Genomic DNA, 162,060 nt, shown 5'->3' on the forward strand with positions numbered 1-162,060 from the left:
GCGAGCCGTGGGGACTCGTTGTCAACGAGGCGCTTGCGCATGGCTGTCCGGCGGTGGTCAGCGAGAGTTGCGGCTGCGTGCCGGAACTGGTGATCGACGGCGTGAGCGGATACGCCTTCACGGCGGGCGACGTCGCCGGACTGCAGCGCACGATGCTCAAGGCGATGGAGGCTTTCGCCGACGCCGGCGGCACGGCGCGCCGTTGCATGGATGTGATTCGCCGCTTCGATCCGCCTTCCGCCGCTGCCAATATCGCTCGTGGCTGCGCGCTGATGCTGAGCGACTGACGCGCGGCGTGGGCCGTCGCGGATGAGAAAAGCTCTAACACGTTCTGGCAGCCACAATGAAGATCCTGATCTACGGCCTCAATTACGCGCCTGAACTGACGGGAGTGGGCAAGTACACGGCGGAAATGGCGGTGCTGCTCGCCAGCCGCGGCCACGAGGTTCGCGTGGTGTGCGCGCCGCCCTATTACCCTGAGTGGCAGGTGGCCGACAACTACGTGTCCTGGCGGTATCAGCGGGAGACGCGCGACGGCGTGACGATCTGGCGCGCGCCGCTGTGGGTGCCGACGCATCCCAACGGCCTGAAGCGGATGCTGCATCTGGCGAGCTTCGCGGCGAGCTCGGTGCCGCTGCTTGCCCGGCAGATGCTGTGGCGGCCCGATGTGGCGATGCTGATCGCGCCGACCTTGATGTGCGCGCCGGCCACGCTGGCGCTTGCGCGTCTCACGAGCGCGAGTGCGTGGGTACATATTCAGGACTTCGAGGTCGACGCGGCGTTCGATCTGGGTCTGCTGAAGAGCTCGCGCGCAGCCCGCGCGGCTCGCTGGATCGAAGGCACCTTGCTGCGGCGCTTCGATACGGTGTCGTCGATTACGCCGCAGATGAGTTCACGCGTGGTGCTCAAGGGTGTGGAGACTTCGCGGGTGGTGTGCCTGCCCAACTGGGTCGATGTGTCGACCATTTTTCCGCTTTCGCGCGCGAGCGACTACCGGCGTCTGCTAAGCATTCCAGATGACCACAAGGTGGTGCTGTACTCGGGCAACATGGGTGCGAAGCAGGGTATCGAAACGCTAGCCGATGCGGCGGCATTGCTTGCCGGACGTGCCGACGTCACCTTCGTTTTCTGCGGCAGCGGCGCCGCGAAAGAGAGTTTGCTTGAACGTTGCGCGGGACTGACGAATTGCCTTTTCATTCCGCTGCAGCCGGTGGAACACCTGAACCAACTGCTCAATCTCGCCGACATCCATGTGCTGCCGCAACGCGGCGATGCCGCGGATCTGGTGATGCCGTCGAAACTCACGGGCATGTTCGCCAGCGGGCGCGCGGTGGTTGCGATGGCGCGGCAAGGCACGGGTCTCTACGACGCGGTCTCGCCGCGCGGCGTGGTCGTGCCGCCTGACGACGTCAAGGCGCTGGTGGCGGCGATCACGGATTTGGCGAGCGATCCCGTGCGCCGCGCGGCGCTCGGCAAGGTTGCACGCGACTACGCGGAACGCGCGCTATCGCCGGAGTCGACCATCGGGACTTTCGAGGAACGGCTCGCGACGCTGGTTCGCGAATCACGCGGCAGGCGCGCAAATGTGGAGACGCCGTACTTCGGCAGCGTGCGACCTTCACCCGCGGCGGCCCGCCCGCACAAGCCGGCCACCACGGAGGAAGCCGCGCCGGATTGATCCGGCACGCGGCCATCTCATGAATGCGACATCACCACGGGGACTTGTAGACGGCGTGTTTGGCGGGAGCGTACGGATCGGCGTAGGTGGTTTTCGCGGCGCCGTCGGGCATCAGACCGTCGGCAGCATTGGGACCGCCTGGCTGGCCCGCCACGCGCACTTTGCCGTTGGCGCCGGCAGGCAGGGTGTTGTTGCGCAGGCCTTTGCGGACCGCTGGCTGCGCGCCTTGTCCTCCCAACACCGTCATGCGCTGTTCGTCGAGCAGCGCGGCTTGCTGGGCGTCGGCGGTATTGCCCTGTTGCGCGTCTGGCGAACCGTAGTCGCGCGGAGCGCCGAGCAGATCCGCTTCGCTCTTGCGATGCGCCACACCGGGTTTGACGGGCGCTGCCGCAGTGGGCGTGCCGTAGCTGGTCGCAGCCGTGGCTGCGAGGACCGGCGCAGCGGGCGCGGGTGCCGCATTCTGCGCGAGGGCCGGTGCGGCATAGGTGGCAATGGCGAGAAACAGCGAGGTGCTTGTGTGCCGAAACGTGATGGTCATCGGATGCCCCAGGAAGATGCGGTCGCAATAGAGCTATCGTGCGCCACGCAGCACGCGTGCAGCCGCCAAAACGCTTGCCCGGACGGCCATCTATCCGGATTCAGTAAGGAGTCGAAACATAATATGAGAACGAGTCATGGGTATCCCGACTTCCATTCGTGGTCCGGAGAAAAGTGATGGGCAACGTTGCCGACGATCCGCAAATCGGGCGTGCGCCGCAAGCCGAAGGCGTGCGCGAGGATGGCCGCGTCATCGATCTGGGCGCGGCGGGAAAGGGAAACTATCGCGCGAGGCGCGGCGCCCTGATCGAACTCATCTGGTTCGTGGTTGAGGCCTGTGTGATCAACAACAAGCTGCTGCCTCTCTCGTCGGTCCGGGTGGCGCTGTTGCGTCTGTTCGGCGCGAAGATCGGCACGGGTTGCCGCTTCGTGCATCCATTGCGTGTGAAGTCGCCATGGAATCTGGAGGTGGGCGATAACTGCTGGTTCGGCGTCGACGTCTGGCTCTACAACCAGGCGCTGATTCGCATCGGATCGAACGTCTGCATTTCCCAGGGTACGTTCCTGAGCGCGGGCTCTCACGACATGAGCACGACGATGGATCTGCGCGTGGCGCCGATCGTGATCGAGGACGGCGTCTGGATCACGTCGAAATGCGTGGTGCAGATGGGTGTGACGATCGGCCGGTCGGCCGTGGTGACGCCATTGTCCGTCGTGCATCGTTCGCTCGATCCAGAAGGGGTGTATGGCGGCAATCCATGCCGCTTTATCCGGAACCGTTTCGATTCCGTGACCTGAAGCACAGATAAAGAACCGCAGCGTTTGTACGCTGAGGAGGCCAGTCGTTGACAAGCCGGAATGTCGGCGGCCGCAATGGGATTGTCGATCGTTACTTTGGATCGTCACCCGCGGCGAAGCCGGTCAGGTGTCCGTTCACGACATGTGCGTGGTTTGCTTGCCAGCCCCGGTTGGATGAGTAGCCGGATTGACGCACTCAGAAATGCAGGAAGAAGATGGGGAGTAGGGATGTTTATCGATACTCGCACTGTTCAACACAATACGGCCATTGAAACGACGGTCTGCATTATCGGCGGAGGTGTCGCCGGGATTACGCTTGCACTGGAGATGTCGAGGGCCGGGGTCGACACCTGCATGCTCGAAAGCGGGGGCTTCGGGCCGGATGACGAAACCCGCGATCTCTATCGCGGCGAGAACGCCGGGCTTCCCTATTCATTCGCGGACGGCTCGCGCAGCCGCTACTTCGGCGGCAGCAGCAACTGCTGGGGCGGCTGGTGCCGCCCGCTCGATCCATGGGACTTCGAGAAGCGCGACTGGATTCCCCATAGCGGCTGGCCGTTCGGTCTCGAAGAACTGGCGCCGTATTATGCACGTACCCATGAACTGCTGAAGCTCGGTCCGCAGAATTTCGACCCGGCCTACTGGGAGCGCGAAATCGGGCGCCATGACGTGCGCCGCATCCCGCTCGCGACTGGCGATATGCGCGATACCGTTGCGCAGTTCAGTCCCCCGGTGCGTTTCGGCAAGGCTTATCGTGACGAGCTGTCGCGCTCGGCACGGGTGCGGGTGTTCCTGTATGCGAATGTGCAGAACATCGACGCCGACGCACAGGGGACTTCCGTTTCGCGGCTCCAGGTGGCCACCATCAGTGGCCGCAAGATGACGGTGACCGCCAGAATCTTCGTGCTGGCCACGGGCGGCATCGAGAACGCGCGCCTGCTGCTCGCCTCGAACAACGTGCAGGCGGCGGGCCTCGGCAATGCCAACGATCTGGTGGGCCGCTACTTCATGGATCATCCGCGGATGATGTCGGGGAAGGTGCGTTTTCGTCCGGGCAACGCGCGCAACAAGCTGTATGACATCAAGTATCACTATCAGAATGCCGCGGTGTCGGCGCACGGCACGAAGATATCGTCGCAGTTCGCACCGAAGCAGGAACTGATGGAGCGCGAGAAGCTGCTGAATTCGCGCGTGTGGCTCTATTCGCGCTGGTACGGCGAAGGCACCGCGGGCTCCGAGGCGCTGATCCACTGCAAGGAAGCGCTGCTGCAGAAGGACCAGCCGGGCCGGAGCCTGAAAACCGATGTCGCGACGATGATCGCTCACCCGCTGCACACCGTCGGCTACGGCTTGACACGGCTGTTGCAATGGCCGGTGCTGATCACCGACGTGACCTTGCAGGCCATTGTCGAAGCGGTGCCCGATCCGGATAGCCGGGTCACCCTGTCGGCGGATAAGCGGGACCGCTTCGGCATGCCGCGTGTGAAGGTGGAGTGGCGGCTGGGCGACCAGGTGCAGCGCACTTTCGACAAGACGTTCGCATTGCTCGCACAGGAGTTGCGGATGGCCAATATCGCGGACGTCGAACTCGACGCGCCGCTCGAGGGCCGGCGCTGGCCTGCCAAGCTGGAAGGTACGTGGCACCACATGGGCACCACACGCATGCACGATTCACCGCGTGAAGGCGTGGTCGACCGCGATTGCAAGGTGCATGGGATGAGCAATCTCTATGTAGCGGGCAGCTCGGTATTTCCGACCGTCGGCGCCAACTTTCCGACCATCACGATCGCCGCGCTTGCGCTGCGCCTCGCGGGTCATCTGGTGCGGCAACTCGATGTTCCGGATATCGTCGGGCATACGCGAAACGATGCGGCCAACAGTTCCATGATGTCGATTCAGACGCAGCAGCCGCAGGTCGAAACCCTGCCGATCGCCGCGTCGAGCTTGACGCCGTTGATGAAGGAGCAGTGAAGAGCCACGGTGACGGCGCGCGCCAGGCGGTGCGCTGTCACCGGCTCGGTCAGGTGTTCGGTTGAGTTCGCGGCTGGGTGTTCGATTGGGTCCCGCGCGGCGCGGTGAGCGTGGTTTCGCGCGTTCCGCCGGCGTTGCCGTGTGTTTCCAGCAACGCGGTCAGTGCGCTGACCATGGTTTCGATCCTGAAGCGTGCTTCGAACGTGCGGCTCGCCTGAGCGCGCATGGCGGCGCGCGCGGTGTCGTCGAGTTCGAGCCAGCGCACGAGATTCTTTTCCGTACCGTCGAGCGTGTCGGCGGCAACCATTCCCGCGCCATCCGCTTCGATTTCACGCCACACGTTGACCTTGTCGGAGATTAGCGCGGGCAGTCCGCAGCCGAGCGCCTCGGCAACCGCTACGCCGAAATTCTCCTGATGCGAGGGCAGAACGAACACGTCGCTTGCATGAAACGCGCCCCACTTGAGATCGCCCTGCAGCATGCCCGGCAGGCTGATGCGCTGCGCGATGCCGGCCGCTTGGGCTTGCGCGCGCAGGCTGGTCGCCCAACCGGTCTCGTCGGGGCCCGCGATCACGAGATGCAGCGACTGATCGCGGCTGGCGACACGGGCGAACGCGTCGATCAGCAGATCACAGCCTTTCTTTGCATGCACGCGGCCGAGGAACAGCACGATGCGTTTGCCGCGCAGGCCGGGAACGGCCTGCAGGAACGCCTCGCGCAAGGGCGCGGCTTCATGCAGCGGCACGGTCGTGCCGTACGGCACGACCTGTTCGTGCGCGCGGTACAGCCAGAACGATTGACGCGCGCGGGTGCGCTCTTCCTCCGTCGTAAAGACGACGGCGCGTGCGTCGCGCAGGACCCGATATTCGGCCCATGGCCAGTACAGCCACTTCTTCAGATGCTTGAGCGGGTAGGCCTGCTTGAACCAGGGGTCGAGCATGCCGTGCGTGTACACGTAGTAGGGCACGCCACTTTTGCGCAGGGCCTTCCATGCCGCAAAGCCGTGGTATTGCCACAAGCCGTGCACGATGACCGCGTCGAACCGGTTTGCGTTGGCGGTGATCCACGGCGCGAGTTGCGCGCTGTAGCTGTAGCGGCTGTTGACGGGCCCGAATGCGTGGACCGGAAACGGAAAGGTCGCGAGGTAGGCGTCGCCGGGGGCATCGCAGGTGGCCACTTCGATGTGGTGCCCGGCGTCCTGCATCGCCACGCCGCTGCGGCGCACGCCTTCAACCGGACCGCCGGCACGCGGATCGACGCTGGCAAGCAGATGGAGAATTTTCATCGGACGAATTTCGGTCGATTGACGCTGCGGGGCGACGCCGTGCGCGACACGAGGGTGCCGAACTGGCTGGAGCGGGGGGCGGGGTTGGTCGCGCGTGACATGCCGAGCGTCGTCGCGAGATCGGCGCGGCCCATGCCGGGATGGATTCTGCCCGGCAATTCCGGCATCACGGCCGGGCGCAAACGTGGCGGCGTGCGCACGCGCTTGACCCGCGCCGGCAGCGCGCGCTGCAAGCGGGCGTGGGTGGCGATCATCAGGCCGAGGGCGACGCCGAATACGAGCCCGGAGAAACGCGGGCCGAGCGGATTGCCGCCGATCGACGTGGCGGGCAGCGCGGCAAACAGCATGATGGCGCGCCCTAGCACCGGGAGCATCGGCGCGTCGGGAACCACCGAACGCCAGTAGCGGTACGAGAAGAAGCAGATCGTCAGGGCGGCGAGCGTCGCCAGTGGCATGGCGATGCCGAACAGCAGGCCGCCCGCGAAGAATTGATAGACCCAGAAGTTGTGACCCGCGGCCCATTCGTTGATCGCGTAGAAGTCTTTCTCGCTGATCTGGCCGGCGAGGTCCGGCAGGTAGGCGGGCGAGTAGCGATAGTAGTGGCCGTAGCCCGCGCCGAACAGCAGCGTTTCCGGTGCCGCCGTTACCTGGTCGTACTGATCGCGCATCTCGGCGAGCCGGGTCACGGTGGTCGGGTCCTTGCCAGTGACGGTTTCCTCCGACGCGAAGATGCGCTGCGTCCAGTGCTCGGCGACGGTCGGAATGCTCAGTGCCGCGATGCAGGCCACGCCGCCCAGCACGGCGCCGGCGATCAAGGTACGGGCGGCCGCGCGCCAGATCTGCTGGATCGACGGCGCGGACAGCGCCATGGCGACCAGAAACAGCAAGACGGTGCCGATCAGCAAACTGCGCGTGACGCTCAGTAACTCGACGATCACGCTGCCGGCGAATACGGCAAGGGTAAAAAAGGAAAATCGTTTGGCAACGAGGAATTCGTGCAGCAGCACGCCTTGCAACCCGAGCAGCGTGACGGAGATGATGCGAAAGCGCACGTCGTCGAGATCGCCGCCCGTCACCATGCCGTACACGAAAGTGAAGACCAGACTGATCACGTTGGCGACGAACAGCGCTTTCTCGAACTGCGAGATTCTGTATTCGCTCCACGGGCGGCAAGCCACGAGGTAGCCGAGCAGGAACAGCGCGAACGGCAGCAGCACGCGCAAGTAATTACCCGTGTCGTTATCCTGAACGAACTGGGCGACGATGCTGCCGAGCACACACAGCAGCAGACTGAACGTGATCACCGAGCGCAACCGCGAGCGCTCGCGAAAGCGCGGCGCAATCAGCACGAGGGCGAGCCCCGCGGCGATGGCCGGAATGACCAGCGCGGACTGCGCGAAGTGAGTTACGTTGGCGTCGGTCGCTTTGTAGTCGAATGCAAGCGGTAACAGAAAAAACCATATCCAGAGCGTCGCATACTGGTGGCGCATTGCTGATTCCTCCCCGTGCTGTCGATCCGCCGTCGGTCCGTAATAGACGGTCTCGCATCGGGTCATTGTCCGGGAATCCGGCCGCCTGAATGTTCGGTATACCCGGTTTCGTCGCCCATTACCTGGGTTCTGGCGATGGTGGCAAGAGCGGTCTCTGCAAGATGCGCACACACTTGCTCATGTTGTCGGCCAATGCCTTGATGTTGGCGCGCACGCACGCGTGCCGCCACCGAAGATGCAAAAAGGGCCATGCAGGGACATACGCCCGCAAAAGGCGACAGGGGAGAAAAACATGAAGTTATTCGGCGGGGCGAGATCCGTAACAGCCGGCCGGGCCATCGAGCTGGATTTCGTGCGCGGCGTCGCCATTATCATGGTGATGGGCTTTCACTTTCATGCCGTTCATACCGGCAATTTCCTGATTCAGATCATCGAGTATCCGCTGAAGAGCTTTGGGCGCGAAGGCGTCAATCTGTTCTTCACGCTGAGCGGTTTTCTGGTCGGCGGACTGCTGCTTCGGCAATATGCCGAAACGGGTAACGTCGACGCCAAGCGCTTTATCATCCGGCGGATTTTCCGCATCTGGCCCGCGTATTACGTGTTGATCGCTTTTCACGTGCTGGCCGGACGCCATCCGTGGAATACGTTCCTGATCCAGAACCTGACCCACCTGCAGAACTATCTGGGCACCTCGATTACCCAGACCTGGAGTCTCGCGGTCGAAGAACACTTTTATCTCGTCCTGCCGGCGCTGCTGTTGCTGTTCGCGCGCTGGCGCCTCAGCGCATGGACGATTGTGGGTGTGCTCACCGGAATCTGCGCGGTGGTGCTTACCGCGCGCTGCTTCGCGGTGGCGGGCGGCAACCTGGAGGGGGCATTCGCGTACACGCAATATCGCATCGACAGCCTGCTGGTCGGCGTGATTCTGTCCGCGATCTACTGGATGAAACCGGGTGTCTATCATCAGCTCGCGAAGCGCAAGTGGCTGCTGGTCGGCTGCATTGTGGTGCTATGCGCGTGGCTCGCCTTTGCGACGCCACACTTCGCGCTCGACGAAAGCATTGGTTATACGATTCAGGCGCTCGGCTTTGCCGCGCTGATCGTGTTCGTGCTGGAGTATTCCGGATCGTTGCGTTCGTCGTGGGTGTATCGCGGGGTTGCCTGGATCGGCCTGTATTCGTACGGTATTTACCTGTGGCATTCGCTCGCGCTCGCCCCGGGCGACATGCTGATTCGCAAAATGACCGCGATGGGTCTGGCGCCGAGCGTGATCTGGGTCGTGGCGCTCGCGGCGCAGTTTGCTTTCGCGATTGTGATCGGCTATGTGACCACACGCGCGATCGAGTACCCGTTCCTGCTGATGCGCAATGCGCTGTTCCCGGCCAAGCGCAACAGTTCGGTACGTGAGGAAGTGCCGGTTGCCGGTGGCCAGTTGTCCTGATCAGTGGCCTTCCGGTTTCCGGTGCGACCGGATCAGGCCATCTGCTGCAGCAAGGTCTGCTTGAATTGTCCGAGCGTGTGTCGCGACAGCAGGTCTTCGCCTGCGGTCGGACCGGCGTGCGGCGCGTGCGGCCAGGAGGTCATCGTCTCGGTGATCGCCCGGCCGATCGAGGCGGAGCTCAGGTCGCTCAGAATCGGCCCTAGTTCGCAACGCCGGCTGAACCAGCCGATCAAACCGTCTTCCGTTGCAATCACGGGCTTGCCGAAACGGTAAGCCTGCACCAGCACACCGCTCATTCCATAGTGACCCTTGTAGCCTAGCCAGACCGCGTCGCAGGCGGAGAACAGATCGCGCTCGACGTCGTTTGGAATGAACGAGTCGAGTACCAACGGCGCGGGCGTGAGGCTGCGCACATGATTGCGCATGAAATGGCGCGTGCCCGCGTCCTGCTCACCGGCGACGATCAGCGTGGGCGTATGCTCCAGACGGGTCAATGCGTGCACCAGTTCGTAGATGCCTTTGCGTTCGGTGATCGAGCCGTACACCAGCAGATAGCGCTGAGTGGGGTCGAGTCCGAGCCGTTCGCGGGCCAGCACCGGGTTTTCCGCGTGTTCGTCCGGAAACGGGTCCGCCACGTAGGCGATAGCCGCGCTGTGCTTCGAGGCGTTGTGTGCCGACCACTCCGGCAGGGTCGGGTCGATCGTCAGCAGCGTGCGCAAGCCGGTGCACTGGATCGCGCGCTTGAAGAGCAGCGCCTTGATTGCATTCACGACCGGCCGATCAGGTGACTTGATGCCGACCTTGTGATGATGGAAGGTCGAGCGCATCGTAATGCCGATCCACGGTGTCTTGCGAAACGGCGAGCCGAGAAACGGCAAGCCATAAAAGAAGTAATCGACATAGGGCACGACCACCAGCCTGATCGGTTGCGCGTGGCTGACAACGCTATGCACATGCTTGAAATAGCGGTGAAAGCGCGCGTACTGATTCGACTGACGTAGCAGCCCGCGTGGCTGCTCCTCCGGGTCGACGAAGGCGATCTGCAGATCCGCGCGGTTCGCAGCGACGATTTGCCTCGCGAGCCGATGGTCTTCGTTCGCGGATTCCGTGGCGAGAATGCAGGGATAGCCGGCTTCCGTGCAGGCCTGCATGGTCCACTCGACATAGCGCCAGCGATGGCCCGTGAGGTTGGGTTCCACAATCAGAACGTAATCTTGTTCCATCGATTCAGAGGGCTTCAGTGGTCGAATGCGTTGTGAAAAGCGCGGTCACGCCGGCTGTCCGCGGGGCGCCAACGGATCAACGTTAGCATCGACGCTATGAGTGGCTCCGTCTATTTGACCCGTTCTGTGGGTAAACGTACCAGCGCGCAACGGCTTCGGCTGAACTGGCCTGGCAGATGGCGGTTGCCGCCGATTCGCTCGCGGTAAGGTCGTACATGGCATTCGATGAAAAAACTCGCCAGCTTGCTGGTGCAACCTAACAACTTATGCGCCGCCGGCGTTGTGCAGCGAAGGTTCGAATCGCTGCGCGCGGCCGACTCAACGGCGTTCCGATTCGACGGAGATACAGCTTGCGGGCGATCAGGCTTCCGGCGCTCTCGATAGCGACCAGTTTCGGCGCGAGCGCGGCAACGTGGGTGCTGTTGCAGCAGTTCGCCGTGCGTGGACTCGTAGCAATCAAATTTCTTGCGATTGGCCGGATGCTCGGGCCGGCGGCGATCGGCAGCGTGAGCGTGGCCTTGCTCGCGGTGGCGATTGCCGAGGCGCTATCGGACACGGGTCTCGCGCAAGCGGTGATTCAAGGCGAACATCCGCCGACGCGTTCGCAGCTCGGCGCGGTGTGGACCACACTGACCTCCCGCGGCGTGCTCATCTCACTGCTGCTGGTGGCGCTCGCGCCATTGCTGAGCAGTCAGTTTCATCTGAACGGTTCGCTGGTGCTGATCCAGCTCGCCGCGCTGCTGCCGCTGTTGCGCGGTCTGGCCTCGCCCACGTATTACCTGGTGCAGCGCGAACGGCGCTTCCAGCATATTGCCGGCGTTGAGATTGCGGCGTCATTTGTCGATTGTTCGGTCGGCCTGGCGCTTGCGTATTTCGGCGCCGGCGCGATCTCGGTGCTGATCGGCCTCGTGGCCGGCGAAAGCCTGAAAAGCATCCTGACCTGGTCGACCATGAAACCGCGCCCGCCGATCCGCGCGGTATGGTCGGGCATCGGCCAGTACCTGGGATTTAGCCGCTGGATCTGGGCCAGCAGTGTGGTCAACCTGTTGCTCAATCAGTTCGACAAGGTGGTGGTCGGCAAACTGCTTGGCCCGGCGCAACTCGGCAGCTATCAGATGTCGTCGCGGCTTGCGCAGATGCTGCTCGCCGACGCTGCGATCGCCATGTCGCAATACCTGTTCCCCACTTTCGCGGCGCATCATCGCCGCAGTCCACAATCGGCAGCGCGGCTCATCAAGATCTATCTGCTCGCGATCGCGATCGGCCTGGCGGTCTTCGTCGCGGTGCTGAGACTGGTCGCCGAGCCGCTCTTCTCGCTGATTCTCGGCGCGGCCTGGTTGCCTGCGGTGCCGCTGTTCAGAATTCTGGTGATCAATATGGCGATCGGTGCGTTGATTGCCGTGCTGGTTGCGTATCTGCGCGCGGTGGGTGACGCGAAGGCGACCGTGCATGCGTCGCTGATTCAGGTGGTCGTGCTGCTGGTCAGCGTGCCGCCGGCGGTCCATTGGTGGGGCGTGACGGGCATTGCATGGTCCATGACCCTGGGCCTGGGCTGCGCCGCGGTGTGGATGCTGTTCAGAACCCTGACTGCAAGGACACCATGATGCGCGTTCTACATCTGGTTCTGGCCCCGCGTTTGTCCGGCGCCGAAGTCCTCGCGAAGGATCTCGCGATCGATCAGCGCGCCGAAGGTATGGCGGTCTGCATGGCCTCGCTGTTGCCCGCGCATGTCGAATTCGTGCCTTTGCAGGAGGAGTTGCAGGCGCATGGCGTGCAATGCTGGTTTCCGCAGCGGCGCAACCGTATCGCCGGCAAACTGTGGACGCTGTTTCTCGCGGTGCGGCGTTTTCGCCCCGAGGTGATTTTCGCGCACGCCACGATTCCGTCGTTTTATGCGCGGGCGTTGCCGCTAGGCGTGCCGGTCGTCTACGTCATGCATTCGGCGACCAACGACTTCGAGCGGCCGCTGTTCCGGCGCGTCGAACACATTCTGTCGGGACGGGCCCGCGTGGTGATCGGCGTATCCCAGCAAGGCGTGACCGACTACGTGCAGGCTATCGGGCCGCATCCGTCAATGACCGTGGTGCCTAACGGGGTCGACCTCGGCCGCTTCACGTTTACCGACGACGCCGGCCGTGGCGGCCGGGCGCCTCAGGTGGTGCAGGTGGGGCGGTATGCCTCGGTGAAAAATCAGCTTCTGACGGTGCGCGCCTTCGGCCAGGTGGCCGCGCGGGTGGCCGACGCACGCCTCGTGCTGTACGGCGTGGTCGAAGATCCGGAGTATCAGCGCGCGGTGATTCAACTTGTGCGGGAATTGGGGCTCGCGGAGCGCGTCGTGGTGGCTGGGCCGCGTACCGACGTGGCGAGCGTGCTGTCGGAGTCGAACGTGTTCGTCATGCCTTCGCGCGCCGAGGGCCATAGCGTGGCGTTTCTCGAAGCGCTGGCCTCCGGGATCCCGATCGTCGCGAGCAAGATTCCGTCGTTTGCGTTCGCGAGCGGATTTCCCGGCGTGCAGTTGGTCGATACGGACAATGTGCCGTGCTATGCGGATGCCGTTGTCGCGGCGCTAGGGCAGGCGCGGGCGCAACGCTCGCTTGCCGGTTTGACGCTCAGGGATACAGCGGCCCGTTATCGGGCGATCGCGCAGCAGGTCAGTCGCCATCATCTGGCGGTGTCGATTCGATAGTTGGCTCGCACCGCGCATGGCGCACCGTGGCCACGGCGGCACATCATGTTCAATGATGGCTGATGACGGCGTTGCGGTCTTCGGGCGCCGTCTCCGGCGCGGCTGCCGGTGGTGGCAGTGCGCTTGCCAGTTCTGACTCGCGCATTGCAAGCGTGGCGAGGTTCTGCGCTTCCTTGCTGCTCGAATCGAGCAGCAGCGCGTTGGCGGCGTTGTGCCACGCGCATCCCCATCTCGCGATATAGCCGCAGCCGCGCGCCAGGCTCAGCAACGCGTCGCGTTGCTGCTCGCGCTCGGCGAGCGTCGTGCGCATGCTCAGTGCGTCGCGATTGTCGGGCTGCGCGGCGATGGCCGCCGCGAGCCTCGTCCTGGTCGCCGCCAGATTATTCTGCTGCAGATTGGCACGGGCAGCTCTGAGCTGCTTTGAGACATCCACACGAGGTTTGTCGGCTGGGCTGGCTGGGTTGCGCTTCGAACCTGTCGAGGCGACCGCTACGACACGGCGCGCAGCGGGTGGCCCCGTGACCGGTTGCGGGATCGGCAGGGAACGCACGGGCGCGGTGCGCGAAGCGAGCGCGGCCGACGCCGGCTGCTGTGCGGCGAAGACCGGCGCGGACCGCTGGGCAAGAACAAGGGGCGCAAGCGGCGCAAGCGGCGCACGCAGCGCACGCGGCGGCGTGGCGTTCTGAGCCGTCACTTTGCCGGATACGGCGATAGGGGGGCTGATTTCCCCCTCGTTCGTGTGGATGAAGCCCAGGTACACGGCGGAGGTCACTACCACCAATGACATGACCATTGCGAGAGGCCGGCGCAATTTCTGGGTGAGCCGTGCGGTGACTTGCGCTTCTTCGACAACGTCGTACGGATTGACGAGGGCGCGCGAGGTTGGCCGCCAGATTTTGCGCACCGGCAACTGCGGTCCGAACAGTGCCCCGCTGCCGGGCAGCGGGATATTCAGGGGTGCAGGTGGCGCGGAGCGCGTGCCCAGTGAGTCGAGCGGACGCGCATTGCACGAAGGACAGGGCGTAAAGCGGTCGGCTAGCAGCGCACCGCAGTGCCCGCATTGAGGGAAATCGTGCTCATCGGAGGTAATGTCGCTAAGCATTGCCATGTCGAAAGCGGGCGTCAGATACGGGCGCCAGAATCAAAAAGTACACCGTACGACAACGCGGCCCGCAACCGGGCTCGCGGCGTTACTGTGTGACGACGTAGCCGCGCGCCTGCATGCACGCGCCATACGCGGCCCAATAGCGGGTCATCGGCGGCTCCGGCGCGGGCAGCGGTGGCAGCTTCACGTTGGACGCGACGGCTGTCTGCGACGCACCGCTTGCCGCTGTTTCCGAGGCGCCGTTGTCCGCGACCGCCGCCGAGGCCGCCGATGCGGATGCCGCGGTGGTTGCTGCCGGCGTTGCTGCTGCCGATGCCGCGGGCGCGCTCGCGGCCTTCATCGCGGTTGCGTTGTTCGCCGTGGTTACAGCAGCGCCGCTTGCGGCCGGTGTGGCGGCAGCGGGCATGCTGGCGCCAAACGGGCCTGCGGAAAAAGTGCTGGAAGGCAGGGGCGGCCGCGACGGCGCGCCGGTTGACGAAGTCTTGGTGGCCACAGGTTGGCGTGGCGGAATCTGCGATTCGTGGGCGATGTTGACCTTGGTTTCCCGATTGGCCTGGGCATAACACATCGCTGTGTCGACGCTGCGCTGATAGGCGCTCTGGCTTCGGATTGGATAAGTGAGCGGTTGCCATGCGAAAGCGGCGCTGCTGAACGCCCAGATGGCCAACGCTATATATGTTTTGAGTTCCATCGCAGTCGCTCCCGCAGCGATGTTTCGCCGTTCGCCGGCAGTGGCGCTTCGCGGTATGTTCTCGTGGCTGCTGATTTTGCCGCTGAACGGCGGCTCACTTCCGCGAAGGCTTCTTTCTTCAGCGTAACACCGCGCGTGGTCTTCGGAATGCTTCGCATAGCGCGTGAAAACGCCATCCTGCAGTCGAATCACGACATCCCGATCTGAATGGGCGGGAAATGGTGCATAGCGCCAGGGGAAATACCTGGTGTCGAGTTTCATAGGGTGCCTAACGATTCGTGACGAAACGCCAAAGCGCTGAGCACTCGACGTCGGATAGTTGATAGTTGGGCATGGACTTGCGAACCACGACGCCTGCTGGATCGACGCCGGCCTCGAGCACATGACAGAAACTCGCCGGGTTGTACTGACTCGGCGGTCCTCCCCGGCGGCTTGTTGCATCGAGAAGATAGGCGCGTGTCAAAGGCGGCGCGAAGGCGCCCGCCGGGTCCGTTTGGGTATGGCAATTGATGCATCGCGTCGTGGAGGCCGGCAGCACGCGATCGTCGCCGCGCAGATGCGCCTCGAGCGCATGCTGCCCGCTGAAGATCGCGCAGCCAAGATCGGCGGGATCGCACGGCTCGGCGGCATTGGCCAGAAGCGCCACGCCGATCAGTGCGAGCCCGATCGACGCGCGTGCCGCCGAGCGTTGGGACGGCGACGCCATCACTGAATCAGCAGCGTCTTCGAAACGCTCGGCACGCCATTCGCGTTCAGCGCGAAGAGCATGTAGTACCCCGGTACCACAACGCTGGGATCGGAGGGGATGACCACCAGATATTCGCCTGCGGTGCCCACCGTGAAACTCACCGGCACGCGCCGCTGCTCGTTGTTGACCGAATGCGTGGCGGACGACAGACGCATCAGCGCGAACGCTTTTACGCCGCTGCTCGCGGCCACGGCGATCGACGTACCGAGTTGGGCCGTGGCCGGCACCGAACTGATGGTCGGCCGTGACGCCGCGGTTCCATTCGCATTGAGCAGATACGGTGGAGTCAGTATTTCGATGTTGGGATGATTAGTCGAACAGGTGCCGCAGAGTCCGCCACCGCCGCTCAGCACGCGACCATCGGGCAGCAATAGCGCGACGCTGTGATAGACGCGCGGCACAGCCTGGGGAGCCAGTGGCGTGAAAGTCTGCTTGGTCGGGTCCCACAACTCCGGCGTCAGTACCGCGGTGTCGTCCGAGAAAGGTTGGGCGAAGGTCTGCCCACCCACCACGACGACTTGTCCGTTTGGCAACACGACGCTGTTGTTGAAGGCGCGCTGATAGTTCATTGAACGGATCGTCGTGGTGACCGCCGTGCCGCCGTTGATATTGATAAGCGTCGCATTCGACGTGGCGGGCGAGGAGTCGTAGCTCGGCGCACCGCCGACGGCGAGAATTTTGCCGATGTCGTACATGACGGCGTTGCCATTCATCGCGTCGCTGTCGTTGCCCCGATTTCCCGCCTGGGTCACGCTGCCGGCGCCCGCCGTATCGAACCAGTGCATCGCCTTGCTGGGCCCCGCGTGAAAGACGTTGCCGTTGGCCACGGCGAACAACCATGCGTGGTTGTCGGCGCGGAAGATGCCGCCCGCGTCGTTCGTGAGGATGTAGTCGTCGAGTATCGCGCTATTGACTTGCCAACCCGAACCCGAGGTCCAGGTTTCGCCGGTCTTGCCACCCAGGGGGCCGTTCCATGAGCCGCCCACCAGGAACACACTGCCATTGCTCAACGTGACGCTGCCCTGGTAGGCGCGCGGAATGTTCATCAGGTTGCCTGACGTCCATGCATGGGTCGAAGGCGTGTAGAAACTGGTCAAGTCGCTGCTTGAGCCTCCCGTCACATAGATGCGGCCATCCGGAAGATTGACGATGCCCGGGCAGAACATATCGTGCCCGGTGTTGGTGACCAGCACCTCTTTGCTGGTGCCTGTCGTGGGATTGAAAATCGCCGTGTACGTGTTGCCCGGCGTGACCTCACCAGGCGTGAAATTCAACTGACTATCGGCCGACCAGACGAGGACGGTCCCATCGGGCAGATTGGCTGCCGCTACCGGAATAATGGGCAACGTGATCGGCGCGGTCCACTTGGACGGAAGCGCTGGCAGCGGCAGGCCATTGACCTGCCAGGTTTGCAGCGCGCTGCCGTTGCATACCTGCTGCAGGATTTGTGAACCCTGAGTGGTCTGGCTCGCGGCTGCGAGACACATGCCGCTGTGCGCCGCGACGATCGCGTAGCCGCTACCCTGCGCCTTCAGCGAGAAGCTTTGGTTCGTGCCGCCATTGCAGGTCCACTGAATGACCGGCGCGCCGGCGGCCTTGCTTGCGCCCGACACGTCCATGCACAGATTGCTGTTCTGATTGATGAAGGTGTATTGACTGCCCGACGCTGTCGGCAGCCAACTCTGATTGGTCCCGCCGTTGCAGGTCCAGGTAATGGCATTGGCGCCCGGCGCCAGCGACTGCGAGTTGATGTCCGCACAAAAGCTCGAACCAGTCAGCGCGATCGAAGCCGACGTTTGTGCCCGGGCGAGTCCGGATAGTGTTGCAAAGGCCGACACGAATGCGATCAGGAGCAGGGCCTTCACACACCTGTCGAGCGATCGCGATAAGGTTCTTGCGGAAAGAATGCGTGCCATGGCCTCGGTCTCCCTGAACGTCGGACTACACTCGCCCTAACGCGTTGAGCACATCGCAGATTTCGTCTGCACGCGGAAGGTCGGCACTACGCCAGCGCAACATTGCGCTCGCATCGAAGCAGTAAATCTGTGTTGAATGATCGGCGATGTTCCCGAGGGGTAAGCGGCTGCCCGAGAGCGCCGTGCGTATCCGGTCAACGTCGCCCAATGCCGGTGTCGCCGCACTCCAGGCGGGGCCCGCCTGAAAACGCAGGAGCCATTCGTGCAAAGCGGATGGCGAATCGGAAAGCGGATCGATTCCGATCGACAGCAATTGAATCGGATGATTCGCGTGGATGTGTGGCAGCCGTTCCTGGACCGCATTGAATAGCGCGCCTTGCAGAGGGCATACCGAGCTACAGCCGGTGTAAATCGTCTGCAAGGCGGTCACGCGCTGACTCAACAAGTCGTTCAACCTTTGCTTCTTGCCGGTCTGGTCGATTACCCAGGCGTCGTCGAGTTGAACCGGTGGCTTGACGACCCCCATCTCCACGTGTTGCGCGTATAGACGGGGCGACATCGCGGCCAGCGTGACCGATGCCATACCGCACAGCACGGCACGTCGAGTCAGTTTTCGAGCGGAGGTATGTTCAGCGGAATCGGGGCGCGTGTTCATTTTATTTGTTGATCAAGCACGGGCAACGGTCTGGGCGAATGTCTGACGAACGGGGCGCTCTGCTGATCACGCGCTATCGGGACTGTTTCTGGCACGAGCGTCAAAAGGCAACGCGAACGATCCCGGCATCTGCTGCATACGCTCGCTCTGACACCCACACGTTAGCGATGCAGGCGAGCGCAGCGTCCGGGAACTCACCTGAAAAAGATAGCCGATCACGACGCTTGCGGGTCGGCGAACTACCTGCGTTTGTGCGCTCGGCCACACTTATTTCGGAGCGAACGCCTGCGTGAAAAATGTCTCGCACAACGCGGCAACCCGCTGCCGGGCCGCAGGATTCAACACTTCATGGTCCATGTTCGGAATGACCATCGCGCTGGCGTGCGCCAACTTGTTGAGCCGGCGTCCGCCCCGGCCGAAGTGCATCCGCAGCTCGTCCAGTCCGTGATCCAGCGGGCTGAATAGCAGGCTGACGCGAACGCCTCGCGCATCGAGGTCCATCATGCGCCGCCGGGCGCGCGAGCCCTTATTCACGGCACGGCCATTCGCGTCGCCGGTGAATGACGTGACGGCACTCACGACCGTGTCGACGGCATAGCGGGAAAGGGTTCGCAACACCGGTTTCAGGCTGACTTCGCCGCGCAGAACTTGCGACCATTTTTGCGCGCGAAGCATGGCGCTGAAATGCGCACGTGTCGAGCCCGCGCCGATCTTTGCGGCATCGCACATTCTGAAGCCGACCGGAAAGTCGAATCCCTGGAGATTGACCAGCAATAGCGCCGCTACGGCCGGATTTTTTGTGGCCGCGTGAAGCCCGAGGTAGGCGCCTGAACAGATACCGAACACGGCGACGCGCGGATGTCCTCTGTCGACGGCCCAGTCGACCGCCAGCGAGGTATCCGCGGCGAGCTGATCGTAACTGAGCAAGGACGGGTTCGCGAGCGTTCCCGCGCCGCGGCTGTCGCCGATGCCGTGCGCGTCGACGCGCAGCGAAGCGATTCCCGCCTGGGCCAGCGAGCGGGCCAGCTCGACGTTGAACCGGCCGTCGCCGACATGATGGGTCGCCGCGGTGTTGGCGATGACGACAAGCGGCGAGCGTTCCGAACGGCCTTCCGGTTCGCATAGCATGGCGAACAAACGTCCATCGGCAAGCTCGACCGGCGTCTCGACAATGCCATGCAAACCGACCGGCCGCCGGGAAGGCGCAGAGGCCGCCTGTGCGTCGAATGCGGCGGGCGGAAACGGTGCGGGCGAGCGTGACCCTTCACGCACGAACCATGCTTCGATCGAAGCCAGTGTTGCCTGAGGCAGGACGGCCAGCCATGAGGGCTGCATCGCCTCGGGATATTCGGGAAACGGCAGGGAATCGACCTTTGCGCCGAGCGTGCTGTACAGGTTTGCGAGCTCGTAACTGGGCCCCTGGCTGCCGGCGTGAACGACCAGCAGGCTGCTCGCCGGCACGGACGTGACCCGGCGCAGATCGTAGCGGGTGATGGCTTCGATTGCGTTGCGGCTGAAGCGGTGCCCCAGCACGTCGAATGCGTCGGCCGGCTCGGCATAGCTGGCCACGTGGCGGGCCGTCTTGTCCAGCCACGTTCGCTGCAGGACATCCATTTCCCGCACGAACTGCCGACCAACCACGACTGGCGCGATGAGCGCCACCGTATCGACGCGCGCCGCGCGCGCGGCCTGCGCGGCAATCATCGCGCCAAAGCGGAACCCGACAAGCGCGACGCGCTCGATGCTGGTTGTTCGTCTGAGGAAATCCACGGCTTCAATGGCCTCGTCTACCCATTGGTCTGGTTCAACGAGCTTACCGGTATCGACGGAGTCGCCGGTGCCGGAATAGTCGAATCTCAGTACTGCAAATCCTTGGCCCGCGAGGCGGTCGGCGAGCGATCGCATGGTTTGATGCAGCCATAAAGCCTCATGCCCCAGGGGGCCGCAGAGCACGATCCCTAATTGCCCGTTTTTGTCAGACTGTGACACTGGCTCGTAAAGCCAACCGAAATGTCCGCCGAAATCGACAGGATGCATTTTGAAGTCCACTTTATTTGTCTCTCGGTCCTTGCGGCTACTCATGGCATTTGCCGCGGGGGGCTTTTCCAATGCTTGCGCCTACCATGGTTTTAAGACTTGGAATTTGGCGCTATTACGCGATCTCGCGGTGGGTGTTGTCGGTGCGTTTGCGCACGTAGCCAGCGGAGGCCGAAATGAAAGCCGTTATCAAGGCCTTCGGACGGATATCAGACCCTGGTCGCCATTTCTCGTTATGCGCTGTACATCATGCGGCGCACAGAATATTTTAGTTTCCGTTGAACGGCGGCGCCGTGAATTCACCTGGACGTTTCGTGGATGGCGCTTTTCCCGCTAACGCGATCTGGAGAACCGACTTGCACGACCTCTTGAAGGCCACGCTTAAATCCGTCATGCCACCAGCGCTGCTGCGAGCGCTTCGGCCGAGACAACGAGCCGCCGACGTCTGGGGCGGCGCACGATATGGTCTGCATGGATTGCGTCTGCCGGGAGGTCGGCAGTTCGTCTATCGGCCTTCGACGGCGGACCGCATGGTATGCGAGCAGATTTTCTTTAACCGGGACTATGCAACGGATCATCTGGCGCGCTCGAAAGAGATCGGCGACTTCTACGCGAGCTGTCCCGATCCCATCATTGTCGATGCAGGCGCCAACATGGGCGCTGCAGCGGTCTGGTTTGCGCTGACCTACCCGAACGCCAAGGTCCTCGCCGTTGAACCCGACGCCGCGAACTACGGCTTGCTCAAACTCAACACGGCTTCGTTTCCGTCCGTCTTGCCGCTGAACGCGGCGATTGCGGCAAATAGCGGAACGCTTTATCTGAACGATCCGGGCGTCGGCGCCTGGGGCTATCGCACGGCGGAGCAGCCTGGCGAACGATCCAATGCCGTTGATGCGATGACGCTGGAACAGGTGTTGGCGAAATCGAGCGGCACGCCGTTCATTCTTAAAATCGACATCGAGGGTGCCGAGTCGGACCTGTTTTCACGCCACGCGGCAGTATTGGATCGGTTTCCGCTCGTTATTATCGAATTGCATGACTGGATGCTGCCCCGGGAATCAACCAGCCTTAATTTCTTGAAGTGGCACGTTGAAATGAAACGGGACTTCATTAACTGCGGCGAAAATATTTTTTCTATTTCGAACACGATGAACAATGGGACACGCTAAGTTGTACCCATTGCCGCGGGGTTCGCTGAATCATGTGCCCAGAATGGCTTCAATTTCCGCAACAGCGGTTGTTGTTCCTGTTTCCTGCGCCATCTGTTTTCCTAGCGTAGCGGCTCGCTGCCGGGTCTCCGCACGCTGCGCAAATCTGATCGCCTGTTTAAGCTTTTCCCGGTCCAGCTTGCGCGTTGATACTGAGTCGCCCGCTACGCCCAGGCGGCTCAGTTGATGAGCCCAGAAGGACTGGTCCCCCGCAAACGGCACCGCGACCGATGGCACACCCGCACGGCACGCCGAGTGCGTTGTGCCGCTGCCTCCGTGATGGATAACCAGCGACGTACGTGGAAACAGCCATTGATGCGGTGTTTCTTCGATGATGAGGACATTGTCGGGCAGCGTCATATCGTCGGGCGTGCCGGACCAGCCTGGATACAGGAGCACGCGGCGTCCTTCCGCTGCGTCTATGAAAGCATTCAGTACGGCTTTCCGATCGAATCCGACCATGCTGCCGAATCCCAGATACACAGGCGGTTCGCCGGCATCCAGAAATGCTTTGAGCGTAGCCGGTGGTACCCAGGCGTCTTCCGGGCCCAGCCATTGCCCGCAAAGGCGGGTGTGCGCGGGCCAGTCCTGCGGTTCGGGTAACAGAGCGGGGGAGACGCCATACAGCATGGGATGCGCTGTCCATAGTTTCTGGCGCGGTGGCAGTCCTAACACGCTTCGTCTGGCCTGATTGGTGACTTTGCGGAAGGCGTGCCATAGCAGATTGTTCACGGCCTGATGGCTGAGCCGATTTAACGCCGCGGGGATCCAGCGAGAAGGGAGGAACGGCGAGGCAAATGCCTGTGTCGGCGAGATGGGTATCAGGCCGGCGCCGATTACGCGTATCCCGAGATGCTCGGCCACGGATAAGCCCACGAAGGCGGCGAGGCCCGATACGATCAGCCCGTCGCAACCTATGGCCGCTTCGGCAATCTGTTGCATCCAGCTATGCGTCCTGGCGTTCGCGATGCGCGCCAAACCCGCCGCCGTGGCGTTGACGCCTTTGCCGCTCGACACCAGGTCCCCCAACTCGTCTTTTATGTTGCCGCTCAACGCCGCGTGAGGAACCCCCAAGGCGCGGGCGCTCCCTAGCGTTGCCCCATCAGCGAATAGCGTGACTTCATGGCCTGCATCCATCAAGGCGCGGCACAGCGCAGCCAGAGGTCTCGTGTCGCCTTCTGTGCCGTAAGTCAAAGCAAGGAGTTTCATCGGGATTCCTCTTGTTCTTCGTTCGGCATCCGGGCGCTACCCTGCAGGAAGACATCGATCGCAAGAGCGAACTCACGGCGCAATTCGAGATCCGGCAGTGCCAGCCAACGCATCAGCGCGCCCAGATAAAGATGATGAAATAGCGTGGCGAGATGCACCGCGCTGAGATCGGAGCGGATTTTTCCGTTGTGCTGACTATTTCGGATCATCTGCGTGTACAACGCCACCAGCCCGTCTCCGCCGTCTTCGCCGCCGGCTGTCATGGACGCCTGGATGCCTAAAAAGCAGAACTTCAGATACGGCGGCAGCAATTCCCTGTGCGCGGTGCACCACTGGGCGGATAGATCCAGTAGCGGGGGGACGCCGTCCGCGAATTCCGTCTGCGCGTTCATGCCGAGCGCCAAGCCCTGCAAATCTCGCGCGAGTTCCTGATGGATCCAGGAGGCCAATACCGCTTCCTTGGTTGGGAAATGGTTGTAGAGCGTTCCTCGTGCGACATCGGCCACCTGCGCGATCTGTTCCATCGTCACGGACTCGTATCCGTCCCGCTGAAACAGATCGCCAGCAAGACTTGCCACTCGCTCCAGCGTGCTTTGACGTTTGCGAGCCCGACGCCCGGTCGTATCGATGGTACTCATAGACTTCGATAAATTTGAGCAGAGGTCAAAATTGTACTCTGTTCAATTATCGAGTCAACGCCCGTCTGGCTTGACCGTGCTGAAAGTGAAGGGATGCGAGGATCAGCAATGAAGGCTAAACGTAATATAAATATTACCAAATATTCCTAAAGAAGCCCTGGCGCGGGTCGTTATTCATCGTACAAATGCTGCGACTGCACAGTCGGGCGTATTAGACGAATCCACCGAAAAGAATCCGCAACGAACAGTTGCGTGAAAAACAGGAATGACCAGCAGCGCACGGGGAAACAGCGCGGGCCACGGGAACCCGCGTCTGTATCAATTTCAAATCTGGCCGATCGTTGCCACGTTTACTGCCGCGCCGCGCCGTACCTATGCAATCGGCATATCGGTCGACGATGAAACGGCAATCGCGATTTCAACCGCTGCGAATGGACATCAGGCCGTCACTATCGCGCTGGCTGTCGCAGGAAAGTTGAATAACACCGATCGCCGTTTCAACGTCGAGGCGGCGCGCGCTTCACTCCATCACGCCGGCATTCATGCCCGGGCAATTAGCACTCAGCTGACCTGTACCGATCCCGGCGCTATCAGTGAGCCTGCTGGCGGAATCGGTTCGCGCGCAAACCCGATATGGGCCAATCCGAACTGCGCCGAATCCGGCGCGCTAACAAGATCGACGTGATGAAGAAGAACAGATTCGGCCGGATTGCGCGGCCGCCGAAACCGACGCGCGGATTCGTGGGCGCAGGTTACGCACATTGGCGAACGTTGGGTCGGCTTGTGTCGGTATGGGTCGCGTTGTCGGCAAGCTTGCACGTATCTGCCGCACTCGCGCAGGCAACCGATCCGCTTGGCGAACAGGAGCAGCGCCGCCGTGCAACCAGCAGAAGATGAATAGCGACTACGCGAGCGTTAGCGAGCAGTCGGGCATCAAGGCGGGTGACGCTGGCTTCCAGATCAACGTGCAGGGCAACACGGATCTCAAGGGCACTGTGATCGCGAGCAGCGACAAGGCGGTGCAGGACGGCGTGAACAGCCTGACGACCGCGACGCTCACGCATAGCGATATCGACAATCACGCGGCCTACGATGCATCGTCGGTTGGGGTCTCAGGCGGCTATGGCGGCACGATCGGCAAGGACCAGAAAGGTGTCGCGAACAATACCAATCCGGTGCCAGGGAGTGCATTGCCCAGCGCTGGTGGTTTCTCGGCAGCGCCGCCAGTGGTGCTGGGTGCGTCGGGTGATGCCGGCTCGACGACGAACAGCGCAATCAGCGGCGGGCCCATCACCATTACAGATGGCGCGAAACAGCAGCAACTGACCGGGCAGACGGCGGCGGAAGCCGTTGCGAGCATCAGCCGCGATACGACGGGCACGACCAATACGATCGCACCTATCTTTGACAAGGACAAAGTCCAGGCCGCCTTCGATATCACCAGCCAGTTTATCAATCAGGCAGGCACATTCGTCAGCAATCGCGCGAAGGAAGCGGATGCGGCGAAGAAAGCCGCCAATGATCCAAACCTGACGCCGGACCAGCGCGCAGCGGCACAACAGCAGGCCGATCAGCTTTCGGCCGAATGGGGTCCAAGCGGATCGTATCGCCAGATTCTGACGGCTCTCACGGTAGCTGCTGGTGGCAATGTAACGGGCGGGATGGGCCAGTTTGCGCAGAATGCGACGGTGGCGTATCTGCAGGAACTTGGTGCAAACCAGGTGAAACAGATTGCCGACTCCCTCCAGAGCGAGACCGCGCGCGCCGCACTCCATGCGATTGTTGGTTGCGCAGCCGCAGCCGCAGCGGCCAGCAGCCAAAGTTGCGGCGCGGGCGCGATGGGTGGGGCGAGCAGTTCCCTGATTGGGAGCCTGCTTGAGCCCGCAGGCAATCTGACGGCATCGGAACGCGAAGCGCGCGACAATCTGGTGACGAGCCTGATCGCCGGTATTGCGGCAACGTCGGGCCTGAATGCCGCGACGGCGACCGGTGCCGGCAAGATCGAGGTGGAGAACAATCAGGTATCACTGCTTAATCCATCATCGTCGCCACCGCCGCCGTGGTTGGCGGAACTCCTCAAGTTGCCGGGGTTTAAGGGTGAGACAGCCAGCAAGGGCGACGGCGTCATTACTGATCCGGCGACGGAACTCGATCCGACAATCAAACCGGGCTCATTGATCTACCCGTTGCCCGACGCCAAGACGCTGAATGACTGGATCACGGCGATTATTCCAGATCAAGCGAAGGGACTTGTTGATTATGTATTTACTGCTGTGGGCGGGAGCAACAATCGTCTGCCGATTCCCGAGGTCGTGACAGCTGACAACGGTTTACAAGTTGAATCAAATCCAAAGCATACCCCTGGCATGCAAGGCAACCGCCCCAACGCGGGTACCGAGCCTCGAAATTCGCTTGATCTTTTCAACGCCTCGATTTCAGGTGGCGAACAGACGCGGTACGCTATCGATTCGGATGGCAATATCAACCGGTTTTATTCCAGCAACGGGGTCTATCATTGGACCGGTTCCACTGGTGATACCAGATCACCCGTCGACGTTTCAACCATTCCTATTGCGGTTAAGCGGACCCTCGGATTTAAAGGAAAATAAATGTTAATTGGCAACCCTGATAGTTTTGCGATCTGGTGCGATGCCGTCGATTCATGGTCCACAGATCGTTTTAAGAACGGATGCTTCGCCTATTTCGTTGGGGGAGAACTTCTTTGGTCACTAAAGTCAACGCTCGCGGTTGACCTGAACCTGCTGTCTGGACTGAATTGCATGAAGCACAGCGTTGAAGACGTGCGACTCTTTAACTTGCCCACTTCCAGTGCATACGCAGAACTCGTTGCGCGAGCATTTCCGCCAATGGATTCGGACGCAGCAGATAGCGACTACCGTCACCTGGTTTCGATTGGCAGCCTGCTGGATGACGACAACAATGTCTTTCTTGTGGAGTCGGGAGAACAAGCCAAACTCATTTTCGGTAGTCGTAGCGAAATATCAACCTCGCGCGAAGTAGTCCTGACGCGCGGCGAATTTCAATCTGTGGTACGCGGTGCGATCGCGAAATCAAAAACGTCGTAAAACATGCGTGCGGTATGCGCCGGACACAGCAATGTTGTCGAGCGGAAGCGGTGGCAGGCAAGTCATCGAAAACGGGAACGGGAGGCACCGTCAATAACAGTGGCAATGGGAGCAAAGGTGGAGCAGCCGCGAATGGGGCGCTGGGGGCTGATCTATACAACAGGCAGTTGCATGCGCCAGAAAAGACGCTCGCGCAGAAGATAGTTGCGAATGCAGCGGCGCAGGGCAGTCTGCGGTTTCGAGCCATCGTCTGGTGAGTCCAGGCCATGGTTAGAGCGGCGGCTGCTTCTGCGGGCGCAGCTGAAACCGCTGGTATCTTCATAACTGCTGGATGGCAACGTGGCGCTCGGGGTGAGCGGCACTCGATTTGAGATTGGTGTCAGCCATGATCCACTCATGTGGTGAGTTGATGGTGGTCGGGCACAGCAACCAACGCGAAGTAATTAGACCAAATGTCAAAAAAAAACACTGACCACACTGACCATCGCAACCACTCTCGCGTCAATGCTCGCATTGACCGGCTGCGCCCATCGGCGCGCTCCGGCGGACCAGACCGCCGTGCGACAGCAAGAGACACGGCAACTCCAGGCGGAAAAAGCCGCTGATCCGAATGCAGCGAAGCTGACGTTCACCTCCAGCGGAATGCCGATGGGCGTCATGTTTGGGAAGAGCACGTCGACACAGGCGTGCAGCGGCTTCGAGCCTGTCGGCCACGTTTTCCACAGCGGCAGGGAGGTTTTGCTGCCGGGGATTGCGAACTTGACGGAGAAACTCAACAAGGCGCTGCTTCGTAACGAAACCTCGCGGGAGCAATATGTACAGCCCGGTGTACCCGTCCAGGTGAAAGGTCTTTTCGGGGCTGAAGTGCCAGACCGCCATTCCGATTCATGCGGACCGATTGTCACGTCGTTCACACCTGAACAGGGACGAAAATATCACGTTGACTTCGCTTTCCAGGGGACGAGCAGTTGCTCGCAAAGCGTGATGGATATTACAGACCCGGATCATCCTTCTCCCGTGGGTCGCCCTGTTGCATGTCCGAAAGGACAAGACTATCTAGCGCTGGACAATGTGAAGAAGAATTTTCTGGAAGTCGATCATGAACGGCAACTCGAGGATTCGCGGCAACAGGAGGTGGCGGCAACGTCCGACGCGGACAAGGCGTCGGCGATGAAAAAGGAGGCCGCCGCACTGGATTCCCTCGGTCGATCGAAGGAAGCGCTCGAGGTTATCGATCGCGCAATGGCCCTGGCGAAGGGAGAAAACAACCGGGATCTGATCGCGACGAAGGCAGGGATTCTGTTCGCACTGAATGATCCGCAGACTACGTTGACGCTCCTCGCGCCCGAGATCGACAACACGCGAAAACGGGCTGCGAGCCAACCTTCTGTGCAGCGGGCTGTGGTATTGGGCACCTACACAGAGGGATTCGTCACGGCCACATTCGCGCACATGCAACTGGAGCAATGGCGAGAAGCCATCGATACGCTTGCGGATGCGCAGTCCCCCCTTGAAGGTCCGAGCTTCCTCGCCTACCGGGCAGTGCTTTACCGGTACATCATGGCGAGAGGGCAGAATCCGTCGCTAGCCAATACCACACTTGAACGCGATGCAGCGTATTACGCCGAGCATGACAGCGGTCACTACGGCGCCTTGCTGCGTATGTAGCGAGGGGACGGAACGACGCTGGAAATGACCGCAATTCTTGCTCGCATGTCTGGCGTCGACCAGCAGGAGGCGCGAGGTGAGGTGCTTTTCTACCAGGGCGCGTACTGGAAGTTCGTTAAAGGAAGTGCGGCCGGAGCCAGCTCTGCGCTTGTCGAGCTTAACCAGCTTGCGCCCTACGGAAGTATCGAATGGATCTACGGTCAACGCGTGCTGCAGTGAGTGATGCGCCATGACCGTTGCCCGGAATTCCTTCGGATAGTTCCTGGCCAGGTCAGCGTCCTCCATACCTTCGTTTTTGCGCGCAACACAAGGGGGAAAGCGGAGACGAAGGCGAAGCATCGGCACCGCGCAATCTCGAGGCATAGGGCCGATGCGGCCGGTCAAGGGCGTCTCGCAGATGTGCAGGCCCGCTTCGACGACGCCCGCTTCGGTGCCTTCTTGCCGCAGGCAACGGAGCATCACCTTGAAGACTTGAGCGTGCGCGTGAAGCCGTTGTCGATCGTGGTCTCGATCGACAACGCCGGCACGCGTGCCGGACGCGATCTGAACATTGCGAGCCAGCAGGACACCAACACCTACGACAGCAAGCAGACGAGTGCTGGTATCCAGATGAGCCTGTGCATCCCGCCGATCTGCTATGGCACGACGGTTCAGGGTTCGGCGAGCATGAGCGATCAGACCATCAAGGACCGATACCAGTCGGTTAACCAGCAAAGCGGTTTCTTTGCAGGTAATGGCGGTTACAACATCAACGTCGGCAGCCATACGCAACTGGACGGTGGGGCGATCGCCAGCACGGCGAGCGCCGACAGGAACACGCTGTCGACGCAGACGTTCGGCTTCACGAATCTGCAGAATACGGCGAGTTACTCAGGTTCGTCGCTTGGTTTTAGCGCGAGCGGCGCGGCGGGTATGAGCACACCTAACGGTGTCAGTTTCACGCCGCCAGTGAAGGCCGCCAACAACGCGCCGGGGCCGGCGAACTCGGCAGGATTCGGGCCGAGCGGGTTCGGTACAGCGGGGACGAGTAGCGATGCCTCGGGCACGACGTATGCCGCGGTGAGTCAGGGGAAAATTACGGTTCGTGGCGATGCAGGGACTGGTCGCGACAGTACCGAGGGCTTGAGCCGCGACACGGCGAATGCGAATGGCTCGGCGCAGAACACGTTCGACGCGCAAAAGGTCCGCAACGACATGGCGATCCAGCAGGCTACCGCGCAGGTGGGCATGCAGGTGGTGGGGGATGTGGCGACGGCGCTCGAGAGTAGCGCGAGGGACGAGGTGAAGGGGGCGCAGTCGCGACTGGATGCTGCAAAGGCAGCCGGTGACGATGCCGGTGCGCAACAGGCCCAGGCGGATCTTGAAGCGGCGAAGACGCAGCTGACGTTGTGGGCTAACGACGGAGCGGCCCGGATTGGCGCACACGCGGTCGTGGCAGCGGTCTGCGCTGCACTGGGCGGTGGGAACGTGCTTGGCGCGGCAGGTGGCACGGTGGCTGGCGACGTGGTTGGCAATGCGGTGAGCAACGCGCTACCGGACAAGTTGGGTAGCAATATTTTGTCGAATATTGCGGCTGGCGCGGCCGGCGCTGCGGCGGGCGGGGCATTGGGTGGGTCGTCGGGGGCGATGAGTGGGGCAAATGGGGCGCTGGGCGCGGATCTCTACAACCGGCAGTTGCATCCGGATGAAAAAGCGGCGATTCACGCGAAAGCCAATGGCGACACTGCAGAAGAGAAACGCCTGACTGCCGCCGCCTGCTACGAGGTGCAATGCTGGGCGCAGTACTCGCCGTCCAGCGACGAATGGGCGGCGAACTACGTGAGCCCGGAGCAGGCTGCAAAGCTCGGTCCGGAAATGCAGTGGGTGCAGAACCAGAATGCATCGAACGGGCTGTTTAATTACACGCTCTCGCAGCAGTGGTTGGATACCGCGAGCAGTCAGGTGAATATGGCGGTGCGTGGTGCGACGAACCTGGCAGACCAGTTTGCAGTATTGATGAAAGCTGGCGCTCAGGCAAAGATGTCAGAATCCGCAGTGAGCCTGATAGCCCAAGGCACCGCGAACGGGCTGAACGCGGTTATTGGCGTGGGAGGTGGGCAGCCGCCTGCGGCGAGTCCGGGGATGGTATTGGTCGATTCGATGGTCGAACAAGAATTGAAGAGGAATATTAATGAAAGTTTCCGAGATCTTGAGTCAAGAGGGGCCTGAATTCGATTGACCTTGATGCGACGATTGAGGGGGTGTTTGTTATGGAGCGTGGTGTAGGATATTTTGTGGAAACGATCGATGATATAGAAAACAAACATTGTGCTGTAGTTGTTGATCATGATGGTTTGGAAAAATGTTTGCTTTCGAGTGTGCCTGCTTATGGCGGCGGTAAGTATAGCTACTGCGATCAAGCAGAAGTTTCAGGGATCGTTAAAGAGATCGGAGGTTCTGATTTCCCCCGCGTCATTGGACAAATTCGCAAGCTCACAATCTATAAATACGGAGGGCCGATGAGTGTCATGCTATGAAGTGTGTGACGCGAGCCGATGGTTCTGACGGCCCTGCGGTCCTCGCGCGTGGACCAATTGCGTTCTTCGTAGTATTGGGATCAGGCGCGAGCACTTGTTGGACGTTGGCGCGCTTAAGGTATCAAGTGCATTAAGGTCAGGGAAGGGCAGACTGCGGGATCGAAAACGGTCAGCGTCGCAATTGCTCGACGTACTGGGCGTCGGCGGCGCATGGATGGTGATGTGGGCTACCGGGTGAGCGGTGCATGATTGGAGATTCGTGTCGGTCATGGTCGATTTCTGTGGTGAGTTGGTGGTGGTCTGGCACAACAATCAACGTGACTTAACAAGACCAAATGTCAAAAAACACTAACCACACTAACCATCGCTACCACTCTCGCGTCAATGCTCGCATTGACCGGCTGTGCCCATCGGCGTGCTCCGGCGGACTAGACCGCCGTGGGGCAGCAAGAGACGCGGGCACTCCAGGCGGAAAACGCCACCGACCCGAATGCAGCGAAGCTGACGTTCACCTCCAGCGGAATGTCGATGGCCGTCGAGTACTGAACGAGCATGTCGACGCAGGCTTGCAGCGGTTTCGAGTCGGTCACGATCGAGTCAATTTACCTGGGGGCCGATACGAGGCCCAGCAGCTTTAACATGACACCCACCATTGGTATCGGACGTCTAGTAACGCGCCTGGAAGTTGAGGTGGAGAGTCGGGACATTGAGATTGGTAAGCAGATCGGACGGATTTTGTGCGATGTAGCCCCCAATGGGGGCTGGGCGAGGAAGCAGTGAGCTTTAATTCCTACACGATTGCAACATCGGCGTAAGGGGTGCGCTCCCTGGGTTGATGCCGGAACATTCAGTCGCCGGCAATCTGTCGCATGTCCAATTTGCCCAGCTTTGCCGCAAGCTGGATTTTCGCGTTATGCCAGTTGGTCAACGCCTGTATCCGTCGCTCCTGGGCGTTGGCGAGCGCGGTCTGCGTATTCAGCAGCTCAAGAATGCTACTCACGCCAGCCTTGTAGCGACGCTCGGCAGCGTCGTATGACTGCGTGGCGACGTCGAGCATCGAAAAGCTGTTCGTCACATTCTGCGTGGCTGTCTTTAACGCGCGATAGCTGGTCCAGACATCCAGCGCTACCTGCTGCTGCACTTCGTCGACAGCATCGCTTTGCCGTTCGGCTTCAGCCTCGGCTTGGTGGATCTGATAGTGGCGGGTCAGCCCTTCGAACAACGGGATGCTCAACTGCACTCCGATATACACATCATGCCCGGTCGCCGGATACGTCGGAATGCCGAGTCCCAGACTCGCCGGCTGATTGTTGCGGCTGTACTTGCCGACGAGACTCAGGCTGGGTAACCCTTCAGCGCGCGTTTGACTGACTTTCGCCGTTGCCGCGTCGAATTCCGCTTGGGCGGCAATGACGCCCGGATGGGTGCGTTTAGCATCGGCGATCAGTTCCGTCACCGATTTATTGAATACCTCATCGGGCGGCGTCGTTTCGGTCACGGGTGGCACGGCAAGCGGCACGTTCGGATCGAGCCCGATGTCGGAAGCGAGTGTGCCGAGCGCCGCATCAACGTCACCTTCTGCCTTCGTGCGGTTAAAGACAGCCTGTTCGTGCTGCGTTTTTGCCTGAAGCACGTCGGTGATCGGCGCGACGTTTCGGTTGACCCGCATGCTGGCCGCTGCCAAGCTGTCACTGGCCGTTTTCTCAACATTGCGCGCCGCATCGAGCGAACCCTCGGCTGCCTGCGCGGCATAGTAGTCTTTGGCGACGGTCGCGAACTCGGTCTGCAGCGTAGCATCCTGTGTGGCACGCGCGGCGGCCAGCAATTCCGATGCATTCCTGAGTGCGGCCGATCGCGCGCCGAAATCGTATAGCACCCAGTTCAACGAAACGCTTTCTGAGCGCACGGTCGCGGTCGTGCTGGAACTCAGTTGAGGCTGGCCCGTGACGTCCGTCGCCGAGCTATCCCGTACGCCCTGCCACGATGCCGAGACCGTCGGCAGGTAGGCGGCACGCCCGGCACCGACGGCCGCCGCACGCGCCTTGACGTCGGCCCATGCCTCGCGCGTTTTGGGGTTATTACACAAGCCGCGCTCGACCGCTTCAGCCAACATCAACGGACTGCCGATCGATGTGAATTGACAGGGGCTGATGCTGCCGATAAGCCCTGCACTGGCCGTCGCAGAAATATTGCGTTCGGCCAGCAACGGATCGATGGCGAACGCATGCGCGTGCGCGGCCAGCATTGCGGCCGTGCTGACATATCGCAGCACGCTTTTCGCGTGATTTGCCCCAATTGCACCTGATACCTTACGGGTCGGCTCACTGGCGGCACTGGCGGCACCGGCGTCCCGGCGCACCCGTGGCCAGCGCAATATCAATGAACGCGTCCTATCGACGTAAGAAAGCATTTTCAACGTCCGAGTCACTGATTCGGGAACGCGATCTTGAAGATCTGCGCTCCGCGTCCTTGCGTAGCGGCATAAAGGCTACTGCTGCTGTCGCTGGCCAGCGAGTTGATAAGGTCCGCGGGGGTCGTGGACGGAAGCGAAACGACGCTACCATCGCTGGCGATACGGTCGATTACCTGACATCCCGACGTGTAGACGCTTCCCGACTTGTCTACAGCGATTGTGCCTGCCGCTGACAACTGGCTGGCGATCGTCGTCACTGTGCGGCCCGGCGCAATTTTTCGAACCGTGTCGATACTTCTCACGTACAGATTGTCGTTGCTGTCAATTGCCCGATTGGATACCCCCGTGAAACTGACGGCAGTACCTGCACCGTCCTGATTGCCGCTGGTACCACTGCCGGCAAAGACCGTCCAGGTGTTGCTGCCGATATTGAACTTCGCGATACGGTCGTTCACGCTGTCTGCCAGAAACAGCGCTCCCTTGCGGTCCATCACGAGACCGCCAAAGCCAGTCGATGAAGTGACGCTGGGGTTTTCCCAGTTCGCGAACAGTTGCTGGGAAACGCCGGACGTCAAGAAGTCATACAGAGACGCTCCCCATGTGACCGGCGAGGTACCATTGACCGACCCGCCGCCAGACCCATATACATTTCTGGCCGGGTCTATAGCAACGCCGTCCCAGCAGCCCTGGTTCGTCAGTGTTGTGACCACCCCCGCCTGCTTCACCTTCCGCAGGGCGCATCCATCGAACAGGACAACGTTACCAGACGAGTCAATCGCAAGCCGGCCGCCGCCCCAGAAAACGGCGGCTGCTCCTGTCCCGTCGACATGGGCCGCGTCTGCGGCCGCAGAACCAGCTAGGCTGGTGACAGAGAGCTGAACATTACCGGAGGTCGACGCTGTTGTAACAACATTGGTCGCAGGGCCTGTGGCACTGGCAGACACCGTAACGAACACGCCTGCCTGAACATATACAGTATTCGACGACCCACTAACGGTAGTGAACGTGCCGTTCGGTCCTCCAGTAATGACGGTTCCAGCAGGCACGTACACGGTCATGTTTGCCTTCATCTGTATGCCGACTCCCGGCGCCAGCGTGGCAGATGCGGAGGACGAAGTCGATGTGGTAGATGCGGTGGAACCAGAGTTGATAGATCCCCCGCCACACGCATTTAGAAGTACGCCGAACGACAGCGCGAAAACTGCACGTAGAAAAATCCGCATGTAAGTTGCTCTTCTTTGTATATGACTAGAGTCGGCGGCGAACTGCGTCGACTCCAGTCATGCTGCTAATTTCCGAGCCGTCACGCCATACTGGCGGGTGCCGGACCATATATGTGCTCAGCGTTCCCGCATGCTTTCCTGCGCGCCCTCGACAAGCGGTCCCATGAGGTACTGCGCGACGCTTTGTTTGCCTGTCTTGATTTCCGCGCTCACGGACATGCCCGGTGTGAGCGCGATCCACTTCTTTTCGATCCGCATCCGGTTGGTCGCCAGGCGAATACGTGCGGTGAATGCCAGCCCGAGCTTTTTATCCTGTACCGCGTCGTTTGATAGCGACACGACTTCCCCTTCCAGCATCCCGTAGCGGGTGTACGGAAACGCGTCGAGCTTGACCGCCGCGCGCTGGCCGACGTTGACAAAACCGATGTCCCTGTTCTCGATGGTCGCCTCGACCTCAAGCGCATCATCTGGCACGACCTCCAGCAGTGCCTGAGCGGTTGTCACAACACCACCGAGCGTATGCACCGCAAGCTGCTGCACCGTGCCAGAGACGGGTGCGGTCAGACTCAGGAGCGCTGCGCGGGTGTGCGCCTTGGTCTCGTCATTTCGGCTCTGTCTGAGTTGCTCGTCAGCTTTCCCCAGTTCATCAAGCTGCTCACGTCCGAACTGCGACGTCGTGGCCTCAATTTCTGCACGCTGCTCCGCAATTCCGGCTGCAAGTTCGTGCGCGTGACTCTGCTGCGCAGCGAGGTCATGTTCCTTGTCCAACGCGGTCTGTTCCTTGTCCAGATAGTCGTTCGGGGCCACGTACTTGCCGACTGACAAGGCCTTGTAATCGTTGGCCTGTGCTCTGGCGAGTGGCGAAGTCGCGGCAAGTCCTGCGATCTGCTGACGCGTGCTGTCGAGTTCAGCCTCACGCTTTGCCAGTTCGGCGCGGGCTGCGGTCAGCTTGTCCCGATATTCCCGATACGTGCCCTCTGCCTGCCGCTGCGCTTCCTGTTGACGCTCACCCGGAGCGCCGTCAACGCGTGCAACCTGAGGCGATGCGCTGGTTCGCCGCGCGTCCAGCAGTGCCTGCGCCCGGGCTGCCGCGAGTGCGGCGTCCAGCCTCGCTGACTTCGCCTTGTCCTCATCAGCGGCCGCCTGCGCGGTGTCGAGTTTCAACAGAAGCTGCCCGGCGATAACCCTCTGTCCGTCCTGCACTGCGATCTCGCGTACCACGCCAGTCGTCGCGGGCTGGATAACCTTGACGCGCGCATTCGGAACGAGCTTACCCTTGGCGCTCACAACAATATCGAGCCGGCCGAAGATCATGAGACTCAGCGTGAGAATCGCTAGCGCCACGATGACGCGGATCGCCCGAAGGGGCGCGGGATGAACGGGTGTCTCTGTGAGCTCAAGATGCGCGGGCTGAAACGCCAGTTCGTACTCGAGCCTCTCGCGCGTATCGAGTTGCTGGCGGATCGACCAGGCGCTGCGCCAGACCGAGGCATAGCGTCGGCACAGATCGAGCAAGGCCTGAAAGCGGATAAGCATGTCGGTCCTCATCCGTTCTGCAACGAAATGAGGTGCGCGTAGTAGCCACGCATGCCCAGCAGTTCATCATGCAGACCCTGCTCGACAATTTTCCCCTTGTCCATGGCGACGATCTGGTCGGCGTGGCGAACAGCCGTCAGCCGGTGCGCGATGATGATGACCGTGCGGTTCGCGCAGATCGCCTTCATGTTGTTCTGGATGATGCGTTCCGTCTCGAAGTCGAGTGCGCTCGTTGCTTCGTCAAAAATCAGGATGCGCGGATTGGTTAGCAACGCCCGAGCGATGGCGAGTCGCTGCCGCTGTCCGCCCGACAGGTTTGAGCCGTGTTCGCCGACGATGGTGTCGTAGCCTTGCGCCAGTTCGCAGATGAAGTCGTGCGCCCCAGCCAGCTTCGCGACATGGATCACGGATTCGAGCGGCGTGCCCGGATCGGTTAGCGCGATGTTCTCGCGCACCGACCGGTTAAAGAGCAGGTTTTCCTGCAGGACGACGCCAATCTGCCGGCGCAGCCACACCGGGTCGGCCAGGGCGAGATCGATGCCGTCGATGCGCACCGTCCCGTGGTCCGGCAGGTAAAGCCGTTGCAACAGCTTCGTGAGGGTGCTTTTGCCCGATCCCGAGCGGCCGACAATGCCGATCACCTGTCCGGCGCGAATATCCAGCGAAACACCGTCGAGTATCGGGGGGCCGTCGGGCCGGTACCGGAAACGGATGTTCTCAAAACGGATGTCGCCCTGAATGGCCGGCAGTGCCTGACGGCTCGGCGGGACTTCGGTGCGCGAGTTGAGAATATCGCCCAGCCGGTTCATCGAGATACCGATCTGCTGGAAATCCTGCCATAGCTGGGCAAGCCGCAGCACGGGGGACGCAACGCGCTGCGACATCATGTTGAAAGCTATCAGCGCGCCCACGGTCAGCCTGCCGTCAATCACGAAGCGTGCACCGAAAACAAGCGTGGCGAGCGTTACCAGCTTGCCGACGTACTGGATGAGCTGCTGACCAATATTGCCAAGCTGGGTCACGCGAAAGCCCGCAGCCACGTAAGCGGCGAGCTGTGACTCCCACCGCTTGATGAACTGCGGCTCGACAGCCATCGATTTGACCGTCTCGGCCCCGGACACCAGTTCGACGAGAAACGATTGATTGTCCGCGCCGCGCGCGAATTTCTCATTCAGGCGGCGGCGTAACGCAGGTACGAGCATGGCGGAGATGCCTGCATAGATTGGTAGCGACAGGGCGACGATGAGCGTCAGCCAGACGCTATAGATGCACATCACGGCAAGAAACACGACCGAGAAAACCAGATCGATGACGGCGGTGAGCGCCTGACCGGTCAGGAAGTTGCGGATGTTTTCCAGTTCGCGTACACGTGCTACCGTATCGCCGACACGGCGTGCCATGAAATAGTCGAGTGGCAGCGTAATAAGGTGGCGCATTAGCCGCGCCCCGAGTTCTACGTCGATGCGGTTAGTCGTATGAGAAAACACGAAATTGCGCAGCGCGGTGAGCATGACCTCGAAGGTTGCGCTGAGGAAGAGGGCGATCGCGACGACGGTCAGTGTGTTGTAGGTGCGATTGACCAGCACTTTGTCCATCACCACCTGAAACATCAGCGGCGAGACAAGACCGAAGATTTGCAGGATCAGCGAGACCCCGAGTACTTCGAGCAGCAGACGCCGGTATTTGACGATCGCGGGAATGAACCACGAGAAGTCAAAGCGAGCCAGTTCACCGGCCAGCGCCGCCCGGGAAGTGAACAGGATCATCCGGTCGGTAGTGCGCGCAGCCAGTGTGTCGAGCGGTACAACAGTGGGGGCGGTCGCATCGGCTTCGAAGACCAGCAATGTTTTGCCGTCGCACTTCGCAATGATGAAATGGCGGCCGGTCTTATCCAGTGCAAGAGCCGGCAGCGCCACGCGATCGAGGCGCTCGGGCCGAAGCGGCACGATTCTCGCCTTCAGTCCAAGCGAGCGGGCACTGAGCACCAGGGCATCGCTGTCAAATGCCTCGCCGCCTTTGCCTGCCGCGTGTCGTAACTGTGCAGCACTGGCCGCGACGCCGTGAAAGCGCGCAATGATGACCAGGCATGCCAGCGCCGGATCAACATCGGGCGGGGGCGCGGGTTGATCGGTTGAGTCGTGCACATTCACTTTTTATTTACATCCTCTGCATTGCGCGCGATCATGGCCAGCGCAGGAAAAAGCGCACTCAATGTGGGCGAGCCGCATCCGCGATGTGCGAGATCGCGGATGCGCGGGCCAATCGAAGGTGGCGTCAGTGTGCGCTTGCTGCCAGCATCGATTCCTGCGTGGCCGCAGCACTGACCAGAACTGAACTTGCCGCCGGCTGGGCGCCGTACGATGCCATGCCAGCAATCAGTTTGTTGATCTGGATGTCCGCCAGACCCGCGTCCGCTGCCGGTGCGCTTTGCGTGGCGTTTGGATTGAACATCAGGTTGACGCCCGCGATATCGCCCGTATTGCCGTTCGCGTAGGTGAACGTGCTCTCGACCAGAATCTGATTGCCGTTGCTGTTCTGATCGACCTGTGTGCCGTTCAGATTGATCGACGCGATGCCGAGTTGATCCAGGTTATATAGCTGGCCACTTTGAAATTCGCCAGTGCCGGTTGTATCGACCCAAACCTTAAGGCTGTTCCACAATGCGTCGCTCGCCGTGAGTGAGTCGTCGACTGAGCCGTCGACCTGTTGTGCCAGTCCTTGCAAGGCCCCGAAGCCTGCCACGAGCTGACTGTCCTGCGTCACGACCGTAGTGTTGGCAGCGTCATTCGGGTCGTAGACGATATAACCTTCGCCCGCCGTGCCCCAGCCGGTCTGTACCTTCTGCCCGTTATTCTGCATATCGAACGATACAGGGGACGCAGACAGCGCGGTCGTTTCGACCGACCCTCCGTTCAGATTGAGCATTAGCGGATCGTCGGCAGTCCCGCATACAACTATGTTATAGGTGCCATCAGGGTTGTAGCCCGTCCCGGAGCAATCGTCTAAGGGAAGATCATATCCGGGCAGTTGACCTGCAATATTAGGATCGCCATTCCAAACCCCTCCGTTCGTGAAGGAACCACCAGTTCCACCTACGCCCGGATTGTAGTCGGGAAAATAGACTCCGGGAGTTGACGGCGCCGCAGGGTTCAGCGGGCCGTACGTGCCGGAGAGTGAGGCACCGGATACATAGGAATAGGCATTGGGGTTGTTGTAGGAAACGGCATTGTTCGAGGTCACAAAGTTGCCGGTGGTGTCATTGAGATCGATCTTCTGGTTACTTGCGATGATCGTATTGCCGGTACCTCGAACCACGATGTCCGCCTGGACGACCGGGTTCGACGAGAGCAGCGTTGCTGCATCAATCGTGTTTCCGTTCCCGTAGATGTAGATGGTCTGGCCCATGTTCTGGCTACCGAGTTGAATCACACTGTCTGTCGCATTGATCGTGTTATTTACGCCATTATCAAGCACGACTGAATTGGATCCAGCGTAGAGCATGTTTCCGGTGCCGTTGATTGCAACGGCACTATTGGAGCCCGAGTTGATTGAGTTACCCGAACCCAATAGCGTGAGGGCCGTATTCGCCCCCGTATTGATGGTCGAACTTGTCGCAGTCACCTGATAGCCATTGCCATCAAGCAGGTCGAGAGTTTTACCCGTACCGGCAAGATTGACGACATCGTTGCCGCCAGAAATCTTGACGCCGTTACCTTGGACATTAGCTGTGCCGTTGTTGCCGAGCAGGTTCAGGTTGGCATTCGTCGCGGTGGCAAACGCATCGGCGACGTCGTTCGTACCCGTGACGCTCACGGTGTCATTGGCACCCAGTGCGTTTCCGAAATTCCCACTACCGGCCAGGTTATCCGTGTCGTTGTTGCCGAACAGGTTCAGGTTGGCATTTGTCGCGGTGGCAAATGCATTGGCGACGTCGTTCGTACCCGTGACGCTCACGGTGTCATTGGCACCCAGTGCGTTTCCGAAATTTCCACTGCCGGCCAGGTTATCTGTGTCATTGTTGCCGAACAGGTTCAGGTTGGCATTTGTCGCGGTGGCAAACGCATTGGCGACGTCGTTCGTACCCGTGACGCTCACGGTGTCATTGGCACCCAGTGCGTTTCCGAAATTTCCACTGCCGGCCAGGTTATCTGTGTCGTTGTTGCCGAACAGGTTGAGGTTGGCATTCGTCGCGGTGGCAAACGCATTGGCGACGTCGTTCGTACCCGTGACGCTCACGGTGTCATTGGCACCCAGTGCGTTTCCGAAATTTCCACTGCCGGCCAGGTTATCTGCGTCGTTATTGCCGAACAGGTTCAGGTTGGCATTCGTCGCGGTGGTAAACGCATTGGCGACGTCGTTGGTACCCGTGACGCTTACCGTATCACTGGCGCCCAGTGCGTTTCCGACACTCCCATTGCCGGCCAGGTTATCCGTATCATTGTTGCCGTTCAAGATCGCGGAATCGCTGCTGCCGGAGTCATTGACGGTTGTGCCTGTTCCAGTCACGGTTGTGCTGTTCGAGGACCCGCTTACGTTCAGGCTGGCGTTACTGCCTGCTGTAAGCATGTTCGAACTCCCCGCTACGGTAGCGCTGACACCGTTGGCGATATTGACCTGAAAGCCGTTGACGTCGGAGACGACGCCTTGTCCGCTTACGTATTCGGCGTCGGTCGCACCGTTCATGGCCAATAAAACGCCGCTTGTCTGAACGCCTTGCGTGTTCTCTTCGTTGTACTGGAAGGCAGTTGCCCCGCCGAGAGTACTGGTATTTTCAACTAAAGTATCGCCGGCTTGGCCCGGCATGACGATCACAGCGTTACCGTTTGGATCGTTCATGTCGAGTTGTTGCATCTGAGTGCTTTCTTCGAGCGCGCCACCCATTAGGGCTTCGCTAACCGACCCGAGATAGTTCGTTAGCCAATTAGCAGCGCCTATCGTCACCTGCGCGCCGGCGGCCACCCCTCCGAGTATGTCGGCCGCACCTGCAATGTAGCCGAACACTTGCGCTGCGGGACCACTAACGCCTGCGGCAGCTGTTGCGGCCGCGCCTGTAACGCTAGATACATCGGATATCAGCCCAGCCATGGCTTCAGCTTGTTCGCCGGTGTTGCCGCTTGCGAGAGCGTTTTGGTAGGCGGCTAGATCGGTTTGGTAGCTTGCCATACCGCTTATGTACCCCGTGCCCCGGGAAATAGCGGAGTAGCCAGGAGCTTCTGAAAATGCTGTAGCCGCTGATGTAAGGCTGGTTGCTGCGGTTACGACGTCATCCATTGAACCGTTGCCAGAAGCAACGTTTTTCACCGCAGTCGTGAAACTGCTCCATGCACCAACAAAAGTCGCAGCGCTCGCACTAGTTTGAATTACGGTTAATCCGGGCATTTTCCTCTACCTTTGAGATTAGTTGGATAAATTAGTGACTAAGCGAAACCCCAAGGTGCTCTCGCGAACGCTTGTTTTGAAGGCAAGTCGACTGGCTGATCGGACGCCAAACGGTACGGTCACCCAGCTTGCTCCACGTACAACCTTCATCCGACAGTCTGGGGCGCCTACAGCAGGCGGAGCAGGAAGAGAATCGTGATATCCAATGTGCGAGCAATCTGATACCCATTGATAGGCGTTGCCCAGCATGTCGAAGAGGCCCCACGGGTTCGATTTGAACGATCCGACCGGAGCCGTGTGTGCGTAACCATCGTCACAGTTCACATGTGGCCCATCGGGCCCAGCCTTTTCTTCCGACAGATCACGTGCATTTTCGTATGCACATTGCTGAGTCCTATCGCTGCCCCAATACATTGGAGTGGTTGTCCCAGCTCTTGCAGCGTATTCCCATTCTTCCTCCGTAGGGAGGCGATAAGATTTCAATTTCGCGGTTGATATTTTTGAGTTAATCCACGCTATAAATTTCTGAGCATCGTCCCACGAGACGCAGACTACAGGGTCTTGGTCCGTCTGCTTGAATCCCGGGTTTTGCCAGTCTGCATCAGCATCGAATACCCAGCCGTATCCCTTGAATATTTTGCAGCCCTTTCCGGAAAAGCCAGTTTCTTTGGCAAAAAAAGAAAACTGATGCTTGGTTACACTAAATTTGGAAATTGCAAATGATTTAACGCTAACTTGATGTTGAGGCGATTCATACGAGTACATGGACTGGTACCCCTTCGCTCCAAGAAATTCCTCGGTAGTAGCTCCCATAGAATAGCTACCTGATTGAAGCACGACCATTTCCGAACATGCATCACAGTCCTTGAAGTGTCGAAGCTGAGTACCTTCGGATCCTAGTGCATTCGCTGCGATCGCAGCAGTCGGCGCTAGTGAAATTAGCAGAAGGAAGCGACTCGAACGTCTGAGTTTCGATAGAAAGTACATCGCCAAGAGCTTTACCAAAACTGCTCTATAACTGTAGGGAGAAGATAGGAAACCTAATTTCATTGAGATCCCTTTAAACTTTTATTTCCGGCAGCTTCGCTCGGAGCGTCAGCTAGCAAGACTTGGAAGGTGATGCGGTAGGTCATCCTGCCAGCATCGTTCGAACAATTGCTGGACTTCGTCGGGGATGCCAATGGCACTACGTTACGCTCGGTATCTGGTCAAGGCCGCTAACGGTATAAATTCTTACGGTCAGATTAAGGGGGATCATTTAACGCCATAAAAAATTTTGATAATCTAATGCGATAAATTGACAAGCAGTAATCTAGGTCGGATCCCCAAACAGCACCGGTTTTGCTTCGTCTTTCAGACATGGCGAGCCTGCGTCGTTTTGATAATTTCATTTGTTTCGGGTGATTTCAGCGGGGCCTACCACTCGTGAAATCGGATGTTCGCAAGATTCCCTGCCTGTGGCTTCAGAGCTCGCTGCCATAGGCATTCATGGTCTCGCCGCCTCCGATCAGACTCGACACATTACCACTGCCTGACATGTCGCTGGCGCCGAGGGAACTACTGGTGTCGCTGATGTCTATCTGGCACGACACGTCAACCTGTTTGACTTGGCGTCCCAATTTCGGGTGCCTACGCGGAAATTTCATCTTGACCTGCACGTCGTCGGTTAGCTAACGCGTTCTCGAAGCGGCACGATTATCCTACGATGATTTTTTGAATTTATAATGTAATAAATATGAATATAAATTGTAATGTTTTGACATATTTCAATTAGTTTCGTTAGTAAGTAATAGTAACGATGAGGGGGAAGTAAAGCAGACTCGCAACATTTTGTCCAGAGAAATTCAAAACCTGAATCCTCGGGGTTTATTCCGTGTTGCCCGCGGTGTGGGCTAGTTTGGGGCCGGGCGCTGGCGCGTGCAGTTGTGTGCCGCGCAGCCTGCAGCGAAGAGTTCATTTGGCAGTCTCTGACCCGCCTGCGCGCTTCGCTTGTGGGGTGGATTTAATGCAGGGGTAGGCGCAGGCATCAGGCCCACGCCACAAGCCGCTCATGGTGAATTCTGACGCGTTGAAATGGTGCGTTTTGATGCGCGGCTGGTGCGCTTTGACGCAAGGGGTGAAACAGGAGAGGTGCGTTCCGATGAGGAGCCGGGGCTTATCCGGTAGGGCCACAGGGAAAAGGTAGCGGGTGTAACCGGGACATAAAAAACCCGCCTAAACCGATGATGTCAAATAACCCAAGCTACTCCCGTCTTTAATGCGCAATGACTAAACAGCATTGCGCAATCACAGAAAACGCAGCGCGCGCCACTAAAGTTTTTTAAAAAACTGCCGATAAGGCGGCTAAGTTGTTGAGTAAAAATCCAAAATAAGCGGTTCCACCGGCCGCACCGAAGAGGCCCGCGCGTGCGTCTGCATGTCGGGAACGATAACTATGCAACGCCGAAACAATGGACGCGAGTGCAGTCACGTCCTGAGCGCATTCCGATGCTCGCAAATCACATGCGCCGCAAGCACCAATATTTGCCAGCTCACTCATGGCGGGCCATGTAGCTGCGCCTGACGGTCGTAACGGTCGCCGTACCTCTCGCGCCATGGCGTCCCATTGTCGTCGCCTCCTAGGCGGTCGCTTTGCAGTCTTCGAACGCCGTCTCATCCGCTGCACTCAAGCTTCGACGACCCCATGCCAAAACGCGGTTCGACGAGCTGTGCGCACGGCCGGAAAACTGCGTCCCGCTTAAACGCCAGTAACCGCCGCGCTCTGTACCGAGCGCAAACACTCAACCCTTCATAACAGTTCCATCAAGCAGGAAAGTCAATGAATTCGACCAGAAAGTACGGTGTAGTACTCGCCGCCGCCATCGTCGCATTGAGCGGTTGTGCAACGGAATCGTCACGCTCGTTGCCCATCGCGCCCGCCGCCAGCGTCCAGAAACCGGCTGTCGGCAAACCGGTGCAGATCGCGGTTGGCAAGTTCGACAACCGTTCGAGCTATATGCGCGGCATCTTCTCGGATGGCGTCGACCGCCTGGGCGGCCAGTCCAAAACCATCCTGATCACCTCGCTTCAACAAAGCGGACGCTTCAACGTGCTCGATCGCGACAACCTCGACGAAATCCGTCAGGAAGCGGGCTTCACGAAGAAGGCCCAGTCGATCAAGGGCGCGAACTATGTCATCACCGGCGACGTGACCGAATTCGGCCGCAAGGAAGTCGGCGATCACCAGCTCTTCGGCATCCTCGGTAGCGGCAAGAACCAGGTGGCGTACGCGAAGGTGAGCCTCAATGTGGTCGATACGACGACCTCCGAAGTCGTGGCATCGAGCCAGGGCGCGGGCGAGTTCAGCCTGTCCAACCGCGAAATCATCGGCTTCGGCGGCACGGCCAGCTACGACTCCACGCTGAACGGCAAAGTGCTCGAGCTCGCGATCCAGGAAGCGGTCAATCATCTGTCCGACCAGGTCGACGCCGGCGCACTCAAACCCGCGCCATAAGCGGGACACGCGACCGTATTCAATCCATCACTCAAGCTTGATCAAAACAACTACGTAAACGGGGTTTTACATGAAATACACCGGCCGGATTCGGGGAATCTGCCTGCCAGTCGCGGCAGCGACGCTGCTGCTCGCGGGATGTGCGAACACTGCAACACCGCCGCTCTATCAATGGAACGGCTATCAGCCGGCGGTCTACGACTACCTGAAGGGCGACAAAGCCCCGCAGGCGCAGATCGATGCACTCGAAAAGGCAGTGCAGGAGATTAGCGCGAAGGGCAACACGCCGCCGCCGGGCTTCCATGCGCAATTGGGCATGCTGTACGCGACTGTCGGCAACGACACCCAGGCCATGCAGGAATTCGACGCCGAGAAACAACTGTTTCCGGAATCGTCGACCTATATGGATTTCCTGATGAAGAAGCCGAAACAACAATAAGCGAGCCAGTCGACATGTCCAAGTTCCTTTCTTTCAAACTCTGGTTTGCCCTGTCCACAGTCGCGCTGCTCGCAGCGTGCGCGCAGCCCGTGCGGCACGCCGATTACACGGCCTTCAAGAATGCGCGTCCGCGCTCGATCCTCATCCTGCCGCCGGATAACTCCACTACCGACGTGCAGGCGTCGAACAGCCTGATGTCGCAGATGACCTATCCGATCGCCGAAGCGGGCTACTACGTGGTGCCGGTCGCGGTTATGGAAGAGACGTTCAAGCAGAACGGCCTGACGACCGCCGGCGATATCCAGCAGACGTCACCCGCCAAACTGCGCGAAATTTTCGGCGCCGACGCGGTGCTGTATTCGAAGATCACGCAATTCGGCACGTCGTACCGCGTGCTGGACAGTGCGACGGTGGTGTCGGCATCGGCAAAGCTCGTCGATCTGAAATCGGGTGATGTGCTCTGGAAAGGCAGCGCGACGGCCAGCAGTAACGAAGGCAATAACAGTAGCGGCGGCGGCCTGATCGGCATGCTGGTGGTGGCGGCGATCAAGCAGATCTCGAACTCGCTGACCGATAAGAGCCACGATATCGCCGGTATCACGAGTTATCGCCTGCTGCATGCCGGACCGCCGAGCGGCCTGCTCTATGGCCCGCGGTCGCCGAAATTCGGCACGGACTAATTGTCCGGGAGAGGGGGCGCACCGGCGGGTAGGGCCGATTCGTGTTCCCGTCTGGCTGGGGTGGATGGTGCCGCGCATCAGCGTCGAACGAGGTGCGCACGGATGCAATAGCCGGGCAACCCGGTGACGCGATAGCCTCCGTGGCGCCTTGCGGGAACGCCGGAATCCCCGCTGGCTATGGCGGCGCAGCCCGCTGGCGGTGGCTTGCCGGCGCGCGCAACGAAGTCCGCGAACTTCGTTGCGCGTGGCGAGGGGGGTCTCTATACTCGTACGCTCGCTCGTAGGGATCAGGCAGACAGTCGGCGATAATAGACATGCTCCGTCGCCTTGCCGGTCGACCGCTACCGCCGGCCCGGCGGATCATCCCGTCGTCTGATCGACCTTTTACCCCAGCCTAAATCGAATGACCGCATTGTCCACCGGCCGAGTCGCCGTCCTGATTCCCTGCCTCAACGAAGCGTTGACGGTTCCGAAAGTGATACGCGACTTCAAGCACGCGTTGCCCGGAGCCGAAGTGTTCGTTTTCGATAACAATTCCACCGATGGAACCATCGAAGTGGCGCAGGCGGCAGGCGCAACGGTGCGCAAAGTCACTCTGGGAGGCAAGGGCAACGTCATCCGGCGTATGTTCGCCGATGTGGAGGCGGATGTTTATGTGCTCGTCGACGGTGACGATACCTACGACGCCGACGCAGCCCCCGGGATGGTCTCGATGCTCATCGACGAAAGCCTCGATATGGTTGTCGGAACCCGTATCAGTGAAGAGCAGTCCGCATACCGATTCGGTCACCGGTTTGGCAATGTTATGTTGACCCGATGCGTCTCGTCGGTCTTCGGCAACACATTCACGGACATGCTTTCAGGTTTTCGCGTTTTCTCCCGGCGCTATGTCAAGTCCTTCCCGGCGCATGCGTCCGGCTTCGAAACCGAAACCGAACTGACCGTGCATGCCCTGGAACTCCGGATGCCTGTTTCGGAAGTGGCCACCGTTTACAGGTCGCGCCCGGAAGGCTCCACCAGCAAGCTGAATACTTACCGTGACGGCTTTCGTATTCTCGTCACCATCGCGAAGCTCCTGAAATCAGAGAAGCCGTTTCTGTTTTTCTCCTCAGCCTCGCTGGTTTGCGCGCTCGCTTCAATCCTGTTCGCGATACCGCTCTTGCAGACCTATCTGGAGACGGGGCTCGTGCCGCGCTTGCCGACCGCATTGCTTTGCGCGGCGCTCATGCTGCTCGGTAGCATTCTGCTCGTTTGCGGCATCGTACTCGACACCGTCACGCACGGCCGGGCCGAGACGAAGCGCATGGCTTATCTCGCGGTTCCCGGTCCAAACCGTTCGTGATCGGTCGTCAATTCGTTCGCTTCGCGATCGCTGGCGGAATCGGCTTCGTTGTTGACGCGGCCGTCCTGTATCTGGCCCTGGCCTGCGGGCTCGGCTTTTTTGCGGGGCGAATTGTGTCGTTCATGGCCGCTGTCTGGGTGACGTGGCGCATCAACAGGCGGCACACCTTTCGCGATCGAGCCGAGAGGTCCGTGTGGGTCGAATGGTGGCGCTATCTATTTTCCATGCTCGGCGGCGCCAGTGTGAACTATGCAGCGTATTCAGTCGTTGTGCTGACCGTTCAAGGATCGCGGCTGGTGCCTTTGATTGCCGTGGCTTGCGGCTCTGTCGCCGGCATGCTCGTCAATTTCTTTGCCGCAAAATTCTGGGCATTCAAAGAATAGCCTGATCATTTGTTACGTAAAACGAAATGAATAGAAATTCCACCACGCGCAGGCACTGGTCTCTCACGCCGAGTATGAACAGCCCTCGCGCTCTGGTGAGAGCATGCTGGATCGTACCGCTGATGTACGGTATCTATTCGTTGCTGCAGGGTTCGGATTCGAATTGGGATGTTCGCAACTATCATCTCTACAACGCGTTTGCGTTGCTGCACGGAAAGATGGCCATCGATCTGGCGCCCGCCGGCATGCAGAGCTATTTCAACCCGGTGCTGGATGTTCCCTATTACCTGATGGCGATGCACCTGCCGGGGATGCTGGTGGGGTTCGTGATGGGTGTTCTGCAGGGCCTCAACTTTGTGCTGCTGCTTGGCGTGTGCCTTCGGGTGCTTGCCGGCCTGCCGGAGCAGGAGCGGTATCGGACGCCGTTCTGGCTGGCGCTCGCCGGATGCTTTACGGCGAACTTCATGTCGGGGATCGGCAATTCGATGGGCGACAACACAACGTCGCTTTTCTGCCTGGGCGCACTGCTGATCGTAATGACGGTTTGGTCCCGGCTAGCCGAGGTGAGCGCGCGCGTCCTGTTGACCGTAGCAATCGGCGGCGTGGTCTCCGGCCTGGGTGCCGGGTTGAAGCTCACCACCGTCGTCTATTCAGTCGCTCTGTGCGGGGGGCTGCTGTTTGCCCCAATATCGGCGATTGCACGCCTGCGCGTGGCGTTTGTCTTCGGTGTTGGTGTGCTGCTGGGTCTGGCGGCGACGGGTGGGTATTGGTTCCTGGAGTTGTGGCGACTGTATGGGAATCCTGTCTATCCGCAATACAGTGCCATCTTCCCGAGCGCACTGACGTCGAGCGTCGGGGCCGTGGATACCAAGTGGCTTCCAAACAGCATCTGGGAAGCTCTGGTTTTCCCGTTCGTCTTTTCGTTTAATCCGCACCGCGTGGGCCAGGTGGAGTTGCATCAAGTAATCTGGGCGGCAGCGTACGTCATCTTCGGGTGGTGGGTAATCGCAGCTTTTGTCCGCGGACGCAAGGGCGCGCCCGTGCCGAGCCTGCCGTCGCCAGCCCGCTATGTGGTGGCCTATGTCGTCATTGGGTACCTTGTGTGGATGAAGGCGTTTAGCATTCAGCGGTATCTGGTGGCAATCGAGCTTTGCGTTCCTCTTTTCATTTATTTGTTGCTCACGCAGGTGCTCGCCTATCGCGTTGCGCGGAAAGTGGCGGGTGTGTTGCTGGTACTGAGTTCTATCGGGGTGCTCGTTGGGGGTGCCCATTCCTGGGGGCATGAGCCTTGGGCGAACAGAATGTTCGTCGCAGACGTGCCGCAGTTGCCCGCGCCGCAGAACACGACCGTGTTGCTCACCGCGGGCGATCCGCCTCTCGGCTGGCTGGTGCCGATGTTCCCCGATACGGTTGCATTTGCCTCGATCAGGTCGGCGTTCCCGGCGGCGCGACCAGCATACGACAACAAGATTCACGATATCGTCAGGACCCGGGGCGGACCCGTGTACGCGCTAGTGCCGGGTTACTGGACCGACGGCCGGGAAGATGCAGCGAAGAATTCGGCTGAACTCGCCGACTCCGGTCAAGCGTTAGCCGACTACGGATTCGTGCTCGACCCTGGTTCGTGCAGGATTTTTCAGGCACATATCGGAAGAGGCGTGTATCCGTATCAATGGTGCCGCGTCGCTAGCGCACGGTGACGAATCGAGTTCGGGGCATCGCAACGCACCAGCCACTTCGTCACCTGATGCGATTGACAGGTCACTCCACGCCGGCGCTCAGTGTGAAACGCTTGCCGCAAGCTGTTTGAAGATTTCCTCGGCAAGATTAAGGTTCCGCGCTCCTCCCGACACGCTCGCGTTCACGGCAACAACGATTGTGGTGGTGGAGGCAGGATCGTAAAACGTCGCAATCTGAAAGCCCAGACCAGAGCCCGTGTGGCCCCACCAGCTGTCCAGGATGCCTATGCCGAGGCCATAGCGGTCGTATGTCGGCCCATTGGTCACCGTTCGGGAGCGCGCGATTTGCTCATCGCGAAGTTCAGTGCCAATCAGGCGGCCCTGCCCCAGTGCAAGCGCCCAGATCTGCAGATCATCCACGGTTGACGTCATTGCCCCCGAGGCCGCGAGCGCGGTTGGATTGATCAGTGGAAGCGGCGTGAGGCTGTGATCATCAACGTTCAGGTCGTAGGGCGTTGGATGAGGATCAGGTAACGCAACCGCCATAGGGTACGCCGTGTGCGTCAAATTCAGCGGGCCAAGAATCCCGCTTTGCAGCACGGTTGAAAATGACTGACCCGTCACTGTCTCGACGACCCTGCCGAGCAGGACAGTGTTCGTGTTGCAGTACTGATACTCCGCGCCCGGTGCGAATACTGGCGAGGCAGGAATGGCGAAATCGACCAGTTGCGTTTCGGTGAAGGCCTGCGTGACGTCCGATATGAACGCCTGGCGGAATGCCGGGGTCGCCGAGTAATCGGCGATACCGGTTTGCATGCCTGCCAGGTCGGCGAGCGTAATTGACTGACCATTCGGAATGCCAGGAACAAATGTCTCAAGCACGGAATCGAGCGTCACGAGCCCGTTACGCACAAGTTCAAGAACAAGTGTTGCGGTAAAGGACTTGGTGACGCTGCGGATGGGGAAAAACGAATCTGGATTGAACGGAACTTGCCCAGCCACGTCCGCATAGCCAAAGGCCTGTTTCCATTCGGGCTGGCCAGGCATGCGTACACTCGCGACGACGCCGGGAATGCCGTACTGGGTGATCGTCTGCTGCACCGCAAGCTGGAATTGCGAGGCCCTGGAGACGGAAACGTCACCACCTGAGCAGGCGCCAAGTAACGGAGAGGCGATGCAAGCCCCGCCGTACTTCAGGAAAACCCTGCGGCCGATTGGTGACATGTCAAGATTTCCACGCCCGTTACGAAAGAGCGATTTCGCCATCCCCATCACGACATCATGTTATATCCGCGTGCGCGCCAGCGGTGCCGGTTGTTGCTCAAAGAGATTGCCGGACACTGGAATATAACGGCCAACGGCCGATATCGGCGCATTAGTCCTGAGTGGCCATGTCGGTAGCGTCGGCCTGTACCAGCGCACGCACGAGCAGGTAGACGGCAGGCAGGTTGTCGTCGTCACGTCGCCAGTCGACGGGTTCGTCGAGATCCATCCCGGACAAACGACTGTCCTCAAAGCGGACAAACGTCGAGCGTACTGTCTCGTTGTGCCGCGCCAGGAAGCCCCGATTCTCAAAGACCTGTTCGTCGATTGTCAGCAGCGTGCGCCAGGTCGGCAACCGCGCGCTACTTGAGTAACGGCGGCGGCCATTGTCGAGGTGACGACCTGCGACCGTGGCAATGATCTGCTGGAGATCGAGCGAAGCGCTGCGGAGTGCGCGTTCGAGGGCGACAGGAGGGATGTCGTGGACGTCCATATCAAGAGCAGAGTCGTTAGTCATACTGTTGTCTTCCTGAGGAATTGCGGCAACTCTCAGCGTCAAAGCTGATGCTTCAGCAATGTCTGGTTTCGCTGTGCCAACAACTGCCGGATCTGGGCAAGATAGTTATCACCGACCGTGCAGTCTTCAACAGGCCGGCTATGTTGATGAGGCGTTGGCGGCCGTACGCCGAGATAGCGGCACACCACGGACAGGTACGGTTTGCCGTTGCCTCCCAGATGTCGCGCAGCAGCGGCCACGCGTACGTCGCCGACGTGCTTGCGCAACCACTCAAGCGTTTCGCGGTCACCGTCGTTCAAGATGCGGATGAGTTGGTTCATGGCCGATCCTGTATATAAAAACAGTACTGTGAATTTATACAGTATTTGGCCGGGACGCAAGTTAATTCGCAGGATGTCGGATTGGGCGGAAAGGGCAATGCGAACTGGGCGCGAATCCCCACGTTCAGGATGCGCGCTCATTTAAAGGGACGTGAAAGCCTATTGCCCGCCAGCGGGGCCGGCCACCGTCAACTTGACCGGGTTCCCTTGCAAGCGACCGCTCAGCGCAAGCAGACCCAGCGCGGAGAATAGAACGACAACAGCGATCGCAAGGAATGCGTAATCAAGTGAACCGGTGACCTGTTTGATCCAGCCCATCGCCGTCGGGCTTGCCAGGCCACCGAGCAACCCAATCGAATTGACAAATGCGAACCCGCCTGGCGCTGCGTTGGTTGCAAAGTATTCCGATGGAATAGTCCAGAACACTCCGTAAGCTGCGTAAATGCAACCCGTTGCCAGAGAAACGCAGACCATCGATAGCGCAAAATTTCCGTGAAAGCGGACCATGATTGCCAGTAGCACGGCTGCGAGAACGGCTGGAAATGCGCTGTGGCGGATCCGCTCCCTGCGAATGTCCGAGCGACGCGCCAGGACGTACATGAGCACAACCGCCGTGGCGTATGGGATGGCACCGAATAGACCTGTCTCCAGCAAGTTGCCCGCACCCGCGTTCGCAATGAAAGTGGGCATCCAGAAGGTGATCGCATACAGGCCGCAAATGAATCCAAAATAGCAGAGCGACATCGCATACACGACCGGGTCGCGAAACGGACTGGAGTACGTTCGTTCGATGCAAGGCGCCGGTCGCTCAAGGCTCGACATAATGGCTAGCTTCTCTGCGTCGCTGAGCCAACGGGCTTCGGCGGGGCGATTGGGCAGGGTTGCATAAGCAATGAGCCCGAGCAATATCGGCGGCAGACCTTCGATGACGAACATCCACTGGTAGCCCATCAAGCCAGCTTTACCGTCCATGTAGGTCATGATCAGTGTCGAAAGCGGTGCTCCGATAACTCCCGCAAGGGCAGTTGAACTAATGAACATCGCGAGGACACTTCCTATCTGCCGCGGGCCAAACCAGAGCGTGAGGTAGAACAGGATTCCGGGTGCCAGACCGGCCTCAAAGACGCCGAGTAGAAAGCGCATTATTTGCAGCGACGTCGCCCCCACGACAAAGCTCGTTGCGACCGAGACGACTCCCCAAAGAATCAGAATGCGGCCGAACGTGCGGCGCGCACCGATGCGCGCGAGTAGCAGGTTGCTCGGAACCTCGAAGAGCACATACCCCACGAAAAAGACACCAGCGGCCAGCCCGTACGCAGCATCGCTCAGGCCAAGCGCGTGCGATAGCTGTTGCTTAGCAAAACTAATATTGATTCTGTCGAGATAGGCGAAGATATAGCAGACAAACAGGAATGGAATCAACCGCACAACGGACTTTCTATGTGCGCGTTCAGCGACGGAGAATTCGTTTCGAGTGGATGTCATGGCGGACCGGCGGAGGTTCGGAAAGAGGGACATGGCGTTGACGGCGAGTTTGCTGACAAACGCGATGCAAGGTGTGTTTTCCATACTGACGAGCAGCCGGCAACCCATGGGTTTTACGCCAGTTGCGCAAGCTATTCCGTGGCAGCCAACGCGCCGGCACGCGCGCCGGTATGTTCGCCGTTCGCCCATGTTTTTACCCCACCGACAAACACTGCGGCTATGCCGTCCGACGGTTTGGTTGGGTGTTCAAAGTTGGCGCGATCGGCGATTTTGTTTGCGTCGAATACCACGATGTCGGCGTGATATCCGCGCTCCAGCTTGCCTCGGCCCGCCAGGCCGAAATTGCTGGCAGGGAGCCCGGTCATCTTCCAGACGGCCCGTTCGAGTGGAAACAACGCGACGTCGCGCACGTAGTGCCCGAGTACGCGGGCAAACGTGCCCCAAAGCCGCGGGTGAGGTCGCGCACCGACCTGCAAACCGTCAGAGCCGATCATCGTGTGCTCGAAGCGTAGGATTTCGCGTACGTCCTCCTCGCTCATGAAATGGTAGGTTGCGGTCCCCGGCTGCAGACGGCGCGCGGCTTCCTCGCGGCTGGTGCCCCACGCTTCGGCCACTTCGGCGAGAGTCTGCCCAACGCATTCCGGATGTGGTTCGCTCGACGCAATCACAATGCGACCCTCGTGCACGAAGCTGTCGCTACGGATCATCGAGGATCCGGCGGTGTAGGGGTAGCAGTCGAGAGACACACACTGATGGCGCATGGCGTTGCGAATGTGCGGGAGCGTCAGGCGCGATTTGCCGAAATTACGCTCGCACATTATCTTGTGATGCGAAAGGATCACCTGCACGCCCAGTTGCCGGCCGATGTCGAGCGCTTCATCGATCGACTCCATGACATAGTCTCCTTCGTCACGAATATGAGTGGCGAAGACACCCTTGTGCGACGCCAGCGGAGCGCCCACACCGACAATCTCCGCCGCCGTGGCAGCAGCGGCGGGTGGATAAAACGTGCCGCTAGACAAGCCGATAGCGCCGGCGTCCAGTGCGTCTGCGAGCATCGAAGACATCAGGCTGATCTCGTCGGCGCTTGCAGAGCGCGAGAGGTCTGCCATTGCAAACACACGCAGCGTTGTATGACCGACGAGTGCCGCCACGTTTACTGCGGATGGCCGCGTATTCACCGCCTCGATAAACCCTGCAAAACAGTCGAAGCGCCCTGAAGCGGGAAGCGCGAGCAGGTTAAGCGGATCGGGTAGCGCGCATTCGTCGCGCAGGGGCGCGCTGCTGATTCCGCAGTTTCCGGTGATCACTGTCGTTACCCCTTGCGACACCTTGCTGCTCATCTCCGGCGACGCAAAGATGGCCTCATCATCATGTGTATGTGCGTCGATGAAGCCGGGGGCGACAATCAGACCAGACGCGTCGAGCGAATCGTGTGCGCGAGCGGCCGACAATGTGCCGATGGCCGCTATCTTCCCGTCGATAATGCCGATGTCCGCGTCGAAGCGCGGGTTGCCCGTCCCGTCGATGAGCGTCCCGCTGTGTATCAGGAGATCGAATTCCGGGGAGTATTTTGTTTTACTTGTCATGTTCAGTCTCAGGGAGCAGGAAGTAAGCTGGCGGGGCGTGTATTCGACTACTGTGCGACGCAGTATCAAAAGGCAAAATAAGTGATGCAATGCAGATCTCGATCATTAGCGTTGCACTATTTGCAACACTCAATGGGAGCGGCATGCAATGAATTCGACGTTGGGCGACAAGCGGCTGAAATGTTTCATCGAGGCGGTCGACGCGGGATCTATCCGGGCAGCGGCTGATCGTTTGCTGCTGGAGCCATCAGTGGTGAGCAGACAGATCCAGCAACTGGAGGCGGAACTCGGCGTGAAGCTTCTGGATCGGCGTGGGCGCGGCGTGCATCCGACGGCGCAGGGACATGTAGTGATTGAGCATTGCCACGAACGTTGGGGGCTCGAGCGTGCTTTGCAGGAGAAGTTGAATGACCTGGAAGGACTCCGGAGCGGCGAATTGCGTGTAGCCCTAAGCGAAGGATTTCTCGACGAATTCCTTGAGACCGTACTAAGACCGTTCGTCGCGCGTTACCCTAGTGTTGGCATCAAACTTCTTCTCCGAACGGCGTCCGAGGTCGTGCATTCGGTTGCGTCCGACGACGCTCATATCGGCATAACGCTACATGCGCAGGGTGATAGCCGAGTGCGTATATTGACTGAGCGGGCGCAGCCGATCTTCGCGGTGGTCGGCGCGCGACACGCGCTAACCACGCGCCGGCTTCCGCTTTCGCTTGCCGATGCGGCGGAGTGGCCACTGGTACTCGCGCCACCGGGCAGCGGCTTGCGGGCGCTGGTCGATGGTGCCGCTTTCATCGAAAGGATCGAGATCGAGTCTCGGTATACCGCCAATTCGATTCCAGCGCTCAAATGGCTCACGGCGGTCAACCAGGGCGTTACCTTTCTTCCCCACATCACGGTGGCCCACGAATTGGCTCAAAAGACGCTGGCCGCACTTCCGCTGTCGAATCCCGTGTTCCAGTCCGCTCGCGCACAAGTGGTCGTTAGGAGAGGCAGAGGATATTCATCTGCACTGTCCACGCTGGTGAACTTGATGAGTGAGTTTGGATACTTCTCCGATTCAACCCGTTCTGAATAAAAACGTTCCACGGCGATGCACCGGGTAGCCATGTCCATCACGACGAGTTGATGACCTTCGCGCGCGGAAGTACTTCACATCGGCTAAAGGGATTGCGGTGGCCGACGGCTGTCCCTGTCAACGCAGCACACGAGAACCTCAGCATCGGCCTGACCTTTGCTGATGTACACGTGTCCCTGAGCACTATCGAAGTAGAGGCTGTCCCCCTGGTCGAGTTTGAAGACGGAGCCATTCTCGAAGTGCAATTCAAGTTTCCCATGCAATAGAAAGACGAACTCTTCGCCTTCGTGTCTGATGTAGTCGGGAAAATCATCGAGTCTTCGTGCTCGGATATGCGCTCGCATCGGTACCATGGATTTTCCAGCCAGGTCATTGGCGATCATTCCGTACTCGTAGTTCGGCGTGTCGTAGACCAACTGCTTTCCGGAGCGCGTCAACGTGGGTTCTATCGGACTAGCCGCTGTTCCTTTGGCGCGCCGGAAAAACGTATCGAAGTCGATATCGAGCGCATGCGCGAGCGCGACGAACTTATCGTAAGTAAGCGCGATGTCGCCACGTTCCGCCTTCGAGATCGTTGACACCGCGATGCCTGACAACTCGGATAGTTGCACCAGTGTGAGTTCGCGGGACCTGCGTGCCTGACGCAAACGGGCGCCAACAGACTTGTGATCGATGTGCGGCGCCCGCGCTTCGAGTTCGGTTATTGGGGCCGCCTGTTGGCGGCCGGCTCCCGGTTTTGGCATGGCGGTTTTCGTCTGTGCGGGTTTTGTCGTATATGAGAATTATGTTTTTCTCGTATATGATAACCCTTGTCACGTACTGCCGAAGCATTGTCCTGGCCGTCGTCGGCTGAGAGGTGGTGCTACGGCAGCTCAGGCTGCGACCACGACTCAAACCTTCGTCCTTTCAATTCGTAGGTAGCAACGCTACCGAATCTCTGACGGTATAACTATGAGCATTCAGATTGAACGACTGCAAACCAACGCTCGTATGAGCCAGGTGGTTGTCGCTAATGGGATCGTGCATCTATCAGGTCAGGTTCCCGACACAGCAAACGCATCTATCGAGGTGCAAGCGACTGAAATCCTCAGTCGCATCGACAAGCTGCTGGCATCCGCAGGGGTTGATAAGACTTCTCTCCTGACGGCCAATATCTGGCTGAGTGACCCAAAACATTTTGACGCCTTCAATAGCGTGTGGGATGCCTGGGTTGCGGAAGGACATGCTCCGACACGTGCCTGTGTGACATCGCTCCTCATGAAAGTGGGGCTTGACGTCGAGATTGCTGTGACGGCGCTTGCCTCACGGTGATGGATTCGCAGGTTCGACTGACTAATTTTTAGCCGGGGCAGGAAGCGCGGCCGCCAAACGGTCCACTGCGGGCTGGCAGGCGGATACCATAGGGATTTCCCTGGCGCTCCCGGCTGCGTCGCCGCTCAGTCTCCCGGGTTGTTCAAACGGCCGGCCCGATCCCTCTGTGCGAAGCCGCAGTGGGGATTTGAGCTGGCCGCAAACCTTTGTTTTGATTGAGAATATTGCGCTTGGACGGCACCCCGCGCCGTGCGCTGAGTTCAAGCTCAAGCGAACAAAGCTCAAAGTCAAGCGAATCTCGACGCCCAACATCGATCCCCACATCCCTTCTTGAATTTGTCACCACCCGTCCATATAATTAGCACTCGCTGCACGAGAGTGCTAACAACATCGCCGGTTGGCTCAGCCAACCGGGTTTTCTCAGCGTTCTTCAGTCTCAATCAAGAGAGGAGTATGTATGAACCTTCGTCCTTTGCATGATCGCGTGATCGTCAAACGTCTGGATCAAGAAACCAAGACTGCGTCGGGCATCGTGATCCCCGAAGCCGCAGCAGAAAAGCCGGATCAAGGCGAAATTCTGGCAGTCGGCCCGGGCAAGCGTGACGACAAGGGTGCACAAATCGCACTCGACGTGAAGGTTGGTGACCGCGTCCTGTTCGGCAAGTACGCAGGCCAGACCGTCAAGGTCGACGGCAACGAACTGCTCGTGATGCGCGAAGAAGACATCATGGCCGTGGTGCAGAAGTAAGCGCAAAGCGCTACTTTCCCGGTCATATCCCAGAGAATTCAAGGAGTTAGAAGATGGCAGCTAAAGACGTCGTATTCGGTGATTCCGCCCGTGCCAAGATGGTTGAAGGCGTGAACATCCTCGCGAACGCTGTGAAGGTCACGCTGGGCCCGAAGGGTCGCAACGTTGTCCTGGAACGCAGCTTCGGCGGCCCGACGGTCACGAAGGATGGTGTTTCGGTCGCGAAAGAGATCGAACTGAAAGACAAGCTCCAGAACATGGGCGCACAAATGGTCAAGGAAGTCGCTTCCAAGACCAGCGACAACGCAGGTGACGGCACCACGACCGCAACGGTTCTGGCTCAGTCGATCGTCCGCGAAGGCATGAAGTACGTTGCATCGGGCATGAACCCGATGGATCTGAAGCGCGGTATCGACAAGGCTGTGACGGCCGCTATCGAAGAACTGCGCAAGATCAGCAAGCCGTGCACGACGAACAAGGAAATCGCTCAAGTTGGCGCGATTTCGGCAAACAGCGACTCGTCGATCGGCGATCGTATCGCTGAAGCAATGGACAAGGTCGGCAAGGAAGGCGTCATCACCGTTGAAGACGGCAAGTCGCTGCAAGACGAGCTGGACGTTGTCGAAGGTATGCAATTCGACCGCGGCTACCTGTCGCCGTACTTCATCAACAACCCGGACAAGCAAGTTGCCGTGCTCGACAACCCGTTCGTGCTGCTGCACGACAAGAAGGTGTCGAACATCCGTGATCTGCTGCCGGTACTGGAACAGGTCGCCAAGGCTGGCCGTCCGCTGCTGATCATCGCAGAAGACGTCGAAGGCGAAGCACTGGCAACGCTGGTTGTGAACAACATCCGCGGCATCCTGAAGACGGTTGCTGTCAAGGCTCCGGGCTTCGGCGATCGTCGTAAGGCCATGCTGGAAGACATCGCTGTCCTGACGGGCGGTCAAGTCATCGCTGAAGAAACCGGCCTGACGCTCGAAAAGGCAACGCTGGCTGAACTGGGTCAAGCGAAGCGTATCGAAGTGGGCAAGGAAAACACGACGATCATCGACGGCGCTGGCGAAGCTGCAACGATCGAAGCGCGCGTGAAGCAAGTGCGCACGCAAATCGAAGAAGCAACGTCGGACTACGACCGTGAAAAGCTGCAAGAACGCGTGGCCAAGCTGGCAGGCGGCGTTGCAGTGATCAAGGTTGGCGCTGCGACCGAAGTCGAAATGAAGGAAAAGAAGGCACGTGTCGAAGACGCACTGCACGCAACGCGCGCAGCTGTGGAAGAAGGCATCGTGGCTGGCGGCGGCGTCGCACTGATCCGTGCACGTACGGCAATCGCTGGTCTGAAGGGCGCTAACGCCGATCAGGATGCAGGTATCAAGATCGTGCTGCGCGCGATGGAAGAGCCGCTGCGCCAGATCGTCACGAACGGTGGCGAAGAAGCCAGCGTCGTGGTGGCGGCTGTTGCTGCTGGCCAAGGCAACTACGGCTACAACGCGGCAACCGGCGAGTACGTCGACCTGGTTGACGCAGGTGTCGTGGACCCGACGAAGGTGACGCGCACGGCGCTGCAAAACGCAGCTTCGGTCGCTGGCCTGCTGTTGACCACCGACGCAGCTGTTTGCGAACTGCCGAAGGAAGATGCTCCGATGGGCGGCGGTATGCCCGGCGGCATGGGCGGCATGGGCATGGACATGTAATTTCGGTTGGGCCTCTCGTGAGAGGCTCAGTTCGAAACACGTGGGGAAGTGCGTCGCAAGATGTGCTTCCCAAAAGCAAAAACCCGCAGAAATGCGGGTTTTTGCTTTTGGGCGAGCGTTGCGCTGCTCTGAGGCGCGCTCAATATTCCGTGTGCGCTGCGCAGCAGGGATTCTCCAGGCAGTTGTCGCGCAAGTAGGCGAACAATTTTCCTACGCTTTCGGCCGGGGTCTGCGTTGTAGTGTCTATTTTCAACTCGGAATCGGTTGGGACTTCGTAGGGTGCCGATACCCCGGTGAACGACGCGATCTCGCCGGCCCGGGCTTTGGCATAGAGACCTTTCGGATCGCGACGAGCGCAAGCGTCGACCGAGGCCGACAGGTACGTCTCGATGAAATTGCCGGGCCCGATGATTTCGCGCGCCATGGCCCTGTCTTCGCGCATGGGCGAGATAAGGGCCGTGATGACGATAAGGCCTGCGTCGTTCATCAGTTGCGCCACGTGCGCCACCCGGCGAATATTTTCACGCCGATCTTTCTTGTCGAAGCCGAGATCGCTTGCCAAACCGTGGCGGACATTGTCCCCGTCGAGGACATAGCACGCGTGACCTTGCGAGACGAGTTGCTGTTCGAGTTCGAAAGCGATGGTCGACTTGCCCGCTCCGGATAATCCGGTCAGCCAGATCGTAACCGGCTTGTGGCGGAACATTTGCATCCTGTCCCGCGCGGTGACTTCGCCGTGGAAGCGTTGCAGGAAAGCGCGGGGGGCGTCCGGAGCACCTGCAGGCAGGGGAATGGGTGTCGGCGAAGACATAGGGCTATATGACAGAATTACGAATCGTAAAGTTTATCCTGACGATAAAAGGTACGCTGTAACGTTTGATTACAAGTTGGAAAGTGTGTTTGCGCTGCGAAGAAGAGCGTAGAGGGCTGTTTGAAAAGGAAAAACCCGCGAATACGCGGGTTTTTTATGGACGTTGTCTGGCTACAGCTGTAATGCTTTCCGCGGGGTTGCCACGCATGCAGGCGATTCTTCGCGTCGAATCCTAGTGTCGCGCTTCGCCTGGCGCCGCATCCTTGCCGCCTGCGGGCGGCGTTTCGTCGTCGCTGCTGCGGGCCCAGAAGAAGCGATCCGGCAGGTATGCGCCCATTCCCGGCCGAAACGCATTGCGCACTGCCTGATACAGATATTCCTGCGCTTCGCGCACGGCTTCCGCCGGTTCCTGGCCATTGGCCAGCAACGCGGCAATCGCGGAACCGAGCGTATCCGTGATGCCCATGATCCGGTGGCTACCGCGGTCCCACATATCCTGGCGCAGTTGCCCGTCTTCGCTGAACAACGTATTGACGAGCCGGTGCGTGCCGGTTTCGGTCGACAGAATGTACTCGCAGCCTTGCGACAGCAAATGCGAGATCGCCGCGTCGAGGCTCGGCGCTTCAGCGTCGCCATCCGGCTGGGCGAGGGCGAGCAGCGTGGCCGAATCGGCGACCAGCAAGGTGGTTTGCGGCGCCAGCAGGTCGGCGATTGCTTCGCGTAGTTCGTCGGCGGCGAGCACGTGTTCGTCGTCGAGCGTGAAGTCGGGGGCGAGGATCAGTGGGATGTCGTCGTAATCGGCGACCACTTCGGCAATCGCGCTCACCACTTCCGCGCGCGTGCATGCGCCGACCTTGAACGCGGCGATCGGCATGTCTTCGAGCAGCATCCTGGCCTGGGTCGCGACCACTTCAGGGTCGAGCCCGGTGACTTCGTCGCAGCTTGCCGAGTCACGCACGGTATAGCCCGTGAGGACGGAGACACCATGGCAACCCATGCTGGCAAGCGTCATCAGGTCGGCTTGCAGGCCGGAGCCGCCGGTGGGATCGGAAAGGCCGAAGGTGAGGACGATCGGAGGCGTATCGCTGGGCATGAAAATTTGCAAAAAAGGGCTGTATTTAGGCGCAGAGGGTGCGCAATCGGCTCAATTATGCGGCCTAAACTGCGGCGAGGGCGTTTTTTCGCATTCTTCGGCGTGTCGCTGCAAGCCAGCAGCACGTATCCGGCAAGCAGGCGGCAAATTCCCACATGGAGAAGGATCAGTCGCGCAGCGGCACTACGCCGCAAGCGCGTAGCGAACCGATGCGCCCGGCATAGCCAAAGGCCGCCACGCGCCCCGATTTGCGCGTTTCTGATTGCTAGGCATTGGGGCGGCAACACGGTACCATCATGGCTCCCGTTTCCACGGACTCTACGACGCGACACAAGAATGGAATATCAAAGCTGGATGTGCCTGATTTGCGGCTGGATTTACGACGAAGAAGCCGGTTTGCCGGACGAAGGCATTGTGCCGGGCACCCGCTGGGAGGACGTTCCCATTAACTGGACCTGCCCGGAATGCGGCGCGCGCAAGGAAGACTTCGAGATGGTCCAGATCTGAGGTCCAGGGGGCAAACGGCGGTGTCTAACCAGGTGCCGTGCGGTATGCCTGCCGGGTGGCGCTTTGCAGACGGCGTCGCCCGGAACGAACGCGTTTCGTGCGTTCGGCGCGTTCGGAACGCAGCCTCAACGCGGTGGCGCGAAACGTCCCCGATTGCACCGTGTCGCAGCGGTAGTCTGTCATTGTCCTGTCGCCAGTTCGCGCGTTAGCCGATCAGTTTCTCGTGCGGCGCTGAGCGGCGGCCCGTCAGTTTCCTGTCGCCTGCCCATGACCCTTCGATCCGCTGCACCTGATTCCTTCGATGCTTTGCCGAATCCGCGTGGCGGCGCTGTGCGTCCCGCGGAGTTGGCGCTGGCCGAGGCACTGCTGGCGTTCGAACAACGCCGCGAGAGCACCTCGGCGTTGCTGCGTGCTTCGCACGCATTGCGCGAAGCCGGCTGGCTGAGCGCGCAGCGCTTCGCGGACGCGCTGGTGCGGCTTTCCCCTCTGGCGGACGAAGGCGATCCGGCTAAACCGGCGCATGCGGACAACGCGCGGCCCGTGTTCGGCGCGGCGTTGCGCGATTTCCGCGCGGCGCTCGAACGTCACAATCTGCACGAGCTGTCCTGTTCGCCCACGCTGTTCAACCACTATCGCGCGCTTTGTGTCCATCTGTCGGAGCACACGCCCGGTTCGACCGCCGCGTTCGAGGACCTTGCGCTGACCTCGCGCCCGGTACCGCCGGTGTCGCTGCATGCCCAGCCGGTGGATCAACTGGCCCATTTGCGGGCGCGCTATGAGCGCGCGCTGCTGCCCGTGTTGCGCTCGCAGCCCGATAACAGCGGCGCGGCGTTGGCGTTCACCAATGCAGCGCTCGACGAACTGGATGCTGTCCTGGCCGAACTCACCGGCCCAGACCCCTATGATTTCTGGCGCCTCGCCAAAGCGTGCGCGAGTGCGCTGCGTGTCAGCGGGCGCGCTACCGGGGAGGCCGACGCGCGGCGTTTCTATGCGCGCTGCAATCTCACGCTGGCCGATCACGCGCGCGGTATCGAACGCGCGCCGCGTTCGCTGGTGCGGGCGACGCTGGCGCTGCTGTGGCGCGACTACGCGTTATTCGGCGCTGCGGCGGAAGATGCCGATCAGGTCGAAGTGCTGCACGACTATGGCTTGACGGTCGATTGGCACGTCGCCGGTACCCAGGCATCCGAAATGCTGTGGGAGGCGGGCGCCGTGCAGGCACAGGCGATCAGCGCGACCCGCAGCTCGCTGACGCGTGAGTTGGGCGTGCTGACCGTGAATGCGCACGCTTATGAAGATTTCCTGCAAACGGCGGATGCCTCGATTTCGGCGCTGACCGAACACGCCCGCGCGGCCGATCAGCCCGAGAAAGCGGATCCGAGCGAAGCGCTGCAAGCGGGCGACGCCGCTTACCGGCTCGGTGCCGCCGCGTGCGCGCTGGGCCTGGGTCACGTGGCGCTGGTGGCCGACGCGCTGGGGCTGGCGTGGCGTCGCCGCGCGCACGCCGGTGTCTCCACGCCGGCGGTGCGTTCCCACGTCATTGTCGGTGCGCCGGCGGCGAGCACGCTCGAGCAGGCTGCGGAGGCGTTGCGCGCGATGTTGCACAAAGTCGCGGCGGGTGTCGCGCCGGCGGGCAGCAGCGCCGCGCTGGCCGCATTGACGCGCGCTATCGAGCAGGGCGGCGCCTGAACTGCGGCGCAGTCGGAAGCCCGTCCCGCGCGCCGGCAAGCATCCTCAGCCAGCTCGCGGCGACGAGCAAGGTTCGGACCTGGTGGCACGCGCGAGGCGTGTCGCAAAACACCGCTAAGCGCACCGTGGACAAGGCCTGCGTGCGTGATAGAGTGCAACTTGATTCGCCGTCGATGGCTAGCGGCGCACTTCATCGCATACATCGCGGTACAGCGCTCAAAGCCCGCCATCCTGCATCGTCTTTGCTAAAATTCGAACTATGTCCAAGAGTACCGATCGCATCAATCTGACCAACCAGTTCCTGATCGCCATGCCGAGCATGGCCGATCCCACGTTTTCAGGAACGGTGGTCTACCTTTGCGATCACAGTGAGCGCGGTGCGCTCGGCCTCGTGATTAACCGGCCGACCGATATCGATCTTGAAGCGCTCTTCAATCGCATCGATCTCAAGCTCGAGATCGAACCCCTTCTCCATGTGCCGGTTTATTTCGGTGGCCCGGTGCAAACCGAGCGCGGCTTCGTGCTGCACGATCCGAAAGACGGCAGTCCTTATACGTCGTCCATGTCGGTGCCGGGTGGGCTCGAGATGACCACCTCGAAAGACGTGCTCGAAGCCGTGGCAAGCGGCACCGGTCCGGAGCGTTTCCTGCTCACGCTCGGCCATGCCGGGTGGGGCGCGGGTCAGCTCGAGGAAGAGATTTCGAAGAACGGTTGGCTCACGGTTGAAGCCGACCCTAAAATTGTTTTCGACGTGCCCGCCGAACAGCGCCTGGAAGCCGCGCTCGCGCTGCTCGGTATTTCGCTTTCCATGCTGTCGGGCGAAGCAGGTCACGCATGAGCCTGCAGGCCGGACGTGCGGCGACGCTGCTTGCGTTCGACTATGGTGAAAAGCGGATCGGCGTGGCGGTGGGCAACTCGCTCACCCGCAGCGCCCGCGCGCTTGTGATCGTGCAGAACCGCAGCCGCGAATACCGCTTCGAGGCGATCGGCAAGCTGATTGCCGAGTGGAAGCCGGACGCGCTGGTGGTCGGCTTGCCCATGCACCCGGACGGCACGCCACACGAAATGACCCAACTTGCGACACGCTTCGGCAATCAGCTGAATGGCCGCTTCAATCTGCCGGTGACGTGGGTCGACGAACGCTATTCGTCAGTCGAGGCGAAGGCGGAAATTCGCGCGGGCAACGGCCGCGCCGACATGCTCGACGCCGAAGCCGCCAGCATCATCCTCCAGCAATATCTAGACGGACTTTCCGACGATCATGAGTTTCATTGACGCCGAAGCGCTTTACAGCGCTTTGCTCGAACAGATTCGTGCCGCCTATGGTGACAGGCTCGGCGCCGGGCAAGACGGTGAGCAAGGCGCCGTGCTGGCCGGTATCTACAGCGGCGGCGCATGGCTTGCCGAGCGCCTCGCGAACGACCTGCACGTGGCGAGTTTCGGCGTGGTGAACGTCGCGCTGCATCGCGACGACTACGCCAAAAAAGGCCTGCATTCGCAGGCGAGCCCGACTTCGCTGCCGTTTTCCGTGGACAAACGCCGCATCGTGCTGGTGGACGACGTGCTGTACACCGGCCGCACGATTCGCGCGGCACTGAACGAGTTGTACGACTATGGCCGGCCGGCGTCGGTCGAACTGGCGGTGCTCGCCGATCGCGGTGGACGCGAGCTGCCGGTGGCGGCGCGGTTCCTGGGCGGCGTGGTGCAAGTGCCCGCCGAGGCGACGCTCGTACTGGCCCGCGAAGAAGGCGGTGCCGGCGGCAATCAGCGTTTCGCCTTTCACACCGAAGCCCGCGTCGATTGAGCGCGGCTTTGCGCATCGAGCCGCATCAAGCCGTATAGAGCCGCATCGAGCCGTATTAAGCAATAAGCAGGTACACCATGAACACCGCCACCCAGGCTTCCCAGGAATCAGCCGACGGCGCCACCGAGCGCTTTCGTTATGGTTTTCTGAAGGGCAATCCGCAGCTCACGAAAAACGGCGAGCTCAAACATCTGTTGTCGATCGAGGGTTTGCCGAAGGCAATCGTCAATCACATTCTCGATACCGCCGACCAGTTCGTCAGCGTGACCGATCGCGAAGTGAAGAAGGTGCCGCTGTTGCGCGGCAAGTCGGTGTTCAACCTGTTCTTCGAGAACTCGACGCGCACTCGCACAACCTTCGAGATCGCCGCGACACGCTTGTCGGCCGACGTGCTGAATCTGAATATCAATGCTTCGTCGACGAGCAAAGGCGAGTCGCTGCTCGACACGATCAACAACCTCTCGGCGATGCATGCCGATATGTTCGTCGTGCGTCACGCATCGAGTGGCGCACCGTACCTGATCGCCCAGCACTGCGCACCGCACGTGCACGTGATCAACGCCGGCGACGGCCGTCACGCACACCCCACCCAGGGTCTGCTCGACATGTACACGATCCGCCACTACAAGAAGGATTTCACGAATCTGCGCGTGGCGATCGTCGGCGATATTCTGCATTCGCGGGTCGCGCGTTCGGACATTCATGCGCTGACCACACTCGGCGTACCGGAAGTGCGCGCGATCGGTCCGCGTACGCTGTTGCCGGGCGGGCTGGAACAGATGGGCGTGCGCGTATTCCACAACCTCGACGAAGGCCTGAAAGACGTCGACGTGATCATCATGCTGCGTCTGCAAAACGAGCGGATGAGCGGCGCGCTGCTGCCGTCGGCGCAGGAGTACTTCAAGAGCTGGGGCCTGACGCCGGAGCGCCTCGCGCTGGCCAAACCCGATGCGATCGTGATGCACCCGGGGCCGATGAACCGCGGCGTCGAAATCGATTCGCAGGTGGCCGACGGCCCGCAATCGGTGATTCTGAACCAGGTGACGTTCGGTATCGCGGTGCGCATGGCGGTGATGGGGATTGTCGCGGGCAATCACGACTAAAAATAAGGCAGCGCATGAAGATTCATATTCAAGGGGGCACGCTGATCGATCCGGCAGCGGGCACCGAACACAAGCAGGACATTTTTATCGCAGCGGGCAAGATCGTCGCCATCGGTCACGCGCCGGCTGATTTCAACGCGGCGAAGACGATCGACGCCAAAGGCCTGCATATCGCGCCGGGACTCGTCGACCTGTCTGCGCGCCTGCGCGAACCGGGCTACGAACACAAGGCGACGCTCAAATCTGAAATGGCCGCGGCGGTGGCGGGCGGCGTGACGAGCCTGGTGTGTCCGCCGGACACCGATCCGACGCTCGATGAACCGGGTCTCGTCGAGATGCTCAAGTTCCGCGCGCGCAATCTGAACCAGGCGCATGTGTATCCGCTCGGCGCGTTGACCGTCGGTCTGAAAGGCCAGGTCATCACCGAGATGGTCGAGCTGACCGAAGCGGGTTGTATCGGTTTTTCCCAGGCCGACGTGCCGGTGGTCGACACGCAGGTGTTGATGCGCGCGTTGCAGTACGCGAAGACCTATGGCTTCACCGTGTGGCTGCGTCCGGTCGACGCGTATCTCGGCCGTGGCGGCGTGGCCGCGAGCGGCGCGCTGGCGTCGCGCCTTGGGCTGTCGGGCGTGCCGGCGTCGGCTGAGACGATCGCGCTGCACACGATCTTCGAACTGGTCCGCGTGACGGGCGCGCGCGTGCATCTGTCGCATGTGTCGTCGGCGGCGGGCATCGGGTTGATGCGCGCGGCGAAGGCCGAAGGCTTGCCGGTGTCGTGCGACGTCACAGTGAATCATGTGCATCTGATCGATGTCGACATCGGCTATTTCGATGCGCAGTTCCGGCTCGATCCGCCGTTGCGCCAGCAGCGCGATCGCGAAGCGATTCGTGCGGGTCTCGTCGACGGTACGATCGACGCGATCTGTTCCGACCATACGCCGGTCGACGACGACGAAAAGCTCCTGCCGTTCGCCGAAACCACGCCGGGCGCGACGGGGCTCGAGTTGTTCCTTTCGCTGACGGTCAAATGGGCCGACGAGGCGGGCGTGCCGTTGGCCAAGGCACTGAACCGCATTACCACGGCGCCGGCCGACGTGCTGAAGCTGGGCGCGGCGGGTCGCATCGAGGTGGGCGCCGTCGCCGATCTCTGCGTGTTCGACCGCCATGCGTATTGGCGCGTCGAGCCACGCGCATTGAAGAGCCAGGGGCGCAATACGCCGTTCCTTGGTTATGAACTACCGGCGCGCGTGCGCACGACGATCGTGTCCGGTCACGTTGCATTCGAACAGCGCTAATATCCGCGGCAATGCCCAGTTACGGAAAGCTCCGACTATGAAGCTCGCGTTACGCAAGGCCCGTCTCATCGCGCATCTGCTGCACGGCATGTGGACCGTCGCGACGCGTTTCCCCAAAGCCGGCGCGCAAGGGCGGCTGACGCTCAACCGCGAATGGTCGCTGAAAATGCTGCGTTTGTGCGGCATGCGGCTCGTCGTGCATAACGACAGCGCGCGGCTCGACCGCGGCGCGCTGGTGGTCGCCAATCACATCTCGTGGATCGACATCTATGTGATCAACGCGTGGCGGCCCACACCGTTCGTCTCGAAGGCCGAGATCCGGCAGTGGCCCGTGGTCGGCTGGCTGGCGCAGCAACTGGGCACGGTGTTCATCCAGCGCGAGAAGCGTAGTGACGCGAAGCGCATCATGCACGAACTGTCCGACCGCCTGAGCGCGGGAGAGCTGATGTGCGTGTTTCCCGAAGGGACGACGTCAAACGGTCTGACGCTGCTGCCGTTTCACGCGAATATGTTCCAGGCCGCCGTGTCGGCCGCGGCGCCGGTGCAGCCGCTGTGCATCATGTATGAAGATGCGCAGGGCCGGCAATCCACCGCGCCTGCGTACATCGACGATCTGACGCTGGCTGATTCGCTGAATATGTTGCTGCGTGGCGGCCCGTTGACCGCGCACGTGTATGTCGGCGCGCCGCTTGCGCCAGGTGCGGACAGGCGCACGCTGGCGGCCGAGGCGGAAGGGGTGATTGCCGCGGCGTTGCGGGAGATGCAGAGCGGTGCGACGGCGAACTCCGGCGCTGCGATCGCGGCGGCGATTTCTTCGGCCGCTGCCGCCGGCGTTTCTAGCGACGCCAGCGTTTCGGCGCCGCTGATCGAGCCGGCCGATCAATCCAGCCGGTCGGCTTAACGAGCCGGCTAACGAGCTGGCTTTTAGTTGCCGCCGTTTGGCGCACGGCAGGTTTCGCAGTCGACCTGAGTCAGCGTGCGCTCTGCGGGATTCTGCGCAAGGCGCACGGCAGAAAGTTTCTCTCCCCACACGCAGCCGGAATCCAGGCCGATCAGGTTGTCGCGCAAGGTCAATCCGAGTGCGGCCCAATGGCCGAACACGACGGTGACGTCCGCGGTCTTGCGCGACGGCACGTCGAACCAGGGCATGCCGCCCGGCGGCGCGGAATTCAGGCCGCCGCTGCTGCTGAAATCCATCACACCTTCGGCATTGCAGAAACGGATGCGCGTGAGGGTGCTGCAGGTGAGGCGCAGCCGCTCGATGCCCTTGATGCCGGGTGTCCAGCGATTCGGCTCGTTGCCGTACAGCCCCGCGAGCGTTTCCTTCCAGTTCGGCGCGCGCAACGCGCGCTGCAATTCCTCGGCGAGTTCCATCGTCAAGGCGGCGTCCCATTGCGGCAGAACGCCCGCATGCACCATGAGCATGCCGTTGTCGAAATGCGCGAGCGGACGGTGGCGGACCCATTCGAGCAGATCGGCGGCATCCGGCGCCGAGAGGATGTCATTGATCGTGTCGCCTTTCTTCGATTTGCGAATGCCCGCCGAGACCGACAGCAGATGCAAGTCGTGGTTACCCAGCACAGGCACCGCGCGCTCGCCCAGCGCGATGATGTCGCGCAGGGTGGCGAGCGACTCCGAGCCGCGGTTGATCAGGTCGCCCGCGAACCACAGTGGGGTGTCCGCGGGCGGCGCGGCCTTGGCCAGCAACTGCTGGAACGGCGTGCGGCAGCCTTGCAGGTCGCCGAAAGCGAGCGGTAGCGGGTGCGGCTGCCTGGCGGCGGGAGGCGCGGCGGTATAGGCGGCGGTGGAAGCGGTGGAGGATGTCATCGGGAAGTCGGTGCAGTTCGATACACGCGGTTACGAACAAGGCGTGCCGCGTTGGGCGGTGCAGCAAGTTAGCGTGACATAATAGCCCGTTTGAAGCATGGATATCGCGGTATGGGCCGCGAGGAGCCGCCAGCAACCGGCTTAGCCGGGGAGGTTGTCAGGCGTACCGCCGCCCGCGCGCGCGATATTGCACCACAACAGGATGACCCTCGTGAACGGAGAAAGCATGTCGTCTTTTCATGCGCAGCAACCTGTCCGCACGCTCGTCACCGGGGCGAGTGGCTTCACGGGCCGCTATCTGGTCGACAATCTGCTCGGCCGCGGCCATACCGTGATCGAAGCGGTGGCCGGGCGCAACGAGGCTGAAACGCCGACGCGCCTCAGGCTCGACATTACGTCGCCCGATGCATGCCGGCGTGTGATCGAAACGGTGCGGCCCGACTACATCGTGCACCTGGCGGCGATCAGTTTCGTCGGCCATAACGATCCGCTCGACTTTTACCGCGTCAACGTGATCGGCACGCTGAATCTGCTGGAGGCGTGCGCGGCCGTCGGCCATACACCGCGCAAGCTATTGATCGCGAGCAGCGCGAATGTCTACGGCAATGTCACGAGCGACGCCATCGACGAAACCTTCCCGGTCACGCCGGTGAACCACTATGCCGCCAGCAAGGCGGCGATGGAAACGATGGTGCGGACCTGGTTCGACCGGCTGCCCATCCTGATCGTGCGGCCGTTCAACTATACCGGCCGTGGGCAGGCATCGAACTTCCTCGTGCCGAAGATCGTCGAGCATTTCGCCCGGCGCGAACCGGCCATCGAGCTCGGCAATATCGACGTGGCGCGCGATTTCTCGGACGTGCGCTACGTGGCGAGCGCCTATGAGGCTTTGCTCGACTCCGAGGCCGCTGCCTCGGAGACGGTTAATGTCTGCACTGGCACGCCTTATACGCTGCGGGAGATTCTCTCGGCGGCGAGCGATCTGACCGGGCACGAGATCGAGATTCAGGTCAATCCGGCGTTCGTGCGTCAAACCGACGTGAAGATGCTGGCCGGGTCGCCAGCGAAGCTGCGCTCGCTGGTGCCGAAGGTGGAGGCCATTCCGTTTATGGATACGCTGCGCTGGATGTTGGCGGCGTAGGGAAAATGGGTGGCGCGGGATACCCCATGGTCCTGCTCTAACCTTACAGCCAGGCGGTTCTGTCAAGCTGTTCCGGGTGACCTGGGTTCGGGTTTTCATCGGCGCGGCTTTATAATCGTGGCTCAATAAGATCGGCGTTTCAGCGTCTGTTCGCGAGGGGCGGGGGTTGCCGCGGGCGTCGACACAGAGTGAACACCACAACGCGAGGTGAACGGATCAGCAGGCCGAGTTGATCCGCCACTACCATCTAGAAGGAAATTTCATGATCCTGGTAACGGGCGGCGCGGGCTTTATCGGCGCCAATTTCGTGCTCGACTGGCTCGGTACGTCGGACGAAGCGGTCCTGAACGTCGACAAGCTGACCTACGCCGGCAATCTCGGCACGCTCAAGTCGCAACAGGACAATCCTCGCCATATCTTCGCTCGCGTCGATATCTGCGATCGCGCCGCGCTCGACGGGCTTTTCGCCGAGCACAAGCCGCGTGCCGTGCTGCACTTTGCCGCCGAAAGCCATGTGGACCGTTCGATTCACGGCCCGGCGGATTTCGTGCAGACCAACGTGGTCGGCACCTTCACGTTGCTCGAAGCGACCCGTCAGTACTGGAGTACGCTCGGCGAGGCCGACAAGGCCGCATTCCGTTTCCTGCATGTATCGACCGACGAAGTGTTCGGCTCACTCTCCGCTACCGATCCGCAATTCTCCGAAACCACGCCGTACGCGCCGAATAGTCCCTATTCGGCCACCAAGGCAGGGTCCGACCACCTGGTGCGCGCCTACCATCACACGTATGGCCTGCCGGTGCTCACCACGAACTGCTCGAACAACTACGGCCCGTACCAGTTTCCTGAGAAGCTGATTCCGCTGATGATCGCCAACGCACTCGGCGGCAAGGCACTGCCGGTTTACGGCGACGGTCAGAACGTGCGCGACTGGTTGTATGTCGGCGACCATTGCAGCGCGATCCGCGAAGTGCTCGCGCGCGGCACGCCGGGCGAGACGTACAACATCGGCGGCTGGAACGAAAAGAAGAACCTCGACGTCGTGCATACGCTGTGCGATCTGCTCGACCAATTGCGTCCCAAGGCGGGCGCCTCGTACCGCGACCAGATCACCTACGTGAAAGATCGTCCGGGCCATGACCGCCGCTACGCGATCGACGCGCGCAAGCTCGAACGCGAACTCGGCTGGAAGCCGGCGGAAACCTTCGAGACCGGACTCGCGAAAACGGTTCGTTGGTATCTCGACCACCAGATGTGGGTCGACGAAGTGGCTTCCGGTGAGTATCGGAAGTGGGTCGAGACGAACTACTCCCAACGGTCATAAGGGGTTCGAGATGGCGCGCAAGGGCATTATTCTCGCCGGCGGTTCCGGCACTCGCTTGTACCCGATCACGCAGGTTGTATCGAAGCAACTCCTGCCGGTGTACGACAAGCCGATGATCTACTACCCGCTGTCAACACTGATGATCGCCGGCATCCGCGACGTGCTGATCATCTCGACTCCCGAGGACACGCCGCGTTTCGCGTCGATGCTCGGCGACGGCAGCCAGTGGGGCATGAATTTCCAGTACGCGGTGCAGCCGTCACCGGACGGGCTCGCGCAGGCGTTCATCATTGGCCGCGATTTTGTGGGCAATGATCCGTCGGCGCTGATTCTCGGCGACAACATCTTCTACGGCCACGATCTTGCGAACCAGCTCGGCCACGCGAACCAGCGCACCGACGGCGCGACCGTGTTCGCGTACCACGTGCAGGATCCCGAACGATACGGCGTGGTTGAGTTCGACAAGGATTTTCGCGCGCTGTCGATCGAGGAAAAACCCCTCACGCCGCGCTCGAATTACGCGGTTACCGGTCTTTACTTCTACGATCGCGACGTCTGCAATATCGCCGCCGATATCAAGCCGTCCGCGCGCGGCGAACTCGAAATCACCGACGTCAATTCGACGTACCTGAAGGCCGGCCGGCTGAGCGTCGAGCTGATGGGGCGCGGCTACGCATGGCTCGATACCGGCACGCACGATTCGCTGATCGATGCGGCGACGTTTATCGCGACTTTGCAGAAGCGCCAGGGCCTGGTGGTTGCGTGTCCTGAAGAAGTGGCGTTCCGTCAGCGCTGGATCGGCGCGGAACAGGTCGAACGACTCGCCAGGCCGCTCGCGAAGAACGCCTACGGTAAATATCTGCTCAAGCTCGTTTCGGATCCTCTCGCATGAAGCTCAACATTATTCCGACCTCGCTGCCGGAAGTGAAAATCATCGAACCCAAGGTGTTTGTGGATGCCCGCGGGTTTTTCTTCGAAAGCTTCAATGCGAAGGAGTTTGCGCAAGCGCTCGGCGTTGAAGTCGAGTTCGTGCAGGACAACCACTCGTTGTCCGCGAAGAACGTCGTACGCGGTTTGCACTACCAGCTCGTGCGGCCGCAGGGCAAGCTCGTGCGCGTCGTGTCAGGTGAAGTGTTCGACGTCGCGGTCGATATTCGCAAGGGTTCGCCGACCTTCGGTCAGTGGGCGGGCGAGCGGCTGAGCGCGGAGAACAAACGGCAGATGTGGATTCCGGCTGGTTTCGCGCACGGCTTCGCGGTGTTGTCGGAACAGGCGGAGTTCCTGTACAAGACAACCGACTACTGGTACGCCGAACACGAGCGCTGCATGCTGTGGAACGATCCGCGGATTGGCATCGAATGGCCGCTCGACGGTGAAGCACTGTTGGCCGCGAAAGACGCCGCCGCGCCGCGTTTGGCCGACGCCGAATTGCCGGATTGACGGGGGCGGCCATGAGTGAGCAGCGTGTCGTATTACTGACTGGCACCAACGGTCAGGTTGGTTTCGAATTGCAGCGTAGTTTGCAGGGGCTGGGCAGAATCGTCGCGCTTGATCGCAGCCGGCTGGATCTGCGCGACCCGCAGCAGATTCGCGAGGTTGTGCGCGCAACCAAACCGGCGTTGATCGTCAACCCGGCTGCGTACACCGCAGTCGATGCAGCCGAAAACGACGTCGCGGGTGCTACGCAGCTCAACGTCGACGCGCCCCGTGTGCTGGCTGAAGAGGCGAAGCGCCTGGGGGCGGCACTGATTCACTATTCTACCGACTACGTGTTTGACGGAAAGAAGGCCACCGCGTATGTCGAAGACGATGAGCCGAACCCGCAGAATGTGTATGGGCGCACCAAGCTTGAGGGGGAACAGGCGATTCTCGAGTCGGGTTGCGCGCATCTGATTTTTCGCACCAGTTGGGTCTACGGAACGCGCGGCAAGAACTTCCTGTTGACAATGCTGCGTCTCGGCGCCGAGCGCAGCGAGTTAAGCGTGGTGGCCGATCAGTATGGCGCCCCCACATGGGCCAATACCATTGCCGCTCTGACTTCAAACGTGCTTGCGCAGACGGCGGGGCCCAGGGCGGGTGACTGGGACGACTGGTGGTCGTCATATTCAGGTGTCTATCATTTGACAGCTTCGGGCGAGACGTCCTGGCACGGGTTCGCGCAGGCGATTTTCGAATTGTCCGAACTGGCAGCGAAGCCTCGGGTCATGCCGCTTCCTGCTGCTTCCTATCCCACTGCGGCCGCGAGACCGGGCAATTCCCGCCTTTCGAACGATAAGCTTGCGGACACATTCGGTGTTCGTGCGCCGGACTGGCGCGATGCGTTGAGTCTTTGCATGGCGGCGCGGTGAGCGCCGTACGGGCACGCGTCGGTGCGTCGCTTACTCAAACCTGATGCAGGAGCACGAAGATGTCAGACCGCGAGCGTATCCGTGTGACAGCCAGAGAAACATTGTCGAATGAGCGGCGGCGGCTGGAGAAGCTGACCTACGAATATGACCGTAGCGACGGCAGCACGCAACTACTCACCAACGAGACATACCACGTGGACGACGGCGCCGCCGGGTTGCTCTACGACGTTGCGCGCGGCACCGTCGTGCTGGTGCGGCAGTTCCGTTTGCCTGCCTACTTGCAAGGTTCGAGCGGATTCACGCTCGAGGCGGCAGCCGGTTTTCTGGACGGTGCGTCGCCGGAAGATCGTGTACGCGCGGAGATCATGGAGGAAGCCGGCTATCGCGTGTCGTCGGTCAAGAAGGTCTGCGAGGCGTTGATGGTGCCGGGTTGTGTCGCCCACACGGTGTATGGTTTCGTCGCGCCCTATACGCCGGAAGACAAGATCACGGCGGGCGGCGGCTTGCTGGAAGAAGGCGAGGATATTTCGGTGATCGAACTATCGATCGGCGAGGCGTTGCGAATGATTGAGAGCGGCGAGATCGTGGATGGCAAGACGATCATTCTGCTGCAGTATGCAGCGCTGCATTTGTTCCGGGCGTCTTGAGAGCAGATCACGTTCAGGCACGGCGGATGCGTGCCGGGTTGAACAGAATGTTGGCTTGTGACATGCAACTTCCTGTAACACGCGGGCAAGTTGCTTCGATCGATGCGGGGGCGAGGCCCCCAGGTTCGCCGCGATCCTGACGCGTTGACAAGGTGATACATGTGCGGGATACTCGCCGGGCTATAATTTTGGGGGATTGCTTCTTTCAGTTTGTCCCCCGTTTCAGGCCTTCAGGGCGGTTCGTCGAAGCGGTAAGCCTCGCAGCGCCCACGGCAAAGAACGATGAGCAGAGGAGCGCGCAGTCGCCACCTGCAGCAGGTTGGCGCAGGCGGCTGATTTCAATGTGTGGCGAATGGCGCCACACTCTGTTTGCTCCATTCCCAGTTGAACAAAACCAGTCCATCGGACTGATCTTTCGAGTCGTCAAGTGTGAAGTATTTGAACGCCGTAAATGATGTCCGGGATGGTTTGCGTAGCCGCGAGTTGTGGCTCGCGCTCGGCATGCAGGATATCCGTCAACGCTATCGCCGCTCCATGCTCGGGCCATTCTGGCTGACCATTAGCATGGGCGTGATGATCGGCGCCATGGGGCCGTTGTACGGGTCGCTGTTTGGATATAACGCTGCGTCCTTTATTCCGCACCTGGCGCTTGGATTGATTTTCTGGGGCTTTATTGCCGGGCAAATCAGTGATTTCGGAGAAGCGTTTTCGAATTCGACGAATTATCTTCGGCAAATGAAGTTGCCGCTCTCGATGTTCGTACTTCGGGTGATGTACCGGCACTCGATCATACTTGCTCACAACATCATCGTTTTCGTCATCATCTGGGCGATTTTGCCGGTCCATTTGAATGCGAGTCTGTTGGTTTTGCCGTTTTCCATACTTCTCGTGCTAATCAATCTGTTCTGGATTGGCGTTATCACGAGTATCTTTTGCACGCGGTATCGCGACATGCAACCGGTGATCGGCAATCTGGTGCAAGTCATGTTCTTCGTGACACCGATTATCTGGAAAGCGGAACAGTTGTCGCCCGCGCGGCAGCATCTGATCCATCTCAATCCGTTCTTCTACCTTCTGGAACTCCTGCGTGAGCCCTTGCTCGGTATGATGCCGACGGCTGATATCTGGATTCGGGCCGCGGGAATGGCGGTGGTTGGAACCGCGTTGGCGCTGTACATGCTCGGCAAGTGCCGGCATCGCGTTACATACTGGCTTTAAGGGAGCGTTCGAATGCATATCTCTCTTGAGAACGTGAGCGTACGCTTTCCCATCTACGACGCGAAGCAACGCTCGTTCAAGCGCGCAGTGATGGCCGCTGCCACGGGCGGCCAATTTGTGGGCAAGTCTGGGCATACGGTTGTTGAGGCCCTGCACGAAATTAATCTGGAGATCGGCGAGGGCGACCGGGTAGCGCTGCTTGGCGGTAACGGGGCGGGCAAGACGACCTTGTTGCGGGTGCTTGCGGGGGTGTACCACCCGGAGGAAGGCTCCGTTCGAGTAGAGGGCCGCGTTACCAGCTTGCTGGACTCGATGCTCGGCATGGATCTGGAGTCCACCGGGTACGAGAATATGTACCTGCGTGGACTGTTCCTTGGCCTCAAGGCCAAGCAGATTGCGGCGCTAGCAGACGAGATTGCTGAGTTCAGTGAACTGGGTAATTTTCTCAACGTGCCAGTGCGGACCTACTCGTCAGGGATGACGCTGCGACTCGCGTTTTCGATATCGACGATCATCAAACCTGAAGTCCTGCTAATGGACGAGTGGATGAGTGTCGGTGACGAGCATTTCAAACACAAGGCTGAGGAGCGGCTTGAGCAATTTGTGAGTGATGCAGGCATTCTGGTCATCGCGACGCATGATCATGGCCTTGCGGATCGCCTTGCCAATCGCCGGATCACGATGGAACATGGGTCGATTGTCGAGTCAACCTGACTTTTCTCGTGCAGGTGGTCGGTGCGGCGCGCGCTGCGCGGCTGTTCTTTCCGATGGCATAAGCGCCAATATCTTCGACTTGAACGGGTGCGAGACTTCGATATCTGGACGACGTCCTTCGCCGAGTCGCTTCCTTCCTTGATCGCACTACGATTCGTTCCCGGCAGCGGGCCGCTTGATGCCGGTTGCCGCCGGCCCCCATGCGTATTGCATGCGCATTGCCATGTTACGTCTGCCGCGAGCAAGTGGATCGACCCCGAACTATTGAGCCGCGCTCGCTGCTGCTGTCCCGCCCACTCGTCGGTTTCCCTTTCTTTTCGGTTACTGGCGCGTTGCCCGCGGATGGTTCCAGATTCCCATGAAAGACCGCCGTGTCGTGGTGGTTCATGACAGGTTGTATCGTTCCTCTCGAATGTGGCAACGACGTCGATTTGGCGAGAATATTGTCGCTATCAATGAAATGATTTATATTTGAGGCGGAGTTGGATATTGATCGACTGAATGAGATCGATCATAAATTTTTTTAAAAATGCGTTGCTATTTTTAACTATTATTACACGCGCCGGTGTGGTAGCAAGTTATTTTAACTGATCATTCTGACTGGCGCTTGTTGCACGAGAAAAATGTTTAGAAATTTTTTTACAGACGTACTGCACCGGATTTTTCCTTCAAGTACTCTTTTTGAAGTGAAAGACGTTAGTATGGTCGCGAGTTTGGATGAGGGTCAGGCTCAGTCGACAGGCGAACCGCATGACGACACGACAGGGAGCTCAACCATGAATAATCGTGAACAAAAATCTGCTTCATCTCCGGATGAACGCTCTGAATCGCTAGTTACTAAGGCGATTTCGGAATTGGATCGAGCTATTATCCCATCGGTTAACATTTCCTTTTCCGCTGAGTCCGTGACAGAATTTGGTGAAGAAATCGATAATTTCTGGTTTTTTGCGTTCAGGAAGCATCTCTATTCTGACGCAGGAGTGAAGAAGTGGTACGCCCCTCCGCTCGGAGGGGCGTCGGAAGTTAATGCGGGTTTTGCGCTAATCAACCTTGATAATCGCACGGCAATGTCGGACGGGTTAACGCTTTCACCGAAGCAATTGCTACTTGTCGCGCATCCGCGCAAGACTCTGGCGGCTAGGGTACGTCTCGTGAAGGAAGGCTTATATTGCATCGTCGCTGAATTTTCATCTGACGCAACGGCGTCTGCGTTTTCCGTCGCCGTCAATGTCAACGGGCAGTCGATATGGGAGCGGGAGGTTAATGATAAGGAAGCTCGTTCCGTATACGCCGGCCACCTGAACCTCGCTGAAAACAGCTTTGTGGACTTTTTGATCAACTCTCGTCCAAAAGGCGATTCCGAACCGTGCAAAGCGGGTCTGCGATTTGCGCTTTTTAATTGCGACGAGGCGACGGGGGCAGTCCGGTTCCGGTGCGATGACGAATGCTCATCACTCGACACAACTGAGGCGTTGAAGTGGGCGGCCGCGATACCGTTTGCTCCCAAGGTCGTAGATCATGCGCCGGTTGACGTGGGAGCACGTGCCGAGATTTTTGATCGGTGCTGGACTTTAAACCGGAAATATCTGGCGTCGCTCTTTCCCAAGGAATCTGCTGAAATTATCGCCGATGTGACGAAGCGCCGCTCGGAGGCACCGGTGAAATATGCGATTTGTATGATTCCGCGCTCGGGCTCAACGCTTTTGGGGGAGCTACTTAGTTCTACGGGTAAATTGGGATATCCGATTGAATATTTTGTTCCCGACATTATCCGATCTCTGTCGATACCGTTCTCAGACCTATTTTCGTCATATGAAAATCTGCTCAAGACAGGTTTTTCGACCGAAAATGGCGTCTTTGGAATCGAGGTTGAAGGCGTGCGTTTTTTTGAGGAAGATCAGTTTTTTAGAAACCTCAATCAATGGCGTGTCATTTATCTCACCCGAAACAATATTCTTGCGCAAGCAATATCGCTTGCTATTTCAGAGCGTTCCGGTGTGTGGCACAGCTTTGACCAGAACGATAAGCACGGTCAATGCTTGCTTGACAATAACACAATCAAATGGCAGTTGAATTTTTTGCTTGAAAACGAGCGCAATTTTGAAAAATTATTTGCCGATAGAAATATCACGCCACTGAAAGTGATTTATGAAGATCTGGTGCAGGATCCTGGTGCCCAGATTCGTAACATCGCTGAATATGTGGGGGTGATGGACATCGAGATTCCGAGCATTGATATTTCAAATACTGTACTTAAGCCGACCCGGACGGGGATTAATCGTTACTACGAGTTAATGATCATTATGACCGGGGGTGAGTTTTGGGGGTACAATTTTTATACCATTGAGGGGCGCGAAGTAGCCGCATTAACGGGCGCGCGTGTTGATCTGCTCGCGTTGGGCCGGGACCGCGCGCCAGTGGTATTTGTCGGCAGCGATCGCGATGAGCTTCGTGCGCGGGTGGAAGCGTATATCGTCAAGAGGCTCGCGGATTTTTGATGCGGGCATTTGAGCGAAATTGCGGTAAGCGTCGCGGCAGTAGCGTCTTCACAGAGAGCGGCAAAATTGCCAATCTGATTCCCATCAGAATCTGATGGAAACCAGATTGATGGAAGCGAAGGCAAGAGGCCGCAGGCTGGGATCGAAGAACGATTGGCTTTGCACGAACTGTTCCGTTCCTGCCCCCGGTACCACCCGCCCAGCAAGAGATTCGCAGCTTCTGGCATTTCCGCATTCTCACTGGGGTGTGAGTTTTTCTACCCTAAACCGAATTCCCCCTGATCCGTTCTCTTCTGCCCAATCTTCCCGATCGCTACAGCGAGCCTGTCCGTGACCAGGTGTGAATACCGCTTCGTTGACACGACGGACTTATGCCCCAGCACACCCCCAACCGTGAATAGGTCGATGCCGGCGTTGATCATCTCCCACGCGGCGCGTGCGCGTTTCCACGCCTCTTCGAACTGTTTGACCGTCAGCGTAAACCGCACGCGGCGCGCCAGCACGGCGACGTGCAGGTGGATCGGGATGATGCGCTGCCGACCGTTCTTTGTGTCGCCGAGCGAATATCCCTAACGTGAGACTTTTGCCATCAGGATCTCGCCGCGGCGCATACTCGAGTAGAACGCTGTCCGGATGGCCGCGCGGACCTCACGGTGCTTGCACGCGCGCGCGATCTGCAGCATCTCTTTCCGTTGCGGGTAATGGTGCCGCCATTATTGACCGCTGGGATCATCATGCGCGCGGTCTGGTCGACCTCTAATCGGCCGATCTTATGGGCGTATTGATCGCTGCTCGAAGGCACGCGAGCACATTGCGGATTGCGGCATCGGAGAGGAGGTGCTTGGTGCGACCAAGATGGTCGACGCTCGCCCGAATGTATCCGACGAAGCGGATCGACTAGGTATGCAGATCATTCGCGTCCTGGTCCGCGTACTCCGACGCCCATTTCTCGAGAATCTGCACCCGTTTGAGACCATCCTTCCACCCTGCTCGCTTGTCTGTCAGGTGATGGATCTCGTTCGCCCGTGAATTCCGGTCTGGTAACGCCGGCCAAGATCGTCGGCGACCTTATCGCGCTCTGTGAGGAGCGCGAAGCGGATGGCTTCGTTCAGAATTCCGATGCGTATGCCGCAGCACTTCAGGTCGTCAAGAACACGACGAACCCGAACCACGTGGACATTCGGTCGCCTGACACTCCGGTGAATCAGCTCCGTACTTTCGCGACCCTCATGCAGTTCCGCCTCCGGTATGCCAACAACCGCCATAGCAGAGCCGCCTTCGGGCGGTTTTTTCACTTTCTGGAGAGGAATCGATGTCTTCGAACCAAATTGCCGGTATTGCCCAGGCGACAATCGACGGCGTAACGCAGCAATTGGAGGGAGGCCTGAAGTATTCGGTCTCGACGGTCAAGCGTGAGGCGCTGCTCGGGAAAGACGGCTTCCACGGACGAAAGGACCCCCCAGTCGCACCGTTCATGGAGATGGTGCTTCGTGATTCCGGTGGCCTGACGGTCGCCAATTTCAACGCGATGCGCAATTCGACGATTGTCGTGACGCTGGCGAGCCGCAAGATCGTCACCGGCCGGAACATGGGCGCCGTCGACGTTCAAGAGGTCGATACGGAGGACGCAAAACTGACGGTCCGTTTCGAAGGCTCGCAGGTGTCGGAGCAGATCGCGAGTTAATCCATGAACGAAGAACAGAAAAAGAAACCGCGCAAGGTCATGCCGTTTGAAATGACCATCGAATTGCGCAAGCCGATCGAACTTACTTGGGCTGCACCTGCGACCGGCACACCGCAATATGCGCCCTCCGGAAATCCGATCACGAACACGCCAGTGATCGATGTCTCTGCCTATGCGTGGAATATGCTTCGGCTGAAATTTACAACGTCATCATCGCCGCAGGGCTGGCGCCGAACAGGAGCGCATGGAATCCGTTGCTCGCTGCAATTCAAACGATATTACAAGGGAGGACCGCGAACGTTGAAGTTGACACTGGCGCGGCGAATGTTTAAGTCGTCGCATTCACGCCGGCGCTCACCACACCGGTGCCTTGGGTGCCGTTGTCGTTCAAGGTAAAGACGACGAACACGGGGGTGTCGACGCTGAATACCTCCGGAACAGTCGAGCCATTGGTCAGCGGCGCGCATCTCACGCTGCAAGGCAATGAATTAGTCGCGAATGGCAACGCGCTCGTCTATTGGAACCCGGCGCTCGCCTCAGGGGCAAGTTCTTACGTTCTGACGTTCTGCTCGGGTGCTTTGTCGCGACGAGTACCGGAAGCGCAGGCGGTTACACCATCGGACTACCTGCTGCTACAGGCAACGCTGGCAAGCAGATCACTATCTATAACAGCTCGACAGGCACGCTTACGCTAACCGCAGGCAACTTCAATACTGCCTATGGGGCGGCTACGACGAGCATCGTGCTGCCCGCAAATACCTGTGTTACGCTGGAATGCGATGGCACGTCCTACAGCGGGCTGGGCGGTTCTGGCGCAATCGGTAACACGGTGCGGCCACACGCGGCGAATAGCACCCCTAGCGACTTCGTGCAGATCACCACTTCCACTAAATATTCGTTGCCGGCTGGCGGCACATGGGTCTATGCGATCCCAATACAGCGGCGACATCCGCAGGGGGCGATTGCGGGCATTCTCGCTGGTGGCAGGTCAATTTTGACCCCCTCAAGCAGTAACGCTCAAAGCTGGGCATGGAGAGTCCAATACTGCCACTGATTTTTACACAGATGGGGTTCGCGTCTACCGACATGGCGTCATCGGCAACGCCCGCGACTCATGGCTACGTGGGGGCACTTGGCGGGCTGACCTACCATGTTCATGCTGTGGCAACCCCTGACGCTTTTGAGGCGCTTATCGCGGCTATCTCGGAAGAACAGGTAACAGTCGACCCGTATGTGGCACCTGTTGTCGTTCCACCTACACTTGCCGAACAGGCTGCAACTGCGATGGGCACCGGACCCACAATCACGTCCACATTGGCGTCTGCCCTAGATAGAACGTATGGCGTGAGTGGCCCATCATTGGCGGCACGATCTTCGCCGACGACACCACGACAGTTGTATGACCCGACATGAGCCGGGGAAACCATACATTCAACCCAACGCAGGCAAAGGCGTTCTTCACGGCTGCCGGTGTATATGTGGCGGTTCTTTACAAATGCCAGAACGGCACACTGGCGGCACTTCTTGAAGCGAGCGCGACAATCGCTTAAGCGTCCGCTGCTGCAGATCAGGTTGTCGTCGGCTCCTCGTCTAGTTGTGCATGCGTTCGAGTCAATGGCTTCCGGCCAAACAGCTTGCGGCTCGGATAGTCGACGAGATACAGCGCAGCCGTCGAAAGTAGGATCATCGACGCTAGCGTGATTATTGAGCGGTTGGAACCGAGCTTTAGCGCGATTACCATCGCCGGAATGTGGAAGAGGTATAGCGGGAACGATAGATCGCCGAGGAAGTTACAGATCTTGATCGCCCGCTTGCCCATCGTCAGTTCGCCGCTCATTACCAAAACGAAAATAGTGATAAACAGCGGAGCGCCGGTAAAATGACCATGTGTCAGCGCGAATACTGACGGTAGCGCAAGCACTACGAAACCGAGCGGCGTTCCACTCATCCGGTGGTACAGGAAACCGGTGATCCATAGCCACGACAGGGTCAGGAAAGGAAGACCATGCGACAGGCCCTCAATACCATGACCGGGTGGTGGTGAAATTTTCATGAACGCCCACAATGACAGGGCGATCCAGATTCCCAATGCAATGTTCGGTACTTTCTTAAGTGCTGGCGCGAACATATAGTGCCACCACTCCGGGCTGAGCGACCATATCTGACCAACCATCGGCAGCGACATGCCGATGACCGTCTGGAGCATGAACAGCGATGCGATGATCGTCGAAGGCGATGCGGCCGGGATCGTGTCGCCGCTAGGAAGTACAAAGCCGCCTGGCATCCAGAGTGAAAGTGCCACACCAGTGGCAATCGTCGCAAGGTATAGCGGCCAGATACGAATGCATCTGCGCCGGTAGAAGCCTTTTGTTTCGCGGTCGACGCTGGCAGCGATGCTGAACCCAGACAGGATGAAGAAGCCGAATACCGCGCTCCCCGGGTTCAGGTAGCCGTTACCAAAAAGATGCGTTGGGTCGGGTCTGACAAACAGCGCAAAATGGCCAATGGCTACGGTGCCGGCGAGGAAAAATCGCAGAGCGGCCAGAACGCCCCATTGAGCGGCGCTTTCTTTTTCATGAATCAATGGTGACTCCGATGAATCAGGTATTAAAGTGTCGCGATGCCTATCGGAGCATCATGGCCAACCGTTCGGCCTCCCGGTATCCCATTTTCCAGATCCGGTGGACATCCGTCCCTTCGCGGTTCGGATTGAAATCGTTGTCTTCGTAGAATGAATGCATCAAACCAAGCTGATACGCGACGGTCTTCCGACGCCGGTCTACCTCGCGCGGCTCAATGACGAGCCGGAGCACCAGATTGGCTGCTCGTTTTAAGGTTTTCCAGAGAAGTCTGATCATGGTCCGTCATGCGCTCAACCGGCGGCGAGGGGCATATTATGCACCAACCACCGGTTCGGTCATTTTTTGGAGGGCGGCGCTTACTTGGCGAGCACCTTGTTGACGGCTGACAGCATTGTAGGGAAATACTGCTGTTCCTTGTAAAGATAGCCGTTCTGATGCGGGTGTACGCGCTCGGGGCCGAGCAGCGTGACGTTCCAATTGATCACGTGGATGAACGCCTGATACGGCGGTGCGACCGCCGTGCCGTCCGTTGAAGCCGTCGTAGGCTAGTTCGTTGATCCATGATCTATTGTAGGTCGCGCCATTCAGCGAAGTCGGTGCGACTGGGTTCTGCTCCAGGACAATCGGGACCATACCTGCGGCCTGGACGGTGGTGATCCAGTTCTGCCATTCGGTGTCGTACTCATACCGTGCGCTGCTCGACCAGTTCGTCGTTGATGCCATAGTTGCCCGTTACAGTGCTAAATCCTTGGTCCGTGCTCGCCAGTACGGTTGCCAATGGCTACCCCGTACCGTACGCAGTGGAGGAAAAAGAGCCTGTACCGGTCAAGTCCTGCTTCAACTTTGAACCCGGCGCGGACTGATCCACCAGGAGCACGACACCGGTGCCAAGCGTCTTGTTGAAGTCGGCCTGCAGAAGCATGGCGGGCGTTTCTGCGCGACGATAAGTGGGTGCGTATTGCGGCGCAGTGCAAACTCCGTAATTCGTCGAATCACGCCGCCACGAGATTTTGATCGGCAGTTGGATGGCTTGTTTCGCGGGAGTTGGTGTGGCCGCAGCGGCTGTAGATGATGGCGCGGAACCGTCCCCACCACCCCCGCAAGCCGAGAGAGTGCAGCCGAGCGACATGGCTATTGCGGCAGCGCGCCACGATGCGCATTGGTGGCGAACCTTGTTTTGAACGGACGAGCGCGTTCTGTGTCGGTTGCGCGACGCTTGAATAATGGTTTTCGTGGCTATTCCCCGAGAATGGTTTTGACGAGCGGCCCGACAACTGCATGTTCCTGCTTGATCTTCAGCGAGTCGATACAGGCGTCCGAATAAAAGCTCTGCGCCATATGGCTGCACCAGTCGGGATTTGACTGGGAATATGCGTACTGGCGCACCAGCGCGACGCCGTACTGCGCAGCCGCAGCGTCCATGGCCTGAATGTATTGAGGCAACATCGGGTGCTGGCCGTCACAGACCGGGCCCGGCTCTTCAAGGACCGCAATTTCTCCCGCCGCAAGGACATCTGCGATGTACTGCGCCAGATAGCCTGAATAATCGGCAAGCGTCTCGCCGCTGAGCGGATCGTTGACCGCGTGATTGTCGGTGACGATAGGTGCGGGGATTTCAGCCAGGATTGCGGTAAATGGAGCGCCGGACCCATCCATGCCATCCAGCATGTTCATTAACGAACTTGCCGTTCCACCTCTGGCATTGTTACCAAGGGTGATGCCGGTGTCGTTGGATGCGCCCTGCAAAAGCATCTGAAGCGCGTCCGCTTCGTCTGGCGAAACCCTGCTAAAGCTCCATGCATACGCGTTAGCCACGCCCGCCGTTGCATCGTCGCCGAAGACGGCAACCTAGATAACTGGCGCAGGAGCAGGTGCCGATGCCGATGCGACCGACGGTGTAGATGCTGGCGCCGAACGAGGTTATCGTCGGCTCTGGTGTGCCGGCGTAACAGCAATTGCTGCATTCGGCGGCTACAGTCTTGGGGCTGTGCCTTCCATCCATCTCATACGCCCGCTGGCGCGCATCAATCTGTCTAACACCGTTTCTGGTGACTTCGTGCTATCAGAAACGCCGCGCGATCAGCTGGGTCATCAGGATCGAAATCGAACCCCGCAGCACCTTCAATCGACCGCGCCGGAGGTCGGCGCTTTCCTTTGCTACCGATTGGCCCGACGCGAAACATTTCCGTATCGATCAGTATGCACGCCGCGCGAAGAGGCGCGTCTTCACCGGTGAGCCTGCCGAACTCCGAACTCCGAACTCCGAACTCCGAACTCCGAACTCCGAACTCCGAACTCCGAACTCCGAACGCTGGGCCGCGCGCGTCGCCTTCGCGAGCAGCCTATTCAGTTCCGTCAGCATCTCTCTCGTATGCTGAACCTCTAGGACCCGGTGCCAAACATTCCGGTTTCTTTGTACGGCCGATATCACTCGCGCAGCTCGGCGAGCGTAGGCGGGATAAATGGAGGAAGGACCACGGCGCTGACATATGGCTGTATGAATATACAGTACATATTCGCCAGAAAGGGCGTGGGTTTTTCTATCGTAAACCGTTCAATTACTGTTCACATATACAGTATGGAGACACCCCGCAAACCCCTATGCCACTGTGAAAGTGAGGCCCGAAGCCTGCGTTTTCCTACAGTGACTAAGGACTTAAAATCCGCCGCCTAACGGCTTGCCGGTTCAAGTCTGGTCCCTGACACCACGTGCCCTTTACACAACATTCCAGATAGTTCGAGGCATGTATAAGCAAGGGTTCACATATCCCTCACGTAACCGATATTCGATTTCACAACTATCGACCTATGGTCGAAGACCCGACTGCCTCACATGTTCAATACCTGCTTGGACCCCGCGCAGGGAAGTTCGGGGAGGCGGAAGCTGTTACGAGAGCGCCAATGGATACTGTTTAAAAAAACAGTATGTCTAAAATCTGTTTTATTAGCTGGGCAGATCTTTTCTACGTACTATTGACCCGCAGCCATTTTCGCCCGCAGATGCAGATACCTTTAGCCGAAACGTGAAGGAGTTGATTGTGAATCGAGTCTCATGTCTCATTTGCAATGGTCCTACCCAAGGTAAAGCGGCCAAGATAGCACCATTTCTATCGCGCTACTGTGCGATTGGTTCGCTTGAGACGACAACTCGATACTGTCCGGAATGCGATTTGGTGTTCTTCGAACGCCGCCTTACAGACGAAGAGGCGGCGCGCCTATACACGAACTATCGCGGCGAGGAATACACTCGAGTCCGACTGGAGATCGAGCCATCATATGAGCGATACCTTGCGCTATTTGATGATCCTCTTTCTACGGATTACTACATGATTCGCGTTAGCGACTATATCGAGCTCGTCAACGTGTATCCAGAGATGGCGGAAGCCAAACGAATACTGGACTTCGGGGGGGACGGAACCGTTCCCGCCCGAGCGTTCCCTTGGTCCACTGTTACCGTCGACGATCTCTGCGCAGGTAACGCCGACCAGATCGGAGAAAAATTCGACATGATTTTTGCGTCGAACGTCTTTGAACATCTCTCAGACCCTGTACCGGTACTGCGCGAACTTACCGGAAGACTGCGCCCGGATGGACTCATTTTTATCGATGTTCCGGCGCCCTCACACTCGAACTTGGCTGAGGGTCTCCTCTGGCAGGAGAGGTACGGCGGCGAACTATACGAGATGCATGAACACATCACGCACTTCTCGCGCCGCAGCCTCGTGAAACTTGCTAAGGCTGCTGGACTTGTTCCCGTATTCGAGTACCCCTCGCGGTATTGCCCCCTTAGTCTAGTCGCGATGTTGGAATGCTCCGCTCTTGCGCAGAGTTTAATGCCGGAAAAGCGACTCCGCGAGATTCATTTTGAAACGCGTATTGCACGGGACGAAGCTAGGGCGACCCACAACAAAGTTAACTTGCTTAGGCAGCATTTAGAGCAGCAACTCGCCGACCTGTCGGTACCCCATGCAACACGAGATGAAGCACGACTCGACGCCTTGCGAGAAGAACTTTCCCGGGTCTATAAAAGCACATCTTGGGGTGTCACAGCACCAATGCGTGTCTTCGGGCGCGCAATCAGACATTTGTTAGGTTCACGATGACCTTTCCAATGCATGTCGCGTGAATTGCAATCCACGGTTGCCCCATCTTACAAAGCCAAGGGATAACCATTTGCGCACGGTACGGCCAGACGTCAAAGTCCCATTGCGGAAGGGCACTATCGGGGGGAGGATCCTTTTGCGCGCGTGTGCGTGTCGATGATTTCCGGCCAAACAGCTTGCGACTCGGATAACCGACGAGATACAGCGCGGCCGTCGAAAGCAGGATCATCGAGGCAAGCGTGATCACAAAGCGGTTGGAGCCGAGCTTTAGCGCGACCAGCATCGCCGGGATGCGGAAGAGGTACAGCGGGAACGACAGATCGCCGAGGAAGTTACAGATCTTGATTGCTCGCTTTCCGACCGCCACTTCGCCACTTGTCACCAAAAAAAAATCGAGGTGAAAGCGGAGCACCGGTGAATCCGCCCAACGTCAGAAGGAACGCTGACGGTAGCGCAAGCACCGCGAAACCTATTGGTGCGGGTGAGGGCTGTGGGAGAAAGGCGAGCGCGCTCAGTGAACGCCGGATCGAACAGGAAATCGGGGAACTCAGTAAGGAGTTGAGAGGACGCTGGTATTTGAGTTCATATCGTCGATTTAAGCGCCTCACGAGAAGTATCTCTATACTGCCGGGCCGAACAAGAACCGCGACATAGACGATGGCCGTATCGAAACCACCGGAACTGACGGAGGAAGAACGTAGCGAGCTTGAGGTTCTGGCGAGAAGCCGCCGTGATTGGCGAACACGAGACAGGTCCCGGACGATTCTGATGTTTAGCAGCGGCGTGCCAGCCAGGGAGATAGCCAGGCGGCAGGAGTTGACGTTGGAGGCGGTGTACGAGAAGCGCTATCGTTGGTTGGACAAACGCACGGCAGGGCTGTCGGACGCGCCGTGTAGCGGTGCGCCGTTGAAGCTGTCGCCGGAGCAGGTTGAGCAGTTGAAGGTGTCGGCGACGCTGGAGGCGCTGACGGCACCGGAACTGGTGACACGACTCGAAGAAAAGTTCGGGATTCGGGTTCATCGCAATACGCTGACAGGGGTTCTCAAGCGAGCGGGGCTGGTATGGAAGCGAACCCGACATAGCTTAAAAAAGCGGGACGAACAACGGTTCCGACAAGCCCAATCTGAAATCGGGGTATTGGTCCAGTAAGTCCGGCGTGGCGAAATCGAACTCGCCTACGTAGACGAAGCTAGCTTCGCGCAAGCGCAGTCGAATCGAAGTGCCTGGATACCAGTCTGGGAGCAACACATGATTGACGCTTGGCGCGGTAAGCGTCTGAACGTGGTCGCAAGCACTGCTGTCCTCGAGAGGGTCGTTTGCAGTGAAGTTGTGGGAGAAGATGACCTCGATGCTGTTCGTCGGATTTCTCGGCCTGCTGGTCGAACACGTCGGCAAGCCGCTAACCGTGATTCTCGACAATGCATCGGTCCGCACGGCCCGCGCACTGCGGCCTTATCTCGGGCTGCTACAAACGAAAGACTTGACGTTGTGCTTCCTGCCACCGTACAGCCCGGAGCTCAATCGTATCGAGAAGCTCTGGCACAAGATGAAATACGAGTGGCTGGCCTTCGAGGCCCGCGACACCCAAACCCTTGAAGCCGATGTCGATGTAATCCTTCAAGGATTCGGGGCAGATTACAGATTCACTTTTTGTTGAGAGCTTCGGGTCGACGCGGACGTGATCGATTCACTCGGGGTGAGGTGTGCGACCGTCCGTGGCGGTCGCAGGTTCATTCGGTGATTATCACGCTGCAGAAGTGGCCGGCGAATCCCGCCAGGGTGATTGCGCGGGTTCAGTTCATGACCCTCAACATCGCCCTCATTACATCAACATGGCTTTCAGCCGACGCTTGATATGTCCGGGCAAAAGAGAGACGATTTTGTAGGCGATTCGGCGACGATAAAACCGTACGACCCACTTGGCAGTGAATTTCCTGATAAGGTTATTTTTGGGTTTGACGTAATTAATTTCGGGTATGATTTTTCCGAACTTGGTCAGTCTCGCCCCGTGCTCGAACGTATCCAGTTCCTCCTGACTGAGTATTTTCCACTGACCTCCGGCAGCAGGCGCGTCGGGGAACTTATATGCCAGGAGGAAATCCTCATTATCTTTTACAGGGGACAAAACAAAGCCTTTTGGATGCAGGCGCAAAAACTGATCGCCAATCTGGCTGACGATAAGTGAGCCGAAGCGTGTCGCAGAAAAGTCGACGCCAAATGCGTCGTAGATCATTGTAATTCGACGGGAGAAATCCTTGTCTCCAAGAGTGTCATAGCCGTTAAAAATATCCCGTAAATGATCGTTCAAAATGATCTTCTCCGGGCACACGCGAACGAGGAATTGATATATTTCCTCAAACTCTTCTTGCGTCACTCTCTGCGATTTATCGAACCATCCCTGTCGCAACTGGCCGGCGACGTGGGTGTAAATCTCATCAATCTGGCGACGCAGCAATACACCTTCCGAGCACATCGAACGCCGAATGTCGGCGTACTCGTACACTCCGCGATCGACCAGGAACTGAAACTGCCTGACCAGGCCCAACGTCCACGCGTAGAAGCGATAGGTGTTGGTCAGGCGCGAATACCTTACCCACTCGGTGTCGTCTCCGGTGTGATAGGCCTTGCTTTCCATCTGACACAGAAACAGTGAAAAGCATTGCAGCGATTCTTCTCCGAGCGTTGCCAGAGCTGTCGTCACATGGGAAAAGTGCGGGCCGCACCTCTTGATGATTTCGCCCCAAATCTCACGATCCAGGCATCTCCGCTCGAAAATCCACGTGCCCATATTTGTAGCCATGTAGTTTATTCCAGTACTCATGACAAACAGTTTGTACGGGAGAATCGCTTGTGTCGACGTCAGATGGGTGGAAGTGTAGTTATTTGTCAGCGCATTCGACGATATCCACGCCGAATTAAAATATGCGGCAGGCGCCGTCGGCGCTTCCAGCCATTTACTCAGGACGCGAAGTCCTTCCGGTAAGAATATGCGTTTATCCCCAACCAGCCAGATAAACTTTCCCGTTGCGTGCTCTGACGCAGAATGTGCAGATTCTTCAGCGGTGAGTTCAAAGCGCGCCGCACGTACTACTTTGAGTGAGCCAAACAAGTCCTTGATAGTCGCCAGATAAGCATCGATTCGCTCGTAATTAATCGGTGAAATCGGATCTTCGTTTAGAAAAACAATCAATTCCGACTGAACGAGAAATTGTTTTGGCGCGTTGTAGGCTAGGGAATTAATGCAGCGAGATAGATTTTTTTCCTTACCTGAAGTTGGAACTACCACAGAAATCAATGGACTTCCCATACATTTACCTCAATTAAAAGTGCTGGGAGGGGTGGGAAGCCAGATCGGCCCCCCCTCTTTTCTTAGAAACCGTGCTTTGCGAAGCCTTTCGCATACATCAGCTTGTCGGGAAAGTCGAGTCGTTTCGACTCTACGCGACATCACTTCAAAGCTCAAGCGCGGACAAAATCGCTGCCTATATTGTGACAAATTTCATCAATAGTGCGATAGATCACGTTGTTTGCGAACGCAAATCGCAAGGTCGTTGTAACTCTGCGTCTGTACGCCCGACTTGACATGCGCCCATCGACCTGCGACGATCTCTGCTTGATTTTTTAGGGCGTATCGACGCATTGGCCGTCCCATGCGACCGACCTACGTGTTGCTCACGCAGAGGAATCCACGAGAGGTGCGGTTGTGTGACGCGACGACGTCGACTTAGCTCAATCGTCACTCCTGACGTCAGTTTTATTCCGCGCATGGCCGCCCCCAGCGGAAGCGTGGATCTGATCGGCATCGCGGTCCATGGGCGAGCCGAAATTCAAGTACTGGATAAAACATGACGGACCACTATCTCAAGCAATATGCCGATGCCGGCCTATATGTCATGCAGGGCCGGCTCTCCGCGCCCGAAGCCGGCCGCTTTCAATCGTTCCCTCGCGCTAGCTGGGCCGCAGAGATCGAAGCCGCGCCCAAGGCGGGTCTGCGGGGTATTGAATGGATATTTGATCTTTATGGCGAAGGTGCCAATCCGCTGGAGACAGCAGAAAGCCGCAGCCAGCTTCGAGAAGCGCTGAAAGCGTCGGGTGTCAGCGTCGTATCGATCTGTGCAGATTACTTCATGGATTGCCCGCTGGTTCGCGTCGACACTGAGACCTTTGGCAAGCGTCTCGAAATACTCAAATGGTTGATTTCCATCTGCCCCGAAATGGGCGTGACGCGCGTAGTCTTGCCGTTTGTCGATGCATCGAAAATGATCGACAGCAATGACAAGGAGCGCGTGCTTTCGGCGTTGCATACGGTGCTGCCCGACGCCGTCGAATCGTCGGTCGAATTGCATCTCGAGGCCGATTTCAACCCAGACGACTTCCGTTCGTTCCTCGGCGAGATTGACCATCCACTAGTCAAGGTGAATTACGACTCTGGTAACAGTTCGTCGCTTGGCTATGCGCCTGCGAAAGAATTCGCCGCGTACGGCGACAGAATTGGTAGCTTCCATATCAAAGATCGTGTGATGGGCAGTTCGACCGTCCCGCTCGGGTCCGGCGATGCAGACTTCGCCAGCTTGCGCGCTGGGCTCATTGACATCAGCTACCGCGGTGATTTTGTGCTGCAGGTCGCGCGTGGAGTGTCGGGCGATGAAGTGGAATGGTTGAGAAAAGTTTCTGATGCCGCCCGCGCATGGCTACGCGGCGACACGCCGGATGGACGCTGCACGATGTCCGGCGCGTAATAGAAAAGGAGTATGTGTTGATGAAGGGCAAATCGGTTTCTGATATCTTCGGCCTCAATAACCGCGTCGCGATTATCACAGGGGGCGGAGGCATGCTTGGCTATCAGCACGCCGCCGCAGTCGCAAGCCTTGGTGGCATCCCCGTACTGCTCGACATAAGTCGCGCTGGCCTCGACAACAACAAAGCATTGTTGCAGCGGGAATTCGATATCGACACGCTAGTGATCGAGACAGATATTACGAACCTCGATGCTATCGTTGAATCGAAGCGGCTTGTGCTCGAAAAGCATGGCCGCGTTGATATTCTGATCAACAACGCAGCGAACAATCCCAAGGTAGAAGCTGGCGGCGTCAACTTCTCGCGGCTCGAGAATTTTCCACGCGAGCAATGGTTGCGTGATATTGACGTTGGACTTGGCGGTGCGTTCAATTGCGCGAAAGTGTATGGCGCTCATATGGCCGGCACCGGGCAGGGCGGCGTGATCCTCAATATTGCGTCCGACCTTAGCGTCATTGCGCCGGATCAGCGGCTTTACCAAGTCGAAGGTCTTGCGCCGGATCAGCAGCCAGTGAAGCCTGTGACGTATTCCGTCGTCAAGCACGGACTGGTGGGTCTCACGAAGTACCTGGCCACGTACTGGTGCGACCAAGGTGTCCGCTGCAACGCGTTGTCTCCCGGCGGAATCTACGCCGGCCAGAACGACGTTTTCGTGAGCCAATTGGTCAAGCTGATTCCAATGGGACGTATGGCCAATAATGACGAGTATTGCGGAGCGATCGGCTTTCTATGCTCCGACGCTTCTGCTTACATGAATGGTGTAAATCTCGTGGTCGATGGCGGCCGCAGCGTTTGGTGAGTTCGATGCCCGCCGATAGGCCGGGCCTGAGATCATCGTTGTTTGTATTGCAACGATGCTGTCCAGGCATACGCGGCGGCCCGTGAACGACATACCGCTCGCGACAGCGATGGTGCAGGCTGTAAGTGGAGCAAACCGATCCTACTGCCTGTCTTCGCTCGTGTGCAGCACCCGCATCAACAGACAATCAATGGTCTATATCGACCAGCAATCCGAACACATCCTCTCAGGTACGACAAAACATTATGCGTGTTGCTGACTACATCATGGATCGGCTGGCTTTGCTCGGTGTGCGGCAAGTCTTCTTTCTACCCGGCGGCGCAGCGATGCATTTGAACGATGCGCTCGGTAAGCATCCTGATCTCGAGCCGGTATTGGGCTTACATGAGCAGGCGTGCGGCGTTGCGGCTGAAGCGGCAGGCAAGTTGCTGGGGGACGTGAGCGCTTGTCTGGTGACCGGGGGGCCCGGCGGGACGAACTTGATGACGGCGACGCTGGGCGCCTGGCTAGATTCGACGCCGGTTTTCTTTGTCTCTGGTCAAGTAAAGGTTGCCGATCTTAAGGGCGATAGCGGCCTGCGGATGTTGGGCGTTCAGGAAGCGGATATCGTCACACTCGTGTCGTCGATCACGAAGAAAGCCGTGACGCTCCGGAATCCGCAAGACGTGGCCTACGTATTCGACGAGCTTGAGCACGCGGCATTGACGGGGCGCAGAGGTCCAGTATGGCTCGACGTGCCGCTCGACGTGCAAGGCACGGAGATCGATCCGTCGACGCTGCGCCGTGCACACTTCGACGACCAGACCGAAAGCGCTGATCCCGCCGCCCTCGAGGCGCAGGTGAGCGAAGCGATGAGGCTTCTTTCGAAGGCGTCGCGCCCAGTCATCATCGCTGGGCACGGGGTGCGACTCTCGGGTGCGCAACGTGAATTCCGCAGCTTCTTCGAACGGGTCCAAGTGCCGGTGCTGACGACGTGGCTCGGAATGGACCTGATCGAAGACGAGCATCCGCTCTATGGCGGCCGGCCGGGCAGCATCGCGCCGCGGTGGGCCAATTTTGCGCTTCAGAACTCAGACTTCGTGCTAGTCATCGGTGCGCGGCTGGATATGGCGATGACCGCCTATGCGCATGAACGGTTTGCGCGTGGTGCGGTCAAGGTGATGGTCGATATCGACGCGGCCGAAATTCGCAAGATGCGCATGGATATCGCGGTACCCATCGTCTCGGACGCAGGTGCGTTTCTCAAAGTGGCGAACACCGTGCTCGACGCGGCACCGGCATTGCCTTCTTACGAAGCCTGGATCGGACGAATCGCCGAGTGGAAGGCGGAATATCCGCTGTTGCAGCCGTCTCACGCAACGACGGAAGGTCCACTGAGTCTCTATCAGTTCTCGGACGTTCTCTCGTCGGTCATGCAGGAAGGCGATGTCATCGCATCGGGAAGCGCAGGCTTCTGTGCTGAGCTGTTTTTGTTGGCCCTGCGACTGAAGCGCGATCAACGCTGTTTCCATAATCGCGGAACGGGAGCGATGGGCTTCGGTTTGCCGGCGGCAATCGGCGCGTGCGTTGCGTCTGGCCGCAAGCGAACGATTTGTGTCGAAGGCGACGGTGGATTGCAATTCAATTCACAGGAGTTGGCGACGCTCGCCAGCTTGAAGCTTCCGGTTAAGTGTTTTGTTATCAACAATGCCGGATATGCGTCCATTCGCACCTCACAGGTCGGTTATTTCAATAGGCTCGTCGGGGCGGACGCAACGAGCGGACTGTTTTTGCCCGATTTGGGTAAGCTGGCTGATGCGTACGGTGTTCCATATGTCCGTATCGCCTCGGGTGCCAACCTCAAACATGACCTCGAATCCGTTTTGAACGCGGACGGCCCGGTGCTTTGCGAGGTGATGGTCCTACCAGAAGAACCGCGGATTCCGCGCATCGCCACCCGCCGGCTCGATAACGGCAAAATGGAATCCTCGCCGCTCGAAGACCTGTTCCCGTTCCTCGAGCGCGACGAGTTGAAGCGCAACATGTACATCCCGCTGATCGGGGAATGAACTCGATCATGAGCACGGATATGTCGATGTTTTCTCTTGATGGCCTGACGGCCGTTGTCGCCGGGGCGTCGCGTGGAATCGGTTTTGGCTTGGCCAATGGGCTCGCGAAGGCAGGCGCGTCGGTGATCGGCTTTGGCCGCTCTACTGTTAGCGAGGGGGCATCATTCGATTATCGCCAGTGCGATCTCAACGACGGTGAAGCCGTGACCGGATTGATCCGTGACATCGAGACGCAATCCGGTGGAATCGACGTGTACGTGCACGTCGCGGGCATCACCTTGCCTTCGGACTCAGATGTTCAGCCCGTCGAGATCTTTTCCAAAACGCTCGAAACGAACCTGACTAGCGCGTATCGCACCTGTTCGCTGATCGGTCAGTCAATGGCGCGCCGCCGCCGAGGTTCTATCATTACCGTAGCCAGTATTGGGGCCTTGATGGGGTTTCCCGGTAACCCGGGCTACGTTGCGGCCAAGGGCGGGCTGCGGATGATGAGCAAGGCGCTTGCGCTTGACCTGGGTCCTAGCAATGTCCGCGTAAACTGCATCGTGCCAGGCTATATTCAGACTGACATGACGGCAGGCAGCTTTAACGATCCTGCGAAGAACCAGGATCGTGCTAGCAGGACGATGCTTGGACGTTGGGGGCAAGTCGAAGACATGGTGGGCGTAGCGATTTTTCTGGCGTCGGGAGCGAGCGCTTACGCCACTGGTGCTGATTTCATCATCGACGGCGGCTGGACTGCAAAGGGGCTGTGATGGACCTCGAACTCAACGGCAAAGTAGCACTCGTCACCGGGTCATCTCACGGGATCGGAAAGGCGATTGCCGCGGCGCTGGCGAGCGAGGGGTGCCATGTGGTCGTCAATGGCCGCAATGCGGATGGGGTGAACAAGGTTGCTACGGAACTCGGAGCGACGCCCGCCGTGGGCGACGTATCGACGCGTGCCGGCGCGACTGCCGTGCTGGAGCAGGCAGTCGCGGTGCGCGGTCAGATCGACATCGTCGTTTGCAATGTCGGTAGCGGCGCTTCTGTACCTCCGGGCCAGGAAGACGAAGCCGAATGGCATCGCATGCTGCAAATCAATCTGATCAGCGCGACGAATACTGTCGCGGCCGCTCGCCCGCATCTAGGCACACGTGGTGGCGCGATTCTGTGCATCTCATCGATTTGCGGAAGCGCTGCGCTTGGCGCGCCCGTGGCCTATTCAGCCGCAAAAGCGGCACTCGATAGTTTTGTCCGCGGGGCCGCTCGGTACCTCGCACCAGAAAACATCCGCATCAACGCGTTGGTCCCTGGCAATATTCTCTTCGAAGGTTCGACGTGGGAGCGCAAGCTCGCGGCTGACCCAGATCGGGTCGCAGCCATGCTAAAGCAGGAGGTCGCAATGGCGCGTCTTGGCACGTCGAAAGAGGTGGCTGACATGGCCGCCTTTCTATGCTCTGCAAAAACGGGTTTTGCGACCGGCGCGCTGTTCGTCCTGGACGGCGGTCAGCTTCGCGGCTAGCCGAAAAGCGTTGCCCACGGGTCCTTGATCCGTTTCCTTATCGTGCGGCCGCCACGTTGGATCCAGCGCGTTGCAGCAGTCGTGCGTCCCGGTCCGACAGGTTCTTGAAGCGCAACTCCTTACCTGCTTTCGCGTAGCGCTGATACAGGCCTTCGATGGCGGCGATTGCCGAATGATCTGCGAGGTGCAGATGGCTGCAATCGAGCGTCACTCGCGCCGGATCTTGCTGCGGATCGAACAGCGCATGAAAGCGTGTCGTCGATGCGAAGAAAAGCGTGCCGCGCGGCGCGTAGGTCTTGTCGCCTGCGTGATCGGACCCGACGTCTGCATGAATTTCGTGCGCGTGCTGCCACGCGAAATTCAGCGCGGCAATCACGATGCCGCACAACACGGCAATCGCGAGATCCGAGAACACAGTGATGACGGTGACCGCGACGATGACAACCGCGTCGTTGCGCGGCACCTTGCCGAGCACGCGCAACGAGCCCCACGCGAAGGTCTGTTGTGCAACGACGAACATCACGCCGACCAGCGCGGCAAGTGGAATCCGCTCGATCAGCGGTGACAGAAACAGAATGAACAACAGGATCATCACGCCGCTGACGAATCCCGACAAACGCGTGCGGCCGCCGGAACTCAGGTTGATTACTGTCTGGCCGATCATCGCGCAGCCGCCCATTCCACCGAACACACTGGACACCACGTTGGCGATGCCGAGCGCAACGCACTCGCGATTCGGCTGGCCTTGGGTCTCAGTAAGTTCGCCCGTCAAGTTGAAGGTCAGCAGGGTTTCGAGCAATCCGACGATCGCCATCAATACCGCATACGGCAGCACGATTTGCAGTGTTTCGAGCGTGAAAGGGACGTCCGGAAACCGAAACATGGGCAGCCCACCGGCGATGTGGGCCATATCACCGAGCGTGTGCGTCGGAAGATGAAGCAGTTGTGCGACCACGCCGATACCGAGAATCGCGGCTAGCGCTGGCGGAATCGCACGAGTGAATCGCGGCAGCAGATAAACGATCGCCATCGTGAGCGCCGCGAGAGACATCATCACGATCAGCGGCGTGCCGTGAAGCCAGTGGATGCCATCGGCGGTGGCTTCCTTGAAGTGCTCCAGTTGCGCCATGGCGATGATGATAGCGAGGCCATTCACGAAGCCGAGCATCACCGGATGTGGGACCATTCGGATCAGTTTCCCCAGCCGCAAAGCGCCGAAAAGCACCATGATGATGCCGCTCAGAGCGACCGTGGCCAGTAGGTATTGCGCACCGTGCTGGATGACGAGTGCAACAATGACGACCGCCATCGAACCTGCTGCGCCGGAGATCATGGCCGGGCGACCGCCGAACAGGGCGGTGATCGTGCAGATGATAAATGCGCCGTAGAGGCCCATTAGCGGGTTCACGTGCGCGACGAGCGCGAACGCGATGCATTCGGGAACGAGGGCGAAGGACGAAGTCAGCCCTGCCAGCGTATTGACGCGGATCGATGTAACGGTGTGCACTGGATAACTGTCTGCGATCGCGAGGATAGATTTCGGAACGGGTTGCTGCGGATGGCACACGCAACCGCGTTGCGTTGGCAATTCGCGGTTGGTGTGAGCTGAAAAGTCAGGTTAGACGGGGAAGCAGGCGTTTGCAGCGAGACAGGCCAGTAAACGCCCGATTCGCCCCTTTAGTTGAGCTTGGTGAGGAAGTCCAGCGCGTGCCAAAAGCCGGCGCCGTGGTCTTTGTGGCCTTGCCACACTTCGGGGATGAAGCTGACGGACGGGTACGCCGAGACCTTCTTCCAGGTTTCGGGCCAGTTGACGTCGCCAGTGCCGATCACGACGCCTTCGCCGTTGACGCCAAGCGCATCGGCCACGTGCAGGTGCGCGCTATGCGGCAGCAGCTTCGCCATTGCGTCCTGGAAGTCGAGCCCGAAATGACTACACGTCATTTGCAGATGCGACAGGTCGGTGCAATAGCGCAGCTTGAGCTCCTTGGCTTTCTCAGCCAGCTCGTCCGGCATCATGAAGATGTTCTGGTGACGTTGTCCGCCGAAATGCCACGGGAACGGCGCCATGTTCTGCGGCGTCAGTTCGGTGGAACCGAAGTCGATCTTCGCGCACGATTCGGCGAAGCGGTCATACAGCTCGGCGCGATGCGCAAGAGGGAAGGGCGCATCCATCGAGAAACCGCCGACGTTCGCCACTATCAACGCCGAATCCGCTGCGGGGAAGAAGCTGCGCATCTGCTCGGTTGCCTCGACCACCCGCTTGAGATTGTCGATGGAGCGTTGGCGATAGCTCAGATCGTCCGCGGTCAGGTCAAGCAATTCGCTGTTTTCGAACAGTTCCGGCGCGTGAACGACCAGACGCTTGCAGTCGACCTGCTTGAGATAGTTAGCCGGCTTCAACGACAGGTCGCGATACGACAGATGGAACTCATAGAGGTCCGGATCGATCATCGCGACATATTGCTCGAAATCGTGATAACGAACCGGCACGCCCCAGTATCCCGGGAACTGGTACGAGCGCTTCACCGTTTTCTGACCGGTCAGGTCGCCTTCATACAGGAAGTCGCCGATGCGGATATCCCGATGCGCGACTTTACCCAGCAGATCGGGCAGCCGGTACGGCGCCAAACCCTGGCCGGGACTGGCGACGCGCAGGCTTTCCTCGGTAAAGGTTTCGCCCTGCTTGATGGCGCGTGCGGCGATGACGCTCTTGCTCAGGTTTTCGCGATTGAGCAGTTCCCCTTGGCTTGCCTGCCGGCCAGGGCCTGTCCAGGGCAGTGCCTGGTCGACCTGACGGATGCCGTCCACGAGTGCCTTGAATTCGCCCGGCTCGAGACTCGCCGCGTGATCGGGACCTTCCATGTTACGGTTGAGCGTGATGTGCCGTTCGACAACCTTCGCGCCGAGAGCCACGGCGGCAATGGTCACCGCCGTACCGCGCTCGTGACCGGAATAGCCAATTACGCTGTGAATTTCCTGCAGGCGCTTGATATAGCCCAGATGAATGTCGGCTTCCGGAGCGGGGTAGGTGCTATTGCAATGAAGCATCGCAAACGGCACGCCCAGGCTCTTGACCAGTTTCGCCGCGGCCTCGATTTCAGGCTCGAGCGACATGCCGGTGGAAAGGATCAGCGGTTTGCCGAGGCTCGCCGCTTTGCGGATCAGATAGGGGTTCGTCAGGTCGGCCGATGCCAGCTTCAGTGCCGGCACGTCGAATCCCGCCAGCACGTCGACGCTGGGTTCGTCCCACGGCGTGCACATATAGGTGATGTTCTTCTGCGCGCAATATTCGCGCAGTTCACGGTGCTCGTCGTTCGTCAGTTCGACTTTGTTCAAAAGGTCCTGAATGTACTCGACACCCAGATCCTCGGAGCCTTCGGCCCCCGGAGCCGTCCGGTAGAGCGCCGCGCGGTTTCTGATCTGAAACTTGACGCAATCCGCACCAGCGTCGATCGACGCGTCCACTAGCTCTTTCGCCAATGCCAGGCTGCCGTTGTGATTGTTGCCGATTTCAGAGATCACGAACGTGCGTGGGCCCCCGACAGTAAAATCGCCAATCTTGAATGTCGATTCGTTCATGCTACTTTGGTTCTCCACGAAGTTACGCCTTCTTGTTCGAAACGGACGGTGCTCAATGTGCAACCAAGCGACTTGAGCTTGGCCGACACCGAAGCGCGGTGGCGTGGTTGCACGTAGAACAGGAAGAAACCACCTCCTCCTGCGCCCAGCAACTTGCCGCCCAGCGCGCCGGCATCGAGCGCCGCCTGGTAGATCTCGTCGAGGGCATTACCGCTGATTGCGCTCGACAGGCCATGCTTGATTGTCCACGCCTCATGCAGGCTGGTGCCGAACTCATTGAGGTCGCCGCGAATCAAGTGTTTATGCATGCGCCGGCAAAGGTCCACCATATCGAGCAACTGCTGGTTGCGGTCGATTTTGTTGAAGTCTTCACGCTGCTGCTCATGGATCTTGCCCGAGTTGTGCTCGATGCCGGTATTGCACAGTATCAGGCATTCTTCCAACTCGTTGCCGATCGCCGACTCGAGACGCAGCGAATGAACCATGTTGCGCTTGCCGTCGAACTCGATCAGGTTGAAGCCGCCGAACGCGGATGCATATTGATCTTGCCAGCCGCCGGAAATCGCGAAGCAGAGTCGCTCGGCCTGAAACGCGAGTTCGGCGATCTCATAGGTGCTCCATTTATCCAGCCGCAGTTCGTTGAACGCCGCTACGACGCTTGTTGCCACGGCGGACGACCCGCCGAGGCCAGAGCCTACCGGGAAGTCGGAGTGGACAAACAGATCGAAGCCGAAGTCCGGGCGGATCACCGACACCACAGAGGAGAGGAGCCCCTTGTCCGGGCTGTCGAGGAGGCTGCGCAGCGTCGGATAGTGCTCGTGGCGGTCGATATCATGCGAGATGATATTGATCTCCGGTCCCGCGGACGGAATCAGCGTGGCGTGCGCGTACAGCGCGATCGATGCATTCAGAACGACACCGCCGTTCTTCATGAAGTAATAGGTGAGGTCGGTTCCGCCGCCGGAGAAGCTGATGCGCACCGGCGCTCTTGCGCGCGAAAGCACCGCTACTTCCTTCGCTGGCGGGAAGAAATCCGGGGTCGCGAACTCGACGAGCTTGCCACGTGGATCGAGCAAAGGAACCGCGTTATAGCCAAGATCGAATAGCTTCAGCAGCTCTTCGCGCGAGGTTCCGTGAGGCAGCGCATGGAACTTGCGATTCATGCATTCGTGAACCGGTGTCGACGTTTGGCCGCCGTTCACCAGAAAGCGCCGCAGGTCACCATTGGTGAGTACGCCTACCAATACCTCATCTGCGTCGACCACCAGTGCGATCTGGGTTGGCCCGCGTTCGATGGCTGCAATCGCATCCACGACAGGTTGATCGTGTTTTACGACAAGATTTGTGAAATGGTCTTTCATTACAGTTTCTGCACACCTTGTTCGCGAATGAATTTCAGGCTGTCGGGCGTGCCGATATCCAGGAAAGGACCCTCGTACACCTGTGCCGTCAGAAGCTGCTGCGAGATCAGCGCCGGAATGATGTCCTGTTCCATCGACAACGTCTCGACAGGGAAGGCGGTGAGATGGCGAGTATGCAGACCGTAAACGCCGGCACTGATCAGGCCCGGACCGGTCTTGCCTTTTTCGGTCACGGTTTGAACCTGGCGATTCTCATCCATTTGCACCGCGCCGTAGCGCTCGCAATCGTCGATCGGCGTGACGACGATCACGGGCGGTGCGCTCTCCGCGGCGGCTCGATAGGCAGCGGCATCAAGATAGGTGTCCGCATTCAACGCAATAAACGGGCCTTCATATTGAAGCTGGGACAGCGCGTACAGCACGGCGCCGCCGGTTCCCATGGCAGACGGCTCGCACACGATTGCAACCTCGCGCGCAGAGTCGGCGGGCAGATTTGCCACGACGCTTCCCACCTGCTCCGACTGGTAATGGGTACAAAAAACGAGGTCATGAATGCCGGCTTTCGCGAGCTGTTCGATGACAAAAGAAAGGAATGGGCGCCCGTCGATATCGGCCACCGCTTTTTGCGACGCACCGATCACGCCACGCAGGCGGGTGCCCAGTCCTCCACAAAGTATCAGGGCTTTCATGATTTCTTCGAAGACCAGAGGGCAGTGTTAAGAATCGCCAGCGGCAACGCGGTCCAGACGTCGAGACCGAGTTGGCTGCGGGCCAGGTCGATCGAAGGGATGTACCGGTTGCCGGCACCCGGGCCATTGCTGGCACCCTCGACTATGACCGTCTTTGCCGGCGCCAGCGTGGAAATCACCTGCCTCGCCAGCTCAGCGATCGTCACTTCCTGATCGGAACCCACGTTGTATATCCCACGGTTCTGGCCGTTCAACAATAAATGCATTAGCCAGACAGCCAGATCGGCCGCATACAGATAGGAGCGGACACCTTTGCCGTCGCCGCGAATCAAGATTCGATCCTGCGTAAGCGCGTCGCGGATGAAGTTGCCGATCGCAAAATGCCCGTCGAGAGGCAGACCCGCGCCAACGAATGCAAAACATCGGGCGACGACGACTTCACACGCGTTTTCATGCGCATGGATCGCGCCGAGCAGTTCCATCACGCGCTTACCTTCGCCGTACGCACTGGCGACATCCATCGTCGAAGGACCGTTTCTCGATGACTCGAGCAACTGCGGTGTATCGGTGGATTGGCCGCCGTATGCGCCGCCCGAACTTACCAGTAGAACACGCTTTGCCCCACCCGCTTTGGCACATGCGAGGACACGCTCGGTGCCGCGCACGATGGAGTTCAGCAACAGAGCCGGCATTCTTCCGGCAGCCGCCGACGTTTCGGTTGCCGCATGGATGACGTAATCGATCGCCTGCTCGGGAAAGGCGAAATCCTGGATGTCGCCGGTGATCCACTGCAACCAATCCACGTCGTCAATCCAGGGATGTTTGCTGCGGAAGTTCTGCGGATCGCGTGATATCGCAAGCACACGGAATCGCACGTTGCGTGTCTTTTGCAACCATTCGAACAGCGCCAGTATCCACGCGCCGAAAAAGCCGGTCGCACCGGAGACCAGGATGGTCTTGCCGTCGATGTCGTGGCAATCGATGTGCGCTGTCAGTCTCGCGAAGTCGGAACTGGCGATGTCCAGAAATGGACGTTGCGATGCCTGCATCTCGTTGGGCGACGTCATACTCAGAATCCGATACCGAGATAATTTTCGATCTTCGTCGCAACGTACTCGAGGTGCTCGTTCGTCAGCCCTGGGTAGATGCCGAGCCAGAACGTTTGATTCATGACGATGTCGCTGTTGGTCAGATCGCCGACCACGCGGAAGTTCCGGCCCAGCATGTAGGGTTGGCGCGTCAGATTGCCGGCGAACAGGAGGCGGGTGCCAATCTTGTTTTCGTCGAGATAAGTCAGCAGATCAAGGCGACTGACCGGCGCATTGTCTTTCAGCGTGATAGGGAAGCCGAACCAGGAGGGATCGGAGTTCGGCGTGGCGTGCGGCAGCAGCAGGAATTCTTCGCAGCTTGCGAGACGCGTCTTCAGGAAATCGAAGTTGGCGCGGCGCTTCGCAATGAAATCGTCGATACGATCGAGTTGCGAAAGCGCGCAGGCGGCTTGCATGTCAGTGATCTTCAGGTTGTAGCCGAGATGCGAATACGTATATTTATGGTCGTATCCTTCCGGCAGATTCCCGAGCTTCCAGCAGAAGCGCTTGTTGCACGTGTTGTCCTTGCCCGGTGCGCAATAGCAGTCACGACCCCAATCGCGGAACGATTCCGCAATCATCTTCAGTTCGGTGTCGTTCATGAATACTGCACCGCCTTCGCCCATCGTAATGTGGTGCGCGGGGTAAAAGCTCAATGTGCCGATGTCACCAAACGTGCCGACCTTCTGCCCGTCGTAGGTCGCGCCCAGCGCATCGCAGCAATCTTCGATCAACCACAGATTGTGCCGCTTGCAGATGTCTTTGATCACGCCGAGGTTGTAGGGATTGCCCAGCGTATGGGCCAGCATGATGGCCTTCGTTTTGCTGGAGAGCGCGGCCTCGATTTTCGATGCGTCGATATTGTAGGTGCCGAGTTCGACATCGACGAAGACCGGCACGGCGCCGAACTGCAGAATCGGATTGACCGTGGTCGGGAATCCTGCTGCTACGCCAATCACTTCGTCGCCGGGGAGAATGGCGCGTTCGCCAAGCTTCGGAGACGTGAGCGTGCTGAATGCGACCAGGTTGGCTGAGGAGCCCGAGTTGACCGTGATCAGGTGATTGACGCCAAGATACTGGGCGAGGCGCTTCTCAAATTCGTCGTTAAAGCGACCGGTCGTCAGCCAGCCGTCTAACGATGCCTCCACCATGTTGCGCAGCTCCGGCGCACCAATAACCTTGCCCGACGGAGGGATGGTTGTCTGTCCGGGGACGAAAGGTTTGTCTGCATAGGCAAGCGCCGCATATTCGTCAACCAGTGCCGCGATTTTGCTGCGCAGCACGGCTTGTGCCTGTTTGCCGGAGTCGATGATTTCGATGGCCATATTGGGGAATCCTATTGGAATCTTGATTACTTACTCGCCGCGCGTTGTTGCGCAGCCTCTGAATAACGCTGAATTTGTGCGAGGCTGACTTGCTGCATGTCCTCGCCGTTCGCTCTGCCGCGATGCCATGCAACGGTTGCTTCAATCGCCGTCGACAAATCCCAGCTTGGGACCCAGCCCAGGTGCTGTTTGGCTTTCGAACAATCCAACTTCAGGAAATTGGCTTCATGGGGTTGCTCCGCCCCGTCCTGTTGCCAGCGAGCTGGCTTGCCCCATTTTTCAATGACGAGGTCGACGACTTCTCGCACGCTTCGCGCATCGGTGTCATTGGGGCCGAAGTTCCAGCCGCCATTGAAGGCGACGCCTTGCTCCACAAGCGCCTGCGCCAGTATCAGATAGCCCGACACGGGCTCCAGTGCGTGCTGCCAGGGGCGGATGGCGCCAGGGTTGCGGATCAGCAGGGGTACACCCTTCTGGAACGCGGTAATAGCATCCGGAACCAGTCGGTCAGCAGACCAGTCGCCTCCGCCAATCACATTGCCTGCTCTTCCGGAGGCGATGGCGACGCCATGGTCTGCATAACGCTCAGCCGGGAAGAAGGACTGCCGGTAGGCCGATGTCACGAGTTCTGCGCAGCCCTTGCTATTGCTGTACGGGTCGTACCCGCCCATCGGCTCGTTTTCACGATAGCCCCAAGGCCACTCATTGTTTTGATAACACTTGTCGGACGTCACCATGACGGCCGCCCGTACTGTGTTGCACTGGCGAATCGCGTCGAGCACATGTACGGTGCCCATGACATTCGTAGCGTACGTTTCTACGGGCGCCGCATACGAATAGCGCACCAGAGCTTGCGCTGCCATGTGAATCACGATGTCGGGGCGGAAGCCGACCATCGCAGCCGTCAGTTCTTCCCGGTTGCAGATGTCGCCGAAATGGTTCTGTTCCAGCGTGGTGAGCACGCTCGCTGCCTCGAAAAGATTCGGCTGAGTGTTCGGTTGTAGCGCATAGCCGGCCACTTTGGCGCCCATGGACGCCAACCACAACGACATCCACCCGCCTTTGAAGCCGGTATGACCGGTCAGGAATACGCGCTTGCCGCGCCAGAACGCAGAATCAACGACCATTCTCACTCCCACGTTTTCCACGGCGCAGTGCCTGAAGTCCAAAGTTCCTCGAGGTGGGTCTTGTCGCGCAGAGTATCCATCGGCTGCCAGAAGCCGGGATGGAAGTAAGCTTGCAACTGATCGCTCTTTGCAAGCGCTTCAAGCGGCTGACGTTCCCAGAGTGTCTCGTCTCCTTCGATCAGGTCGATAACAGACGGATTCAGGACGAAGAATCCGCCATTGATCCAGCCGCCGTCGCCGGTCGGTTTTTCCATGAATGAACGTATTTGCGTACCGTCCATTTCCAATGCGCCGAAACGGCCCGGAGGCTGAACGGCAGTCATCGTCGCCTGCTTGCCGTGCGCGTGATGGAATGCCAGCAACTCAGTGATGTTGACCGAGCCAACGCCGTCGCCGTATGTCATGCAAAAATCGCCGTCGATATAGTCTCGTACGCGGCGCAGACGGCCACCGGTCTGCGTAGTTTCGCCGGTATCGACCAGCGTCACGCGCCACGGCTCGGCCTTTTTCTGATGTACTTCCAACGTGTTCTTTGCAAGGTCGATCGTCACGTCCGACATGTGCAGAAAATAGTTGGCGAAGTATTCCTTGATCAGATACCCTTTGTAGCCGCAACAGACTATGAAATCGGTCAAGCCATGTGCAGCATAAATTTTCATGATATGCCACAGGATAGGCTTGCCACCGATTTCGACCATCGGCTTTGGCCGGACCGATGTCTCTTCCGAAATTCGGGTCCCGAGACCCCCTGCAAGCAATACAACTTTCATCTAAGCGTAGCTCCCTCGGAAATATTGGTTTGGGCAATCCCGCAGTTGCTCTAACGAGCACCTGATGTCGCGTAACAAAAAGTAACAATTGATGCGGTGTTGGCGGTTTTCAGCTGTCAGAGTCCCGTCAGGAGAACAGCATCAGACAATCCGCGATTGTACGATTAGAGTGGCAGGCCTCAAAATACCGTTAGACATCGTTGCAAACGAGCAAGGGAAGTTACAGATTGTCGACGTCGTGAAGCCGCTCGGCTTCAGAAGCTAAAGCCAGTTCCTGTCGACGATAGCCGCGCACTGTCGTGCGTTGCGCCGCCCAACTACTGCGCGTACGCCTGATGCGTCGACATGGAGAGGGGAAATCTTGGCCAATGAGCGTCTTGCTGAGTCTGGCCGAAACGCTCGAACAGAGACATCGCAAGTATTGTAAATTGTGTAAGAAATCTGACTAAAAACGCACGCCGAAAGAGTGCCTGCCACTACGCAATGTTACCGCAGAGGCGCACGAGGGTGAAGCGCTTCTCGCCGAAGGGGCACGCGTGCGTGTAACGTTTGTCTATCCTTGGACTCAGGTAGGTTCGATTCGCGGGTGAGTTGACTGGCACCAGCATCCGGATGGTCAAAGGATCGGCAGTCATTCCCTTAACGCACGGACTGCGGACCGTTTTTATGCAGCGATGCCTTATCGGCACGCTGCATCCGTCGGCCAGAGTGTCGCGTCGGTAGTCAGTGTGCTGCCTCTTCCATCGGGAAGAGCGCCAGTTCAACCGTCTCGCACACGCTATGTGCCAGCAGGATGTGTAGTTCCTGGATCGTGCTGGTCCGATTGCCCGGAACAATCAGAGGATAGTCTGCGAGCGTCGCGGCCTCTCCGCCTCCGAAGCCCGTGAACACGATCGATTTTGCCCCAATTTGCTTACACACTTGCAGTGCCGACAGAATGTTCTTCGATTTTCCGGATGTCGTGATGCCCAGAAATACATCGTTGGGCTTCAATTTTGCGATCAATTGTCGGGAAAATACGTGTTCATAGCCATAGTCATTGCCGATAGCGGTAAGAATAGAGGTATCCGTTGTCAGCGATTCGGCAGGGAGGGGATTTCTATCCCGTGCGAGCTTGCTCACGAATTCCGCCGCCAAATGCTGGGAATCAGCGGCGGAGCCGCCATTGCCGGCGATATAAAGCCTACCGCCCGACTTGTAGCATGCTACGACGTGCGATGCGGCTTTCGAAAAGGTTTCGATTAAGCGAGTGTCATTGAGTAGCGCTTCTTTTGCCTGGATGGATTGAGTCGCATTGCTCTGGAGAATATCTGCGGGGTTCGGGGTGCTCGTCATAACATTTGTCATCGGGGATTGTCCCGTCATGGTTAAAAAGGGTGTGTCGGCGCAAATCATGGAGCATAGAGACACTCGCTCACATATGATCTGTCGCATCGTCTTCGGTTTCTCGAACCGGAGGGTGAATCCTTCGCGCTTCGTCGTCTTCAAAAGGCACCGCTAAGCATAAGCACGGCTTGCGGTGCACTTAGGTCGGGGCTGCTCCGAGGAGAGGTCGTGCCGGCCGATGCTGGAATGATTGTACGGCTTGGGTGACTCGTCGCATAGGTGCCCCCATCCAACATGGCGTACGGAACGCCGTCTAGCCACCGTTTCGTGATTTGGCCGAATTGTCCTTGCGACTGGCGGCCAGCAGAGACAAGCGATGCAGCGCAAAATACCATCCCCGCCGCAACTCCCCATTCCACGCTCTTCCTGCTAAAACCGCGCCCCATCCCCATAGGATGGCGAGCGGTTTAGGCCAGGCAATGATCGGGGCGCAAAAGAACAGAAAAGCCGCTCGATTGCCGAACTGTGCCTTGAAGCGTCTGAGCGTGGTTGATGGGCTACCGTGATCAGCGAGACGTTGTCTCAGTAAGTTGAACGGGTAGTAACTGATTAACATTTTATTCCCCAGGCGATTGATCGCCTGAGCTTGTAACCCCGCGGATTCATATGACTTCAGAATGCCAAAAAATTTTTCGACAAAAATTTCTGAAAAATCATAACCACCGGAATTGGCTCGCTTGCACGCAAGGACATAATCGAGGACGTACGAATTACGTTTGGATCGTAAAATCGGCAATATCACCAGATGTACCTGAACGAGATTGCTTCCGCAAAATAGTTGTGCGTCGATCTCGCGTTGCAGGTCCTTATTTATGATGCAGGCCGATATGAACGTGATCACTGGACCTACCTCATACAGAAAATCTGACACATCAGTGAAATCGCGCCTGCCGCCGGTTCCGACTGGTCGTTCCTTCACGTAATCGTGCTCGTACCCATACGCTTTCAAGCAAATGACGCCATAGTCGTCTTGTTGCAACAGGCTAATGATGTGCCTGAGTTTTCCTGGAAGATAAAGATCGTCGTCGCCCAGAATCTGCACGTAGCGTCCCTGTGCAGTATTGAAACATTGGGCGATGTTGGCGTCAGATCCAATATTTTGCTCGTTCCGAATCGACCGGATATTCAATCCTTGCTCACGGAGCGCCTCTACGGTCGCTGCGGTGTGGTCGGCGGAGCAGTTATCGGAAACCAGAACCTCCACCAAGCCGTCATCAAACAGGTCGACGTCAGGCAGAAACTGGCGCAGGCACAGTTCGAGATAGGCGGCCCGGTTAAATGTTGGGATCGCGATAGTAAGAAGGGGGCGGGGCGACGTGGGAATTTCCATTCTCTTGAGCGTTGATTTTCGTGATGCGGTCTTCGCGGTTTGGTATTGGTGCGCTGCGATGCCTAGCCGGAATGTAACCTATCGGTCAGGTGGCGAGGCGAAGATACGGCATCGCATCGAGCGGGGAGGCCGTTTTAATGGCCGGCTGATAATCCGGTTCGTCGCCCATGTAGAGCAATGTGCCCACGCCGGCCGCATGGCCAGCGGCCATGTCGGTCTTTTTGTCGCCAAGAAAGACTGATCGGCCGAAGTCTATTTGATAATCGCGTCCGGCTTGCAGCAGCATGCCTGGCGCAGGTTTGCGGCATGCACATTCCCGGTGGTACACGCCGATTCCGTATTCTGGGTGGTGGGGGCAAAAATAGGTTCTTTCTATCGAGCCACCAGCATCGGTGAATTTTTGAGTCACCCAATCCATCAACTTCCAGAAATCTTCTTCCGTGTAATAGCCTCGGCCTATGCCTGCCTGGTTCGTTACGATGAATGTTTTGTATCCCAGATGCGTTGCCTCGGCCACCAGTTCGAATATTCCCGGAATGAACTCGAACTGCTCTCGCCGATGTGTGTATCCGAAATCAACATTGACAACGCCGTCCCTGTCAAGGAATAAAGCCCGCTCTTTCATAAGAAATCTTTCCGTGTATTCGAGTGTCTGTCAGAGGCCTTGACGTCGCATGAATTTTCATTTCGCAGCTTGCGAATGATTTTTAAGCGACGAGCGACGATACTTCCGACGAGTTTTGCTTATACCTTCATTTATAATAGGGCCGACAGCGCTGTCGCGATCAACGGCGCCCTGCCTTTCCTTTACCCTGATGGCGGGATGCGCTCGATCCCAAGCGTTCGGTGAGTTCTGTATGCCCTCATCAGCCGCGCAGGTTTGTCCCGGCGGTTCGACAGTCTAGCAGGGCTGCCGCGCTCGTTACACCTGTTGTAAGCACTGGTCGGCGACATCTGGCGTTGCTGCCAACGACGGCTTCGCCGCGCGAAAATGTTCGCCTTCTCATCAGGCGTTAAAATGGCGGTGAATGCGGAGGGTCGGATGCCACTTTTGCACGTAACAAAACGAAAAGCAGGTTGTCCGACCCGGACATTTTGAGCAGACTGAAAAGCTTCCGTCGGCGCGTCGTCGAAAAATACAAGTGCCGCGATCAGGCACGTTGCTTCATTTACATGAATACTAGTGCGCTGATTTCCGAAGTCGAGGGTCTTTCCGTGTCGGTGGTTGTCTATCGGCCGGACCCGGTGCAACTCGCGCAAACGCTGGATAGTCTCGCGGTCGCCCGTGATGCCTTGATGGTGGCGAGGCCTCATCTTCAGGTCGAGCTTTACCTGGTCGACAACGGCGGCCTGCCCGAGGTCAGCAGCTTGCTCAGCGAGCTTCGCGCTCACGAGATTCCTGCGACGATCATCGCCGGGCACGGCAACGTGGGCTACGGGCGCGGACATAATCTGGCAATCGAACGGTCGGCCAGCCGCTATCACCTGGTCCTGAATCCCGATGTCGACCTTGACCACGATGCACTGATCAAGGCACTCGATTTTTTCGAGGCACATCCGGAGCTTGGGCTGCTGACGCCCCAGATCTGCGACGATCAGGGGCGCATCCAGTATCTCTGCCGCCGCTTCCCGACGTTGCTCGATCTATTCGTGCGGGGATTCTTGCCGGCGAGCGCGCGCAGTTTTTTTGCGCGGCGTTTGGCGCGTTACGAGATGCACGATGTGATCAACGGGCGCGACATAGTGTGGGATCCGCCTATTGTCAGTGGCTGCTTCATGCTGTTTCGAACGAGTGTGCTGAAAAAGCTCGAGGGTTTTGACCCGGGCTATTTCCTCTACTTCGAAGACTACGATCTGAGCCTGCGCACCCACGACGTGGCCCGCGTTGCGTATCTGCCCATTGTTCGTGTCCTGCACCACGGCGGAGGCGCGGCGCGCAAAGGGTCCGCGCATATTCGAATGTTCGCGGCGTCGGCGGTGAGGTTTTTTAACCGCTTCGGTTGGAAGTTGCTATGACGCACGTTCTCGTAAGCGGTGCGAATGGATTTGTCGGGCGAGCGCTCGGACGCGCTCTGATTGACGCAGGTCACACGGTGACCGGGCTGGTTCGTCAACCGGACGGCTGCGTGGACGGCGTACAGGAGTGGGTTCATGACGGCAAGGATTTTGCCGGTGTCGCCGACGCATGGCCGCAAGGGCTAAAGCCCGATTGCGTCGTGCATCTCGCAGCCCGCGTTCATGTCATGCACGACGATGCGGCTGACCCCGACGCCGCATTTCGCGCGACCAACGTCGAAGGCACGCTGCGACTCGCGGAGGTGGCCAGCCGAAACGGCGTGCGGCGCTTCGTATTCGTTAGCAGTATTAAGGCAGTGGCTGAAACGGATGGCGGGCGTCCGCTTCGGGAAGATGACCCGGCGCATGCAGAAGACGCCTACGGCCGCTCGAAGCGGGAAGCAGAGCAGGCCCTGATCCGCTATGGCAGTGAAAGCGGGCTCGACGTCGTGATCGTGCGCCCGCCGTTGGTTTACGGCCCGCAGGTGCGGGCAAATTTCTTGCGTCTGATGGACGGCATCTGGCGCGGCGTGCCGCTGCCGCTAGGGGCCGTGAGTGCGAAACGCAGCCTGGTTTATGTCGGTAATCTCGCCGACGCGCTCGTTCGTTGTGCGACGGACCCGCGCGCGGCACATCAGTGCTTTCACGTCGCTGACGGGATCGATCCGACTGTTGCCGAACTTGCGCAAGCCATCGGCAGGCATTTGCAGAAAACGGCACGGCTTTTTCCGGTTCCGGTCAGCTGGCTGCGTTTCGTTGGCCGACTGGCACGCCGTTCTGCGCACGTCGAACGCCTGATCGGCAGTTTGCAGGTCGACACGACGCACATTCGCCGCGTGCTTGACTGGAATCCGCCATACACAGCCGATGACGGTCTGGCTGCGACCGCCAGTTGGTATCGATCGAAGAAGCGCTAAGACAGTCCATGAATACGCATGCTCTTTTGACTTTGCCTTGGATGACTGTGGCTGCGATAGCCGTGAGCGCGGCATGCGCGAGCGCGGCGATCTTGCTTGTCCTGCTGAAAACCGGACTGGCGTGGCGGCTCGCCACGGATATTCCGAACGACCGTTCCTTACATGTCCGTCCGACACCACGGGTCGGCGGCTGGGGCATCGTGCCAGTAGCCGTGGTGGCGATTCTGCTTGCCGCGCCGTCATTGTGGTGCGCGGCACTGGGTACCGCGTTCCTCGCCGCGGTGTCGCAGATTGACGACCGCCGTGGGCTGCCCGCGCGCGTCAGGTTTGCGGCGCACTTCATCGCGGTCGCGGCATATGTCGCGCTCTACCCGGCGGCTGCGCCATGGTGGTTGCTCGCTGCATTGGCCTTTTTGATGATGTGGCTGGTCAATCTCTATAATTTCATGGATGGCGCCGATGGCCTCGCAGGTGGCATGACGCTGTTTGGATTCTCCGGCTATGCAGTGGCCGCACTGTTGAGCGTGCATCCGGTGCCTGAACTGGCGTTGGCATCAGCGGCAATTGCAGGCGCAGCCTTGGGTTTCCTGATATTTAACTTTCACCCGGCGCGCATTTTCCTCGGCGATGCCGGATCGATTTCAATCGGCTTTCTGGCTGGCGCGCTCGGTTATTGGGGCTGGCGGGGTGGTGTCTGGCCGATCTGGTTTCCGGCGCTGGTGTTCGCACCTTTCATCGCTGACGCCTCCGTCACATTGTTGCGACGCTTGCTACGCGGTGAAAAATTTTGGAAACCGCACCGGGAGCACTACTATCAACGTCTGGTACGTTCCGGTGCGGGTCACGCTGGAACCGCGTGGATGTGGTACGCCGTGATGGTGGTCGGCATCGTACTCGCGGTCAGTGCGCTTGATTGGCCCGCTATGTTTCAGTGGAGTGTCGTTGCGATATGGATCGGCATCCTTTTCCTGATGGGAGGAGTTGTGGATCTGCGTTGGCGTCGTTTCCAATCAACACTGTCCGAACGTTCGTCTGAGGTATCTCGCTGATGTTAAGAAACAAGAGCTCCTGGCTATCTCTCAGCGCTTTCCTGTTCGATTTGTTCGCGGTTGCGACCGCGTGGCTGACTTCGTACCTCATTCGCTTCAACGGGGTTGTCCCGATGGAGTTCAGAATGGGAGCGATGCACTCGTTATTCTGGGTTCTCCCGGTCTATGGCGTGATGTTTCGCATCTTCGGCCTGTACCGGGGCATGTGGGTATTTGCCAGCCTGCCGGACCTCATGCGCATTTCAAAAGCCGTGATAGCCGGTGCGCTTATAGCGATGGTCGCGTCCGTGATGGTGCAGCCGGTACCGATTGTTCCGCGCTCTGTTCTTGTGGTTTCCCCGTTGCTGTTGTTCCTGGCGATGGGAGGTGCGCGTGCACTGTACCGCGCCACCAAGGAGTTCTATCTTTACGGCGGCCTTGTAGGCAAAGGCAAGCCGGTCGTGGTGCTCGGCGCCGGCTCAGCAGGCGCGAGTCTTGCGCGCGAACTGTCGCGCTCCAGTGAATGGCGTCTGGTCGGCCTTCTGGATGACGATGTGGCCAAACACGGCCGTGAAATCTACGGCTATAAAGTACTTGGCGCCATTAGCGAACTGCCGCAGCTGGCTGAGTCGCTCAAGACTGAATACGCCATTATTGCGATTCCCTCTGCGTCCGTGGAGGCGCAGCGACGCGTCGCCACGATTTGCGTACGCGCGGGCGTTCGCGCAATGGTGCTGCCGGCGTTGACCGCGCTGACGCAGGGGCAAGCATTTCTGTCACGGGTACGGCAGATCGACCTCGAAGACCTGCTTGGCCGGGATCCAGTCAAGATCGACACACCGCACGTTGAAGCCCTGTTACGCAATCGCGCGGTGATGGTAACGGGTGCAGGTGGTTCGATCGGCTCGGAACTGTGCCGTCAGATTCTGCGCTTCGAACCCGCGCAACTCATTGCGTTCGATTTGTCCGAATATGCGATGTACAAGCTCACGGAAGAGCTGCGTGAGCGTTTCCCGGGCTTGCCGGTGATCCCGGTGATCGGCGACGCGAAGGATTCGCTGCTGCTCGATCAGGTGCTGTCGCGACATGCGCCGCACATCCTGTTTCACGCGGCGGCCTACAAACATGTGCCGTTGATGGAAGAGCAGAACGCGTGGCAGGCGGTGCGCAATAACGTACTGGGCACCTACCGCGTGGCGCGGGCGGCGATCCGTCATGACGTGAAGCATTTCGTCCTGATCTCAACCGACAAGGCGGTCAACCCAACCAACGTTATGGGCGCGAGCAAACGGCTCGCCGAGATGGCGTGTCAGGCCTTGCAGCAAACCAGCACGCGTACACAGTTTGAGACGGTGCGTTTTGGCAATGTGCTGGGCAGCGCCGGCAGTGTGATTCCCAAGTTCCAGCAGCAGATTGCGAAGGGCGGTCCTGTGACCGTCACGCACCCGGAGATCACGCGTTTCTTCATGACCATTCCCGAAGCCTCGCAGCTTGTGCTGCAGGCATCGAGTATGGGGCGCGGCGGCGAGATATTTATTCTCGACATGGGTGAGCCGGTGAAGATCGTCGACCTGGCTCGCGACCTGATCCGTTTATACGGATTCAATGAGGAGCATATCCGCATTGTGTTTACGGGGCTGAGACCCGGCGAGAAGCTGTACGAGGAATTGCTTGCGGACGACGAAACGACAACTCTTACGCCACATCCCAAACTGCGGACCGCTCAGGCGCGCGGCGTGCCGGACAACTTCCTGGACGAACTACTGCCGTGGCTGATGCAGCACCGTGTACTGGCAGACGACGAAGTGCGTCGCGACCTGCGGCGTTGGGTGCCTGAGTATCAGCCGAACCTTGCGCCACCCCTGCAGAGTGTCTCGACGGCGACTAGTATTCGCGTTTCGCTTTGATGGACTGGGAACGTGCCGGTGGTCGTACTGCGGATGTGACAAAAAAAGGCGCCTGGGCGCCTTTTTTATTACCGCTTTCCTTTCCTCACCACCATCCACCGCGGCGACTTGAACCTCACGATACTCACGTAAAGCCACACTTGAGTCGCCGCAAACACCACCACGAAACAGAACAGATGCAGCGTAAGCCGCCAGAACAGCGTCGCCGGCACGACTGCAATCAGACATAGCAGCCACAAATACGGCGACGTCAGCGAGTTCCGCCGCGTCAACTCGCGAGCGGTACGCGCACCCACCGCCCAGCGCATCAGCCGCTTATAAACCAGCATATGCAGATGCACGCCATCGGGAATTCCCGGCGACATCCCGCGAACAAATTTCTTCCGGTAGATCGAAAAGCAGGTCTCGAAGATCGGGTACATGAAAAGCAGCACCGGATACCACGCCGACACGTCGCGATTGCGCATCACCAGCATGATCGACAGCTTGGCAAGCATGAAGCCGACGGAATACGCCCAACCGTCGCCGAGGACAATCAACACAGAGGCGTTGCCTTGACTTCTTGTTGAACGTGGCATGCTCAAGTCATCGAGATACTGCTTTGCAATGAGACCTTATGCCTCCCTGCGCCAGTCAACCGACAGTTTTGGCCCGGCAGCCATCGAACTTCACAACCCGATGGGCGGACTCGAGACTGGAGCGCTAGCAGGCGTTGCGACGTTTGGTCGGCCCTGGTGGAGTGATCAAGGCTGTCGGGAGAGAGAAGCTTCTCTCGAGCGCCGATTTTCAGCCATCGAAGATATCGCAACTTAAATTGCTTCATCGATTTGTATAAATATATTAGATATCATAATTAATGTGCTGATAATGCTTGCGGGTGGTAGATGAGCTTGTTCGTTTGCTCTCTGCAGTCAACGAAAGGAAATACAAATGAAACAGAATGAAGCGCAGTTTTCTCTTGCGGGTACAGATGCACCCCGTAGTATCGCCTGCCCGCAGGAACTGGCTGTGGATTTCACGGGACCGACCTGCGGCCGCAATGGGTGGATGGGGCGTCAACGCCGTTTGTCTCTTCCGCTAACAAAAAACGTGGCAGCGGTACTGCGGGCAATGTCCGACCGTGCGCTCGTTGTACGCCGTGGCGTCATAATTGAGCATGCACCGGGCACGTGCAACCCGATGACGTGGATAGACTGTCTCGCTGTGACTGAGTTTGGAGCGTTTGTCATTGATCGATACGATTGGACAGGAACCGTGAGGCGTTCGATAAACGAGGACGAAGTCCTTGTGCATGAAAAGCTTGGTGTTGTTTCGGTGCAGACGTCTCCATTACGCAGGGCAAAGCCCGCTCTCCGACATTTGCGTGGCTTACTGGCCGAATACGGCTGCCCGGTTGAATGCATTGCAGTATTCGCTGCATCGCACTGCGCGCTTGATCCAAAGTTGCCGGAAACAATTCTGCAAGCGTCTGAGCTCCATCACTTTATGCGCACGCGGATGAATCGCTTTCGCGACAACCATCGCCAATATCTCGATTCCGAGAGAATCGGCAGATATTTACAGTTGCGATGTAATGATTGGGGCAAGAGTTGCAAATAAGGCGAAATGTTGTTTTACGGGCTTCGGTCATTATGTAGCCTTGTGACGCTTCAAGATCTTCACGAGCTTCTGCGGCATGTCATTAATGCTTTTGGGGGGCGCGTTCAGGCGTAATCAAGGGCTAAGAAGATATCCATAGCAAACGTGCGGTAGTTCGAGCCGAGGCGTCGGCGGTTCTCCGTGGCGTATTTAGTTCGTGACATTTAAATAGGATGCCTAACTGAATGATCGCGAATCGTTAGCTTCACGTCATAGCACGAAGCCCCGCTATGGCTCTCGCCTTCGTCATCCAGTTCATCGCCGCAGGCAGGAGTAACCCGCGTGACGTGAGTCGTAGGGGCGTTCTGCATCGCAACGAGAAACGAGGTCGTCAAAAACGCGGGCGCGGATCACCTCCGGCCGCAGCACATGGCTGTACGCCGATGCTGCGCCCATGGTGGCACAGCGACCCACTTTTTCATAAGCGTTGCCCGCGTCGCATGCGACACACCCGTTGAGGTTATGAGGAACCATGCCTTGGCTCTCCCACTCGCTTCCGGCCAAACTGTCGTACGGGCCGGCTAGGTCATCGGCCTCCCAAACCTAGTGCTTATAGGTCAGGTATAAAGTTGTTTTACGAATCGATATTTACCGTTCTCGTCATTGGCAAGCCGCACCCGCTTTATGCGGACACTAAGTCCACTTAGCTGGTTGTGGAGGAAACCTGCTTCCAGCAGGACCATCCTGATGCAGGTGATTTCCAGCAGAAGTAACTCGACATCAACGCATCGCTTCGAGCGCATTTCGACAAAACCTGCAAGCAAAACCACGTCAAGGTCCTGCAGTTGGCGTGGATGCGACGAAAATGGGGCGATGGACTGTTCAAATTCGAGCCAGATCTTGGCCATGATGACGCGCATCATGTCGTTGCATCCGATTTTGTCGGCGCAACGCTTGACTTGCTCGAGCAGTGAAGAATCGGACATAGAGGTGTCTCAAGGTTTGAAAAGGTGCTCTTCGATTAGCGCGTCGTTTGCTGAATATGCCAGATCGTGCGCCGCAGTGGGTCGGCCAATAGGATAGCCACTTAACTCGCCATGTCGACGTTTTGCCAGTAGACGCGCTGTCGCACGCGGTAGTTTGCTTGGTGGACGGCGACGATTGGCTTCGATATCGTTCAGCGATATATGCCCGTCAAACCTGTCCCTGATCGGTTGGCAGTAGTGTCCAAGAATCATCTGAATGCGTGTAGGGCCGTGTCCGAGCGATTCGCTGAGTTCCACGAGAACCTCATAGGGGGCTATTCCTGCCTCTAGCATTTCGAGTGCACTGTTGAGTGCGTAGGTGTAGCGAAGCGAATGAAAGCTGATTGGTCCAACCATACCTGCGCGGCGCAGCAGTGCCGTGAGTCGATTCTTCGCAGATTTGAGCGTCTTGCCATTGCCAGTAATCAATTCGAGATTGCGCTCGCGAGCGTAAGCGAGCGCAGAACGGACCGCTTCGACCGTCTGCGCCCGCGCGCTCTGGATGATCCGCACCTGCCTCGGCCTTGCGTTTTTCGAACCACGCATAAGCGGGAGCGAGGAATCGCCACGCACGAGTGCGTCAAGCCACATCTCGAGATCGCGCCCGCACATCAGCGCCTCCTTGCGTCGAAGTCCGAGATGCACTGCGAGCGATATCATGTGCGTTAGCCCTTGGTCTATTTCCTTCGCTCTCGCCATCAACTGATCAATCTCCGGCGGATTCATGGCCCGTTTTGTTCCTTTCCGTGTTCGTCGGACTAGTCGAAGTTCCCTGTTGTTGCACTCGTCGTGTCTGTTCCTGCCGGCATGGTGCGATGTGACGCGGACAGCCGAAAATATATTCGCGAGCGTGCCCGCGGCTTTGCCATGTGCCATGCAGTATTGGGCATAGGCATGAATCACCCATGTCGGAATTTCACTGACTGACGCACGTAACTCGCCCACCTGCCTGGCAAAGCGTAGAAGGCCCGTTGTATCGAGCCGCCTGTTCTGTTGTGTTGCAAAGCTGCCGCCTGCCTTTTTGCTGCTTACTGCGGAATTGTGTATGGCTTTGGACATCATGCTCATTGGCTAACTCCCGGCTGTTACCCCGATGTCAACTTATGTTCGCCCGCGGGGGAAAGGCGAACACGGCCCCAGTCACGAAGAGCTCGTGACAGATCCGGAATACGTCGGATGTCTGTAATCACGGGGCTGGGCCGGGGCGGGGCCAGCGCGTACGTAAGCAATCGAAGTCGGGAGAGGGCCGGGTAGTGCGTTGAGCTGTGGGATCCAGTTACGGATAAGCCCTCGGGGAATGCAAGTTCTGGATGGGAAAGGGAAGCTCGCGAGCAGACGCTGCGTTACTGCTGGAGCGGTGAGCGGCTGGTGTCTGGCAAAGACACTTCTCCTGCACCCGTTACGGGAACAGGAATCGCAATTGGAGCGCTTGCGGCCATCATCGACATCTGAGGATGAATGAAACGCAAGGTTTGCTTTGATGGATGCCGCGATGTGTATCGCACAATGAAGATGTATCGTCGCAGTCGGAAATACGTTGACGGCTTCGTCGCGCGGTCAAAAATCGCCCGTGCGTGGGGCGGGAGGGCGTCAAAGAGCAAGTCCCTGACGCGTTAAAAAATTCGCCTCATTGGAATTTTGCTTGGGGGGCGATCAGTTATCGCCGGGCCAGTGATTGGCTGAGACGCGACACCGACTGCGTGTCCTGTCTGAAAACAGTGAGAGAGGCATCACTAAGGGAGTGAAGCGTCGGGAACTTCAGGGCCTTGACAGGCGTGGGCCCTGATTGAGCTGCGCAGGTTTCGTTCACGTCACTGCTGCTGACGCGAATTTCGGAAATGCTTGTTTTCTGTGGCGCCGAGCCAAGCATGTAACAAAATTGGGCCAAAATAACCCCCAGACCCCCATAATAGGGAGTGTCATGGTCGATGCTCGTGACGTGAGCGAACGTTAATACGATGATTAGAACATACCTGCAGCGATAGCAAAAGGGGGCGTCGTTTTGCCGGCGAGCAGAGGTTGCTCTCAGCAAGCTTGGGGTCTTCCGGCGACGTTGAGCTGGCGATATGTGGCGCCATGCGCTTGCACACCGTCCAGGAAGCCAGCGATCGCGTTAATGGTCATTTCCTGGTGCCCCTTCCTTGGACGATTGGCGTGTCGGCGGACGCAGGTTAATGCGAACCGGGAGCAGCCTGTCGTCGGACCATCACCGGTCTCAGCGACGCTTGCGCCGTTCGTCGCCAGACGGTGACAGCCGCGTTGTCCCGGCGCGGCACACAAAGCGGGAATAGATCGCCGCAGCGCTCGACGTAAGAAAGCATGGGGCACCATCCGAAAACGCTCAACTGAACGTTATCGACCCCTGAAATCCTCGCGAAGTCATCCTCTCCGCGTGCGCCAAGGGAAATATCGCCTGCTTCATGCGTCTCTCAGTGCTTTTGCGCTCAGCTAGATGGTCGTCTGAAGTACGGCGATTCGCGCGCCGGCCAGTAGGCCATTGGCGCGTGCTGCCGTGCGAAATCCCGGTCGTCGATGGTATGGCCGCAATGGGGGCAGTGTAGTTCTCCCGCATGGGTGGCGATGGCATGCGGCGGCAACTCTCTTTGAGGCGAAGAGACGACCGGCGGACGTCGCGCAATCAACTGCTCCCTTCGCTCGCGCACACCACGTTTCATCGACCAAGCTATTCCTAGAAATATTGCATTGAGTCCAAATAACGGCCATGCGATATCCACGCTAGTCTCCCGTTGTTTCGGTGTATTCAGCATAGCATGCTCACCTTGAGCGGCAAGCTTGCCAGTTTCAATGGCGTCAGCGTATATTTATGCGTGCGTCTCCGATGCATCGACCGCGGATTGCCATAGCAGCCCATATTTTTTCGACCCGACCCAGCCTGCCCGCAGGGCCGTTGTCACTACGCCTCCATTTCATATTGGACAGCGTACGCGGCTCTCCGATGCAGTGAGCTCTAGCGCCTGTTCTTTTTTGGCTATCGTTTTTCTTTGTTTCACTTGCGCAGTTCTGACGATCGTCCCCATCGAGGTGACACGTAGCGTCGGCTGCCTCAACTCCACCTTTGACTGCGTCCCGATGGCCGCTAGCCATCGCCTGCACATTTCCTTGTCCGTGGCGCGCGCGGCCCGATAAACAGCGCACTCAAAACGGCAGCGCGCTCGCTCGCGCCGCTGAACGCCGCTGGGTGCCCAAGCCGCATCGACCAAGTCACGGTTTCGATACAAGGAAAACATACATGTACGCTCTTTACGACTGCCGGTACGTGATTGCCCGCAGCAGTCTGCCATTTGAATTTATGGCGGGAATTCCGCAGGCTCGCTCGAGGTCGAGTCACCTCGACGTATGATCGGCGCACTGGTGCCAAGGATCCGGTGCCGACGGAAACACAATGTCGGCGGGTGGCAGAGGTATTGGCGGGATTCGAGGTGCTGCGCGCCGGCGGATATGCGTTACATACGCCGCGAAACTTCTCTGGCAAGCATTTGCGGTTTCTCATCAGTGTTTGGTCCGTGCAGCAGCTGACATCTCAGGAGGTGGCCGAGAGGCTCGAGCATTGGCGCCAGTTTTTATTGTGGATCAGAAAGCGCGTGCTCATTGCCCTGCTCAATATGACTCTTGTCACAGATGCATCGAGTGTCCAAGATGAATATCTCCGATGCTCGCATGCGGCTACCTATTCGCGACCGGACATTCCCGTGCTCACGCGTGATAAGGCAATGGAGGCCATCATGGAGCACCGGGGCAACCTGCGCAAGGCGGCCCGCGCGCTGGGGACAACCAAGCATTCCGTATGTGAGGCCCTCAGAGAAGGTCGTCCACAAGACAGGCAGCTTGTTCCGGGGCTCACGATCCTGACCTGACGCTTGACTTCTCCTGGCACTCGATACGCTGGTTTCACCTACGTCAATAAAGGAGAAACCAGCATGCTGATTCAGACAGTCTTCGGGCTCGCGGCCGCGTTGTTCTGCGCGTATCTAAGCCTCAGCGATAAACGTTTGCCTAATGACGACCCTTCGAAGGGGCGGCCGACCTCTTCCCGGAAGCGGGGGGAGGAGGGCGAGAGGCAGGTGTCAGCCGAGTTGCGGCGGCACCTCGCGCGCTTGTGCGGCGACGACTGGTTAGTACTGGACGGTCTTATTCTGATTCACGCGCCGGGGAGCACGTTTCCGACCGCTGAAATAGATCATCTGGCGATCACGCCCTTCGGAATTTTCGTGATCGAAACGAAGCATTGGACCGGTGTCGTGACACATGGCCAAACCGATGAGACGCTGGCGCTAACGACGGTTGATGGTCAGCGGCTCCTGCGCACGTCGCCAATCCGGCAGAACGCGGCAAAGGTGCGGTTTCTGCGCGACTTGCTCCCACCTCGCCTTTGGATCGTCGAAGGGCTAGGTGTCTTTTCGCATGAAGCGGCAATGGTAGCTCCCACGCTTCCAGCGGCGCTGCTCGAGCGTAGCGAACTTTACCGGCACCTGAGGGTGCGCCAGCAGCAGTTTGCGCGTACCGGGACGGGGCGCCTACCCATTCGCACGATTGCCGACGTGATCCTGCAACATGCAGATACGCGTCCGGAAGCCCTCGCTGAGCACCGGAGACGCATACAGGAGGCCCGCGCGCGCGGACAAGGCTAAGCCAGACCTAACGCTGCTGATATGGGGAGGGATAAACCGCGCTCGCCGCCTTTCCTTCCCACCATCATCCATTCAGGCGACCTGAACCGCGCACTACTCACATACGGCCAGACATTCGCAACCGCAAACACCACCAAAAAGCGATTGCGGACGTATGTCGCCAGAACGACGTCGCCGGCACAAACGCAATCAGACAGAGTAATCAGAAACAGGCTGACGTCAGTCTGTTCTGCCCGGTCATTCATGCGCAGTCCGCGTGCCCACTGCTTGGCGCATCAGCCGCATACAACCAGCATATGCAGATGACGCTGTCGGGAATCCCCGACGACATCTGGCGAATAAACTTCTTCCAGTCGATCGAGAAGCACGTCTCGACGATCGGACATACGAAGAGCAGCACCGGATGTCACGCGGATACGTCGCGATTGCGTACGACCAGCACGATCGACAGTTGGGTAAGCATGAGCGATGCCGCTACGCCGGACAGTGGCTCATGCGTCTGCTGGCGGAACTCGTGCGGACGACTCCGCTGCCGTGTTTGCGCAAGCCTTTGCGGCGTTGGTCAACGCCCGTCCATTCCCCTCCCCGATGGCCACAGCAGCGCTCCCGCACTTTCTGCGGCATACGGCGCGCCTCGCCGTCAAACTGACCGCTGGGACAAGACTCACTGCAGCCAGCATTTTCTCAGCCGGTCGGGACGTGTGCTGGGGGGGCACGGCCCTGAACACCCGGCAGGTAGCGACGTCGTGATTCGTTGCTTACCGCGGTTGAGTGATCGACCGGGCTACGGTTTTCCGGGCTCGATGCCAAATTGCAGTTCTTTATATTCCGTGCGACGGTCGAACGACCGAGCTGTCTTGACTTCTCTTTGATCTCGGCAAGATGAAATCACCGAAAGCGATTTCATTGAGCCATGCACTCCAAAACACTGTATTGCCGGCGTCCCGGCGTGAGCGAAGGTTACGCGGAACGCAGAGGCGGTCATAAGGACATTTGCGACAACCCTCCCGATGGCGTTCGCAGCAACATCCGCAATTCTGGGCGCGTCGCAGCTTTACCGCCTGGCTGGGTTTTCATTCGAGCTCGTGGTGCGTCTGGCTGTGCGTTGCTTAATCCGGCTTCGAGCCAGTCGGAGGGCGTCCTCCGATGAAGCCGAAAGCAACGATTGCGCATGAACAACATCGACGGAAGCGGCCCGCGGCGCTCGCTGACACTGAAATAGCGCATCTCGAAACGGTGGTCTGTTACTTGGTCGACAGTCGCGTGGGCGATGCTTCGGAATACTTCGGCCCATCATATTGGCTCACTCGCATCGCAGGCATCGGTGAGCAGTTTCATCTCCTGCCTGCTCAGCAGCGACGTCTCACCGCGTTGCGGACAATGCTTGTGGGCGCAGCATCGTCAAAACCGGCGGCGTGTCCGCATAAGTGCCGCGTATGTGGCCAGTGATATCCGGCAATCCCGTCCGGTGTCTGATTCGCAACTTTGGCAACCACGCGGGGCAAGATCATTGCAGTCTTGCGGATCTCGGCCTTGAATTTGTCGGGCATGATCGATGGGGTTCCCAGCCGCACCCGCTCTCCACGAAAACTGCGGATGTACTGGGCTCAGCAAGACTCCCGGCTGTTCGGAAAGCTGCGCAGCGCCAATCGTCTTGGCCGGCGCATTGACTCAGGTCTTTTGTTACCGGGCTAGGCTTCTTGAGTTAAGTATTTTGGTACCTGTCAGACTGGTGGCGGCACAGACTTATGACCAGGCGGCTCAGCATGGCAACAGTACGGGAATTGACCGAAGCGGTCGGCGAGCGGCACGTATGAGCATTGCGAGTAGTGAGTGGTTCTAGTCATGAATCGCAACATGGAACAGCGCGAAGTGAAATCCTCCACAGGCGATTCAGCTCGAACCCGCCGTCAAAAGCTCCGCAATCTTAGGAAGCATTTGGGCTTAAGGCGGTGAGCCGGCTCGTTTGACCCGCCCGGTTCAGCAGAGCCGAGAAAACTATGGTTGTCAGGCGCTTAAAGCTCGCGCCGACGAGAAAGCTGTCTGATTTCGTGCCTCTTTCCCTAAGCAGCGCGATCGGGCGGTCGGAACAACAGTGTCATGCCTCACCAAAGCGAAAGTTCCCTTGCTAGGTGGTCGCTTGGAACGCTGAGACAGTTCCTTCCTCTCAGTCGTCCTCCTCCACAGGTTCTGGACGGGAGCCCGTGACTAGTCGGCAGCCAATCCGTAGGCGCTCACCGATTGCGTGGATGTCGAAGGACTGATTCCCATCCCAGGCGCGCTCACGTCTCACGCGAAAGAAGTGATGGAGCTCGCTTAGCTTGAGCATTGATGTTGAGACGCCGAATCCGAGGTCGCAAAGTTCATCGTCGATGATGGCGATGGTTTCAATCGGACACCGAAAGTCGGCAAGCAGCGCGCTGAGGAAGTGAACTGCGGGTGCAGATTGCGCGACTGGACATGCGTAAATCTTTGATTCGCCGGTTGCCGTCTCGATGCGCACAGTGTTTGCATCGCTACCCCGACGTACCCGTCCCGAGCACGGTACATCTCGGACAATAAATACTCCAAAGCTAGTCAAGACGACGCAGTCAGCCGTGATCGTCCGGCCTGCGAATCCGTCAATCGTCAAGACCGTGAACTCTTCGTAGATGGCGTAGTGCTCGCCCGATAGGGGAACGAGTATGCTGTGTAGTTTTTGCGAAAATTCAAGGAATTTCCGACGACGTTGCGTTACAACGCGCAGTTTCTTGAATCGGTTCGGATAACCGATGGTTGCCTGGGTCGGGATAAAAATGTACGCAGGGTTATGGGCGCGTGCGGGCAATTTTTCGGTCATGCTGAGGCCTTAAGTCCTATTCAAGTGGAGATTTCGGTTTTGACCTGTCTGTGTGTCGGCATCGGCTATCGTAGCATCGGCTCGGGCGACGCTACGCCTGAAATGGAGACCCTATCCGTTCGCCTTTTCTCGTAAGTCGGGGGCACTTGCCGTCAGGCGGCACTGGCTTGCTGCAATCAGTTGGCCGACACGAGGATCGCGCGGCGTCAGCAAGTCCGCGCCGACCAAACAGTTCACGCCGGTGCGGGATGCAAGCATCACGGATGCGCTTGTCCCGTATGTGAAGGCAGAAGCGCGGATATCTTCGAGTACGTCAGCGATGTCGGTGGCGACGATACTACGGATCGCCGGGGCGCCCAGGTTGGGTATAGGCTTTTTGGGGATCGCGTGGCTCGCCAGCGAGATCGATAATTGATCCGCTGCGTTGGTGTGAACGGCGATCGAAATCTGCCAGTGCGCGTGCTGCGCTGAGCATACGCGAGCTTTCGCTTTTTTCTGCATCGAAGACGCAGTGGCGTATGAATTGCACGTGCAAGCATCGTTGCTTCGTCAGGCGTTCTGCTTTTTATTCAACGGGTTAGGGCGGCTACCCGGACAGCACGTGTCTGAACCGGTTCAGACACCGTTTTACCCTTCGGTATTTATCCGGCGGAACTGCGCGCGAAACGGGCGTTTTGCCACGCGCAAGGTAAGAAAGCGGTATGGGGCGTTTGCAGGATCTGGAGAAAAGTGCGCCGGGAAAAGGCGCGCCGTGAGTTTGCTACCACGCCGCTCTTGGCCACTTGTCGCGCCTTGGTCTAGCGTGCCCTGGTGTGTCTTATGGAGGGGTTGATGTTCCCGAGACCAAGGGGCAAGGCCGGGCGGAAGCTTTCTACCAACGATGCGCACACGGGTCCCGCGCCGCAAAGGTCCCCGATTTGCCAGAGCTTTCCGGGTTAGCTGTCTGAACCGGCTAAATCGTCGTCCGGTCATCGGTGCGATGGGCAAGATGTTCTCGCCTTCGTATGCGGTGCTTGATCGCGCACAGTTATCCGTACGGTTCCTGTTGCGGACTGGTTCCTTTTCCATGAAGCGGTAGCGTTGTCTCCCCCGCTTCCAGCGGCGCTGCTCGAGCGTAGCGAACTTCACCGGCACCTGAGGGTATGCCAGCACCGTTGGCGCGCACCGAGACAAGGCGTCTGCATGTCGCACGATCATCGACATGATCCTGCGACATGCAGACACGCGCTCCGACGCCCTCGTTGAGCACCTGCGACGCATACAGGAGGTCCGCGCGCGCAGACAAGGCTGATCCGGCCCTAACGCTGCTGATATGGGGAGGGGTGAGCCGCGCTCACCGCTTGCCCTTCCTCACCACCATCCACCTCGGCGACTTGAATCGCACGATGCTCATATAGAGCCAAACGTACGTTGCCGCAAACACCACCACGAAGCAGAACAGATGCAGCGTATGCCGCCAGAACAGCGTTGCCGGTACGACTGCGATCAGACATAGCAACCACAGATACGGCGACGTCAGCGAGTTCCGCCGCGTCAGTTCGCGAGCGGTACGCGTGCCGACCGCCCAGCGCATCAACCGCTTATAGACCAGCATATGCAGATGCACGCCATCAGGAATTCCCGGCGACATCCCGCGAACAAATTTCTTCCGGTAGATCGAGAAGCAGGTCTCGAAGATCGGGTACATGAAAAGCAGCACGGGATACCACGCCGACACATCGCGATTGCGCATCACAAGCATGATTGACAGCTCGGCGAGCATGAAACCGATGAAATACGCGCCACCGTCGCCAAGGAAAATCAGCCCCGCCGGAAAATTCCAGATGAAGAAGCCAAGCACCGCGCCCATCATCATGAACGATGCCGACAGCACGATCGGATCGGATACCTGGAACGCCACATAAGCGAGTGAGGCGAACATCATGAACGCGACCATCGATGCGAGGCCGTTGAAGCCGTCGATGATATTGATTGCGTTGGCAAGCGCCGCGACGGCCAGCACGGTGACCGCGCAGGAGATCACCGCATACGAGAGCAGAAAGTCGAGCGGCGGCACGCTGATGCGCGTGACTGCGATATCCAGCAGGAAATAGGCAAGGGCCGCTGCCGCCATCGTGCAGACGAGCCGCGCGAGCGGCGACACCCGCTTGGTCAGATCCTCGACGAGGCCCGAGCCGAACGCCGGCATGCCGCACGCAATCAGCCCCAGAATACCGCCCGACACGGCGGGATAAGCATGGTGCAACTGCACCGCGGACGCGATCAATCCGATCAGAATCCCGGCGCCGCCAATGCGCGGTACCGGGCGCACATGGAATTTCTGCACACCGGCCAGATCGGAATCGGTGGAGAATTTTTCATGCAGATGCGCATAGCGCACGATCAACAGCGTGATCAGCAGTGAAACGAGGAAGCCGAGCGCGAAACTAAGCATGAAAGTGGGCCTGAGCGAAGACGCCGAATTATACAAATGAAACGCATACCGTCCTGAAAAGCAGGGTTTGCTCCGATTATGCGGAAAATCCCAGATAGTGAGGCTTTAACCGCCCGCAAACCCATGCCCGTCATGGATTTCACCTATTTAACGAGGTCTGCGGAACGCCGTTAACCTGGATGCGGCGAAGTGTAAGTTGCAGGCAAAAAAGATGATTGCCGGCACATCGTGGGGTTCGCCGCCGCTCAATAGGACGTTCCGGAGACCCAATGCTCAATAACATCACCATTCGTGGCGGCCTGACGCTCGTCATCAGCGTGTTCGTTGCTTTCCTGCTGATCGTGATCGGCGTCGGCTACGGTGCATTGAAGCTCGCGAATAGCAGCCTCGATGAAACGCAGCACAGCGCCGTGGCACTGTCGCATCTGAAGGCAAGCTCCGAGAAGCTGCTGCAGGTGCAACTCGCACTCGGCTCCTATCAGACGCTCTTCAGCGTCGGCAAGCAAACGGACGACTTGTTGCCGGCCGCGCATAAGGTGCTGGTCGAATCGAACAAGGACTTTGGCAACTACATGGCGGGCCCGTTTGCGAGCGAGGGCGAGAACAAGCTCGCGCAGGCCGTCGAGCAGGCACGCAGCGCGCTCGTCGATAAAGCGATCGAGCCGGAGTTCAAGGCGCTGAACGACTTCGACTTCAACACCTTCCGCAACATCCAGGGTGAAACGGCGAACGCCTTTTACGCGACCTATTCGAAGTCCATCGACGCTCTCCAGCGCCTGCAAATGGACAGTCAGCGCAAGCAGGCCGAGACGGCGGCGCAGCGCTTCCAGATGGCCACGCTGCTGTTCGCCGGCATTGGCGCGATTGCCATCGTGATTGGCGTGATGGCGCGGATCGGTTTATCGGCGGCGGTGATTAAACCGGTCAACGTGACCATCAAACATTTCGAGCGGATAGCCGGCGGCGACCTGACGATCGCCATCAAAAGCAACTCGCGCAACGAGATGGGCCAGTTGCTCGGCGCGTTGACGAAGATGCGCGACGGTCTCGTCGAGACGGTGGCCAAGGTGCGCGGTAGTACGACGGCGATTACTCAAGGCGCAAACGAGATTGCCGCGGGTAATGCCGACCTGTCGTCACGCACTGAGCAGCAAGCTGCTGCACTTCAGCAAACCGCGGCAAGCATGGAGCAGCTTTCGGCGACGGTGAAGCAGAACGCGGATAATGCGAAGCAGGCCAACCGATTGGCGCAGGGTGCGTTGGACACGGTGACGCGTGGTGGCGCTGTGGTGTCGCGTGTTACCGAGACGATGGATGGGATCAGCGAGTCGTCGAGGAAGGTCGCCGAGATCATCGGCATGATCGAAGGAATCGCGTTTCAGACCAACATCCTTGCCTTGAATGCGGCCGTCGAAGCGGCTCGTGCGGGAGAGCAGGGGCGCGGCTTTGCGGTCGTTGCCTCGGAAGTGCGTAGCCTTGCACAGCGATCCGGCTCGGCGGCGAAAGAGATCAAGGAGTTGATCGGCGAATCGGCTGCCAAGGTAGAGCAGGGGGCATCGCTCGTGTCCGACGCGCAGAAGACGATTCACGAAGCCATGGATGCGGTTCAACGCGTCACAGGCGTCATGAATGAGATCGAAGCGTCGGCGCACGAACAGAGCGATGGGATCGAACAGGTCAATAAGGCGGTCTCACAGATAGACGAAGTCACACAGCACAATGCGGCACTCGTCGAAGAGGCTGCGGCGGCGGCCAAATCACTGGAAGAGCATGCGGTTGCATTGCGTGATGCAGTCGCGGTGTTCCGACTCGACGATGCATCAGTGATGACAGGCGGTGAGGTCGCATTGAATGGATTTCATAGCAGAAGAGATCCGTCTGCACTGCATAACGTCTTACCTCTTCAGACTACCTGAGCTATTGAGACAGTCGTTCTCCGGTACACCCGCGTGGTGCCGTTGAACGACTATTTTTCACGACCTCGCCCAGGTGATTTTCCTTCGTTAGCAGCTCGACACATGATGTTCTCGCGGCAGAAATCGAGCGAGCGGCGTATATAGCTCTCCTTTTTATATTATTAATATAAAAGTGAAAGTTACCGGTTAATTGTCAGACGTTACACGTTGTTACGGTTCAAAACTCGTTAAAAACGTTTCATCTGTGTAACATTGCCTCACCTTATCGGACAGAACAAAGGAACGTTCTGCCTAGGCGGTACGCATGTTGTGAAGTTGCGCCCGGTTTGTCGGGGTGCACAGGCCGTCCTGCCTTCTTTTCATCCTGATCCAGTCGCCAATGGCTTCCTACGAGGACGCCCGGGTGAACTTTTTCCTGGTTCAGGGCCGTTAAAAGCTCAGATGTCACGAAGATGAAACTACGAACCTTACTTAATTATTCAATCTATTTAGTTATGCCAATTTTTTCGGCATGTGGTGGCGGCAGCGGAGGGAGTGACCCTACAAACGTTGCTGCCAACGCCGTTGATCCGGTATCCGTTGTGAACGTCGCCAAGCATCCGGCGTCAGTTAGCGGCACCGCGATTCCCCCGTCCACCTCGATCAACGATTCGTCGGGCGCAGTCTGGTCGGTGAAGAGTGGCGTGGCCTATCGGGCAGGTCAGAAAGCTGGCTTTACGATGAATGTCACGTTGCTGCTCTGGTACGCCGGCAAGATGTATCAGGAAAACGTCGACAACCAATGGTGGGTCTGGCAGAACAGCAACTGGGTGGCATCGGCTGATCCGCGTCCGGCCTCTACCTCCGGTTCCACGTCGGGCTCTACTTCGGGTTCCACCTCCGGTTCCTCCGCTGCGTCGGGCACGCCTGCGACAACCACTCCTCCCGCGACCTCTGCAGCGATCCCGTTCTTCGGCGTCAACGAGCACTACAACTACGGCGGCATTTACACGTCGATCCCGCTCGCCACTCAAGCTGCAACGCTTTCGGATCTCGGCATGGTGGGGAATCGCCAGGATATTCACACCTACGACCAGCTCGACGCTGTCGCGAACACGGTGATACCTGGCATGGGCTCGAAGATAACGGTCCTGCCAATGATCGACGCGTACCCGTGGGATGACCCGTCGCTGAACGGTCAGACGCCGACTGAGGCGAGCGCTTACGCCTACGCTTACTCGATGGCGGCTTACGCAGCGACCAAGTTCAAGGGTATCCCGGCAGTCGAATTCGGCAACGAATACGATCTCGATAGCCACAACCAACCGGTGGCTAACGACGGCGCCAATGTCTCGGACTACGACAACACCACGTGGCCAATCTGGCGCGGGGCGCTGCGCGGTTACTACGACGGCTGGCGTTCGGTCGATACGGCCGGCACGACGAAGGTCATTGCCACCGCTTCATCGGGCTTCCTGCATCTGGGCTGGTATCAGGGCATGCTGACCGGCACCCAGCCGGACGGCACGACGGGACACCCTGTTGTGAAGACCGACATCATTCAGTTGCACTGGTACTCTGACGGTGGCGATCCTGAGAACACGTGGGGCGTGACGGGTACGAACTACAACGTTCTCAAGTCCCTGCACACCGCGTACAACCTCCCGATCATGTTCACCGAGATCGGCATCAACACCGACTTCTCCACCGCGCAGGCGCAGACGTATATCAACAAGACGATTCCTGAACTCGTCGCGGCCAAGGCTACGTACAACGTGATCGGTTTCAACTGGTACGAACTGTACGACGACCCAACCGGAAACTACGGGATTATGACGAGTAGCGCGGCCCAGAAGCCAATCTACGCAACGCTTAAAGCGGCGATCGCAGCGTCGCCGGTGCAATAAGCAAGTGAATGACCCGGTTGCGCATGACACGCTCAACCAGCTCGGATGATGCGACACGTGAGGCATGGTCTCGTGCATCATCTGAGCTGTTTCGTGCAGGCATAGCGGCCGATCTCCAATCCGATGGACAGTGTCCCGGATTGGAGATCGGCCGCAGTTTTACGTGTTGAAAAATTTTTAGCGTTCGGAGAAGCGCCGAACGAAGCTGTAGAAAATTCTCGGATGTATTTTGAGCAGGCACATCACGAAGGACAACTTCGGACGGCTATCCGCATACATGCGGTAAAGGTGCTGAGGATGCAATCTCTCGGCAACGGTCTGCAGGATCGGGCTGGCCAGCCGATACGTCGGTGCCCTCATCGCTACCTGAAAAGCGACCGTTCTAAAGCCATAGATGTATTTCAGCCTGAAAAGACGTCGCTCGCGGTTCTGGATCGGGAGCGACGCGGTGGTCTTCTCCACGAGGTCCATGATCGCGAAAAGATCGAGAATCTTTGGATTGAACCGGGTCGAAATCCCGCTATCGCGAAGCACATAGAAATACAGGCGATCCGGGATCAGGCGGACGGTCTTCGATCTGCCCAAGGTCTGGACCGACACACATATGTCTTCGTAAATGAGTCCACTCGGATGGTGGACGCCGACAAAGATCGAGCGCCGCACGAGCTTGTTCCAGCAGTACGCCTGCAACGACAGATCCATGATCCGCTCAACCGCCTCGACGCCGCTGATAACCTTGTCGTCGCTGTCAATCTGATAGTTCACCGTGCCATTGGGGTTGACGTTGGTCGCGGCGAAAATCACAACATCCGCATCATGCTTCACCGCCTCCTCGATGACTCGCTCTATCAGATCGGGATGAACGTAGTCGTCGCTGTCAACGCATAGGACATAGTCGCCCGTGGCCTCCATGGCGGCAATCCGGCGCGTTTCGGCTAACCCCTGATTGCGCTCGTTCGTCACCAGCTTCCACGCCACTTTGTTCTGCGAACTCAGAACGCGTGCCGCAATTTCGCCGGACTGGTCCGGGCTGCAGTCGTCGACGGCAATAATTTCAAAGTCTGTACACGTCTGCGACAAAAGCGACATGAGGCAAGCTTCAACGTAAGGCTCGACGTTGTAGATAGGCAGCAGAACGCTTACTTTTGGAACTGGCATCGGCGAGGTTTCCAGATTGAGGTGTCGGACCGTCATTGCTATGACATAAGCGTGTAAGCCAGCTTTCTTGTTTGCACACTTGCCCGAACATTTTTCGACTGGATGACGGTAGCGAGCCGGTGTTTTCGGGTCGGTGCGATATGTCACATTTCCCGTTCGGTGTGCTGTCTTGATGAATCAGCGGGAATCGAAATTCTCGCGGAAATGCCTGAAACGCCCATGTCGCAAGTCTTGACGAGAGAACTGCGTCAATTGTCTGCACTTTGCACCCGTGATCGCCTGATCCCGCCGTCGCGCATGTGGTCCGGCATTGTGTGTTTCCGAACGTACGATATCGTCGCCGCACCGCAATATGCAGGCGTACAGGGGGCGTACCGAACTTCGCGTGGTCCGCGCAAACGAATCAACGTCGATCTTGAAGGCTCACCCATCCTATGAAACCTGTGGATAGACGCAGCGGCGAGACAATTTTGTCAGTGGTCATTCCGGCCTTTAACGTCGAGCACTATATCGGCGTTGCACTCAAATCGGCCCTCGCTCAACCGAGATCTCAGGAGATCGAGTTGATTGTGGTCGACGATGGCTCGACGGACGGCACGTTGAAGCAGATTCTTCAGGTCAAGGAAAGCGCGAGCGGGCACAACATCACGGTGATTCATCAGGAAAACCAGGGCGTGAGCGCTGCCCGCAATGCAGGCATTGCGCGCGCCAAATCCCGTTACATCGGCTTTCTCGATTCCGATGACGAATGGGCGGCGAATTTTTCGGATGTCGTCATGCCGTTGCTCGATGCAGACACCGCGGACATCATCGAATTCAATGTCGGGATGGTGGACCCAAAAGGCCGCGTCGTCGGTGAGTTGAAAATGGTGGACGATGCTACGGCGGGCCTACGGAGTAACAGTATGGTGGCGCTGCTGGAGTTCGCGCGCATTTGCCAGGTGCATTCCGGCTCGCGGGTCTATCGACGCGAGTTGTGGGACGGTGTCGAGTTCCCGGTTGGTCGCGTGTATGAAGACTCTTTTGCCATTCCGCTGGTGTACCGGCGCGCTCGTACCCTGTACGGCCTTCGCGACAATCTCTACTACTACCGTCGGCGTGCAGGGAGCATCACGCAGACCACAACCCTCTTCTCCGTCGAATGCGTTGCGCACTTTGCGGCGGATGCCCTGGAAAAGAGCGAGACGGAAGAAGAGAGAGTTTACTGGCTCGCATTGTTCAGAAAGTTTTTCGCCAACCAGTGCTTCCTCGCTTCTCGTGTCGACGCATCCGCACTTCCCGAAGCCATGAAGCTCGTCGAGGCGAGCGCCGCGCAGTATCGGGCCTTCGCCGTAAAACACAAGGAGCGGTTGCCTGCGTTGCGCTTTCGCACACAGATATCGGTCAACCGTCGCGTGTTTCAGGTGAAGGGGTTGATAAAGCGCACGCTGGGCCTGGAGTTGCGGCCACCTGTAGCAGCGCCGAGCCGTGTCGATTCAGGTGGTGTGGACAATCTTCCTTGAACCGGCAACCGACAAGTGACTATTCGAGGCGCACGAAGCATGCAACTCTACCCACTTCAAACATCCTTTACTGCCGGGGAGCCACTCGACCTGGCGGTGCAACCGCGTAGCCGGTTCTCTGTCGCAATCTATCAGCAGCAGGATGATGAATCGTTGATCAGCGTAAGCGGGGTGATCGCGGCCGGAACGCGGGATGTCACAGTAAGGCTGATCAACGGCAACTACGTATTCGAGTCGTCGCGTGAGCGCAAGCCGGTTCGATTCGATAGTGACTGGAACTGGCCGACGATCACAGTGAGGCCGGAGATTGACGCGCTGGAGAGCGGGGCGTATGCCGCGATTGCGTACGAAGTCGGGTCGAACGGCGAACCGTTGACGGATCTGGGGCGTCGTTGCGCTGCACGACTGCCGGTTTTCGCCGGCCCGCCGGACAGCGACAGTATGGCGCTCATCGTCATCCGGCCGCGCTCGCCGGTCGCATCAATCGCGTATATCGTTCCGATCGCCACGTACCATGCATACAATTCGATGGGCGGAGGCTGCTTCTACGGCGACCCGGTTTACCGCACACATCCTGCACGAAAGGTGAGTCTCCTCCGGCCGGGCGGCGGCCTCGGCATTCAAATCGGCCACGCCGAAGATCCGTATGACAAGCGCTCGCCCCGGCAGCATTTCACGCATTGGGACGCGAAGTTTATCCGCTGGCTACGCACTCATCATTTCGCATGTGACTTCTATACGGACGTGGACCTGCATCGTGGGACGGATCTCGATCTGACTCAGTATCGCTGCATGCTCAGCGTGGGTCACCACGAATACTGGACTCAGGAGATGCGCGACCATGTTGCGCGCTTCATTGCCGGCGGCGGCAATCTGGCCGTGTTCAGCGGGAACACCTGCTACCGGCCGATCGATTTCGGCGCGAGTGGGGATGTGCAAAACATCAAGGAAATGAATCGGCTCGCCGATCAATGGCCGGATTTCAACGAGAGCAATCTGATCGGCCTGAGTTATGGCTACGGCGGCGGGTCGTATGGTATCTGGAGTCGGTTCAGGCGTAAATGGGTCAAAACTGGACGCGAGCCGATCGGCTTCACCGTGCAGCGCGCGGACCATTGGGCATTCGCCGGTACCCATGTCAAAGATGGGCAAACTTTCGGTGCGGAAGATCATCTGGTCGGCTATGAGGCCGACGGCGTGCCGCCCATTCCGAACGGCTTCGTTACGCTCGCTAATACGTCACAGCTTGCAGGCTGGGAGGTTGGCGGCGCCGGTGCGATGGGCGTGTTTAAGCCGGATCTGGGTGGTGGGGCGAATCAAGGGACGGTGTTCAATTGTGGTACGACAGATTGGCCGCGGATTCTGGGCGATAACGGCGCCAGCAGTCACGCGATCGTTTCGCAGATTACCCACAACGTGATTCACACGTTCTCAGACGTCACCACTCATGACGTCTCACGGGAAGCCTCGGCGCCGCATGATTCATTGGCCTCCGGACGCGGCGAACATCGAACGCCAATTGATGCCGGGAGCACATGATGGGCGCGCTCTGGGTGTTGACCTTCTTCATCGGTGTGGTGGGCGATGTCATGTCGGGGGCGATTCGTTACTACACGTCGCTGGCGGGCGCGCCACAAGCCATCTATTTGCCTAAGTTGATGATGGCTGTCTGCATCGTGCTCATCATTTCGCATCGACCTAAGGTGAGCCACCTGCTGATCCTGTTGTACCTCGGCATGCAGGCATGCGTGTCGCTTTTCAATGGCGTTGGTGCGGGTGCGGTCGCCTTCTGGGGTTGGACCGTGTTGCCGATGTTTTTCGCCCTGTTGGCCCCGCCTGAAGCGCTCGAGATCCTTGGTCGGCCGCGCGTCCGGGCGGCATTCCTGGTTGTCGCCGTGGTCTGCATGGTCGGCGTACTGGTCAATTTTCTCGGCTATTTCATGCCGTTGCCATGGGTGGGGGCGAGCACGGTGGTGGACGGCACGGCTGTGCACGTCACGAACTCGAACTTCGTTGGGGAAACGCCGCGTTTGCCAGGATTCGGGCGCGATAGCGCCGCGACCGGGCTCATGATCGGTTTGCTGTCGACATGGCTGCTACCCAGATTCCGGTCGCTCACGTTCGCGACGATGATGCTCGTGATAGCCGGACTCTCTATCTGGGCAACGACCAACAAGACATCGCTGGTGGCGCTTGCAATTGTGCTGGGCATAGAGCGCTTCGGGAAACTCGACACGATCAGGCGAGCCGCTATCTGGGCAGCGGCCTCGGCGCTCCTGCTGCCGCTCGCGTCGTTTGCGATAACGGCGGCGATCAACCACTCGATGATCGGCGGCGGCGCGCTTTCGTCGTTCCAGGATCGATTCGAGAATACATGGCCGCTTTTGCTGCAGGGCATGCTCCGGGAAAATCTGATCTGGCTGGGAATCGGTCCAGGCGGGTTCGGCGCGGCGACTACCTACTATCACGAGAACTTCGGCTTCAACGTTGGCTATGCGGACAACATTGCGTTGTATGCAATCGCAAACTTTGGCGCATTTGGCGTGATTATCTTCTCCATTCTGTTGGCAAGACTACTGTTCTTTAGTGAATCCAAGGATAGGCTTGCATGGACGATGCTGTTGTTCCTGTTGATCAGCGGCATTACCACGGACATCTTTGAATCGCTTGGTTGCCTGCTGTTCTTTGGCGTCGCAGCGAAATCGCTATGGCTAAACACGGAAGAACAACGCTTCCGTTTGAATCCTCGTTTGATGATGTCAGTCAGGGAAAGAAAGTCGACGCTGTGACGTGGTAGTCGTGGCAGATCCAATATTGGCGACGCGGGGTATACCCACTGTGCCGCCTTGGGGGCTGTAGATGAAGGTTCAGCGAAACAGGAGATTCGGTCGAATCGCCGTCGCGGGGTGCGTGGGCCTGGTCCTTGCGCTCGCGGGGGCACTGACTATTCGCGCCCTTGCAACGCCGGCAACCCCGCTGGTTGTTCTGGACGGAACGGCACAGTCGGACGCCAGGCCCTACGTCGATCTGCCGTCGTTCGCAGCAGCGCGGGCCAACACCGGCGTAGCGATTCACGACATCAAAGACACGCGACTGCTGGATGCGGTAAGCGATGTGGGTTTCTCATTCGTTCGCACGGATTTGTTCTGGGAAGCGGTTCAAGCACCTGATGGGTGGCATTTTGGCGAGTTCGACACACTGGTATCCAACCTCGCGCAGAGAAAATTAGGTGCGCTTTTTATCCTCGGCTACAAGCACTACGTGTTCAGCCCGGATCAGCCGCCAACCACAACGCGTCAGCTTGCCGCGTTTTACACCTATGTTTACCAGTCCGTGCATCGTTACAGCGGTGCCGACGTCAGGTTTGAAGTATGGAATGAAGAGAACGACGAGATGTACTGGCTCGCCAAGCCCTCTCCATCGCAGTATCGGAATCTGTTGGTGACAGCAGTGAAGGCGGCCCGGGCAGCCAATCCGAAGGTGATTATTGCCTCGGGAGGGGTGCAGGAAATGGACCTCAGGTTCGTTCGATCGGTTGGTGACATTGCCACTGTGACTGAACGTGGTCCGGACGCGATCAGTGTGCATGCGTATCGTCAGGAATATCCGGAGTCCGTATTTTCGGATTACAGAACGCTGCGTGAAGACTTGTCCGGCTATAAGAATGCTCCCGCAATCTGGACGACGGAGTGGTCTTATCCGAGTTACGGCTACGTTTACGTCGCCAGGATCGGAGACGGTCATTCGCCAAAGGCGCTGGCACTTCAGGCCAAGTACACGGTGCGGCGGTTCCTGGTCGACTGGATAGCGGGTGTTGGGCTCACGGCCTATTACGACATGCGCGACGACGGTAAAGATCCGATGAATCGGGAACACAACTTTGGTCTGCTGGATGCGAACAATAACAAACTGCCGGCCTATGACGCATCGAAGTATCTGTTTTCGTTTACGGCAAACACGGCAAGCGCGAAGTACTTTATCGACGAGAACGACAAGTACGTCGTCCTCAGGTTAGCGACCACGGCCGGTGCGCTCAAATATGTGGTCTGGTCTTATGGCGACGGAAATGCACTGAACTTGGACGCTTCGCATTTGCCCGGACATGCGACGATCACCGACATGTTTGGACGGGTTTTATCCGCGAAAGGCGTGCTTGCAATTCCCGAAACGCGTGGCCCGATTTTCATCACGGTTTAAACGGTAGCGCCCCCTATGTGGTGTGGCGGGAAAGTTTTTCAGTAGTTGCAGATGAGCCTATTCGATAGCTGGAAGCTTGTGCTCCAACGGGTTCCCCTTCGTCCTTTATCGCGGGAAATGAAATGAGTTCATTCATCGGACAATCGGCAGTGGGTGTTATTCCAGCCCAAAACGACGGGCTAACCGGTCTTTGGCGAAACATTGCCCGGCACAAGTTGCTGTTCGCGGCGATCTTCGGCACCTGTTGCTTTGCGGGCGGCCTGTACATTCTGCTGGCGACGCCACAATACCGCTCTGACGCATTGCTGCGAGTACAGATCAAACCAGGCGCATCAGTCAGCGCGTTGTCCGACGTATCGGGAACGACGTCGGCGGATCAATCTGCGGACGATGAGACCGACGTGCTGACGTCGCGGACCATCGTCGGCGAAGCGATCACGGAAACGGGAGCCGATATTAGCGTGCAGACGGAAAGTCACTTTCCGTTGATTGGCCGCTACCTTGCATCCCGTCATGCGGCCGCCACCGAGTTGTCGCCGCCGTTCCTGGGGTTGAGTGGCTATGCCTGGGGCGGTGAACGGCTGAAACCCGGCATCTTCGAGGTGCCGGGCGCTGCGTTGGGTGACAAGTTTCGCGTGGTGACGGGTGAAGCGGGTAGTTGGACCCTATACGACAAGGACAGCCATCAGCTTGCGCAAGGCCGCGTTGGACAGACCGTGCCGTTCCAGGTCACGACCGATGACGGGACCGCACCGGGGCAATTGAGAATCGACGTATTGCGCGCGCGGCCGGGCGTGGAGTTCACGCTGTCCAAGGTGTCCATGCAAACGGCTTACGAGAACGTCAGCAATCAGTTGAAGACGACTGTTTCCAGCCAGAATTCGTCGGTGCGGGATTCGTCGATGATGAGATTGAGCTACCAATCCAGTTCGCCCATCACCGCGCAGCTGATGGTCAACGCGATCGTGCAGGCGTTCGTCAAACGCAATATCGACGATCGTGCCGCCCAGGCACGCCTGAAGCTGGAAACTCTGCGCGCGCACCTGCCTCAACTGGAGGCGGACATGCATGATGCGGAATACCGCTTTAGCGATTTCCGTACGCAGCATCAAGCGATCGACATGGAGCAGCAAGGCGCGGCGCTCATTTCGACCAAGACCGCGCTGGCCGAAAGACAGCGGGCCTTGCAACTCGATCTCGACGACAAGCAGCAGACCTTCGGTCAAGACAGCCCGATCATTCGGGGATTGGGTCAACAATTAGCTCAGATCAAGCTCGATCTTGCGAAAAACACCGACGAGGTAAAGAACCTGCCGGCTACGCAGCGCGAGTATGTGAGGTTATCCAGTGACTCCGGCATCAAAAAGCAGCTTTACACCGGCGTGCTGGCCAACGTGAATCAACTCGAAGTGGCGGCGGCGAGTACCGCATCCGGTGTAAGCATCCTGGACTGGGCAATCGCATCGGAGAAGCCCTCGTGGCCGCGCAAGACGATCATTCTGCTCGGTTCGATCCTTGCCGGATTGTTCGGCGGCACACTGGCCGTTCATCTCGTGTCGCTCAATCGAAAGGAACTCCGTACGCCGCAGGAAATTAACACCGTTTCGGACTTGCCGCGCCTGGCTGTTGTCGCTCGGTCCAAGGCCCAGCTTCGCGGTGTTGCCGATTCGCGTGGCCGTCCCGACGAGCCAGTGAAGTTGTTGGCCGTGAGTAGCCCAGGCGATCCGAGCGTTGAAGCATTACGCGCATTGCCGAGCAGCGTGAGAGCCCTGCTCGCCGGAAACGCGAACGGACTGACGAACAAGGTGGTTCTGTTTACCGGCCCAACTCAAGGCGTTGGCAAAAGCTTTGTTTCGTCTAATTTTGCCTATCTGCTTTCGCAGACTGCAGCATCGGTCCTTCTGATAGACGGCGACATGCGGCAAGGCAAGTTGAGCCGTCTCTGGGCGGATCAGGACAGGCCCGGACTCGCGGAGGTAATCAAGGGAACGGCGCAACTCGACGATGCGATTGTGCGCAACGAGGGGTCCCATCTGTCGATTCTGGGCGCAGGCGAAGCCTATCCATCGAATCCCGCGGAGCTTCTCAGCAGTCCCGCCTTCCGCGACATGCTGACCACGCTGCGTGAGCGCTACGATTTCGTGGTGATCGACTCGCCTCCTGTTCTGCCTGTAAGCGATGCTGTATCGATCGCGGCACAAGGTTGCGACCTGGTGCTGCTCGTGTCGCGCGCCGACTACACCGGTTCCCGTCAGGTCGAAGAAGCGCTTCAGCGGCTGGCGAACGTCGGTGCGAAAGTGGGGGGGCATATTTTCAACGGCTTTCTTCCCTCGCGATATGGTGAACGCGATGACTACGCGCTGAACGGCGCCCGCCGCTATTAAGCGCATCCCGGACCGCAAGGAAAATAATGTCATTACGTGAGAAGGCGATTTCGGGGGCAAAGTGGTCGGCGGCATCAATGATCTCGATCGTCAGCGTCCAGTTCCTGCAGGTGGCGATACTGGCGCACCTGCTGAAGCCGGGCCAGCTCGGTTTGGCGAGCATGGTTTCACTGGTGACGACGCTTGCCGATATGTTTCTCGATATGGGCTTGAGTACGGCGATCGTACAGCGCAAGAATGTGGTCGCGAATGAGCTTTCATCGCTGTACTGGCTCAATGTACTGTTTGGTGCGGTGCTAGGCGGAATTCTGCTCGCCGGCAGCGGATTGGCCGCGTGGTTTTTTTCGGAGCCCGAACTGAAGACACTGGTCGCCCTCGCTGCACTGATGTTCTTCGTTTCACCCCATGGCTTGCTGTATCAGTCGCTGATGGCGCGTGAACTGATGTTCGACATGCTGTCCAAGATCGAGGTCGCGTCGAGCATGGTGTTATTCATCACGACGCTTGTCGCCGCGTTGCGGGGCTATGGTGCTTACTCGCCGGTTATCGGCGCACTAACCGCCGCGGTGTGCCGCGTGGTGTTGCTCAACCTCAACGGGCGCAAGCTGCACAAACCCGGATTGCACTTCAGGTTGTCGGAGACGAGGTCGTATCTCAGCTTCGGCGTCTTCCAGGCTATGGATTCGATGGTGAACTACCTGAACTCCAATTTTGGCGGCATCGTCGCGGGCCGGGCGTTAGGTGCGGCGACGCTTGGCGGCTATAACCTGGCGCTCAATTGCGCCGTCAATTTTCCGGCGAGACTCAATCCATTCTTTACACGCGTACTCTTTCCCGTCTTCTCGATCATCCAGGACGACACGGCAAAGCTTCGTCAAAACTATTACAAACTGACCGGCTTTATCGCGATGTTCAACTTTCCATTAGTGTTCGGGCTCATGGTCGTGGCGCCGGATTTTGTCGTGTGCATGTTCGGTGAAAAGTGGCTCTGGGCTACCCCGGTATTGAGAGTGCTTTGCCTCGTTGGCGCATTTCGCTGCCTCGGCAATCCGGTTGCGTCGCTGATGATGGCGACGGCGAACATTCGCGTGAGTTTCTGGTTCAACCTGATGAAGACGGTGGCGATGTTGCCCGCCATTATCATTGGCGCCTATCTGGGCGGCGCGCTGGGCGTTGCGATTGCGCTTTTCACGGTCGAAGCAATGACGATCCTGCCGATGTACCAGTTCATGCTAAAGCGCGTGCTCGGTCCGAGTTCCGGAGAGTTTCTCAATGCGTGCTTCGTACCGTTGAGAATGACGATGCCGATGGTGGCAAGCGTTCTGATCGCGTCGGAACTGCTTGACGCCTCTTCAACAGGACATGTCTTGAGGCTGATTGCCGAAGTTTCGCTTGGCGCAGCGGTTTTCGGCGTAACGTTTTTGCTTGACCGATCGCTACTTTGTGCCGAGATCAGAGGGATTGTGTTTAAGATGGTCCGTAAAGCAGCGTTGCGGCACGGTCTGCAGTAGTACGCGCTGTACTTGAGCGTCGAACGCATCGCGAGAAAACCGCAGGCGAAAAGAATCAGTCAGCTCGTCGAGCGGATAGGTTCGCGCGGAGAATATTTTTTCGACGAACGCGTCATGGTCGTGAGCGGGAAACAGCAATGCCTCAGGCAGGTACGATCCGAGTGCCGGTACTTGCGATGCGACGATAGGGCGACCTGCCAGAATGGCCTCGATCATGACGAGCGGCACACCTTCATAGGCCGAAGGCAGCACGATGACGTCGCTGGCCACGATATAAGGCAGGACGTCGGATTGCGGACCGATGATCCTGACGCATCGGGACAGGATCTCGCTACCTCGTACGGCTTGCCGTAATTTCCCCGCGTCCGGGCCGTCACCGACGATAAGCACCAGCGTATCGACAAACGCATCCGGATTCCGTTCTATGGCAGCGAGCAGGAAGTTTTGCCGCTTATGCTGAAAGTGAATCCGGCCAATGTGCGCGCAAATAAACTTTCCACTCTGCGGCAAAGAAAGCACGCTGCGTGCCGCGTCGCGCGTGAGGGCAGTGTTGCTGAACTTGTCGTCGACACAGTTTTCGAGGATCGAGACAGGTGTTCCTGGCGCCAGTTTCAGGAGTTTTCCGCGCAGATGATCATTGAGCGTGATGTACTGCTGCGGTAGCTGGTACAGCACGCGTTTAACGAGCGATTTGATGCGCTCCGTCGCGGGCGCGCCGGCTTGTGCATCGTCATCGACCAATGGGATGTAGCTGACGGCTGTCGTTCGCGTCAAGCGCGCGGCGAGCAAGCCGGCGAGGGCAGACACGATGGTTCCCTGGGCAATGACAAGCTTCGACAGATGAAGCGTGCGCAATAGGGCAGCCGTTCGCCATGTCGCCGACAACAGCGCAAGAGGGTTGCGGTGAATCAACTCGGAGGTGAAGGGCAAGGAGATAGTCGTGACCTGACGATGCCGCCCGGCGATGTTTTTCGCAAAGGCGGACATAGGTTCATTCCCGGTCGGCACGAGAATGTGGAGGCTGACAATGCCCGGGCACTTTACAAGTGCGAGAACAAGCCGCTTGAGCATTTCCTCGTGGCCACCGTTGACGCCCGAATCGCAATAGATGCCTAACCTCACTGATGCTCCCCTTTACGATGGAATATGACCTGCGAGTGCACCTACAGCCTGAACCCTGATCCGGAAAGCCGGCACGGGTTGCGAGACAGAATTGCGAAACTCACGCCTTGCGCCGGGATCGATCGATTACTTGCGAGAGCATCTCGGCGCTCGTACCCCAACGATACTTGGCGGCGTGCGCATGACCTCGCTCTATCAACGTCGCCCTCAGTTCAGGTGAGCGGAGTAGGGTGCGCAACTGGTCGGCAATATCTTCTGACGAGTAGGGGTCGCAATAGAGCGCTGCGTCCCCACAGGTTTCCGGTAATGCTGTCGACCGGCCCACGATAACCGGGCAGCCGCTTCGCATTGCCTCGAGTGGCGGGATGCCGAATCCCTCATAGATCGACGGATAGACGAAGCATTGTGCGTGCTGATACAGCGCCTTGAGCTTCTCGTCACTGATGTATCCCACTGCCTTGACGTTGGGCGCAACGCCTTGAACATCCTCGACATTGCCAAATACGCTGGCGTTCTTCATCCCCACGATCACCAGATCGATCGTCGGATCGCCGAGTTGGCGGAAGGCTTCCAATATCCGGCCAAAGTTCTTGGTGGGATTCCTGCTGCTGACCGCGAGCACGAAACGCTTCGATACCAAACCGTGTTCATGCAATACGCTGACATCGGGTGTGATTGCGTCCAGATGATCCGCGCCAAGCGGAACCACGCTGATTCGCGCTGCCGGCACGCCGCAATGAAGCGCGAGACGCTGTCTCGAGAAGTTCGAATTGGTGACCACGCAACTCGACGTTCGCGCAAGAATCCAGAACATCAGCTTGTACCATGCCCGAAAGCGCCACGAGAAATGAGCGGGTGTATCGAACACGGCCGCGTCGTGCATATAGATAACCTGATTGAAGCGGAAGATCGAAGCCGAGTTGCTGAGATTGACAATGCAATGCCGGCCGGCAAACAGGGGGAGAACGAGTTGCTCCCAGAACACGCCGTTTCCAAATCCGATCTTGACTGTGTTTGTACTCCCCCCCACGGACTGAAGCCCTTGTTGTGGCGGAACGACGACGGTGACTTCGCCGTTGTCGGGCAAATGGCCAAGCGCGGCGATCAGCTCACGTGCCACGCGCTGTACGCCGGTCGTCTTCTGTGTGGCGAACCGACCGTTGTAGATGAACGTTGGGGTAGCTGGGACCATATTCTTCACACCGTTGTCTCCCGGAAGCCAGATTTAGCGATTGACTTCATAAGGAAGCGCGATGTCGGCAATCAAGGGTTCTTTGCTGCCGGCCCGCTCGTCGGCAAGACCGTAAAGCTGTTGCCATTCCCGAAAGATCGCGTCCATGGAAAAGCGCGCCATGGCCCGTTTTCTGGCGTTGGCCCCCATTTGCTGCCTGAGCGTCCAGTTGTCGCGAAGCAGAGCAACGTAGATCGCCATTTCCTCGGCATTTGACGCAACAAAGCCGGTCACGCCGTGAATAACGACATCGCGATTGCCGACCACGTTGGTGACAACTGCGGGAATACCCGCGACCTGTGCTTCGATTAGCGCGAGCGGCATGCCTTCCCAGCGGGAGGTCTGCACATAGACGTCCAGTTCGGACATCAACTCCAATGCGCGCTCACGGGTCACCCAACCACTGCACGTGACGGCATCGTCCTGGTAACGCTCCGGCACATCTTCTGCGTTTCCACCTATCCAGACAAAGCTGACCGTGGGGTCCTGAAGTTCATTCGCAAGTTGAATGAACACTTCGTGGTTCTTCTGGAAGGACGCGCGTCCTGTCATGCCGATCACGACCTTACTGTCGCTTCGCTGGCAGTGCACCGGGATTTCGCTAACGTCGACCCCGTTCTCGATCATGATCGCTGCGCGTGCGTGAACTCTGCCCTTGATTTCATGCAACTCACTGCGCGAGCATGCGACGATCGTTCCGCCGATGTAGTTGGCGAGGCGCTCAAAGCTCAAATAAGCAAACTGCTTCGTGGCCGACACATCGCGCCGCAGGAAGGCGGGACCGTGCGGCGAATACAGTACCTTGGCGTGAGGGGACGCGATCTTGGCCGCGGCGCGCCCGAGCGCGCCTGCTTTCGACGAATGGAGATGGATGACTTCGGGATTGCGGTCGCGCAGGTTCTGAACCAACGCGCGCAGGCTCGACCAGTCTTTCTTGAAGCTGATCTCCCTGCACATCGCGACATACGTCATTTTGACCTTCGGATGAAACAGACGCGCGAAATCGTGAGGCGTTTCCCGCCGCAATGAATAAATGACTGAAACATTTGCCCCGGCCTCCGCGGCACGATTGGAAAGCTCGACTAGCATCGACAGAACCCCCCCTCCGAAGGCTTCCGTGATATGAACGATGTCTTTCATGTGTCTGTTCCCGTGGGCGAGATTCTGGTAGGCGTGATGGGACGGTTCAGCTAGATGGAGGTACCCCTGCGGTTTGATCTTGTCTTCACAGCGCCAATGTCTCTGTGTGATAGCGCACACTGAAAATGCATATATAAATAGGCCTGCGAAATGATTAAGAAGGCATTCTCAATATGGTAGGAATGAACTAGGTCCTATCCGCAAAAAGAATGCGAATCAAAGCGGCAGGGTGGCGGAATAAAACTGAATTGACGATCTTTTACGATTTGAATCCGGCCGGATTCGAAATGGACGAACTCGGTATATAAAGGAGCAGAAGTTCGCTAATTGCGGAGATTGAGGTCGTACGCGTGGCTCAATATCAAACCGATTTTTCTTTGCTGGATTGACGAACGTCGCTGACGAGCACAGGGGGTGACTGGAGACTGTTCGACATGGAACACAAGCCATGCGAGATCAGGCTGATCGACAGCGGTTGAGTCCCTGCCAGGCAACTCGTTGCGCTGTCGACCTTTACTTCATTCAGGCAAATCCGCGCGGGTTCGTCGACTGCCACCGCCAATGATCCGCGCACATCCTCTCGATCCCAAACTCCGCGCGCCAGCCAATCACTTCCAGGGCTGCGGCGGGATCCGCAAAACACGAAGCCACATCGCCCGGGCGGCGAGCCACGATCTCGTAAGGCACTGGCCGGCCCGCGGCCTTCTCGAATGCCTTGACGACGTCGATCACGCTATACCCCTGGCCCGTTCCGAGATTCACGACGAAACTGGCATCGCGTTTGACCAGCGCATCCAGCGCGGCCAGGTGCCCGCGCGCCAGGTCCACAACGTGGATATAGTCCCGAACCCCGGTGCCATCCGGCGTCTCGTAGTCGCCACCGAATACGCGCAGCTTTTCCAGCTTACCCACTGCGACCTGGGCCACATAAGGCATCAGATTGTTGGGGATGCCGGCCGGATCTTCGCCAATCAGGCCGCTCTCATGCGCGCCAACCGGATTGAAGTAACGCAGCGTCGCAATCCGCCAGGAAGCATCGGCCACTTCCAGATCACGCAAAACCTGCTCGGCGATCAGCTTCGATTGCCCATAAGGATTGGTGGCCGACAGCGGAAACGATTCGTCGATCGGCGAACTCTGCGGTACGCCATAGACCGTCGCCGAAGAACTGAACACGAACTGCTTCACATTGCGATCGCGCATCACGCCGAGCAGCGCCAGCAAACTGCCGACGTTATTGCTGTAGTACTCGACGGGCTTGGCGACCGATTCGCCCACCGCTTTGAGCGCGGCAAAATGGATCGCACCGGTGATCGGATGGGCGTCGAAAATACGGTTGAGCGCTGCTTCATCGCGCGCGTCGGCTTCGTAAAAGGTCACGGGCTTACCGGTGATCTTTTCCACACGCCGCAGCGATTCGCGGTTGCTGTTCACGAGATTGTCGATTACCACGACGTCGTAACCGCCGTTCAGCAGTTCGACGCATGTGTGCGAGCCGATAAATCCTGCACCGCCCGTTACCAGAATCGTACCCTTCGTGCTCATTCTGTTGCTCCGTTAAAGTAAAACGCCCGTCATTTTTTGCACCAGGTCTTTATATGTTTCGACGACGACGCGTTCGTCGAACTCTTGCGCGACTTTCTGTCGACCGCGTTCAGCCATTGAGCGGCGCTCGGCGCCGCTCATATCGAGCATTTGCGCCAGCTTCACCGCGAGACTTTCTGCATTGCGTACTTCGCACAGCAATCCGTTGACGCCGTCCGCCACCACTTCGCGGCAGCCGGGCACGTCCGTTGTCACAATGGGCCGTCCCATCGCAGACGCTTCCATCAGTGTACGAGGCACGCCTTCACGATAGGACGGCAGGACCACGCAGTCCGCGCCGGCGATGAACGGCCTCACGTCGTGCGCCTCGCCAAGATACTCGACGACGCCTTCCTGCTCCCACGCGGCGACCTCTGCGCGTGTGATCGCGCTAGGGTTGTCGACGCCGACCGGCCCGAGCAACTGGAACCGCGCCTGGGGATAGCGCCCGCGCAAACGCCGCGCGGCTTCGACATATTCTCCGACACCCTTGTCCCACAGGAGCCGTCCGATCAGCACGAACTTGAACTCCGAGCGCTCCGGCAGCGGCGTGAAGGCGAACTGTTCGAGATCGACACCTTCGCCATGCAGCAGACGCGCCCGTTCAGGATGCACCAACAAATTCTGCTCGACAAACGCGGCCTGGTCGTCGCGATTCAGAAACCAGACTTCGCGCGGGAAACGGAAGGCGAAACGGTACAGTTTTTTGGCGACCTGAGCCGCGCGGCTCTGCTGGATGAACACGTAACCGAGCCCGGTGGTCACCGCCACCGACTGCACGCCCGCCAGTTTCGCGGCGACCGAGCCGTAAATGTTCGGCTTGATTGTGTAGTGGAACACGACATGCGGCCGGATGCTTCGATACAGACGATACAACGACAAAAGCGTGCGCAGGTCTTCGCGTGGACTGGTGCCTTTGGACGCCACGGGCAATTCGATGCAGCGGCACCCCATCGCGGTAAGCAGCTCGAAGGTACGGTCGCGTGGCGCGAGCACCGTGACGTCGACGCCGCGTCCCACCAGCATGCGGATCAGCCCTTGCCGATACGTATAGATTGCCCAGGCGGTGTTACAGACGAGTGTAATGCGCAGCGCGGGCGTCGACTTAAAGGCAGGCTTCATGCGGGACAAGGCTCGACGGTGAATGACTGGTTGAAAGACGGAGTAACGGCATCAATGGCCTGCATGCGGCGCGAGCAGCGTGCGTTTGACCCGCTGCAATGCACGGTAAGGCGTCACGAAATGCAGCAGATTTTTAGCGAGACCCAGCCAGTCGTACGGATTGGTGACGTTGAAGTAGCGCAGTTGCAGCCGCAGCGTCGAGCTGACCTGACGGCGCCGTTTGGTGGCGCTAATGCCGCCTTCGTTCAGCTCGTAGTAGAGCCCGAGCTCCGGCAGATTCGCGCAGTCGTAGCGCGCCATCAGGCGCACGAACAGATCGAGGTCCTCGGCGGAAGGATACGCCGCGCGATAGTTGCCGACCGCGCGGACGGCGTCGATGCGCAGCATCATCGACGGATGCGCGAGGCATGACCGGAAGAAGCGCAGACGCCGGATCTGTGCCGGCTCGGCGGGCGGCGTCAGCATGAACAGCGGTTTTCCTTCACGCGTGACGACCTGCGTCCACATGCCGAGCCCCGCCACTTGCGGATGCGACTCCATGAACACGCGTTGTCTGGCGAGCCGTTGCGGCACACTGCGGTCGCCTGCATCGATGCGGGCTGCGTAGCGAAAGCCGCGCTGCGCAAGGGCGTCGACTCCGGTTTGCAGTGCGCGTTCGATGCCGCCGTTCTGCGGCATGCGCAACACGTCGATCTGCATGTTCGGGAGCGCCGGCGCGACGATGGGCGGCGTGCTGCCGTCGTCGACGATCAGTACGTGGACCCGCGCGCTTTCGCTGAACGAGGCCAGCGTGAGATCGACGTCTGCCTGGCCGTTGTACGCGGGCATCAGGACGGCGACATCGTCGAGGGAGCCATGCGCGGTGGCGGATGAATTCGTCATGGGCGCAATTTGAAACGAATGTAATAAAGATTAACTGATGCGGCGGCGAGATAACCGGCCGCGAGACCCACGAGCGCACCGTAAGCGCCAAGCCGCGGAATCGCCAGCAGATTGACGATGAATGCGACAGCCAGCGCCAGCAGCCACTTCGAGAGCAACACGAATTTGGCCTGATATTTGAGCACGATCAGATTGCCGATCGCTTCGATGCCGGCCGGCACGGAAAGCCACACGGCCCAACGGAAAATTTCGATGGCACCTTCAAAGTCCGGTCCGAACACGCGGCGGATGATCAAGCCGGCCAGCAGATCCAGCACGATCGCGCCGCTCACCATCAGCGCGGCGGTCATGGCGGTAAGCCGCCACACGTTGCGGCGCAAGTGCGCGGCATCCTGCACACGGTAGACGAAGGCGGGCGCGATTGTCTGCGCGAGCATCAGCGCGAGCGTGATCCAGTTTTCGTTCAACTGCTGGGCGGCGGAATAACGCCCGAGATCGGCGAAGGAAATGGCCCGCTCGAGCATCAGTCTGTCCAGTTTCAGGAACAGATACATACAGATCAGGCCGAGCCAGAACACCGTGCCGGCGGTTGCGAAGTGCTTGAAGAGCGAGCGGTCGAGGCGCCAGCCGAGCTGACCGCCATGCCGGCGGATGTAATAGATCAGCAGAACCGCGCCGATTGCCGCCGATTCGGCGGCCCACAGCCAGCCAAAGCGCGCGGGGGTTGCCGCCGCGCGCACCAGCAGATAGACGAAGCCGGCCTTCAGCACCGCGGTGCTCATGCTGGTGAGCAACTGCGGCTTGCTATACGTCATGCTTTGCAGCCACGCGTTGATCACGCCGACGAACGGCTCGCGAAACAGCATCGTCACCGCGAGGCCGGCAAGCATGGCGCCCACCAGCGGCTCGAAGAAGTGCAAGGCGATGCCGAGCCACGTCAGCAGCAACGCCGCGACCGAAACCGAGAAGCGCAGCGCGAAGGCGCTGCCGAGCACGGTGCCCAACTGGGTGGGCGGGCGGCCGACAATGGTGGGAACCAGAATCTCCGCGCCGCACACCCAGGTGATCGGCGAAAGCACCAGCAGCAGCGTATTCGCGTACTGCCATTTGCCGAAGGTGTCCGGCCCGAAGTAGCGCGCCAGCATGCCGCTGATCACGATCGCCACGCCGATCTGCGTGAGCCGCTCAAGCCCGAGCCAGACGATATTGGCGAAGGCGCGCGTGACGTCGGGATTGGCGAAGCGTTTGAGCGTCAACATCCGGTGGATACCCACCGGGCCCGTTGCGCCGGGCGCGCGAGCGGCGCGGCTTGTGTGGCTTGCGCGGTTTGCCTGGTTTGTGCGGCGGCAACGTGCACGAACGCCCACCCGCAGGCCGACTGTCGCGGCAACTTTCCAAAAGGAGGGCGTCTAAGCATTAGAATAGGCGTCTATAAGGCAGGTCCGAAAGGCGCAATTATAAGTTGGAACCGGATCGCTTCCGGCAAGGGCGCATCGCCCGGTTTGCAGAGTGTTTTACCGATCCCTCGGCAATGCGCCGGTCAAAATTTTCCATTGCACGCAAGTGAGCCAACATGATCTCCAAATCTATTTTCAAGGCGTATGACATTCGCGGCGTAATCGGCAAGACGCTCGACGCCGATGCGGCGCGTTCGATCGGCCTCGCGTTCGGCAGCGAAGTGCGGGCGCAAGGCGGCGACGCCGTGGTGGTTGCGCGTGACGGACGCCTGTCGGGTCCCGAGCTGGTTCAGGCGCTGTCGGACGGTTTGCGTGCGGCCGGTGTCGACGTGGTGAACGTCGGCATGGTGCCGACGCCGGTCGGCTACTTCGCCGCCAGCGTGCCGTTGAAGCTGGATGGCGGCGAGCGCCGCGTCGATTCGTGCATCGTGGTGACGGGCAGCCACAATCCGCCGGACTACAACGGCTTCAAGATGGTCCTGCGCGGCGCGGCGATTTACGGCGAGGCGATCCTCGCGCTGCATCAGCGCATTGTCGACGAGAACTTTTCGGAAGGCGGCGGCACGTACACCGAGTACGACATTGCCGATGCCTATCTGGATCGCATCACGAGCGACGTCAAGCTCGCCCGCCCGATCAAGATCGTGGTCGACACCGGCAACGGTGTGGCAGGCGGCCTCGCGCCGAAGCTCTTCAAGCAGCTCGGCTGCGAACTGGTGGAGCTGTTCACCGAGATCGACGGCAACTTCCCGAACCATCACCCGGACCCGGCTCACCCCGAGAATCTGCAGGACGTGATTCGCGCGCTGAAGGAAACGGACGCTGAAATCGGTTTCGCGTTCGACGGCGACGGCGACCGCCTCGGCGTCGTCACCAAAGACGGCCAGATCATTTATCCGGACCGCCAACTGATGCTGTTCGCCGAAGAAGTGCTATCGCGCAACAAGGGCGCGCAGATCATTTATGACGTGAAGTGCACGCGCAATCTTGCGAAATGGGTCAAGGAGAAGGGCGGCGAACCGTTGATGTGGAAGACCGGCCACTCGCTGGTCAAGGCAAAGCTGCGTGAAACCGGTGCGCCGCTGGCGGGCGAAATGAGCGGTCACGTGTTTTTCAAAGACCGCTGGTATGGGTTTGACGACGGCCTGTACACAGGCGCGCGTCTGCTGGAAATCCTCACGCGCGTGGCCGATCCGAGCCAGTTGCTGAATTCGCTGCCGAACTCGAATTCCACGCCGGAACTGCAATTGAAGCTCGAAGAAGGCGAAAACTTCGAACTGATCGCGCGTTTGCAGCAAAACGCCACATTCACCGGCGCGGACGAGGTCGTGAAGATCGATGGCCTGCGTGTCGAGTACCCGGACGGTTTTGGCCTCGCGCGCTCGTCGAACACGACGCCGGTGGTGGTGATGCGTTTCGAAGCCGATAGCGACGCAGCGCTGAAGCGCATTCAGGAAGACTTCCGCCGCGTCATCATGGCGGAAAAGCCTGACGCGAAGCTGCCGTTCTGAACGCATCAACGGCGCTGCGGTTCGAGGCGAACCGCGGTAGCTGTCGAACGCGGCGCGGGTTTCACTTACCGCGCCGCGTTTTTTCATGCCATTTACCTGTGTCGCGCTAGAATTGCGACTTTTCAACGCATCTTCGGGCCGGATAGCCGGTTTTCCCACACTTGAGCGTACAAAAGATACTGATCGTGCGGGTGTCGTCATTGGGCGACGTCGTTCACAACATGCCGGTGATCGCCGACATACGACGCCGCCATCCCGAAGCCCAGATCGACTGGCTCGTCGAAGAAAGCTTCGTGGGTCTCGTGGAACTCGTCAGCGGCGTGCGGCGGGCGATTCCCGTGTCGCTGCGGCGCTGGCGCAAGCGCATCCTCTCGGTCGACAACTGGCGCGAGATCAGCGCGTTCCGCCGGGCGCTCGCCGCCGAGAACTATGACCTCGTGATCGACTGCCAGGGGCTCATCAAAACCGCGTGGGTCGCGAGCATGGCGCGCGGGCCACTGGTCGGCCTTGCCAACCGTACCGATGGCGCGGGCTTCGAATGGCCCGTGCGTTTTTTCTACGACAAGCGGGTGCCGATCGAGCCGCGCACTCATGTAGTCGAACGTACGCGTCAACTGGTGGCCGCGGCGCTGGGCGATCCGCAGCCGCAACCCACCGACGATATCGATTTCGGCATCGATACCGGGCGCGCGGCGCTGGCGTTGTCGGAAGCGAATCTGAACCTGCCGGTGCCTTATGTGGTGTTCGTGCATGCCACCTCGCGCGCCGACAAGCAGTGGCCCGATGCCGCGTGGATCGAACTCGGCCAGTCGCTGGTGCGGCGCGGCGCGTCGATCGTGCTGCCGTGGGGCAGCGAGGAAGAGCGCGCCACCAGCGAACGTCTGGCGAAGGAATTCGGCGGTGCGGCCATTGTGCCGCCCAAGCTGTCGTTGCCGGCGGTGGTGGGCCTGATTGAAGGCGCCGCCGCGACCGTCGGCGTTGACACAGGTCTAGTGCACATTGCGGCGGCGCTGAAGCGGCCGACAGTCGAGTTGTACAATTTCGCCACCGCGTGGCGTACCGGCGGCTACTGGTCGCCGAACGTCGTCAATCTCGGTACGGCCGGCAAGCCGCCCACGCTGCAGGAAGTCAAGTCCGCGCTGGCCGGTTTCGGCCTGCTGTAATGCTGTAACGCGGCGTGCTTCGCCTTACGCGCCATCCGTTTTCAAGGGCGACCATGAACGAAACCCAGATCATCGAAGTAGCGAACGCCGACTGGCACGGACGCAATCTGTCCGTGCCGCGCGAGACGCTGCTGGCCGGCGTGGAACGCGGCAAAGTGCTGTACTTCCCGAACCTGCGCTTTGCCATCGAAGGTGGCGAGCAGGCCTTGCTCGATCCCGCGCTGGCCGATCCGAGCCGCAAGAACATCAGTCTCGAGCCGAACGGCGGCGCGTTGCACGGCGTGGCCGGCGATGCGGTCACGCAATCGGCGGTGCGCGCGTTGATCGCGCGCTATCAGTCCAATGCGCGCACGCTGGTCGATGGGCTCTTTCCCGAATACAACGGCAAGTTGCGCGTCGCGCCGACGAGCCTGCGGCTGCATCAGGTTCAAGGGCGCGAGACGTCCTGGCGTAAGGACGACAGCCGTTTGCACGTCGACGCCTTTCCGTCGCGGCCGAATTACGGCGAGCGCATTCTGCGCGTGTTCACCAACGTGAATCCGCATGGTGAGCCGCGCGTGTGGCGCGTCGGCGAACCGTTCGAGGATATGGCCAAGCGCTTCCTGCCGCGGATCAAACCGCAGATGCCGGGTTCGGCGTGGCTGCTGAATCTGCTGCACGTGACCAAATCGCCGCGCAGCGAATACGACCATCTGATGCTGAATCTGCACGACAGCATGAAGGCCGATCTCGAGTATCAGAAGTCGAGCCTGCAGGAGACCATGCCGTTTCCGCCGGGCTGCGTGTGGGTGTGCTTCTCCGACCAGACTTCGCATGCGGTGATGTCCGGGCAGTTCATGCTGGAGCAGACCTTCTTCCTGCCGGTCAAGGCGATGGCGCAGCCGGATTGCGCGCCGCTCGGCATTCTCGAGCGCCTGAAGGGCAGGGCGCTAGTTTGAGCGCCGCCGTCGGTTTCTATCGTGCTTTGAGACTCGCGCTTGCATTCGGGTTCGTGCTCGGGTGTGCGGAGTCCCGATGCTGAGGGCGATTTACAACGCGCTCTGGTGGATCATCGCGCCGCTTGCCGTGCTGCGCTTGCTGATTCGCTCGCGCAAGGAGCGTGGCTATCGCGAGCATATCGCCGAGCGTTTCGGTTATGCGCGCGGCCGGTTGCCGGAAGACAATGCACCGTTGATCTGGGTGCATGCGGTGTCGGTGGGCGAGACGCGTGCCGCGCAACCGCTGATCGACGCGTTGATCGAGGCGCGTCCCGACGCACGAATTCTTCTGACGCACATGACGCCGAGTGGTCGTGCCACCGGCGAGCAGATTTTCGGCGACCGTGTGTTGCGCAGCTATCTGCCGTACGACATGCCCCATGCGGTGCGGCGGTTCTTGCGGGCGTGGCGGCCGTCGCTCGGTCTGGTGATGGAAACCGAAGTGTGGCCGACGCTGATCGACGAATGTCGTCGTGCGGATGTGCCGCTCGTGCTGACCAACGCGCGGATGTCGGCACGCTCGTATAAGCGCGCGGCCAAGTTCGGTCATGCGACCAAGGACGTGTTCGGCGGATTTTCGCGGGTGCTGGCGCAGAGTCCGTCGGATGCGGAGCGGCTCACCGCACTCGGCGCGCGTAACGTCGCGGTGCTCGGCAATCTGAAGTTCGATATGAGCACGCCGCCGGAACTGGCGGCGCGTGGTCATGCGTGGCGTGCGGCGATCGGCACGCGGCCTGTGTGGGTCGCGGCGAGTACGCGTGAAGGCGAAGAGGAACTGGTGCTGCAGGCGTTCGCGGCGCTGGGCATCGACGATGCATTGCTGATTCTGGTGCCGCGTCATCCGCAACGCTTTAACGAAGTGGCGGCGTCGGTCGAGAGGGCAGGTTTGCGGCTTGAGCGGCGTTCGGCCTGGGCGCCCGCGGCGACGGTGGCATCGGCTGCAGCTTCATCCGCGGGCGGTGGTGTACCCGCGCTGTCTTCGGACGTGAACGTGTTGCTCGGCGATTCGATGGGCGAGTTGGGCGCTTACTACGCGGCTTCGGATCTGGCGTTTATCGGCGGGAGTTTGCTGCCGCTGGGTGGGCAGAATCTGATTGAGGCATGCGCGGTCGGGGTACCGGTGCTGATCGGGCCGCACGTGTTCAACTTCACGCAAGCCACCGCGGATGCCGTCGCGGCTGGCGCGGCGGTGCAGGTGCAGGACCCGGCTGATCTGGCGCGAGCTCTGCGCGAACTGTTCGGCGACAAAGCAAGGCGGTTGGCGATGGGCGGCGCGGCTTCGGCGTTTGCCGCGCGCCACCGCGGCGCGACGGCACGGACCGTGGATGTGTTGATGGCGGTGCTGCCGGAGTGAGGAGAGGCGCGAAAGCGCCTCGACTCCAAAGGTTCGAAGCTACGAAGCTTTGAAACACGCCCCTCGGGCTTTAAGCCTTCAACAGCCCCTTCTTCTCGATAAATTTCACCACCACATCCAGCCCATCGAGCGCCTTCAGATTGCACATCACGAAGGGTCGCTCGCCGCGCATCTTCTTCGCGTCTGATGCCATGACCTCAAGATTCGCGCCGACCATCGGTGCGAGATCGGTCTTGTTGATCACCAGCAGATCCGACTTCGTAATGCCTGGACCGCCTTTGCGCGGAATCTTTTCGCCGCCCGCCACGTCGATCACATAGATCGTCAGGTCCGACAGTTCCGGGCTGAATGTTGCCGCGAGGTTATCGCCGCCCGATTCGATGAACACGATGTCCGCATCCGGAAAACGCGTCAGCATACGGTCGACGGCTTCCAGATTGATGGAGGCGTCTTCACGAATTGCCGTATGTGGGCAGCCGCCCGTTTCGACGCCCATGATCCGTTCAGCGGGCAACGCGCCTGCCACTGTCAACAGACGCTGGTCTTCCTTCGTATAGATGTCGTTGGTGATCGCGACGAGGTCGTACTGTTCGCGCATCGCCTTGCAGAGCATTTCGAGCAGCGTGGTTTTGCCCGAGCCGACCGGGCCGCCGACACCCACGCGCAGCGGCGGCAGTTTCTTCGTGCGGACAGGCGGGTGAGCAGGGTGATGAGGTGCGTTCATGATGGATCTTCTTATGAGCGAAACAGCCGCGAATACTGCGACTCGTGACGCGCCGACAGAATGCCGAGTTGCGGCGCGAAGGTGTTGATGTTGTCGGGTGAGGTGGCCAAGGCTCGCGTGACGGCGGCATCGATCGGCTCGCGTAACGCGACGATGATGCGCTGGCCGGCGAGTTGGCCGAGCGGCACGGCCTTCAATGCGGCGGCGGCCTGGTTCTCCACCCAACTGAAGGCGTAGGCGGCAAGCACCGCGTCAGGCGCTGCGTCGTGAGCGAAAGCGGCGAATGCGAAAGCCGTGGGTTGCGCCAGGGGCTTGAGCGATGCCAGCGTCGTGCGCCGCTCGGCGTCGCCCCATTCCAGCGCGACGCACAATTGTCGCAGCGACCAGCCCATCTGCTCCGTCTCGCGTCTCAGTTCGGCGGACTCCCGGCTTGCCAGGAATTCACTGTTTGCTTCCTTCAGGCCGTCGGCGTCGTGCGCGCGCCAGCGTTCCATCTGGTGTGCAAGAAACGGCAGCTCGCCACGCGCGAGTACATCGGTTAAACCGCTTGCGATCCAATCGCGCGCGGAATCCGCGTCGGTGACGAGTTGTGCTTCGATCGCCGCTTCGAGGCCCTGCGAGTAGCTGAACGCGCCGATCGGCAAGGCCGGCGACGCGAGATGCAGCAACGCTGTGAGTTCAGCGATGCGCATGGTGATGATGCCCGTGGCCGCACGACTCGTCGTGGACGTGATCGTTGTCTTTTTGATTGTGCGAATGGTCGGCGCCGTGGTCATGCTCATGCGGGTGACCTTGGGCGTGGCTATGCCCGTGCTCATGATCCGAGTGATCATGTCCATGCTCGTGATCATGCGAATGGCCGTGCCCATGCTCATGGTCGTGCGAATGCCCATGATGTTCGCCGAACACCTGCTGAGCTAACGCATAGTCTTCCGCAAAGGTCTCATCATGACCATGCTTATGACCGCCGCCGTACGCGCCCGATTCCGGCTGGAACGGCATCGACACCTGATCCACGCTCGCACCGATGCGCTTCAACATATCGGCGAGAACCGGATCGTATTCAAGCTTCAGATAATCCGCGCCGACTTCGACCGGCGTATGACGATTGCCAAGGTGATACGCCGCGCGCGTCAGCGTCAACGCATCTTTCGCGCGAACAACCAGCACCGCTTCGGACGCGGCGACTACGCGCACCAGGCCGCCATCATCGGCGACCAGAACATCGCCGTCGCGCAGCACGGTGCCGCGCGGCAACAGCAGCGCGACTTCCTCGCCGTTATCGAGCGTAGCCGCGAGACGGCTCTTACGACGATCGTCAAAAGCGAGCGTCAAGGTCGGCGCGCGCTTCACCAGCACGGGTGCCAGTTTCAGATGCGGCGCAATCAGTTTGTCGATAGTGCGCATGGTTTAGAACAAAAAGTAGCGTTGTGCCATCGGCAGCACGGTGGCCGGTTCGCAAGTCAGCAACTGGCCGTCCGCGATGACCTGATACGTTTCCGGGTCGACGCTGATCGCCGGGCGCCACGCGTTGTGAATCATGTCCGCCTTCGTGATCTTGCGGCAGTTCTTCACGGCAACGATACGCTTATTCAGACCGTAGCGTTCACCGACACCCGCATCCGCGGCCATCTGCGAAACGAAGGTCAGCGAAGTGCGTCCCAGCGCACCGCCACGCGTCGCGAACATCTCGCGATAGTGGACCGGCTGCGGCGTTGGAATCGACGCGTTCGGGTCACCCATCTGCGCCATCGCGATCATGCCGCCTTTCAGGATCAGCGACGGCTTGATGCCGAAAAACGCCGGCTCCCAGAACACCAGATCGGCCCACTTGCCCGGTTCGATCGAACCGACTTCATGCGAGATACCGTGCGTGATGGCCGGGTTGATCGTGTACTTGGCGACATAGCGCTTCGCACGGAAATTGTCGTGACGCGCGTTGTCTTCGGGCAGCGCGCCGCGTTGCACCTTCATCTTGTGCGCGGTCTGCCATGTGCGGATGATCACTTCGCCCACGCGCCCCATTGCTTGTGAGTCCGACGACAGCATTGATAGCGCGCCGAGGTCGTGCAGGATGTCTTCGGCGGCGATGGTCTCGCGACGGATGCGCGATTCGGCGAACGCGATATCTTCCGCAATCGACGGGTCCAGGTGGTGACACACCATCAACATGTCGAGATGCTCTTCGAGCGTGTTGATGGTGTACGGGCGCGTCGGATTGGTCGAGGAGGGCAGCACGTTCGCTTCGCCGCAGACCTTGATGATGTCCGGCGCGTGGCCGCCGCCGGCACCTTCCGTGTGATACGTGTGGATCGTGCGACCCTTGAACGCGGCCACGGTTGCTTCCACAAAACCCGCTTCATTTAGCGTGTCGGTGTGGATCGCGACCTGCGTGTCGGTATCGTCGGCGACAGAGAGACAATTGTCGATTGCAGCCGGCGTCGTGCCCCAGTCTTCGTGCAGCTTCAAACCGATCGCACCCGCGGCGATCTGCTCCAAAGCCGGCTGCGGCTGGCTCACGTTACCCTTGCCTAGAAAGCCGAGATTCATCGGATAACCATCGGCCGCCTGCAGCATGCGTTCGAGATGCCACGGACCCGGCGTGCAAGTCGTCGCGTTCGTGCCCGTTGCCGGACCGGTGCCACCGCCGAGCATCGTCGTCACGCCGCTTGCGAGCGCCTCCTCGATCTGCTGCGGGCTGATGAAGTGGATGTGCGTATCGATGCCACCCGCCGTCACGATCAGGCCTTCGCCCGCGATCACTTCGGTGGATGCGCCGATCGCGATCGTCACGTTCGGCTGGATGTCGGGATTGCCCGCTTTGCCGATCGCCGCGATGCGGCCGTTCTTGATGCCGATGTCGGCCTTGACGATGCCCCAGTGATCGAGAATCACCGCGTTCGTCACGACGGTATCGACAACGTCGGCGTGCACGCGTTGCGACTGGCCCATGCCGTCGCGAATCACTTTGCCGCCGCCGAATTTCACTTCTTCGCCGTAGGTCGTGAAGTCGCGTTCGACTTCGATCAGCAACTCGGTATCGGCGAGGCGTACGCGGTCGCCGGTGGTGGGGCCGAACATTTCCGCGTATGCGCGGCGGCCAATGCGTAAGGTCATGGTGTGGGTCCGGAAATGAGCAGGGCGGTCGAAGCAGGGATGCGCGCTCGGCGCATCAGAGCTTGCCCATCACCTTGCCGTTGAAGCCATAGACGACGCGGTCACCCGCCAGTTCGACCAGTTCGACGGTGCGTTCCTGGCCGGGTTCGAAGCGCACGGCGGTGCCTGCGGCGATGTTGAGCCGGAAGCCGCGCGCCGCGTCGCGATCGAAGGAGAGCGCCTCGTTCACTTCATGGAAGTGATAGTGCGAGCCGATCTGCACCGGACGGTCGCCCGTATTCGACACAACCACCGTGATGGTCGCGCGGCCCGCGTTGAGTTCGTGTTCGCCGTCGTCGATGAGAAGTTCGCCGGGAATCATGGGGCTGCCTTGCGTGATTAGGGGATCGGGTGATGAACGGTGACGAGCTTGGTGCCGTCGGGGAACGTGGCCTCGACCTGGATGTCGGGGATCATTTCCGGCACGCCTTCCATCACATCGGCGCGCGTCAGCAGCGTGGTGCCGTAGTGCATGACCTCGGCGACCGTTTTGCCGTCACGGGCCGCTTCCATCAATGCGGCGGTGATGAAGGCGATCGCTTCCGGGTAATTCAGTTTGAGGCCGCGAGCGCGGCGCCGTTCGGCAAGCAGCGCGGCGGTGAAGATCAGCAGCTTGTCCTTCTCGCGAGGTGTCAGCTTCATTGAATGTGTGCGTAGGGTTGCGCCGGCTCCGAGTGGGGCCGGCTGCGACAATGTTAGGCGTTGCGTGTCGTGGCCGCGATCGCGTGCTGAGCACAGGATGAGTCCACGACGAGTGCGATGCCGGATAAGCCAGCCACGGTATCAAGTTCCGCTAACGACGCGCTTACAGATCGGTCGGCAGCGGCGCGCCGAACCACTTCTTCGACATCGTGTTGAGTGTGCCGTCCTGTCTGGCTTGCGCGATGGCCGCGTTGACCTTCTGTTGCAGACGGGGCTCGTTCTTGTTCATGCCAACGAAGCACGGCGAACTCTTGATGACGAACTTCGGTTCCGGACGACGCGGCGGATTCTTCGCGAGGATCGCGGCGGCGACGATGTTGCCGGCTGCGATCAACTGCACCTGACCGGACAGAAACGCGGCGATAGTTGCATTGTTATCTTCGAAGCGCTTGATGGTGGCGTTCGGCGCCATTTGCGTGAGACTGATTTCTTCGAGCGCGCCGCGCGTGGCGCCGACCGTCTTGCCGGTCAGGTCGGCGGGGCCGGCGACCTTGACGTCCGCGGGACCGAACACGCCCTGGTAGTACGGCGCATAGGCCGTCGAGAAATCGATGACCTTGTCGCGCTCAGGCGTTTTGCCGAGCGACGAGATCACCAGATCGACCTTACCCGTTTGCAGATACGGAATGCGGTTCGCGCTGTTGACCGGCACGAGTTCGAGCTTCACGTTCATCGACTTCGCGAGCAGGGCGGCGGTATCGATGTCATAGCCTTGCGGCTTCATATCCGCGCCGACCGAACCGAACGGCGGATAGTCTTCCGGCACGGCGACTTTCAGCACGCCGGCTTTGGCGATGTTGTCGAGCGTGTCCGCATGGGCGACGGGCGCCTGGATCGCGAGGATGGGTGAGAGCAAGAGTGCGGCGAGCCAGGCGCGACGTGCGGCGCGAAGAGTCGAACGGGTCATGTTAGGTGAGCGGTGGTGGCGGGTGGTCGGCTGCCGTCAGGACGCGGCAGCATCGTGGGGGATTTTGATGCAAGGTGTGTGCCATGGCGGTGCAGCATGGGCTGGCGGGGAAGAAGGGGACTTGTGCACCTAATTGATGCATTGATGCGATTCAGGTTGGTGCACGCGTGGTCTTACGAGGGTTGAAAGGCAGCGGAAGCCCTCGCAAAGCACTGCTGCGTAAAAGACATCGCTTTGGATGACGTGCGACCACAGCGCGCGCAGCGCCGCCGGAAGAATGACTGCTATGTCGCTCACGCCGAATGTGCGAGAACACGGATTGCAGATGCGCCACTGGCCTCTCAAGCCAGGAGACCCGCTTAGGAATTCGCGGTTTGAGCGACTGCTCACACAGTGTGCGACGGTCTTCACCGACGATCAGACGTTGATGGCAGTGATGCTCGACAGGCATCCACATCACCCTGACATCGTGCAAATCAGCGGCGAGAGCCATCGACTGAAGAATGAGAGAAAGGCGGGACACACGAGCAAGCGGGCAAGCGCCAAAACGGTCGCGTGATGCGGGACCCGGTGGGCAGATCTATTTCGGCGAAATCTCGAAATGTGGGTCGGGGTTTCAGGCGGCAGCACATAACCTGACCCATAAAAAAGGCGCGATTTCTCGCGCCTTCCACTCTCATCATTCCCGCAGCGTTA

The 162,060-nt window shown here is 59.2% G+C and carries 135 protein-coding genes and 4 pseudogenes (1 of these 139 cut by a window edge); 72 read left to right on the plus strand and 67 right to left on the minus strand.

What is annotated here, in order from left to right:
• On the plus strand, positions 1-287 hold the end of the coding sequence (locus tag PQR67_RS13385; protein WP_408459478.1) for a glycosyltransferase family 4 protein. It extends 856 nt beyond the left edge of the window; the window shows 287 of its 1,143 coding nt (coding positions 857-1,143); its start codon lies beyond the left edge, outside the window; it ends in the stop codon at positions 285-287.
• A gap of 56 nt (positions 288-343) precedes the next feature.
• On the plus strand, positions 344-1,678 hold the full coding sequence (locus PQR67_RS13390) for a glycosyltransferase WbuB (protein WP_408459481.1): 1,335 nt from the start codon (positions 344-346) through the stop codon (positions 1,676-1,678).
• 31 nt (positions 1,679-1,709) lie between these two features.
• Here the strand turns inward: PQR67_RS13390 and PQR67_RS13395 are convergent, their stop codons facing one another.
• Complete coding sequence (locus tag PQR67_RS13395) at positions 1,710-2,216, minus strand: hypothetical protein (RefSeq protein WP_408459484.1); 507 nt, start codon at positions 2,214-2,216, stop codon at positions 1,710-1,712.
• Positions 2,217-2,392: 176 nt separating this feature from the next.
• On the opposite strand from PQR67_RS13395, the gene PQR67_RS13400 reads away from it, so the two are divergent.
• On the plus strand, positions 2,393-3,013 hold the full coding sequence (locus PQR67_RS13400) for an LbetaH domain-containing protein (protein WP_408459487.1): 621 nt from the start codon (positions 2,393-2,395) through the stop codon (positions 3,011-3,013).
• A 228-nt stretch (positions 3,014-3,241) separates the two neighbouring features.
• Entirely contained in the window at positions 3,242-4,984 is a 1,743-nt protein-coding gene (locus PQR67_RS13405; RefSeq protein ID WP_408459489.1) for an FAD-dependent oxidoreductase, read from the plus strand.
• Between the two features lie 49 nt (positions 4,985-5,033).
• On the opposite strand, the gene PQR67_RS13410 is transcribed toward PQR67_RS13405, so the two are convergent.
• Together PQR67_RS13410 and PQR67_RS13415 are read right to left on the minus strand one after the other, a co-directional pair.
• Positions 5,034-6,269: a glycosyltransferase gene (locus tag PQR67_RS13410; RefSeq protein ID WP_408459492.1), complete on the minus strand. Its 1,236-nt coding sequence runs from the start codon at positions 6,267-6,269 to the stop codon at positions 5,034-5,036.
• Positions 6,266-7,759, minus strand: coding sequence for an O-antigen ligase family protein (locus PQR67_RS13415; protein ID WP_408459495.1), 1,494 nt, complete (start codon positions 7,757-7,759; stop codon positions 6,266-6,268). The genes PQR67_RS13410 and PQR67_RS13415 overlap by 4 nt, the downstream gene beginning before the upstream one ends.
• Before the next feature lie 292 nt (positions 7,760-8,051).
• Here PQR67_RS13415 and PQR67_RS13420 point away from each other — a divergent pair, with 292 nt between their 5' ends.
• Entirely contained in the window at positions 8,052-9,200 is a 1,149-nt protein-coding gene (locus PQR67_RS13420) for an acyltransferase family protein (RefSeq protein ID WP_408459498.1), read from the plus strand.
• A gap of 32 nt (positions 9,201-9,232) precedes the next feature.
• On the opposite strand, the gene PQR67_RS13425 is transcribed toward PQR67_RS13420, so the two are convergent.
• Positions 9,233-10,423 (minus strand): glycosyltransferase, encoded by a 1,191-nt coding sequence (locus PQR67_RS13425; protein ID WP_408459500.1) that lies wholly within the window; start codon positions 10,421-10,423, stop codon positions 9,233-9,235.
• Between the two features lie 350 nt (positions 10,424-10,773).
• On the opposite strand from PQR67_RS13425, the gene PQR67_RS13430 reads away from it, so the two are divergent.
• Together PQR67_RS13430 and PQR67_RS13435 are read left to right on the plus strand one after the other, a co-directional pair.
• The gene (locus PQR67_RS13430; protein WP_408459503.1) at positions 10,774-12,027 is read left to right on the plus strand and encodes an oligosaccharide flippase family protein; all 1,254 of its coding nucleotides are present in this window, start codon (positions 10,774-10,776) and stop codon (positions 12,025-12,027) included.
• Complete coding sequence (locus PQR67_RS13435) at positions 12,027-13,109, plus strand: glycosyltransferase (RefSeq protein WP_408459818.1); 1,083 nt, start codon at positions 12,027-12,029, stop codon at positions 13,107-13,109. Before PQR67_RS13430 ends, PQR67_RS13435 begins: the two co-directional genes overlap by 1 nt.
• 49 nt (positions 13,110-13,158) lie before the next feature.
• On the opposite strand, the gene PQR67_RS13440 is transcribed toward PQR67_RS13435, so the two are convergent.
• The 6 genes from PQR67_RS13440 to PQR67_RS13465 form a co-directional block, all read right to left on the minus strand.
• Positions 13,159-14,211, minus strand: a complete 1,053-nt coding sequence (locus tag PQR67_RS13440) for a hypothetical protein (protein ID WP_408459505.1) — start codon at positions 14,209-14,211, stop codon at positions 13,159-13,161.
• An 88-nt stretch (positions 14,212-14,299) separates the two neighbouring features.
• Positions 14,300-14,905, minus strand: coding sequence for a hypothetical protein (locus tag PQR67_RS13445; protein WP_408459508.1), 606 nt, complete (start codon positions 14,903-14,905; stop codon positions 14,300-14,302).
• Between the two features lie 268 nt (positions 14,906-15,173).
• Positions 15,174-15,611 (minus strand): hypothetical protein, encoded by a 438-nt coding sequence (locus PQR67_RS13450; protein WP_408459511.1) that lies wholly within the window; start codon positions 15,609-15,611, stop codon positions 15,174-15,176.
• A complete protein-coding gene (locus PQR67_RS13455) occupies positions 15,611-17,569 on the minus strand; it encodes an RICIN domain-containing protein (protein WP_408459514.1) in 1,959 nt (652 codons plus the stop codon). The genes PQR67_RS13450 and PQR67_RS13455 overlap by 1 nt, the downstream gene beginning before the upstream one ends.
• 25 nt (positions 17,570-17,594) lie before the next feature.
• The gene (locus PQR67_RS13460) at positions 17,595-18,224 is read right to left on the minus strand and encodes an SCO family protein (RefSeq protein ID WP_408459516.1); all 630 of its coding nucleotides are present in this window, start codon (positions 18,222-18,224) and stop codon (positions 17,595-17,597) included.
• 267 nt (positions 18,225-18,491) lie between these two features.
• Complete coding sequence (locus PQR67_RS13465; protein ID WP_408459519.1) at positions 18,492-20,129, minus strand: alpha/beta fold hydrolase; 1,638 nt, start codon at positions 20,127-20,129, stop codon at positions 18,492-18,494.
• 488 nt (positions 20,130-20,617) lie between these two features.
• Between PQR67_RS13465 and PQR67_RS13470 the strand changes: the two genes are divergently transcribed.
• Positions 20,618-21,430 carry an FkbM family methyltransferase gene (locus tag PQR67_RS13470; protein ID WP_408459522.1) on the plus strand — a complete coding sequence of 271 codons (813 nt, stop codon included), beginning with the start codon at positions 20,618-20,620 and terminating at the stop codon, positions 21,428-21,430.
• A 30-nt stretch (positions 21,431-21,460) separates the two neighbouring features.
• Here the strand turns inward: PQR67_RS13470 and PQR67_RS13475 are convergent, their stop codons facing one another.
• Positions 21,461-22,678 carry a glycosyltransferase gene (locus PQR67_RS13475; protein WP_408459525.1) on the minus strand — a complete coding sequence of 406 codons (1,218 nt, stop codon included), beginning with the start codon at positions 22,676-22,678 and terminating at the stop codon, positions 21,461-21,463.
• A complete protein-coding gene (locus PQR67_RS13480) occupies positions 22,675-23,316 on the minus strand; it encodes a TetR/AcrR family transcriptional regulator (RefSeq protein WP_408459528.1) in 642 nt (213 codons plus the stop codon). The genes PQR67_RS13475 and PQR67_RS13480 overlap by 4 nt, the downstream gene beginning before the upstream one ends.
• Before the next feature lie 265 nt (positions 23,317-23,581).
• Between PQR67_RS13480 and PQR67_RS13485 the strand changes: the two genes are divergently transcribed.
• The 7 genes and pseudogenes from PQR67_RS13485 to PQR67_RS13515 all read left to right on the plus strand — a co-directional run bounded on the left by PQR67_RS13485 (position 23,582) and on the right by PQR67_RS13515 (position 30,586).
• Positions 23,582-24,001: a hypothetical protein gene (locus PQR67_RS13485; RefSeq protein ID WP_408459531.1), complete on the plus strand. Its 420-nt coding sequence runs from the start codon at positions 23,582-23,584 to the stop codon at positions 23,999-24,001.
• A 199-nt stretch (positions 24,002-24,200) separates the two neighbouring features.
• Positions 24,201-25,598 (plus strand): annotated as a pseudogene (locus PQR67_RS13490) (cell surface protein); the annotation flags it as partial.
• A 327-nt stretch (positions 25,599-25,925) separates the two neighbouring features.
• Positions 25,926-26,402, plus strand: a complete 477-nt coding sequence (locus PQR67_RS13495) for an immunity 42 family protein (protein ID WP_408459534.1) — start codon at positions 25,926-25,928, stop codon at positions 26,400-26,402.
• Positions 26,403-26,906: 504 nt separating this feature from the next.
• On the plus strand, positions 26,907-28,070 hold the full coding sequence (locus tag PQR67_RS13500; protein WP_408459537.1) for a hypothetical protein: 1,164 nt from the start codon (positions 26,907-26,909) through the stop codon (positions 28,068-28,070).
• Between the two features lie 24 nt (positions 28,071-28,094).
• Positions 28,095-28,289: a hypothetical protein gene (locus PQR67_RS13505; protein ID WP_408459539.1), complete on the plus strand. Its 195-nt coding sequence runs from the start codon at positions 28,095-28,097 to the stop codon at positions 28,287-28,289.
• A gap of 219 nt (positions 28,290-28,508) precedes the next feature.
• Positions 28,509-30,278 (plus strand): hypothetical protein, encoded by a 1,770-nt coding sequence (locus PQR67_RS13510; RefSeq protein ID WP_408459542.1) that lies wholly within the window; start codon positions 28,509-28,511, stop codon positions 30,276-30,278.
• A gap of 65 nt (positions 30,279-30,343) precedes the next feature.
• A complete protein-coding gene (locus tag PQR67_RS13515) occupies positions 30,344-30,586 on the plus strand; it encodes a hypothetical protein (protein WP_408459545.1) in 243 nt (80 codons plus the stop codon).
• Positions 30,587-31,014: 428 nt separating this feature from the next.
• Here PQR67_RS13515 and PQR67_RS13520 read toward each other — a convergent pair whose 3' ends face one another.
• The 7 genes from PQR67_RS13520 to PQR67_RS13550 form a co-directional block, all read right to left on the minus strand.
• On the minus strand, positions 31,015-31,176 hold the full coding sequence (locus tag PQR67_RS13520) for a hypothetical protein (protein ID WP_408459548.1): 162 nt from the start codon (positions 31,174-31,176) through the stop codon (positions 31,015-31,017).
• Between the two features lie 257 nt (positions 31,177-31,433).
• Complete coding sequence (locus PQR67_RS13525) at positions 31,434-32,858, minus strand: TolC family protein (protein WP_408459551.1); 1,425 nt, start codon at positions 32,856-32,858, stop codon at positions 31,434-31,436.
• 152 nt (positions 32,859-33,010) lie between these two features.
• Positions 33,011-34,069, minus strand: coding sequence for an NHL repeat-containing protein (locus tag PQR67_RS13530; RefSeq protein ID WP_408459553.1), 1,059 nt, complete (start codon positions 34,067-34,069; stop codon positions 33,011-33,013).
• Between the two features lie 270 nt (positions 34,070-34,339).
• Positions 34,340-35,758 (minus strand): HlyD family type I secretion periplasmic adaptor subunit, encoded by a 1,419-nt coding sequence (locus PQR67_RS13535; protein WP_408459556.1) that lies wholly within the window; start codon positions 35,756-35,758, stop codon positions 34,340-34,342.
• Between the two features lie 8 nt (positions 35,759-35,766).
• Positions 35,767-37,908 carry a type I secretion system permease/ATPase gene (locus tag PQR67_RS13540; protein WP_408459559.1) on the minus strand — a complete coding sequence of 714 codons (2,142 nt, stop codon included), beginning with the start codon at positions 37,906-37,908 and terminating at the stop codon, positions 35,767-35,769.
• Between the two features lie 124 nt (positions 37,909-38,032).
• The gene (locus tag PQR67_RS13545) at positions 38,033-41,029 is read right to left on the minus strand and encodes a beta strand repeat-containing protein (RefSeq protein WP_408459562.1); all 2,997 of its coding nucleotides are present in this window, start codon (positions 41,027-41,029) and stop codon (positions 38,033-38,035) included.
• Between the two features lie 126 nt (positions 41,030-41,155).
• Complete coding sequence (locus PQR67_RS13550) at positions 41,156-42,187, minus strand: formylglycine-generating enzyme family protein (RefSeq protein ID WP_408459565.1); 1,032 nt, start codon at positions 42,185-42,187, stop codon at positions 41,156-41,158.
• A 1,768-nt stretch (positions 42,188-43,955) separates the two neighbouring features.
• On the opposite strand from PQR67_RS13550, the gene PQR67_RS13555 reads away from it, so the two are divergent.
• The 6 genes from PQR67_RS13555 to PQR67_RS13580 all read left to right on the plus strand — a co-directional run bounded on the left by PQR67_RS13555 (position 43,956) and on the right by PQR67_RS13580 (position 49,174).
• Complete coding sequence (locus PQR67_RS13555) at positions 43,956-44,630, plus strand: CsgG/HfaB family protein (protein WP_408459568.1); 675 nt, start codon at positions 43,956-43,958, stop codon at positions 44,628-44,630.
• Positions 44,631-44,700: 70 nt separating this feature from the next.
• Positions 44,701-45,069: a DUF4810 domain-containing protein gene (locus tag PQR67_RS13560; RefSeq protein WP_408459570.1), complete on the plus strand. Its 369-nt coding sequence runs from the start codon at positions 44,701-44,703 to the stop codon at positions 45,067-45,069.
• Between the two features lie 14 nt (positions 45,070-45,083).
• Entirely contained in the window at positions 45,084-45,749 is a 666-nt protein-coding gene (locus PQR67_RS13565; protein WP_408459573.1) for a DUF799 domain-containing protein, read from the plus strand.
• Between the two features lie 403 nt (positions 45,750-46,152).
• On the plus strand, positions 46,153-47,091 hold the full coding sequence (locus PQR67_RS13570) for a glycosyltransferase family 2 protein (RefSeq protein ID WP_408459575.1): 939 nt from the start codon (positions 46,153-46,155) through the stop codon (positions 47,089-47,091).
• Complete coding sequence (locus PQR67_RS13575; protein WP_408459578.1) at positions 47,088-47,474, plus strand: GtrA family protein; 387 nt, start codon at positions 47,088-47,090, stop codon at positions 47,472-47,474. The genes PQR67_RS13570 and PQR67_RS13575 overlap by 4 nt, the downstream gene beginning before the upstream one ends.
• Positions 47,475-47,614: 140 nt before the next feature.
• The gene (locus tag PQR67_RS13580) at positions 47,615-49,174 is read left to right on the plus strand and encodes a hypothetical protein (RefSeq protein WP_408459581.1); all 1,560 of its coding nucleotides are present in this window, start codon (positions 47,615-47,617) and stop codon (positions 49,172-49,174) included.
• A gap of 78 nt (positions 49,175-49,252) precedes the next feature.
• On the opposite strand, the gene PQR67_RS13585 is transcribed toward PQR67_RS13580, so the two are convergent.
• The 5 genes from PQR67_RS13585 to PQR67_RS13605 all read right to left on the minus strand — a co-directional run bounded on the left by PQR67_RS13585 (position 49,253) and on the right by PQR67_RS13605 (position 54,327).
• On the minus strand, positions 49,253-50,377 hold the full coding sequence (locus tag PQR67_RS13585; protein WP_408459583.1) for a serine hydrolase domain-containing protein: 1,125 nt from the start codon (positions 50,375-50,377) through the stop codon (positions 49,253-49,255).
• A 151-nt stretch (positions 50,378-50,528) separates the two neighbouring features.
• The gene (locus PQR67_RS13590) at positions 50,529-50,933 is read right to left on the minus strand and encodes a DUF2471 domain-containing protein (RefSeq protein ID WP_408459586.1); all 405 of its coding nucleotides are present in this window, start codon (positions 50,931-50,933) and stop codon (positions 50,529-50,531) included.
• Between the two features lie 38 nt (positions 50,934-50,971).
• Positions 50,972-51,253 (minus strand): CppA family protein, encoded by a 282-nt coding sequence (locus PQR67_RS13595; RefSeq protein ID WP_408459589.1) that lies wholly within the window; start codon positions 51,251-51,253, stop codon positions 50,972-50,974.
• 159 nt (positions 51,254-51,412) lie between these two features.
• Complete coding sequence (locus PQR67_RS13600) at positions 51,413-52,846, minus strand: MFS transporter (protein WP_408459592.1); 1,434 nt, start codon at positions 52,844-52,846, stop codon at positions 51,413-51,415.
• Positions 52,847-52,869: 23 nt separating this feature from the next.
• Complete coding sequence (locus PQR67_RS13605; RefSeq protein WP_408459820.1) at positions 52,870-54,327, minus strand: N-acyl-D-amino-acid deacylase family protein; 1,458 nt, start codon at positions 54,325-54,327, stop codon at positions 52,870-52,872.
• A 148-nt stretch (positions 54,328-54,475) separates the two neighbouring features.
• On the opposite strand from PQR67_RS13605, the gene PQR67_RS13610 reads away from it, so the two are divergent.
• The gene (locus PQR67_RS13610; protein ID WP_408459595.1) at positions 54,476-55,402 is read left to right on the plus strand and encodes a LysR family transcriptional regulator; all 927 of its coding nucleotides are present in this window, start codon (positions 54,476-54,478) and stop codon (positions 55,400-55,402) included.
• An 83-nt stretch (positions 55,403-55,485) separates the two neighbouring features.
• On the opposite strand, the gene PQR67_RS13615 is transcribed toward PQR67_RS13610, so the two are convergent.
• Positions 55,486-56,145, minus strand: coding sequence for a helix-turn-helix domain-containing protein (locus PQR67_RS13615; protein ID WP_408459598.1), 660 nt, complete (start codon positions 56,143-56,145; stop codon positions 55,486-55,488).
• Positions 56,146-56,353: 208 nt separating this feature from the next.
• On the opposite strand from PQR67_RS13615, the gene PQR67_RS13620 reads away from it, so the two are divergent.
• The 3 genes from PQR67_RS13620 to groL all read left to right on the plus strand — a co-directional run bounded on the left by PQR67_RS13620 (position 56,354) and on the right by groL (position 59,155).
• Positions 56,354-56,713 carry a RidA family protein gene (locus PQR67_RS13620; RefSeq protein ID WP_408459601.1) on the plus strand — a complete coding sequence of 120 codons (360 nt, stop codon included), beginning with the start codon at positions 56,354-56,356 and terminating at the stop codon, positions 56,711-56,713.
• A gap of 457 nt (positions 56,714-57,170) precedes the next feature.
• A complete protein-coding gene (gene groES, locus PQR67_RS13625; protein WP_007178996.1) occupies positions 57,171-57,461 on the plus strand; it encodes a co-chaperone GroES in 291 nt (96 codons plus the stop codon).
• A 53-nt stretch (positions 57,462-57,514) separates the two neighbouring features.
• A complete protein-coding gene (gene groL, locus PQR67_RS13630; protein WP_120346226.1) occupies positions 57,515-59,155 on the plus strand; it encodes a chaperonin GroEL in 1,641 nt (546 codons plus the stop codon).
• A gap of 139 nt (positions 59,156-59,294) precedes the next feature.
• Here groL and cysC read toward each other — a convergent pair whose 3' ends face one another.
• Complete coding sequence (gene cysC, locus PQR67_RS13635; protein WP_408459604.1) at positions 59,295-59,966, minus strand: adenylyl-sulfate kinase; 672 nt, start codon at positions 59,964-59,966, stop codon at positions 59,295-59,297.
• Positions 59,967-60,198: 232 nt separating this feature from the next.
• Positions 60,199-61,059 (minus strand): hydroxymethylpyrimidine/phosphomethylpyrimidine kinase, encoded by an 861-nt coding sequence (locus PQR67_RS13640; RefSeq protein ID WP_408459607.1) that lies wholly within the window; start codon positions 61,057-61,059, stop codon positions 60,199-60,201.
• Between the two features lie 336 nt (positions 61,060-61,395).
• Between PQR67_RS13640 and PQR67_RS13645 the strand changes: the two genes are divergently transcribed.
• The 8 genes from PQR67_RS13645 (at position 61,396) to PQR67_RS13680 (ending at position 68,358) form a co-directional block, all read left to right on the plus strand.
• Positions 61,396-61,566 (plus strand): rubredoxin, encoded by a 171-nt coding sequence (locus tag PQR67_RS13645; protein ID WP_408459610.1) that lies wholly within the window; start codon positions 61,396-61,398, stop codon positions 61,564-61,566.
• Positions 61,567-61,833: 267 nt separating this feature from the next.
• The gene (locus PQR67_RS13650) at positions 61,834-63,255 is read left to right on the plus strand and encodes a FimL-related protein (RefSeq protein ID WP_408459613.1); all 1,422 of its coding nucleotides are present in this window, start codon (positions 61,834-61,836) and stop codon (positions 63,253-63,255) included.
• A gap of 259 nt (positions 63,256-63,514) precedes the next feature.
• A complete protein-coding gene (locus tag PQR67_RS13655; protein WP_408459616.1) occupies positions 63,515-64,093 on the plus strand; it encodes a YqgE/AlgH family protein in 579 nt (192 codons plus the stop codon).
• Entirely contained in the window at positions 64,090-64,530 is a 441-nt protein-coding gene (gene ruvX, locus PQR67_RS13660; protein WP_408459619.1) for a Holliday junction resolvase RuvX, read from the plus strand. Before PQR67_RS13655 ends, ruvX begins: the two co-directional genes overlap by 4 nt.
• Entirely contained in the window at positions 64,517-65,059 is a 543-nt protein-coding gene (gene pyrR, locus PQR67_RS13665) for a bifunctional pyr operon transcriptional regulator/uracil phosphoribosyltransferase PyrR (RefSeq protein ID WP_408459622.1), read from the plus strand. Before ruvX ends, pyrR begins: the two co-directional genes overlap by 14 nt.
• Positions 65,060-65,136: 77 nt before the next feature.
• Positions 65,137-66,162: an aspartate carbamoyltransferase catalytic subunit gene (locus PQR67_RS13670; protein ID WP_408459625.1), complete on the plus strand. Its 1,026-nt coding sequence runs from the start codon at positions 65,137-65,139 to the stop codon at positions 66,160-66,162.
• Positions 66,163-66,176: 14 nt separating this feature from the next.
• A complete protein-coding gene (locus PQR67_RS13675) occupies positions 66,177-67,457 on the plus strand; it encodes a dihydroorotase (protein ID WP_408459628.1) in 1,281 nt (426 codons plus the stop codon).
• Between the two features lie 37 nt (positions 67,458-67,494).
• Complete coding sequence (locus PQR67_RS13680) at positions 67,495-68,358, plus strand: lysophospholipid acyltransferase family protein (RefSeq protein ID WP_408459631.1); 864 nt, start codon at positions 67,495-67,497, stop codon at positions 68,356-68,358.
• Positions 68,359-68,381: 23 nt separating this feature from the next.
• Here PQR67_RS13680 and PQR67_RS13685 read toward each other — a convergent pair whose 3' ends face one another.
• The gene (locus PQR67_RS13685) at positions 68,382-69,284 is read right to left on the minus strand and encodes a symmetrical bis(5'-nucleosyl)-tetraphosphatase (RefSeq protein ID WP_408459634.1); all 903 of its coding nucleotides are present in this window, start codon (positions 69,282-69,284) and stop codon (positions 68,382-68,384) included.
• Between the two features lie 226 nt (positions 69,285-69,510).
• On the opposite strand from PQR67_RS13685, the gene PQR67_RS13690 reads away from it, so the two are divergent.
• From PQR67_RS13690 to PQR67_RS13740, 11 genes are all read left to right on the plus strand, one after another.
• Positions 69,511-70,425 carry a GDP-mannose 4,6-dehydratase gene (locus PQR67_RS13690; RefSeq protein WP_408459637.1) on the plus strand — a complete coding sequence of 305 codons (915 nt, stop codon included), beginning with the start codon at positions 69,511-69,513 and terminating at the stop codon, positions 70,423-70,425.
• Between the two features lie 262 nt (positions 70,426-70,687).
• On the plus strand, positions 70,688-71,749 hold the full coding sequence (gene rfbB / locus PQR67_RS13695) for a dTDP-glucose 4,6-dehydratase (RefSeq protein WP_408459640.1): 1,062 nt from the start codon (positions 70,688-70,690) through the stop codon (positions 71,747-71,749).
• 10 nt (positions 71,750-71,759) lie between these two features.
• Positions 71,760-72,641 (plus strand): glucose-1-phosphate thymidylyltransferase RfbA, encoded by an 882-nt coding sequence (gene rfbA / locus PQR67_RS13700; protein WP_408459643.1) that lies wholly within the window; start codon positions 71,760-71,762, stop codon positions 72,639-72,641.
• The gene (gene rfbC, locus PQR67_RS13705) at positions 72,638-73,189 is read left to right on the plus strand and encodes a dTDP-4-dehydrorhamnose 3,5-epimerase (RefSeq protein ID WP_408459646.1); all 552 of its coding nucleotides are present in this window, start codon (positions 72,638-72,640) and stop codon (positions 73,187-73,189) included. The genes rfbA and rfbC overlap by 4 nt, the downstream gene beginning before the upstream one ends.
• 11 nt (positions 73,190-73,200) lie before the next feature.
• Entirely contained in the window at positions 73,201-74,097 is an 897-nt protein-coding gene (gene rfbD, locus PQR67_RS13710) for a dTDP-4-dehydrorhamnose reductase (protein ID WP_408459648.1), read from the plus strand.
• A 59-nt stretch (positions 74,098-74,156) separates the two neighbouring features.
• Positions 74,157-74,744 carry an NUDIX hydrolase gene (locus tag PQR67_RS13715; RefSeq protein ID WP_408459651.1) on the plus strand — a complete coding sequence of 196 codons (588 nt, stop codon included), beginning with the start codon at positions 74,157-74,159 and terminating at the stop codon, positions 74,742-74,744.
• Positions 74,745-75,182: 438 nt separating this feature from the next.
• On the plus strand, positions 75,183-75,962 hold the full coding sequence (locus PQR67_RS13720) for an ABC transporter permease (RefSeq protein ID WP_408459654.1): 780 nt from the start codon (positions 75,183-75,185) through the stop codon (positions 75,960-75,962).
• 12 nt (positions 75,963-75,974) lie between these two features.
• Entirely contained in the window at positions 75,975-76,676 is a 702-nt protein-coding gene (locus tag PQR67_RS13725; RefSeq protein WP_408459657.1) for an ABC transporter ATP-binding protein, read from the plus strand.
• 776 nt (positions 76,677-77,452) lie between these two features.
• On the plus strand, positions 77,453-79,174 hold the full coding sequence (locus PQR67_RS13730) for a Stf0 family sulfotransferase (protein WP_408459660.1): 1,722 nt from the start codon (positions 77,453-77,455) through the stop codon (positions 79,172-79,174).
• Between the two features lie 1,312 nt (positions 79,175-80,486).
• The gene (locus PQR67_RS13735) at positions 80,487-80,858 is read left to right on the plus strand and encodes a phage tail tube protein (protein WP_408459663.1); all 372 of its coding nucleotides are present in this window, start codon (positions 80,487-80,489) and stop codon (positions 80,856-80,858) included.
• 3 nt (positions 80,859-80,861) lie between these two features.
• A complete protein-coding gene (locus tag PQR67_RS13740) occupies positions 80,862-81,254 on the plus strand; it encodes a hypothetical protein (protein ID WP_408459666.1) in 393 nt (130 codons plus the stop codon).
• 1,171 nt (positions 81,255-82,425) lie between these two features.
• Here PQR67_RS13740 and PQR67_RS13745 read toward each other — a convergent pair.
• From PQR67_RS13745 to PQR67_RS13760, 4 genes are all read right to left on the minus strand, one after another.
• Positions 82,426-83,442 carry an acyltransferase family protein gene (locus tag PQR67_RS13745; RefSeq protein ID WP_408459669.1) on the minus strand — a complete coding sequence of 339 codons (1,017 nt, stop codon included), beginning with the start codon at positions 83,440-83,442 and terminating at the stop codon, positions 82,426-82,428.
• A gap of 40 nt (positions 83,443-83,482) precedes the next feature.
• A complete protein-coding gene (locus tag PQR67_RS13750) occupies positions 83,483-83,716 on the minus strand; it encodes a hypothetical protein (protein ID WP_408459672.1) in 234 nt (77 codons plus the stop codon).
• 80 nt (positions 83,717-83,796) lie between these two features.
• The gene (locus PQR67_RS13755; RefSeq protein WP_408459675.1) at positions 83,797-83,925 is read right to left on the minus strand and encodes a hypothetical protein; all 129 of its coding nucleotides are present in this window, start codon (positions 83,923-83,925) and stop codon (positions 83,797-83,799) included.
• Positions 83,926-84,676: 751 nt separating this feature from the next.
• On the minus strand, positions 84,677-85,192 hold the full coding sequence (locus tag PQR67_RS13760; RefSeq protein WP_408459678.1) for an SGNH/GDSL hydrolase family protein: 516 nt from the start codon (positions 85,190-85,192) through the stop codon (positions 84,677-84,679).
• A gap of 1,421 nt (positions 85,193-86,613) precedes the next feature.
• Between PQR67_RS13760 and PQR67_RS13765 the strand changes: the two genes are divergently transcribed.
• Positions 86,614-87,543, plus strand: coding sequence for a class I SAM-dependent methyltransferase (locus tag PQR67_RS13765; RefSeq protein WP_259461484.1), 930 nt, complete (start codon positions 86,614-86,616; stop codon positions 87,541-87,543).
• Here PQR67_RS13765 and PQR67_RS13770 read toward each other — a convergent pair.
• Positions 87,518-87,955: a hypothetical protein gene (locus tag PQR67_RS13770; RefSeq protein WP_408459681.1), complete on the minus strand. Its 438-nt coding sequence runs from the start codon at positions 87,953-87,955 to the stop codon at positions 87,518-87,520. The two genes, PQR67_RS13765 and PQR67_RS13770, sit on opposite strands and share 26 nt — an antisense overlap.
• 245 nt (positions 87,956-88,200) lie before the next feature.
• Between PQR67_RS13770 and PQR67_RS13775 the strand changes: the two genes are divergently transcribed.
• Both PQR67_RS13775 and PQR67_RS13780 read left to right on the plus strand, forming a co-directional pair.
• Positions 88,201-88,692: a helix-turn-helix domain-containing protein gene (locus PQR67_RS13775; RefSeq protein ID WP_408459684.1), complete on the plus strand. Its 492-nt coding sequence runs from the start codon at positions 88,201-88,203 to the stop codon at positions 88,690-88,692.
• Positions 88,693-88,840: 148 nt separating this feature from the next.
• Positions 88,841-89,200 carry a transposase gene (locus PQR67_RS13780; RefSeq protein ID WP_408459824.1) on the plus strand — a complete coding sequence of 120 codons (360 nt, stop codon included), beginning with the start codon at positions 88,841-88,843 and terminating at the stop codon, positions 89,198-89,200.
• Positions 89,201-89,365: 165 nt separating this feature from the next.
• Here the strand turns inward: PQR67_RS13780 and PQR67_RS13785 are convergent, their stop codons facing one another.
• Entirely contained in the window at positions 89,366-90,850 is a 1,485-nt protein-coding gene (locus PQR67_RS13785) for a hypothetical protein (protein WP_408459687.1), read from the minus strand.
• Positions 90,851-91,388: 538 nt separating this feature from the next.
• On the opposite strand from PQR67_RS13785, the gene PQR67_RS13790 reads away from it, so the two are divergent.
• The 5 genes from PQR67_RS13790 to PQR67_RS13810 all read left to right on the plus strand — a co-directional run bounded on the left by PQR67_RS13790 (position 91,389) and on the right by PQR67_RS13810 (position 96,691).
• Positions 91,389-92,282 carry a sugar phosphate isomerase/epimerase family protein gene (locus PQR67_RS13790; RefSeq protein ID WP_120346256.1) on the plus strand — a complete coding sequence of 298 codons (894 nt, stop codon included), beginning with the start codon at positions 91,389-91,391 and terminating at the stop codon, positions 92,280-92,282.
• A gap of 20 nt (positions 92,283-92,302) precedes the next feature.
• Complete coding sequence (locus PQR67_RS13795; RefSeq protein WP_120346257.1) at positions 92,303-93,139, plus strand: SDR family oxidoreductase; 837 nt, start codon at positions 92,303-92,305, stop codon at positions 93,137-93,139.
• A gap of 245 nt (positions 93,140-93,384) precedes the next feature.
• Entirely contained in the window at positions 93,385-95,187 is a 1,803-nt protein-coding gene (locus PQR67_RS13800) for a thiamine pyrophosphate-binding protein (RefSeq protein ID WP_408459691.1), read from the plus strand.
• Entirely contained in the window at positions 95,184-95,942 is a 759-nt protein-coding gene (locus PQR67_RS13805) for an SDR family oxidoreductase (protein WP_259461474.1), read from the plus strand. Before PQR67_RS13800 ends, PQR67_RS13805 begins: the two co-directional genes overlap by 4 nt.
• Positions 95,942-96,691 (plus strand): SDR family NAD(P)-dependent oxidoreductase, encoded by a 750-nt coding sequence (locus PQR67_RS13810; protein WP_408459695.1) that lies wholly within the window; start codon positions 95,942-95,944, stop codon positions 96,689-96,691. The genes PQR67_RS13805 and PQR67_RS13810 overlap by 1 nt, the downstream gene beginning before the upstream one ends.
• A gap of 37 nt (positions 96,692-96,728) precedes the next feature.
• On the opposite strand, the gene PQR67_RS13815 is transcribed toward PQR67_RS13810, so the two are convergent.
• The 11 genes from PQR67_RS13815 to PQR67_RS13865 form a co-directional block, all read right to left on the minus strand.
• Positions 96,729-98,198, minus strand: a complete 1,470-nt coding sequence (locus PQR67_RS13815) for a SulP family inorganic anion transporter (RefSeq protein WP_408459698.1) — start codon at positions 98,196-98,198, stop codon at positions 96,729-96,731.
• Between the two features lie 170 nt (positions 98,199-98,368).
• Entirely contained in the window at positions 98,369-100,270 is a 1,902-nt protein-coding gene (locus PQR67_RS13820) for an N-acetylneuraminate synthase family protein (RefSeq protein WP_408459701.1), read from the minus strand.
• Positions 100,267-101,631: a GHMP family kinase ATP-binding protein gene (locus PQR67_RS13825; RefSeq protein WP_120346261.1), complete on the minus strand. Its 1,365-nt coding sequence runs from the start codon at positions 101,629-101,631 to the stop codon at positions 100,267-100,269. The genes PQR67_RS13820 and PQR67_RS13825 overlap by 4 nt, the downstream gene beginning before the upstream one ends.
• Positions 101,631-102,320, minus strand: coding sequence for a sugar phosphate nucleotidyltransferase (locus PQR67_RS13830; RefSeq protein ID WP_120346262.1), 690 nt, complete (start codon positions 102,318-102,320; stop codon positions 101,631-101,633). The genes PQR67_RS13825 and PQR67_RS13830 overlap by 1 nt, the downstream gene beginning before the upstream one ends.
• Complete coding sequence (locus tag PQR67_RS13835) at positions 102,317-103,387, minus strand: NAD-dependent epimerase/dehydratase family protein (RefSeq protein WP_408459706.1); 1,071 nt, start codon at positions 103,385-103,387, stop codon at positions 102,317-102,319. The genes PQR67_RS13830 and PQR67_RS13835 overlap by 4 nt, the downstream gene beginning before the upstream one ends.
• 2 nt (positions 103,388-103,389) lie before the next feature.
• Entirely contained in the window at positions 103,390-104,733 is a 1,344-nt protein-coding gene (gene rfbH, locus PQR67_RS13840; RefSeq protein WP_408459709.1) for a lipopolysaccharide biosynthesis protein RfbH, read from the minus strand.
• Positions 104,734-104,759: 26 nt separating this feature from the next.
• Positions 104,760-105,860: a CDP-glucose 4,6-dehydratase gene (rfbG, locus tag PQR67_RS13845; protein ID WP_408459711.1), complete on the minus strand. Its 1,101-nt coding sequence runs from the start codon at positions 105,858-105,860 to the stop codon at positions 104,760-104,762.
• A gap of 2 nt (positions 105,861-105,862) precedes the next feature.
• The gene (gene rfbF, locus PQR67_RS13850) at positions 105,863-106,630 is read right to left on the minus strand and encodes a glucose-1-phosphate cytidylyltransferase (protein WP_120346266.1); all 768 of its coding nucleotides are present in this window, start codon (positions 106,628-106,630) and stop codon (positions 105,863-105,865) included.
• Positions 106,631-107,353: 723 nt separating this feature from the next.
• The gene (locus PQR67_RS13855; protein ID WP_147408547.1) at positions 107,354-107,965 is read right to left on the minus strand and encodes a D-sedoheptulose-7-phosphate isomerase; all 612 of its coding nucleotides are present in this window, start codon (positions 107,963-107,965) and stop codon (positions 107,354-107,356) included.
• Between the two features lie 304 nt (positions 107,966-108,269).
• Positions 108,270-109,346, minus strand: a complete 1,077-nt coding sequence (locus PQR67_RS13860) for a glycosyltransferase family 2 protein (protein ID WP_408459715.1) — start codon at positions 109,344-109,346, stop codon at positions 108,270-108,272.
• Between the two features lie 85 nt (positions 109,347-109,431).
• Positions 109,432-109,971, minus strand: a complete 540-nt coding sequence (locus tag PQR67_RS13865; protein WP_120346268.1) for a D-glycero-alpha-D-manno-heptose-1,7-bisphosphate 7-phosphatase — start codon at positions 109,969-109,971, stop codon at positions 109,432-109,434.
• Positions 109,972-110,519: 548 nt separating this feature from the next.
• On the opposite strand from PQR67_RS13865, the gene PQR67_RS13870 reads away from it, so the two are divergent.
• Genes PQR67_RS13870 through PQR67_RS13885 form a run of 4 tightly spaced genes read left to right on the plus strand, consistent with a single transcriptional unit; the run spans position 110,520 to position 115,253 of the window.
• Positions 110,520-111,362 carry a glycosyltransferase family 2 protein gene (locus PQR67_RS13870; RefSeq protein WP_408459718.1) on the plus strand — a complete coding sequence of 281 codons (843 nt, stop codon included), beginning with the start codon at positions 110,520-110,522 and terminating at the stop codon, positions 111,360-111,362.
• Positions 111,359-112,318: a UDP-glucose 4-epimerase family protein gene (locus PQR67_RS13875; RefSeq protein ID WP_408459720.1), complete on the plus strand. Its 960-nt coding sequence runs from the start codon at positions 111,359-111,361 to the stop codon at positions 112,316-112,318. The genes PQR67_RS13870 and PQR67_RS13875 overlap by 4 nt, the downstream gene beginning before the upstream one ends.
• A gap of 8 nt (positions 112,319-112,326) precedes the next feature.
• Entirely contained in the window at positions 112,327-113,367 is a 1,041-nt protein-coding gene (locus PQR67_RS13880) for an MraY family glycosyltransferase (RefSeq protein ID WP_408459723.1), read from the plus strand.
• Positions 113,367-115,253 carry a polysaccharide biosynthesis protein gene (locus tag PQR67_RS13885; RefSeq protein ID WP_408459726.1) on the plus strand — a complete coding sequence of 629 codons (1,887 nt, stop codon included), beginning with the start codon at positions 113,367-113,369 and terminating at the stop codon, positions 115,251-115,253. Before PQR67_RS13880 ends, PQR67_RS13885 begins: the two co-directional genes overlap by 1 nt.
• Positions 115,254-115,321: 68 nt before the next feature.
• Here PQR67_RS13885 and PQR67_RS13890 read toward each other — a convergent pair.
• Positions 115,322-115,792, minus strand: a pseudogene (locus PQR67_RS13890) (glycosyl transferase); the annotation flags it as partial.
• Between the two features lie 391 nt (positions 115,793-116,183).
• Between PQR67_RS13890 and PQR67_RS13895 the strand changes: the two are divergent.
• Entirely contained in the window at positions 116,184-116,852 is a 669-nt protein-coding gene (locus tag PQR67_RS13895; protein ID WP_408459729.1) for a nuclease-related domain-containing protein, read from the plus strand.
• A 596-nt stretch (positions 116,853-117,448) separates the two neighbouring features.
• Here the strand turns inward: PQR67_RS13895 and PQR67_RS13900 are convergent.
• Together PQR67_RS13900 and PQR67_RS13905 are read right to left on the minus strand one after the other, a co-directional pair.
• Positions 117,449-117,817 (minus strand): hypothetical protein, encoded by a 369-nt coding sequence (locus PQR67_RS13900; protein ID WP_408459732.1) that lies wholly within the window; start codon positions 117,815-117,817, stop codon positions 117,449-117,451.
• A 9-nt stretch (positions 117,818-117,826) separates the two neighbouring features.
• Positions 117,827-118,924, minus strand: coding sequence for an integrase domain-containing protein (locus PQR67_RS13905; protein WP_408459735.1), 1,098 nt, complete (start codon positions 118,922-118,924; stop codon positions 117,827-117,829).
• A gap of 2,345 nt (positions 118,925-121,269) precedes the next feature.
• Here PQR67_RS13905 and PQR67_RS13910 point away from each other — a divergent pair.
• Both PQR67_RS13910 and PQR67_RS13915 read left to right on the plus strand, forming a co-directional pair.
• Positions 121,270-121,731, plus strand: a complete 462-nt coding sequence (locus tag PQR67_RS13910) for a hypothetical protein (protein WP_408459738.1) — start codon at positions 121,270-121,272, stop codon at positions 121,729-121,731.
• Between the two features lie 3 nt (positions 121,732-121,734).
• Positions 121,735-122,505 (plus strand): nuclease-related domain-containing protein, encoded by a 771-nt coding sequence (locus PQR67_RS13915; RefSeq protein ID WP_408459741.1) that lies wholly within the window; start codon positions 121,735-121,737, stop codon positions 122,503-122,505.
• Here the strand turns inward: PQR67_RS13915 and PQR67_RS13920 are convergent.
• The 4 genes and pseudogenes from PQR67_RS13920 to PQR67_RS13935 all read right to left on the minus strand — a co-directional run.
• Positions 122,502-122,968, minus strand: a pseudogene (locus tag PQR67_RS13920) (glycosyl transferase); the annotation flags it as partial. The gene PQR67_RS13915 and the pseudogene PQR67_RS13920 sit on opposite strands and share 4 nt — an antisense overlap.
• A gap of 1,704 nt (positions 122,969-124,672) precedes the next feature.
• The gene (locus tag PQR67_RS13925) at positions 124,673-125,344 is read right to left on the minus strand and encodes a hypothetical protein (protein WP_408459744.1); all 672 of its coding nucleotides are present in this window, start codon (positions 125,342-125,344) and stop codon (positions 124,673-124,675) included.
• A gap of 111 nt (positions 125,345-125,455) precedes the next feature.
• The gene (locus tag PQR67_RS13930; RefSeq protein ID WP_408459747.1) at positions 125,456-125,845 is read right to left on the minus strand and encodes a hypothetical protein; all 390 of its coding nucleotides are present in this window, start codon (positions 125,843-125,845) and stop codon (positions 125,456-125,458) included.
• An 832-nt stretch (positions 125,846-126,677) separates the two neighbouring features.
• Positions 126,678-127,778, minus strand: coding sequence for an MraY family glycosyltransferase (locus tag PQR67_RS13935; protein ID WP_408459750.1), 1,101 nt, complete (start codon positions 127,776-127,778; stop codon positions 126,678-126,680).
• A 269-nt stretch (positions 127,779-128,047) separates the two neighbouring features.
• Between PQR67_RS13935 and PQR67_RS13940 the strand changes: the two genes are divergently transcribed.
• Positions 128,048-129,694 (plus strand): methyl-accepting chemotaxis protein, encoded by a 1,647-nt coding sequence (locus PQR67_RS13940; protein WP_408459753.1) that lies wholly within the window; start codon positions 128,048-128,050, stop codon positions 129,692-129,694.
• A gap of 581 nt (positions 129,695-130,275) precedes the next feature.
• Positions 130,276-131,580 carry a beta-glucosidase gene (locus PQR67_RS13945; RefSeq protein WP_408459756.1) on the plus strand — a complete coding sequence of 435 codons (1,305 nt, stop codon included), beginning with the start codon at positions 130,276-130,278 and terminating at the stop codon, positions 131,578-131,580.
• Between the two features lie 177 nt (positions 131,581-131,757).
• On the opposite strand, the gene PQR67_RS13950 is transcribed toward PQR67_RS13945, so the two are convergent.
• Positions 131,758-132,885 (minus strand): glycosyltransferase family 2 protein, encoded by a 1,128-nt coding sequence (locus PQR67_RS13950; RefSeq protein WP_408459759.1) that lies wholly within the window; start codon positions 132,883-132,885, stop codon positions 131,758-131,760.
• Positions 132,886-133,172: 287 nt separating this feature from the next.
• On the opposite strand from PQR67_RS13950, the gene PQR67_RS13955 reads away from it, so the two are divergent.
• From PQR67_RS13955 to PQR67_RS13980, 6 genes are all read left to right on the plus strand, one after another.
• Positions 133,173-134,240, plus strand: a complete 1,068-nt coding sequence (locus tag PQR67_RS13955; protein ID WP_408459762.1) for a glycosyltransferase family 2 protein — start codon at positions 133,173-133,175, stop codon at positions 134,238-134,240.
• Between the two features lie 39 nt (positions 134,241-134,279).
• Positions 134,280-135,779, plus strand: coding sequence for a N,N-dimethylformamidase beta subunit family domain-containing protein (locus tag PQR67_RS13960; protein ID WP_408459765.1), 1,500 nt, complete (start codon positions 134,280-134,282; stop codon positions 135,777-135,779).
• The gene (locus PQR67_RS13965; RefSeq protein ID WP_408459768.1) at positions 135,776-137,029 is read left to right on the plus strand and encodes an O-antigen ligase family protein; all 1,254 of its coding nucleotides are present in this window, start codon (positions 135,776-135,778) and stop codon (positions 137,027-137,029) included. Before PQR67_RS13960 ends, PQR67_RS13965 begins: the two co-directional genes overlap by 4 nt.
• Positions 137,030-137,099: 70 nt before the next feature.
• Complete coding sequence (locus PQR67_RS13970; RefSeq protein ID WP_408459770.1) at positions 137,100-138,437, plus strand: cellulase family glycosylhydrolase; 1,338 nt, start codon at positions 137,100-137,102, stop codon at positions 138,435-138,437.
• A gap of 122 nt (positions 138,438-138,559) precedes the next feature.
• Complete coding sequence (locus PQR67_RS13975) at positions 138,560-140,821, plus strand: polysaccharide biosynthesis tyrosine autokinase (RefSeq protein ID WP_408459773.1); 2,262 nt, start codon at positions 138,560-138,562, stop codon at positions 140,819-140,821.
• Positions 140,822-140,847: 26 nt separating this feature from the next.
• Entirely contained in the window at positions 140,848-142,332 is a 1,485-nt protein-coding gene (locus PQR67_RS13980) for an MOP flippase family protein (RefSeq protein ID WP_408459776.1), read from the plus strand.
• On the opposite strand, the gene PQR67_RS13985 is transcribed toward PQR67_RS13980, so the two are convergent.
• The 7 genes from PQR67_RS13985 to PQR67_RS14015 form a co-directional block, all read right to left on the minus strand.
• Positions 142,258-143,454, minus strand: a complete 1,197-nt coding sequence (locus PQR67_RS13985) for a glycosyltransferase (RefSeq protein WP_408459779.1) — start codon at positions 143,452-143,454, stop codon at positions 142,258-142,260. The genes PQR67_RS13980 and PQR67_RS13985 overlap by 75 nt on opposite strands.
• 100 nt (positions 143,455-143,554) lie before the next feature.
• Complete coding sequence (locus PQR67_RS13990; RefSeq protein WP_408459826.1) at positions 143,555-144,646, minus strand: glycosyltransferase family 4 protein; 1,092 nt, start codon at positions 144,644-144,646, stop codon at positions 143,555-143,557.
• Between the two features lie 33 nt (positions 144,647-144,679).
• Positions 144,680-145,825, minus strand: coding sequence for a glycosyltransferase (locus PQR67_RS13995; protein WP_408459781.1), 1,146 nt, complete (start codon positions 145,823-145,825; stop codon positions 144,680-144,682).
• Positions 145,826-146,347: 522 nt separating this feature from the next.
• Positions 146,348-147,370 (minus strand): UDP-glucose 4-epimerase GalE, encoded by a 1,023-nt coding sequence (gene galE, locus PQR67_RS14000; RefSeq protein WP_408459784.1) that lies wholly within the window; start codon positions 147,368-147,370, stop codon positions 146,348-146,350.
• A 12-nt stretch (positions 147,371-147,382) separates the two neighbouring features.
• Complete coding sequence (locus PQR67_RS14005) at positions 147,383-148,531, minus strand: glycosyltransferase family 4 protein (protein WP_408459786.1); 1,149 nt, start codon at positions 148,529-148,531, stop codon at positions 147,383-147,385.
• A 51-nt stretch (positions 148,532-148,582) separates the two neighbouring features.
• A complete protein-coding gene (locus PQR67_RS14010; protein WP_408459789.1) occupies positions 148,583-149,413 on the minus strand; it encodes a glycosyltransferase in 831 nt (276 codons plus the stop codon).
• Positions 149,410-150,672, minus strand: coding sequence for an oligosaccharide flippase family protein (locus PQR67_RS14015; RefSeq protein ID WP_408459792.1), 1,263 nt, complete (start codon positions 150,670-150,672; stop codon positions 149,410-149,412). The genes PQR67_RS14010 and PQR67_RS14015 overlap by 4 nt, the downstream gene beginning before the upstream one ends.
• Positions 150,673-150,986: 314 nt before the next feature.
• Here PQR67_RS14015 and PQR67_RS14020 point away from each other — a divergent pair, with 314 nt between their 5' ends.
• The 4 genes from PQR67_RS14020 to waaA all read left to right on the plus strand — a co-directional run bounded on the left by PQR67_RS14020 (position 150,987) and on the right by waaA (position 155,875).
• A complete protein-coding gene (locus PQR67_RS14020; protein ID WP_408459794.1) occupies positions 150,987-152,381 on the plus strand; it encodes a phosphomannomutase/phosphoglucomutase in 1,395 nt (464 codons plus the stop codon).
• Between the two features lie 161 nt (positions 152,382-152,542).
• The gene (gene waaC / locus PQR67_RS14025; RefSeq protein ID WP_408459797.1) at positions 152,543-153,544 is read left to right on the plus strand and encodes a lipopolysaccharide heptosyltransferase I; all 1,002 of its coding nucleotides are present in this window, start codon (positions 152,543-152,545) and stop codon (positions 153,542-153,544) included.
• A gap of 53 nt (positions 153,545-153,597) precedes the next feature.
• Positions 153,598-154,482 (plus strand): Kdo hydroxylase KdoO, encoded by an 885-nt coding sequence (gene kdoO / locus PQR67_RS14030; RefSeq protein WP_408459799.1) that lies wholly within the window; start codon positions 153,598-153,600, stop codon positions 154,480-154,482.
• 76 nt (positions 154,483-154,558) lie between these two features.
• A complete protein-coding gene (gene waaA, locus PQR67_RS14035; RefSeq protein WP_408459802.1) occupies positions 154,559-155,875 on the plus strand; it encodes a lipid IV(A) 3-deoxy-D-manno-octulosonic acid transferase in 1,317 nt (438 codons plus the stop codon).
• A gap of 70 nt (positions 155,876-155,945) precedes the next feature.
• Here the strand turns inward: waaA and ureG are convergent, their stop codons facing one another.
• From ureG to PQR67_RS14070, 7 genes are all read right to left on the minus strand, one after another.
• On the minus strand, positions 155,946-156,599 hold the full coding sequence (ureG, locus tag PQR67_RS14040) for an urease accessory protein UreG (protein WP_097391600.1): 654 nt from the start codon (positions 156,597-156,599) through the stop codon (positions 155,946-155,948).
• Positions 156,600-156,610: 11 nt separating this feature from the next.
• Entirely contained in the window at positions 156,611-157,291 is a 681-nt protein-coding gene (locus PQR67_RS14045) for an urease accessory protein UreF (protein WP_408459829.1), read from the minus strand.
• Positions 157,278-158,006, minus strand: a complete 729-nt coding sequence (gene ureE / locus PQR67_RS14050) for an urease accessory protein UreE (protein ID WP_408459805.1) — start codon at positions 158,004-158,006, stop codon at positions 157,278-157,280. The genes PQR67_RS14045 and ureE overlap by 14 nt, the downstream gene beginning before the upstream one ends.
• Positions 158,007-158,009: 3 nt before the next feature.
• Entirely contained in the window at positions 158,010-159,716 is a 1,707-nt protein-coding gene (ureC, locus tag PQR67_RS14055; protein WP_408390408.1) for an urease subunit alpha, read from the minus strand.
• A gap of 55 nt (positions 159,717-159,771) precedes the next feature.
• Positions 159,772-160,077 (minus strand): urease subunit beta, encoded by a 306-nt coding sequence (locus PQR67_RS14060; protein WP_408459808.1) that lies wholly within the window; start codon positions 160,075-160,077, stop codon positions 159,772-159,774.
• A gap of 17 nt (positions 160,078-160,094) precedes the next feature.
• Positions 160,095-160,397 (minus strand): urease subunit gamma, encoded by a 303-nt coding sequence (ureA, locus tag PQR67_RS14065; protein WP_054041799.1) that lies wholly within the window; start codon positions 160,395-160,397, stop codon positions 160,095-160,097.
• Positions 160,398-160,560: 163 nt separating this feature from the next.
• Positions 160,561-161,364: a transporter substrate-binding domain-containing protein gene (locus PQR67_RS14070; protein WP_408459811.1), complete on the minus strand. Its 804-nt coding sequence runs from the start codon at positions 161,362-161,364 to the stop codon at positions 160,561-160,563.
• Positions 161,365-161,752: 388 nt separating this feature from the next.
• Here PQR67_RS14070 and PQR67_RS14075 point away from each other — a divergent pair.
• Positions 161,753-161,923, plus strand: a pseudogene (locus PQR67_RS14075) (ATP-binding protein); the annotation flags it as partial.
• Between the last annotated feature and the right edge of the window lie 137 nt (positions 161,924-162,060).

Source organism: Paraburkholderia fungorum, from assembly GCF_046026025.1.
In the GTDB taxonomy this organism is placed as follows: domain Bacteria; phylum Pseudomonadota; class Gammaproteobacteria; order Burkholderiales; family Burkholderiaceae; genus Paraburkholderia; species Paraburkholderia fungorum_E.

Coding starts and splice junctions, on each gene's coding strand:
- PQR67_RS13440 (WP_408459505.1), bottom strand. CDS start 14,211: ATGCTTAGCGACATTACCTCCGATGAGCACGATTTCCCTCAATGCGGG.
- PQR67_RS13565 (WP_408459573.1), top strand. CDS start 45,084: ATGTCCAAGTTCCTTTCTTTCAAACTCTGGTTTGCCCTGTCCACAGTC.
- PQR67_RS13455 (WP_408459514.1), bottom strand. CDS start 17,569: ATGGCACGCATTCTTTCCGCAAGAACCTTATCGCGATCGCTCGACAGG.
- rfbD (WP_408459648.1), top strand. CDS start 73,201: ATGAGTGAGCAGCGTGTCGTATTACTGACTGGCACCAACGGTCAGGTT.
- PQR67_RS13450 (WP_408459511.1), bottom strand. CDS start 15,611: ATGGCGTCGCCGTCCCAACGCTCGGCGGCACGCGCGTCGATCGGGCTC.
- PQR67_RS13475 (WP_408459525.1), bottom strand. CDS start 22,678: ATGAAACTCCTTGCTTTGACTTACGGCACAGAAGGCGACACGAGACCT.
- PQR67_RS13655 (WP_408459616.1), top strand. CDS start 63,515: ATGTCCAAGAGTACCGATCGCATCAATCTGACCAACCAGTTCCTGATC.
- PQR67_RS13865 (WP_120346268.1), bottom strand. CDS start 109,971: ATGAAAGAGCGGGCTTTATTCCTTGACAGGGACGGCGTTGTCAATGTT.
- PQR67_RS14060 (WP_408459808.1), bottom strand. CDS start 160,077: ATGATTCCCGGCGAACTTCTCATCGACGACGGCGAACACGAACTCAAC.
- PQR67_RS13590 (WP_408459586.1), bottom strand. CDS start 50,933: ATGACTAACGACTCTGCTCTTGATATGGACGTCCACGACATCCCTCCT.
- PQR67_RS14020 (WP_408459794.1), top strand. CDS start 150,987: ATGATCTCCAAATCTATTTTCAAGGCGTATGACATTCGCGGCGTAATC.
- ureA (WP_054041799.1), bottom strand. CDS start 160,397: ATGAAGCTGACACCTCGCGAGAAGGACAAGCTGCTGATCTTCACCGCC.
- PQR67_RS13445 (WP_408459508.1), bottom strand. CDS start 14,905: ATGGAACTCAAAACATATATAGCGTTGGCCATCTGGGCGTTCAGCAGC.
- PQR67_RS13480 (WP_408459528.1), bottom strand. CDS start 23,316: ATGAGTACCATCGATACGACCGGGCGTCGGGCTCGCAAACGTCAAAGC.
- PQR67_RS13775 (WP_408459684.1), top strand. CDS start 88,201: ATGGCCGTATCGAAACCACCGGAACTGACGGAGGAAGAACGTAGCGAG.
- galE (WP_408459784.1), bottom strand. CDS start 147,370: ATGAGCACGAAGGGTACGATTCTGGTAACGGGCGGTGCAGGATTTATC.
- PQR67_RS13605 (WP_408459820.1), bottom strand. CDS start 54,327: ATGACAAGTAAAACAAAATACTCCCCGGAATTCGATCTCCTGATACAC.
- PQR67_RS13530 (WP_408459553.1), bottom strand. CDS start 34,069: ATGAAGGCAAACATGACCGTGTACGTGCCTGCTGGAACCGTCATTACT.
- ureE (WP_408459805.1), bottom strand. CDS start 158,006: ATGCGCACTATCGACAAACTGATTGCGCCGCATCTGAAACTGGCACCC.
- PQR67_RS13860 (WP_408459715.1), bottom strand. CDS start 109,346: ATGGAAATTCCCACGTCGCCCCGCCCCCTTCTTACTATCGCGATCCCA.
- PQR67_RS13680 (WP_408459631.1), top strand. CDS start 67,495: ATGAAGCTCGCGTTACGCAAGGCCCGTCTCATCGCGCATCTGCTGCAC.
- kdoO (WP_408459799.1), top strand. CDS start 153,598: ATGAACGAAACCCAGATCATCGAAGTAGCGAACGCCGACTGGCACGGA.
- rfbF (WP_120346266.1), bottom strand. CDS start 106,630: ATGAAAGTTGTATTGCTTGCAGGGGGTCTCGGGACCCGAATTTCGGAA.
- groL (WP_120346226.1), top strand. CDS start 57,515: ATGGCAGCTAAAGACGTCGTATTCGGTGATTCCGCCCGTGCCAAGATG.
- PQR67_RS13415 (WP_408459495.1), bottom strand. CDS start 7,759: ATGCGCCACCAGTATGCGACGCTCTGGATATGGTTTTTTCTGTTACCG.
- PQR67_RS13900 (WP_408459732.1), bottom strand. CDS start 117,817: ATGTCCGATTCTTCACTGCTCGAGCAAGTCAAGCGTTGCGCCGACAAA.
- PQR67_RS13610 (WP_408459595.1), top strand. CDS start 54,476: ATGAATTCGACGTTGGGCGACAAGCGGCTGAAATGTTTCATCGAGGCG.
- PQR67_RS13395 (WP_408459484.1), bottom strand. CDS start 2,216: ATGACCATCACGTTTCGGCACACAAGCACCTCGCTGTTTCTCGCCATT.
- PQR67_RS13975 (WP_408459773.1), top strand. CDS start 138,560: ATGAGTTCATTCATCGGACAATCGGCAGTGGGTGTTATTCCAGCCCAA.
- PQR67_RS13760 (WP_408459678.1), bottom strand. CDS start 85,192: ATGCTTTTGCAGGGCGCATCCAACGACACCGGCATCACCCTTGGTAAC.
- PQR67_RS13940 (WP_408459753.1), top strand. CDS start 128,048: ATGCTCAATAACATCACCATTCGTGGCGGCCTGACGCTCGTCATCAGC.
- PQR67_RS13550 (WP_408459565.1), bottom strand. CDS start 42,187: ATGAAATTAGGTTTCCTATCTTCTCCCTACAGTTATAGAGCAGTTTTG.
- PQR67_RS13875 (WP_408459720.1), top strand. CDS start 111,359: ATGACGCACGTTCTCGTAAGCGGTGCGAATGGATTTGTCGGGCGAGCG.
- PQR67_RS13870 (WP_408459718.1), top strand. CDS start 110,520: ATGAATACTAGTGCGCTGATTTCCGAAGTCGAGGGTCTTTCCGTGTCG.
- PQR67_RS13420 (WP_408459498.1), top strand. CDS start 8,052: ATGAAGTTATTCGGCGGGGCGAGATCCGTAACAGCCGGCCGGGCCATC.
- PQR67_RS14005 (WP_408459786.1), bottom strand. CDS start 148,531: ATGAAGCCTGCCTTTAAGTCGACGCCCGCGCTGCGCATTACACTCGTC.
- PQR67_RS13500 (WP_408459537.1), top strand. CDS start 26,907: ATGCTCGCATTGACCGGCTGCGCCCATCGGCGCGCTCCGGCGGACCAG.
- PQR67_RS13435 (WP_408459818.1), top strand. CDS start 12,027: ATGCGCGTTCTACATCTGGTTCTGGCCCCGCGTTTGTCCGGCGCCGAA.
- PQR67_RS13885 (WP_408459726.1), top strand. CDS start 113,367: ATGTTAAGAAACAAGAGCTCCTGGCTATCTCTCAGCGCTTTCCTGTTC.
- PQR67_RS13740 (WP_408459666.1), top strand. CDS start 80,862: ATGAACGAAGAACAGAAAAAGAAACCGCGCAAGGTCATGCCGTTTGAA.
- ureG (WP_097391600.1), bottom strand. CDS start 156,599: ATGAACGCACCTCATCACCCTGCTCACCCGCCTGTCCGCACGAAGAAA.
- PQR67_RS13560 (WP_408459570.1), top strand. CDS start 44,701: ATGAAATACACCGGCCGGATTCGGGGAATCTGCCTGCCAGTCGCGGCA.
- PQR67_RS13690 (WP_408459637.1), top strand. CDS start 69,511: ATGTCGTCTTTTCATGCGCAGCAACCTGTCCGCACGCTCGTCACCGGG.
- PQR67_RS13960 (WP_408459765.1), top strand. CDS start 134,280: ATGCAACTCTACCCACTTCAAACATCCTTTACTGCCGGGGAGCCACTC.
- PQR67_RS13955 (WP_408459762.1), top strand. CDS start 133,173: ATGAAACCTGTGGATAGACGCAGCGGCGAGACAATTTTGTCAGTGGTC.
- PQR67_RS13735 (WP_408459663.1), top strand. CDS start 80,487: ATGTCTTCGAACCAAATTGCCGGTATTGCCCAGGCGACAATCGACGGC.
- PQR67_RS13715 (WP_408459651.1), top strand. CDS start 74,157: ATGTCAGACCGCGAGCGTATCCGTGTGACAGCCAGAGAAACATTGTCG.
- PQR67_RS13825 (WP_120346261.1), bottom strand. CDS start 101,631: ATGAAAGACCATTTCACAAATCTTGTCGTAAAACACGATCAACCTGTC.
- PQR67_RS13545 (WP_408459562.1), bottom strand. CDS start 41,029: ATGGATGACGTCGTAACCGCAGCAACCAGCCTTACATCAGCGGCTACA.
- PQR67_RS13995 (WP_408459781.1), bottom strand. CDS start 145,825: ATGAAAGACATCGTTCATATCACGGAAGCCTTCGGAGGGGGGGTTCTG.
- PQR67_RS13830 (WP_120346262.1), bottom strand. CDS start 102,320: ATGAAAGCCCTGATACTTTGTGGAGGACTGGGCACCCGCCTGCGTGGC.
- PQR67_RS13405 (WP_408459489.1), top strand. CDS start 3,242: ATGTTTATCGATACTCGCACTGTTCAACACAATACGGCCATTGAAACG.
- rfbG (WP_408459711.1), bottom strand. CDS start 105,860: ATGGTCGTTGATTCTGCGTTCTGGCGCGGCAAGCGCGTATTCCTGACC.
- cysC (WP_408459604.1), bottom strand. CDS start 59,966: ATGTCTTCGCCGACACCCATTCCCCTGCCTGCAGGTGCTCCGGACGCC.
- PQR67_RS13620 (WP_408459601.1), top strand. CDS start 56,354: ATGAGCATTCAGATTGAACGACTGCAAACCAACGCTCGTATGAGCCAG.
- PQR67_RS13810 (WP_408459695.1), top strand. CDS start 95,942: ATGGACCTCGAACTCAACGGCAAAGTAGCACTCGTCACCGGGTCATCT.
- PQR67_RS13895 (WP_408459729.1), top strand. CDS start 116,184: ATGAAACAGAATGAAGCGCAGTTTTCTCTTGCGGGTACAGATGCACCC.
- PQR67_RS13905 (WP_408459735.1), bottom strand. CDS start 118,924: ATGAGCATGATGTCCAAAGCCATACACAATTCCGCAGTAAGCAGCAAA.
- PQR67_RS14045 (WP_408459829.1), bottom strand. CDS start 157,291: ATGCGCATCGCTGAACTCACAGCGTTGCTGCATCTCGCGTCGCCGGCC.
- PQR67_RS13570 (WP_408459575.1), top strand. CDS start 46,153: ATGACCGCATTGTCCACCGGCCGAGTCGCCGTCCTGATTCCCTGCCTC.
- PQR67_RS13400 (WP_408459487.1), top strand. CDS start 2,393: ATGGGCAACGTTGCCGACGATCCGCAAATCGGGCGTGCGCCGCAAGCC.
- PQR67_RS13965 (WP_408459768.1), top strand. CDS start 135,776: ATGATGGGCGCGCTCTGGGTGTTGACCTTCTTCATCGGTGTGGTGGGC.
- PQR67_RS13800 (WP_408459691.1), top strand. CDS start 93,385: ATGCGTGTTGCTGACTACATCATGGATCGGCTGGCTTTGCTCGGTGTG.
- groES (WP_007178996.1), top strand. CDS start 57,171: ATGAACCTTCGTCCTTTGCATGATCGCGTGATCGTCAAACGTCTGGAT.
- rfbB (WP_408459640.1), top strand. CDS start 70,688: ATGATCCTGGTAACGGGCGGCGCGGGCTTTATCGGCGCCAATTTCGTG.
- PQR67_RS13595 (WP_408459589.1), bottom strand. CDS start 51,253: ATGAACCAACTCATCCGCATCTTGAACGACGGTGACCGCGAAACGCTT.
- PQR67_RS13855 (WP_147408547.1), bottom strand. CDS start 107,965: ATGACGAGCACCCCGAACCCCGCAGATATTCTCCAGAGCAATGCGACT.
- PQR67_RS13795 (WP_120346257.1), top strand. CDS start 92,303: ATGAAGGGCAAATCGGTTTCTGATATCTTCGGCCTCAATAACCGCGTC.
- PQR67_RS13675 (WP_408459628.1), top strand. CDS start 66,177: ATGAAGATTCATATTCAAGGGGGCACGCTGATCGATCCGGCAGCGGGC.
- rfbH (WP_408459709.1), bottom strand. CDS start 104,733: ATGGCCATCGAAATCATCGACTCCGGCAAACAGGCACAAGCCGTGCTG.
- PQR67_RS13615 (WP_408459598.1), bottom strand. CDS start 56,145: ATGCCAAAACCGGGAGCCGGCCGCCAACAGGCGGCCCCAATAACCGAA.
- PQR67_RS13410 (WP_408459492.1), bottom strand. CDS start 6,269: ATGAAAATTCTCCATCTGCTTGCCAGCGTCGATCCGCGTGCCGGCGGT.
- PQR67_RS13390 (WP_408459481.1), top strand. CDS start 344: ATGAAGATCCTGATCTACGGCCTCAATTACGCGCCTGAACTGACGGGA.
- rfbA (WP_408459643.1), top strand. CDS start 71,760: ATGGCGCGCAAGGGCATTATTCTCGCCGGCGGTTCCGGCACTCGCTTG.
- PQR67_RS13730 (WP_408459660.1), top strand. CDS start 77,453: ATGAATAATCGTGAACAAAAATCTGCTTCATCTCCGGATGAACGCTCT.
- PQR67_RS13970 (WP_408459770.1), top strand. CDS start 137,100: ATGAAGGTTCAGCGAAACAGGAGATTCGGTCGAATCGCCGTCGCGGGG.
- ruvX (WP_408459619.1), top strand. CDS start 64,090: ATGAGCCTGCAGGCCGGACGTGCGGCGACGCTGCTTGCGTTCGACTAT.
- waaA (WP_408459802.1), top strand. CDS start 154,559: ATGCTGAGGGCGATTTACAACGCGCTCTGGTGGATCATCGCGCCGCTT.
- PQR67_RS13935 (WP_408459750.1), bottom strand. CDS start 127,778: ATGCTTAGTTTCGCGCTCGGCTTCCTCGTTTCACTGCTGATCACGCTG.
- PQR67_RS13535 (WP_408459556.1), bottom strand. CDS start 35,758: ATGCTTATCCGCTTTCAGGCCTTGCTCGATCTGTGCCGACGCTATGCC.
- pyrR (WP_408459622.1), top strand. CDS start 64,517: ATGAGTTTCATTGACGCCGAAGCGCTTTACAGCGCTTTGCTCGAACAG.
- PQR67_RS13930 (WP_408459747.1), bottom strand. CDS start 125,845: ATGCAGAAAAAAGCGAAAGCTCGCGTATGCTCAGCGCAGCACGCGCAC.
- PQR67_RS13820 (WP_408459701.1), bottom strand. CDS start 100,270: ATGAACGAATCGACATTCAAGATTGGCGATTTTACTGTCGGGGGCCCA.
- PQR67_RS13645 (WP_408459610.1), top strand. CDS start 61,396: ATGGAATATCAAAGCTGGATGTGCCTGATTTGCGGCTGGATTTACGAC.
- PQR67_RS13670 (WP_408459625.1), top strand. CDS start 65,137: ATGAACACCGCCACCCAGGCTTCCCAGGAATCAGCCGACGGCGCCACC.
- PQR67_RS13790 (WP_120346256.1), top strand. CDS start 91,389: ATGACGGACCACTATCTCAAGCAATATGCCGATGCCGGCCTATATGTC.
- PQR67_RS13725 (WP_408459657.1), top strand. CDS start 75,975: ATGCATATCTCTCTTGAGAACGTGAGCGTACGCTTTCCCATCTACGAC.
- PQR67_RS14070 (WP_408459811.1), bottom strand. CDS start 161,364: ATGACCCGTTCGACTCTTCGCGCCGCACGTCGCGCCTGGCTCGCCGCA.
- PQR67_RS13485 (WP_408459531.1), top strand. CDS start 23,582: ATGACCAGCAGCGCACGGGGAAACAGCGCGGGCCACGGGAACCCGCGT.
- PQR67_RS13785 (WP_408459687.1), bottom strand. CDS start 90,850: ATGGGAAGTCCATTGATTTCTGTGGTAGTTCCAACTTCAGGTAAGGAA.
- PQR67_RS13685 (WP_408459634.1), bottom strand. CDS start 69,284: ATGACATCCTCCACCGCTTCCACCGCCGCCTATACCGCCGCGCCTCCC.
- PQR67_RS13750 (WP_408459672.1), bottom strand. CDS start 83,716: ATGATCAGACTTCTCTGGAAAACCTTAAAACGAGCAGCCAATCTGGTG.
- PQR67_RS13465 (WP_408459519.1), bottom strand. CDS start 20,129: ATGCGATCGCTCGCCGACCGCCTCGCGGGCCAAGGATTTGCAGTACTG.
- PQR67_RS13805 (WP_259461474.1), top strand. CDS start 95,184: ATGAACTCGATCATGAGCACGGATATGTCGATGTTTTCTCTTGATGGC.
- PQR67_RS13425 (WP_408459500.1), bottom strand. CDS start 10,423: ATGGAACAAGATTACGTTCTGATTGTGGAACCCAACCTCACGGGCCAT.
- PQR67_RS13555 (WP_408459568.1), top strand. CDS start 43,956: ATGAATTCGACCAGAAAGTACGGTGTAGTACTCGCCGCCGCCATCGTC.
- ureC (WP_408390408.1), bottom strand. CDS start 159,716: ATGACCTTACGCATTGGCCGCCGCGCATACGCGGAAATGTTCGGCCCC.
- PQR67_RS13650 (WP_408459613.1), top strand. CDS start 61,834: ATGACCCTTCGATCCGCTGCACCTGATTCCTTCGATGCTTTGCCGAAT.
- PQR67_RS13585 (WP_408459583.1), bottom strand. CDS start 50,377: ATGTCACCAATCGGCCGCAGGGTTTTCCTGAAGTACGGCGGGGCTTGC.
- rfbC (WP_408459646.1), top strand. CDS start 72,638: ATGAAGCTCAACATTATTCCGACCTCGCTGCCGGAAGTGAAAATCATC.
- PQR67_RS13925 (WP_408459744.1), bottom strand. CDS start 125,344: ATGACCGAAAAATTGCCCGCACGCGCCCATAACCCTGCGTACATTTTT.
- PQR67_RS14010 (WP_408459789.1), bottom strand. CDS start 149,413: ATGACGAATTCATCCGCCACCGCGCATGGCTCCCTCGACGATGTCGCC.
- PQR67_RS13835 (WP_408459706.1), bottom strand. CDS start 103,387: ATGACGTCGCCCAACGAGATGCAGGCATCGCAACGTCCATTTCTGGAC.
- PQR67_RS13990 (WP_408459826.1), bottom strand. CDS start 144,646: ATGGTCCCAGCTACCCCAACGTTCATCTACAACGGTCGGTTCGCCACA.
- PQR67_RS13495 (WP_408459534.1), top strand. CDS start 25,926: ATGTTAATTGGCAACCCTGATAGTTTTGCGATCTGGTGCGATGCCGTC.
- PQR67_RS13980 (WP_408459776.1), top strand. CDS start 140,848: ATGTCATTACGTGAGAAGGCGATTTCGGGGGCAAAGTGGTCGGCGGCA.
- PQR67_RS13880 (WP_408459723.1), top strand. CDS start 112,327: ATGAATACGCATGCTCTTTTGACTTTGCCTTGGATGACTGTGGCTGCG.
- PQR67_RS13505 (WP_408459539.1), top strand. CDS start 28,095: ATGACCGCAATTCTTGCTCGCATGTCTGGCGTCGACCAGCAGGAGGCG.
- PQR67_RS13640 (WP_408459607.1), bottom strand. CDS start 61,059: ATGCCCAGCGATACGCCTCCGATCGTCCTCACCTTCGGCCTTTCCGAT.
- PQR67_RS14015 (WP_408459792.1), bottom strand. CDS start 150,672: ATGTTGACGCTCAAACGCTTCGCCAATCCCGACGTCACGCGCGCCTTC.
- PQR67_RS13460 (WP_408459516.1), bottom strand. CDS start 18,224: ATGAACACGCGCCCCGATTCCGCTGAACATACCTCCGCTCGAAAACTG.
- PQR67_RS13600 (WP_408459592.1), bottom strand. CDS start 52,846: ATGGGTTGCCGGCTGCTCGTCAGTATGGAAAACACACCTTGCATCGCG.